Below are 230686 nucleotides of genomic sequence, written 5' to 3'. Positions count from 1 at the left end.
GGTGTAGGCGTGCCGGGACCCGTCGACACCCGGTGAGGCGTCCTCGGTGATCTCGAAGCGGATCCGCTGCCAGCCCATCAGGGATGAGGTGATGGCCGCCGCGGTACCCACACGGGCCTCCCACTCGGCCTGTGCGCGCACGTGACCGGGCGCGGCGGGCTGTGGAGTCCAGGTCAGGTCTACGGGGACGCCAAGAACACCTGCGACCGCCCATTCAATATGAGGGCACAGCGCAGGCTGCGCTGAGTGGACGTAAAGCACGCCACGAGCAGACACCGGACCTCCCGTTTCGGTACGAGGTGCGCCTTCCCCAACGGCCTCGTCCCAGGATGATCACAAGTGACTGAAGGAGAGACTACCGTCGGTTGTGACATCGCACCAGAGGGGGGTCATACCAAGATGTTGCGACGCGGACGCTTGGCCAGGGCATCCTCGGAGCGACGAGAACCCCCACAAGCCGGTGAGCACCCCCGGAGGACCAGATGGACACCGATATGGAACGGGTCGAACCCATCCCTGGATCGCCCGCCCTGATCAGAAAAGGTCAGCTGCTGACCGACGCCTCGGGCATGGCCGCCACCGCCCGCTGGGCCGACGCCGTCACCGAGGCCCAAGGGATCTACCGGGTGCGGCTCTCATCGGGCGTGGACGTCTGCGACCTGGTGGCGTCGTTGCGGGAACGGGGGTTTCCCGCCTCTCCCAACCATGTGCTGACAGGCCAGCCGCTCTATTTCGGAGGTCCGGCCTCCCGCCCCTTTCCCAGCCGCGCCCTCCCGATGCCCGAGCCCGCCGCGGACAGGGCCGCCGCGGCCGCCGTGACGGTGGCACTGGCCGACACGGGCCTGGTGTCGCACCCGTGGTGGCGGACGAGCCCGTGGTTCCTGGAACGGGGACAGGAGGCCGCGGAGGTGCCCGACTCGGACGGTGACGGCGAACTGGACCCCCAGGCGGGGCACGGCACGTTCATCACCGGGTTGGTCCTACGGTCGGCCCCGGCGGCGAGGCCGCGGCCGATCCGGATGCTGAACAGCCACGGCATCGGGGACGAGGCCGGGCTGCTGCGCGTCCTGGGCCGGCTCAGGGCCGAACCGCCCCGGGTGCTCAACCTGTCCTTCGGCGGGCACACCTTCGACGACGGCCCCTCCCCGCTGGTCGAGGCCGCCCTGGCGGAACTGGCCGGCACGGTCACGGTGGCCTGCGCGGGCAACACCGCCTCGGACCGCCCCTTCTGGCCCGCCGCCTCGCCCGGGGTGATCGCCGTCGGAGCACTGGACGCGGCGGAGCGGGCCAGGGCCCCGTTCTCGGCGTACGGCCCGTGGGTCGACGCGTGCGCCCGCGGCGAGTGGCTGTCCAGCACCTTCCTCGAACGCGGCGCGTTCCGCGGCTACGCCTGCTGGAGCGGGACCTCCTTCGCCGCCGCCCTGGTGAGCGGGGCGATCGCCGCGGCGTCGGCGGACCGGCCCTCGCGGGAGGCCGCGGAACACGTCCTCGATCCGGCGAGGGCCGGGCGGATCCCCGATTTGGGAGTCGTCGTGCCCACACCCGGCTAAAGTCTCACCCAGAGTATTTCCTCGAACACCCACAGTGCTCCATGTGGTCCGGAGGTGCCGGTGAGCGATCAGCCCACGATCGAGGCCGTCCTGGCCGGCGACCAAGCGGCCTGGGACGCGCTGGTCACCCGCTTCACCGGCGCGCTGTGGTCGGCGGTGCGCGCCTACGACCTGAACCCGGCGGACGCCGCCGACGCGGTGCAGGGCACGTGGCTACGGCTGCTCGAAAGCCTGCACACCATCCGTGACCCGGACCGGATCGGCCCCTGGCTGTTCACCACGGCCAAGCGCGAGGCGTCCCTGCTCCGCCGGCGGCACCGGGGCGAGCGGCTGGTCGCCGACCCGGTGGACGCGGAACGCGCGTGCGTGGACACCGAGCCGGCCGACGCCGGGCACGTCCACGCCGATCCGGCGCTGGCCGTGCTGACCGCCGACGAGAGCCGTCGCCTGTGGCAGGCCGTCGACCGGATGCCCGAGCCGTGCCGCTCGCTGTTCCGGCTGATGGCCACGGCCCCCGACGCGGGCGTCCGCCAGCTGGCCGGGCGTCTGGGCATGCCCAGCGGCAGTTACGGCCCCACCCGGGGGCGCTGCCTGAACCGACTACGCACCATGCTCACCACTCGGGAGGCGACATTGTGACGCGGCATCCGACGACGATCGACGACGAGTCCCTGATAGCCGCGCTGCGCCTGGCCTCCGGGAACGACCCGGTACCGGCCCAGGTGACGGCCGCCGCCCGCGCGGTCTTCGGACTGCGGCTGCCCGGCGCCGACACGGCCCGCCCCGTGGTCACCTCCGCGCCACAGGGCGTCCGGTCCACCGAGGAGCCCCGGCTGCTGAGGTTCGTCGCGGCCGGGCTCACGGTGGAGTTGGAGGTCACCTCCCTGGACGGTCTGGTCGATCTGGCGGGCCAGATCTCCCCCTGTCCCGGGGCGGGCACGCTGGTCGAGATCCGCACGCCACACCTCACCGAGTCGCGCCCCCTGTCCCCGACGGGCCAGTTCGCCGTCACCGGCCTGCCGCCGGGCTGGTTCAGCGTGGTGTGTCACCGGCCGGAGAGCCTCCCGGTGGTCACCAGCTGGACCCGGATCCGCCCGTAGTTGGCCTTCGACGAGGCGCTCGCCGCCGCCGAGCGCGCGGTCGACCTCTCGGGCGGCGACCCGGCCCGAGCCCTCGCTCTCGCCCGTACCGTGCTCGCCTCGCTCCCCGCGTCCTGCCGGGGAACGACCGGTCAGACGGGTGATCCGGACGGCGGCGCGGTGCCGGAGCGGGCCTCGGGCTGCCGGCACTGCGAGGCGGAGGCGGTGGCGCACCGGGCGCTGGCGGTGGCGGCGCGTGAGCTCGGTGACCTGCCGTTCGCCGAGGAGCGGCTGCACCGGGCGGTGGAGATCTCGCTGCGGGCCGGGCTGCCGCACCGGGCGGCCCAGGCGCGCCTGTCGCTGGTCCACATCCGCACCGAGCTGGGGCACCCGGAGCAGGCGCTGGCCATCGCCGCGGACGCCGAACCCGGTCTGACCCCGGCCGAACTGGGCAAGCTCGGCGTGCATCGCGCGATGGCGCTGGCGAGGCTCGGCCGCTACCGCGAGGCCGTCGAGCACTGCGACCGGGCCATGACCGTCCTCGGCGACGACGTCAGGTTCGTGGCCGGGGCGATGCTGAACCGCGGGCTCGCCCGGGTGTTCCTCGGGGAGTTCGAGGCGGCGGAGGCCGATCTGGGCCGGTGCGCGGAGCTGGCGAGGGACGCGGGCCTCGCGCACGTGCTCGCGCTCGCCGAGGGCAACCTGCCGTTCCTGGCCGCGCGGCGCGGCGACCTGCCCGCCGCCTTCACCGCCTACCGGCGTGTCCAGGACATCCTGCTCGACTACCCGGAGCGGCTGGCGACGGTCCGTTGCGACCTGGCCGAGGCACTGGTCGCCGCCCATCTGCCCGGCGAGGCCCGGGTGCTGCTGGACATGGCGGTTCCCGAGTTGGCGGCGGCGGGCGCCGGAGTGGCCCTGGCCGAGGCCCGCCTGCTGCTCGCCAGGGTCGAGCTGCGCACCGGAGATCCGCGCCGTGCCCGGGAGAGCGCGGAGCTGGCCGCTCGTGAGCTGGCCGCGCAGGGGCGGACGGTCCTGACGCCGCTCGCCGAGGAGATCCTGCTGCGGGCCAGACTCGCGCTGGACCCGTCCTCCGCCGGGCTACCGGCGATGGTGCCGGAGATGCTCTCGTGCGCCGAGGCCCTCGACTCCGCCGGACACCGGGATGCCTCCGCGGCGCTCAGGCTCAGCGCCGCCGAGCTCGCGCTCCGGTTGGGTGACCGGCCGTCCGCCGAGGGGCAGCTGGCCTTTCTCGCCCGCTCGGGTCGCGGAGTGGTCGCCCGCCAGGCGGCGGCGCTGCGGCGGTCCCTGGCCGGCGACCGGCGGGGGGCGTTCGCGGCGGTGCTGGCGGGCCTCGCGGAGGTGGGGTCCGGAACGAAGGCGTTAGCGGACCCGGTGGTGCGCGCGCACGCCGCCAGGGAGGGTGAGCCGCTGGCCGAGTTCGGGCTGGCCCTCGCCATGCGGACCGGGCGAGGCCGCACGGTCCTGGCGTGGGCCGAGCGGTGGCGGGCGGTCACCGGGGGTGCGGGCCGGCCGCTCGCGCCCGGCCTGGCCGCGCTGCGGGCGGCGCTCGGCGAGTCGGTCCTGGTGGAGTTCGTCCGCCACGAGGCGGAACTGGCCGCCGTCGTGGTCACCGGGGAGCGCGTGACGCTGCGCCGCCTCGGCCCGTTCGCGACCGTCGCCGAGGCCGCCGTCCGCCTCCGGTACGGGCTGCGCAGGACACATCTGCTCGATGGCCGAGCTCCGGAATCCGGCGCGGAGGCCGCGGAGCTGGAACGGCTGCTCTTCCGCCCGCTGCGTGACCGGCTGGGCGACCGGCCGCTGGTGATCGTACCGACGGGGACGCTGCACATCCTGCCCTGGCCACTGCTGCCGATGAACGCCGACCGGCCGGTGAGCGTGGTGGCCAGCGCCGCCGCCTGGCTGGCCGGCGGGCAGGTGCCGGCCGTGCGGGACGGGCGTGTCGTCGCGGTGGCGGGGCCGGGGCTGCGGTACTCGGAGGCCGAGGCCCGCATGGTCGGCGAGTGCCACTCGGGGACCGAGCGGGTGGCGGCTCGGCGGGCGGAGGTGATGGCGGCGCTGGAGCGGGCGGACGTGGCGCACCTGGCCGCGCACGGAATGTTCTCCCCGCGCAGCCCGCTGCTGTCGAGCATCGATCTCGACGACGGCCCGCTGATGGCGTACGACCTGCTCCGGCTGCGCACCCCGCCGGGCCTGGTGGTGCTGTCGGCGTGCGACGCGGGGATGGCGCACGCCCCGGCCGACGGGGCGCCGCTGGGGCTGGCGGGCACGTTCCTGTCGCTGGGGACGCGCTGCGTGGTGGCCAGCCTGGTGCCGGTGCGCGACGAGGAGACGCTGGCTCTGATGACCGCCTTCCACGGGGCGCTGGCCGCCGGTGCCCCGCCCGCACGGGCACTGGCCACCGCGAGCGGGAAGACCGGGGTGGCGGGCTTCGTCTGCTTCGGGTGCGGGGATCAGCCGGTGGCGACCGGCCCCGGGTGATCGGCCGTTCGGCCGGCGGGCCTACCTGCTGCTCACCTCCAGGAGGGGGACGTGCTGCTCGGCGGGTGTCAGCGAGCCGTGGAAGCCGACGAGTCCCGCCTCGTGCGGCTGGGCGGCCGAGGCGATGATGACGCAGTCGGTGTACGGGACGGCGAGGACATCCCCGATTCTGGGCAGCCACTCGGAGCGGATCCGCGGCCCGAACCAGCCGGATTCCACCGCCTCCTCCCGGGACGTCACCCATGCCTTTCCGGCGAGAACCTCACGCCAGGTGTCGAGAACCGCCTCTGCGGCGCCGGGGTCGGTGTAGATGTGGCGGGCCCTGGCCTCCCCACCGAGCAGGGCGACGCCCTGGCGAAGCTCGGGAACGGCGTCGACGTCGACGTACTCGGTGGCGTTGACCATGCCGTGGTCGGCGGTGACGTACATCGCGGAACCGGGTGGGAGCGTGTCGGCCAGTCGCTCGGCCATCCGGTCGACCAGGGCGAGCTGGTGGAGCCAGGCCGGGGTGCCCCAGCCGCTCACGTGGCCGGTGAGGTCGAGGTCGCCGTAGTAGACCGTGACGTGGGCCCGGGGCTCGGCCAGCGCGTGACGAACCCCGGCGATCCGGTCGTCGACCTCGTCGGCTCCGATGAAGCGCACACCACGCTGGACCGCCATGTTGAAACCGGTGGCCTCGAATTTGGAGGGGCCGACGTAGCTGACGGGGATTCCGGCCGCCGCCACGCGCTCGTAGACGGTCGGGTTCGGCTGCCACTCGTTGGGCGGGACCACGGGGCCGGAGGCGGTCCAGCGCAGGCAGTTGAGCAGGTAGCCTGCGCCGGGCACGGCGAGCTGGCAGCTGAGCATGCCGTGCTCGCCCGGCGGCAGGCCGGTGCCGAGCGTGGCCAGGCTGGTCGCGGTCGTGGCGGGGAAGCCCGCGGCGAGCACCCTGTCGAGCATGGCGGACATGAACGGCGCGGTCTCCGGGTGAGCGCGGAGCAGTTCGGCGCCCATGCCGTCGACGAGGAACAGCAGAACCCGCTCGGCCGGGGCGAGGCCCAGGGGGTTGTCGCCGTCCATCCCGACCGCGGCCAGCAGTGAGGAGGAGAGGTCCGCGAGAGTGGCCGTGCCGTACGCGGGGACCTTTGCCCTCACGAGGCGGCCGTGCGGGCCGTCGCCTCTGACAGCGCCTTGGCGAAGGCCAGTACGTGGGAGACGGCCTCCGGTCCGTCGGCCGCCTCGCTCACCCGCAGGGAGAGGTCGTCGGCCGTGATGGCGCCGGTGTATCCGTGGTCGGCCTCGCAGTTCTCGTCGCCGCAGGTGGCCGGCTCCAGGTCGACGTGGGAGATGGCGCCCCAGCCGATGGTGAGCGTGACCTCCGTGGGCGGCACGCCCGGCACGTAGGAGGCGGGGTCGGGGACGACCCTGGTGACCGCGACCGACTGGATCCGGCTGAGCCGCACGGCCTCGGTGGTCGTGGAGGCGTGTGACGCCGACACCCCCTCCACGGGCGGGTGCTCGTCGGTGTGGCAGACGAGTAGCCGGGTGGGTGAGAGCACCAGCACCGTGACGTGCCTGCGCACCTCCATGGCCGGGTCGAAGGTGGCCTCGTGATGCACGACGTAGGCGCCCACCTGCTCCTTGCCGAGCGCGGACTCGACCGCGTCGGCGACCAGATCGGGATAGTAGCCACTGCGGTCGATGGCGTCGCGCAGGCCGGCGGACGAGAGTCGGGTTTCCCTCATGGGTCCATCCTGCCCTGTCCGGGGCAGCGCTTTCACCGGGAGCGCGCGACCTTTGGCAGGCGATGCAAATCGTGATCCGGCCCACCGGGGCCCCTTCCCGGCCGCGAGGACGTCCGCACCGGCCCTCGTCTTTCCCCTTCGATCGGTTTGGCGTGATCCTTTCGGGGCTACCGGGAGCAGTGGCGGTGGCGCGTCTGCCGTCCCAAGCCGCGACGGCGGGCGGTTCACCGCGTTCGGCGCCTGTTTCGCATATCCAAGAATGTTTTTCACCGCATCGAAATTGGAAGCGGTGGATTTCCGGTGGAATCGGGGGATGAGGAAATATGACCGACGAACGTCAAGATCCGACGCGACGAACCGGTCTCGTGCTGACCGTCACGGCGGCCGTCGTGGCGGCCGTCATGGGCGCGTCGCCCGCCCCGGGAGCGAGGTTCCCCGGCGACCTGATCCTCACCACGGTCCATGACGGCCCGTTCGAGGCGGGGGGCACCGGCACGTTCTCCATGGACGTCACCGCCGACCCCGCCTCCGCCGGGATCGGGTATCCGACCGAGGTCACCTACCGCTTCCCCGCGGGCCTGACCCCGGTGCGGGCCTCCGGCGCGGGCTGGAGATGCCGGATCACGGCCGGCGACATCGGCTGCGAAACGCGTGAGCTGGCCTCCCCCGGCTTCCAGCTTCCCCGGATCACGGTCGGCGTGGCCGTGGCGGGGGACGCCACCGGCACGCTGACCGCCTCCGGCAGGGCGGTCCAGGCCGTGGCCGTCCCCACCGGGACCCGCCCTGCGGCCGCCACCGTCGCCAGCACGGTCCAGATCGTCCCCGCGACGCCCGCGACCTGACCGAGGCCGGGGTACGCCGTGCTCTCCTGTCGTGGACCGCGGGAGAGCACGCTAGCCGAGGCGCCGGGGGCCGCCGTCGGGACGCGGTCCCTCGTGGCTGCGGAGCACGACCCGGGCGCCCAGCACGGTCACCCCCGACTCCCCCACCAGCACCGGGTCGAGGGTGAGCCGCGCCACCTCGGGGAGATCGTCCGCCAGCCGCCCGAGCCGGATCAACAGGTCCTCCAGCGCCTCGACCGCGACCGGCGGGTAGCCGTACTCGCCGAGGAGCAGGGGGGCGGCGCGCGGCGACCTGACCAGTGCCGCCGCGTCCTCGCGGGTCAGCGGGGCCAGCCGGTACGCCTCGTCGCGCAGCAGCCGCGCGGTGATCTCGCCGAGCCCGAAGGAGACGACCGCGCCGAAGGCGGGGTCCTCCATCACACCGGCCACGGTCGGCACCGCGGGCTGCGGAGCCATCCGCTGCACCGTGAGCACGGCCTCGGGTTCGAGTTGGCGCGTCAGGTCGGCGTAGGCGTCACGTACCCCGTCGGGTCCCGACAGTCCCAGGCGCACGGTCCCGGCGCGCTTGGCCGCCTCGGACCCCGCTGCCTTCAGCACCACCGGCCAGCCGAGCCCGGTCGCGGCGTCGACCGCCTCCTGGGGCGAGGTCACCGTCTCCGACGGCCAGACCTCCACCCCGTAGCAGGCGAGCAGCCGCGAGGCGTCCATCTCGGCCGGGGCGTCGCCGAGAGCGGCGAGCACGAGGCTCCGCGCCGCGCCGGTGTCCACTCCCTCGATCTCCTCGGGCACCCCCGCGGGCTGCTCCAGCCAGCGCGCGTGCCGCACGACGTGGGCGAGCGCGCGGACCGCCTCCTCCGGCGCCGTGTACGAGGGGATGGAGCCCCGCTCGGGGGTGGCGCCGACCCGGAGTTCCCCGAGCATGCCGATCTTGCCCTCGAAGATGGCCAGCACCGGTTTGCCGCAGCCGCGAGAGACGCGCAGCAGTTCGGCGCCGACCTCTTCGGCGTTGCCCGGGATGGGCGGCATGTAGATCGCGACCACCGCGTCCACATCCGGGAGCACCGAGGCCAGGGCCGCGCCGAACTCGGCGGCACCCGCCCGGGCGCCCAGGTTGACCGGCGGGCGGGGCTCCAGGCCGACCCGCACGCAGGCGTCGGCCGCCAGCAGCGCCATCGCGTCGGAGTTGCCGACCAGGCCGACCCTGGGCCCGGCGGGCAGCGGCTGGTAGGCCAGCAGCTGCGCCACGTCGAACTGCTGGATCAGGTCGTCCACCCTGATCACCCCCGCCTGCTCGAACAGCGCGCTGAGCGCGGTGTCCGGCAGGCCGAGCACGGGCGCGGCGTGACCGGTGGGCACACCCTGGGTGGTGCCGCCGCTCTTGACGACCACGATCGGCTTGCGGCGCGAGATGCGCCGCGCGAGGCGGGCGAACTTGCGGGGGTTTCCCAGCGACTCCAGGTAGAGCAGGATCACGTCGGTCCGCGGATCCTCCTCCCAGTACTGGAGCAGGTCGTTGCCCGACACGTCGGCACGGTTACCCGCGGAGACGAACGAGGAGATGCCCATGCCCCGCTGGGCCACCCGCTGCAGCAGTGCGGTGCCCAGGGCTCCGGACTGGCTGAAGAAGCCGACCCTGCCGCGCTCGGGGAGGGTGGCGGCGAGCGTGGCGTTCAGCCGTACCGATGGGTCGGTATTGGCGACGCCGAGGCAGTTGGGGCCGACGACCCGCAGGCCGTACGCGCGGGCGATGCGCACCATCTCGTCCTGCCTGGCCCGCCCCTCGGGGCCGGTCTCACCGAACCCGGAGGAGACCACGATCAGCCCGCGCACCCCCTTCTCCGCGCACTCCTTGACCACGTCGATCACCCCGTCGGCGGGTACGGCGAGAACGGCGAGGTCCACCTCCCCGTCGATGTCCGTCACACTCGGGTAGGCCCGCACCCCCGCCACGGCCCGCACCTCGCGGTGCACGGGGTAGACCGGACCGGTGAAATCGGCGCCGAGCAGGTTGCGCAGCACGGTCTGGCCGACGCCGCCCGGCTCGCGGCCCGCTCCGACGACCGCCACCGAGCCCGGCGAGAGCAGGCGCTCGATCGAACGGGACTCGGCGCGGTGCTCACGGGAGGCGGTCACCTCCTGGGCGGTCTCGGTCGGGGTGAGGTCGAGGGTCATCCGGACCACGCCGTCGGCGAAACTGCTCTGCGCGGTGTAGCCGACCTGTTTGAGGACCGCCATCATCTTCTGGTTGGCGGGCAGCACATCGGCGACGAAGCGGGCGATCCCCCGCTCCCTGGCGGTGGCGGCCAGGTGTTCGAGGAGCACCGAGGCGACCCCCCGGCCCTGGTGGGCGTCCTCGACGAGGAAGGCGACCTCCGCCTCACCGGGTTCGATCCGGTCATAGCGGATGACCCCCACCATCTCAGTGCCGATCGTGGCGATCAACGCCACGCGGTCCACGTAGTCGACGTTGGTGAACCAGGTGATCTCCCGATCCGACAGCCGCGGCCGGGGGCCGAAGAAGCGGAAGTAGATCGACTCGGCGGACAGCCGGCTGTAGAAGGAACGCAACCGGTCGGCGTCGGCGGGCCGAATCGGGCGTACGTGGGCGGTTCCGCCATCCGACAGGACGACGTCCGCCTCCCAGTGAGCAGGGTACTGAGCAGCCTCCACAGCCCCGAGAGTAGACGCGAATCTCACAAGACGGACCAGCGGCACGAATTCACGCAACGCTTGTGCATCGACTATGGTCCGGTGTCTGGTCAAGACCCCACACCCTGGCCGGAAGCTGTTAAGTTTTTCGCGACTAGAGGTACGGCTAGAGGCACGTCGGCATCGAAGGCAGCAAGGTGGTGACATCATGACGCGGGTGGTCGTGGTGGGCGATCTCATGACCGACGCGGTCGCGAGAGCTCGCTACCCGTTGGCGAGGGCCAGCGACACACCGGCGGTCGTCACCATGCACGGCGGTGGTTCAGGGGCCAATATCGCCTCCTGGCTCGCCGTCGAGGGCACGGAGGTCGCCTTCATCGGGCGGCGCGGCGCCGACATCACCGGTCGTAACCGCGACATGGAGCTGATGGGCTACGGCGTCGACGCCCGCCTCGTCATGGATCCCGAGCGACCGACCGGCACCTGCGTGGTGCTCGTCACCCACAAGGGCGAGCGCACCATGCTGTCCGACCCCGGCGCGAACGCGGCCCTGTCCCCCGAGGATCTGCCCCGCGACCTGTTCTCCCAGGGCGGGCACCTGCACCTGTCCGGCTACACGCTGATCAACGAGGGTTCCCGCGACGCCGGCATGGCGGCGCTGGAGATGGCTCGCCGCTCCGGGATGTCCGTCTCGGTCGACTGCTCCTCCTCCGCTCCCCTGGAGCGCACCGGCGCCGAACCCTTCCTGGAGTGGACGCAGAGCGCCAAGCTGCTGTTCGCCAACGCCGACCAGGCGAAGGTCCTCACCGGCCGCGACGATCCCGCCGCCGCCGCCAAGGTCCTCACCGCCTGGTTCCCGCAGGTGGTCGTCAAGCTCCGCGACGAGGGAGCGCTCTGGTACGGCAACAACCGCCCCGACCCGATCAAGGTTCCCGCCGGGAGCGTGGAACGCGTGGTCGACGGCACCGGTGCCGGTGACGCCTTCACCGCGGGCTTCCTGCCGGCCTGGCTCGGCGGCAAGCCCCCGGCCGAGGCCCTGGCCTCCGGCTGCCACCTGGCCTCCCGGGCCATCTCGCACCTGGGCGCCCGCCCCCGCCTCTGACCGGGTCCGCCTGGCCGAACAGGCCCGATTCGGCGGTCTTCTCCCCTGGCCCCGGCCGCCGAGCGAGTAGCCCCGCGACAGAGTACGGCCGTGCGGTTCGTGATCGTCACCGGTCGGGCACGCCGACCGGTGGCGGGAACCGGAAGAGCCGATCGCGGCGTGCACGCCGCCGGAAGACGACCGCGTGCCGGTGTCGAACAAGACCGGCGCGACCCGATGCGGCCTCAACCTGTTTTCGGCTCCGGCGGCAGGCAGGCTCCGGACAGCTCTTTCCCTGCACCGGTCGCAGGGGAAACACAATACGGGGACGGAGAGCGTCCCACTTTCGACTGAGCCGAAATCCGCCGCACGAGTGACGAGGCGGAGACGGGTTTCCGGCGACCATGGGACAAGGTGGTGAACCACTCTTCGCCAGGAGGCAGTGTGCGGGGCAGCGAAGCGGAGCACTCGGAAAGCGGGATCGAGAGGTACGGGCGACCAGACGACGAGCGGAGCGTCGAGTTCCGGGTTCTGGGCCCCTTCGAGGTCTATGCCGCCGAGGACTCCGTCAGCCTCGGCGGTCCGCGGCAGCGAGCCGTCCTGGCCCGGCTGGTGGCCGCGGCGGGTACGGTCGTCTCCACGGACACCCTGATCGAGGATCTGTATCACGGCGCGCCGCCGGTGAACGCGCTGGCCTCGATCCATGTCCACGTGTCGAACCTGCGCCGGGCGATCGAACCGGACCGGGCCCCGCGCACCCCGCCGCGGCTGCTGGTCGCCCGGCGGCCCGGCTACATGCTCGCCACCGCGAACATCGACGCGCTGCGCTTCGGCAGGCTCGTCTCCGACGCGGAACAGCGCCCGCCCGCGGAGTCGCTCACCCTCCTGGAGGAGGCGCTGCGGTTGTGGCGCGGCCTGCCCTACGGCGAGTTCGCCGGCGAGCTGTGGGCGATCGCCGAGGTGAACCGCCTGTACGAGGTGCGCCTGACCGCGGTCGAGCGCCGGGCCCGGGCGTTGCTGGATCTCGGCCGCCCGCAGGCGGTGATCCACGAGCTGGAGTCCGAGATCGGGGAACATCCGCTTCGCGAGCGGCTGTGGTGGTTGCTCGCCCTGGCCCGCTACCGCAGCGGCCGGCAGGCCGACGCGCTGGCCACGCTGCGCCGGGCGCGGAAGGTCATCGCCGAACAACTCGGCCTCGATCCGGGCCCCGAACTGCAGGCGCTGGAGAAGGACATCCTCCAGCAGTCGCGGTCGCTCACCTTTCCGCCCGAGCCCGCCTCGCTGCCGCGTCCCCCCTGGCCTCCCGTGTCCGCCGAGGTCTCCCCGCCGGGGCCGGCCCACGTGCATCTGATCGGGCGGGATCGGCAGCTCGCGACGTTGACGACCCTCCCCATCCGGATGGACCGGAACGGCATGGTGACCGCCGCGATCAGCGGTGAGCCCGGCATCGGCAAGACCCGGCTGCTGCAGGCGTTCCGCGACGACTGCGCCGATCTCGGCTACCTGGTGCTGTGGGGGCGCTGCCACGAGGGAGAAGGGGTGCCGCCGCTGTGGCCGTGGCTGCAGGTGCTGCGCGCGCTGGCCGAGTCCGTCCCGCCCCCGGATCGCCAGGCGCTGGGGGGACTGCTGAGCGACGATCGGCTCACCGGCGCACCCGGGACGGCGTCGCGCCACAGCAACCAGCTCATCGCGCAGTGGCTCATCGAGGCCGCGCGGCTTCGGCCTCTGGTGATCATCCTGGACGACCTGCACTGGGCCGACTCCGCCACGCTCGAACTGCTCCGGAACGTCGTCCTGCTGTCCGGGGCGCAGGCCAGGGACGTCTCGCTGACCCTGGTCACCGCGTTCCGCGAGGCGGCGTACCGCGACCTGACGGGGCACCCCGGCGCCTCCCCGAACGATGCCTTCAAGCTCTCGGTGGACGAGGTCCTCTACCATCTCGCTCGTTACGATCTGGTGCGCATCCGGCTGAGCGGCCTGACCACCAGCGAGGTTCGGACCCTCGCCGAGGAGCTGGGCGGCAAGGTGGACGGCCCCGCGGCCGAGAGGCTGGCCGAGCGGACCGGCGGCAACCCGTTCTTCGTCTGTGAGAGCGCCCGCCTGCTGGCCCAGGGCCAGGACCTGGACATCGTGCCGGACGCGGTGGCCGATCTGATCAGGCAACGGCTGGCCATGCTCGGGCCGCAGACCACCGAGGTGCTCGGCATCGCCGCGGTGATCGGCAGGAGCTTCGATCCCGGCCTGGTCGCGGAGGTGTGCCAGGCTTCGGAGCCGGGCGCGACGTACGCCTACGGTCTGCTGGATCGGGCCGCGCAGGCCGAGCTGATCGTCACCGGCGACGGGTGCATGACATTCGTCCATGATCTGGTCAGGGAGACCCTGATCCGCGACGTCCCGCCGCTGCGGAAGGCGATGATCCACCGGGAGGTGATGGCCGCGCTGTCGGCCAAGCCGAGCGCCGATGTGACGACCATCGCCCACCACTCGGTGGAGGCGGGCCCGGCGGCGTACCGGGAGACGGCGCACTGGGCCCGCGCGATGGCCCGGCAGGCGAGTTCCTGCGCGGCCTACGAGGAGGCCGCCACCTGGTGGGGCCGGGCCGTCACCGCGCACGGCGCCTGTGGCGGCGATCCCGCCGAACACGTGGAGCTCCTGCTCCAGCAGGTGCGCGCCCTGCTGGAGGCGGGAGACGCGATGGGCGCCCGCCAGGCCCGCGCGCAGGCCCTGCGGGTCGCCGGCCGCGCCGGAGCGGGCCCCGAGCTGACCGCCCGTGCCCTCACCGCACTGGACGCCCCGGCCATCTGGACGCTGCGCAACCCGTACGAGCCGGTGGAACTGCGGCTGGTGGAGCAGTTCGAGCAGACCCTGCGACAGCTGCCCGAGACCGACAGCGCCGAGCGGGCGTTGCTGCTGGGCGGCCTGGCCCAGGAACTGTACGACGGCGGCGCCGGAAACCCTCGCTGCCTCTCCCTGTCCGCCGAGGCGGTCGCGATGGCGCGCCGGATCGGTGACGCGCACCTGCTCATGCGAGCGCTCAACGCCCGCGCGCTGTCCGTGCCGCAGGCGACCCGCATCGGCGAGCTCATGGAGATCACCGACGAGCTGCACGGGCTCGCGCTGAGCACCGGGGCGCCGGGATTCGAACTGCTCGCCCACATGATGGACACCCACTACAAGCTGGAGATGTCCGATCTGGAGGGGGCGGACCGGGCCGCCGCACGCTGCGATGTCATGTTGGACCAGCTGCAACTCCCGTGGCCGCGGTTCCAGCACACCATGTGGCGGGCCAACCGGCTCGCCCTGGCCGGCCGGTTCGACGAGGCCGACACCCTGTACGACGATGCCGAACACCAGGCCCAGCGGCTCGGCATGTGGTACGCGGGCGCGGTCGTGGCGAACGGCCGCCTCATGCTGTGCTACCAGCGCGGCGCCATCGCCGACGCCGGACCGTTGATCGACCAGATCGCCGGCATCCACCCCAGCGTGGACCACGACGCCCGGGTGCTGGAACTGTGCGCCCAGGGCCGCCTGGACGAGGCCCGGGCCCTGGCCCGGAAAGGATGGCCGGCCCCGCCGATGGACTGGTCGTGGCTGACCATGACCTGTCTGCAGGGCGCGGCCCAGGCCGCCGTCGGCGACCTGCCGGCATGCCGGGCGACCTGGAGAAAGCTGCTGCCCTACGCCGGGCGGATCTCGGGCGGATCCGCGGTGGCCTGCATCGGTCCCGTCGACCACTTCCTGGGCCTGCTCGCCGCCGCCCTCGGCGAGACCGTCCCGGCCCCCGGACGCCCGACGCCACCGTAGCCGCCGCGGTGGCCACCGCGGCGGCCATCGTCGGGGTCGCCGCGGCGACCACCGCCGGGGCCACGCCCACGGACAGCGGGGCCGGGTGCGGCCCCGGGCTCACACGGGCTGCGCGGCCGGCCACAGCGGGCGGCGGTCGATGCGCGCGAGCACCTCCGGGGATCCGAACCGGCGGTCGATACGCCGGACCGCCTCGGCCCAGTCGGTCATGGAGCGCACCTGGGACAGCGTCTCGACCACGAAGGGATCGCTCCACCGCTCGACGGCACGCCGCCAGAGCACCTCCGGCGCCTCGGTCAGCAGGTTTCCCACACACCCCTCGTAGATCGGCATGGCGCGCACCTCGCCGTCGGGCTCGATCTGCATCAGCGGGAAACCATGGCTCGCGACGAAGCCGGGGTGCATCATCAGGATGAAGTTGTCGGAGGTGGTCACCGTCAGCGACGCCGGTGCCAGTGACCGCAGCCGCTCGGTGTACTCCTCGCCGGTCAGGGTGCCGAGCTCCTCGTTGTCGAGCAGTTCGGTCTCGGCGAAGCCGGGCCGACCGGCCAGCCCGGCCGGCACCGCGGCGGCCAGGTTGAGGAAGCGCATTCGCGGGAACCGGGGGGCGATGTCGGTGCAGAACTCCGCCAGCTGGTGGAAATTGCTCCGCAACACCGAGCAGTCGATTCCGAAGATCAGCGGAGTGCCGCCCTCTGCCGCGCGCCGGGCGGCGATGGCGTCCAGCAGGGCCAGGGCGTTCATCGTGCGATCGAAGGAGCCGGCCCTGCCCCGTACCCGGTCGTGCACCTCCGCGTCGGCCCCGTCGATGCTGACGGTGATCCGCTGGAACACCTGGGCCGCCTCCTCGGCGGTCTCGGGGGTGAGTGTCCATCCGCCGGTGTAGAGGTTGACGGCGATCCCCGCCCGGCCGATGTGTCCGGCGACCTCGTGGATCCCCTTGACCACCAGGGGTTCGCCGCCCGCGAACTCCACCGAGTCCGGGCGCATGGCGATGATCGCGTCGGCGAGCCGCAGCATGTCGCCGTGGCTCAGCTGCCGGGCCGGGCGCCTGCCCGACTCGGAGTAGCAGTGGATGCAGCGCAGGGGGCAGGCGTAGGTGACGTCCCAGATGATGTCGGTGGGCTTGTTCACAGGGGCGCTCATGAGAACCTCCTCGTCGAGAGCGGATGCCCGGGATGGGCACCGGGCGCTCGGTCGTTCGTCCAGTGCCCGACCAGGTCGGCGTACAGGGGGGAGCGGGTCAGCAGGTCCGCGTGGGTCCCGGTGTGGGCGGCGGTGCCGTCCATCAGCAGGATGCGCCGGGCTCGGATCGCGGAGCTGATGCGGTGCGCGATGACGATGAGGGTGCCGGGCCGGGCGGCGAACGCGTTCTCGGCCTTCGCCTCGGCGGCGGGATCGAGATGACAGGTCGCCTCGTCCAGGACGACCAGGCGGGCCGGGGAGGCGTAGGTCCGTGCCAGGGCGATCAGTTGCCGCTCTCCGGCCGACAGCGCGCCGGGTTCGTCGATCTCGGCGTTGAGGCCGCCGAGCCGTTCGACGAGCGCCCACGCGCCCACCCGGTCCGCGGCTTCGCGCAGCCAGGCGTCCACGGTGCCGGCCGGGCACAGGTAACCGAGATTCTCCCGGACCGTGCCGGCGAAGACGTACGCCTCCTGGGGCACGAGCGCCATCATGGAGCGCAGGCCGCGTTCCGCTATCGCCTCCAGCGGGAGCCCGCCGAGCAGGATCTCCCCGCCGGTCGGCCGCCGCAGCCCGGTGAGCAGCAGGGACAGGGTGGACTTGCCGATGCCGCTGGGGCCGACCACGGTCAGGTGGTCCCCCTCTGGTACCACCAGGTCGAGGTCGTGCACCACGGGCGTGGCCTGGGGGGCGTAGGCGAAGCCCAGCCCTTTGGCCCGCAGTTCGCAACCGGCGGGCGAGCCGGTGCCGAACGGCGGAGCGGGCACGTCGGCCGGGTGGGTGGTGCCGAACGGTGCGACGCCGAACGGTGCGGCGGCGGCGGGCGCGTCGTCGGCGGGCACCGCGATGGTCTCGGCGATGCGGCGCAGGGTGACGGCGAGGGCCACGCCCCAGCTCGAGAGGATGCCGGTCAGCGACTGCAGGGCGGGCTGCAGGCCGGTCACCAGGTAGGTCACCGCGCCGACGACCTCGCCCACGCTCAGATGCCCCTGCCGCGTCAGCGGCTCAGCGGCGATGACCAGGCCGAGCAGCGGCAGGTGGGCGCCGATGGCGACGATCAGCCGCCGGAACACGCCGGCCCGGGCCAGGGCGTGCGTGGCCGCGGCATGGGCGTCCACCGCGGCCCGCACGGTGGCGTACGCCTGCTCGCGCGCCCCGCAGGCGGCGATGTCACGCGTGCCCTCCAGGATCGGGGTCGCCTCGGCGGTGAGCGTCTCGTCGGCGAGGATCAGCCGTCGCTGCCGGACCAGCAGCACCCGCAGCAGCCAGACGCACACCGCCACCGCCACCAGCACGGGCCCGGCGACGATGGCCGCGGCCAGGGGCGAGAGCACCAGCAGCCCGGCCAGCGCGGCGATCAGCGAGATGCCCAGCCCGTGCGTGGTGCGCAGCAGTGCGGACACCAGGTTCCGCAGCGTCTCCACCTGCCCGGTGAGACGGCTGACGGCGGCGGTGTCCGGCCTGTCCCCGCGGGCGGCGCGGGTCACCGTGGCCGTGACGACGGCGCGCACGAGGTCGTCGCGCAGCGGCTCCACCACCGCGGCCAGGTGGGGGAACATCAGTCGCGTGGCCGCTGTCTTGAGCAGCATCGCGATCGCGAGCAGGCCGAGCCAGGCCAGGCCGGTCTCCGGGCGTCCGGCGAGGAAGCCGTCGTCGATGGCACCGGCGACGAGCAGCCCGGACAGCAGTCCCGGGACGGCCTCCACCAGGGCCCAGGCCAGGGCGAAGGCCAGAGGCCGCCTGCGGGGGCGCAGCAACGTGAGCAGCAGCCGGAACCCGCCGGGGGGATGCCCGTCCTCTCCCAGGCGGAGGACGAGCGCCGCCGTGGGCGGGGCGGATGCGGGGGTCACAGCCGAGCCGGGCACGATTCCTCACTCCATGAGCTGTCGTCGCGGGGGTCTGGGCCGACGGCGAACAGGGCGCGGTACGCCGGGTCCTGCCACAGCGCCCGGTGCGTGCCCCGACCCCGGATCCGGCCGCCGTCCAGCCACACCACGTGGTCGGCGCGGGCGGCGGTGGCCGCGCGGTGGGCGATGACCAGGCGGGTGGTCCCGCGCATGCCCTCGACCAGCGTGCGGGTCACCTGGGCCTCGGTCGCGGTGTCCAGGCTGGACGTGGCGTCGTCCAGCACGGTCAGGCGGGCCCGCCGCACCATGGCGCGGGCCAGGCCCAGCCGCTGGAACTCCCCGCCGGACAGCGGGGCGGTGGCGGCGGGGGTGTCGTAGCCCTCGGGCAGGCGGCGGATGACATCGTCGACATGTGCGGCCCGCGCGGCCTCGCGGACGCTGTCTCGGCCGAGCGCGGGCCTGCCGTAGGCGATGGCCGAGGCGAGGTCGCCGCCCAGCAGGACGGGGCGTTCGAAGGCGTAGGCGACCGCGCCGTTCAACGCCTCCGGAGCCACATCGGCGAGGTCGCAGCCGTCCAGCAGCACCTGCCCGCGCTCGGGGTCCAGCAGCCGCCCGGCCAGCATGGCCAGGGTGCTCTTGCCCGCCCCGGACGGCCCGACCAGGGCGGTCAGCGCTCCCGGGGGAACGTCCAGATCGATGGCGTCGAGAAGATGGGAGCCCTCGCGGGTCACGGTGACGCCGCGGAACGACAGCGCACCGGGGCCGTCCGGCAGCGGGCGGGTGCCGGGCACGAGGGGCGGCAGCACGAGGACCTCCTGGATGCGGCGGGCCGCGGCGCGGGCCTCGGCGACCCCCAGGAGCGCGTCGACCTGTTCGATGAAGCCCACGCCCATCGCCGCGTAGCCGGCCACGGCGAGCAACTGCCCCGGCTGCAACCGGCCGTCGGTGACGCCGAGCCCGGCCACGGTGAGCACGAGCACCTCGATGACGGGCAGCAGCAGGGTGATCTGCCAGACGCCCCGCGCCTGGGCCCGCCACATGGCGTGACCGGCGTCCGACAGGTCGGTCAGCGGGCTCAGCACCCGGGTGATCTCGCGATCGGCGGTGCCGGACGCCCGCACCGTGCGGATGCCGGCCAGGGTGTCGGTCAGGCGCGCGGCCAGACGCCCGTGCGCGCTCTGATACCGCTCGTACACCCCGGACAGCCGGTTGACGAAGAGCCGCACGATCACCAGCGCGACGGGTACCCCGATCAGGAAGGCGACGCCCGAGCGCCAGTCGGTCACCAGCAGCATGACGATGCCGCCGCTCGTGCTGATGATCTCGGCGACCGTGTACAGCAGGGTGAGCGGTACGCGCCCGGCGCTCGCCGTGTTGCTCACCAGCCGGTTGGCCAGTTCCCCGGTCGGGAAACGGCGGGCGCCGGCGGCGTCGAGCCGGAGAAGGTGGGAGGTGAAGCGCAGGCGCAGGGACGCCGTCGCGGACGCGTTGGTCGCCGCGCCGGCGATGGCGCCGATGAGATCGGCGCAGGTGGCGACGGCCAAGACGAGCGCGAGGAACCCGGCGGCTCGCGCGCCCTCGCCGGACACCACGCCGTCCACGGCGGTGGCCAGCGCGGCCGGCAGGGCCAGGGCGGCGGCCGTCGACAGGGCGACGGCCGCCGCGGTCACCGCCAGGGGCGCCCAGAGGCCGCGCGCGGTGGCGGCGAGGAGGCGATCACCGTCCCGCCGTGTCACCTGCCCGGCGTGGGAATCCGAGGCTTGGTCCGGCATTAGAGGGCCGCGATACCGGTTATGAAGCTCGGCAACGTGCAGGTGCACCCGCAGGGATACAGCCTGGTCTCCTGGGCGGCCGGGAGCAGGTCAAGAGCGGTGATGTCGAGTTCCATCGGTTTTCCTTTCTTCTCTCACGCCGCCGGGTCGAGGCGGCTTGGGTACCGTCCGGCCGACGGAAGGGCACAACCGGAACGCGCGTCCCGGGGAACCGGTTCGGCGGCTCACGCCTCAGCCGGCGCGGTCCTGTCCGCCGCGCAGGAAGCCGAGCACACGCTCCCTGACGGCATGCCCGCCGATGTCGGACAGCGGGTCGTGGCCCGCGCCGGGAACCTCCAGGTAGGTCACCGGCTCGGCGTCGGCTCGGCGGGTTCGCCGCAACCGCTCGTGCAGGCGGCGGGAGTGGCCGACCGGGATGATCGGGTCGTGCTCGCCGTGCACGATGAGCAGCGGCAGCCGGATGCGGTCGGCCAGCCGGAGCAGGTCGCGCGGCCCGAGGTCGTCATCGTGGATCTCCTCGCACCCGCCCAGCCGGTCGATCAGGTTGCGGACCGAGGCCGGCCCGTCCTCGTAGAGCAGCCGGCCGGACAGGAACGGCGCGACGGCCACGGCTCGCTCCCACAGGTCCGGCTCCGCCGCCGCGGCCAGCAGTGCCAGGTATCCGCCGTAGCTCGCGCCGTAGAGCATGGGCCGCGGCCGGCCCGGGCCGCGCCCGGCCGCCAGGTGGCGGCCCAGCCGCAGGATGTCGGCGAGGTCGGGACCGCCCCAGACACCCTGGATGCCCTCGCGGTGTGCCGCGCCGTAGCCGGTGCTGCCCCGCTGGTTGGGCGCCACCACCGCGATCTCCTCGGCGGCCAGGCGCTGGAACAGCGGGTCGAAGCTGAGCTGCCACGCGGCCTCGGGGCCGCCGTGCAGCGCCACCACCAGGCGCGGGTCGTCGGCCGGATCGCCGTACACGACGGCCTCCGTGCTGCCCGCCGGCGCCGGATACTCCCTCGCCCGCGGCGAGGCCCACCCGGACCAGTGCTCGCCGGTCGCGGCGAGGACGCGCGGCCGGGACGGGTCCGGGATCGTGATGACGCCCGTCGGGCGGTCGGCGGCGCTGTGCACCAGATGCAGGCCGGCGTCGGACCAGTGGGCCATCGGATGCAGGGCGCCGGGCGGCAGCTCGATCTCGCCGGGGGCGTCCGCCGTCAGATCATGGACCAGCAGGTGGGAGCGGGCACGGCGGGTGACCGACAGGGCCAGGAGCCGCCCGGTGGGGTCCAGCGCCAGCGGGGCCACGCTGCCCTCGACGGCGTTCAGCCGGTCCGGGAAGACCGTCGGCGCCGGGTCGCCGAGGCGGCGCACGCCGAGCCGGTAGCCGCCACCGCTCGGCGCGGCGGTCAGCAGCACCCCGCCGCGGGGCGCGGCCAGCAGCAGGTGCTCGCCGTCGGGCAGGCCGAGGGACGTGATGGTGCCGCGCGCCAGATCCAGGACCACGGTGCCCGCACCCGGATCGGCGGCGGCCAGCGCCAGGGTGTGCCCGCGCTCGTCGAGCCAGACCGCTCCGCCGATCGGGTGCGGCACCCGGGTGATCTGTTCCGGCGGCACGGCCCCGCCGGGCAGGCGCCACACCGCGGTGCCCCCCTCCCCGTCCATCTCCAGCACCAGGGTGGAAGTCCGTGCCGTGCCGGGGAGGAGCCGCAGACCGCCTCTTCGGACGGCGATCAGCTCGGTCTCCTCGACCGGCCGCCCGCCCTCGGCACGGGACTCGGCGAAGGTGAGCCGCGAGCCGTAGGCGCCGGACCGGCACAGCAGCAGGCCGCCGTCGTCCGTGGGCAGCGGCACGCTCGCCGCGGTCTCGCCGTCCCGGGTGCGCACCGCCCGAGGCCGGGGCTCGGGACCGGTGAGGTCCCACAGCTCCGGATACATCGCGGGGTCGCGGTCGTCGGCGGCCAGGCAGGCGGCATACCTCCCTCCGGGGGAGAAACGGAAGTTCAGCCGGTGGACGAACGACCGCTGCCGCCCGTCGGCCGCCGCGGCGGCCGGGCTCACCGTCTCGGAGGTCATCACGCCTCGCCGCCGCGCGTCCACACCTCGGCGCCCGTCTCGGCCATCCACCGGCGCGGACCGCCGTGCCGCAGCCGGTGCAGGAAGTCCAGTACCCCGGCCAGCCCGGTGTTCCAGGCGACGGAGATGTCCTCGCCGGAGAGCTCGTCGGGCACCACCATGAGCCCGTCGCGCAGGACGGCGCGTGCCCACAGGGACGCCGCCAGTTCCTCCGCCTGGTCGTGGTAGGCGCGCTCGCCGAGCAGGTCGGCCATGTCCAGCAGGAACTGTCCGTCGCCGGCGATCCCGTGACACGCGGCCGTCCCCGAGGCCAGCCGGCTGCCGTGGACGGCCAGCGCGGCCGCGTGGGCGGCGTCCCGGAAGCGCTGGTCCCCGGTCGCCGCGTACAGACGCACCAGGTAGGTACCGACGCCGGAGGAGCCGTTGCACCAGTGCGGCAGCTTCGCCCCGCCGCCCGGGCCCTCGGCCCACCAGGCGCTCTCCCCGTGGTAGTCGGCCACGCCGAGCAGGGTCTCCCCGGCGAGCAGGGCGGTCTCCAGGCAGTCGTCCCGGTCGAGCGCGACCCCGGCGGCCAGCAGGTACGCGCCGACCCCGGCGACGCCGTGCGCGAAGCCGTAGTGCTCCGCACCCGCCAGCGCGGAGGCGAAGTCCGCGGGGATGGGCCACAGTATGCCGTCCGGGGTCCGCCGCGCCGCCTTGAGCAGGCCATCGGCGCAAGCGTCCGCCTGGTCCCGGAAGCGTGTGTCGCCGGTGGCGCGCCACAGGTGCAGCAGGGCCGTCCCCGTCCCGGCCGCGCCATGGCAGATGTCCGGGTTGGGCCAGGCGACCGGCAGGTCCAGCCCCAGCTCCACACCGGCGGTGCGCAGGCTCTCCTTGTCGAGCGCGCGGCCGGCGTCGTGCAGGGCCACGGCGATGCCCGCCCGGCCGAAGTACAGCCCCGGGGAGGGGCGCTGCTCGCGCGCCAGCCGCCGCACCGTCCAGTCCGCCGCGTCCAGCAGGGCAGCGGTCAGGCTGGCCCGGGTGTCCGGCGGCAGCGCGCCGTCCGCCCGGGCGGGGTCCAGCACGGCGGCCCACAGCGCCATCACCCCGGCGGAGCCGTACTGGACGGCGCACGGGTCGGAGGTCAGGCCGAAGCCCCAGTTGGGCCACAGGCGGGCGACCGGCTGCTCACCGCTGCCGGGTGACATGGTGCGTAACGTGTAGGTGAGCCCGTCGTGGAGCAGACGGTCCTGCTCGGCCGCGCCCAGGCGGAAGCCGGCGGTCCGGGTAGCGGGCCCCAGGGCGGCGACGTCCACGTTCTCCAGGAACTCCCGCACCCGCGGCAGGTCCCAGCGCTGCGCGGGATCCTCGCGCATCAGGCCCAGGATCAGCGGGGACAGCGCGGTGGCCAGCGGGTCACCCGCGGCCGCCACCCGCACCACCGTCTCCACCCGCTCGTCCCAGGACCGCGCGTCGGCGGGCCGGTCCCGCAGGTGGGGCGGCTGGCAGGAGGTGGCCGTGAACAACGTCGTCGCCCCGAGCGCGTACAGGTCGGCCTCCACGCCGAGTGCGGGAGCGTACAGGGCGGAGTTCACCTGCTCGGGCGGCGCGTAACCGGGAGTGAACGCGCGCCCGGCCACCGTGCCGGGCACGGCGGCCATCTCCAGGTCGATCAGGCGGCAGTCGCCGTCCTCCGTCACCATGATGTTGTTGGGCGTCAGGTCACGCAGCACATGGCCCTGTTCGTGCACGACGGCGACCAGCGTGGCCATCCGGCGCAGGACGCCCAGCACGGCGCCGGGCCGGTCGTCCTTGGAGGCCTCCCAGCCGTTCAGCGGGGTGCCCGCGATGTGTTCCTGCGCCAGGAACAGGTTGTCGTTCTGTTCGAAGAGGAGCACCTTGCGCGCCGTGACGCCCAGCGGTCCGAAGATCTCCAGCATGCGCGCCTCGTGGCGCATCCGGTCCCGCTCGTCGGTGCCGTCGAGCCCGGCGCCCAGGTGTGGACGCGCCTGCTTGATCACCACCTGGCCGTCGTCCGCGCGGTCCTCCGCCAGGAACACCCCGCCCTTGGCGCCGTGCCGGATGGCCTCGCGCACCACGAACCGATCGGCCAGCAGCACCGCCTGCGGCGCCGTGGTCCGCACCGGAGCCTGACCCGACTCGAAGGGACACTCCGCCCAGGCCGGCGGGGAGTACCACGCGTTGCGCTCATCGAGCGCCTGGGTACCGTCGGGCGCGGTCAGCCGGGAGGCGTAGGAGCCGTCGTTGTCGAGCACGCTGGGCGCCGAGAACACCCCCAGGCGGTAGTAGACCAGGCTGCCCGGCCGGTAGATCCGGTCGGAGAGGATCGGCGCGCCCGGCAGGCCGTAGGTGGCCTCGTGCAGTTCCTCCGCGATCTCCACCGCGCTCGCGTCGTCGGGCGGGTAGACCGTGATGAACTTGCCCACCGACCCACGGTCCTGGTTGCGCGCCACGAGCCGGCCCAGTTCGTCGAGGTCGGTGGCGTACTTGAAGGGGCAACGGCGGCGCCCCAGCACCCGCACCGCGCGCGCCAGCACCACCGAAGCCGACAACGGCGTCGCCGCCACATGCAGCTTCCAACCCTGCGCCCGCGTGGTCGCGCCGGCCGGAGTCACGTACGTCCAGGGCGAATCAACGTGGAAATCCCAGTCCGGGACGCCATCGATCCCGGGCATCGAGTCCCTACCACCCGCTATGCGGCGCAATGTCGCACGGGCGATGTCCTCCAGGACGTAACGGTCTGCGCCGGAGACGCCGTCCCCCGCCGAGCCACGTTCACTCACGACGCCGAATCTCCATTCGTGTTCTCCGGCATGGGCCGGTGCCGAGCCATTGGTGTGATCCTCCGGACGCGGGCCAGCCTGTCAGCGGCGCCTAATGGTGGTCTTAAGGTCTCCACGCCCGTGGGCCGGCCAGTGCCGGGGTGCGCGTTAAGAGCGGCTAAGCGGCCGGTAAGAACCCCTCGATTGTCTTCGGCATCGTCAGGAACACACCAGCAACTCCCCGAACCCCAGAGGAGAGGTCGTTGAGCACCAAGTTGGACGAGTACGAGGCAGCGCTCGAGGAAAGCCGTCAGGGGCTCACGGTCGATCCGGCCATAGCCCCACTGTTCTCCGTCGGCTGCGAGGACCGGCTTTTCGCACGGTGGATGCTGCGGTACAACGCACACGGCGTTCACATGACGCATGACGTCGAGCGCTGGATCGCCGGTGCGGGCGAACGGTGCGCCGAGCTGGGCATGGACCGGCTCGGAAAGGCGCTCAAGGCGCATGCCCGCGCGGAGGCCGGTCACGACCGGATGATGGTCGACGACACGAAGGCCATCGCGAACTGGTGGGAGGAGCGCTTTGGCGGCCCTGTCGACGCCGACGCGCTCCTCGCCCAGCCTCCGCTGGCCAGCGCCGGCTTCTACGGCAAGCTCCACGAGCAGGTCATCGCCGGTCCCGTGCCGTTCGCCCAGCTCGCCATCGAATACGAGATCGAACGGCTCTCGATCACCATCGGACCCATCCTGCAGGCCAACTGCCGGCGGATCTTCGGCCCCGACACCTCCTGCTACAGCTTCCTGGCAGAGCACGTGGAACTTGACGCCGGCCACACCGCCTTCAACCAACGCCAGCTCGACGGCATCCTGACGGAATCCCCCGAGCATCTGGGCACGATGGTGGAGACCGGCAAGGCCGCGCTGGCGTCCTACGCCGCCTTCATGGCGGAATGCATGGGGCTGGCGCAGGGCGACCTGGAAGCCGAACGGGTCAGCGCGTGAACCTCGCGTTCACCGGCGCCGCGCCGCGCCGTGCCGCCGGTGAACGCAGCGGTGTGAGCACGCACGCTCACACCGCTGAGCTACGGGTTCGCAGGCAGTCCGCCGGCGAGCCGGCCGCGGACTGGCTCGCGGAGATCCGCCGCTTCCGCGCCGAGGTCTTCTACGACCGGGGCCGCAGGCCCGGTTTCCAGGTCGGAGACGCGGAGTTCGACGATCCGCAGGATCTCGATCTCGACGCGTTCCACCTGACCGCGTACGTGCCGGACCGGGAGGAACTCGCCGCCTGCGTCCGCCTGGCGCCCCCCGGCGCAGCCGCCCGGTTCCAGGTCCGGGAGCATCTCGGCGAGCAGGCGTACACCCGGCTGCTCGCCGAGATCGGTGCCGACCCCGCCTCGCTCTTCGAGGCCGGGCGGCTCGTCGTCGCACCGTGGACGCGGGGCCGGGGACTGGGGGCGCGGATGGTGGCCGCGGTGATGGCGGCCGGCCAGGCCCTCGGCGCCTCGATCATGCTCTGCACCTCCGGTACCGACGACGGGCAGGACACGCTGTTCGGCCGCCTTGGCTGGCTCCCCTGCCCCGGCACAGAACGGTACTCCGCGCACTACCGGGACACCGTGCGCGTGCTCGCGCATCGGGTGTCCGAAGGGGCCTACGAGTTCGAGGCCGTCGCGGCGCGACTGCGGCGCCACCTCGTCGACCTGCCACGCGCCGAAGCCACTCGCGTCCCGCTGTGACATATCCGACGCCGTGCCGGGCCGCACTGCGCGGCCCGGCATCCGCCGTAACCTGAGAAAGGGCTGGGAAGCTGAGCACGCTCCCCGTTTTCAGTCCGGAATTCTTTCGAAATCCGTATCCCACCTACAAACTGCTGCGCGAAAACCACCCCGTCTGCCGCACGACCATTCCGTTCACCGATGTCGACGTCTGGCTGGTCAGCCGGTACGAGGACGTCAAGGAGTGCTTCGCCGACCCCCGCCTCAGCAGCGACTACGCGAAGGCGCCAGTCAATTTCCACAAGGCCGGACTGGCGTTCGGCGGCGACACGGTCGGGTCGCGCACCATGCTGAATCTGGATCCCCCGGACCACACCCGGATTCGGAAACTGGCGGCCGCGACCTTCACCGAACGGCGCATCGCGCAGTGGCAGACGGCCATGCGGTCGATAACGGATTCCCTCCTCGACGCCGTACCGGCGAAGGAGCCGGTGGACCTGCTGGACGCGATCGCCGCCCCGCTCGCGGTGCAGGTGATCTGCGCCGTGCTGGGGGCTCCCCCCGGTGACAGCGTCTCGCTCCGCGAGTGGGGGGACCTGATATTCACCGCCGACCCGGCCCATCGCCATCTGGCGGCCGAGGCCATGGAATCACTGATCGCGTACTCGGGCGACCTCATCGCCCACAAGAAGAAGGATCCGGGCTCCGACCTGCTGACGGAGTTGATCGAGGCGAGCCGCGGGCCTGGCCTGCTCGGCGAAGACGAACTGCTCGCCACGGTGCTCGGGCTCGTCGTGGCGGGGTACGAGTCGACCATCGCCATGGTCGGCGACATCTTCCTGGCCTTGCTGGATCACCCGGACCAGCTCGCGCTGCTCCGCCGGGACCTCGGGCTCGCCGATGCCGCGATCGAGGAGGTGCTCAGATACGACGGCCCCCAGGCGTCGTCCTTCTGGCGCTTCCCCACCGAGGACGTGAAGATCGGCGGAGTGCCGGTGGCGGCACAGGAGACGGTCCTGCTTCTCGTCGGATCCGCGCACCGCGACCCCGCTCGCTATCCGGATCCCGACAGATTCGACATCCTCCGGGAGGACAAGCGCCATCTGGCGTTCGGGCACGGCATTCACCGCTGCCTCGGCGCGCAACTGGCCCGCCGGAACACCAGGACACTCCTCACCAAGACGCTGGAACGGTTCCCGGCGATGTCGCTGGCCGTCGACCGCGCCGACATCGAGTACAAGCCGAACCTGATCGTGCGCGGGCCCGCCTTCCTGCCTCTGATTCTTGATCGCTGACCGCGCTCACGGACTCCGCCGGCCTCACCGGCGGACATCGAGACCCCGCATCACCGGCGGAGGTCTTTCCCCAACGGAAGGAAGATCACGATGGAACTCGACATCCAGGCTCTGGACATGCTCCCCGCCCAGGCGGAGAGCTCCCTTATGCCGTGCCTCGGCGTCACCTGCCTCAAGTGGAGCTGTCTCACCGACATCACCACCATCACGACCGGCCTCTAGCCCACGGCGATCCGCGTCGGCGAATCGGCGCGGATTCCCGCGAAACGTTCTCCGAAGGAGATCGACGATGGAACTCGACGTCCAGGCCCTGGACATGCTCCCCGCCCAGGAGAGCCGGCTGTACCCATGCGAAATCACCTGCTTGAAGCGCAGCTGCATCACCCTCATCACCTGCCTGAACACCAACGGTTTCTAGCGATCCGCTTGCCCGGGTCACAGCGGATTTCCGTAAAGCCGTAGGCCACGAAAGGAAAATCACGATGGAGCTCGACGTCCAGGTTCTGGACATGCTCCCCGCCCAGGCGGAGAGCCACCTTTACCCATGCGACATCACCTGCCAGAGCTACCGTTCCTGCGCCACGTTCACCTGCGGGTCCACCAACTACTAGGCCCCGCGTGACCGGCCGGCCGAGTGGCGTGTTCCCGCCAGGCGGGCACCCGTGCACCGACAAGGAAGACGGCTCGGCCGACGCGGAACGAACGCTCCGCCTGCGGTGAGGTCCACGACTTCACCGCAGGCACCATCCCCACCTCGATCGGGCCGCCCGCGTGCGGCGCGCCCGTTCGCAGCCAACTTCGAAGACGGTCGACCCCGGCCTGAGAGGGCAACCTCATGACGAAAATCCGGCCTGACGGATTTCGCAACCCCTACCCGGCGTACAGCCTGCGCCTGCCCGAGGACCTGACCGGCGTCACCCTGCGCCAGCTGGCCGTTCAGCATCGGGCGGCGGAGGAGGAGGCGGCCGGCGTGATGTCGGGCATCGTCGCCGCACTGGACGGCGCGCACGCCCCCGTGACGTACGAGCGCGCCGTCCACGTCGACGCGCTCGGTCACGTCAACGACATCGTCCTGGCGTACTGGCTGGACGCCGAGGCCGAGAAGGCATGGTCCGCCGAGCACCCGCTCGATTCCTGGGCCGACCCGGACCTGACCGCGAAAGGCGGGCCGATCGGTCTGTGGACGGAGGTGCTGCGGGCACCGGTGGATCACTTCGAGACGTCGTACTCGTACGACTCCCCGTCATGGGGTCTCGCCTCGCGGTTTCCCACGGCGCTGAACATCTACCATTCCTACTCCGGAGCGATGCGGGACCGCATCGCCGCCGCCGAAGACGGAGGGCTGGCCGGCGAGGCCGAGCCGGTGGAGACGGAGCGGGTGGATTCGGCCGGTCGTCATCTGGTCGTGGCCACGCCGGCGAACCTGTGCTTCATTCGCAGCCCGCAGGGCTGGACGCACTGCCCTGACGAGGAACGCGCCTGGTTCGAACAGCGCGTCCTGCCCGTCTACCGGCAAGGCGTCGACTACCTCACCGCCAATCCCCGAGAGGCGGGCTGCCTGTCCGCCCGCCTCGCCGACCTGACCGTGTCGAACGACACCAAGGTGCAGACCGCCACTCTGGCCTGGTTCCTGAGCCTGTCCCACCTTGAGCGGTGGACGCACAGCCATCCGACGCACCTCGCGATCTACAAGAGCGCCGGTGAGCTGATCGCCCGGTTCGCCCCCGACATCCATGTGACGCTCGGCCACGAGGTCTACGTGGTGCCGGAGGGCGCCCTCATGGAGTACCTCAACTGCCACGAGCGGACCGGCCTGCTGCCCTACTTCCCGGCGTCGATCCGGGTGCCGAGCTGACGAGAGGCCCCCGGCCCCACCCGAGGGCCGGGGACCGGAGAGTTCCCGGGGGTCCACCGCGACCACCCGGGGTCACGGCGGCGCCCACCCCGGCGCCCACCCCGGCGCCCACCCCGGCGTACAACTCGGGCAGCCGCACGGCCAGGCCGGGGTCACCGAACAACAGCTCGAAGCGCCCGAGCGTGCGCACCCGGTCGGCGAGCCGGTCCATCGAACAGGTGGGCCGGGCCCGAGGCGTTTTCGGCCTCCGCGCGGAAGCCGATGTCGTAGTGCACCGCGACGCCCGCCACCGGGCCGGAGTACTCCTCCTCGATGACGATCCGCAGCCCGCTGTGCAGCGTCACGCGTGTGATCTCGGCGGCGTTCACGAACGGGCCACCTCGCCGGAGAGCAGCAGCTGCCCGGCGTCGGCCGCGTCGATCACGTCGGCGACGAGCTTGAGGTACTCGACGAGGACGTCGTGCCATTTCATGTAGGCGGCGAAGTCGTGCAGGTGGGTCAGGAAACGCAGCGCGGCCATCCTGCCCACGGCGGCGAGGTCCAGGGCGGCGGTGTAGCCCTCCAGGACGCGGCCGATGAACATGTCGAAGTCGAAGTCCCGGCGCCCGCCGAATCGGCTGATCGAGGCGCGAAGCTCCACCAGCTCGCCGATGATCCACCCCACGTCGGACTCCGGCGGACCGGCGGCCAGGTTCTCACCGGTCAGCAGGCCGCCGTCCATGTCGGAGGTCAGGGGCAGGAGAATGCCCAGGCTGGGACCGCCGTGCAGCAGGGCGTGCGGTGCCTCCGCCGCCGGGACGCACCACGCCGCCACCGTGGCCATCCGGTCCCGGCCCAGCATCTCGGTCGCGCGGCGGTGCAGATCGGGTGCGGCGCCGGGCCCCAGCCCGCCCCGCAGCCAGGAGAGCAGCCGCAGCAGGCCGTCGGGGAGCGGTAGATCGGCCTGCGGCAGGGGGACGGCGTGCAACCGGGCGAGGGCCGCGCCGGTCTCCGCGAAGGTGTCCGCCGCGATCCGCGCGATGTCGGTGTCGCTCCCGCCCGACCTCGGACCGAGGATCATGGCCGCGAGCGACCGGGCCTGGCCGGTCCGGTACGTCACGCCGGTGGCGTCCGCCCGCTCCGGAAGCGTGAACCCGACCCGCCCGCGGGCCGCGATCCGGACGGCGTCCAGGACGGCGGGATCCGGTGTGCGCAGCGCGCCGCCCCTGTGCGGCCCGGGACGCCGGGTCCACCGGTAGTCCCCCTCGGCCGACGGGGCGATCGTGGTCAGCACGTATCCCGTGCCGTAGGACTCGGCGGCTCGACTCATTGGTGCTCCTTCCCGCGCGTGGCGCGCAGCTCCGCCAGTCGTTCGATCAGGGTGGGAAGCGGGGCGGCCCCCAGGGCGTCCCGTCCTCGGGTGTGGGTGCTCAGGACCGGCAGGGGGTCGACGACCACGACGTTGGGCCGGCCCTCGATCGCCGTACGGTGCTGCCGGTAGGCGTACGAGTGGGTGGCTCCCGGCGGCAGGGCAGGCGCGATCCCGATCAGCGCGGAGGTGCACTGGAGCGCCAGCAGCATGGGGGTGTCGGCGAGACCGTTGGCGAACCTGCCCAGGAAGTGATAGGTCGCCGGGTAGACCATCACGGTGTCGGGCCAGCCGGCGTAGTCCACGTGCGGTGATTCCGGCTCCGGAGCATCCGGCCAGGCGTCGAGGGGCACGTCCTTGCCGATGAGGCCCGCGACGGCCTGCCTGCTGACGAACCGCTCCGCGTTTCTGGTGACCACCACCCGGACGTCCAGGCTTCGGTAGGAGTGCCGCAGCCAGTTGAGCCAGTACGGCAGGAAGGCGGCGCCGAGCGAGCCGGTGGCGAGGATGAGCAGGCGCTCGGCGTGGAACGGCGGCGGGCCCTGGGGCCGCCCGGGCTCACTCATCGGCGTCCGCCATGGCGTGGAGCAGGCACTCGGCGTCCGCGAGCGCCGCCCGGAACCCCTCGGTCCCCGCGACGCCGGCGAGATTGAGGATGATCTCGTCGACGCCCGCCTCGCGGTATCCGTGCAGCCGCTCGACGACCTCCTCCGGCGTGCCGTACACGTAGACACCCGCCTCGACCAGGGCCGCGGCGCCGGCACGCGGGTCGGCCGGGTCGGCGGGCACCCCGGCCCGGCGGAGCATGTCGGTGTAGTGCGGGGCCCGCAGATGGTCCGCGGCCGCGCTGTGCGCGAGTCTGCGGGGATCGCGACCGGGGCCGGCCAGTGCCACATGCACGACGGTCGCGACGCGGGGCGGCGTGCCGCGGCCCGCGGCTCCGGCGGCCAGGGCGGGAAGCAGCGTGTCCCGGACGTAGTGGGGCGGCGTCATCCAGGTGATGGCCACGTCGGCGACGGCGCCCGCCGCCCGCGCCATGCCCGGCCGGATGACGCCCAGACCCACCTCGACGGGCGGGTGGTGCATCGGGGGCAGCCCGGTGGTGGCGACGCAGGCCTCGCAGGCGTGCTCGACGGTGCCGCCGTCGAGGAAGGCGCGCACCGCTCGGGCGTACCCGGCCGCAGCCGCGGCCGGCCTGTGGTAGGGCGCGCCGCGCAGCGCCCGGACCAGGTCCGGGGTCGCGGCGCCGTATCCGGCGACCACCGGCCGGCCGGTGAGCGCCGCCAGGCTGCGCGCCTGCACGGCCGCCTCCATCGGGTGTCGCAGCGGCATCAGCGTCACGCTCAGCCCGCACGGCACCCTGATCCCCCGGCCCGCCAGGTAGGCGATCGTCTGATGCGTCTCGGTCAGCACGGATTGTCCCAGCCAGAGTCGGCCGGCCAGCCCGCTCATCACCAGCTCTCCGAACGGCACGACCGTGTCGGGGCTCGTGTGCTGGAGCGGGAACAGCAGCCCGGGCGCCATGGACCCCCTCGTTTCCTGAAGCCTTGGCGGTGCCGCGGGTCACCGTCGGGTGCCCGCGACACCGACACCGTCACCTGAATCCGTCAGCAGCTGGACTCAATGGTGTACGCGATGTAGCAGATGTGTGCGGTGAGGTAGCTCGTCCGCGGCCAGGCGCCGGGAGCGTCGCTCCCGGGGACCGCGGCGACCTCGGCGAGCGAGGTGTACGCCTCGGCACCTTCCATCAGCAGCTCAGTGGACATGTATGTCACCTCCTTTCCTGGTTCTCGTAGGGTCCGGGCCCGGGTTCGGGCCCGGAGGTCTCGAAGGGCAGCGTCGGCGAGCCGAGGTTGCGGTACACAGCGCCGGGTTCGACCCCGGCGGCCCGCAGCGCCTCGCGCACCGCGTCGTCCCGGTCTCCGCCGTGCTCGGCGTGGACCAGCAGCCCGGCCGCGATGGCGTGCGAGCGGTGCTCGCCGAAGCTGAGCCTGCGGGTCCCGGGCCGCGGATCCTGAGGCTCCCACGCCCAGCCGATGCCGCCGCCGAGCGCGGCGACATAGGCGGACAGATCCTGGCGCAGCCCGCCGGTCGCGGTGGCCGCCGCGCCGATCTCCGGCACCGCGTGCCAGGCACGGCGTCCCAGGTAGACCACGATGCTGTCGCGGCGCGGATACAGATCGCGGGCGGAGAGCACCTTGGCCCGGTAGGGGAGTCGCAGCTTCTCCAGCCGTTCGAGCACCGCACCCCACAGGGCGGGGGCGGCGTCGGCCGTCTCGGCGCCCAGGTACAGCCGCAGACACGCGTCCTCCTCCAGGCCATGCCCCGCCGAGCCGCTCACCAGCAGGAACCCGGGCGAGACCGTCGGCTGGACGGCCGGCAGGCCGACCCGGCGAGCCGGCCCAGCGGGGGTGGCGACCTCGTCGCCGAGCCGGGACTCGGGGATTCGCACGCGCACCCCGTTCAGCCGGACCACGCCGGGCGCTCCGGGCTCCACCATGGCCAGGGCCGGGGAGTCGTGGTGCGGGACCACGGCGCGCAGCCGGTGCTCGAAGTCCGGGTCGCGCAGCGACTTGTGCCGCGGTCCTTCCGTGGGCTCGCGGCCGGTGTGGAAGGCGTCGTACAGCGCGTCGGCCAGCGCGCTGCGCAGCACCTTGGGGCCCTCGGCGGTGATCTCGCGGCCGTCGACGGTGGCCGAGGTGAGATCCGCGTCGATACGCACCCGGTCCAGCGATTGCTTCATCGTTCCTCTCCCAGGCCCAGCGTGGTGGTGAGCTCGGCGGGGCGGAGCAGGGCGGTGCGGCCGACGCCGGCCACCGCGCGTTCCAGGGCGCTCAGCCGACCGCGCTGGTGGGCCGCGACGATGATCCGGTCGATCAGGTGCCATCCGGCGAAGGCCGTCGCCCGAGCCGCCAGCTCGTGGTCGTCGCGGGCCGCGGGCCGGGCCTCGAGGTAGCCGGTCCAGAACGCCTCGACGTAGGGGCGCAGGGCCTCGAAGCGGCGGGCGCCGTTGGCGATGACCTCGCGTTCGCTCATGCCGTCCTCCGGGCCGGCCATGCCGAGCACGCCGCGGTAGAGCCATTCGCCGGCGAAGGCGCCCACGTCCCGTGCGGCATCGGCGAGCCGGGCCTCTTCCCAGTCGGTCAGGTACAGCGTGCCGTCGTGGTGGAGGAACTGGTCGAGCCGCAGGTCGCCGTGGACCAGGACGTGCGGGCCGTGGCTTTCCCGGTCGCACAGGTCGCCGATCGCCTTGGTGATCACAGGATCGCTGTGCAGGATCGCCCACGCCTCCAGCTCCGCGCCACTGGCGGCGGTATAGACCTCAAGCGGCAGGGCCACCAGGCGGTCGCGCGGCGGCAGCGGCGGCTCGGAGGTGTCCGCCTCGATGGGCCGCGGCGCGCTGAGGGTGTGGAGCGTTCCGACCTGGATCCCCGCGGCGTGGGCGAGGTCCCAGGTGAAAGCGTCCTCCCCGGCGAGGTCGGCTCCGCTGTCCGCGTCTTGCAGCAGCGTGAAGGCCAGCAGTCCGGAGGCGTCGTCACCGCCCAGGAAACGGGGCGCGTTGATCACCGGGTGCGCGTCGAGCGCCATGCCCATCGCCCTCGTGCGGTCCACCCTCCGGCGGACCTGCTCCGCCTCCCCGATGGTCCGCTTGACGAAGACGGGGACGCCGGCGTCGGTCACGCCCGCCCAGGTGTCGTTGCGGCCGAAGAACGCGGTGACCATGTCCTCGCGCAGAACTCCGAGTTGGAGCGCCGTGAGGAACTCCGCGACCTCCGGGACCTGGTCGAGCGGAACCGGGATCGGCTTCGGCCCCTCACTCACGGCCATCACCGGCCCCCAGGTGGGAAACGCGGCACGACCGGACGCCGGTGGCCTCGCCGGTGCGCGAGCACCGGCATTCCGTAAGCATGACTGTGTCTCTTTCGAAGCCCGATGAATGACGATCGACGGCAGTGCCGCGCGGGGATGACGGGGACGAGCCCGAGGTGGGACCTGCGGCCTCGCCGCGGACTCGTCGTCGCACGCACTGCGGGGTCCGCGGCCGACGCCGTGGTGACCTCGCGTACGCGGCCGGGGGAGCACTGGCGGCGGCGGACCGCCGTCATGAACGTCCTCCCCTGCCGTTCGGCGTTCGTCAGCGGACGGTTTCGGCGCAGGTGTTGTTCGTCCTGCAGGTGTGGCCGCAGGTGATCTCGCAGGCGGCCAGGTGACTCTCCGCCTGGGCGGGGAGCAGGTCGAGGGCGTTGATGTCGAGTTCCATCGGGTTCGTCCTTTCTTCGGTGGGAGATCTCCGCCTGCGCCGCGGCGGCCCTCATGGCCGCCCATCGGCCGACGGAGTTCGCGGGGACGCACGGGCGTGATGGTCGCCAGGCGCGCCCTACGACGGAGTCAGTTGATGATGGAGTGCATGGAGGTGACGCCGCCGCAGGTCGCCAGGCAGGTGATCTCGCAGGCGGCCAGGTGACTCTCCGCCTGGGCGGGGAGCAGGTCGAGGGCGTTGATGTCGAGTCCCATTACCTGCCCCGTCACCTACTGGCTCGTGACCTTGCAGGTGACGGTGCAGGTGCCCTTCGGCGGGCAGGTGATCTCGCACGGGTACAGTGCGCTCACCGTCTGGGCGGGGAGCAGGTCGAGGGCGTTGATGTCGAGTTCCATCGGGTTCGTCCTTTCGTGGGAAGAGATCTCCGCTGATACCGCAGTGATCACTAGGAGAGCTGGGTGACCCCGCAGGTGAACTGCTTGCAGGTCACGTCGCAGGTGATGGTGCAGTCCCGCAGGTGCTGCTCGGCCCGACCGGGGAGCAGGTCCAGGGCGTTGATGTCGACTTCCATCTCGTTCTCCTTCCGTACGCGACCGCTCCGCCTGCGCGGCGGCCGACGCGGCGAGCTCGTCGTGAGTGAAAAGCATGGCGATAAGCGCTTAGGAATCGCTTTCGAGTGGAATGACGGTATGGTCCGGACTCTTGTCTCCGGCCCTTGTCAAAGGCGGAGATGAGCCTCACGAGAAGCGCTCCTGCTCGCCTTTTTCCTGGTCACGGCGGTGTCTGACCTGCTTACGAAGGCTAAAGGGGTTCTCACATCGTGAGATTGGGAGCGATCGGCGGACCGCCCGTCACCGCCTTCCGGTCCGCGCCGGGCAGCGGCCCGGCCGCCACATGGCGTGCTGGACCTGCAGGGCGTGTCGTGCGCTCCTTCGGAACGCCGGGGCGATGACGCCCGGGAGACCGCAGAGGGCACGTCCCAGGTGAAAATCGACGCGATCATCGGCGTTCCGCGTTCGGAGACGTATCGGTGGACACCGGTCAGGCGGGTCTACGTCGACAAGAAGGGAGGCGCCAAGAAACGCCCGCTGGGACTGACCGCGTGGTCGGACAAACTGATCGAGGAGGGAAATAAAGGGAAGGTGCAAAAAATGAGCCTGGCGAGGACGGCGCCGAGGCACCGGCCGGACGCCGGCGACTGTGGCGACGGCGCCGGGCACGACCGAAGGCGGCCGGGCTGGGGGACTTCTCCCGATCGGCAGGCCGGGACGGGCGGTGACCACCCTTCGGACCGCCGAGCCCCGGCCCCAGCCCGTATCCCCGGCCGGGAGAGCTGATCTCCAAACCGCGAGCCGCACCGTCCGACGCTCTCCTAGCTGGTGACCGCCAGGGCGAGGGGCAGCACGGCGGGGGCTCCGGCGTGGCGGAGCATGGCGGCTCCCAGGGTCATCGTCCAGCCCGTGTCGATCCGGTCGTCGACCAGCAGGAGTGGTCCCTGGGCCGAGGCGATGGCCGCGCCCAGGGCGGAGGGCATGGCGAGAGTGCCTCGGATCGCCTGGACCCGCTGCGCGCTGTTGAACTGCCGTCCCGGCGGGCCCGACCGGTAGCCGAGATCGCCCAGATAGGACAGGCGCCCCACCTGGGCCAGCCGCTCGGCCAGGCTGCGGACGAGCTGCGGGCGGCTGCTCGAGGGCACCGCGACCACGCCCACCGGGCGCTGCGCCCACTCCCAGGACGACAGCACCTTGACCATGGCGGCGAAGACGTCGTCGGGGATCGGCCCGTCGGAGGCGCCATCGGCCAGCAGGCCGCGCAGGCGGTTGCCCCAGCCGATGTCGGTGAGCCTGCCCAGCACCCGCCCCGGCTCGGCGCCCAGTTCCGGCCTGATCCGGCCCTTGAGATCGGTCAGCCCCGTCGGCCACTGCCTGCGCGCCTCGACCTCCACCCCGGGCCTGCGGAGCCGGTCGGCCGCCGAACGCACGGCCTGGGAGTCCACCTCGGGCGAGCGGTGCGCGCCGGTGCAGTTGTCGCAGCGCCCGCACGGGGCAGCGGTGTCGTCGTCCAGGCGGCGGCGGAGGAACTCCTCGCGGCAGCCGGTGGTGTCGAGGTAGTCGAGCATGGCCCGCTGCTCGGCCTCCCGCTCGGCGGCGACCCTGGCGTAGCGCGGGGCGTCGTACTCCCAGGGCTCGCCGGTGGACTCCCAGCCGCCCCTGACCCGGCGCACGGCGCCGTCGACGTCGAGGACCTTCAGCATGGTCTCCAGGCGGCTCCGGCTGAGATCCACCCGGTTCTCCAGGGCGGCCGTGGACATCACCCCGCCCTCCTCCAGCGCGGCCAGCACGGCCCGCACGACAGGCTCCGGCGGGAAGGCCAGCGAGGCGAAGTACGCCCAGATGTCGCGGTCCTCGGCGCCGGGCAGCAGGATCACCTCTGCCCGCTCGACCCCGCGGCCCGCCCTGCCGACCTGCTGGTAGTAGGCCACCGGGGACTGCGGGGCCCCGACGTGGATGACGAAGCCCAGGTCGGGTTTGTCGTAGCCCATGCCGAGCGCGGAGGTCGCGACCAGCGCCTTGATCTTGTTGTCCAGCAGCGCCTGCTCGGCGGCGAGCCGCTCGGTCTGCTCGGTCTGCCCGGAATAGGCGACCACCTCGTGGCCCTGTTCACGCAGGTAGGCGGCGATCTCCTGGGCGGCGGCCACGGTGAGCGTGTAGACGATGCCGGAACCTGGGAGCTCGTGCAGCGTGCTCGCGAGCCAGGCCAGGCGCTGCTCGGCGCCGCCCAGGCGCACGACCCCGAGATGGAGGCTGTCGCGCTCCAGCGCGCCGCGCAGCACCAGCGTCTCCTCGCCCATCTGCTCGGCGACGTCGCGGGTGACCCTGGCGTTGGCCGTGGCGGTGGTCGCGAGGATCGGCACGCCCTCGGTGAGTTCCCCGAACAGCGTGCGCAGCCGCCGGTAGTCGGGACGGAAGTCGTGGCCCCAGTCAGAGATGCAGTGCGCCTCGTCGACCACGATCAGGCCCGCGCTCTCGGCCAGCTCGGGCAGCACGTGGTCTCGGAAGTCGGGGTTGTTGAGCCGCTCGGGGCTGACCAGCAGCACGTCGACCTCACCCTCGGCGACCTGGTTGTAGACCTGCTCCCACTCCTCGGGGTTGGCCGAGTTGATCGTGACCGCGTTGATCCCGGCACGCTCGGCGGCGGCGATCTGGTTGCGCATCAGGGCCAGCAGCGGGGACACGATGACGGTGGGCCCCTCACCCAGCTCGCGCAGGAGCGCGGTGGCGATGAAGTAGACAGCCGACTTGCCCCAGCCGGTGCGCTGCACCACGAGCACCCGACGCCGGTCCATGACCAGTGCCCTGATGGCCGACCACTGGTCCTCGCGCAGCCGGGCGTGCTCCCCGGCGAGCGCCCGCAGCCGCCCCTCGGCCTCTTCGCGCAGCATCTGCTCTTCGCTCACCGGTCATTGGTACCAGGTCCGGCCGACTGTTTCACTACGGACTCCGGTGGCGTCCTCCGCCCGGCGGACGTCGCGCGCTGATGGCCGAACCTTGACCGACTGGCGCCGATGGCCCTCGACATGGCGCTGTTCTCCTTCGTGGAGTCGATCAGCGCGGCGAGGATCTTCCGGCACCGGGACGACCCGCCGCTCGACGCCGACCGGGAACTGCTCGCACTCGGACTGGGCGGGATCTTCCGCGCCTACCCGGAGTCGGGGGCCCATCGCGACCTCAGGTGTCACCCGTCGGACGAGACCGAGCCGGGGCCGCTGATCGTGCGTATCGAGAGCCGCCTGTACTTCGCCAACGCCCGGCGGGTGGCGGACCGGGTGAGGTCGCTCATCGAGGCCACCACCCCCGGCCCCGGGCGGCACTCCTCGACCTGACCGGCGTGCCCGGCATGGATCTCACCGCGGTGTCGGCGGCCAGGGAGTTCTACGGCCTGGTGCGACAGCACGGCATCGACCTGTGGATCGCCCTCGACAGCCTCCAGCCCCTCGAACTCCTCGGGCGTACGGGCATCGGAGGGTGGCTGTCCGGCCGGGGACGGCTGCACCCTGACGTGGAGGCCGCCGTCGCGGCCTACCGCGCCCGCGGCTCCTAGGCGCCGCCCCTTGGATCTGCCGCCCACCGCGGTCAGGCGGTGCCTCGCCGCGCTGTCGCCGGTCACCACGGCGAGACCCGCCAGGCGGGGCCTAGGCGTCCAGGTGTTCGGGGAAGGCGTTGATCGTCACCCGGTGCATGCGGCGGCGCTCGGTGTAGTCGGCGACCGCGTAGTGCTGGGTGCTCCGGTTGTCCCAGAAGGCCAGCGTGCCCGGCCGCCAGTTGAGCCGGACCTGGTACTCGGGAGAGCGGATGTGGTCGATCAGGTAGGGCAGCAACGCCTCGTTCTCCCGGTCGGACAACCCCACCAGCCGCGTGGTGGAGGAGCGGTTGACGAACAGCGCCTTGCGTCCGGTCTCGGCGTGCGTGCGCACCACGGGACGCTCGATCGGCGGCCACTTGGCCTGGACCTGCTCCAGGTCGAAGTCGTGCCCCTTGGAAATGGCCTTCTTCATCGAGGCCGTGATGTCGTGGATCGCGGTGAGCTCGTCGCAGAGCCGCTGGATGGGCGGCGAGAGCGTCTCGTAGGCCAGCTGGGCGTTGGCCCAGAGGGTGTCACCGCCGACGGAGGGCAGTTGCACGCAGCGCAGCAGCGAGCCCATCGGCGGGACCGGCTCGAAGGTGTTGTCGCTGTGCCACTCGTCGCCGCCCTCGCCCTTGGGGTCGGTCTGGTCGAGGACGTGGATGGCGGTGCCGCCGTCCTTCTTGAAGGCGGGGTGGTTGATCGAGCCGAAGTTCTCCGCGAAGTGGATGTGCTCTTCGTCACTGATGTGCTGGTCACGGAAGAAGAGGACCTTGTACTCCAGCCAGCCTCGCCGGATCTCCTGGACCTCTCCCTCCGACAGCGGCTTGCGCAGGTCGACACCGCTCACCTCGGCGCCGATGTGCCTGGTCACGGGCTTGAACTCGATCATCTTCGGACGCCCTCCATCGTGGCCGCACGGCATTCGTGAAGGTTAGGTCATCCTTACCCAGCCCTCTTTCCGAGCCTAGCCCGATCCATCAAAACAAGCAATTGCTTGGTAAGGCACACGTGCCGGACCGGTGCCGGTCGAGGATGCTCCCCCGCCCGCCGCGGACACCCTCGCGGGCAGGTCGCGCCGGGTCGGCGGGGAGCGGGGGAACCGGCAGGCTCCGCGCCATGGTTTGATGCATCCACTATGGACGTCACCACCTGGTATCTCGAACAGACCTCACGCTCGGACCTGCTGCCCGCCAAGCCGCCGTCGATCGAGGTCGACGTCGTACACGCCGAGGTGCCCTCGCCCGAGTTCAGCCGGTTCCTCAGCACGGCCGTCGGCGGAGAATGGCACTGGACCAACCGGCTGCCGTGGACCTGGCGGGAGTGGAGCGACTGGCTGGAGAGCGGCGTGGAGACGTGGGTGGCCTATCACCGCGGCACCCCCGCGGGCTACGTCGAGCTCGCCCCCCAGGACGACGCGGCGGTCGAGATCACCTGCTTCGGCCTCCTGCCGTGGGCGATCGGCAGAGGCGTCGGCGGCCGTTTGCTGGAGGTCGGCACCGCCAGGGCCTGGGACCTGGCCGACCGGCAGCCCGGCCGGGAGCCGACCCGGCGGGTGTGGCTGCACACCTGCTCCCTCGACAGCCCGGTGGCGCTCGCCAACTATCAGGCCCGCGGCTTCAGGATCTACGACACCAGGCTGAACGTGCCCGGCGACGAGTACGAGGGGGAGACCCCCGGCCCCTGGCCCGGGGCGGGCCCCAGGACCCGCGACACCGCCTGACACCCCGCCCGGAACGGCGGCAGCCCTCGGCGGCGGGCCGGGGAAGGCCCGAAGGTGTCGGATGAGCTGGGTATGGTATCGAGTCTCGGTACCATACCCGGCCTCCCGCCGGACGCCCCGGCCCGAGGCTTCCCGGGGAGCCGGTGCAGACGGTTCGACCACGAAGACAGAAGGAGGATGCGCCTCCCCCTCGGCCTGACGGCCGGGGCCCGCGCGCAGGAAATCAGATGGCTCGACGGACGACCACACCCCCGACCGACGAGGGCTTCGAGGAGCGGATCGTCGACATCGACGTTTCCACCGAGATGCGCACCAGCTTCCTCGAATACGCATATTCGGTCATCTACCAGCGTGCACTGCCGGACGCCAGAGACGGCCTCAAGCCGGTCCAGCGCCGCATCCTCTACTCGATGAGCGAGATGGGCCTCCGGCCCGACCGGGGCCACGTCAAGTCCTCACGCGTCGTCGGCGACGTGATGGGCAAGCTCCACCCGCACGGCGACACCGCCATCTACGACGCGCTGGTCCGGATGGCCCAGCCGTTCTCGATGCGCCTGCCGCTCATCGACGGGCACGGCAACTTCGGCTCCCCCGACGACATGCCCGCCGCGATGCGCTACACCGAGGCCCGGCTGGCCTCGGCCGCCATGGCCGTGGTCCAGTCGATCGACGAGGACACCGTCGATTTCAAACCCAACTACGACGGCCAGGAGACCGAGCCCACGGTCATGCCGTCGGCCTTCCCCAACCTGCTGGTCAACGGGGCCACCGGCATCGCGGTCGGAATGGCCACCAACATGGCGCCGCACAACCTCGTCGAGGTCGTCGCCGCCGCCCGCCACCTGATCAAGAAGCCGGAGGCGACACTAGACGACCTGATGCGGTTCGTCCCCGGCCCCGATCTGCCCACCGGTGGCACGATCATCGGCCTCGACGGCATCCGCGACGCGTACGCCAAGGGCCGTGGCACCTTCCGGATGCGGGCCAAGTGCGCCGTCGAGCAGGTCAGCCCCCGTCGCAAGGGCATCGTCGTCACCGAACTGCCCTTCAACGTCGGCCCCGAGCGCGTGGTCACCAAGATCAGGGAGCTGGTCACCGCCAAGAAGCTCCAGGGCATCTCCGACCTCAAGGACCTCAGCGACCGACACAAGGGCCTCCGCCTGGTCATCGAGATCAAGAACGGCTTCATCCCCGAGGCCGTGCTGGAGGAGCTCTATCGGCTCACCCCGATGGAGGAGACCTTCGGCATCAACAACGTCGCGCTGGTCGACGGCGAGCCGCGCACGCTGGGCCTGCGCGAGCTGCTCCAGGTCTACGTGGACCACCGTATCGACGTGGTCCGCCGGCGTTCGCTGTACCGCAGGCGCAAGCGCGAGGAGCGACTGCACCTCGTCGAGGGCCTCATCGTCGCCCTGCTCAACATCGACGAGGTGATCCGGGTCATCCGTTCCTCCGATGACTCCGCCCAGGCCCGCGAGCGCCTGACGCAGACATTCCAGCTGTCGGAGATCCAGGCCAACTACATCCTCGACACCCCGCTGCGTCGCCTGACCCGCTACGACAAGCTGGAGCTCGACCGCGAGAGCCAGACGCTGCGCGACGAGATCGCCGAGCTGACCGCGATCCTGTCCTCCGACGACAGACTCCGCAAGGTCGTCTCCGACGAGCTCGCCCAGATCTCCAAGACCTTCGGCACCCCGCGCCGCACGGTGCTGCTGGAGTCCTCGGGGGTGGCGAGGAACGTCTCGGTCCCCCTGGAGGTCGCCGACGACCCCTGCCTGGTGCTGTTCTCGTCCACCGGACTGCTGGCCCGCACGGCCGACGCCTCGCCACTGGCCGGCGACGGTGACCGCTCGGCCCACGACGTGCTGGTCTCCGCGGTGCGGAGCACGGTCAGGGGCGAGGTGGGCGTGGTCACCAACCAGGGGCGGATGATCCGGGTCCAGGTGGTCGACCTGCCCACGCTGCCCCGCTCGGCCAACCCGCCGTCGCTGTCCGGAGGCCACCCGGTCACCGAGTACGTCACCTTCAACCCGGGTGAGACCGTCGTCGGCATCGGCTCGCTCGACCCCGACGGACCCGGCCTGGCCCTGGGCACCGCGCAGGGCGTGGTCAAACGGGTCGTCCCCGACTACCCGGCCAACCGCGACGACTTCGAGGTCATCGGCCTCAAGGACGGCGACACCGTGGTGGGCGCGGTGGAGCTGACGAGCGAGGAGCACGACCTGGTCTTCATCACCTCCGAGGCCCAGCTGCTGCGCTACCCCGCCTCCGTGGTCCGCCCCCAGGGCCGCCCGGCGGGAGGCATGGCCGGCGTGCGGCTGGACGGAGACGCCGTGGTGATCTGGTTCGGCGTGGTAGACCCCTCCCGCGAGTCTCGGGTCGTGACGATCGCCGGCTCCTCGACCGCACTGCCAGGCACCCAGATCGGTGGCGCCAAGGTCTCCGACTTCGCCGAGTACCCGCCGAAGGGTCGCGGCACCGGCGGTGTCCGCGTCCAGCGGTTCCTCAAGGGCGAGGACGTCCTGCTGCTCGCCTGGGCGGGCCCCGGCCCGGCCCGTGCGGTCTCGGCCGTCGGCAAGCCCGTGCCGCTCCCCGAGGAACTGGGCCGCCGCGACGGCTCCGGGGTCCGGCTCACCCACACGGTGTCGGCCGTGGGCGGCTCCCTGTGCGCCGAGGACGACCGGCAGGACCAGGGGGAGGCCACCTCCCCGGAATGATCCTCATCCCCCGCGCAGGACACCGAGGAGCCCCCGTCAGGACGACGGGGGCTCCTCGGCGATGACGGGTCCCGCGCACCGGGCGCCGGCGTCGCGTTCTCCGACCCCCGCGACGCCACCCGGCAGGTCTCGGCTTTCGGTGCGTGCCCCCTCCCGCACGGGGCTCGGGACGCACCCGGTATCTCAGGTGAGCGCCCCCTGAAGTGCGAACCTGATGGCCATCAGCAACTGCCAGGGCTCACCCGACTCCCAGAAGCGGATGACCCGGGCGACTCGATCCGGCGGATCGAACCCGCCGGCCCCGTACGGCCCGAAACACCCCGCCTCCACGAGGACGGCCACGAACGGGTCGTCCTCCTTCAGGGACCGGGTGTAGGCCGCCGCGTCGAGCAGGGCCAGCGCCGAGCGCGCGTTGCGCCCCCCGTCCCTGGACTCCACCCGGTCCAGCCTCCGCCTGCCCTGGTCACGGAGATAGTCGGCCAGCGATTCCGTCCTGCTCATTACCCACTCCACCTCCCGGACTTCGAGTGACGACATCATCACTCAATGTGAGTCCAGACGGTGGGATCTTGGTGAAGTCGTCACCTGAGGCGCCCCCGACAACCCTCGCCGAATGGGTATGACGCATCATTGGTTCGTTAGCCCCATCGACCGAGGGATACGTACGTGAGTGCCTTTGACGACCTGCTGGCCGCCAACGAGGAGTTCTCCGCCACGTTCACCAACGCGGAACTGACCGGCAAGGCGGCTCGTGGCCTCGCGGTGGTCACCTGCATGGACTCCCGGATCGATCCGCTGGGTCTCTTCGGCCTGAAACCGGGCGACGCCAAGATCCTCCGCAACGCCGGAGCCAGGGTGACCGACGACGTGCTGCGCACGCTCGTCCTGGCGGTCAACCTGCTGGCGGTGGAACGGGTGCTGGTCATGCCGCACACCGACTGCGGCATGACCAAGGTCACCGACGACGAGGTGCATGCGATCGCCGCCCGCCGCGGTGTCGACACCCGGAGCCTGGACTTCCACACCGTCCCCGACCAGGACGCGGCGCTGCGCCACGACCTCACCCGGATCAGGACCAGCCCGTTCCTCCCGGCGGGCATGCCGGTCGGCGGCGCCGTCTATGACGTGCGCACCGGCAAGCTGATGCCGGTCGACATCTGAGCCTCGGGGTTCCGGCCCCGCCGCGGCCCATGGCCCGGCGGGCCGCCCCGCGGGCCCGCTACGCGTCGATGTGGTCGCGGTCGATCTCGGCCGAGCTGCTCACGATGAACTCCCGGCGCGGGGCCACGTCGCTGCCCATCAGGAGGGCGAAGATGCGCTCGGCCTCCTCGATGTCCTGGATGCGGACCCTGCGCAGGGTGCGGTGGCGGGGCTCCATGGTCGTCTCGGCCAGCTGGTCGGCGTCCATCTCGCCCAGGCCCTTGTACCGCTGGACCGGGTCCTTCCAGCGCTTACCCCTGCGCTCCAGATCACGCAGCACCTTGTGCAGCTCGGCGTCGGAGTAGCAGTAGACGTATTTGCCGTGACCTCGGCTGGGGTTGATGACCTCGATCCGATGCAGCGGCGGCACGGCGGCGAAAACGCGCCCGGCCTCGACCATCGGCTTCATGTAGCGGTGGAAGAGGGTCAGCAGGAGACAGCGGATGTGCGCCCCGTCGACGTCGGCGTCGGCCATCAGGATGACCTTGCCGTAGCGAGCCGCCTCGATGTCGAAGGATCGGCCGGAACCCGCCCCGATGACCTGGATGATCGCGGCACACTCGGCGTTCTTGAGCATGTCCGCGACGGACGCCTTCTGCACGTTCAGGATCTTGCCCCGGATCGGCAGCAGGGCCTGGAACTCCGAGTCGCGGGCCGCGCGGGCGGTACCCAGCGCCGAGTCACCCTCGACGATGAACAGCTCGCTGCGGTCGACCTCGTCGCTGCGGCAGTCGACCAGCTTGGCGGGGAGCGCCGAATTCTCCAGGGCGGTCTTGCGGCGCTGGTTGTCACGGTGCTCCCGGGCGGCGATACGGGCCTTGGCCGCCGCGACGATCTTCTCAAGGACCGCGCGGAGCTGCGGCTTCACCGTGCGCGACGGGTTGGCGAGCAGTTCCTTGAGCTCACGCGAGACGACGTGGGCGACGATCCGGGAGGCCGCCGAGGTGCCCAGGACCTCCTTGGTCTGGCCCTCGAACTGCGGCTCGGGCACCCGGACGGTCACCACCGCGGTGAGCCCCTCCATGATGTCCTCGCGGGTGACCGGGGCGTCGCCGTTCTTGAGCAGGCGGGTCTCACGCAGCTGCTCGTTCAGGGTGCGGACGAGGGCGCGTTCGAAGCCGTTGACGTGGGTGCCGCCCTTGGGGGTGGCGATCACGTTGACGAAGGACCTGACCGTGCTGTCGTATCCCTTGCCCCAGCGCACCGCCACGTCCACGGTGAGCTCGCGCTGGACCTCGGTCGGGGTCATGTGCCCCAGGTCGTCGAGGACGGGGACCGTCTCGTGGAAGTGGCCCACGCCCCGCAGGCGCAGCACCTCGCAGACCGCCTCGTCCCGGGCGAGGAACTCGGTGAACTCCGAGATGCCGCCGTCGAAGTGGAACTCCTCCTCGGCCGCCTCCTCGCCGCGGCTGTCACGCACGGCCAGGGTCAGTCCAGGGACCAGGAACGCGGTCTGGCGCAGGCGGACATGGATCTCGTCGAGGGAGACCTCGGCCTCGGGGAGGAAGATCTGGTGGTCGACCCAGAAGCGCACGCGGGTGCCGGTGACCTTCTTCGCGGCGGCGCCTCCGTCACGCAGCCCCGACCTCTTCTTGAACTTGGCCTTGGGCCCGTCGCCGTCGAAGACGCCGGGAACGCCCCTGCGGAAGCTGATCTCGTGGATCCTGCCGTCACGGTCGACCTCGACGTCCAGCCGCGAGGAGAGGGCGTTGACCACGGAGGCGCCGACGCCGTGCAGGCCACCGGAGGCGCCGTAGGAACCGCCGCCGAACTTCCCGCCGGCGTGCAGCTTGGTGTAGACGAGCTCGACGCCCGCCAGGCCGCTCTTGGGCTCGACGTCGACGGGGATGCCCCGGCCGTTGTCACGGACCTCGATGGAGCCGTCGGCGTGGAGTTCGACCTCGATGCGGGTGCAGTAGCCGGCCAGGGCCTCGTCGACCCCGTTGTCCACGATCTCCCACAGGCAGTGCATGAGACCGCGGCTGTCGGTCGACCCGATGTACATACCGGGGCGCTTGCGGACGGCTTCGAGCCCCTCCAGCACCGACAGGTGGCGGGCCGTATAACCCGTCTCCGCGCTAACTGCGGTCACACCCACTCCCAGCTCTGTCGAACACGTGTGCGCAGCTTACCGTTCTTCCCGCCACGACGCGTACAAGCTTGCCATCCGGTGGACAACGGCGTTACATCCAGCGTGATCATCGTTACTTTCGGCCGCTTTCCGCTCTGGGCGTAGCAGGGGGTCGATTGGGAACGTTCGTATCGGGTTAGATGTTCTCTCAAGTGACTGACGCCAGATCCTCCACCTCAGGGGATGACCTGAAAGGCGATACGTGACTGGAACCCTCGCCCCCGCCAAGCAGCTGACCGCTGCGGACCGCTGTGACCGGTGCGGCGCCCAGGCCTACATCCGCGCGACCCTGCCCGTAGGTGGGGAGCTGCTGTTCTGCGCCCACCACGGGCGTCAGCACGTAGCCGTGCTGAGAGACAAGGGTGCCAACATCCAGGACGAGTCTGCGCGTCTCAGCGACGCTCCGGCAACGGCAGGCAACGACGAACGATGACCAGACGGATGGAGCCGTCATCGGACCCGATAGTGATATCGGCCCGCCACTGTGAAGCCATGGCGCTCGTAGAGCGTCCTGGCCGCCGTGTTCGACTCCACCACTACTAAATATGCCCGCTGCGTGCCCTGCTCCCGCGCATGTGTGAGCAGGGCGCGCAACACCTTCCGTCCATGGCCCTTGCGCCGCGCGTGCGGCACCACGGCCATGGAGTAGATCCCGAACCACTCCCCCTGGACCACACCCCGCCCCACGGCCTCCTCGCCGAGCGAGGCGTATGTGGCGGGCACACCGGTGAGGATCCGCGCGGCCGTCGGCAGACCGTCGCCGCCGAACCTCCCGTCCACGCTCCACCAGGTGTCCAGCCATGCCCGCGAGGGCGCTTCGGCGAGATCGACCTCTTCTCGCGACGCGCCGACGCCGTTCCCGGACGCCTCGGGCACCAGGCTCGCCGTCATGACCAGCGTCGGATCCACCACCCGATAGCCGCGCGCGTGCAGCAACGCGTCCAGGCCGGGCGTGGCGCCACCCCCCACCGAGAAGACGCAGGGCAGGCCCCGGTCGGCGTAGAACTTCTCCGCCACCTCGACGCCCGCTTCCAGATCCTCCGGCTCGCCCAGCGGCAGCACGGAGTTGGCCCGCTTGGTCACCCCGTCCGCCGCACGCAGGATCCAGCCACCCGCGTCCACCCGGTGAGTCGCCGGCCAGGCCTGGTCGACCAGCCGGTCAAAAACCTCAACGATCATGCTGCAGGATCCTAACCCCTCGGTCGCCGCACTACGCTCGGTGAATGTGCTGATTCTGCTACCCCCGTCCGAGGGAAAGGCCGCACTGGGTGACGGCCCCGCCCTCGACCTGCCCCGGTTGAGTTTCCCCGCCCTCGCCCCGTCCAGGCGACGCGTCCTGGACGCGCTCATCGCCCTGTGCGAGGGTCCCGCCGCACGGGAGGTGCTCGGACTGTCACCGGGACAGGCAGGTGAGATCGGCAAGAACCTGCTTCTGCGCACCGCGCCCACGCTGGCCGCGGCCGACCTGTACACCGGCGTGCTCTACGACAATCTTCACCTGGCCTCGCTCTCCCCCGAGGCCGCGGCGCGGGCCTCGGAAAGTCTGCTGATCTTCTCCGGCCTGTGGGGGCTCCTCCGGATCGACGACCGTGTACCCCCGTACCGGCTGTCGATGGGGGTGCGACTGCCGCCGCTGGGCGGTCTTGGCGCCTTCTGGCGCCGATCGGTCACCCCGCTGCTCGACGCCGAGCCCGGCCTGGTGGTGGATCTGCGCTCGGGCACCTACGCGGCGGCGTGGCAGCCGGGCGGCAGGGCGGTGGCGGTGCGGGTGCTCAAGGAGGGGAAGGTCGTCAGCCACATGGCGAAGGCCACTCGCGGCGTCATAGCCCGCTCACTGCTGGAGGGGGACATCGATCCACAGAGCCCCGAGGAGCTCACGAAGATCCTGGACCACCTTGGGCACTCCGTCACTCTCTGTCCGCCTCCCAGGGGGAGGCAGTCATGGATACTCAACGTAACCGTGTGATATTCGCCACATTCCCCTTACGGGCCCACATCAAGACCTGGCGCCGGTGTGCGCGTCTCGCGCCCGGTTCACGCCGGGACAAGGCGGAGCCGCCCGCAGGCCCGCTCGAACTGCTGAGCGGGATCACCCAGATAGGACCACGGCAGCCTGCTGACCCTGCCCCCCGTACGTGTCAGGTGCCCACGCGCGGGCCTGCGCAGGTCGGCCAGGTAGAAGGCAGCCCCGAACAGGTTGTGCGCCTCTATCGACCGTGGATGGCTGTCGCCGCCCAGCCAGCGGCCCGCGTGCGAGACGATCTCGCGCAGCGCCCCGTCCGAGAACCAGCCTCCGCGTGACATCGGTGACCGCTCGGCGGCCACCTGCTCGAAGTGCGCCAGCGGCAGCAGGGCCGCCATCGGGTCCCCGTCGGGCGCCCGCGACACGGCCTGCCTGGCGAACTCCAGCATCTCCTGGGCGCTGCCGCCCCAGGCCGGGGACAACGTCATGAGCCTGGCCACATTGGCCGGGAACAGCGTCGGATAACGGCGAACGGCTTCGAACCAGACCGCGTCCCTCTCCTGGCGCGGCCGGTCGAGGCCGAGGTAGAGCCACATGATCGACTCCCAGGGCACCGGATCCGACGGCACGAGCGCCGCCGCGGTGAAGAGCGGCTGCCTGGCTCTCTCCATCGCCGCCTGGAACGCCTGCAGACGCTGCGCCTGCACGGCCCGGGCCTTGACATCCGGCTTGATCGTCCAGGCTTCCTCGATGCGGGTACGCCCGAGCCAGAGCCACAGGTCGGGGTTGGCCCGGTCATGGAGCGCCAGCGCCTCGATGGCGCCACTGTGACCGACGGCCGCCCTGGCCAGTGCCTCGACCCTGAGCGCGCGCCTCTCCGGATCACCGCGGGCCGCGCCGAGCGTGAACGTACCGCTCTCGAACACCCTCCGGCGCACCGCGGCGACCGCGTCGTCGAGCACCACGTCCGCCCACGGACGATCGACGATCACCCGCAGCCTCCGGGCGCGAATCCTGTCAACTTCGGCCACACCCATGAGGCGGGAGCCTAGAAGTTCGTTTCACACCCCGTGCTACCGACCTGTTACACCGGCGTTAATGACGTGGGGCCCGCACCGGACAGTGCGGGCCCTCTGTCAGAGAATCTCAGTCAAGGTAGTCACGCAGGACCTGCGACCGAGACGGGTGACGGAGCTTGGACATGGTCTTGGACTCGATCTGCCGGATACGCTCACGGGTCACCCCGTAAACCTTGCCGATCTCGTCCAGCGTCTTCGGCTGACCGTCGGTCAGGCCGAATCGCATCGAGACCACGCCCGCCTCGCGCTCGGACAGCGTGTCCAGGACGGAGTGGAGCTGCTCCTGCAGGAGCGTGAAGCTGACCGCGTCGGCGGGGACGATGGCCTCGGAGTCCTCGATGAGGTCACCGAACTCGCTGTCCCCCTCCTCACCCAGCGGGGTGTGCAGGGAGATCGGCTCGCGACCGTACTTCTGGACCTCGACGACCTTCTCGGGGGTCATGTCGAGCTCGCGGGCCAACTCCTCGGGAGTGGGCTCGCGCCCCAGGTCCTGAAGCATCTGCCGCTGGACACGGGCCAGCTTGTTGATCACTTCGACCATGTGGACCGGAATGCGGATGGTCCGCGCCTGGTCGGCCATGGCTCGGGTGATCGCCTGCCGGATCCACCACGTGGCGTAGGTGGAGAACTTGTAGCCCTTGGTGTAGTCGAACTTCTCCACCGCGCGGATCAGGCCCAGGTTGCCCTCCTGGATCAGGTCCAGGAAGAGCATGCCGCGGCCGGTGTAGCGCTTGGCCAGCGAGACCACGAGACGGAGGTTGGCCTCCAACAGGTGGTTCTTGGCCCGGCGGCCGTCCTCGGCGATCCACTCCAGCTCGGCGCGGACGTCGACCGGGAGCCTCTCGCCGTCGGTTCCCAGCTGCTCCTCGGCGAACAGACCGGCCTCGATCCGCTTGGCGAGCTCGACCTCCTGCTCCGCGTTGAGCAGGGGGACCTTGCCGATCTGCTTGAGGTAGTCCTTGACCGGGTCGGCGGTGGCGCCGGCGGCGGCGACCTGCGGCACCGGGGCGTCATCGTCGTCATCGGAGAGGATGAGGACCTCGTCCTCGTTGACCTCGATGGCCTCGGCCTTGGGCTCCTCCTCGGCCTCGGCCTCGGCTTCCACCTCGACCTCGACCTCGACCTCGGCGACGGCCTCCAGGTCGAAGTCCTCGAGCTCGACGTCCTCAAGCTCGATGACCTCGTCGTCATCGCCGGCGAGCGACTTCGACTCGGACACGGGGGCCGGAGCGGCCGCCTCGGGGCCGGCCTTCTTCGGCGGGGCCGGAACCGGCTTCTTGGCGGCCGGGGCGATCTTCTTGGCCGGCGCCGCGGGCCTCTTGGCCGCGGGGGCGGGCTTCTTGGCCGCTGCCGCGGGCTCGGAACCGCCGACGACCGCGGTGACGGTCTCCGGCTGCTCCTTGGCCGCCGCGGCGGTCTTGGTCTTCTTGACGGCGGCGGGCGCGGCCGGGGCAGTACGACGCTTGGCCGGAGTGCGGGACTTCTTGGGAGCCGCGGAGTCCTCGGCAGTCAGCCGTACGGTGATGCCCTCTTTGCTGAGGCTTCGCAGGATTCCAGCGACCTGCGCCATCGGAATGTCCGCTTCCTCGACGGCCTTGCGGACATCCTCGGACTCGAGGAACCCCTGCGAGCGCCCCCGCTCCATCAGCTGCTGAATGACGGGCTCGTTCAGCTCGGATGGCTTCGAGCGAGTCGAACTTGCAGGCGACACGAACACCTCTCGAAGGAAAGCGAGACGAGAATGGACCCAGATGCCCAACTAGGGGCACTTCTACCTCTAGTTGTGGTTAGCGAGGCCGCGCGAACCGCGACGCACCTGTCCAGCATTGTGGCATGACACCGTGATCCATACGGCCGCCTCCTGGCGGTTGCCCTCCACCCTAGGCCGACCAAGAGAGTAGTGCGTACGGAAGCGAGGCACCGATACCCGAAAGCAACCGTTATGACTGTTTCATTCAGTCACTCTTCGTGGCGGCGGGAACGTGAATCGCGAGCACCGTGACGTCGTCATCCTGCTCATATCCAGACAACATCCGGTCGACAAGGAAATCTAGCAACATGTGGGGGCTTCCGACCACTTCGGCCGGCGCTTCGGTCACAACAGAGCAAAGATCAGCGAGTCCGGCATCAAGACCACGTTTCCGGTTCTCCACCAGACCGTCCGAATACAGGACGGCGGTGTGGCCCGGCGGGACGCAGAACCTGAACTGCCTGCGACTCGTGGGCCAGCCCAGCGGGGTGCCCGGCTCGCCGTCGCACAGTATCGGCACGCCCTCGGGGGAGACCAGCAGGGGCGGCGGGTGACCGGCCAGCGCCAGCGTGCCCTCTCCGGTGCCGGGCTCGACGACCATGTAGGCGAGCGTCGTGACCTGCTCCTCCTCCTCGGTCGCCTCGAAGACCCGGTCGAGGCCGGTGAGGACCGCCGCGGGCGGCGGGTTGGTCAACGCCAGGGCCCGCATGGCGTTGCGGATGCGGCCCATCCCCGCCGCGGCCTTGACGCCCTTGCCCATGACGTCGCCGACCACCGCCGCGACCCGGCCGTCCTGGAGCACGAACGCGTCGTACCAGTCACCGCCGACCTGCACATGGCGGCTCCCCGAGCGGAACCGCTGGGCGAGTACCAGCCCCCTGACCACCGGCAGGCGATCGGGCAGCAGGCTGCGCTGGAGCGTTTCGGCGGTGCGGTGCTCGCGCTCGAACAGGGTGGCCCGCTCCACGGCGAGGGCGCACTGCCCCGCGAGCGCCTCCAGGAACACCCCGTCCTCCTGGGAGATCTTCTGCGGGCGGGTGAAGGAGAATCTCAGTGCCCCGAGCGCGCGACCCGCGGCCAGCAGCGGCAGGCCCACCCAGGCCCGCTCGTCACTGTGGGCGATGAAACCGGTGACGCTGTCGTCGTCGCCGCCCGCGTCGACCAGTTGGGCCCGCAGGCTGTCCGGCGACTCGGCGAAGACCGGGCGCCGGCTGTTGACCGCCATGGTCATCACGCTGGAGTGCGACAGCGGGATCTCCTCGCCGGGCGCGCCCGGAACGTCGGGGATGCCGCCGCTGTTGACCAGCTTCAGCGCGGCCCGGTCGACGTCGAGCAGCGCCACGGCCGACCGGTCGGCGGCCAGCGCCGTACGACCCACGTCGATGATGACCTGGACCACCTGCTCGACGGTGAGCGCCTCGGCGAGCAGCGCCGTGGCGCCCTGCAGGCGCGCGGTGCGCAGGGCCGCGGCGCCGAGCTGGTCGGTCAGGCGGCCCCGCATCTCCTCGGCCTCGCGCTGCGGGGTGACGTCGGTGTTGGCTCCCACCCATTCGACGACCCGGTTGTGCCGGATGATCGGGACGGCGCGCACCTCGAAGTGCCGGTAGCCGCTGGCCCGGGTGCGGACCCGGTAGCTCCACTCGAACATGATCCGGCCACGCAGCGCCTCACGCCAGGCCTCCTCGGTGTGCGGGCGGTCGTCCGGGTGGACGGCCTCCAGCCAGCCGTGGGTCAGGTACTCCTCCAGCCCCTGGCCGGTGATGGCCCGCCACTGCGGCGCGTCCTCCTCCACGACGCCGTTGGGCGCGGTGATCCAGACCAGCTGGGACTGGGCCTCGACCAGCGAGCGGTATCGCTCCTCGCTGCGCCTGAGATCCTCCTCGACCTGCCTGCTGTCGGTGATGTCGACGCCGACCAGGCAGATCGCGCGCAATGCGCCCTTGTCATCATGGATCGGAGAGAAGGTCAGCGACCAGTGGTGGGTCTCGCCACCGGCGGTGCGCACCCGGATCCGCTGGTCGCCGTCGACCGAGGCTCCCCCGACCATGCTCCGCACCGAGCCCTCGATCAGGGCGGTCAGATCGGCGGAGAGCAACTCACCGGGGACCCGGCCGACCAGGCGCTCGGCGGGCAGGCCGACCACGTTGGCGAAGACCTCGTCGACACGCTCGAAGCGACCTTGGGGGTCGAAGAACGCGAAGGCGAACGGCGACTGCGACAGCAGGCCCTGCAGCAGGCCGGAGTCTGAGATGTCCACACCCGACTCCCGGGGACGGGGCACGGAGGTTTCGGCGCTCATGGTCGGCACCTCCGTCGCGTGCCAGGGTCTCCCACGAGGCACATCTCCAAACTTGCGAATTGGCGTAGCGCGGCTCCGGGGGACCGGATCCTGGAGTACATCATCGGCGATGGGCAGGTGCGGACGGAAGCCCTGCCCAAGATGCGGTCAGCACACCCCGGAAACGCCACCGCTCCGATGGCCGGGATCCCCGGGCCGACACGCCGGGGCTCCCGTACGGGCGGCGACCAGTCGGCGTTGCGCCTTCGAACGTTTGCGGCCAGGACCCTAGCAGGATCGCGCCGGACCGTCCCGGCAACTGCCCACCTCATCTCCGTCGGGCTTGCAGGCGAGATCAGGCTACTGACTCGCCGTCAATTCGGCTCCCTCTTCGGGGACACTCACTTACTCCACTGTTGCAGGATTCAGTCAAGATACGGGGCCAGCTTCCCATATCAGGGCGCCGAGGGTTGACACTCCCGAGATAAGTTGTGGAATGAGAACGCACGTCCTCGCCGACACATCCGGGGGATGCCCCCGGGAAACTCCGGAGGAATGCGACATCCATGCCCGTTCTTGCCACCCGCTCCACCGGGCCTTCAACGACTTGTCACGAGCCGGTGACATCTCACCTGGCCGCCGAGTTCCTGACCGTTCCCGTCGAGACCGTCGGCAGGTGCGTGGCAGAGGTCTGTGCCTGCGCGGAGCACCTCGGCATCGAGGCGACTCCCGAGGTCGTCGAGCGTGTCGCCCGCGAGCATCTGCTCGCCCTTGTCAACTCCGCGCCGCCGCCCCGCGGTCCCCGGTAGCATCGGGGAACCCGGCCGTCTCTACGCACCGTTTGGACCGGGATTGCGAGAAGGTTGGGACGTGAGCGAGCGAAGCGAGCGGGCCGATCCGCACGGCGACGACCGCGATGGGCTCACGCGGCCGACGGGGGAGGCTGAGACTGCTTGAGTCGGCGACACCGTCGAGACCCCAGGGAGAGCCAGTCCCCTGAGGCGGTCTTCTCCGAGATGTTGCTCGCCGCTCGCGAGCTGCTGGCCGTACGCAGCCCGCTGGACGCCGAACTCATGGTCTCCGACATGGTCGGAGCCTGGTGGGGGCGCCGGCTGAAAGGCGGGGACGCCGAGCAGGTCCTCGGCGAGGGCCTGGTCGACTACGCGGCCAAGGCAGGCTCGCCCGCCGCGCTCACCCTGCTGATCGCGCTGGCCTACCTCGGCACGGCCCGCCAGGCCGCCAAGGCGGAGGGCGCCGCGCTGGCGCTCATGGAGCGCGGTGTGGCCAGGCCCCGCTGGGCCGACCGGCTGGGCGCGGTCAAGACGACCGGCTGCTTCGTCTCCCGCGACGCCTACGGCGACCAGGACACGGTGGTGTGCACCTTCGGCTACCGGGGCGCCGACAGCGGCGAGGACCGGCACGCGCTGGTCGTGATCGTCGACTACAACATGCGCGGCATCGCCCGTGACGCCTGGGTCTCGTCGCACGTCGACAAGCTGCTGGAACAGGCCAGGGCCGAGGCCGAGGACAACCCGATGCTCAGGTTCGGCCAGATCGAGCCGCAGCAGGCCAGGGCCCTGCTCGAATCGGCGATGAAGGCCACCGCGGAGTACGGCCACCGCAGGACGGCCGCGCCGGTCAGTGACAGCTACAGTGCCTACCACGCCTTCGCCAGGTCCCGGATCAAGGCGCTGCCGCCCGGCCGGAAGCGGCCGGCCCCGCTGCACAGCGAGGCCCCCTACAGCCGCGACCGCCGGGCGATGCTGGCCGCCGAGTTCCTCTCCTCGGACGCGGCCGAGCACCTGTCCGACCCCTCCGCGGCCTCCCGATGCGCCGATCACATCATCGACTACGGCTGCGACCAGGATTTCGGCCGTCCACTACGGGTCAGCCCGACCAAGTGCGAGACCTTCCTGCTCGACTGGCTGCCGCGCAAGGTGATGCTCAACACCGCCGAGCAGGAGGCGGTGCCGCACGTGCTGGGCGCCTGGGCGCGCTTCGCCGCCGACCGGACCGGGCTGCCGGACGAGGGGCTGCGAGCCACCCTCGACGCGGTCTGGGAGGCGACGGGCAAGTTCGCCGAGTCCTACCGCGATCCGACGACCTTCGGGCTCGACCGCGACCTGCTCGACCGGCTGCTGCCGGACGGCGACCTGTCGGCACTGGCCAGGCGGGTGTTCGCGTTCCCTTTCCTGCAGGGCACGCACGGCGAGATCCAGCTCGGCCTGCTCAACCCCGCGGACGACACCGATCGGCGGATCCTGCTGGGCATCGACCACGCGGGCGAGCTCACCCGGCCCGGCCACGACGAGCATCTCGCCTGGCACGAGGAGATCGCCGCCCGGCTGTGGGAGGGCGATCCGCCGCAGCTCTGGGAGGCCGCGCAGCGGCTGCTGGACCTGGGCCACGACCGGCACGACGTGCTGCACGTGCTGATCGAGATCGCCGAGCGCATCGGCGACGACCCCGAGGAGCTGGCCATCGCCCTCGACGACATCGCGGATATTCCCGACGAGCCCCCGGTGTAGGTGAGCCATGATGATCGATCTCAACGCCGATCTGGGCGAGGGCTTCGGGATCTGGCGGCTGGGCGAGGACGAGGCCCTGCTCGAACTGGTGACCAGCGCCAACATCGCCTGTGGGTTCCACGCGGGTGATCCGCTGACCATTCGCCGCACGTGCGCGGCGGCGATCGACCGCGGGGTCGCGATCGGTGCCCAGGTGTCCTACCGGGACCTGGCCGGGTTCGGCCGCCGCGAGATGGACGTCGACCCGGAGGAGCTCTGCGCCGAGGTGCTCTACCAGCTGGGGGCGGTGGACGGCATCGCCAGGGCGATGGGCGGCCGGGTCTCCTACGTCAAGCCGCACGGCGCGCTGTACAACCGGATCTGCCGCGACCCCGAGCAGGCCGGGGCCGTCGTGGCGGCGGTGGCCGACTACGGGGACCTGCCGCTGTTGACCCTGCCCGGCTCCGCCGTCCACGAGATCGCCGCCGGGGAGGGGGTCACCACGGTCGTCGAGGCCTTCGCGGACCGCGCCTACACCGCTGCCGGAACGCTGCTCTCCCGCCGCTCCCCCGGTGCCGTGCTGCACGACCCCGGTACGGTCGCCGCCCGTGCGGTGCGGATGGTGACCGAGGGCGTGGTCGAGGCGGTGGACGGCTCGCTGGTCCCCGTCGAGGCGCGCTCGATCTGCGTCCACGGCGACACCCCCGGCGCGGTGCTGATGGCCCGGGCCGTCCGCGACGGCCTGGTGGACGCCGGGGTGCCGCTGAGGTCCTTCACGTGAGGGGCCGGCGGTGATCCGGCGGGCCGGGGAGTGGTCGCTGCTGGTGGAGACCGGCTCGCTGGAGATCTCCCACCGGCTGGACGCCCTGCTGCGGGCCGCTCGGCCGACCGGGGTGGTGGAGATCGTGCCCGGCCCCACCACGGTTCTCGTCACCGCGCCGGGGGCCGACCTGACGCGCCTGCGGGACCGGCTCCTGCGCCTGCTGGAGACGGGGTCCACGATCGGCGCGGGTAGCGCCGCGCCGGCGCCGGCCGTGACCGTCCCCGTCGTGTACGACGGCGCGGATCTCGACGAGGTGGCCGTGCTGAGCGGTCTCTCCCCCGGGGAGGTGGTCGAGCGGCACACCGGGCGGGAGCTGGTGGTGGGCTGGCTGGGCTTCGCCCCCGGGTTCGCCTACCTCACCGGGCTGGATCCCGCACTGCGCGTCCCGCGGCTGGACACCCCGCGAACCTCGGTGCCCGCCGGATCCGTGGCGGTCGCCGGCCCCTACTCGGCGGTCTACCCCTCGGCCTCCCCCGGCGGGTGGCGGCTGCTCGGCCGCTCCACGACGGCGGTCTGGGACGTGACCGCCGACCCGCCTGCCCTGCTCACCCCGGGGACGCGGGTGCGTTTCCTGGCGGTCGGCGAGCCATGATCGAGGTGATCGCGTCGGGGCCGTACGCCACGGTGCAGGATCTTGGCCGGCCCGGGTACGCCCACCTCGGAGTGCCCCGCTCGGGTGCCGCGGACGAGCCGAGCCTGCGGCTGGCCAACCGCCTGATCGGCAACCCGGAGAGCGCCGCGGGGATCGAGCTGACCTTCGGCGGCGCCCGGCTGCGCTTCACCACCGGGGCCTGGGTCGCCGTCACCGGGGCCGCCTGCCCTCTGGAGGTGCTGCGAGCGCGCGGAACCGCCCCGGACGACACGGCCCCCGGCGGGCCGGTCCCACACGGGATGTGCGCGCCTTTCTGGGTGCCCGCGGGCGGCGAGCTGCGCACCGGGACGCCGGAAACCGGCCTGCGCACCTACATCGCCGTCCGTGGGGGCCTCGACACGCCCGTCACGATGGGGAGCCGGTCGGCCGACTCGCTGTCCGGGCTCGGCCCTCCCCCGCTTCGTAGCGGAACGGTCCTGCCCGTGGGACCGGCGGACGGCCTGCCGCCGATCACCGTGGACGCGGCGCCCTCGCCGGAGCTCGGAACGGGCATCCTGCTTGTCCTGCCTGGTCCCCGGGAGGACTGGTTCGTCCCCGGAGCCCTGGCCACCCTCTGCGCGGAGCCGTACGAGGTCGGCCAGGACAGCAACCGGGTGGGCGTGCGAATCCGCGGCGCCCGCCTGGAACGGGCCCGGGACGAGGAGCTGCCCAGCGAGGGCATGGTGGCCGGGGCCGTCCAGGTGCCGCCCAGCGGCCAGCCGATCGTGTTCCTCGCCGACCACCCGCCGACCGGCGGCTACCCGGTCATCGCCGTGCTGACCTCGGCGAGCCTCGCCAGGGCCGCCCAGCTCCGCCCCGGCGACCGGGTACGCTTCCGCCGCGGTTGAACCGCTCCTCGGCGAAGCCGGCGGGAGGGCGTCGCAAACCCGGAGGCTTCGGTTGTGACGGCTAGGGCAGCAGCCCGGACACCCGCTCGGTCTCGGCTGCGAGGGCCGCGGCGGGCACCTCCTCAAGGAGATCGACCACGATCTCCTTGTCCTCGGTCTTCCAGATCCCGACCACCCGGCCTTCGTGGATCACGACCGGGGAGATCCAGCCGGCGGCCCGGCTGACCCTCGCCTTCGCCGCGGCGGGCAGAAGGGGCTCCAGGTCACGAGGGGCGGCGAGGATGTACTGGTCGAAGCCCGGCAGGAGGTGGACCCCGGTGGCGGGCCGGGTGCCGGCCAGGTCGTCGAGGTGCTCGGCGAGCATGACCATCGGCCTGCCGCCGACCTCGATCTCGGCCAGCTCGGGGGTGAGGTCCCGGAACCAGCCGCGCAGGGTCGCCTTGCGGGCCGCCCCGCGGTAGAGCCAGCCGTCGAACGTCTCGGGGGTGCCCGGACCGTGGGCACCGAGGAAGGAGCGGAGCAGGCGCACGCCGCCCTCCTCTGCCGAGGGGGGTTCCGCCGGCCAGCCGGGCACCCAGTCGCGGGGGCTGACGAAGGTCACCCTCCCCTCACGGGGCGGGCCGTAGCAGAGCTCACCGAGAAAGCTCAGCGGCTTGAGCAGGGCGCCCCAGCCGGAGGTGAGCGCCTCCTTCAGGTGGGCGTCGCCGGTGATCTCGATGACCCTGTCGACCAGCTCCTCGCGGGTGAGGGCGCGGCCGGCGAGCGCCTTGGGCACGGCGTCGAGGATGGCGGCGACCTCGGCGGCGGTGACCCCGTGGCCCCGCTGCCAGGAGCCCCTGTCCCAGTTGCGGAACGAGCCGAGGACGGCGGCGTGGCAGGCCAGCTCGTCGGCGGGGACGAGGTGCAGGGTGCCGCGCGCCGTCCAGGTCTTCACCAGGCTGCGGTCTCGCCACAGGGCATCGTCGATCTCGTCGGGTCTCGGCCGCGCGCTCCGCACGGCCACCGCCAGGCCTGCGGCGGAGGCCACCTGTGCCTGCACCCCGGTGAGCCTGCGCACGACGGAGACCGCGTCCGGCCCGTCTGCCGGGTCCACGAACTGCCGCTTCAACCTCCACGCGAGTACCTGGGGCCAGGTGACCGAGACAACCATGGCCCACTTCTACACTCCGCCCCCGACAGAAAGCACACCCGTCCCGCCGCCGGGTGCCTCCCCCAGGGTGTTCGGCCGCCCGAGGACCGTGAGACGCCCCGCCCAACCGGGCGCGGGCCACCGGCACGGCCGGGTCACCGGGTGAAGCCGATGTCCTGGTACCTCAGGTCGTAGAAGCCTCGGGCGCCGAAGTTGGCGACCGTGCTCTTGACCGCGACGTTCTGCGGTCGCTGGTAGAGCGTCACCACGTTGACCGCCTGCCAGATGAGCTTGTCGGCGGCGTTGGTATCGGCGATGGCCCGGCCGGGGGCGAGGGCGGCGGTCGCCTTGTTCATGGCGGCGTCGATCTGCGGGGAGCCGATGCGGCCGAGGTTGGCGTTCCACTGCCCGGTGTCGTCCGGGCGCCTGGTGGCGTCGGCGTACTGACCGTAGGCGCTGGAGACGGGAAACGGCGTGCCCATGTACGCGAAGGCCGTTATATCGTAATTGCCGGGAATTATGTATTTGGTGAAGTAGTCATCGGTGGGTACCGACTGGAGAGTGACCCCGACACCGATCTGGGCGAGCATGTCCTGGACGAGCTCGGCCTCGGACTTGGTGAGCTGCAGGCTGGATGGCAGGACGAAGCGCAGGTTCAGCTCCCTGCCGTCCTTCCTTCTGATCCGCCCCTCCAGCTTCCAGCCCGCGGCGTCCAGCTCCCGCCCAGCTTGAACCGGGTTGTAAGTACCGATCTCACCGGCGTTGTCCTGGTAGCCCTCCTGGGTGTTCATGAAGAAGTGGTTGTTCAGCAGGACGATCGGCCAGTCGAGGCCCTGAAGGTCGGACTGGGCGATGGCCTGGCGGTTGATACCCATCGCCACGGCCCTGCGCACCCTCTGGTCGGACAGCAGGGCGCTCTCGCCGTTCATCGTGATGTGCCGGAAGTCGGGTCCGGCCGCCTGCCGCACGATCGCGCCCGGGGTGGCCTTGACGCGCGCGTAGTCGGGCGCGGACGGACCGATGTCGAAGGTGTCGAGCTCACCGTTGCTGAAGGCCCCGACCAGCGCGTCGCTCTCCAGGGAACGGTAGATGATCTGGTCCAGCTTGGCCCGCTCTCCCCACCAGCGGTCGTCCCTGGCGATGGTGACGGTCTTGGCGGTCGGATCGAACGCGACGAACCTGAACGGGCCGGCGGTCACCGGGATGCGGTTCAACCAGGCGTTGTTGAACGCCTCGGGGGTGGCGTTGGTACTCCGGGGGTACAGCGGCGCGAACAGCGACTGCCAGTCGCCGAAGGGTTTGGCGAAGGTCACCACGACCTGGTGGTCGTCCTTGCCCCTGGTCACCTTCTCGATGTCCTGGTAGCCGGTGGTGCCGGCCACCCGGTAGTCGCCGTTGCGACCGTTCATCGCCTGCCACTGGGCCCGGTAGTCCTCCCAGGTGATCGGGGTGCCGTCGGACCACCTGGCACGCGGGTCGAGGGTCAGGGTGACGACCTGCTTGGGGCCGTCCGAGGTGACCCTGCCAGCCGACAGGTAGTCGGTGTTCGGGGAGATCTGCCCTTTGGCGTCGGAGCGGAACGGCGAGGGCATGAGGGCGTCCATGACCTTCTTGACCGTCGCCAGGTTGCCGTCGACATGGTTGAGGTTCCAGTTGGACGGATACTCGCCGAGCCCCCAGCGGAGCACCCCCCCGTCCACGACCCGGTCGCGGGCGACGGGGTTGACGTCGTAGGCCTTGATCGCCGAGATGGGCCCGCTCCCCGTCCCGCCCCCGCCACCGCAGCCGGTCAGAACCGGCGGGACCGCCAGGACCACGGCCAGCACGGTGGCGAGCGCGCCCACGCACCGGATCGATGTCACTGTTTTCCTCCCGGAGGATACGACTGGGCGAACAGAAGGGCACTCGGCTGGATCATCCGGCGCCGGACCTCTCGGCGAAGTGGCATGAGGCTCCGTGGTCGTCTCCGAGCCGGCGCACCTGGGGTTCCTCCTCCACGCAACGCCTTCTGACGGTCTCGTCGAGGGACCTGAACAGGGGACAGCGGGTGCGGAAGCGGCAGCCGGAGGGGGGATCGGCCGGGTTGGGCAGGTCTCCCTCCAACAGGATCCGCCTTCTGGACCGTTCCATGGCCGGATCCGGCAGCGGGACGGCCGACAGCAGTGCCCGCGTGTAGGGATGCATCGGAGCGTCGTACACCCGGCCGGCCTGCCCGATCTCGGCGATCCTGCCGAGGTACATGACCGCGACCCGGTCCGCGATGTGCCGGACCACGGCCAGGTCGTGCGCCACGAGCAGGTACGACAGGCCCAGGCGGGTCCTCAGCTCCTCCAGCAGGTTGAGCACCCCGGCCTGGATGGACACGTCGAGCGCCGAGACCGGCTCGTCCAGCACGACCAGCCGGGGCTCCAGGGCGAGGGCGCGGGCGATGCCGATGCGCTGACGCTGCCCCCCGGAGAAGTCCTGCGGATAGCGGGCGGCGTGGCCGGCCTCCAGGCCGACCATGCCGAGCAGCTCGCGGACCCTCGGCCCCACCTCGCGGCTGCCGTGCGTGCGCAGCGGCTCGGCGAGAATGTCGTAGACGGTCATCCTCGGGTCGAGCGAGGCCAGCGGGTCCTGAAAGACGACCTGCATGTCGCGCCGGACGGCCATCCGGTCACGGGCGCTCATCTGTGAGGTGTCGCGGCCCAGCACCGTGATTCCGCCGCTCTGCGGTGCGGCCAGTTCGAGGATCTCCATCAGGGTGGTCGTCTTGCCGCAGCCCGACTCCCCGACCAGGCCGAGCGTCTCCCCCTCGCGGATGTCGAAGCTGACACCGTCCACCGCGCGGACCGTGCCGACCCGCCGCCTCAGGAACCTCCCCCTCACCAGGGGATAGTGCTTGACCAGGCCCTCGACCGCGAGGACCACCTCACGCCCGCCATCCGGCCGTGGCGACTCTCCGACGACGGGACCGGGGCCGGGTACCTCCCCCGCGATGGCGCGCACACCGTAGATCTGGGCGGGCGACCACCCCTCCGCCTCGATCTCGCCGGAGCGGATGCACGCCGCGAGGTGGCCGGGTGAGCCCACGCGTACCGGCTCGGGTTCGGACTCGGCGCACGCCGGGACGGCGATCGGGCAGCGCGGCTCGAACGGGCAGCCCGGCGGCAGCGCCGCCGGTGACGGCGGGCTGCCCTCGATGGGCACCAGCGGCTGCTCCCGGCCGCGGTCAAGGCGCGGGATCGAGCCGAGCAGTCCCATGGTGTACGGCATGCGGGTGCGGTAGTAGACCTCGTCCACCGGGCCGACCTCGACGGGGCGCCCGGCGTACATGACGAGGACCCGGTCGGCGAACCCGGCCACCACCCCCAGATCATGGGTGATGACGACGATCGCCGCGCCCGTCTCCCGCTGCGCCGTCTTCAGCACCTCCAGCACCTGAGCCTGGACGGTCACGTCGAGCGCGGTGGTCGGTTCGTCGCAGAGGATCACGTCGGGGTCGTTGGCGATCGCCATCGCGATCACCGCGCGCTGGCGCATGCCGCCGGAGAACTCGTGCGGGAACGCCCTGGCGCGCTGCGCCGCGTTGGGGATGCCGACCAGGTCGAGCAGTTCGACGGCGCGTCTGGCGGCCTGCGCGGGGCCGATCCGCTGGTGGACGCGGACCGCCTCGGCGATCTGGTCGCCGACCCGGTAGACGGGGGTGAGCGCGGAGAGCGGGTCCTGGAAGACCATCGAGACGGTCTTGCCGCGGAACGCGGTGAGCGTCCTGTCCGGGGCGCCCAGGATCTCCTGTCCGCGCAGCCGCACCGACCCGGTGACGTGGGCGTGCGGCGGGAGCAGGCCCATCACGGCCAGCGAGGTGACCGACTTGCCGGAGCCCGACTCACCGACGATCCCGAGCACCTCGCCCGGACGGACCGCGTAACCCATCCCCCTGACCGCGCGGACCGCACCGGGGCCCAGGCCGAAGGTGACGTCGAGGTCGCGCACCTCGAGCACCGGGTCGGCGGGCACGGGGTCGCTCCCGGCCCTCAGCGGCAGGGGGTCGCCCCCGGCCCCGCGCCCGCCGGTCCGGCCGCTCCGGGATCTCGCGTCCGCGGTTCGCTCGCTTGTCATCCGCTCACCCACTCCTGCGGGCCGTGGGGTCGAAGGCGTCGCGCAGGGAGTCGCCGACCAGGTTCACCGCGAGCACGGTGACGATCAGCAGGCCCGCGCAGAACCAGAACGTCCAGGGGGCGTAGAGCGCCGTCTGGGCGCCGTCCGCGATGAGGCTGCCCAGCGAGACGTCCGGCGGCTGGATGCCGAAGCCGAAGTAGGAGAGGGACGTCTCGGTGAGGATCGCGGCGCTGACGTTCAACGTGGCGTCGACGACCAGCAGCGAGGACATGTTGGGGATGATGTGCCGGAAGATGATCCTTGTCGGCGGCACGCCCATGAACCTGGCCGCCTGGATGAACTCCCGCTCCCTGAGCGAGATGGTCATGCTCCGGACGATCTTCGAGGTCACCATCCAGAGGAAGAGCGCCAGCACCAGCACGAACATCGGCCACTGTCCCCCGGCGAAGAGCGGGGACATGATCGCCAGGATCAGGAAGGCGGGGAGCACGAGCAGCAGGTCGGTCGCCCAGGTCAGCGAACGGTCGGTCCAGCTTCCGAAGTATCCGGCGAAGGCACCCACCACGGCCGCGAGCGCGGTGCCGACCACCGCGGCGAGCAGGCCGACGACCAGGGACCTGCGCATGCCGCGCAGCGTGACCGCGTACACATCGGCGCCGGTCTGCAGGGTCCCCCACCAGTGCTCGGTCGACGGCGGCGCGAGAAAGGCCGTGAAGTCCTTGGCGGTGTAGCTCCAGCGGGTGAGGTAGGGGCCGGCGAAGGCCAGCAGGAAGATCAGCGCGAGGAGCGCGGAACCGGTCCGGCCCCGGCCGGAGCGCAGCAGGCGGCCCATGACCACCCGCAGCCGTGAGGGCGCCTTGATCCTGTCCAGGGACGCCCGCTGCTCGGTGAGCTCCTCCTCGGCGATGGTCATCTTCGGCTCACCCCACCCGGACGCGCGGGTCGAGGACGGCGTGCAGCACGTCGGAGGCCAACGCGGCCAGCAGCACCGCCAGCGCGGCGAAGCAGCTGATCGCGGCGACGGTGTTGATGTCGTTGGTGGAGATCGAGTCGACCAGCTGCTCTCCCACGCCGTGCCAGCCGAAGATCTTCTCGGTGAAGGTGGTGCCGACCAGCAGTGCCCCGAAGGTGAAGGCGAAGTAGGTGACCACCGGGATCAGCGCGGTGCGCAGCGCGTGCCGGGTCAGCGCGGCGCGGCGGCTCAGCCCCTTGGCCATGGCCGTGCGGACGAAGTCGGCGCCGAGCACATCGAGCATCATGTTGCGCTGGTAGCGGCTGTAGACGGCGGCCAGACCGAGCGAGAGCGACAGCGTGGGCAGCAGCAGATGCTGGATCCGGTCGATCCCGGCGGCGGCGGGCCCGCCCTGGAGCCCGGGGGTCGCCTCTCCGCTGACGAGGAGGATCTGGGCGCCGACGGCCTCGTTGAACCGGACCGCGGCGATGATCAGGATGTTGGCCAGCACCACCGTGGGGACCGCGAGGACGACGAAGGAGAGGGCTGTCGAGAGCCGATCGAAGGCGCCGTACTGCTTGACCGCGGCGTAGGCGCCGACCAGCACGCCGGTGACGCTGCCGACGAGAAGCCCGACCGTGATCAGGCGCAGCGTGACGCCGATCCGGCGCCCGAGGTCGTCACCGACCGAGCCGCCGGCCACCGTCCTGCCGAAGTCGCCATGTGCCAGGGCGCCCGCCCAGGTCAGGTAGCGCTCGAAGAGCGGGGTGCGGTCGTTGAGGTTGAGGTCGGTGAGGCGGGCGTCGACGACCGCGGGGGGGATCGGCGGGTTGCGGCCCTCGTAGTTGGATCGCGGGTCGAGCGCGGAGGCGGCCAGCATGTAGGCGAGGCTGGTGGCCACGACGATCAGCACCAGGTAGTTGAGCAGCCTGCGGGCAAGGAATCCCGCCATCTTTCCTCCTCCGGAGCCCCGCCGCTGTCGGTGACCATCTTGCTACACTCAGCGACCGATGGGCTGCATAGCGTACCGAATCGGAGGGATCTCGGTGGACGGTGACACCGGTCGGGCCCGGAATCACTTTCCGGAGAGTTCGTCCACGGCCGCGCGCAGGTCAACACTGGTGATGGTGGTCAGGTCGGCGGCGGTGGCGGTGGTGCCGCCCAGGGCGGCCAGGCGGACGTCCCTGCGCATCGCCGCGCGCTCGAAGAGCGAGCGCGCGAACCTGCCGTTGCCAAGGCCGTCTATCAGCCCCTCGTCGCAGACCCAGGCGAAGACCTCGGCCAGGTCACGCCGGGCCGCGTCGTCGAACCTGTCGCCCGAGGAGTCGGCGAGCAGCACCGCGATCTCGGTGAGCTCCTCGGCGGAGTACGAGGGAAACCGCACCCGCTGGCTGAACCTGCTGCCCAGACCGGGATTTGACGACAGGAAGGTGTTCATCTCCCGCTCGTATCCGGCCAGGATGATCACCAGCCGGTCGCGGTCGTCCTCGGCCCGCTTGAGCAGCGTCTGCACGGCCTCGGTGCCGAAGGCGTCGCCCCCGCTGTAGCCGGAGTTGACCAGGCCGTAGGCCTCGTCGACGAAGAGCACCCCGCCGAGCGCCCGATCGACCAGCTCGTTCGTCTTGATCGCGGTGGCGCCGAGGTGCTGGCCGACCAGGTCGGCCCGCTGGGCCTCCACCACGTCTGGCTGGGAGAGCAGGCCGAGCGCGGCGAAGATGCGGCCCAGGATGCGGGCCACCGTGGTCTTTCCGGTGCCCGGCGGCCCGGCGAAGACGAAGTGCCGCATCTGCGGCGGGGTGGGCAGCCCCCGCTCCTGACGCATCTTGGCCACTCTGAGCTGCGCGGCGATCGCGTGTACCTGCCGTTTGACCGGTTCGAGACCCGCCATGCGGTCGAGGTCGGCCAGCGCCTCCTCAAGGGAGGGCGCGGCCTGGTAGCCCCGGTAGCGGGCGGTGAGCTCGTCAAATGCCTTGACGACGTCCTCCAGGACCGTGGTGACCAGCTCCTCGGTGCTGGGCGCGCCGCCCGCCCCCACCACGCGCACGTCCCTGGCCTGCGCGGCGGCCTCCACGAGGCTGCGGACGAACCGGGCGTTGCCCAGGTCGTCGACCATCAGACGCCGGTGGATGTCCTCGAATCGGGCGAGCAGCGCGGGCGCGGCCTCCGGTGACATCCGGTCGCCCCGGCGCCTCTGCAGCAGCTCGGTGATCTGGAGCAGCTCATCGGGAGCGTAGCTGGGGAAGCGGACCCGGCTTGCGAACCGGCTGGACAGGCCGGGATTGGACGACAGGAAGGTGGCCATCTCCTTCTCGTATCCGGCCAGGATGACGACCAGCCGATCGCGGTCGTCCTCGGCCCGCTTGAGCAGCGTCTGCACGGCCTCCGCGCCGAACCTGTCCGGCTGGCCGTCACCGGAGTTGATCAGGCTGTACGCCTCGTCGATGAAGAGCACCCCGCCGAGCGCCCGGTCGACCAGCTCGTTCGTCTTGATCGCGGTGGCGCCGAGGAACTCCCCCACCAGGTCGGCCCGCTGGGCCTCGACCACGTAGGGGGTCTCCAGCAGGCCGAAGGCGTAGAAGATCTTCGCGACGGTCCTGGCCACGCTGGTCTTGCCGGTGCCCGGGGGACCGACGAACACGAAGTGCCGCATCGGCGGCTCGGTGGAGTATCCGGCCTCCCTGCGTAACCTGGCCGCCTCGATCGAGGCGGCGATCGAGCGCACCTGCTCCTTCACCGGGGCCAAGCCGATCATGGCGTCCAGTTCTCCGAGCGCCTCCTCCACCGAGATGGGCGGTGGCGCCTCCCGCTCGCCGGTCACCGCGGCGGGTGCGGGGGTACCGCCTCCGCGGGCCCTGAGCCCGGCCTGGCTCCGCTCCCCCGCCGTCAGCGCCGCCCGCGCCCGGCGGGCCTGGAGGAAGCGCTGGACGAGCACCCCGGCCGCCACCGCGTACGCGGCCCAGATGGCGGTGACCGGCGCGAGCCCGGGGATGACCGCGCCGAGCAGGACGGCCACCAGTCCGGCGGGCACCAGTGCCATGGCCGTGCTCACCCACGGGGTGACCCAGCGGATGAGGTGGGCCGCGCCGGCCACCAGGGGGGCGAGGATCACCAGCGCGGTCGGGACCGGCGAGTTCCAGCCGGACGCGCCCTGGAAGATCATCAGCACCGACAGCCAGGCGAGCACCACGAGCAGGGTGGCCGCGGCGCGGGGAAAGCTCAGGGTCAGCGCCGCGAAGCCGAGCAGCGTCAGGGTGACGAAGAGCGTGTTGAGCACCGACCAGCCGAGGCCGAACGCCAGCCCGACCGCTCCGACCAGCACCGCGATGTAGATCAGCCTGCGCAGAGGTGGCGAGAGCCGGAAGTAGCCCAGCCGCACCCGCTCGAACAGATCCCGTGCGGCCGCGCGCCCCGCCGGCTGGGCCCTGCTGGATTCCCGCATCACGCCTCCCCGGTCCGCCCCCGGTTATACCGCACCGGGGGGACGTTTGCGCGTGCCTGAGCGTCGCGCCACGCCGCCGCGCGGGCACGATCAGATATGTGGATGAGAACGGATGAAATCCACGCCCGAGGCGGCAAGCCCCGACCGGTGCCGCACCGGTGGCCACACCCTTCCCTGTGCCGTCTCCGCGCCCCGCGCGCGGTGGTTCGCGCCCGGGTGCCCGCCGGGTGGGAGTGCCAGGTCCCCGCACCCGTCCTGCCCGGGGAACCGGCCAGGTGACGGGCATGGGAATGTCACCGCCGGGCAAGGCGGTCCGCGCTCCCGACGGCCGCTCTTCCTGGGTGCGGCTCAGCCTCGGCGGGCACGGCCCTGGTGCCGGCCGGGATACTCGCCGACCACGACCTGCTTGGGGGTGATCCTCAGCAGGTCGGACTCGGTGTCGCCGATCGCGATGCCACGCACCTCGGCCCAGAGGCCGCGGCCCTGCGGGTCCGCGACGAAGACCGCCACCCTGGGGTCGCGCTCGGCGGCCTCCCACGCGTCGGAGGCGGCGATCAGGCGTAACTCGCCGCTCGGGCCGACCGAACTGACCGCGCCGACGGCCAGCGCGCGCGGGCCGCCGGGGTCGACGTAGGCGAGCACCACCCCCCGCGCGTAGGTGAAGGCCGCGCGCACCTCCCCGCTGAGCCCCACCGGCGGTGAGGCGTCGCCGGGCAGGCGGCCGCCACAGCCGTCGCACATGACCAGCGAGGCGCGCCAGGGACCGGGCGCACCCCGCCACCACGCCCGCACCGACCTCGTGGCGAACACCACCGACGAGACGGCCGGCAGCGCGGTTCCGGCCCGCCAGGCCCACTCGCCCGCCTGGCCGAGCCCGAGCATCATGGCCGTGGCCGCCGTGCCGAGCAGGAGCGCCGCCGCGGCGGACAGGGCCAGCGCCACCGCCAGCCCGCGGTCCGCCGCCAGCACCCTGCCGAGGCCCAGGGCGGGACCGGCCCCGCGGTACGCCCAGCCGAGCACGAGCGACGGCGAGCGCGGCGAGCGCCCAACGCCGTTCGTCCAGGACCGCCGTCACCAGCACCACCGCCACCGGCACCGACCAGGCCCGGCCCGCCACCAGCCAGAGGGTCACGTTGACGTCCCGCCGGGCCGTACGGTCGTCACCGGCCGCGGCGAACTCGGTCAGCGCCCTGACCGGCCGCCCGCGCCAGGCCTCGACGAGCACGCGCAGGACGAGCAGTACGGCGCCGTTGAGGAGCACCAGCCCGGCGAGGCCCGCCCAGAGCACTCCCGTGGCGTCCGGCGGCGGTCCGGCCAGGAGCGGTGGGGCCTCCGGCGGGAGCGTGGCGACGACCGCGACGTACGCGGCCACGACGACCAGGGTGATCAGGATCGACGTGCCGAGCCAGAGGTCGCGGGCGAGCATGCCGGGCACGTACGACCAGAGCCCGACCCGGTGCGCCTGCCTGAGGGTGATCACCAGGACGGCGAGCGGCACCAGACCGCCACCGATCCTCGCCACGCCTGCCAGGCCGAACCCGAACTCCGCCGCGCAGACCGCGACGAGGGCGACGGCCAGCAGGACGCGGATCTGCCGTGACCATGTCTCCAGGGCGCGCCTGGCCCGGCCCGTCTCGCGGGGGTCGACCGGCCAGGCGGGGTCGTGGTGGGCGCGTGGGCGCTCCCAGCGCAGCCAGGTCAGGCCGAGGTTGATCCTGGCGCCGGGATGGTCGGGCAGGCGGCGCAGCGCGTCGCGGTAGGCGGCCCGCGCGCGGGAGTACTCACCGCGCAGCAGCGCGAGGTCACCGGTGAGGACATGCGGGTCCGGCTCCTCCGGCGCATAGCGGACGGCCCTGGCCGCCTGTGCCCGCGACTCGCGCCAGCGGCCGGGCACCCTGCGCAGCGCCGCCCCCAGGCGCATCCGCGCGGCCCAGGAGCCCGGCGCGAGGCGTACCGCCTCCTCGGCGGCGGCCACGGCCTCCGCGTCGCGGCCGAGCCGCTCGAACGCGAGGCTGGCGAGGCGGTATCCCCAGTCGGCTCCCGACTCGGATCGGGGGTCGAGGTCCAGCGCCCTGCGGGCGGCCTCCAGCGCGGCCTCGGGATGGTCACGGCCCAGCAACGCGGCGGCCACGGCACACCACTGCCGGGGGTCGCCGGGATCCCGGGGCGGCGACACCGGGGCCGAGTCGCGCCCGCCGGACCCGCTCACCACGGCGGCTCACGGGCCTCACGCTGACTCCCCACGATCGCCATGGTCCGTGGGAGATCACCATTTGCCTAGATAACGGTATATGCCTGTATCTCTCTAGAGAGGTCACTCAAAGCGTCACCGCGAACACGGAATGTCGATCGATCGTGAGCGACAAGGTACACATATCCATGGAAATCCATCATCGAATGCCACCCCGCGCACTGCCGCACTTCGCCTAGGCTGCGACGTATGTTCGTCCAGGCTGACAACTCCTGAGCGGCCCATGACCACCATCATGGCCAAATCCAGGGGTGGGGACGGCGGCTCACCGGCACCCGGAGCCAGCCGGTGGTCGATCCTCGCCCTGCTCTGCTTCAGCCTGCTGCTGATCGCGGTGGACGCCACGGTGCTGCACATCGCGGTGCCCACGCTGACGGCGGCCCTGGAGCCGACCTCCGTGGAACTGCTGTGGATCATCGACGTCTACTCGCTGGTGGTCGCGCCGCTGCTGCTGACCTTCGGCACGCTCGGTGACCGCTACGGCCGCAAACGGCTGGTGCTGGCCGGATACGTGGTCTTCGGCGTCGCCTCGGCGGCGGCCGCGTTCGCCCCGACCCCGCTCGCACTGATCTCGGCCCGAGCACTGCTCGGCGTCGGCGGTGCCATGATCATGCCCGCCACCCTCTCCATCATCCGGCAGGTCTTCACCGACCGGCACGAGCGGGCGATCGCGCTGGGGGTGTGGAGCGCGGTGGCGGCGGCCGGGGCCGCGGTCGGCCCGCTCATCGGCGGGCTGCTCGTCGAGAAGTTCTGGTGGGGCGCCGTCTTCCTGATCAACGTCCCCATCCTGATGGTCCTGCTGCCCGCCGCGGTCAGGCTTCTTCCCGAGATCCCAAGGCGCTCGGACCGGCCGTGGGACGCGCTCAGCGCGCTGCTGTCGGTATTGGGCATCCTCGGCGTGGCCTTCGGCCTGAAGGAGACGGGTGCCGGGCATCTCGGCGGGGTGGCGGTCCTGCTGTGCGGGGTCTGGCTGCTGACCTGGTTCGTCCGCAGGCAGCGGCGGCTGGCCTTCCCCCTGCTCGACCTGGAGCTGTTCCGGCGACGGGCGTTCTGCGCCGGGGTGGGCGGCGTGCTGCTGACCGTCTTCGCCCTGGTCGGACTGGAGCTCATGCTCGCCCAGTACCTCCAGCTGGTCCTCGGTGACAGCCCGCTCGGGGCGGCCGTGCGGATGCTCCCGCTCATGATCGCCGCGATCGCGGGCGGCCTGGCCGGGGCCCGGCTCCTTCGGCGGTTCGGAATGCGCGCCACGATGAGCGGCGGGCTGGCGCTGACCGCCCTGTCCCTCGCCCCCACCCTGGCCTGGGGTACCGAGGGGCATCCGGTGGCCCTGACGTTCTGCTTCGTCGGCATCGGCTTCGGCATCCAGGTCGCCCTGCTGGCCGCCTCCGACACGATCATGTCGGCCGCGCCCGAGTCGCGCGCGGGCGGCGCCGCCGCGATCGAGGAGACCGCCTACGAGCTGGGTGCCGGGCTCGGGGTGGCGGTGCTCGGCACGATCACCACGGTCGTGTACGCCCCCTCGCTGGGCCCGGTCCCCGGCGTCCCTCCCGAGATGATGCACCAGGCCCGCCAGTCGCTCGCCTCCGCCGCGCACATGGCGCGGGAGATCGGCGGCGGCGTGGGAGACGCGCTGCTCTCCGCGGCCCGCGTCGCGTTCGTCTCCGGCCTGCACACGACGATCATGGTGAGTGTGCTCCTGCTCGGCTGCACCGCACTGGCCGTGATGCTCCTGGTACCCCACCGCTCCAAGGGAGACGGAGAGGGGAGTGACTCCTCGTGAGGGGTTTGGAAGGTCCTCGCTCGGTCATCTATCGGTCAAGCCTGGGCAGGAACGGTGAATCTAACCAGAATGAGGAACCGTGCGACGAACCCTCCATGATCTTGCCTCCCTGGCCGCCAGGCTGGGCGTGGGCGGGATCTTCTTCGCCAACGGCTGGCACAAGCTCGAAGCGGGCCTGACCGCCACCGCCGGGCAGTTCACCACCCTGGGGGCCCCCGCGCCGGGCGTGTGGGCCGCCACCACCATGCTGACGGAGCTCATCGGCGGCGCGCTGCTGGTGGCCGGGCTCGCCGTGCCCGCGTGCGGGCTGCTGCTGTTCGCCGAGGCCCTCGCCGTGTTCGTACTGGCCAGTGGCGAGACGGGCCTGCCGCTCACCGGGGGCGACGCCAAGCTGATCGTGGCACTCGGGGCCGCCTCCATCCTGCTGGCGGTGGGCGGCGCGGGCCGCCTGTCGGTCGACCACATGGTGGTGATCAAGCGCCGTGAGGCCGAGGCCGCCGAGGACTTCGCCGCCGAGACCGAGGCCGACGACGTCATCGCCGCGCTGCGCGAGCCGGAGACCCCTCCGGCGCCCGCCCTGCCCGCCGCCGGGAAGAAGCCCGCCGACACCGGCAAGCCCGCTCCGGCCACCTCCGAGAGCACCGTCGACACCGCGGAGTTCCCGGCCGCCGCCCGTCCGCGTACGCGTACCCGCAAGCCCTCCTCCGGTACCGCACCCGCCGCACCACCAGCGCCGCCCACCTCCGGCAAGGCCGGTGACACCCTCGTGGCGGGCAAGAAGGACGAGCCTTCCGGAACCTGAGCGGACGAATCCCGGAGGCCCGGCCGCCGCACGACCCACCGCGGTCGCGCGGGTGCTGCCTCGACACCATCACCGCCGACGCCGGGAGGCGACCGCGGAACCGCCGGCCTGACACCGGCCGGCCGTCAGTCCCTGCCCTGCCAGGTCGTCACGCACGCCTCGTTGCCCTCCACGTCCGCCAGCACCCAGAAGGAGGGCGCCTCGGCGTCGGACAGCAGCACCCCGCCCGCGGCCAGGGCGGCCTCGATCCGGTGGGGCGCCTCGTCGTGGGGGACCGAGACGTCGAGATGGATCCGGTTGCGCTGCGCCCGGGGCGCGGTCATCCGCTGGAACCAGATCGCCGGCCCCTGCCCGACGGGATCCACGAGCGCGCCCTCGCCACCGGAGGCTCCGGGCTCGTCGTGATAACCCATCACCGCCTTCCAGAACGGGCGGACGGCGGCGATGTCGATCGCGTCGATCGCGATCTCAAGGACCTGGACCGACCGCACCTCCCGGCCGCCCACGTCGGTGCCGGTGTTCAGCCCGAGCTCGGCCACGACCGCGGAGATCCGACCGGCGAGCTCGACCTCGACCGGCGTCACCGCACCGGTGACCGGTGAGCGCAGGGTCAAGACCACCCGGCCGGGGCGGACGTCCATCTCCAGGCTTCGCTCCCCGTCCGCACCGGCCACCGCCACCGCGCGCGCGACGACCTCGACCGCCCGCGCGGGCGATGCCACGGCCACCGACGTGCGCACCACGTCCAGGACGTAGCGCCACCCGAGATCGCCGACGGCGTCGGAGATCTCCCGTCGGCTCAGCCTCTTGTCACCATCCGGAACCTGCTGCGTCATACCACCATGATCGCAGCGCCCCTCCCCTTACGGGACCCCGTCTGCGTGCTCAGAGCTCGAAGCGGGCCACCCGGCGGAGTTTGTTCATCGCGTCCAGGGCGGCGACCTTGTAGGACTCGGCCAGGGTGGGGTAGTTGAAGACGGCGTCGACCAGGTAGTCGATGGTGCCGCCGCAGCCCATGACCGCCTGACCGATGTGGAGCAGTTCGGTGGCGCCGGTGCCGAAGACGTGCACGCCGAGCAGGGCGCGGCTCTCCGGGGAGACCAGGAGCTTGAGCATGCCGTAGGTGTCACCGATGATCTGGCCTCTGGCCAGCTCCCGGTAGCGGGAGACGCCGACCTCGAAGGGGACGTGGGAGGCGGTCAGCTCGTCCTCGGTGTGGCCGATGAAGCTGATCTCGGGGATGGTGTAGATGCCGATCGGCTGCAGGTGGTGGATACCGCGCAGCGGTTCCCCGCAGGCGTGGTGGGCGGCGATGCGGCCCTGCTCCATGGAGGTGGCTGCCAGGGAGGGGAAGCCGATGACGTCGCCGACGGCGTAGATGTGCGGCGCAGTGGTGCGGTAGTGCTCGTCAACCTGGATCCGGCCCCGGGCGTCGGCGGCCAGCTCCGCGTTCTCCAGCGCGAGCTCGTCGGTCATGCCGTGGCGGCCGGCCGAGTACATCACCGTCTCGGCGGGGATCCTCTTGCCGCTCTCCAGCACGGTCAGCGCCCCCCGGGAGCGGCGCTCCACGGCGGCGACGGTCTCGCCGAAGCGGAAGGTCACCGCCAGGTCGCGCAGGTGGTACTTGAGCGCCTCGACGATCTCCAGGTCACAGAAGTCGAGCATCCGGTCGCGGCGCTCCACCACCGTCACCTTGGTGCCCAGCGCGGCGAACATCGAGGCGTACTCGATGCCGATCACCCCGGCCCCGACGACCACCATGGAGTCGGGGATGTCCTGCAGCTTCAGGATGCCGTCCGAGTCGATGATGGTGTGGTCGTCGAACTCCACGGTGTCGGGGCGGGCCGGCCGGGTGCCCGTGGCGACAATGATCTTGTCGGCGGTGACCTTGGTCTCCTGGCCGTGCTCGTCGACGACGCCGACCGTGTGCGGGTCGACGAAGTGGCCCATCCCGCTGAGCATCGCCACGTGGTTGCGCGACAGCTGGCTGCGGATCACGTCGATCTCCCGGCCGATCACATGCTGGGTACGGATGCCCAGGTCGGCCGCGGTGATCTCGTCCTTCACCCGGTAACTCTGGCCGTACATGCCGCGCTGGTTGAGGCCGGTCAGGTGCAGGACGGCCTCACGCAGCGTCTTGGAGGGGATGGTGCCGGTGTTGATGCACACTCCGCCGAGCATGTTGCGCCGCTCGACGAGCGCGACGCGCCGTTCGAGTTTCGCGGCGGCGATCGCAGCCTTCTGCCCACCCGGCCCGGAACCAAGAACGATGACATCAAAATCCCACATAGGGCTCAGTGTGAACGCACGGGGCGATCTCAGCCAGAGTCGCGACTCCCGTGCTCACCGGGGAGGGCACCCCTGACCGTTTCGGACACCGGCGCTGCGGCAGGGAAACGACTCACCTGCCGGATGAACCCGGCGGCCCCTCGCCGGACATGATGAGCGGTCCGGACCGTGGCGGCCTTGTCGACACCGCCGTGAGCCGCCCTCTCCTCCGGCTTCGGCGCACCGGCACCTCGCCCCGTACCGCGTCTTGGGCGAGCGTCTTACCTCGTGGCGGCCTCACGCCGCCACGCCGTTTCGCTACCGCCCTACACCGCCGCCCCCACATGGTCCACGATCGCGGTCGCCCCCTCCTGGCGTGCGCAGTTGGCGCAGCAGAACCAGCGCCGACCGGCCTCGACGCCGTGCCCGACGATGCGGACCCCGCAGTGCTCGCAGATCGGTGCCAGCCGCTGGATCGCGCACTCGAAGCTGTCGAAGACGTGCACCCCGCCCCGGGTGTGCACCTCGAAGCTCATGTCGTAGTCGTTCCCGCAGGTTTCACAGGTCGCCATGTTTCCCCCCGAAAAATCGTGGCTTTCCGGTGCAGTCCTACCCAGGTATCCGCGAGTCAGACAATCCTTCCCGCCGCGATCGCCGCCGCGACCAGCGCGAACACCGCCGAGACGGCCAGCAGCGGGGGGAGCAGCCGGGCGGACCTCTCACGCGCCACGAGACGGGCACGGTTGGCGTCGATCCACTCCTTCAGGCGGGGCCAGGCGTAGGGCAGCGCCTGGTGGACCAGGTACGCCCTGTCTCCCCGGTGCTCGACCAGCCCCGCGAAGCCGTGCAGGACGTCCTCGGACCCGGCGGGGATTCCGGCCTCGCGGGCGACCGCCTGCCCGTCGGCGTCGATGACGACGAGCCTCAGGAACACCGCCGGCACGCGCTCCCGGTCCGCCGGGTCCAGCGCGGCGAACGCCGACTCGGCAAGCGCGCCCAGCCCCGGATCGTCGCAGGCCGTGCGAACCCTGGCCGCCACCTCGGCACCGGCCCGCAGCAGCGGGACCGTCTCGGACCCCGGCGCGTCCGTCCGGGGAACGGCCTGGCCGGCGGCCTGGCCGGCGGCGATCAGGGCGATCAGCAGGTCGCGGGCGGTGGGTCTGGCGCGGGGATCCTTGGCGAGCGCGGCAGCGGCCAGGGGCCGCAGCGGGCGGGGCAGCGGGCTCAGGTCGGGGTCGAGCGAGAGGATCCGGTGCATCACCGCGCCCAGGCTGCCCGCCGCGAACGGATCCTCGCCACTCGCGGCGTACAGCACGATCCCGCCCCAGGCGAACACGTCGGCGGCGGTACCCGCCTCGCCGCCGGTGAACACCTCGGGCGCCGTGTACGACGGCGCGCGTGGCCTGAGCCCGGTGGCGGTCAGCGCGGTTCCCAGGCCTGGGCTCAGCCCGAATCCGAGGACCCCGGGCCCGTCCCTGCCGAGGAACACCTTGTCGGGGGTGAGACCGCGGTGGACGACCCCGGCGTCGTGGAGGGCGGTCAGCGCGACGGCGATCGCCGTCGCGAGGGCATGCAGGTCGTCACCACCGAAGATCTGTCCGGCCCCGCGCAGGCTGGGGCCCTCGACGTACTCGCTGACGATGTACGGCCTGGGCCCGTCCAGATCCGCGTCCAGCACCCCCGCCGTGCAGAACGAGGCCACCCGCCGAGCCGCGGCGGCCTCACGACCGAACCGCTCACGCAACTCCGGATCACTCCCGGCGTCACCGTGCAGCACCTTCACCGCCACACGCCTGCCCACGGCGTCGTACGCCTCGTAGACCACACCCTGACCACCCGCACCCAACCGCCCCGCCAACCGGTAGCCGCCCAACCGCTGCGGATCACCCACGATCAGTTCCCGCGCCACTCTCATGGGGTGTTTGATGCGATCCTCGGATGAAAAGTTTCTTCTAACCGGGGCAAACGTTGCGATAGGGCAGGTCACCCAGGTAGGTGCGCCACTCCTCGCGCGCGAGGGTGCGGCCCGCGCGCTCGCAGACCGCTCGCGCCACCGCCTCCGGCTCGACCGGATACTCGTCCAGGGTGCCGGCCGAGTCGACGACGACCAGCCGGGCCCCGTCGTAGCTGAACGCCAGGGACCGGAACTCACCGCTCTGCGCGGCGATCGGCGGGCCGAGACGGCGTCCGGTCACCACGTCCCACAGCCCCACCGAACGGTCGTTCACCGCGCCGGCGACGACGTCTCCGCGAGGCGAGAAGGCCAGGATCGCCTTCGGGGCCGGTTCGCTCCTGATCAGGTTTCCCACCCGGTTCCTGCTCCGGGTCTCGAACACCGAGATCCGCCCGACGTTGTCGACCGCGGCGAAGCGGGCGCCGTCCTTGTCGAAGGCCAGCGCGGTGGTCGGGATGGTGACGGTGGGCGCGCCGTACGTCTCGCCGAACGGCTCGCCCGTCGAGGCGTCCAGCAGCCGGTGCTCTCCCCCCGCGACCGCCAGTGTCCTGCCGTCGGGGGTGAAGACCAGCCCGTCGACCAACTGCTGAGGCCTTGACCAGCGGAGTCTGCCGCTGGGCAGGTCCCACACGGTGATCTCCCCAACCGAGGCACCCGTCGAATCGAAGTAGAGGGTGTAGGAGGCCACCGCGGTGCCGTCCGCGCTGATCGCCAGGGCGAACACCTGTCCCGCTCTGGTCGTCTCGACGGCGGCGATCCGCTTGGCGGTGGCGACGTCCCATACGGTCAGCCGGGAACTGTCACCACCGGTGTTGGCCACCAGCCGTCCGCCGTCCGCGCTGAAGGCCATCGCGAAGGCGCCGTCGGCGCCTTCGGGCCCGACGTTCAGCGCGCCGGTCCGGGTGCGCCGGCGCACGTCGCGGATGACGATCTCACTTGCCCCCTCGTCCCTGGACGCGAGCAGCCGGCCGTCGGGGCTGAGCGCCGCCCAGTTGGTCCCGGGCCCCTTCAGCGGGGTGGGCCTGGTCAGCGCGCCGACGTCGAGGGTCGTCACCGAGTCCTCGGTGAGGTAGCGCAGCGTCCGCCCGTCCGGATCGAAGGCCACGATGGGCATGAACCCGTCGAGCTTCTGGGTGAGCAGGAGCCTGCCGTCCCCTACCCGCCAGACCCGCAGGGCCGTGTCGGTCACCGCGGCCAGGAAGCGCCCGTCGGGGCTGAAGACCAGGTCTCCCCCGGCACTCCCCTCGAAGAAGCGGTCTAGATCGGCCCCGGTGGACGCGTCGCGCAGTTCGAGCTTCCTGCCCCGGGAGACCGCGACGGTCCCGCCGTCCGGGCTGTAGGCCACCCGCAGTCCGCACCCGTTGCAGCGGGTGCCCAGCGGGATCTTGCGCAGGTCGTCCAGGGTGAAGGCCGCCGGCTCCCCGTCCAGTCCGCCGACGGCGATCCCACGCCCGTCCGCGGTGATGTCGAAGTCGACGCCCGCGGCGGGCGGGTACAGCTTCCTGCCGTCCAGGTGGTTCCAGACCGTGAGTCCCTCCCCCTGGGTCACGATGAGCCAGTCGTCGGACCGGCCGAAGAACGCCCCGGTGTCGCCCCCCGCGTCGCGTCCCTGGACGGCGAGGACCGCGCCGGTCGGCTTGCCGGTCGCCACATCCCAGAGCTTCAGCTTCAGGCCGCTGATCACGGCGAGCAGCCTGCCGCTCGGGCTCAGCGCGATCACGCGCAGGTCGTCACCGATCCCGGTGAGACCGCCGATGCGCCTGCCGGTCCGCACGTCCCAGAGCCGTGCCTCGCCGTCGCTCGCGCTGACGAGCGTGCGCCCGTCGGCGCTCAGCGCCCTGAGGGTGTGTATTCCCGCGGCCGGGTCGTGGAAGGTCGCCGTCTCGCGCTGGGTCAGCGAACCGGTCAGGCTCGCCCTGGCCTCGGGCACCGGTGCCAGCTTCCAGGCCGCCACGCTGAGCAGCATGGCCCTGACCGGCTCGGCGATCCGCAGCGCGTCGGCCGTCGCGGCGAGCCGGGCGGCCGTCGCCTGGTCACGCTGGGAGGCGATGACGGCGCTGCGCGCGTCGGCCACCCTGCTCTGCTGCACGGCGAGCACCCCGGCGACCAGCGCGGCCGTCAGCAGCACGGCCAGCGTGCCGGACAGCACCCGGCTCCGGCGGGCGCGGCGCCGGGTGAGGGCGGCACCCGCCTCCAGGAAGTCCCGCTCGACCGGGCTGAGCGTGATGTTGCGGCGTCCGGTGGCCGCCCAGCGCATGGCGTTCTCCAGGCTGCTGCCCTGGAACAGGTCGCCGTCCCGGTGCCCCTGGGCCTGCCAGCGCCGCGCCGCGGTCAGGATGCCGCGGTGCACGGCCAGACCGTCCCGGTTGGCCTGGACCCACATGCGCAGCCTCGGCCAGGCCTGCGGCAGCGCGGGCCGCGACAGCCAGACCTCCTGGTCGTCGTGGGCGACCAGGTAGGAGAACACCTCCACCAGGCGCCGGACCGCGGCCACCTCGCCCTCCTCGCGCCCGTCGAGGAGCTCGGCCCACCGCGCCTGCCGTACGACCAGCTGGTCGTCGTCGGTCACGGTGACCAGTCGCAGGAAGACCTCGGGGGCGATCTCGCGCTCGGCCGGGCCGAGCGCGACGTAGGCGTCCTCGGCGAGGGTGCCGAGCGCGGGGTCGGCGGAGGCCGCGCGGATCTGGGCCCCGGCGTCGCTGCCCGCCGCCAGCAGCCTCGGTGTGTCGATGGCGCCGTCCCCGCTGACCAGGGCGAGCAGCAGGTCCCTCGCGGTGGGCCGCGCGGCGGGGTCCTTGGCGAGGGAGGCGGCGACGAACGGCCGCAGGTGCTCGGGGAGCATGTCCAGCTGGGGCTGTACCGACAGCACGCGGTGCATGATCCCGCCCAGGCTCTCCGCCCGGAACGGGTCGGCACCCGTCGCGGCGAAGACCATGATCCCGCCCCAGGCGAAGACGTCGACGGCGGCGCTCGCGCGCTGGCCCATGAAGATCTCGGGGGCCATGTAGGTCGGGGTGCCCGCCACCATGCCGGTCGCGGTCAGTGACATGTCCTCGGTGCGGGCGACGCCGAAGTCGATCACGCGGGGACCGTCGGGACCCAGCAGCACGTTGTCGGGCTTGAGGTCGCGGTGGATGACCCCGGCCTCGTGGACGGCGGTCAGCGCGGTGGCGATCGCCGTGGCGAGACGGTGCAGGTCTCCTCCGGTGAAGCGGCGCCCCTCGGCGACGGCCCTGCGCAGGCTGGGGCCCTCGACGTACTCGCTGACGATGTACGGCCTGGGCCCGTCCAGATCCGCGTCCAGCACCCCCGCCGTGCAGAACGAGGCCACCCGCCGAGCCGCGGCGGCCTCACGACCGAACCGCTCACGCAACTCCGGATCACTCCCGGCGTCACCGTGCAGCACCTTCACCGCCACACGCCTGCCCACGGCGTCGTACGCCTCGTAGACCACACCCTGACCACCCGCACCCAACCGCCCCGCCAGCCAGTAACCGCCCAGCCGCTGCGGATCACCGTCGATAAGTGTCGCGCTCAACTCACACTCCGTTCAACGGCAGATTGGACGCCCCCGAGGACGGCGAAGTTCGCGGAGTGCCGAACATTCCGAACATGTCTCGCCCTCCTCGCGTGCACGGTGACGAAACTCTCGCGGCCGGCGTGGCCCGTGGCCCGCTGGGCGGCCTCGACGAGGCCGGGAACACCGACCAGGATGCCTGCTTCCGGCCGGCCGGGGAGGACCGTTCGGAGATCGGAGACGTCACGGGCCGGCCGGTCGCCAGATTAGCCGGGCCCGCACCGGACGTGCCGCGTTCGGCGCGCGTCCGCCGCGAAAAACACGTCGTGCCGTGGCGGCCGGAGATGCCGGCGGCACGGGTCGTGACGATCCCGGCGATCAGCGTCCAACCTCAGGCCGCCGTCACGGTAAGCACATGCCTAGATTCCCTCCGTAGCCAAACCGGTTGATCCAGAGGGCGGGAGCGGACTAGGTTGGCTCGTACGGACTTTCGCGCGTGCCGGGCCCACCAGCCTCGGGCACGCCGGTGTCAGGCGACGCATAGCATGGCGAGCCCGAGGAGGGGAGGAAGATCATTCGACGCGTCAGGATCATCCGGCGGCGGCGCGCACATCGCCCCGCCCGCGCCTCCGGTCTGGATCTGAGATCTCCCTCGGGTCGCCCACTCCCCTATTGACCTGGTCTTTACGGCAGTCTTATGCGGCGATCTGTAGATATTTCATATAACGGAACCATCACGCCGGGGGGCTCAATGAAGAGACTTGTGGTCGTGCCACCATATGTCGCACGGCTCAAGATCAGGGATATTCGTTCCGCGACACGCCGTGGAGTGACCGGCGACGCCAAGGTGGTCGATCTCAGCGCCTACACGGGCCGCAACGTTCTGCGCTTTCCACAGACGAGCGGCCCCACCTCCGCCGCCTGACCACCATCGCGAAAGACCCGCCCGGGCGGGTCTTTCTCCGTTTCCGGCTCCTTTCCGTGCGCGGTCCGGCCGCCGGCCTATTCGCCGCCCGGTGCCTTCCGGGTGCGGAACGGCACGCGCGCGGTGGAGGCCGTCTCGTTCATCGTCCCTCCGATCCCGCCTCGTACCCGCTCCGGCCGGCGGCCGCGGAGACGAAGTCCGCGAAGGTCCCGCGCCCGTCGGGGTGGTCGGGCGCGAGGTGCACTCCGCGCCGGAAGGCGGCGGCGACCCTGCCGGGTACGGGCAGCGGCATGACGAGCCCGCGCCTGCCGGTGACCCGCAGATAGGTCCGCGCCGCTTCGGCCGCGCTCACGATCTCCGGGCCGCCCATGTCGGGCACCCGCCCGGCGGGTGCGCCCAGCGCCAGCTCCACCATCCGCTCGGCGACCTCGGTGACCTCCACCGGCTGGACGTCCGTCCCGGCCGGGACCGGCATGACCTTCGACTTCGCCAGTTTCACCAGCTTGAGCACCACCAGATTGTGGAACTGTGTCGTGCGCAGGATGGTGTACGGCAGTCCCGAGTCCTCGATCAGCTTCTCGACCTCGTGCTTGTGCCGGTAGTACGTGTACGGGTGCCGGTCGACGCCGACGATGGAGATGTAGACCAGATGGGCCTCGGGAGGCGTTGCGGCGATCAGCCGCCGGGCGGCCTCGACGTCCGCCGAGGAGTCGCGCGGGTCGCTCGCGAGGTGGATGACCGTATTGACCCCGCCGAGGGCGGGGCCGAGTCCCGCCCCCGTCGTCAGGTCTCCGATGTGGGGCCCGCGCGTACGGCTCAGCACCCGGGCCGGAAGACCGGCCCTGGCGAGGCGGTCCACAACATGGCGGCCAAGGACTCCCGTACCACCGGTTATCAGAATGTTTTCTGTCATACCCCTACGAACCGGCGACCTCTTTCAAATGTGACAGCTTTTCCGGATTGAGCACGACACGCAGGCCGACGACGGTCTCGGCGGAGACCTCGATCACGAAGATCGCGATGACCTCTCCCCCGTACCGGAAGAGAACCGCGTCCTGACCGTTGACATCGGCATGGGCGAACTCCGCCTGCCCGTACCTGCCGGCGATCCCGGCGAGGTAGCGGACGACCTTATCCCTGCCGGTGATCGGCCGCAGCGCGGCGCGCACCTTGCCGCCACCGTCGGCCCAGACGACCACGTCGTCGGCGAGCAGCCGCTCCAGCCCCGCCAGGTCGCCGCTCGTGGCGGCCGCCAGGAACCGTTCCACGATCCTGCGCCGCTGCTCACCCGGGGCGTCGAACCTCGGGCGCTCACCGACCCCGCGTCGGGCCCTGCCGTACAACTGGCGGCAGTTGGCCTCGGACAGATCGAGCACCTCGGCGATCTCGCGGTAGCCGTAGGAGAACGCCTCCCGCAGCACGAAGACGGCCCGCTCGGCCGGGGTGAGCCGCTCCAGCAGGAGCATGAAGGCGATGGACACCGCGTCGCGCTGCTCGGCGGTCTCCATCGGACCGAGCGCGCCGGTCGGCGCGGGCTCGGGGAGCCAGAAGCCGACGTAGCGCTCGCGGGTGGCGCAGGCGGCGGTCAGCCGGTTGAGGCAGAGGTTGGTGACCACCTTGGCCAGCCAGGCTCCCGGGGAGCCGATGTGCTCACGCTCGGCGCCGCTCCAGCGCAGGTAGGCATCCTGGACGACGTCCTCGGCCTCGGCCGCCGAGCCGAGCATCCGGTAGGCCAGGCCGAACATCCTCGGTCGCTCCGCCTCGAACTCCTCGATCACCCGACCAGGGTGCCAGACGGATCGGAGACCCCCGCCGCCGCCCTCGCACGACCTCGCGCGCGGTCACAGACGGCGGCGGGAGGACGCGGCGGCCATGCCCACCGGTGGCCGGCCCAGCCGTACCCGACGATCCGGGGAGCCGACCTGTCATCGTCGACTCCCCGCATCGATCCGCCATCTCACGTTGGATGGCGCTGGAATCAGCTGCAGCCGCTGGTGGAGCCGCAGCCCTCGCAGACGTAGCAGCTGCCCGCCGGGCGCATCTTGGTGCCGCAGGTCATGCAGAGCGGCGCGTCGGCGGTGCGGCCCTGGTGGGACTCCAGGGAGCCGGCCACCCGGGGGGTCTCCACCGGCACCGCTTCGGCTCGGCTCTGGAGCTCCTCGATGGGAGCCGAGGTGGCGAGCTCGGCGATGACCTCGTCGGCGTGGATCGGGGCCGGGTCCTCACCACGCTGCTGGGCGGCGCGCTCGGAGGCGGAGAAGATACCGAGGGCGGCGCGGTCCTCGTAGGGCAGGTGGTCCAGGGCCAGGCGGCGGAAGATGTAGTCCATCACCGAGGCCGCCATCCGGATGTCCGGGTCGTCGGTCATGCCGGCCGGGTCGAAGCGCATGTTGACGAACTTGCCGACGTAGGTCTCCAGCGGCACCCCGTACTGCAGGCCGATGGAGATGGCCACCGAGAAGGCGTCCATGACGCCCGCGAGGGTCGAGCCCTGCTTGGACATCTTCAGGAAGACCTCGCCGAGGCCGTCGTCGGGGTAGGAGGAGGCGGTCATGTAGCCCTTGGCGCCGCCCACGGTGAAGCGGGTGGTGGTGCTGGGACGCTGGTTCGGCATCCGGCGACGGGTCGGGCGGCTGATCTCCACGACCTGGATCTCCGGCTCGGCGACGGCCTCCTTCGCCTCGGTCTTCCTGCCGGCGGCCGAGAGGGGCTGGCCGACCTTGCAGTTGTCGCGATAGACCGCGAGGGCTTTCAGGCCGAGCTTCCAGCCCTCCATGTAGACCTGCTCGATGTCCTCGATGGTGGCGGACTCGGGGAGGTTGACGGTCTTGGAGATGGCGCCGGACAGGAACGGCTGGGCCGCGGCCATCATCCGGACGTGCCCCATGGGTGCGATCGCGCGCTCGCCCATGGCGCAGTCGAACACCTCGTAGTGCTCGCGACGCAGGCCGGGGGCGTCGACGACGTGGCCGTGCTCGGCGATGAACTCGACGATCGCCTCGATCTGCTCCTCCTGGTAGCCCAGTTGCCGGAGCGCGCGCGGGATCGTCTGGTTGACGATCTGCATGGAACCGCCGCCGACGAGCTTCTTGAACTTGACCAGGGCGAGGTCGGGCTCGATGCCGGTGGTGTCGCAGTCCATCATCAGGCCGATGGTCCCGGTGGGCGCGAGCAGCGAGGCCTGGGCGTTGCGGTAGCCGTTCTTCTCACCGAGCCTGAGGCACTCGGCCCACTGCTTGGAGGCCTCGTGGTGGATGTCGCCGTCCATCTTCTCGAACGTGCGCAGGGCCTCGTTGGCGTCGTTGTGCTTGCGCATGACCCGCTTGTGCGCGTCGGCGTTGCGGGCGTAGCCGTCGTACGGGCCCACGACCGCGGCCAGTTCCGCGCTGCGGCGGTAGGAGGCGCCGGTCATCAGCGAGGTGATGGCTCCGGCCAGGGCGCGGCCGCCCTCGGAGTCGTAGGCGTGGCCGGTGGCCATGAGCAGCGCGCCGAGGTTGGCGTAGCCGATGCCGAGCTGGCGGTAGGCACGGGTGGTCTCGCCGATCTTCTCGGTCGGGAAGTCGGCGAAGGTGATGGAGACGTCCATCGCGGTGATGATCAGCTCGGTGATCTTCACGAAGTTCGCGATGTCGAAGGTGTCGTCGTCCCTCAGGAACTTCAGCAGGTTGATGCTCGCCAGGTTGCACGAGGAGTTGTCCAGGTGCAGGTACTCCGAGCAGGGGTTGCTGGCGGTGATGCGGCCCGTCTCGGGGCTGGTGTGCCAGTCGTTGATCGTGTCGTCGTACTGGACGCCGGGGTCGGCGCACTCCCACGCGGCCTTGCCCATCTTGCGGAACAGGCTCCTGGCGTCGATCTTCTCGATGACCTCACCGGTGAGCCGGGCACGCAGGCCGAACTCCTCGCCCTTCTCCACCGCGCGCATGAACTCGTCGGAGACGCGCACGGAGTTGTTGGCGTTCTGGTACTGGACGGAGACGATGTCCTTGCCGCCCAGGTCCATGTCGAACCCGGCGTCACGGAGGGCGCGGATCTTGTCCTCCTCGCGCGCCTTGGTCTCGACGAACTCCTCGATGTCGGGGTGGTCGACGTCGAGGACCACCATCTTGGCGGCACGGCGGGTGGCGCCGCCGGACTTGATGGTGCCCGCGGAGGCGTCCGCTCCGCGCATGAAGGAGACCGGGCCGCTGGCGGTGCCGCCGCTGGAGAGAAGCTCCTTGGAGGAACGGATCCTGGAGAGGTTGACGCCGGAACCGGAACCGCCCTTGAAGATCACACCCTCTTCCTTGTACCAGTCGAGGATCGACTCCATCTGGTCGTCGACGGCCAGGATGAAGCAGGCGCTGACCTGCTGCGGCGACGCCGTGCCGACGTTGAACCAGACGGGGGAGTTGAAGCTGAAGACCTGGTTGACCAGAGCGTGCTTGAGCTCGTGGTCGAAGATCTCCACGTCCTCCTCGGCGGCGAAGTAGCCGTGCTCGACCGCCGTACGGGTGTAGACGCCCACCACCCGGTCGATCAGCTGCTTGAGGCTCCACTCCCGCTGCGGGGTGCCGACCGCGCCGCGGAAGTACTTGGTGGTCACGATGTTGGCGGCGTTGACCGACCACGACTCGGGGAACTCGACGCCACGCTGCTCGAAGTTGACCGAGCCGTCGCGCCAGTTGGTCATGACGACGTCGCGGCGCTCCCAGGACAGCTCGTCATAGGGGTGCACGCCTGGGGTGGTGAAGATGCGCTTCATCCTCAGGCCCTTGCGCGGCCGCTTGCTCCCACGTGCCACCGCGCCGGCGGTCTCCGTCATGACTTCCCCCTCCTGGGGCTCCGCGAGCCCTCATATCGGACCACACCAACACGCCGCTCACCCCCGGCGCCCGGGGTCTTTCTCAGTCTTGCTCGCTGGAGCGCCCCGCCCGGAGCTGCTCGATCTCCGCCTCGAAGTCGGCCAGGGTCTCGAATCCCCGGTAGACGGAGGCGAACCGCAGGTACGCCACCTCGTCCAGTTCGCGAAGTGGCCCCAGGATCGCCAGCCCGACCTCGTGGGCCGCGATCTCGGCGCATCCGGTGGCCCGGATGCTCTCCTCGACCCGCTGGCCCAACTGCGCCAGGGAGTCCTCTCCGACGGGGCGCCCCTGGCAGGCCCGCCGGACCCCGGCGATCACCTTGTCCCTGAAGAACGGCTCCGTCACGCCACTGCGCTTGCTCACCATGAGCAGGACCGTCTCCTGCGTGGTGAACCTGCGCCCGCACTCCGGACATGTGCGCCTGCGGCGGATGGCGCCGCCGTCCTCGGTCGCCCTGCTGTCGATGACTCGCGTGTCCGGATGACGACAGAACGGACAGTGCACGCGCGTCGCCTCCTTGAGCTGCGAGAGTGGCTCACCCACCTCACCTGCCCCATGGCGCGCATGACGAGACGCTCGCGCACGCCCCTCGAATAGTCGAGAGGCGGTAATGGAAACACAATCTGTGGTGAAGTGTTGCGGTGCAGCCACTAGATGTTGTGGTCTAACGGTAGAAGTGCGCGACCATGAACGCAAGTTGAAAGGCCCTCGCCACACGAAGTCGCTGATCAGCCGTCACGTCTCGGCGTGTCGCCCCTCGGGCGACGCCCTCCCGCCTCACGCGCCCCTTCCCTCACACGCGCCCCAGACGATATGTCAGGCAGGACCCCTGTCGAACCCTCCCGTACGGCTCGCCCACGCCTTCCCCGAACCCGGCCGGCCAATCCCACGCGCCCCACGGAGCACGCCCCTTCTCAGCGGATGAGGCCCTCGGGGAGGTAGAGCCGGGTTCCGGGCCGGACCTCGGAGCCGGCCAGCCCGTTGAGGTCCATGATGCGGCGGACCGTCCGACCGGCGTCGCCCTCCGGCGCCAGTGCGTCCGCGATCTCCCACAGCGTGTCGCCCGCGTGCACCGTGATCCGGGACAGGCCCTCATGACCTGTCCGCTCGCCCGCCAGGGCCGTGTCGATGCGCCCGCCGAGCCAGAGCGCCCCCAGGGTGAACAGCACGAGCACCGTCACCGCCACGATCCTCCCACGCCGGGTGAGCCGGAGCGGCCGCCCGGCGGTCCGGGGCCGGGCGGCACCCGGGCGGCGGACGCCCGCACGAACCGCTCCCGCCCCAGGCGCCCGCCCCTGCGCCCCCCGGCCAAGCCCCTGACGGGGTCCCTGCCGAGGCCCCTGCCCTCGCCTCCGCCTCACTTCACGCCCGAGTCCCGACGTCGGCTCGCACCCGGCCTCCGGCTCCCGCGGCCGCCCGGCCGCCCGCTCGCGTCCGGGCCGCCCCGGCCCCCTTCCGCCTTCCGGGCTCCGCCCCGCCCCGGCCCCCCTGCCGGATTCCGGCGCGGGAGCGGGCTCCGATCTCGGTGGCGGCACGAGGCGAAGCAGCGGTGCCCCCGGCGATCGCCGCGCGGTCCGGGATCTCGGCACGGTCATGGATCGTGGTGTCGTCGCGGTCGGTTTCACGGTGGCCCCCATCCCCTCGACCTGGCCGAACACATGTCGAAGAAAGATCGGCGAATCGAACACGATGTCGATCGAACTCCCGTACGATGTTGTACACCACGGCGTCGCCGATATCGAGGACATTCGAACAATTGTTTGAATATGATCTTCGGCCGTTGTATGGTCGCTGTGTGCGACACATCAGATACAGACCGGGAGGCGAGGAGTTCGTATGAGCCAGCACAACGAGAACGGTTCGGCCGCCAGCGACCTGGCGGTGCGAAGGCGTGACTCCCTTGGCCTCACCCCCAGGCAGCGGAAGATCCTTGAGGTGATCCGCGACTCCGTGCAGCAGCGCGGTTATCCGCCGTCCATGCGGGAGATCGGTGAGGCGGTGCAGCTCACCAGCACCTCCAGCGTGTCGCACCAGTTGACGGCTTTGCAGCGCAAGGGCTACCTGCGGCGTGACCCGCACCGCCCCCGTGCTCTGGAGGTGCGCCTGCCCGGGGAGCCCGTGCTGTGGGTGGATCCCGACTCCGGCGAGGACGAGACCCCGGTCAGCCGCCCGACCGCCGCCTACGTGCCACTTGTCGGCCGGATCGCCGCCGGTGGTCCGATCCTCGCCGAGGAGAGCATCGAGGACGTCTTCGCCCTGCCCAAGCAGCTCGTCGGCGAGGGCACGCTCTTCCTCCTCCAGGTGACCGGAGACTCGATGATCGAGGCCGCCATCGCCAACGGCGACTGGGTGGTCGTACGCCAGCAGCCGGTGGCCGACAACGGTGACGTGGTCGCGGCGATGATCGACGGCGAGGCCACGGTCAAGACCTTCAAGCGCAGGGACGGCCACGTCTGGCTGGTCCCGCACAACCCCAACTACGACCCGATCCCGGGTGACGAGGCCACCGTGCTCGGCAAGGTCGTGGCGGTCCTCCGCAAGCTCTGAGGCACGCGCCCAAGAACGCACGACACGCCGGGCGACCGGCACCCCGACGTCGGGGTGCCGGTCGCCCGGCGTTTTCTCAGGTGACGGCACGACGAACAGACGACACCGCCCAGGCCGGATGAGCCGACCCCCGGTTCGCCCATGAACGACTCGGGGCGCCCGCCGGACGGGCGCCCCGCTCGAACGTCTACGGGACGATGTTGACCAGCTTGGGCGCGCGCACGATGACCTTACGCGGCGTGCCGCCGGGCAGGAACGCCTGGACCTTCTCCGACGCCAGCGCCAGTGCCTCCAGGTCCGCCTCGGAGATCTCCGGGGAGACCTCCAACCGGTCGCGCACCTTGCCCGCGACCTGGACGACGCAGGTGACGGAGTCCTGGACCAGCAGCGCCGGGTCCGCCGCCGGCCAGCCCGCGTGTGCGACCGAGCCGCTGTGTCCCAGCCGCTCCCAGCCCTCCTCGGCCGCGTACGGCGCGACCAGGGAGAGCATGACCGCCAGCGTCTCCGCGGCCTCCCTGACCGCAGGGTCGGCGGCGCCGGGCCCGGAGTCGATGGCCTTGCGGGTCGCGCTCGTCAGCTCCATCATCCGGGCCACCGCGACGTTGAAGCGGTGCGATTCGACCAGCCTGGTGACCTCGTCGACCGTGCGGTGCACGACCTTACGCAGGTTCAGGTCGCCACCTGCGAAGTCGACGCCGGGAGCGGAGGCCGCCCCCGCCTCGACCATCACGCGGAACGCCCGGGCCAGGAACTTCTGGGACGCGGCCGGCGAGACGTCGGCCCAGTCGATGTCGTCCTCGGGCGGGCCGGCGAAGACGACGGTCAGCCTGACCGCGTCGACACCGTAGGCGTCGATCTGCTCACCCAGGTCGACGCCGTTGCCCAGCGACTTGGACATCGCCTTGCCCTGGTTGATGACCTGCCCCTGGTTCAGCAGGCGGGTGAAAGGCTCGACGAAGTCGACCATGCCCATGTCGTGCAGGACCTTCGTGAAGAACCTGGCGTACAGCAGGTGCAGCACGGCATGCTCGACGCCGCCGATGTACTGGTCGATCGGGCCCCACCTGCGGACGCGCTCGACGTCGAACGGGCCGTCCTCGTAGGAGGGGTCGACGTAGCGCAGGAAGTACCACGAGGAGTCGACGAAGGTGTCCATCGTGTCGGTGTCGCGCCTGGCCGGGCCGCCGCACTTGGGACAGGAGACGTTGACCCACTCCTCGGCCGAGGCCAGCGGGGAGACGCCCTTGGGCGCCAGGGCCTCGCCGCGCATGTCGGGCAGGGTGACGGGCAACTGGTCGTCGGGGACGGGGACCTCGCCGCAGTCGGCGCAGTGGATGATCGGGATCGGGCAGCCCCAGAAGCGCTGGCGGGACAGCAGCCAGTCGCGCAGCCGGAAGTTCACCGTGAAGTGGCCGGTGCCCCGCTCGCTCAGCACCTCGATGATCTTCCTGATCGCGTCGGCCTTGGTCAGGCCGTCCAGCGGGCCGGAGTTGACCATCGCACCGTCCCCGGCGGTGGCGATGCCGGTCTCACCGGGGTCGGCCAGACCGGTGTGCACGACGACCCGTACCGGCAGGTCGAAGGCACGGGCGAAGTCCAGGTCGCGCTGGTCGTGCGCGGGCACGGCCATGATCGCGCCATGACCGTAGTCGGACAGCACGTAGTCGGCCGCCCAGACCGGCATGCGCTCCCCGTTGACCGGGTTGATCGCGTACCGGCCCAGGAAGACGCCGGTCTTCTCCTTCTCGGTGGACAACCGGTCGATGTCGGACAGCTTGGACACCTCAACCCGGTACGCTTCGAACGCCTCGCGCCGGTCGTCGGTGACGATCTCCTCGGCCAGCGGCGCGTCCGGGGCGACCACGAAGAAGGTGGCGCCGTACAGGGTGTCGGGACGGGTGGTGTAGACGGTGACCGGCTCGTCACGGCCCTCGATCACGAAGTTGACGTCGGCGCCCTCGGATCGGCCGATCCAGTTGCGCTGCATGGTCAGCACGCGCTCGGACCAGCCGCCCTCCAGCAGGGCCATGTCGTCCAGCAGCCGGTCGGCGTAATCAGTGATCTTGAAATACCACTGGGTCAGCTCACGGCGGACGACCTCGGCGCCGCAGCGTTCGCACCTGCCGTCCTTGACCTGTTCGTTGGCCAGCACGGTCTGGTCGTTCGGGCACCAGTTGACCAGGCCGCCCTTGCGGTAGGCCAGATCACGCTCGAAGAAGCGGTTGAACAGCCACTGGGTCCATTTGTAGTACGAGGTGTCGCTGGTGTGCAGGCGGCGGGACCAGTCGAAGGAGATCGCGTAGCGCCGATAGGAGTTGGCCTGGGTCTCGATGTTGGCGTAGGTCCACTCCGCCGGGTGCGCGTTGTGCTTGATCGCGGCGTTCTCGGCGGGCAGGCCGAAGGAGTCCCAGCCGACGGGGTGCAGCACGTTGTAGCCGCGCTGGACCCAGTAGCGGGAGATGACGTCGCCCAGGGCGAACACCTCGGCGTGCCCCATGTGCAGGTCGCCCGAGGGGTAGGAGAACATGTCGAGCATGTAGCGCCGCTCACGCGGGTCGGCGGGGTCGTCGGAGGCCCGGAAGGGGTCCAGTTCCTCCCACCTGCGCTGCCACTTGACCTGCAGGGCCTGCGGGTCATAGTGCTGCTCGTCGCTCTGCATGTCGGCTCGCTCGCTCACGTCGATTTTCCCTCGGGTATGTCTGCGTGGATGGTCTGACCCGCCTGGCCCAATGCAAAAACCCCCCGCTCACGCGGAGGGCGGCCGCATCGGCAGGGCGCTCAGGGACGGGGAGGCCGATGCGGCCCGATAAGCAGGGTCGCGGCACGCATAGAGCAAGACTATCGCAGCCCGCAAGGCGTATTCGTGGCCTGGGGAAACAGACCCGATCGCGGCAAACAGGAGACAGCCGTCCGAGCAGGTCGGCAGAATGAGGATTTCCGCACTCGCCGGAGCGAACGAGACCCGATGGCTATGCACCTGTTGTGACCTCGTACGTCCTTCGCGTTTACTCTTTTCACCGTGGCACATTCAGTAGAGCCGGGGCGGGGCCCGGATCCGTTGGAGGTCGGCCTGCCCATGCAGGACCCGCCGACCGACCCAACCGGACTCCAGTTCAGAGGGGCGTTCTCCAGTTTCCCTGCGAGCCCCCCCGTCTCACGTGAGATCATGCCCAATACGCCTAATTCGGGCACCCACGCGGGAGGTAAGGAAAGCATGGCCTCGGAGCAGTCCAGCCAGTCCCACCTGCCTCCGGCATGGCCGGAGGCTGCCGAACCGTCACCCTCGTGGACGAACGACCCTCTCGGCACCGGCCCCCGGCTCCCCCGCCCGCAGGAGGAGCCACAGAGCGGCAACGGCTCCTGGCAGACCTCGCCCGGCGGGGGGCAGCGCGTCTCCGATCCACAGGCCGGTTCGCCCGGCCAGACCTCCCCCGGCGGGGGCTGGTCTCAGGCCTCCGATCCGCAGAACAACGGCTGGGCGCAGGCGTCGGCCCCCCAGAACGACGGTTGGGCACAGGCATTGGCTCCGCAGAACGACGGTTGGGCACAGGCCTCCGACCCGCAGAACAACGGCTGGGCACAGGCCACGAGCCCCCAGAACGACAGCTGGGCACAGGCCTCCGACCCGCAGAACAACGGCTGGGCACAGGCGTCGGCCCCCCAGAACGACGGCTGGGCACAGACCTCCCCCGGCGATGGCTGGGCACAGGCCACGAGCCCCCAGAACGACAGCTGGGCACAGGCTTTCAGCCCGCGGAACGACAACTGGGCACAGGCCTCCGGCCCGCAGGGCGGCGCCGACGGCCAGAATCCGTCCTCCCCCGGCAACGGGTGGCCGCAGCCCACCCCGTCACAGGGGGACGGCTGGTCACAGACGTCCGGCCCGCAGGGCGGCGCCGACGGCCAGAATCCGTCCTCCCCCGGCAACGGGTGGCCGCAATCCGGCCCCGTTCCCCAGTCGGACCCGCTGGGCCAGGCCTCCCCGGGCGGCAACGGCTGGGCACAGGCCACCGCACCCTCGCACGACGGCTGGGCGCAGGCATCCAACCCGCAGAACGACGGCCGGACGCACCCGTCAGGCCCGCAGGGGGACGCTCGCGGGCAGCAGGCTCCCGGTGGGGGTGAGGCGTGGCAGGGCGCACTCCCGCGCGACGCCTCCGGCCGCCCTCCGGCTCGGCCGGTGGAGAACAGCGTGTGGCCGCCCACTCCGCCGGCGGAGAACACCGGCTGGCCGCCCACCCCTCCGGCGTCCGGCGCCACCTGGCCGCCCGCTCCCCCCACCGGAAACCAGGGTTTCGCCGAGGCACAGACGTCGACGTTCCCCTCCTCCTGGTCAGGCTCTCCCGCGGACAGCCCCGCCGCCCATTTCGGCGACGCCTCAGCGGGCGCCGTTCCCGGCGCCTCCCCTGACGGGGGCGGTGGAAACGGCGCCGGAAACGCGCGGCGCAGCTACGGCGTGCCGGACAACCCCGCCATGTGGGCCATGGCCGCGGCGAACGCGGCGGCGGCCTCCCAGGCTCCCTCGCAGGGAACTCCCGTTCACCCCGGAGCCGGTGGCCCCCAACCGCCACAGCCCCAACCGGGACAGCCCGCGCATCCGGGGCAGCCCGGCCATCACCTGAGCCGCGACCCCTCCGACCCGAACAGGCCGTTCGTCACCGCCGGCCAGATCAGCGGCCCGAAGACCCCTCCGCCCGAGCGCCAGCAGGAGCTGTGGAACACGGTCTTCGGCGACAACTACCAGGCCATCGAGGACGCGGACGAGTTCGAGGAGCAAGGTCGGCCGGTCTGGATCTTCGCGCTGGCCGGCTCTGTGATCATCGCGCTGGTCGGCGCGGTGCTCTGGGCGTTCCTGGCCGGGCCGCTGGCCTCCACCGAGGAGGAGATCGCCGAGCCCAAGCCCTCGGCGACTCCCCAGAAGACCGCCAAGCCCGCCACCATCGGCCGCCTGCCGCGATTCAGCGGCGATCCCTCGCCGGTGGTCGGTACGCTCACCGACCAGCCCGCGGGGATCACCCTGGCCCAGCTCGGCGCCCCATGGCGGCAGGACCAGCGCCCCAGCGTGCCCACCACCTACGGCTTCACAACCCGCCAGTACCTCCCCGCCGGTACGGACTCCACGGGCAAGACCCAGTTCGCGCAGCTGATGTCGGGCCCGCTCTCGCCTCGTTTGAAGAGCAGGTACACCTCGCCGGAGAACCTCGCCCCGGTGATCAACGCGGTGGCCTCCACCGGCCGCAAGCGGTTCTTCCCCGAGGACAACACCGCCCGCAAGACCGCCCAGCAGACCCTGTCCGTGAACGGCCTGCCCGGCCAGCTCGCCGCGTACGAGATCACCTCGGGCGGTTCGAAGACGACCATGGTCGTGGCGGCCGTGAGCACCGGCGCCGACCTGCCGGCGATCGTCTACATGTCGGTGCCGGACAGCAAGAAGGAACTGCTCCCCGACATCAACACGGTCTTCAAGTCGATCCGCGTACCGGGGCGGTGACCTGGCCGGCTCGAACGGTCCGGCGGGCGCGCTCCATGTTCTGACCGGGCTGGAGTCGCCCCCGCCCTGCCGGCCCGTCACCACCGGCAGGATGTGGCAGGGCCTCAGAAATCGCAGTCGAGGTGCTTGATCCCGTTGATGAAGCTGGATCGCAGGCGGTCGGGCTCACCGACCGAGCGGATCGCGGGCAGGCGGGTGAACAGCTCGCGGAACATCACGGTGATCTCGCGGCGGGCCAGGTGGGCGCCCAGGCAGAAGTGCGGCCCGGGTCCGCCGAAACCGACGTGCGGGCCCTCGGTACGCAGGATGTCGAAGCGGTGCGGGTCGGTGAAGACGCTCTCGTCGCGGTTGGCGGCCCAGTAGTAGAGCAGCACCTTCTCCCCCTCGCGGTAGAGGTGGCCGTTCATCTCGTGGTCGCGGGTTAGGCTGCGGCGCATCCAGGTGACGGGCGAGGCCAGACGGACGATCTCCTCCACGGCACCGGACAGGCGCCCGTCGATGTCCTCCAGCAGCAGGGCGCGCTGGTCGGGGTTCTCGGTGAACAGGTGCAGGCCGTGCGAGATGGCGTTGCGGGTGGTCTCGTTGCCCGCCACCACCAGCAGGATGAAGAACGACCCCAGTTCCTGCATCGTCAGCTTCTCACCGTCGATGTTGGCACTGGTCAGGGAGGTGGTGAGGTTGTCCCCGCCCTCGGCGGCCAGGGAGACGACGAGCTCCTGGAGCCGCTGCCCCGTACCGAGGAGCAACTCCGCCACGCGGCTGATGTCGGCGATGAACTCGGGGTCGCCGCCCGACAGGATGATGTTCGTGGCGTCGAAGACCTCCTGGTAGTGCTCGGGTCCGATGCCCATCAGATCGCAGATGATCTTCAGGGGCAGCTTGGCGGCCACCTCGGTCACGAAGTCGCAGCCGGGTCCGGTGGCGATCAGCTCGTCCACGATCCGCGCGGCGGCCGCGTCGACGTCCGCCTCGAACTTCTTGATCATCTTTGGAGTGAACGCCCGGGCGACGATCCGGCGCAGCCGCGCGTGCCGAGGGTCGTCCATGTTGATCATCGAGCCGAAGTACTCGTTGAAGTCGGGGCCGAGGTCCTGGACGGACGTCGCCCCCCGGCCCGAGGAGAAGATCTCGGGGTGACGGCTGGCCTCGGTGATGTCCGCATGCCGCACCAGGGCGTAGTAACCGGGGCCCGGCGGCAGGAAGGGGATCTCGGGCTCGGCGAACAGGATCGGGCCCGGCTGCGCGCGGAGCAGCGCGAAGGCGGCCTCCCGTTCGGCCATCGGACGCTCCCAGAAAGCGATGTCCGACAGGTCGATGTCCGCGAGTGAAACCGTCACGCCAGCCTCCACTAGAATCCCATTCGGTTTTACCGATCCTGCCACAGGATCCTCAGCGCAACCAGTCGAGAACGATGTCGTTGACTTCCCTGGGCCGTTCCAGATGCAGGAAGTGTCCTGCCTGAAGAACATGCTCCACCCTGGAGCCCGGCGGCAGGAAGGCCGCGGCCTGATCGACCTGCCCTATCCCCAGGCAGCCGTCACGGGCCCCGTGCAGGTAGAGGATCGGAACCTGCCCGCCGGTCGCGGACTGCTCGGCGGTGTAGCGGCCGGTGGGTGCCACCGTGCCGAGCATCGCCCGGTAGTAGCCGATCGCGGCGGCGAGATTCTCCGGAGAGCCCAGAGCACGCCGCACGAACGCGATGTCCTCGGCCGCGTCGTAGCCCGGCGACCAGTCGCGCCACAGCCCCTCGATGAACCCGTCCCGCGACAGGGCGGCCTCGGCGAGCCCGCTCTGGAAGAGGAAGATGTAGAACGACCGCTTGAGCTGCTCGTAGTCGAAGAAGGCGGCCAGCATCGCGCCCATCGGGGGCACTGCCATCGCGACCGCCCTGCGCCAGCGCTCGGGGGCGAAGGCGGTGGCGCCGTAGACGGGGAAGGCGCCCCAGTCGTGGCCGATGAGCACGGCGTCGCCGTCGCCGCCGAGCGCCTCGTGCAGCGCGCAGGCGTCGGCGACCAGCGCCCCGCCCTCGTAGGCGCCGTCGGCGGGGATCGAGGTGGGCGCGTAGCCGCGCATGAACGGCGCGACCACGCGGTAACCACGCCCGGCGAGCTCGGGCAGCAGATGCCGCCAGGTGTGCGCGGTGTCGGGGAAGCCGTGCAGGCAGAGTGCGAGCGGCCCCTCTCCTGCCGACAGGTACGCGAACTCGACGCCGTTGGCGGTGACGGTGCTGATGTCCATGAGGCGGAACCTAGCATTCGCTTGGCCGACGCGGCGGCGATCGCCCCAACCCCTCGCCCGGCACCGGCGGTCAGGTCGTGTACGACAGGTGCTTGACCCCGTTTATGAAGTTGGAGAGCAGATAGGAGGGCTCACCGGCCGATCGGATCTCGGGCAGGCGGGTGAACAACTCGCGGAACATCACGGTGATCTCGCGGCGGGCCAGGTGGGCGCCGAGACAGTAGTGGGGGCCTGGGCCGCCGAAGCCCACGTGCGGGTTGGGGTGGCGGGTGATGTCGAAGACGTCGGGATCGGTGAAGACGCTCTCGTCGCGGTTGGCGGAGTTGTAGAAGAGCAGGACCTTGTCGCCCTTGCGGTACTGCTGCCCGTTCATCTCGTGGTCACGAGTGACCGTACGGCGGAACTGGATGACCGGGGTGGAGTAGCGGATGATCTCCTCGACCGCGCCGGGAATGTTCTTCTCGAAGTCGCCGACGAGCAGTTCGCGCTGCTCGGGATTGTCGGTGAGCAGCTTGAGGCCGTGCGAGATGGCGTTGCGGGTGGTCTCGCTTCCGGCGACCACCAGCAGGATGAAGAACGAGCCGAGTTCCTGCGGGGTGAGGTGCTCATCGCCGTTGACCAGCATGCTGGTCAGGTCGCCCGTGGAGGCGCCCCGGCGCTCGCGGCCGAGCCTGGCCGCCAGCCTGTTCAGCTCGCGTCCGGCCGCCAACAGCTTGATCAGGCCCCGGGCCACGTTCCACCGGTTCAACTCGGGATCGATTCCGGTGTACTCGGAGTCGGCGTTGCCCAGGATGATGTTGGTCGCGCGCAGGACCCGGTGATGGAACTCCGGGGGGATGCCCATCATGTCGCAGATGACCTCGACGGGCAGCCGGGCGGCCACCTGGGTGACGAAGTCGCCCGGCCCCTCGGCGATCGCCTCGTCCACGATCCGGGTCGCCGCCCGCTGCAGGTCCTCCTCCATCTTCGCCAGGACCCTGGGGGTGAAGGCCCTGGAGACGATGCGGCGGAGCCTGGCGTGCCGGGGGTCGTCCATGTTGATCATCGAGCCGAAGTACACCGCCAGCCAGCGGGGCATGTCGGCGATGCTGTTGGCGGTCGGCTCGCTGCTGAACACCCCGGCGTTCCTGCTGGCCTCGGAGACGTCGGCGTGCCGCACCAGGGCGTAGTAACCGGCCCCGTGCCCAATGAAGGGGATCTTGTTCTCCTTCGTGAACACCGGCCGGTCCAGCGCGCGGAGACGCCGGAAGGCCTCCATGCGCTCCCGCTGGGGAAGCCCCCAGAACGGAATCTCCGACAGGTCGACATCCGCCATGTTCACGGTCATTGCCTTAGATTTATGCAAGTAATTACTTACGTCAAGTGTGAGTCATAACACACTTTGTCCACATATACGGCTCAGCGAGCTGCGGTGATGAGATCAGCGGCCCTTTCCGCGATCATGACGGTGGGCGCGTGGGTGTGCCCCCGGTTGATGACCGGCATCACCGAGGCGTCGACCACCCGCAGTCCCGCGACGCCGCGGACCCTCAGGGCGGGGTCCACCACCGACTCGGGATCTTCACCCATCCGGCAGGTGCCGACCGGGTGGTAGAGGGTCTCGCTACGCTCGCGGATCCAGCGGACGAGCTCCTCGGTGCTCCTCGCCCCCCAGTACGGGTCCATCGGGGGCCCCGCGAGCGGCCGGAGCGCCTCGGTGGCGAACAGTTCCCCGGCCTTCCGCAGCCCGGCCACCTGCCGCCGGACGTCGGCCTCCGCCGTCAGGTAACCGGGATCGATCACGACGTCACGGCCGTCCAGCGAGACGCGGCCGCGGCTCTCGGGCTGGAGCAGGATCGAGGCGATGGTCAGGCCGTGGCCGGGCGGCGGGGTGAGGCCGTGGTTGACGAAGGGGCCCGGGGCGAAGATCAGCTCGATGTCGGGGGCGTGCTCCTCGGGAGAGGTGCGGATGAACGCCACGGCCTCGCCGACATTGGAGGTGAGCATGCCCCGGCGGCCGACCAGGAAGCGGAGCAGGTTGCCCGCCGACTCGGCGCCGGCGAGCGTGATCGGCTCGGGGCAGTGCAGGACGACGCCCGAGGCCAGGTGGTCCTGGAGGTTGGCGCCGACCTCGGGCAGTTCGTGGACCAGCTCGACGCCGGCGGCCCGCAGCTCGTCGGCCGGGCCGAGGCCCGACAGCATCAGCAGGTGCGGGGAGCCGATCGCCCCCGCCGACAGCACGACCTCCCCGCGCGCCCGCACCACGGTGCCTCCGTCACCGCCGCCGTCACCGCCGCCGTACTGCACGCCGATCGCCCGCCCGCCCTCGATGAGCACCCGGTTCACCTGCGAGGAGGTCAGCACCGTGAGGTTGGGCCGCTTGGCCGCGGGTCCGAGATAGGCGTCGGCGGAGCTCCAGCGGCGCCCCCGGTACTGGGTCACGGGCGTCGGCGAGCAGCCCTCGTTGGAGGGGCCGTTGAGCTCCTCCAGGCGGGCGATGCCCAACTCCTCGCAGGCCCGCAGGAAGAGCGCGGTGGCGCGGTTCGGGGAGCGCAGCTCCGAGATGTGGATCGGGCCCTCCGTGCCGTACACGCCGCCGCGGTTGGAGCCGGCGCGGCGTTCGATCCGGTGGAAGTAGGGCAGGACCTCGTCGTAGGACCAGCCGGGCACGCCCCAGCCGTCGTAGTCCGCGCGGTGCCCGCGTACCCACATCTGGGCGTTCATCGAGGAGGAACCGCCGAGCATCCGGCCGCGCGGCCAGTAGAGCTCCCTGCCGGAGAGCTCGGGCTGCTTGGCGGTGGTGAAGTTCCAGTCGTGTTCGGTCTTGAACAGCTTGGCGAAGCCGGCCGGCATCCGGACCTCGAGCCTCCTGTCGGAACCGCCCGCCTCGATGAGGGCGACCCTCGTGCCCGGATCCGCGGAGAGACGGTTGGCCAGCACGCACCCCGCCGACCCCGCGCCCACGATGACATAGTCGTACTCCACGCTCACTGACCCCTCCTCGCACAGACGGTCAGCTCGCCTCCCCGTAAGCGGGCTCTTATCTGCTTACTCCCCCATGGTTTGCCCGTCAATTTGTAACCAAAGTTACCTACCAGTAGGTATCTAAGGACTGCCAGTATGAGCGAGTCAGAGCTCGCTCGGAGGAGGACGCACGATGCTCAACCTGTCGATCGCACTGGAGGACAGCGCCCGGGAGAACCCCGACCGCACCGCACTGGTCTTTGGCGACCTGCGACTGCCGTACTCCCTGGTCAACACCATCGCGAACCAGGTTGCCAACCTACTGGTCTCCAGGGGGGTCGGTAAGGGCGACAAGGTCGCGCTGGCCTGTCCCAACCTGCCGTACTTCCCCTTCGTCTACTACGGCATTCTCAAGACCGGCGCCACGGTCGTGCCGCTCAACGTGCTGCTGCAGTCCAGGGAGATCGCCTATCATCTGGACGACTCCCAGGCCAAGGCGCTGTTCTGCTTCGAGGGCACTCCCGAACTGCCGCTCGGCGAGCGGGGCAGGGCGGGCTTCGAGGGATCGTCGGCGGAGCACTTCTTCGTGCTGCCCGCCGCCGCGTTCGCCACCGAGTCCGAGTACGGCGAGACGCTCTGGGCGGCGCTCGACGGCGTGTCCGGCGAGTTCGAGACCGTGCAGACCGCACCCGACGACACCGCCGTGATCCTCTACACCAGCGGCACCACCGGCCAGCCCAAGGGTGCCGAGCTCAGCCATCAGAACATGCTGCTGAACGCCATGGTCTCCGATGAGATGTTCCCCCGCACCGAGGGCGGCGACGTCTACCTGGCGGTGCTGCCGCTCTTCCACTCCTTCGGGCAGACCGTCATCATGAACGCCGGGTTCCGGCGCCAGGCGACCATCGTGCTCGTGCCGCGCTTCGAACCGGGGCCCGCCCTGGAGCTGATGCGCGCCGAGAACGTCACGCTGTTCGCGGGCGTGCCGACCATGTACTGGGCCATGCTGACGAAGATCCACGCCGAGGGCGACGAGGTGCCCACCTCGCTCAGGGTCGCGGTGGCCGGCGGCGCGTCCTCACCCGTCGAGGTGCTCAGGGACTTCGAGGAGACCTTCGGGATCGGGATCCTGGAGGGGTACGGCCTGTCGGAGACCTCCCCGGTGGCCAGCTTCAACCAGTTGGGCAGGCCCACCAAGCCCGGCACGATCGGCACGCCGATCTGGGGTGTGGAGATGAAGCTGGTCGACGGCGACTGGAAGACGATCGAGGGCGAGGGGCCAGGTGAGATCGCGATCCGCGGCCACAACGTGATGAAGGGCTACTACAACCGGCCCGAGGCGACCGCCGAGGTCATGAGGGACGGCTGGTTCCGCACCGGCGACATCGCCACCCGCGACGCGGACGGTTACTACGCCATCGTCGACCGGGCCAAGGACATGATCATCAGGGGTGGCTTCAATGTCTACCCGCGCGAGCTCGAAGAGGTCCTGATCACCCATCCGGAGGTCTCCCTCGCCGCGGTGGTCGGAGTCGCCCACGACTCGCACGGCGAGGAGGTCAAGGCGTACGTCATCCGCACTCCTGGCGCGACGATCACCGAGGACGAGCTCATCGCCTGGGGTAAGGAGAACATGGCCGCGTACAAGTATCCGCGGATCATCGAGTTCCGTGACGCGCTGCCGATGACCGCGACGGGCAAGATCCTCAAGCGCGAGCTCCGCTGAGCGGTCCGCACCCACCGGACCGAGAAGGTCCGAGCGGGTTCCGGCGACGCCCACGGGCGTCGCCGGAACCCGCTCGGACGAGATGACCACGGCGGCTGAACCAATGTGAACGCGACCACGCGGGCACGCCCGCGCGGAGTCTCGTACGGGAACATCCCCTATGAGCTTCTTCCGCGCGGGGGTGCCCTGCATGGGCGCGCCCCGAGAGGGTCAGGGCCAGTCGCGTGAGGGGCGGAGCGGCAGGTGGGCCGCGCCCTCGGAGTCGAGCTTCACACCGAGGACCTGGTGGAGCTGGATCTTGTTACGTTCGAAGCCGACCACGCAGGCCGCCATGTAGAGACGCCAGACCCGCGCCGTGCCCTCCCCCACCTCGGCGACCGCCTCGTCCCAGTGCTCGTCGAGGTTGGCGCACCAGTAGCGGAGGGTCTGCGCGTAGTGCTCGCGCAGGTTCTCCTCGTGCCGGATCTCGAAACCGGTGTCCTCGATCTGACGGGCCAGGTAACCGACCGACTCCAGCTCCCCGTCGGGGAAGACGTAGCGATTGATGAAGCCGCCGGCGTTGAGGGTCTTCTCGGTGCCCGTCGGCCGGGTGATGCAGTGGTTGAGCAACCGCCCGCCGGGGACGAGCTTGTCGTACAGGAAGCGGAAGTAGAAGGGCAGCTGCTCCTTGCCGATGTGCTCGGTCAGGCCGATCGAGCTGACCGCGTCGAAGCCGGTCTCCGGCACGTCACGGTAGTCCATGTGCCGGACCTCGGCGAGCTCGCCGAGACCGGCCTCCGCGATGGCCTTCTGCGCCCACTCGGCCTGCTGGCGCGAGAGGGTGACGCCCAGCCCCTTCACCCCGTACTCACGGGCGGCGTGGATGACCATGCCGCCCCAGCCGCAGCCGACGTCCAGCAGCCTCATCCCCGGCTTCAGGCCCAGCTTCCGGGCGACCAGCTCGAACTTGGCCAGCTGCGCCTCCTCCAGGGTGGACTCCTGCTCGGGGAAGACCGCGCAGGTGTAGGCCATGGACGGGCCGAGCACCCACGAGTAGAACTTGTTGGAGACGTCGTAGTGGTGGTGAATCGCCTCGGCGTCGCGCTGCTTGGCATGCCTGCTGCCCATCCGGGCGAGCACGCTGCGCCGCACCTCCTGCGGAGGCGGCGGCATCCGGGTGAGCAGCGGACGGACCCCGAGGGCTCGGACGGCCGCGAGCTTCTGCCCGACCGGGAGGTCGTTGACCGTGAGCGACCACATCCGGGAGAGCAGCGCGTACATGTCCCCGTGGACATCGATGTGGCCGGACACGTACGCCCTGGCCAGTCCCAGCTCTCCGGGGGCCTGCGCCAGGTACGCGACGGCCGCCGGGGTCTTCACCTCGACGCTGATGTCGGCGCTGGCCGGACCGGCCTTACTGCCGTCGTAGGCGACGAAGCGTACATCCGCCTCAGGGCCCATCACCTTTTCGAAGATCTCTGCAAGCAACACAGAATCAACCTCTCTTAACGCCCCCGAACACACTTGTCGTAGAGGTCGAGCAACCGGCCACCCCCGTCGTATGCCCGCTTGACCGGCCAATAGGCGGTTCCGTTATAAAACCGCCAGAATTCATCCTCTGGGTAGAACGAAGTGGAGTACAGCGATTTATGGCCGTCCAGTTCGTGGACCCGGTTCTCGATGAGACGGTTGTGGTAACCGTCGAACTGCCCCCTGGGCAACGGGACCGTTCCCCAGAAGCCGAAATTGACGTACAGCCGGCCGGGCTCCAGTGGATAGAGCGGCCACTCGCCCTCGGACCTCAGCGGGCACATCCAGACCGGCGCCATCCCGACCTTGTCGTGGAAGAAGCTCAGGAACTCGGCACCGCGCTCGACGGGCACCTCGATGTCCTGGATGACCGACTCCTGTACCGGCAGGTCGCGCCAGCGGTCGATCCTGGCGATCACCCCGTACTTGCGGTCAAGGCCCACGAGCTTGCGGTAGACGTCCGAGCGCATCCACTTACGCGGCATCAGGGAACGCACCAGCGCGGTCTGCACGCCGAAGGCGCGCGAGCACCAGAACCAGTCGGTGTCCCAGCGCCACAGGTAGTCGCGGACGGTCAGCCAGTCGCGGGTCCTGGTCTGGATCGATCGGTAGTAGATGCGCATCCCGGTGTAGTCGGACAGGTACGGAGCACGCTCGGCGAAGCGTCCCACGGTGATGTAGAGCTCGCTCGGACCGAAGAACGTGCCGTCCACGAAGTCGACGCGCTCGCCCTCGTACTCGCCGCTGTCGCAGATCTCGCGCATCGCGAGCATGCACTTGTCGGCGTCCCCGAACGGGATGTGGGTCAGCCTGACGTACGGCTGGACGGGCTTGAGCTTGATCCGGATCCGCAGGGCGTAGCCAAGCGTGCCGTAGGAGTTGGGGAACGCCCGGAACAGGTCGCGGTGCTCGTTGTCGTCACGGGCCACGACGATTCTTCCGTCGCCGGTGAGGATCTCCAGCTCCTCCACCGACTCGTGCGGCAATCCGTCCCTGAAACTGGTGGACTCGATGCCGAGCCCCGTCACCGCCCCGCCCAGCGTGATCGTCTTCAGCTGCGGCACCACGTACGGCATGAGCCCGTGGGCGAGCGTGGCGTCCACCAGGTGCTCGTAGGTGGTCATCCCCTGGACCTCGGCGGTCATCGTCTCCGGATCGACCGCGATGACCTGGTCCAGGTCCCTGGCGGAAAGCTTCGCCGACCGGGTGCCCTCTCTGAAGCGGAACAGGTTCGTGGTGGCCTTGGAGAGCCGGGGCACCGCGTCGCCGGGAATGGCGGCGTAGGAATCCCTGATCTGCTCCACCGCTTGCCGGTGCGCCGACATTTCTGTCATCTGTCGCACGGTAATCACCCCCATGACCATCGTTGGAAAGATCGCCCCTAGGCACGTTATATCTCGGATGTCTCCGGAGCCAGGCGGGGCGCGTTAAACACTGGAAAACTCTACGACCGCCCTTCCAGGAACCTGCGACCGACCACCGGGTCGACCCCGTTGACCACGTTCGTCACCGGGCGGCCGTCGATCGCGGCCTCCAGGTTGTCCAGCACACACCTGATCAGGCGGCCGGTCGACTGCGGGGTCACCCCCGCCACATGGGGCGAGAGCAGGACCCTGGGACTGCTCCGCAGCGGATCGTCCGGCGGCAGCGGCTCGGTGTCGAACACGTCGAGCGCGGCGCCCCCCAGATGCCCCGACTCCAGGGCCGACAGCAGCGCCGCCGAGTCGACGACCTGCCCCCGGGCCGCGTTGACGAGCAGCGAGCCCGCGGGCATCAGGGACGGGTCGATCAGCTTCCTGGTCCCCTCCACCAGCGGGATGACCAGGACGAGGACCTGGGAGTTCGCGACCAGCTCGGCGAGCCCCCGGTAGGTGTAGGGCACCTCGCGCGGCGTGCGCGTCCAGTAGGAGACCTCGCACCCGTAGGCGGCGAACATCCGCGCGCAGGTCTCGCCGATCGGGCCGAAGCCGACGATGCCGACGCGCGAGCCGTGCAGTTCGGTGGGCCCGAGATCCAGCTGCGGCCAGCGGCCGGCGCGAACCGCGGCGTCGGCCTCCAGCAGCCGCCGCGACAGTGCGAGCGCGGCCGCGAAGCACCACTCGGCCACCCCCGTCGCGCTCACCCCCGCGGTGTTGGCCAGCGGCACACCGGCCGCGGCGAGCGCGGCGAGGTCGTGGCCGTCCACGCCCACCGACGGCTGCTGCACGAACGCCAGGTTCGGGGCGGACCTGACCGCCTCGGCGTCCAGGACGAGCTCGCCGCTCCAGTCGCCGACCACGATCTCGGCCTCGCCGAGCGCTGCGAGCAGCGACTCCCGGTCACGGGCCGCGGGGACCGACACCGCGACCCGGTCGCCCAGCGAGCCGAGCAGGTTGCGCACCGCCCCCTCGGGGAGCGGTGGCAGCGCGAGCACCTTCCAGGTCATGTCACTCGCCTCCGCGGGGGTGGAAACTGCCGAACACTCGGTTCATGAGGGGCCGCTGGGCATCCCAGTCGTCGTCGTGGGTGGTCCAGCTGAGCAGCATCACCGTATCGCCCACCTCGATGAAACGCTGCACCTCGTGGTAGGTCACCCCGGCCCTGGCCCAGGGGGCTCCGCCGTTGTCCTTCATGCTCCAGGTGAACTCCCACTGAAGTCCGGAGCCGTAGGCCAGGGGGATCTTCGCCGTGTCCTCGGAGTGGATCTCGCTCCACTGGGCCACGTTCTCCTTGACGGTCTCCTGCAGGGAGTCCAGACCGTCGGCGTTCGCCTCCAGCACCTCCACCGACAGGTGGGCGGCCCCGTCCCGGCGCAGCCACTGGGTGTAGCCCGTCTCGGCCGCCCAGTCGCCGTTCCAGCCGACCGGATAGCTGATGGACCAGTTCTCCGGCGGACGGGCCCGCCACACCTTCAACCCTCCGCTGGACACCACCGCTCTGGTCCTGGTGGGAGTGGGGGTGGGACTCGGGGTGGGCGTCGGAGACCTGGTCTCCTTCACCGGTTCGGGCGTCGTCTCCGAGGGAGCGGGCTCGGCGCGCGCCACCGGCCGCGATTCCGGCTGGGACATCGCCACGGCCGCGACGGCGCCACCGGCGGCCAGCAGCACGACGGCCGCCAGGACCAGCGGGATCCGGCCGCCGCCCCGCCCCCCACCGCGCCCCCCACCGCGCCGGCGGCCGGACGCGGGCGAGGTCTCGGTCTCGCGCCTGTCCCGCCCTCCACCGCGCGGATTCTCACCGGTCCGTCCCGTACGGTGGATCGCGCTCTCTCCGGTGCGCCGGGCCGCGGCCGACGGGTCGTCAAGGACCTCCGCCAGCATGGCGTCGGCCTGCTGGGCGGTCAGCCGGTGGGCGGGCTCGCGCTGGAGCATGCCGGTGAGCACCGCGCGCATCTCCAGGGGCACCCTGCCGAAGTCGGGTTCCTCGGTGAGGAGCGCGCCGAGGGTGGCGATGGCGTCTCGACGCTCGAAGGGGCCGTGCCCGACCAGTGCCGCGTAGAGGGTGGCGCCGAGCGCCCACAGGTCGGACCAGGGGCCCGCGTCGGTGCCGGTGGCACGCTCGGGCGGCAGGAAGCTCGGCGAGCCCGTCACCATGCCGGTCTGGGTCAGCGAGGTGTCGCCCTCGATGGTGGCGATGCCGAAGTCGGAGAGCACCGCGCGGCCGTCGGCCTCCAGCAGGATGTTGCTGGGCTTGACGTCGCGGTGCAGGATCCCGGCCTCGTGCGCCGCGCGCAGAGCCGAGAGGACCTGACGGCCGATGTCCGCGACCTGGCGCACCGGCAGCAGACCGACCTCGTCCAGCCCGCGGGCCCTGACCAGCTCCATGATGATCCAGGGGCGACCGTCCTGCTCCGCCACGTCGTAGATCGCCACGATGCCCCGGTGGTTGAGCCGGGCCGCGGTCCTGGCCTCGCGGGAGGTACGGGTCAGCTGGAGTTGGTGCTCGGCCGGGGAGAGGTTAGGCGGCAGGAGCACCTCCTTGACGGCGACCGAGCGGTTGAGGAGGGTGTCGTAGCCCTCCCAGACGACGCCCATGCCGCCCCTGCCGAGCTCCCGCAGCAGCCGATAGCGCCCAGCGACCACCCGTTCACTGTGCGGATATGTCATCGCAAAACCCCTAGGTCCCATTCGGCGAAGGCGCAAGTTTCCCATACGCGCGCGGGCGCCACGCGGCTCCTCGCGATGTGTCTTGCCACAGAAAGCCGAATGTTGTTCTACTTGGGCGGAGGGAACGGCCGCGCACAACACCAAGCGCTTGCTTGTGTTCGCCGTACCGGACTAGAGTCGATACCGCATCTGAGGAGAATATCGATGGAGCGCGTGACCAGGAAGGGCCCACTGGCCGGAGTCCGCGTGCTCGAACTGGCGGGGCTGGCTCCCGGGCCGTTCGCCGGGATGATGCTCGCCGACCATGGAGCCGAGGTGCTGCGCGTCGAGCGCGCGAGCGTCGTCGCCAAGGCGGGGGACAGCCCGCGCGCCGACGTGATGGACCGGGGCAAGAGAACGGTCGGCCTGGACCTGAAGTCCCCCGAGGGGGTGGCCGCGTTCAAGGAGCTGGCCCGCCATGCCGACGTGGTCATCGAGGTCTTCCGGCCCGGGGTCGCCGAACGCCTCGGCATCGGCCCCGACGACCTGCACGCGGTCAACCCGCGCCTGGTCTACGGGCGGATGACCGGCTGGGGTCAGGACGGCCCGCTCGCGCCGACCGCCGGGCACGACATCGACTACATCGCCATCTCCGGCGTGCTGTCGATGCTCGGCCGCGAGGGCGAGCGCCCCACCCCTCCGATCAACATCCTCGGCGACTTCGCCGGGGGCGGCCTCATGCTCGCGTACGGCGTGCTGCTCGCGCTGATCGAGCGGGAGCGGACCGGCGAGGGCCGGGTGATCGACGCCGCCATGGTGGACGGCGCGGCGACATTGTTCGCGATGTTCTACCACGGCGTGCAGACCGGCTTCTGGGGCCCGCGCGGCACGAACCTGCTCGACACCGGCGCGCCGATGTACGACACCTACGAGACCGCCGACGGCGGACATCTGGCCGTCGGCCCGCTGGAACCACAGTTCTGGGCGGAGATGGTCACGCTGATGGGGCTTGAGGACCTGCCCGACCGCAATGACAGAAAGCAGTGGCCCGCGCTTCGCGAGCGGCTGGCCGAGGCCTTCCGGTCAAGGACCCGCGCCGAGTGGGAGGCGGTCTTCGACGGCTCCGACGCGTGCGTCTCCCCCGTCCTGGAGATGGGCGAGGCCGCCGAACATCCGCACAACAAGGCCAGGGGCACCTTCGTCGAGGTCGGCGGCATCCGGCAGCCCGCCCCCGCGCCACGCCTGCTCGGGGTGGAGGAGCAGGACCTCTCCCCCGCCACCCGGCTGGCGGATCTGACCTCCTGGGGCCTGTCCGACCAGACCGCGGCAGAACTGCGCGAAGCGGGGGTGCTGGCCTGATGGACGTCTTCGAGGCTCTCTACACGACCAGGGCGATGCGCCGGGTCAAGCCGGACCCGATCCCCGAGGAGGTCCAGCGAAGCATCCTGGACGCCGCGGTCCGCGCGCCCAGCGGCGGCAACGTACAGAGCTGGCGCTTCCTGCTGGTCGACGACCTCGCGGTGAAGGAGCGGCTCGGGCCGCTCTACCGGAACGCGCTCGGACAGCTCTTCGAGGGCCACTACCGCCCGATGCGGGAGAGGGCCGAGGCCGAGGGCGACACCCGGACGCTCAACGTCCTGAACTCGGCGAAGCACCTGGCCGACCACTTCGAGGGCTATCCGCTGCTCCTGTTCGCGTTCAACCGCAACGACCCGTCCGGCGGCTCGATCTTCCCCGCGGTGTGGAACGCGCAGCTGGCCGCCCGCGCCCACGGTGTGGGCAGCGCGCTGACCAGCGTGCTCGGCCTTTTCCACGCGGAGGAGACGCTGCGGGTGCTCGGCGTGCCCGAGGGCAAGGGCTGGACCCTGGCCGCCACGGTCACCTTCGGCTACCCGACCGGACGATGGGGCGTCGCGCCCCGCCGCCCGGTGCACGAGGTGAGCTACCGCAACCGGTGGGGCCAGGACGTGGGCTTCGAGATTTCCGAACCCCTGTGGAGGCCGGAGGACTGAACCCCGGCGGCGCGGGGCCGCCCATCCGACGACGACACGACCTCGCCCGGACGCGTTGGCGCGACCGATCGGGCGGCTCGGCACAATCACCCGATGTTCCGGAGCTGACCATGCTTGATCACGCCGTTCACGCCGCGGCGGGCGCCTGCGGCCCCGCCTCCATCCCGGGACGCCTCGAAGGACGCGGGAGGGATCTTCGATGACCAGTCCGTTCTCAGAGGTGGGCCAGGAGATCGGGCGCCGCGTCGCGGCGGCGCCCGCGTCTCCCGAGTCGCCCGAGTCGCCCGGTGCCGCCGGGATCGACCTGCTCGACGGCGACATGTACGCCGGTGACCCGGGACCGGTGTACGCCTGGCTGCGCGAGCACGCGCCGGTCTATCACGACGCGGAGAACGCGCTGTGGGGCGTCTCCCGGCATGCCGACATCTCGGCGATCGAGCGCGATCCGAAACTGTGGTCCAACGCGGGCGGCTACCGGCCACAGCTCCCCAGCGACCCGTCGATGATCGGGATGGACGACCCGGAGCACGCCGAACGCCGACGTCTGGTCTACCGGCGCTTCACCCCGCGCCACGTGGCGGAGCGGTACGCCGGCCGGATACGCGCCGTCGTCACCGAACTCATCGACGAGGCGCTGGAGAGGCGCACCGTGGACGCCGTACCCGCGCTGGCCGCGCCGCTGCCGGGCCGGATGATCGGCTGGCTGCTCGGCTTCCCCGAGGAACGCTGGCCGGAGCTGGTGCACTGGTCGGAGACGACGGTCGCGGCCGGGGGCGGCCTGCGCTATGTCACTCATGAGGCCGCCGTCGCCGCCGGGGAGTTCGCCACCGCCGTCCTGGAACTGGCCGCCGAGCGGCGCGGCTGCCCGCGCGACGACCTGACGTCGATCTGGAGCCGGGAGGCCGGTTACGACGACGACCACCTGGCCAACGAGGCGCTGCTGCTGCTCGACGGCGGCGCCGAGACCACCAGGACCGTCATCGCCACCGCCATCGGCGCGCTGATCGACCACCCCGAGCAGTGGCGGATGCTGCGCGAGGACCCCTCGCTGATCGGGAACGCCGTCGAGGAGTTCGTCCGCTGGACCACCCCGGTCCTCAACATGTGCCGGAGCGCCACCCGCGACACGGTCCTGCACGGCCGGCGGATCCCCGCGGGCGGCCAGGTCCTGCTGATGTACGGCTCCGCCAACCGGGACCCCTCGGTCTTCACGGACCCGGACGTCTTCGATGTGACCCGTCCCGCCGGCGGCCACATCGCCTTCGGTCTCGGCACCCACTTCTGCCTGGGGGCGGCGCTGGCCCGGCTGGAACTGCGGATCTTCTTCGAGGAGTTCGTCCGCCGGATCGGTTCGGCCACCCGGGCGGACGAGCGGGGGCCGCGCATCCTGCCCAACGCCTTCGTCCGGGGGGTCACCTCCTTCCCGATCGTCCTGGAACCCCGGTCAGCTTCTCAGCCCTGAAGGGCTGAGCTCGCAGTTCCTCGCCGTCGGTGGCTTCGACGGTCTGGTCCGCGTCAGGCAGCGTGACTCACTGCCCAGCCTGTGACACCGCGTGAGGCGATGTTGCGGGCTGCGTTGACGTCGGCGTGCTCAGCGAAGCCGCACGACGTACAGGCGAAGGTTTCCCGGTCCGGCCGGTTGCGTTTGTCGACGTGGCCGCATGCCGAACACCCCTGGGAGGTGTACGCGGGGTCGACGTGGACCACGGCGACACCCGCGCGGGCGGCCTTGTAGGCGACGAATTGGCCGAGTTGGTGAAACGACCACGAGTGCAACGTGACCCGCTGGGGCTTGCGGAGCCGTACCCGCTCGCGGATGCCCTGGAGGTCTTCCAGGGCGATGCCGCGTCCGGTGCGTTGCGCCTCGGTCACGATGCTTTTGGAGATGCGGTGGTTGACGTCCCGGGCGAACCGGGACTCTTTACGACGGCGGGCCTTGAGCAGGCGTTTGGCGGACTTGGTCTGTTTGGTCTGCAGGCGGCGGCGCAGTTCCCGGTTGCGGTGCCGGACCGCGTTCAGGTGCCTGCCCGAGTGTCGTTCGCCGTCGCCGGTGGTGGCGATGTTGGCGATACCGAGGTCGACGCCGAGAAAGGCGTCGGGTTCGGTGACGTCGACATCGGGGACGTCACAGGTGGCGATCAGCAGCCACATGCCGTCGCGGTGGATCAGGTCGGATTCGCCCTTGCGGTAGGCGGCCAGCGCGCGGGCCTGGTCGTCGGAGCAGGCGAACCGGATGCCTTTCATCCGGCCGCCGGTGGTCCAGATGCTCACGGTGCGGGCCTCGACCTGCCAGGACAGGCACCGATCGTCGAACGGCTGGGCAGCGTCCGGGCGGAAGGCGATCGGCTTGGCCAGAGGCTTGCGAAGCTCCGCGCTCACCTGGGCTTTCACCGTCGTGTAGGCGTCGGAGACCTTCTTGATGACATGCTGGGCGGGCTGGGCCGACAGGCCCATGGCCTTCAGCTCGCCGTAGGAGTGCACCCGCAGGTCGTAGTTGCGGAACACCTTCCTCTCCCACGCGACGCGAGAGACGAGATTGGCGGCTTCGTTGCACAGACGCAGCGTGTCCGCCAGCGCCGCCTCCTGGGCGGGCGTGGGGAACAGTCGGACCTGCACAACGAATTTCACACTGTGAAGTTTAGCGTTGATTCGTCAAACGCGCGGCACCGTATGCGATTCCTCTCGGGCCTGAAAACCCGAGGTTCCTCACAAGCACTGCTGAACGCGCACCCCCAGTGGCCGACTCCTTCCCCGCCGTCCTGAACCCGCCCCGGCGCGGCAGGAGCCGCGCCGGGCCGCTCAGCGCATCGGGGACAGGACCGCCGCGTAGATGTCGGCGCCCTCGGGGTGGTGCACCTCCACGTCGGTGGTGAAAGCCCGCGGCGGGGTTCCTCCCGACTCGGTGTGCTTCCACAGCCGCTGCCACTCCTCGGTCAGCGCGTCCGGCATCTGCCCCCTGGCCTCCAGCTTCAGCGAGGGCACCCCCGGCACCCGGACCGCCACCATGCCCTCGGGCAGCGCGGCGGCACTGCGCACGGCCACCCCGACGATCTGGGTATAGGCGCCGTTGTGGTCGCTCTCGTAGTCGGTGAGCACCGCGTAGATGTTCTCGTCGACCCGTCCCGGCACGTGCGCGAAGGCCCCGGGGGCCCCCGCCCTCGCCCACAGCGCGCGGAGCCTCCCCCGACCCGGCTCCGCCTCGTCGGCGTTCGATGTTCGTACGGCATGGCCTACTACGAGCATCTCGGGCCGATCAACCAGGATCACAACGCCTCCTCATAGCCACCCACTTACTCACGCAAACCGGATCTTAGCCTCCGCTCCGACCTGCTGGATCCTCTTGGAGAGCAAGGAAAGGGGGAACGTTCACCTCTGGCAATTCGCGGGATAAGGTGGAATAACGTGAAATTTCTTAATGAGTCGGTACCGGCCTACGACCTGACCTACAGCGACGTGTTCATGGTGCCGTCGCTCTCCTCCGTCGACTCACGGCTCGCCGTCGATCTCTCCAGCAGGGACGGCACCGGGACCACCATCCCCATCGTGGTCGCCAACATGACGGCCGTGGCGGGAAAGCGGATGGCCGAGACCGTCGCGCGCCGGGGCGGCATCACCGTGATCCCGCAGGACATCCCGATCGACGTGGTCGCAGGCGTCGTCGACTGGGTCAAAAAGCGCGACCTGGTCCACGACACACCGCTGACGCTCACCCCGCACGACACCGTCGGCGAGGCGCTCAACCTGCTGCCCAAACGGGCCCACGGCGCGATCATCGTCGTCGACTGGGAGAACCGCCCGGTCGGCGTGGTCACCGAGGGCGACTGTTCCGGCGTGGACATGTACACGCAGCTCTCCCGGGTGATGTCCGACAACCTGCTCACCCTGCCCACCGGGCTCGACCCCCGCGAGGTCTTCGACCGCCTCCACGAGGGCCGCCACCGGCTCGCCCCGGTCGTGGACGGCGACGGCCGGCTGGTCGGCATCCTGACCAGGACCGGCGCGCTGCGCGCCACCCTGTACCAGCCCGCGGTCGACGCCTCGGGCAGGCTCCGCGTCGCCGCGGCCGTCGGCGTCAACGGCGACGTGGCCGCCAGGGCCAAGGAGATCCTCGACGCCGGGGTGGACTGCCTGGTGGTGGACACCGCCCACGGCCACCAGGAGAAGATGATCAGCGCCCTGCGGGCGGTCCGCGCGCTCGACCCCGGCGTACCCGTCGCGGCGGGCAACGTCGTCACCGCCGAGGGCGTGCGCGACCTGGTCGACGCGGGAGCCGACATCCTGAAGGTCGGCGTCGGCCCCGGGGCCATGTGCACCACCCGGATGATGACCGGTGTGGGCCGCCCGCAGTTCTCCGCCGTACTGGAGTGCTCCGCCGAGGCCCGCAGGCTGGGCCGCCACGTGTGGGCCGACGGAGGCGTCCGCCACCCCCGCGACGTGGCCCTGGCCCTGGCCGCCGGGGCGTCCAACGTGATGATCGGCTCCTGGTTCGCCGGTACCTACGAGTCGCCCGGCGACACCCGTACCGCTCCCGACGGGCGCAAGTACAAGGAGAACTTCGGGATGGCCTCGGCCCGCGCGGTGATGCTGCGCACCGCCGAGGACTCCCCCTTCGAGCGGGCCCGCAAGGCACTGTTCGAGGAGGGCATCTCCACCTCCAGGATGTACCTCGACCCGGCCATGCCCAGCGTCGAGGACCAGATCGACGCCATCGTGGCCGGCCTGCGCTCCTCGTGCACCTACGCGGGCGCCGCCACGCTGGAGGAGTTCCACGAGCGCGCGGTGATCGGTGTGCAGAGCGCGTCCGGCTACACCGAGGGCATGCCGCTCCACCAGAGTTGGTGACTCACCCGCCGGGGTGAGGCGCCGCCGTCCCCACGGCGCCCACCCCTCCCGGGACGTCCTCGCCGCACCGGTGGTCACCACCGGGCCCGCGCCGCGCCGCCGGCTGGACTCCCCCACCTCGCGGCAAGTTGCCGATGCGGGCGCGCATCCTGTCGCCGCCACGGGGTAGTCGGACCGTCGAGTCGTCCCCCACCCCCGAAAGGCGAGCACCCATGAACGAGACGCCCACCGGCCTGGACACGCAGGTCGTGGTGGACCGGAGGGTCCTGGCAGGCTACGACAACTACCTCGCGGCGCAGCGAACCGTGGACGGGCTCTCCGACGCGGGCTTCCCCGTCGAGAACGTGGCGATCGTCGGCAGCGACCTGAAACTCGAGGAGACCGTCACCGGCAGGGTGACCAACGGCCGGGCCGCGCTCACCGGAGCGGGCAGCGGTGCGGCCTTCGGCGCCGTGGTCGGGATGTTCCTCGGATTGTTCACCTCGACCACGCTGTCGTTCATCGTGCTCGTGCTCTGGGCCGCGCTGTGGGGCGCCGTGATGGGCGCCGCGTTCGGGTTCATCAACCATGTCTTCACCCGCGGCAAGCGGGACTTCGCCTCGCGCAGCGCGATCGTCGCCGGCCGCTACGACGTGCTGGTCACGGCCTCGCACCTGGACCACGCCCGCGCCATCCTGGAGTCGTCGCTCCCCGGTCCGGCCGACACCGTCGTCGTGGAGGTCCCGCCGTCGGCCGGTATGTACGACCCCGCCGCCGCGCAGACCACCGCCCCCGGCCACGCCACCCCCGCGCAGCCGCTCACCACGGACATCCCCCCGCAGCCGACCGCTCCCGGCCTCTCCGGCCGCCCGGTCACCTCCAACCTCCCCCCGCAGCCGGTCACCCCCGGCCTCTCCGCGCAGCCGGCCACCCCGGCTCCGCCCTCGGCCAGGCCGGTCACCTCCGCCCCTGACGCCCCCACTGGCACGCCGGGCACCGAGGACCGGCCCGCCCCGCCGCGGCCGAACGCCGCGGAGCACCCGGTCCCCTCGAAGGTGACCTCTCCCGACACCCGGCCGGCCGCGCCGGAACCGCCCCGCTCCTGAGGCGAACCCGGTACGTCCCGGGTGCCCGGGACGTACCGGAGACAGGCGGCCGAGAGCCCGGGGCCGGTTCAGCCCTTGACGCTGCCGGCGAGCAGGCCACGGACGAAGTAGCGCTGCATCGACAGGAAGACGATCAGCGGGATGACCAGCGAGACGAACGCGCCCGAGGTCAGGCGTTGCCACTCGTTGCCCTTGGTACCGGCCATCTGCGCCAGGCGTACGGTCATCGGCGCGCTGTCCGGAGTGCCGCCGGCGAAGATCAGGGCCACCAGCAGGTCGTTCCAGACCCAGAGGAACTGGAAGATGGCGAAGGTCGCCAGCGCGGGCCCGACCAGCGGCAGCACGATCGTGCGCAGCACCTTCCCGTGGCTGGCCCCGTCCACCCTGGCCGCCTCCATGAGCTCGCCGGGGAGCTCGGACATGAAGTTGTGCAGCAGGAAGACGCCCAGCGGCAGCGCGAAGCAGGTGTGCGCGAACCAGACCTGGACGAAGCGGGCCGGCCCCTCCAGGTCCCAGGCCGGCAGCAGCTGGACGCCGAAGACGGCCACGCCCTCGGAGAAGAACGACAGCAGCGGTACCAGCGACATCTGCAGCGGCACGATCTGCAGCGCGAAGATGCCGATGTAGATCCACTCACGCCCGCGGAACGGCAGCCAGGCCAGCGCGTACGCCGCGAAGGTGGCCAGCGCCAGCGGGAAGAGCACCGACGGGATCGTGATGACCACCGAGTTGATCAGGAAGCTCATCATCTGGCCGGACGACGAGGAGGTGCCGAACAGGACCTGCTGGTAGTTCTCCAGCGTGAGCTGCGGATCGGAGAAGAACGTCCACCAGCCGGTGGTCTTGATCTGGTCCTCCGGGCGCAGCGAGGAGAGCAGCAGGCCGAAGGTCGGGGTGGTCCACAGGACGGCGATGACGATCGCGACGGCACTGGCGGCCCGGCCGCTCAACCGCCGCCGTACGCGTTGCGGCGCGTTCTCCACCCGGGTCCGCACCGCGGTCTGGGTCAACGTGGCCACGTGGCCTCCTCCGTCCGGGGCGTGCTCGCGCAGCCTGATCGCCCGGTCACCTCAGGGCCTCCCTGCGCTGGCGGATCTGGTAGATCACGATCGGGGTGACCAGTACGAACAGGAAGACCGCGAGGGCCGCGCCCTTGCCCGTCTCGCCGTACCTGAAGGCCTGGTTGTACATCTCGTTGGCGATGACGCTGGTGTCGAACTGGCCGCCGGTCATGGTGCGGACGATGTCGAACAGCTTGAGCGTGCCGATCGACTGGGTGACCGCCACGACGACGATGGCCGAGCGGATGGAGGGCAGCGTCACCCTGAAGAACATCTGCAGCGGGGTGGCCCCGTCCAGCTTGGCGGCCTCGACGATCTCGGCGGGGATGCCCTTGATGGCCGCCGAGAGCACGACGGTGGCGAAGCCCGCCTGGATCCAGACCATGACCACGATCAGGAAGAGCGTGTTGATCGGGGGTTCCTGGAGCCACTGCTGCGGCTCGCCGCCGAAGGCGACCACGAGCTGGTTGAGCAGGCCGATCTGGTCCTGCTCCTCGGAGCGGTAGGCGTAGACGAAGCGCCAGATGATGCCCGCGCCGACGAAGGAGATCGCCATCGGCAGGAAGACCAGCGACTTGGCGAGCGCCTCGAAGCGGGTGCGGTCCACCAGGACGGCGTAGACCAGACCGACCGAGGTCACGAGCAGCGGGACGAGCAGCACCCAGATCAGGGTGTTGCGCAGTACGGTCACCGCTTCCGGCTGGGTGAACATCCAGCCGTAGTTGTCCATGCCGACCCACTGCTGGCCGTCACCGCTCATGAACGACAGCAGGGTGGTCCGCACGGCCGGGATGACCAGGCCGATGATGAGCAGCAGGAGTGCGGGCAGCAGCAGGATGGTGGCGTGGGTCCAGGCGCGCCGGCGCATCGGGGCGCGGTCGACCAGCACCAGTATCACCGCGACCACCACCAGGAACGCGGCGACGCCGATCAGCAGTTGGACGAGTTTGGGCAGTTCGGCGGCGAAGTCGAAGTCCATCGGAGGATCTCCCGGGAGGATCGGGCCGGGGGGACGACGGTCCGGTCCCGCAGGCCGCGGGACCGGACCTATCGAGTTATGTCAGGACTTGGGCCAGGAGGCCTCGATGTAGTCGAGGACCGTCTTGGTGTCCTTGCCGTTGATCCAGTCGGTCATGCCCTTCCAGAACGTGCCCGCGCCCACCGCGGCCGGCATCAGGTCCGAGCCGTCGAAGCGGAAGATCGTGCTCGGGTCCTGCAGCATCTCCATGGAGAGCTTGTCGATCGGGTTCTGGGCGTTGGCCGGGTCGACGCCCTTGCGGGCGGTGACGTAGGTGCCCAGCTTCATGCGGGCGGTGGGGAACTCGGCCGAGGCCAGGTAGGCCTGGACCGCCTGGACCTCGGGACGGTCGGCGAAGGCCGCCACGAACTCGCCCGCGCCGAGCACCGGCTTCTTGGCCGGGTCGTTGCCCGGCAGGTAGAAGGCGAACACGTCGCCGTCCTCGGCGACCTTGGTGCCCTCGGGCCAGAAGTTGGCGTAGAAGGACGCCTGGCGGTGCAGGGCGCACTTGCCCTGGGTGATCGGGACGCCGCCCTCCTGGAAGGCGGTGCTGGCGATCGACTTGACCGGGCCGTATCCGCCGTTGACGAACTTGTCGTTCTTGAGGATCGCACCGACCTTGTCCACCGCCGCGACGACCTTGGGGTCGTTGAAGGCCAGCTTGTGGGCCACCCAGTCGTCGTACCCCTCGGGGCCGATCTCCCGGAGCAGGATGTCCTCGATCCAGTCGGTGGCCGGCCAGCCGGTCGCGTCACCGGACTCGATGCCCGCGCACCACGGCTTGACGCCGGTGCCGGCGATCGTGGTGCTGAGCGTCATGAGCTCGTCCCAGGTCTTGGGGACGGCCCAGCCCTTCTCGGTGAACATCTTCGGCGAGTACCACACGAAGGACTTCACACTGGCGCCCAGCGGGGCACCGTAGAAGGTGCCGTCGACCGTGGCGTACTTGGCCCAGTCCTCCGACCAGCCCTCGGCGGTGAGTTTCTTGACCTCCTCGGAGGCGGGCTTGAGCTTGCCGGCCTTGGCGAAGCGCTCCAGGAGGCCCGGCTGGGGGAAGAAGGCGATGTCTGGGGGGTTGCCGCCGTCCGCGCGGACCTGAATCTGGGCCTCGAACTCGCCGGTGCCCTCGTAGGTGATCTTCATTCCGGTGCACGTGGCGAACGGCTTCCACGCCTGTTCGAAGAGGTCGGCCTCCACGTCGCGGATCGGCGAGTAGATGCTGACGGTCTTGCCCTCGTGCTTGCCGTACTGGCTGAATGCGGCGCATTCGGGGGACGTGCTGCTGCCGCCGCCCGCCGATGGCTTGGCCTCCGTGGATCCGCATGCGGTGGCGACCAGCGCCAGCCCTATGGTGCCCGCCACCAGGACGGCACGATTGGGCCGAGAGAGGAGCGACATGGACCTTCCTCCATATGTACATTGCCGGGGAGTGAGAGAGCGCTCTCTGGAAGAATTGTCCGCACACCACGCAATGTCAAGAACTGTGATATTACGGTTACAGTCTCATTTTTCTTGACACGATCCGTGCGATACCGTGATGCTCGTGAGAGCGCTCTCACGAAACAGCCACACAGAATGGGACGGTGAGGACATGACCATGTCCGCCGAAAAGTCCTACGACCTTCGGGACTCCGGCGTGCTGAGGTTTCCCGAGGGCTTCGTCTGGGGTGCCGCGACCGCGGCCTACCAGATCGAGGGCGCAGCCCGGGACGACGGCAGGGGGCCCTCGATCTGGGACACCTTCTCCCGGACCCCTGGCAAGGTCTACTCGGGTCACACCGGTGACGTCGCGTGCGACCACTACCACCGCTATCCCGAGGACGTCGCCATCATGCGCGACCTCGGCCTCGCGGCCTACCGCTTCTCCATCTCCTGGCCCCGCCTGCAGCCCGACGGCTCGGGCCCGGTGAACCCGCGCGGTCTGGACTTCTACGACCGCCTCGTCGACGAACTCCTCGGCGCGGGCATCACCCCGATCGTGACGCTCTACCACTGGGACCTGCCGCAGACCCTGGAGGATCTCGGCGGCTGGACCAACAGGGAGACCGCCGCGCACTTCGCCGACTACGCCGCGATCGCGCACGGCCGGCTGGGTGACCGGGTCGAGACCTGGACCACCCTGAACGAGCCCTGGTGCTCGGCCTTCCTCGGGTACGCCTCGGGCATCCACGCCCCCGGCCTCGCCGAGCCCGCGCTGGGCTTCGCCGCCACCCACCACCTGCTGCTCGGCCACGGCCTGGCCGTCCAGGCACTGCGCGCCTCCGGCGCCACCAAGGTCGGCATCACGCTCAACCTCGCCCCCGTGCTCGGCGACGACGTCGCGGCGACCGAGCTCGTCGACGGCCTGCAGAACCGGATCTTCCTGGACCCGGTGCTCCGCGGCGAGTATCCCGCCGACGTCGTGGAGCGGGCCCGCCGTTTCACCGACTGGTCCTTCGTGCGGGACGGGGACCTGGAGACCATCAGCCGGCCGATCGACCTGCTGGGCGTGAACTACTACCACCCGCAGACCGTGGCCGCCCGCACCGGTGAGCCCGCCAACCCCGTCTACCCGGGCAGCGAGGGCATCGCCTTCGGTCTCGCCGACGCGCCGAAGACCGCGATGGGCTGGCCGGTCCAGCCGTTCGGCCTGACCGATCTGCTCCTGCGGCTCTCGCGCGACTATCCGGGCACCCCACTGATCATCACCGAGAACGGCGCCGCCTACGACGACGTCGTCGAGGACGGCGAGGTGCACGACGTCGGCCGCCTCTCCTATCTCGACGGGCACCTGCGCGCGGCGCACGCGGCCATCGAGGGTGGTGCGGACCTACGCGGTTACCTCGTCTGGTCCCTGCTGGACAACTTCGAGTGGGCCGAAGGGTACCGCAAACGCTTTGGCGTCGTACACGTCGATTACGGAACCCAACGCCGTACCCCCAAGGACAGCGCCCTGTGGTACAGCAAGGTAGTACGCCGGAACGGGCTGTGAGGGCCCGGCCAACCCTGGAGAAGGTGGCTGCCCGGGCCGGTGTGTCCCGGGCGACCGCCTCACGCGTGGTCAACGGCTCCACGCGCGTGGCGCCGGAGATACGCGAGGCGGTCAACCGCGCCGTGGACGAACTGGGCTACGTGCCCAACCAGGCGGCACGGAGCCTGGTCACCCAGCGGGCCGACTCGATCGCCCTCGTCTTCCCCGAACCGGCGACCCGGGTCTTCTCCGAGGACCCCACCTTCTCCGGGATCATCCGGGGGGTCAGCATGGAGATCGAGGAGGCCGACAAGCAGCTCGTGCTGATGCTCACCGGCCTGGCCGGCGGCTACCAGCGGGTCGAGCGCTACGCCACCAACGGCCATGTGGACGGCGTGATCATCGCCTCTATGCACGGAACCGACCCGCTGCCCGGCGTCCTCGCCAGGCGCGGCGTGCCGGTGGTGTGCAGCGGCCGGCCCAGCGTGCCCAGCAGCCTGCCGTACGTGGACATGGACAACGTCGGCGGTGCCGAGCGCGCGGTGCGGCACCTGATGGAGCAGGGGCGCCGCCGGATCGCCACCATCGCGGGACCGCAGGACATGATCGCCGGGATCGACCGGCTCAACGGCTACCGCGCCGTGCTGCGTGACTCCGACCGCCGCTCCATCGTCGCGGTCGGCGACTTCACCCGGGAGTCGGGTACGTCGGCGATGCGGCAGCTGCTCGCCGACGACCCGGAGCTCGACGCGGTGTTCGTGGCCAACGACCTGATGGCACTGGGCGCGCTCACGGCCCTGCGCCAGGCGGGGCGGCAGGTGCCCGGCGACGTCGCGGTGGTCGGCTTCGACGACATCCCCGCCGCGTCCTACACCGAACCCCCGCTGACCACGGTCAGGCAGCCGACCGTCGAGATGGGGCGGAGGCTCGCCCGCATGGTGCTCGATTTGGAGGAGAAGGCACAGGTGATGCTCCCCACCGAACTGGTCGTCCGGGGGTCTACGACGACGCCCTGACGACCAGTTCGGTGGCGACGATCACGGTCTCGGCGGGCCCCCCGTCGAGGAGGCCGAGCAGGAGGCGGACCATGGCCGCGGCCTGCTCGGCGTGCGGGGTGTGGATGGTCGTGAGCGGCGGGTCGGTGTAGCGGGCGGCCTCTATGTCGTCGTAACCGACGATCGCGACGTCCCCGGGGATCTGCCGCCCCGCCTGGCGGAGTGCGTGCATGGCGCCGATCGCCATCAGGTCGTTGGCGGCGAAGACCGCGTCGAGCTCCGGGTCGTCGGCGAGCAGCTGCCGCATCGCGATCGCCCCGGACTCCCGGGTGAAGTCGCCGACCGCGATGATGGAGCGGCGGTCGGAGTCGCGGAGCACCTCGCGGTACCCGGCCAGCCGGTCCTGGCCGCCGATCATGTCCAGCGGCCCGGCGATGGTGGCGATGCGCCGCCTGCCCTGCTCCAGCAGGTGCCGCACGGCGGTGGCCGCGCCGGCGACGTTGTCGTTGTCGACGTACGGCATCGCGACCGGCACGGCCGGCCTGCCGTAGGAGACGACCGGGACGCGCAGCCGGGTGAGCGCGACCGGCAGCGGGTCGGCGCCGTGGCTCGACACGAGCATGACGCCGTCGACGTGACCGCCGGCTATGTAGTTCTCCACCCGGGCGTGGCTCTCCGGCGACCCGGCCAGCAGCAGCACGACCTGCTTGTTGACGGCCTCCAGCTCCAGGCTGGCCGAGCGGATGACCGTGGAGAACATCGGGTCGTCGGAGAACACCCGGTTCGGCGACTCCGAGACGACCAGCGCGACCGAGTTGGTCCGCTGGGTCGCGAGGTTCCTCGCCGCCCCGTTGGGCACGTAGCCGAGCTCGTTCACCGCGCGCATGACCAGTTCTCGGATGTCGGCGGTGACCGTGGTCTGGCCGTTCACCACCCGGGAGACTGTCGACCGGGAGACCCCGGCACGGGCGGCGACCGCCTCCAGGGTGGGTCGTTTCATCGTGTTCCTCTACAATCCGTTGCGCGCGATGACCTCGCGATACCAGAGCGCGCTGTCCTTGAGCAGGCGCCGCTGGGTGGCGAAGTCGACATGTACGATCCCGAACCTCCGCCGGTACCCCTCGGCCCATTCGAAATTATCCAGCAGGGACCAGAGCAGGTAACCACGCACGTCCGCCCCGTCCGCGATCGCGGCGTGCACGGCGCGCAGGTGGCCGTCCAGATAGTCGGTCCTGCGCGCGTCGTGGACGCGGCCGTCCTCCACGACGTCGTCGAATGCCGCGCCGTTCTCCGTGATGATCAGGCCGACCTCCGGGTAGTCGTCGGAGAGCCGCACCAGCAGGCGGGAGAGCCCGTTCGGCACGATCGGCCAGCCCATCGCGGTGGCCGGCACGCCGTCCACCGGGCAGAACCTGATGTCCTCGCTGCCCGGCCACGCCGCGTCGGCCGCCCGCCCCGGATCCGACTCCACCACGCATGGGTTGTAGTAGTTGATCCCCAGCAGGTCGATCGGCTGGTTGATGATCGCCAGGTCGCCGTCCCGGATGTGCTCGACGCCCCCGTTGCGCCCGACGATGTCGAGGAACTCGGCGGGATACTCCCCGCGCACTGCGGGGTCGACGAACTGCCTGGTCAGCAGGGTGTCGATCCGGCCGACCGCCTCCGCGTCCGCCTCCGAGGGCGCGGCCCCCGGATCGGCCACCTGAGCCGGGGTGATCACCGGCGACAGGTTGAGGACCAGCGAGATCTCTCGTGCGCCCGCCTCGCGGAGCGCCCGTGCCGCCAGCCCGTGTCCCAGCAGCATGTGGTGGGCCGCGCGGAAGGCCGCCGCGGGGTCGGTCCTGCCGGGCGCGTGCACCCCGTTGCCGTAGCCGAGGAAGGCCGCCACCCACGGCTCGTTGAGGGTCGTCCAGTTGTGGACGCGATCCCCCAGCCGCGCGTACACGGCCGCCGCGTACTCGGCGAACCGGTAGGCGGTGTCGCGCTCGGGCCACCCCCCCGCGTCCTCCAGCGCCTGCGGAAGATCCCAGTGGTAGAGGGTGACGTACGGCGTGATGCCCGCCTCCAGCAGCCGGTCCACCAGGCGGCTGTAGAAGTCCAGGCCCCGCGCGTTGACAGGGCCGCTCCCGTGCGGCTGGACCCTGGGCCAGGCCACCGAGAACCGGTACGCCGCCAGGCCCAGCTCGCTCATCAGCGAGACGTCGTCGGCGTGACGGAAGTAGTGGTCGCACGCCACGTCGCCGGTGTCGCCCCCGGCGACCTTGCCCGGGGTACGCGAGAAGGTGTCCCAGATCGAGGGCCCGCGGCCGTCCTCCTTCGCGGCCCCCTCGATCTGGTAGGACGCGGTGGCCGCACCCCAGACGAAACCGGTGGGGAAGTCCGCACGCCCTTCCGTAAGAGTGGCCCCCCGAGTGCCGACGACGGTCATCCTTTCACCGCTCCCTGCATGATTCCTCCGATGATCTGTTTACCGAGAAGAGCGAACACCAGCATCAGCGGCAGGGTGCCGAGCGTGGTGCCCGCCAGGCCGAGCACGTAGTCGTTGACGTACCCGCTGGCCAGTGTGGACAGGGCGACCTGCACCGTCGGATCCTCCGGGGTCAGCACGACCAGCGGCCAGAAGTAGTCGTTCCAGACGGACATGAAGGTGAGCATGCCCAGCACCGCCGCCGCCGGGCGGGCGGCCGGAAGCACGACGTGCCAGAACAGGCCCCAGGTGCTGCAGCCGTCGACCCGGCCGGCCTCGAGCAGCTCGGTCGGCAGTGCCCGGGACAGGTACTGGGTCATGAAGAACACGCCGAACGCGTTGACGAGCGCGGGCACGATCAGCGCGTACATGGTGCCGGTCCACTCCAGCTTCACCATCAGCATGTACAGCGGGATGATGCCGAGCTGGGTCGGCACCATCATGGTCGCCACGGTGAGCAGGAGCAGGGCGTTGCGGCCGCGGAAACGCAGCTTGGCGAAGGCGAACCCGGCCAGCGTGGAGAAGAACATCACCGCGATCGCGACGGAGCCGGAGACCAGGACGGAGTTGACCATCGCCAGGGCGAAGGGGACGGTGTCGAAGACGCGGGCGACGTTGGCGAAGAAGTTGCCGCCGGGCACCAGCGGCGGCGGGACGTCGGCCAGGGCCGCGTTGTCGCGGGAGGCCACCACGATGCTGTAGTAGAGCGGCAGCATGGAGAAGAACGCCACCGCCGCCAGCGTGAGATAGGTGAGCCTGCGGGCGGCCTCGGAGCGCCGGGTTCCGGAGACGGCGGTGCGGGCGCTCACGTCAGCCCTCCCTTCGCGCGGCGGGTGATCAGGTAGTTGACGCCGGCGACCAGGACGATGAAGACGAACATCATCCAGGAGATGGCCGAGGCGTAGCCGAAGTCGAGCTTGGTGAAGTTCTCGTAGATGAACAGCGAGAGCGTCTGGTACTGCCGGTCCACCCCTCCGGTGATCATGTAGGAGCCGAACAGCAGCGGCTCGGCGAGGATCTGCATGGCGCCGATCGTCGAGGTGATGACGACGAAGACGATCGTGGGCCTGATCATCGGGACGGTGATCCTGCGGAGCTGGGTCATGTCGCTCGCGCCGTCGAGGGTGGCCGCCTCGTACAGCTCACGCGGCACGGCCTGCATGGCCGCCAGGAAGATCAGCGCGTTGTAGCCCGTCCACCGCCACATGATCATGATGGAGATGGCGACGTGGGAGCTCAGCACGCCCTCGTTCCAGGCGACACCGCCGACGCCGAACAGCGACAGCATCCAGTTGATCATGCCGAAGTCGCGGCCGAAGAGCTGGCTGAAGATGACCACCACCGCGACCACGCTGGTCACGTTGGGCAGCAGCAGCGTGATGCGGAAGAAGGTCTGCGCCCGCAACGGCCGGTTCAGCAGGTGGGCCAGCCAGATGGCCAGCAGCAGTTGCGGAACCGTGGACAGCACCCCGATGGACAGGGTGTTGAAGGTGGCGTTCCAGAAGTAGTCGTCGGCGAGCAGCGTCCTGAAGTTCTCCAGGCCGACGAAGGGCTGCTCGTCCCGGAGCAGCGTCCACTCGTGCAGGCTCACCCAGGCGGTGTAGGCCAGGGGGAACAGCCCGAAGGCGGAGAACAGCAGGAAGAACGGGGCCACGTACGCGTACGGCGAGCCTTTGACGTCGAGTTGGTGGACCAGGTGGCGCTGGAGGCGGCGGCGAGGCCCCGTCGGCTTGCCCGCCGGGACAGCCGCCAGGCGATCGGGTGCCCGAGTGGCCATGGCAGCTCCTTTCGATGATTCGCTGTGGAAGAGCGGCGTACGGCTCATGTGGACGGCAGGCAGGTGGCCGACCGGTGCGAGACCAGTCGGCCGAAGGGGCGGCTACTTGATCCTGCCGACGTCCTCGAGCGCCTGCTTCCAGGCCTCCTCGGGGTTCTGCTTGCCCTGGTCGACCCGCTGGAGACCGTCGCCGATCGCCTTCAGGACGTCACCGGCCTTGGGACCGACGGGCTGTGGTTTGAGCGCCTTGGCGGCATCGGTGAAGATCTTGCCGATCGGCGCGTTGCCGAAGTACGGGTTGACGTACTCGGACACCGCCGGGTCGTCGTACAGGGCGGGCAGCGAGGGCAGCGCGCTGGCCTCCTTGAAGAGCTTGATCTGGCTCTCCTTGCTGGTCAGCAGGTTGATCAGCTCCGCCGCCTCCTTGGGGTGCCTGCCCTGCTTGGGCAGCACCAGGTGGGTGCCGCCCTGGTTGCCGCCGCCACCGGGCACCGCGGCGATGTCCCAGGTGCCCTCACCGGGCTTCTGGTCCTTGATCGTGCCGGTCTTCCAGGCCGGGCAGACCATGGTGGCGAAGGTGCCCTTGGCGATTCCGGTGTTCCACGGCGGCGAGAAGGCCGCGAGGTTGGCGGAGAGACCGTTGTCGATCATCTTCACGCCCGTGTCGAACGCCTTGCGCACTTCGGGGTTGGTGGCGGCGACGATGTTGTACTGGGCGTCGTAGAACCCGACGGGGGCCTGCTCGACCATGGCACGGAAGTGCTCTCCGGGGCCGTCGGTGAACTTGGCGCCCTCCACCTTGGCCGCGACGAACTTCTTGCCCGTCTCGACGTAGGCGTCCCACGTGGGCCAGAGCGCCGACACCTCGTCGCGGTCCGTGGGCAGGCCGGCCTTCTTGAACAGGTCGGGGCGGTAACACATGGCCAGGCCGCCGACGTCGGTGCCCAGCCCGATGAGCGAGGAACCGTCGTTGGAGACGCCCAGGTTCCACTTCCAGTCGAGGTACTCGCTCTGGCGCGAGTCCAGACCGTACTCCTTGAGGTTGTGGAACTTGTCGGGCACGGGGGTGAAGGCACCGATGTAGCCGCCCTCGACCGCGACCACGTCCGCGGCACCCGCGCCGGTGGTGAGCTGCGTGATGAGGTTGGTGTGGTGGTCGTTGAACTGCGCGCGGCGCTCCACGATCTCCACGTTGGGGTGGGTCTTCTTGAACTCCTCGTACAGCGGCGCGAAGTGGAAGTCGCTGAACAGTCCGACGGTCAGCTTGATCTTCTCGGCCGGCCGGGAGGCCGCCCCACCGTCTGCGGTGGTACCGCCGCTGTCGCCGCCACAGGCGGTAAGGCCCAGGGCCAGGGCGGAGGCGGCGACCATCGGGGCGAGGAACCGGTGGCGTGACTTACGCATGGAACCCTCCTAGGGGCCTCATAAATGATCATGGAGAGAGCGCTCCCTGAGCAGATTGATGCCAACGGGGTTGCCTGTCAACGGCCCCTTCGAATGCCGACCTGAGCCCTGAAGTCGACTTTTCCCGGAAAGCACCCTCCCAGGCTTCGGGGCGTTTTCCCAGGTCAAACATGTTTAAGAGTTAGATTTAGCGGTGGATGGAGCGCTCCCACAAAGAAAGGTCACATTAAGGTCGCGTTTCCATCGTGTTCCGCGATGCCGCTCCGGACCCTTGACACTCCTTGCGGGCCGGGTCACTCTCTCAACCAGAGAGCGCTCCCCAACGACTCTCAACAGGGCTCCGCCCGTCGCCGGCCACCCGCGGCGTGGATGCCGCCGACTGTGGACCAGATGGACCAGGTGGCCCGACGACCCGTCCCGCCATGCCCACGCGCGCCGTTACTCCGGTGGTGAATCCCGTGCGCCTTGTCTCCACGGTCCCTCCCCGAAGGACGACGCGGGAGCCATCCCGCCCCCGTGGCTCTCGTGGCGGCGCCGGACCCCGTAGAGTCGTCCGGCCGGTCGGAAATCGACCGGCGTGTATCCAACCAAGGAGAACCACGTGGCACTGGAGAAGCCGGAGATCGACTTTCCGGAAGGCGCCCCGCCCTCGGAGCTGGAGATCGTCGACATCGTCGTAGGAGACGGCCCGGAGGCCAAGCCGGGGCACCAGGTCACCGTGCACTACGTCGGCGTGGCCTTCTCGACGGGCGAGGAGTTCGACGCGTCGTGGAACCGCGGCGACGCCTTCCAGTTCCCGCTGGGCGGGGGCCGGGTCATCGCGGGCTGGGACCAGGGCGTCGCGGGCATGAAGGTCGGCGGCCGTCGCCGTCTCACCATCCCGCCGCACCTCGGCTACGGCAACGCCGGTGCGGGTAACCGCATCAAGCCGGGCGAGACGCTCATCTTCGTCGTGGACCTGCTCGGCGTGAGCTGACGCCCGGGAGGCGGAACGGCTACCGGTGGGTGGGCGGCCCCCGTCACCGAAGGACTTCGGTGACGGGGGCCGCCCACCCCGCTCTCGCGCACGCTTCCGGGGAACACGACGGCTCCTCAGCTCCTCGCCATCGTGAACGACAGGGCCCCACGCTGCGATTCCGGTGAAAAGCAGGCCGCCCTCTCACCGAAATGTCGCTTACAGCTCTTAGGCTGGCCACTGTGTTGTTGATCGATCTCGCGCGCACCTCGGCGGCCGTGGCCGCCGGCTCCGCCCGGCGGGCGAAGACCGCTCATCTCGCGGAGCTGCTCGGCCGGGTCGAGCCGGATGAGGCGGAGATCGCCATCGCCTACCTCTCCGGAGAGCTGCCGCAGCGCAACGTCGGCGTGGGCTGGACGAGCCTGCAGGATCCGCCCGAGCCCCGGCTGGCCGCCACCGCCACCCTGCGCGAGGTCCACGACCTCCTCGACCGGATCAAGGCCCTGGCCGGTCCCGGCTCGCAGAGCGCACGCAGGGCGCTCGTCGCCGAGCTGTTCGGCGCCCTCACCCGCCAGGAACAGGTCTTCCTGTCACGCCTGCTCAGGGGCGAGCTGCGCCAAGGCGCGCTCGAAGGGGTGATGATCGAGGCCGTGGCGAAGGCGGCAGGGGTGCCGGCCGCCGAGGTCAGGCGGGCGCTGACGCTTCGCGGCTGGCTCCCCGCCGTCGGTGCCGCCGCCCTGTCAGGCGGGGTCGAGGCGCTGCGCGCCTTTCGCCTGGAGGTCTGCCGGCCGGTGTCGCCGATGCTGGCCCAGAGCGCCACCTCCGTCGCGACCGCGTTCGGCAAACTCGGCGGCCCGGTCGCCGTCGAGTGGAAGCTCGACGGGGTCAGGGTTCAGGCACACCGCTCCGGCGACCGGGTGTCCGTCTTCACCCGCGCCCTCGACGACATCACCACTCAGGTGCCCGAGCTGGTCGAGGCGGTGAGCGCCCTGCCCTCCAGCGACCTGGTTCTCGACGGCGAGGTCATCGCGCTACGCCCCGACGGCCGCCCCGAGCCCTTCCAGGTCACCTCCGGCCGCGTGTCCAGCCGCACCGACGTGCCGCGAGCCCGTGACAAGACCCCCTTGAGCGTCTTCTTCTTCGACGCGCTGCGGGTCGACGGCGCCGACCTGCTCGACCTGCCGGGCGCGGACCGTCACGCGGCCCTGGCCGCGGCCGTGCCCCCGGAGCTGGTGACCCCGCGCCTTGTCACCGGCGACGTCGTGGACGGCGAGGCGTTCTTCAAGGACGCGATCAGGGGCGGTCACGAGGGCGTGGTGGTCAAGTCGCTCCTGACGCCCTACGCCGCCGGAAGGCGCGGAGCAGGCTGGATCAAGGTGAAGCCCCGGCACACGCTCGACCTCGTCGTCCTGGCCGCCGAATGGGGCCATGGCCGCCGCGAGGGCAGGCTGTCCAACCTGCATCTGGGCGCCCGCGACCCGCGAAGTGGCGGGTTCGTCATGCTCGGCAAGACCTTCAAGGGCCTGACCGACGAGTTGCTCGCCTGGCAGACCGACCGCTTCCTCGGCATCGCCGAGGGCCCCACCGACGGCTGGACGGTCACCGTCCGCCCCGAGCTGGTCGTCGAGATCGCCTTCGACGGCGTGCAGCAGTCGAGCCGCTACCCCGGCGGCGTGGCTCTGCGCTTCGCCAGGGTCATCCGCTATCGCCCCGACAAGACGGCGGACCAGGCCGACACCGTCGACATGGTCCGCTCCCTCATGCTCTGACGCCTCCCGGCCTCCACCGGGTCACTTCACGAGGCGCAGCGTGAGGGGGTAGCGGAAGTCTCCGTCGCCCATCGCCGCGACGCCACCGATGACGGACAGCACCACGCCGCCGATCCAGAGCAGCGGCGTCAGGACGACGCCCACCACCGTGATCGCCAGCACGATGGTGGCCGCGATCAGCGTCAGCTGGAAGTTGAGAGCCTCCACCGCGTGTGCCCGGATGTAGGGCGAGGTCTTGCCCGCGGTGAGCATCAACACCAGCGGGCCGAGGATGGGCAGGCCGGCCAGTGGGAGCAGGTGCGCCGCCGCCGCGCCCAGACGCTCCGCTCCGGTGTCGCCGCCCCGCCTGCCGAGGTGCCCGCGGTGGCCGTACGCCGCCTGGGGTGTGACCGGCTGGAACACGGGCCGGACCGGCTGCGTGCCGTACAGCTCGTTCATGATCGGCATGAGGTCGCCGTGCACGCGGGCCGTCATCGCCCGCTCCAGCCTGTCGTCGAACTCGACTTTGTCGAGCCTTCCCTCCGTATAGGCGGCCTGGACGTGCTCGACCACCCGCTCACGATCCTGGTTGCTGACCCTGAGCTCCGCGTAACCGGGCCCGGGACCGCCCACCGGCACTCCCCCGTGCCACTGACCCGCCGATGCCGTTGTACCTGCCATGAGACCGATACCCTTTCGTCGCCTCTTCGACCTCAATGCTCGTCCAGATTGTCGGCCGGGTATATCAGGATGAACCCCTATAGGCCCCTGAAACCGACCCTTGGCCTTCCACCGCGGATCGAGCAGGAGAGGTATACAAAGAGACATGAGATGGCGAGATCGCTATGGGTTGAGGCGCAAGCGCGGGCCGAAAATCGCCAAGTTCGACCGCGACGCCACCGATGCCGACATCGAGGCGCTCATCGCCTTCGCGAAATCACGCCGGGGCGTGGAGTTCTACGTCGAGCCGGAGACATTCGCGACCGACACCACGGCGATGGCCGTCGCCGACGACGGCGAATGGACCCGGCGCCGGGTCGGCTCCCCCGCCGTGATCCGCAAGGTGGCCCGTGACCTGGCTCTGCCCGTCTACGACGTGCAGCTGACCGGCTATCCCCCCCGGATGAGGGCCTACAACGAGCGCCAGAAGCGCGCGGAGAGCTGAGCCAGGAACCCGGTGGTCGCATCGTGCGCGGGGCCACCGGGTTCTTCCAGCAATGCGGCCATCGGGAGCAGCCAGGCCATCTTGGGGCTGCCCATCTCCTGATCCAACTCCTCGGGGCTGGGCATCCTGTCGTTGAGGGCGTGTGGCGGGACCAGGTGGTGGATCGCGTGCATGAGCAGGTGAGCCATCGAGTATCCGGGATCGGCCTCGAGCGCCCGGGTGAGGGCGACGCCCGCCAGGGCGGAGTCACCCCGCCGCCAGGCGACCAGGCCGAGCAGCGAGGCGGCCGGGGGCACGAACCTCGGCTCCAGCCTCCGGGTGAGGTCGTGCCAGAGCTTGAGATGCGCGTCATGACCGTCGTCGGTGACCAGTGCCCACGCCTCGTCGCGAATTCTGATCACCGCCAGGTCGAGCCCCAGCCTGGCCGCCTGGTCGTCGTCGAGCCGACCGCCCGAGGCGCAGGTGGCGATCGCCTCGCGGACCCTGGCCACCCCCTCCGCGACGAACTCCACCGCTAGCTCGTCGGCGTCACGACATCCGGCGAGCCTGCCGCTCAACTCCGCCATGAGGCGGCCCGTCGCCTCCCGCATGGCCACCCGCGCGGACCCGGTGACCGGGTCGAGTGAGCGCTCCAGCGCCTGCCTGTCCGGCCACGCGACCAGTCCGTGCAGGATCGCCTCGGCCGCGACGACGGTGGCCCGCCGCTCGTACGGCACGCCTTCGACGGGACAGCAGTCCGTCCGCGCGCAGCCGTACGACCAGTAACGGCCGTCCTCCACCCGGAGCGCGTCGACGACGGTGAGACCACCTCCGCGGAACAGCGCGCCGGCCTCGTCGATGGCCGGGGTCACCAGCGGGCCCGGACCGTAGCCGACCATGACGACCTGCGTGACGTCCTCCTTCCGGAACAGCGGAACGATGCCGCCGAGGCCGCCGGACGCCAGGGGCAGGTCCCATCGGACGGTGAGGTGCAGCCTGCTCCTGGGCAGACCGCCCGTGAGGCCGATGACGACCAGGCTCTCCGCGGGATGGAACCCCAGCAGGTAGGGAACCGCGCCCAGGATGTCCTCGGTGGAGCCGAGCAGGAGCTGAGGCCGGGAAGCGGGCGGAAACGGGGACTCGGGCGAGTCCGGGCTCTCTGTTGTCATGGCCGGAAGCCTCCCGGACCCGCTCCCGTGTCCTTCGGCCCGAACTCCTTTCTGTGGACGGAACGTGCGACCGTCCACAGCCGGGCTGACCCCGATCACCGGTCCGCGGGGCCCACCGGACCGTCCCCCTCAGCACCGTCGCCCCTGCCCCGGGCGCTTTCTCAGGCGCCTCTCATCCCGTCCGCTCCGCCGGCAGGAGGATCGGGGTCAGGCGGGTGCGGACCATGATGGCCGCGCCGGCCACGGCGGGAGGCATCGCGATGATCGCGACGAACGGGACGAGGAAGAGCAGGAAGAGCAGGACCCCGAAGCCGAGCGCGGGGGCCTTGTTCGCGCGGAGCAGGCCGAAGCGGCTCTTGCGCGCCAGTCCCCTGCGTTCCAGGGCCAGTGCGGTCAGCTCGATCGTGAGGAAGAAACCGGAGACCAGGGCGCCCAGCACCGGAACCACCGTCTGCCCGAGCACCGGCACGAAGCCGAGGAAGAACAGCGGGATCGTGAACAGCAACAGCCAGCCGAGGGTGACCACGCTGTCCCTGATGGATCGGGGGATCGACTTCCACAGCGGGAGTTCGTACCCTGTCGGCACCTCCCCGTAGGTCTCCTCCACCTTCTCGGAGAGCTTCTCGTAGAAGGGGTCGCCCAGGATGAGGGTGATCGCCGTGAAGGTCACCACGGCCAGGACCACCCCCGCACCGAAGAGCGTCAGTCCGACCAGCGCGCGCAGCGCGGTCCGTGCCCCCTCACCCCACCCGTCGGCGAACGGCGTGCCCCACGCGGCGATGTCCAGCGCGTTCTTGCCGAGGAGGTAGAGGCCGACCGCGTAGAGGACGAACGCGATCAGCGCCGGGATCAGCCCGAACAGCCACCAGCGCGGATATCGCGCGACCCAGCGCAGTCCCTGGAAGAAGAACCCGATGCCGTCCAGAAAGGAGCGGAAATGACCCATGGCGGAAGATTATCGGGATCGGCCGTCAACCGGGACTGCTCCTCATCGCCCGGATGCCGGCGAAGCGGACGCGGACCGGGTCCGCGGGTCAGGCGCGCTGCCAGAGGCCGGGCACGGAGACGCCGAGCGCCGCGAAGAGGCGGCGGAGCAGGGGCAGGGAGATGCCCAGGACGTTGCCGTGGTCGCCGTCGATGCCGTCGACGAACCAGCCGCCGCGACCGTCCAGGGTGAAGGCCCCGGCCACCTGGAGGGGCTCGCCGGTGGCGACGTAGGCGGCGATCTCGTCGTCGGTGGCGGTGCCGAAACGCACGACCGTCGCGCCCACCTTCGCCACCTCGCGTCCGTCCGCGGCGTCGATCACGCAGTGGCCGGTGAGCAGACGGCCCTCGCGGCCGCGCATGCCCCGCCAGCGGGCGACCGCCTCCGCCGGGGAGGACGGCTTGCCGTAGGCCCGGCCGTCGAGCTCCAGCACCGAGTCGCAGCCGATGACCAGACCGTCGGTCAGGCTCTCGGCCACCACGGCCGCCTTCGCGCGGGCCAGCGCGAGGCAGAGTTCGCTCGGGCTGTCGGCGGTGACGGCCTCCTCGTCCACACCGCTGACGATCACTTTAGGATCGAGTCCGGCGCTGCGGAGCAGGGTGAGGCGGGCGGGGGACGCGGAGGCGAGAACGATCTGGGTCACGCCGATCGAGCCTAGCGCGGCTCCGGCCGTCCCCTCGCCGCGAGCGGAGGTCCTCACAGGCCGGGCGTCCGGTCAACGGCCGCGGGCAGCGCACCCGGGCGGCGGCTCGCAGGTCAGGCGCGGGGCGAGGGCGGGAGTCGCGGAGGCGGTCCCGGAGGGGGAGGTTCGGGGGCGGCGCCCTGCGGAAGGCCGGCCGCGGCGTACGCCTCCGCCTCGCCGAGGGTCTCGTGCTCCAACAGGGCCGCGACGATGCCGTCCAGGCGCTCACGGTTCTCCGCCAGGACCGCCAGGGCGACCTCGTAGCACTCGTCCACGATGCGCCGGACCTCCTGGTCCACCGCGGCGAGGGTGTCGGGGGCGGCGGCGGGCTGGCCGTCGCCGGCGCCGGGCAGCACGCTCAGCGGGCCGATCCTGGAGGACATGCCCCAGCGGCCGACCATGCCGCGGGCGATCACGGTGACCTGCTCCAGGTCGTTCTCCGAGCCGGTGGTGATCACCCCGTAGACGACCTGCTCCGCCGCCATGCCTCCGAGGGCACCGATGATCCGGTCGCGCAGGTATTTCTCGTCGTAGGCGTACTTGTCGGTGTCGGGCGTGGAGAGCGTGACACCGAGCGCCCGCCCACGCGGAATGATCGACACCTTCCTGACCGGGTCGGCGCCGGGCTGGAGCATACCGAGGAGCGCGTGGCCGGCCTCGTGGTAGGCGGTGCGTCTGCGCTCTTCCTGCGGGATCACGACGGCGCGGGCCGTGCCGAGCAGGATCTTCTCCAGCGCGTCGGCGAAATCGGGGGTGCGCACCCTGTCGTGGCCGCGCTTGGCGGCGAGCAGCGCCGCCTCGTTGACCAGGTTGGCCAGGTCAGCGCCCGTCATGCCGGGGGTGGTCCTGGCCAGCCGCTCCAGGTCCACGTCGGCGGCGAGCGGGACGCCCCTGCTGTGGACCCGGAGGATCGCCAGCCGGCCCTCGACATCCGGCACCGACACCACGACGGTACGGTCGAACCGGCCTGGACGGAGCAGCGCCGGGTCGAGGACCTCCGCCCGATTGGAGGCGGCGATCACGATGACGCCCTCGGAGCCGGTGAAGCCGTCCATCTCGGTGAGGATCTGGTTGAGAGTCTGCTCGCGCTCGTCGTGCCCACCGATGGTGCTGCCGCCGCGGACCCTGCCGATCGCGTCGATCTCGTCGATGAAGATGATCGACGGCGCGACCTTGCGGGCCTCGTCGAACAGCTCGCGCACCCGCGAGGCGCCGACCCCCACGATCATCTCGATGAACTCCGAGGCGCTCGCCGAGAAGAAGGGCACGTCCGCCTCGCCCGCCACGGCGCGGGCGAGGAGTGTCTTGCCGGTGCCCGGTGGCCCGGTGAGCAGTACCCCCTTGGGCAGCTTCGCCCCCAGTCTCCGGTACTTGTCGGGGTCCCTGAGGTAGTCGACCACCTCGGCCACCTCGTTCTCCACCTCGTCGATGCCCGCGACGTCGTCGAAGTCGACCCGGACCTTGGCCGGTTCCACCGGCTTGGCCGCCTTCGACCTGCCGAGGCCACCGAGTCCGCCGAGTCCGCCCATCCCGCCGCCCATCGCGGACGCCGAGCGCCGTATGAACCAGATCCACAGCCCCGCCAGCAGCAGGACCGGCAGCAGGGAGAGCAGCAGGTTGGACAGGAAACTCCGGCCGCCGACGGGCTCGGCCTTGATCTTCACGCCCGTCGCGGTGAGCTGCCGGTAGAGGGCGGCCTGGTCGGCGAAGACCGGTATCTCGGTGGAGAACCTGTCGTACTCGGCGTTGCCGCTGTCGGGGTCACGGGCGGGCTTTTTGAGGGTGCCCTGGATCGAGGTACCGGTGGCGTATATGTCCTTGACGTTCCCCGCCCGCACCTGATCGGTGAACTGGGTGTAGGAGATCGGCTCGGTGGCCTCGCCGAAGAACGAGGAGACGATGAAGAAGCCCGCGTAGACGATGAACATGGTCACCAGGAAACGCACCCAGTTGATCCGCGGGCGCTGCGGGGCGGGCGGCCCGTCGGGCAGTCCCTCGGACCGCCAGGGCTTGGATCCGCGCTGCTCGTCGGCCGTGTCCTGGTCAGGCCCCCTGCGCTCCCGAGACGCCGGTCGCTTCAAGACTTCCCCCTCGACGGCTGGGGGAGCCTGCCCGGTCGGACACCCGGGGCACCCGGCTCGGTCCGGGCTCTCGAACCGAGGCCGTCCTCCGCCTGCGCCCCGAACCCGGAACCTCGCGCCCGGCGAGCGGACGGGAGGCCGTCGCGTGTGGCGATGGAGCGGCTTGCCGTGAAATTCCCCCGAGTTTCACCAGATCACATAGATATGGCGGTTCCTGCCCAGATGGGGCTTACTTCAATCTGAGGGAGGAGACCGCGGTGTTGATATCGCGCCAGCGCCTGCCCTGGGTGTCGGGGATCGTCACGAAGAGCATCGCGGGCTTGGCGCCGGGAGCCTCGACCACGGCGACGGCGGCCATGGAGGAACGCGCCTTTTTCTTGATCTTGTACTTCACCCGGTAGGCGAGCAGCCAGCCGTCCTTGATCGGCTGCGAGGCGACCCACCCGATCCTGCTGCCCTTGGGGTGGTGGTTGAGTGTCCACCGGGCCGCCAGCAGCGCGGTGTCCTTCGCCTTCCGCTGCACCAGGATCGGCACCGGGCTGCTCACGAGCATCGCCCGGTGCGCGATCCCCTTCACCTTGGGCAGCACCTGCTTGGTGGAGAACGGCGACGCGCCGAAGACCTTCCAGGGCTTGCCGAAACGGATCAGCGACACCCCCGACCTGTCGTCCTCGATGCGGCGCTTGCTCTTGTACGCCTTGCCGGGGAGCCGGCCGAGCCGCTTGTCACGCGGCAGTTCGGGCACCCGGGGGTCGGCGAGGGCCGCGATGACGGCGCTGCGGTCAGGTGCCGGCTCCCAGCCCTCGGGTGAGGGGGACGGAGCGGCCGTCTCGGCAGGACTCTCCGACGGGGACGCCTGCTCCGACGCCGAGGCCGACACCGAGGCGGACGGCTCCGGCGAGGGTGGACCGGGCGAGGGTGGCGCGGCAGATGGCGCGGCGATCTGCCCCGTCTTTCCCCCGCCCGGTTGATCTGAGGAGCCCGAGGAGACGAAACCGACCACGGCCGCGACGGCGGCCAGGACCAGTGCGACGCCCACGGCCAGGATGCGGTAGATCACTCGCATCGGCAGGTCGCCGATACGGGACCGCTTCACCGGTGAGTCCGATGGTTTCGGGGAGCTCTTCACCACGATTTTCGGCAACTCCGACGTCTCCGCCTCGGCGGTCACATATGTCGGCGTGGGACCCGTCTCCCGGGTCCCCTGAGTCCCACCCAACCCATCGAGCACGATCGGGAGCGTACGACAAATCCGGTTTTCCCGTGCGGGATCCCCATCACACTTCGGGAACGAGTACCTTCCACACCGACCCACCCGGTGGCCGTGGCCTGGCCGCCCGTCCCCTCGGGACGGGGAGGAGATCAGACCTTCGAAGACGCCTGTTTCCTGGTGATGACCACCGACATGATCGCGGCGGCGAAGCAGAGCAACCCCGCGGCGTACCAGGCGAGATCGTAGGCGCCGAAGTGGTCACGGGTGACTCCCGCGGCGACCGCGGCGACCGCCGCGCCGATCTGGTGGGAGGCGAAGACCCAACCGAACACCACGGCCCCGTCGGGACCGTAGATCTGGCGGCACAGGGCGACGGTCGGCGGGACCGTGGCCACCCAGTCGAGGCCGTAGAAGATGATGAAGACCAGCATGCTGGGCTCGGCGGTGGCCCCGAACAGGCTTGGCAGGGCCATCAACGAAAGGCCCCGCAGCCCGTAGTAGGCACCGAGGAGGACGCGCGAGTCGATCTTGTCGCTCAACCACCCGGACGCCACAGTGCCGACCACGTCGAAGATCCCGACCAGCGCGAGCAGCCCGGCGGCGACCGGCTCGGCCATGCCGTGGTCGTGGGCGGCGGGGATGAAATGGGTGCCCACCAGGCCGTTGGTGCTCATCCCGCAGATCGCGAACCCCCCTGCGAGCAGCCAGAAGGGGCGCGTGCGCGCGGCGCTCCGCAGCACGCCGAGGGCCCGCGAGGCGGCACCACCGGTCCGCGCGGGCCGCACTGCCGGGGGTGCGGCCGGGTCGGCGCCCAGGGCCGTGGTGCCCACGTCCTGCGGCCGGTCACGCAGCAGGAACCAGACCAGGGGGACCACTGCCAGAGCCGCGACGGCGACCGTGACGGCGGCCGACCGCCAGCCGCTGTCGGCCGCCAGGTGCGCGAGGACGGGCAGGAAGACGAGTTGCCCGGTGGCGCCGCCCGCGGTGAGCACACCGGTGACGAGGCCGCGGTGGCGGACGAACCAGCGTTCGGTGAGGGTCGCGGCGAAGACCAGGGCCATCGAACCGGTGCCGAGGCCGACCAGGACACCCCAGCACAGGACGAGCTGCCAGGGGGCGTTCATCAGGATGGTCAACCCGCTGCCTGCGGCGACCAGCAGCAGGGCGTACGTCACGACCCTGCGCATTCCGAAACGGTCCATGAGCGCTGCCGCGAAGGGCGCGGTCAGCCCGTAGAGCATGAGGTTGACCGAGACGGCCAGCGAGATCGTGCCCCGGGACCAGCCGAACTCCTCCTGGAGCGGTGTGATCAGCACGCCGGGCGTCGCCCGGAACCCGGCCGCGCCGAGGATGGCCACGAACGCGACTCCCGCCACGATCCAGGCGCGGTGCAGCTTACGTTCGGGCGCCCGAAGAGTCGTTGTCATGCGCCCCATAATCGGGGGGCGAAACACTCCACGCGAGTGGCCTGAGTGCCAACATCCACAAGGATCGGGCCAGGTTCCCTCCGGAGTACCGCCGCTTTTCCCTGTGCGGGCGCCCTTCCGTACGCGGGCACACCGAGAGCTCGGTAAAGGCCATCTCACATACTGGGAGAATTCGCTCAAAGGTTCTGTTTTTTCTATTCTCGTCAACTGGGGGTCTCGCATCCGGCATGGTCACGGGGAGACGCGAGGCCGGTCTCCGGTCCCGCGCGGCCACCAGGGAGCGACGACACTCGCGCTCCGCGGGGCCGATACGGGACCGGCCGGAGAACGGGCGATCGAAGGAGTGGTGCCGTGTTCCACAGGCGAAGGTCGGCAGGGGTCCTGGCACTGCTGGCGTGCGGCTCGCTCCTGCTCGGCGCCTGCGCGAGCGCCGATCCGACGGACGACCCGACGGCATCGGGCTCGGAGCCGAGCCAACCGGCCGATACCATCGCCTACGCGTACGAACAGGAGTTCCACTCCTACAACAACAACACCACCGCCGAGAACGCCACGCGCAACGCGGCGCCCCTGCAGCGGGTGCTCACGGGTTTCTGGTTCTACGGTGACAAGGGCGCGATCGTCCCCGACAAGGACTTCGGAACCTACGAGAAGATCTCCGACGACCCGCTGAGCGTCAGGTACACCATCAACGCCAAGGCGGTCTGGTCCGACGGCACCCCCATCGACTGCGACGACGTCATGCTGTGGTGGGCCTTCCGGTCCGGCAAGGTCAAGGGCTTCGCCTCAGCCGACACCAACGGCGTCCAGGACACCGAGATCCCCGACTGCGAGAAGGGCGGCAAGGAGTTCACCCTGGTCTACGACAAGCCGTTCGCCGACTGGGTGGCCGGCGGCCCCGGCGCGACCGAGATGCTGCCGGCCCACGTGGTCGCCGAGCAGGACGGCCTGTCCGAGGAGGACTTCATCGCGGCGGTCAAGAACACCGACTCGAAGAAGCTCGCCGAGGGCATCAAGTTCTTCAACGACGGCTGGGTCTCCGAGGGCAGGCTGCCCGAGGCCAGGCTGATCCCCTCCTCGGGACCGTACAAGCTCTCCAAGCTGGACGCCGGGCAGCGGCTGACCCTCATCGCCAACGACAGGTGGTGGGGCACCCCCGCCGCGACTCCGACGATCGTCGAGCGTTTCATCACCCTCGACGAGCAGGCGCAGGCGCTGCAGAACCGCGAGGTCCAGATCGTCGAACCCCAGCCGGGACCCGAGGTGCTCAAGCAGTTGCAGTCCCTGCGGGGGGTGAAGGTCAGCGCCTCCGACAAGTACACCTACGAGCACCTGGACTTCAACTTCCACTCCAGCCCGTTCCGCGACAGAAGGTTGCGCGAGGCGTTCGCCAGATGCGTGCCCAGGCAGCTCATCGTCGACCATCTGATCAAGCCCGTCGCCCCTGCGGCCAGGCCCCTGCAGGTTCGCACCGTGGCCCCGTTCCAGGCCAACAGTGCCGCGGTCGTGGCCGCCAGCGGCAGCGCCGACGTGTACATGCGGCAGGACATCGCGGGGGCCAGGGAACTGCTGCGGAAAGCCGGCCAGACGGGGCTGGAGGTCAACATCGGCTACCAGACCCCGAACCCGCGCCGCACCGCGGCGGTGCAGCTCATCATCGACTCCTGCAACAAGGCCGGATTCAAGGTCGTCGACAAGGGCTCCGAGGATTTCCTGGGCACCGTGATGCCGACCAACGGCTACGACGTGGCGCTGTTCGCCTGGTCGGGTTCGGCCCTGGTCAGTGGCTGGGCCTCCAGCTTCACCTCGCCGCAGAAGTGCGACGCCCACAGCAAGGGCAACAACAACGGCTGCTACTCCAGCAGGCGGGTCGACCTCCTCATCAAGGAGTTGAACTCGACCGTCGACCTGGCCGCCCAGGACCCGATCATCGGTGAGATCGAGAAGCGGCTCTGGGACGACCTGGCCACCATCCCGCTGTTCCAGCATCCGGGACTCAGCGCGTGGGACGAGACGCTCCAGAACGTCGTCCCGAACCCCGCGCAGTCGACCATCACCTGGAACATGGACAAATGGCGCCTTTCCTAGAGTCTCCCCTCCTCACCGCCGCGGTCATGGATGGAGAGCCCCATATCTGTCACTAGATGACAGGTACGGGTGCCAGGGTGAGCACAAGAGCCGAGACTTCCAGAGGGAGCCCACATATGCCTCGTGCCACCGGAACCTTCACCATCGACAGCTGGGATCCGCACCCCTACGACGAGGCCGAAGGCGCCACGCTCTCCCGCGTCCACATCACCAAGACCTTCGACGGCGACCTGGCCGGCACCAGCACCACGGACATCATCACCGCGATCGCCCAGGTCGAGACATCGGCGGCCTACGCGGGCTTCGAGCGCTTCACCGGCACCGCGCACGGCCGCAAGGGCACCTTCGTGCTCCACCACACGGCCATGGCGCACGCCACGGAGTCGGGGCTGAGCTGGACGATCCTGCCCGACTCGGGCACCGGGGAACTAGTGGGCATCCGGGGCGGAGGGCAGATCGTCAACGACGACGGCGCCCACTCCTTCCACCTCGACTACGAGCTCGGCTGAGAGCGATTCGCCCAGGGAAACAGCGAAGGGCGGCCGTCTGGCCGCCCTCCGGTGAGGAGTGGAGCTATGGGGATTCGAACCCCAGACCTCCTCCATGCCATGGAGGCGCGCTACCAGCTGCGCCATAGCCCCTCGGTGTAACCGTTTGTCGCCGGACCCGGCCCGGCGACCACGCCAGCATATCGGAAATCAGTCCCTACCCTGTAACCACCGGTGCGGGCCGGGGGTGCCGACCCGCGCGCGGGCGTCTACCGTAACGATCCGGCCTTCCCGATCAACGTCGCGAGCTCGGTCACCGCGGGATCCTCGGTGGCCGCCGCCAGGCGGGTGGCGTGGGCGGCGAGGTCCTCAGGGGCCGCCCCGGCGATCCCCTCCCCAGTACGCAGGTACTCGGCGAAGCCCGCGGCCACCACGTCGACCTGGAACCTCGGCGCGGAATCCCGCCACAGCGAGGACGCCAGGTCACCGGCCGCGAGGGAGCGAGTGGCCTCGGCGGGGTCGCGGGTGTCGGGGTCCTGCCAGCGTACGGTGGCGGTGGCCAGCTGACCCGACGCCCCGCCGCGCAGCCGCACCTCGTACAGAGCGGTCACCGAGTGACCGGGGCCGATCTCGCCGCCGTCCTTGGCGTCGTCGCGGAAGTCCTCGGTCGCGAGCTGCCGGTTCTCGTAGCCGATCAGCCGGTACGACTCCACGACCGAGGGGTTGAACACGACCTGTGCCTTGGCGTCGCGGGCGCGCAGGTCGAGGTTGGTGGCGAGTTGCTCGACGAAGACCTTGCGCGCGTCGTCGACGGAGCTGACGTAGACCGCGGCGCCGTCCCCGTTGTCGGCGAGCTGCTCCATCAGCTGATCGCCGTAGTCGCGGCCGACGCCGACGCACAGCAGGGTTATCTTCTTGCCTGCGGCCTCCTCGACCCGGGCCAGGATGCCCTGCCAGGTGGTGTCACCGACGTTGGCCAGTCCGTCGGAGAGCAGGATGACACGGTTGACCGCCACCGCCCTGAAGCTCGTCGCGGCCTCCGCGTAGCCACTGGTCAGCCCCTCCTCCAGGTTGGTCGACCGCCCTATGGCGAGGCGCTCGACGGCGGCATGGAGCCGGTCCCTGTCGGTTGCCGGGGTCATGGACAGAAGGACGTCCGCCCGGTCGCTGAAGGCCACGACGGAGACCTGGTCTCCGGGCCCGAGCTGGTCGACGAGCTTGTGCAGGGCCTCCCTGACCAGGTCGATCCTGCCGGACTCGCTCATGGAACCGGACACGTCCACCACGAAGGTGAGGTTCGCCGGGCGCCGTGCCTCCGCTGCCGCCCTGCGGGTCTGCAGGCCGACGCGGAGCAGCGCGGTGCCGTTGCCCGGTACACGAGCGCCGTCCATGTGCACGGTGAAGCCGTTGTCGTCCGGCTCCCGGTAGTCCTGCGCGAAGGAGTTGACGAACTCCTCGGGCCGGACCTGACCCGGCTCCGGCAACCTGCCCTCCTGGATGATCCGCCTGCTGTAGCCGTACGAGGCGGTGTCCACGTCGAGGGCGAAGGTGGAGATCTGCTCGGCGGCGGTGTCACGTCGCCTGGCGGCCTCGGCCTCGGAGCCCTCGTTCCCGGAGGTGGCCGGACCACCGGTTTCCGCGAGGGAGGGCCGCGGGACCTGCTTGCCGGATTCGGGCATCGGCTGGCCGGCGGCTCCTTTCTCGGCCGACGACCCTCCGCAGGCGGCGGCGGACAGCAGGGCGATGGCGGCGAGGGCAGTGGCGAGCGGGCGTGACTTCATGTCGCCTCCTAGGGATGCGTGTCATTCCCTACGACGGCTCCTTCCACCTTTCCGCCGGGGGCTTGACCCAAGCGAGCACAAACCGTGTTCGGCACGTGATCAGGGCTTTCAGGCCGGATCACGCCCACCGAGTCATCACAGGGGGGTGGACAGGCCCAGCCGGTCGTCACGGACGTCAGGCCGCGGTCACCGTACGGGTGGCGGCGTGTGACAGCATCTCGTTCATCTCGGCCATGCTGTCCGGCCGGACTCCCAGCCGTCTTGAAAAAACGCGACATAGGATCCTTCGTCATGCGGGTGTACCTCGGCCTCGCGGCCAAAGATCCGGAAGCCGGAATACCGGAGGCGATGCTGCGCCGTGTCAGGAACGCGATCGACAGCGCGTTCCCCGTACCACCGGAGGTCATCAGGTCGCGCGAGTGGCACCGCCCCGGCATCACCATGTTCGCCTGGACCAACGAGCCCGACGACTCACGGCAGCCGCCGCCGCTGATGACCGAGCACGACCGGGTGACCGGGGTGAACGGTTACCTGGCCGCACCGGACGACGTGAACCGGCTGGCGGGTATGACCGCGCTGGACAGCGCGGCGGTCGGCGGGTGCTTCTCGGTGTTCCGGGCCACCGGTGGCGAGTTGTCGGCCGCCACCGCGATCCACCGGGTCTGCCCGGTCTACTACGCCGAGACGCCCGACGTGCACGTGATCGGCAGCCGGGCCCTCCTTGTCCATCTCGCCTGCGGCGAGCGTGTCGACTGGGACGTGCTCGCGCTGCAGTCGATGGTCCGGCAGGGATACTTCCTGTCCGACGAGACGCCCTACCTCGGGGTGAGCGCGCTGCCGCCGTCCTCGTCGGTGACCGTCAGGGGCGGCACCCGTACGATCACCACGACCCCGCTCCCGACCGCCGTGCCGGCGCCGGAGTCGCGCAGGCGGAAGAAGGAGCTCGTCGGGGAGCTGGCCGAGGCGCTGCTGGCCACCGTGGAGCCGCTGCGCGCGGCGGGAGAACCGGTGAACCTCGCGCTCACCGGTGGCAGGGACAGCCGTCTGATCGCCGCGGTGCTGCATGCGGCCGGCATCCCGCTGCGCGCGACCACCAACGGCCTGGACACCCACCCCGATGTGATCCTCGCCGGGCGCGTCGCCCAGGCGCTCCGCGTCGAGCACACCGTCATCCCCCCGGCCCGCGCCGAGAAGAAGGACGCGATCGTCGTCGAACACCCGCTCGCGCGGGCCTACGAGACGCTGCGTGCCTGTGAGGGCATGACATCGGCGTACGAGTCGGTCGTCGGCTACCTCCCCTACAGCGCCAAGCCGACCATGTCCGGGCAGAGCGGCGAGATCCTGCGAGCCGGCGGCCTGCTGCTGCTCCAGACCGACCTGGGGGAGAAAGCCCTGCGCCGCCGGGTGGACGTGACCTTCCTGCGAGATCCGGCGCTGTTCAGCGAGGCGGCCAACGAGCACGCCCGCGAGCTGGCCGGGCCGTGGCGAGAGCGGGCTCCGCTGGAGGCGCTCGACCACATGTACATCTCCTACAAGGTCGGCCGCTGGCACGCGGGGGCGCGGGCGGGCTCGCTGCGCCGGGGCGACCAGATCTGGCCCTTCCTCGACAATCGGGTGGTCCGCGCCGCGCTGGGTCTCGACCAGACCTGGCGGCTGTCGGAGGAGGTCATCTACGAACTCCTCGGCATCCTGGCCCCCTCGCTCAGGGACATCCCGATCGAGGGCAAACCATGGCGATTCACCGCCGGGAGGCGGTACTACCCCTGGCAGCGCAAGCCGCAGGTGCTGACCGCGCCGAAGACCGGCGGCGGTGGCTGGAACTGGCGGACCAGCCCCGGTACGGAGCTGACCGGCCTGATACGCGACCACGTCCTGGGGCGCCTCGACCTGCTGACGCCCATCGTCAACCCCGACGAGGTTCGTGCGCTGTTCGCCGAACCCGTCCTCAAAAAGCCCAACCAGGCTTGGCATCTCTACACGGTGGCCACCATGCTGGGTGGGGACTATCCCGGCAAGGAACCCGAGGGCCTGTCCAGGATCCACATCCCCATCCCGTCCTGACCTACCTCCAGGGCCGACGCCGGGGAGGTCCGCCCCTTACCGGCTCCGTGGCGAGGCCCGACAGTGGCATGAAGGTAGAAGAGATCGCGCCCGCGATGGACTTCGACAGCTCGGCGACCTTCCGCCACCGGTTCACCCGGGCGATGCGCGCCTCTCCCCCTGCCTACCGTCGGACGTTCCGCGCCCCGCTGTCGCCCACCCGCCTATAACGGGTAGTCGCGAAAGCTTCGCCCCGTTCGGACCAGGAACCTCCCGGCCTGCACATCACACAACGTTACGCGTACGACGTACGAAGATCGTGCCCGACGAGTACTTCCCGACAGTGGAACGTGTTCCGCGAGCAGGCGTTCTCAACGGCGACGACGACGGCTCCGACCTCGGCCCACAGCCGGTACCGGACGGCGTCGAAACCTACCTTCAATCACCGCACAGTTACCCCTTATCCGACTTGAGTGAATATAATTCACTTATCCAATTAATTGCCGCGACAAGGATATTAGGATTTTATGTAGCGATTCAAATTTACCGCAAGCAAAGAAACGCGCACCTCCCATCAAGCTTCCACACCTGATTCGACCGGCACTTCTCCCACCACTTCCCGAGCGTTCAAAGAATGGCCGCACAGCGTTTTCGCTGAATGCAACGGGAGAGACAACGCACGTGTCTATTTTCATGAAACGGACCCTTGCGGGCGGCGCGCTCGCCGGGGCCGTCCTTCTTCTGCACTCCCCTGTCCCAGTTTCAGCCGATTCGCAGCTTTCAACTTTGACGCAGGCTCGTCTCGAGAGAATCGAATCTGCCAGGGGAACGCAGGTTGACCCCTGTCTTCTGGCGCTTTCCACTATTTGCACGAGCTTCATCTCCGTCCCCGGAACAGTTAACGCCCGCGACCTCTCCAGCACCAAGGCAATCATCCAGGGCGCATTGCAGCCACAGCCGACCTCGGACAGTTCGGCTTATATCCCGCTGTGCAAGTGGCTGGGTCTGCCAAGCTTCCTGTGCCGGATTCCCGATGGAGTCCAGGGTCCTGCTGGACCCGCAGGGCCCAGAGGCCCGGTGGGGCCCCGAGGCCCCGCGGGCGCAACCGGACCTGAGGGCCCCACCGGCCCCGCAGGACCGGCAGGCGCCGATGGCGCACCCGGACCCGAAGGACCCGCAGGACCGCAAGGACCTGAAGGACCCGCAGGACCCGCAGGCGCCGATGGCGCACCCGGACCCGAAGGACCCGCAGGACCCGCAGGCGCCGATGGCGCACCCGGACCCGAAGGACCCGCAGGACCCGCAGGCGCCGATGGCGCACCCGGACCCGAAGGACCCGCAGGACCGCAAGGACCCGAAGGACCCGCAGGACCCGCAGGCGCCGATGGCGCACCCGGACCCGAAGGACCCGCAGGACCGCAAGGACCCGAAGGACCCGCAGGACCCGCAGGCGCCGATGGCGCACCCGGACCCGAAGGACCCGCAGGACCCGCAGGCGCTGACGGCGCACCCGGACCCGAAGGACCCGCAGGACCCGCAGGCGCCGATGGCGCACCCGGACCCGAAGGACCCGCAGGACCGCAAGGACCCGAAGGACCCGCAGGACCCGCAGGCGCTGACGGCGCACCCGGACCCGCAGGACCCGCAGGACCCGCAGGCGCCGACGGCGCACCCGGACCCGAAGGACCCGCAGGACCCGCAGGCGCCGATGGCGCACCCGGACCCGAAGGACCCGCAGGACCCGCAGGCGCCGATGGCGCACCCGGACCCGAAGGACCCGCAGGACCGCAAGGACCCGAAGGACCCGCAGGACCCGCAGGCGCCGATGGCGCACCCGGACCCGAAGGACCCGCAGGACCGCAAGGACCCGAAGGACCCGCAGGACCCGCAGGCGCTGACGGCGCACCCGGACCCGAAGGACCCGCAGGACCCGCAGGCGCCGATGGCGCACCCGGACCCGAAGGACCCGCAGGACCGCAAGGACCTGAAGGACCCGCAGGACCCGCAGGCGCTGACGGCGCACCCGGACCCGCAGGACCCGCAGGACCCGCAGGCGCCGACGGCGCACCCGGACCGGTAGGTGCTGACGGCGCACCTGGACCCGAAGGACCGCAAGGTCCCGAAGGACCCGCAGGACCTGAAGGACCCGCAGGCGCCGACGGCGCACCCGGACCCGAAGGACCCGCAGGACCCGCAGGCGCCGATGGCGCACCCGGACCCGAAGGACCCGCAGGACCGCAAGGACCTGAAGGACCCGCAGGACCCGCAGGCGCTGACGGCGCACCCGGACCCGAAGGACCCGCAGGACCCGCAGGCGCCGACGGCGCACCCGGACCGGTAGGTGCTGACGGCGCACCTGGACCCGAAGGACCGCAAGGTCCCGAAGGACCCGCAGGACCTGAAGGACCCGCAGGCGCCGACGGCGCACCCGGACCCGAAGGACCCGCAGGACCCGCAGGCGCCGACGGCGCACCCGGACCGGTAGGTGCTGACGGCGCACCTGGACCCGAAGGACCGCAAGGTCCCGAAGGACCCGCAGGACCTGAAGGACCCGCAGGCGCCGACGGCGCACCCGGACCCGAAGGACCGCAAGGTCCCGAAGGACCCGCAGGACCTGAAGGACCCGCAGGCGCCGACGGCGCACCCGGACCCGAAGGACCGCAAGGTCCCGAAGGACCCGCAGGACCTGAAGGACCCGCAGGCGCCGACGGCGCACCCGGACCCGAAGGACCGCAAGGTCCCGAAGGACCCGCAGGACCTGAAGGACCCGCAGGCGCCGACGGCGCACCCGGACCCGAAGGACCGCAAGGTCCCGAAGGACCCGCAGGACCGCAAGGACCTGAAGGACCGCAAGGGCCGGAAGGCCCGCAAGGACCGCCCGGACCTCCCGGATCGGGAACTTTGAGTACCTCGACGAGCAGGCCGCCGGTTGTCAGGACGCCGATCATCACTGTCCCGGTCATCTGGACTCCCATGCATGTCTGCACTCCTACGAAAATCTGCTGAGGTTCTCCAGGGGGCTCGTGACACAGGTCGACTGACACCTCCCAGCCCAGTGGTTCGCTCCGAAGGTCTCTAGGAGCAAGAAAGTGGCCTTCGGGAACGGTTGCGTAGGACAGGTGGCCGTCGACTGACAGATAGAACCGACAGACGGAGAGGTACGGGGCGATGACGCCCCGTACCTCTCCGTCTGTCCGCCCCCTACCGGAAGTCCTCACGCCCGCGGGGCGTCTCCACTTCCGTAGGACAGCGAATCGACACCGCCGGGCGTCGCAGCCTTCCACTCCGATTACGCGATATGCCCCCTGGACAGCGGGAAGTTTTCCTACAAGATTAGTTGGATATTGGTTCCGGCTACGAGTCCAGGAGTTCACTGTGCCGCTCATCCAGCCTGACCCCACCTTCTACCCGTCCGCCCGCGAGGCCATGCTGGCCCCTCCGGAGGAGCTCGCCTACGTCGCCCTCCTCGACCCGGCCGGCGACGGCCGGCCCGATGGGCTCGCCACGATCGACCTCTCGGACGGAACGATCATCGATGTGCACGACATGTCCGTCCCCGGCGACGAGCTCCATCACTTCGGCTGGAACGTGTGCAGCGCGGCCCTGTGCCCGTACGCGCCGCACCCGCACGTGGAAAGGCGCTATCTGGTCCTCCCCGGCCTAAGGTCCAGCCGGATCTACATCTTCGACGTCAAGGACGATCCCCGGCATCCCAAGCTCGTCAAGACGATCGAGCCGGAGACGGTCTTCAAGAAGACCGGCTACAGCCGCCCGCACACCGTCCACTGCGGCACGGACGCCATCTATGTCAGCGCACTCGGCAACGTGAACGGCGACGCGCCCGGCGGGGTGTTCACTCTCGACCACGACACCTTCGAGCCAAAAGGCCGCTGGGAGTCCGACCGGGGGCCACAGCGGCTGCACTACGACTTCTGGTGGCATCTCGGGCATGACACGATGATCACCAGCGAGTGGGGGACGCCCAACCAGATCGAGCCGGGCCCTTCGTTGGAGCTGTTGGTCGGCCGACGGTACGGTCACCGGCTGCACGTCTGGGACCTGGCCAGGCGCAGGCATCTCCAGGAGATCGACCTGGGTGACCAGCATCAGATGGCCCTGGAGCTCCGGCCTGCCCACGACCCGACCAAGACCCACGGCTTCGTCAACACGGTGATCAACGTCGAGGACCTGTCGGCCAACATCTTCACCTGGTACCTGGAGGACGGTCTCTGGAAGGCCCGCAAGACGATCACAATTCCAGCCGAGCCCGCCGACCCCGACCTGCTGCCCGAACCACTCAAGCAGTTCGGCGCGGTACCGCCGCTGGTCAGTGACATCTCTCTGACCCTCGACGACCGGATCCTGCTCGTCTCGGCCTGGGGCACCGGCGAGCTCAAGGCGTACGACGTCTCCGACCCGTTCGCGCCGCGCGAGACCGGCTCTGTCCGAATCGGCGGGATCGTCCGGCGCGACGCCCACCCTGCCGCCCCTGACCGGGCGCTGAACGGGGGGCCGCAGATGGTCGAGGCCAGCAGGGACGGGCGGCGGGTCTACTTCACCAACTCGCTCTACCGGTCCTGGGACGACGTCTTCTACCCCGACGGCATCTCCAGCTGGATGGCGAAGGTGGACATCGCCGCCGACGGTTCGATCGCACTCGACCCCGGTTTCTTCGTCGACTTCGCCGCCGACGGCCGCCGTGCGCACCAGATCCGCCTGCAGGGCGGCGACTCCTCCTCCGACTCCTACTGCTTCCCCTGAAGGCTCGCCCGATGGATCTGACGTCCCTGCTCGTCCTGGCCGGGCTCGGCGCCTTCCACGGCCTGAACCCCGCCATGGGCTGGCTCTTCGCGGTCGCGCTCGGCCTGCAGGAGCGCTCGCGCGACGGAGTCCTACGAGCGCTGCCGCCCATCGTGTTCGGCCACGCGGGCTCGGTGCTGATCACCCTCGGGCTGGTGTCCGCGGCACGGCTCGCCGCCCCGCCGAAAGCGGTCTCGTACGGTGTGGCGGCCGTGGTGTGCGCCTTCGGCCTCTGGCGGCTGCTCAGACGGCGCCACCCCCGTTGGGTCGGCATGAGGGTGACGAGGTGGCAGCTGGCCGGATGGTCGTTCCTGATGGCCACCGCTCACGGAGCAGGCCTGATGGTGCTCCCGGTCACCCTGCGCGGCGGGCATGAGGGACATGGCGGCCATGGCGGCCATGACGCCACCGCGCTGGCCTCGCAGAGCCTGCTGGCGACCGGGGCGCACACGCTGGCCATGCTGGTGACGACCACTGTCCTGGCCCTGGTCGTCTACGAACGGCTGGGGGTGGCGGTGCTCCGCAAGGCGTGGTTCAACCTCGACCTCGCCTGGGCCGTCGCCCTCATCGGGGCGGGCGCCTTCGCCGCACTCACCTGACGTCACCCGCCACGCCGAAGGTGAACCGCCGTGCGGCGGCATGCGTTCTAGAAGCATGCGCCGACTGTTTCCCGCCCTGCTGGCCGTCGCCGTCCTGTCATCGTGCGCCATCGCCGAGCCCAACGTGATCACTGCTGAGGGGGTGCGGCGGGAGGTCCCGGACAACCCTCCGGTCGCGGAGACCGTGCATGGTCTGACGTCCTTCGGACATGCCCTGTTCACCGCGACCACGAGCCCGGGGGGCAACGCCGTCCTGTCACCCTTGAGCATCGGTTACGCCTTCGGCATGGCGAGGGCGGGGGCCGCCGCGGACACCGCCACCGAGCTCGACACGGTCTTCGGCTTCCCCTCCGCGGGACCGCATGCCTCGCTCAACGCGCTCGCCAGGCAGATCATCACGACCGAGGACCCGCCGCCCCCTCCCGCCCCGGGCGCGGAGCGGGATGCCCGGGACGCCCCCGCCCCTGCGATCGTGAGCATGGCCAATGCGCTGTTCACCCAGGAAGGGTTGAGCGTCAGGGCGGAGTTCCTGCGCACGCTCGCGGCACAGTACGGCGTGGGTGTGCACCAGGTGGACTTCACCGGGGATGGCGCCAAGGTCATCGACGCCTGGGCCGAGGAGCGAACAGCCGGGCGGATCAGGAAGGTGTTCGACAAGCTGAGCCCACAGACCAGGCTGGTCATCGCCAACGCCGGCTACCTCAGGGCCGAGTGGACGACGCCGTTCACCGAACCGGCCGAGGAAGGCGTCTCCTTCACCCGCGCGGACGGCACGACCGTGCGTACGACCCTGATGCGCCGCGACGGCGGCCTCCCGTACGCGGCGGGGCCCGGCTGGCAGGCCGTGGAGTTGCGGTACGCCGGCGGTGACCTGGCCATGTGGGTTCTCGTACCGCGAGCGGGCGGTTCTCCCGGCGACCTGCTCTCCCCCGCCGTGATGGCACGGGTGGCCGCCGAGCTCAGGGAACGGCCGGTGCGGCTCGCCATGCCACGCTGGGACTTCTCCACGAGCCTGGACCTGGCGGAGCCGCTCGGGAGGCTGGGACTGCGGGGGACCGACTATTCGGGCATCACCGACGGCGCCTCTCTTGAGCAGGCCGTCCACCGCGCCGACATCACGGTGAACGAGTGGGGCACCGAGGCCGCCGCCGTCACCGGCCTCGCCTTCACCGTGTCGGCCCCTGCCCCGCCCGAGGCAGAGGTCCGTGCCGACCACCCGTTCGCCTTCGCGATCGTCCATCGGCCGACGCTGACCCCGCTGTTCATCGGCCAGGTCGGCGATCCGGCCGCCAGGAGCTGAGCCGGCCCGGACGATCACGCCCGCAACGAGTCGACGAAATACGCCATTCCGGTCAGCCAGCGGTCGGGGTCTTCTGCCTTGCGCCGGACGAAACCGGCCACCTCGGGATGCGGGAAGATATGGAACCGCTCGGCGGCGAGGCCCTCGACCACCACGTCGGCCACGGCCTCGGGGTCGAGGACGGATCCCGACGCGCCCGCCGCCCTCGCGCTGAGATGGTCCGCGGCGACGCCACGCTCGAACATGGCGGTGCGCACGCTCTGCGGGCAGAGCACGCTGACCCTGACACCCCTGGTCGCGTAGTGGATGGACACCCACTCGGCGAAGGAGATCGCCGCCGACTTGGTCACGGCGTAGGGGGCGTCTCCGGGGCAGCTCACCAGCCCGGCCGCCGAACAGGTGTTGAGCAGGTAGCCCTCACCGCGCTCGACCATCCCGGGCACGACCGCGCGCGCCGCGTAGACGTGGGCGAGGACGTTCACCGCGATCGTCCGGGTCCAGTCCGGGCTCGTGGCGTCGAGCCCGCGGCCGGTGGTGACGCCGGCGTTGGAACAGAACAGGCCGACCGGGCCGAAGGCACTCTCGGCGGTGGTGACCAGGCCGCGTACGTCCTCCTCGACCGACACATCGGCCCGTACCGCGACCGCCCGGTCACCGATCTCCCTGGCCACTGCGGTCGCGCCCGCCGCGTCGATGTCGGCCACGACCACGCCGGCCGCACCCTCCGCGGCGAACCTGCGGACCATCGCCCGGCCGATCCCGCTCGCGGCCCCGGTCACCACCACGACCTTGTCCCGCACCCGCATGCAAGCTCCCTCGAACCGACCAGCCGGTCTCTGGGAACCTATTCCTACCCGTCAGTAGCCGTCAACGACGGCGCAGCACGAAGACACCCCAGCCCAGGTGTCGCCTGCCGTACTCGACATGCGAGCGGCGACAGCGCTCCAGGAAGCCGCGCACCCCCTCGACGTCGGGATCGTCGGGGTTGTCACGCAGCCAGTCGCTCAGCGTCCACCACTGGCTCGCCACGTAACGGTCCCAGCTGTCCTGGTCGGCGAGGACCATCTCCAGCACCTCGACCCCCGCCGCCTCGAACCTGTCGAAGGTCCCCGCCAGCGAGGTGAAGTCGTCCGGCCCGAACCCGAACGACTCGTATGCCGCCGCGGGCGGCTCGGAGTTCCAGTACGGCTCACCTACGAGCAGGATCCCGTCCTCCTTCAGCGGGGGAAGCATCAGCTTGACCGTCCCCTCCAGCCCGTTGCCGATCCAGGTCGCCCCCAGGCAGGACACGACGTCGAACGTCCCCGGCTCCGCCGGGTAGGCTCCGGCGTCGCCCTTCACCAGGCGTACGCGATCGGCCACCCCGAGCTCCCCGGCCCTGGCACGCGCCGCGTCGAGGAAGACGTCGCTGATGTCCACCCCGACCCCTTCGATCCCGTGGGCGAGAGACCACTGGCAGAGCATCTCCGCCTTGCCGCAGCACAGGTCGAGCAGGCGGGTTCCCCGCCGGAGCCTGGCGACCTCGCCGAGCAGCGCCAGCTTGTCGTTCGTGAACGGGTTGAGGATGCGGTGACCGCCCTCGGCGATCTCGTGAAAACGCAGTGACATGACCGCCATGTTTCCCAGGTGGGAAGAGCCGGACAACCGGTTATCCGCGGGGGGGGGATCCGGGGTTGCGGCTGACACGGTGTCAGCCCCTATACCTGAAGGCACCATGTTCAGCATAGGAGAGTTCGCCCAGCTCGGCCGCGTGTCGGTGCGCATGTTGCGCCACTACGACGCGATCGGCCTACTTCAGCCCGCCCATGTCGACCCGGCCGGTCACCGCTTCTACCGGGCCGGCCAGCTGTCGCGGCTCAACCGCGTCGTCGCCCTGAAGGATCTCGGCTTCACCCTGCACCAGGTCGGTTCGATCCTGGACGAGCGGGTCGACGCCGCGGAGCTTCACGGGATGCTGCGGTTGCGCCGCGCGGAACTGGAGGAGCGGATCGCGGCGGACGCGGCACGGCTGATCCGGGTTGAGGTAAGGCTCACGACAATCGCCAAGGAAGGTCACATGCACCCCGAAGAGGTTCTGCTCAAGCCGATCCCCGCGACCCGCGTGGCGGAGCTCACCGCCGTCGCGGCGAGCTACGACGCCGAGGACATCGGCCCCGTCATCCAGCCGCTCTTCGACGACCTGTGCCGCAGGGTCGAGACCGCCGGAGTGAGGATCACCGGTTACGGCATCGCCCGCTACGAGCCGGAGGCCGACGGCCGGGTGACCGTGCACGCCGGTGTGGAGGTCTCCGCGGAGGCGGGCGGCGACCACGACTTCGCGATCGTGGACCTGCCGGAGATCGAGTCGGCCGCCACGATCATTCACCGTGGCTCGATGGAGCAGACGGGCCCGACGTTCCAGACGCTGGCCCACTGGATCGACGAGCATGGCTACCGGGGCGTCGGGCTCGCGCGGGAGGTCTCCATCGACTGCCCACCCGACGCCCCTGACAACTGGGTGACCGAATTGCAGATGACGGTCACGCGCGCGCGATGACCAGATCGCTGAGGCGGCGGACATCCTGCTGGAGCTTGTGTTTGAGCGCGTGTCCGAGAAAGGGGGCATACAGGCGCCGCAGGCCGCGGAACCTGACTCTGAGGCGAACGGTCACCAGGCAGCGGTCGCCGCCCAGCGGCACGACCGACCTGCCGCCCTCGGCGTCGATCCCCGAGATCGTCCGCCAGGCGAACTCCCTTCCGGGAGTCACCGAGGTGACCACGCTGCCGGTGTAGTGGACACGGCCCCTGAAAGTGATGAACTCGTCCGTGGTGGTGCCCGGGACGACGAGGCCCGGCGGGTCCGGCGCCATGGTGGTCACGCCCGCGCGCCATCGGGGATCCTGGCCGAAGTCGGCGATGATCTGCCATATCTCGGCGGCCGGACACGCTATCTCGATCGACACATTCAGTTCGATCACAGCTCGTACACGATCCCTGCCGGACCCTCGGACCTCGCCCGCAACCGGGTTCGGGTGGCATGTGAGCGAACACCGGAACGGACCCGCCCGGGGCGGCCAGGGCCGTCGACCTCCGTCCAATGACTACTGGTCATTGCCGCTCTTTTCCATCAAGCGATTTAGTCGACAAACCATATCGAATCTGCATTTGTTATGAATGTTGACCAAAAGGGAGAATCGGCGGAGACCTGACGCCTGTCCCCGATCCTTGGTCCACGGTGACCGGGATCGGGGATCGGGGATCACAGCTGTTCGGAACCGGTGGACTCGGGGACGCGGATGGTGACGCCACCGGGCACGACCTTGGCCTTGAGCTTGGTGACGGCCCCCTTGGCGCCACCGTCCAGCTCGTAGGTCATCGGGGAGCCGAACCTGGCGGTGATCTTGCGAGCCCGGGTCATCCGGACGAACGGCGAATCCTCGGACCGCCCCGCGCTCATCCGGCCGAGCACGCGGGCCCACTGGATCGGCCCGTTCGCGGTGGTCACGCCGATCTCCAGCCATCCGTCGTCGGGACGCGCGTCGTCGAACGCCTCGATGCCGCCGGTGATGGTGCCGACGTTGCCCAGCAGCAGACAGCTGGCCTCGCCCTCGAACCACGTCACCCCGTCGATCCTGACCTCCATCGGCACGAGCTCCCCGCGCACGTGACGCAGGCCCGTCCAGACGTACGCCGCACGTCCCAGGCGGTCCTTCAGCCCCCGGTCGGCCTCCTCCATCATCGCCGCGTCGAAACCGACCCCGGCCATGACGGCGAAGTGCTCCCCGTTGACCTTCCCCAGGTCCAGCTTCCGGTTCTCACCGTGGAACGCGACGTGCACGGCCTTGGGCAGGTCCTCGGGGATGCCCAGGTTCTGCGCGAAGAGGTTGCCCGTTCCCGCGGGGAGGATGCCGACCGTGACGCCCGAGCCCGCGATCGCGTCCACGCAGCGCTGCACCATGCCGTCACCGCCCCACACCAGGATCAGGTCGGCGCCCTCCTTCAGCGCCTTCCGCGCCTTCTTCGGCGCCTTCTTGCTCTTGGGCACCTCGTACCAGAGCAGCTCGCCGACTCCCTCGTCGGCGAGGAGCCTGCGCAACTCGTCCAGCCCTCCACCGAATGACTTCCGCTGGTGAGCGATTACCGCGACCGTGCCGACCTTCTGCTTCCGGGGCAGCATCTGACCTCCTGTAGCACCCTGCCGGATACGCTGACGGCTGCCCTCGCACCGGAGCGGCAAACGTCGCGCACCCCCAGCTCGCACCTGGTTTCCTCGTTTCCCGGCTGCTCGTCCGGTTCGGTCAATCGGTGATCAACCGGTCCCAGAAGTCACTATCGTCACAACCATGGAGCAACTGGCGTTCACCTCGACCACCCTGGTCAACTTCAAGGACAGGACCTACCGCTGGGTGGACGTGAAGCACTTCCGTATCGTCCCCGGACAGGACGACGAACCGCTGCTCACCGCGCTGCTCTCGCACCAGCTGTACCGGGACGACTACCTGGGCCCCGACTCCTGGAAGGACGGTGGGTCGGTGCACGGCCCCTACCGCCTCGACGCGCTCTCGACCGCCTCCTTCGAGGGCGTCGACGCGGAAACCGCCTCCGCCACGATCCGCACCTGGGCCGACAGGTACACCGATCTTCCCGAGACCGTCGCCCACGACCTGGAGAGCGAGGTCTACCGGCTGATCCGCGCGGCCACCTCCCTCTACCGCCTCCGCGACCTCGACGAGGCGGACCGCGACGACGACCTGGGATGGATCCTCGGCGACTTCCACGAGCTCGTGCTGATCGACCGGAACGAGGGCTCCCTTGCCGTCGTCGTCGCCTCCGACGACTGACCCGGCCCTCCGCACACGTTCGGCTCTCCGGCCCGCGGCGAACGCGAACACACGGCCGAGCACCTGGGCCGATACGGAGACCGGACAACGTACGGCACGCCCCGAACGAAGCGAAGCGTCCGGGGGTGCGGGGGGCAAAGCCACCGCCTCGGGGGTCACTCCCCCGTGCGAACGACGAAGGGGCCCGCCGGAAGCAGATCTCCGTCTGCGAACAGCGAACCCCGGTCACCACATCGGGGGGCTCGGGGGTCACTCCCCCGTGCGAACGACGAAGGGGCCCGCCGGAAGCAGATCTCCGTCTGCGAACAGCGAACCCCGGTCACCACATCGGGGGGCTCGGGGGTCACTCCCCCGTGCGAACGACGAAGGGGCCCGCCGGAAGCAGATCTCCGTCTGCGAACAGCGAACCCCGGTCACCGAAGTGGAGCTATGGGGATTCGAACCCCAGACCTCCTCCATGCCATGGAGGCGCGCTACCAGCTGCGCCATAGCCCCTTGCGATGCAGATGAAATCTTAACCGACTTCTGACACCCCTCGCGCCATCATTCCGGACACGAGCGCGATGGCCGCCGACCCCAGGGCGCTCGCGGTGATGATCCCGAAGGAGATCACATAGGCGTCCCGGGACGGGATGGCGGTGCCGGCGATGGTGATGGAGGTGAGGAGCGCGGCGGTCGCGGCGCCGGAGAGGCTGCCGCCGATGGAGCGGACCAGGGAGTTGATACCGCTGGCGATGCCGCTCTGGTCCCTGGGCACGTGCTGCACGGCGAGCGCGCCCAGCGCCGCGTAGGCGATGCCGAAACCCAGCCCCTGCACCGCGTTGGCGCCGACCAGCTGGAGCACCGAGTCGTTGAAGAGGGTGAACCAGCCGAATCCGATCGCGCACAGGCCCGCGCCGAGAGCGAGGGAGTAGGCGGGACCGAACCAGGCAGAGAGACGGCCGGCCATGAAGGAGGAGAGCAGCATGGTCACGGTGCTGGGCAGGGCGTAGAGACCGACGTCGAGGACAGATCCCCCGAAACCATACCCAGCGGACGGGGGTGTCTGGATGAAACTGGAGATCAGGGCGAAGGAGCCGAACATGGCGAAGCCCAGGAGCAGCGAGGCGAGGTTGGCCGGGAGGGAACGGCGGCCGACGAGCAGGTGGAGCCGTACCATCGGCGCCCGGAGCCGCAGCTGGCTGAAGACCCAGACGGCACCGAATCCGCCCGCGCCCGCGAACAACCGCAGGACGGCCCCCGAACCCCAGCCCCAGTCGTTGCCCTTGGAGATCGCCAGCAGCAGGCAGACGAGCCAGGCGGACAGCAGCGCCGCGCCGATGAGGTCGGGGCGGCCTCCGGCACCGGTTCCGCCACCGGGGGCACTCAGCACGATGAGGACGATCGCGATCACGCCGAGACCCGCGGTGATCCAGAAGACCGGGTGGTGGCTGGGGGTGCGGTCGGCGATCAGGCCGGTGACGATCATACCGAGGCTGCCGCCGACGCCCATGGTGGCGCTGACCACCCCGATGGCCGTCATGACCCTGTCGGACGGGAAAGTGTCCTTGATCATGCCGATGGCCAACGGCACCAGCGCCGCCGACGCGCCCTGCAGGGCCCGTCCGGCGATCAGTACGGGAAAGGAGCCGGACAGGGCACAGACCAGCGAGCCCAGGACGAGCAGGCCGACCGTGAACAGGATCATCCGCTTCTTGCCGTACATGTCGCCGAGGCGTGACAGCAGCGGCGTGGCCACCGCGGCGGCGAGCAGCGAGGCGGTGAAGACCCAGGTGACCTCGGCCACCGACACGCCGAAGGTGGCCATCAGCCGGGGCAGCAGCGGGATGACCACGGTCTGCTGGACGGAGACGACCATTCCCGCCGCGGAGAGCGCCACCAGGGTCAGCCAGAGATGTCTGCCCTGCTGGGCGGTACCCGGTTCGGCGACGATCGTTCCCGTCACTGCACACTCCTTCGCTGCCGGCTTCTGTTCTCGCATGGTAAGGCGCGGCAGTAAACAGCCGTTTACCGGGCTATGTCACACCGAAGGGCCGTGACGTGTACGCCCCTGTGGCCGTTGAGCGTTTCGAAGGACACCGCGACCTGCCGGCCGGGGTCGCCCACCGGATCCCGGGCGGCGTGACCGACGCCGAAGACGTGGTCCAGGAGGCGCGACCGCGCCGGCGCGGCCTGTGCCGCCCCCGAGAGGGCACAGGCCGCGCCGGCGAGGGAGGGTCAGCGCGTTAGAGCCCGCTCGTCCTCCAGGTAACTCGGCCGCCCGGCGTACCAGCCGGCCACGAACTGCACCGCGACCACCCCGAGCAGCAGCAGGAACGGCAGCGTCCAGCCACCGGTCGACTCGTGCGCGAAGCCGATGACCAGGGGCCCGGCGCCCGCGATGAGATATCCGGTGCTCTGCCCGAAGGCCGACAGCGCGGCTGTCGCATCGGGGGTGCGGGTGCGCATGGCGAGCATGGTGAGCGCGAGCGGGAAGGAGCCCATCCCGATGCCGACCAGGCTCGCGAAGAGCCACGCCAGGCCGACGGGCGCGAGCCAGAGACCGAGGAAACCGGCGACGTAGAAGACCACGAAGACGGCGACCACGGGCCGCTGGTCGGAGAACTTCGACGCCGCCCAGGGCACGAGGAGCGAGATCGGGATACCGATCGCGGTGAAGACGCCCAGCACCAGACCCGCCTGCCCGCTGCTGTAGCCACCATCGATGAGGATCTTCGGCAGGAAGCCGAACATGATGTAGGCGACCATGCTCTGGGTGCCGAAGTAGGCGGCGACCGCCCAGGCCAGCCTGCTGCGGAGCAGGGCACGAGCACTCGTTCCCTCGCTCGCGCCGCGCCGCTCCGGCTCACTGCGCGCGAGCGCAAGCCACGGAATGGCGGCAACGGCGGCGAGCGCCCCCCACACTCCGAGGGCAACGTGCCAGTTGCCGTCGGTGGCCTGCTGGATGGGCACGGTCGCGGCGGCCGCGAGCATCGTGCCCACCGCGAGGGCCGTGGTGTAGACGGTGGTCATGGTCCCGGCCCTGCCGGGGAAGTGGCGCTTGATCAGGCTGGGGATGAGCACGTTGCCCACCGCTCCGCCCGACAGCGCCAGGGCACTGCTGTAGAGGAACACCTCGGCCGAGTCCACCATCGAGCGGATGAGCAGGCCGGCGCCCAGGGCGATGAGGGAGAGAAGCAGGAGGCGGTGTTCGCCGACCTTCCTGGCCAGCGCCGGGGTCACCGCTCCGACCGAGGCGAAGATGAGCACGGGGAGCGTGGTGAGCAGCCCGACTCCGAGGGTGGTCATGCCGAGGCCGGAGGTTATCTGGTCGAGAACCGGCCCGACGCTCGTGACGGCGGTGCGCAGGTTCAGCGCCGCGAGAACGATTCCCAGCACGAGCAACCAGGCGAGAGATCCTGTCGTTCCACCGGTGCGGCCCCTGGTCTGATGGGTTAGCACGCTCATGCTGGCTTCAGTCCTCCTCAGTGGTTTCATCCAATCGTAGGATGATTGGCTGACCACAACTTTAACAGGACTGAAACATCCGTTTGTTCCTGACCGGCGCATCGATGCGGAGGTGATCGAAAATCGCTGACAACATGAAAGCCGGGCCACGCATCCCTTTACAGGGCGTGACCCGGCTCTCTCCCGCGCCGGCGTGTCCCTGGCGCCGATGCCAGAGAACCCGGACGGTCAGGGCTCCGGACACCTCGGGCCGCGCCGGGCGAGCTGCGATCCGGGCGAACCGCAGATGTACGCCCCCTGCGGACGGACATCAGGCGGTCATCCCGGACCCACGAGCGTCAGATGCGCGGCCCCGGGGTGAGCGGCGGCTCCTCGCCGAGCCGGCGGCCGGCCGGAGGCAGCGGTTCACCGCCGGGAGGCGGAAGGGCGGACTCCGGCGGATAACCCTGGCCCACGGTGCGCGGAGGTGCGGGCTCGTCGGAGCCATAGCCACCTGTCGTGCCGGTGCCGCCGACACGGGCGCCGTGCTCGTGCGGTCCCGGCACATCCCCGCGCCAGGCGCCGGTCTCGCCGCCGCGCGACTCGATGAAGGCCTTGAAACGCTCCAGGTCACCGCGGACCCGCAGGCGGACGATCTGCAGCCAGTCGCCGACGGTCTCGACGAACCCCTCGGGGTCGTACTCCATCTGGAGTGTGACCCGGGTGGTGTCCGGACCGAGGTGGTGGAAGGTCACCACACCGGCCTGGTGCGGCCGCTCCACAGATCTCCAGGCCACCCGCTCGTCGGGGTGCTGCTCGGTTATCTCCGCCTGGAACTCCCGGCGGACCCCCGCGATCTCGACGACCCACGCGGTACGCGTGTCGCTGAGCTGCTTGATCGACTCCACGCCTTCCATGAACTCGGGAAAGCTCTCGAACTGGGTCCACTGGTTGTACGCGGTCCGGATCGGTACGTTGACGTCGACTGACTGTTCAATCGAACTCATGACCGTGCCTCCCTTGTGGTTTGGTCGGTTCGGGAGGCAGACCTGCCCGGTACGGGCCGGACCTAACTAGCGCCGCCGCAGAAGCCAGTAAAGCCCCAGGACTGGCAGCACAAACGGGATGAAGAGATATCCGCTCCCGTAACCCGACCAGACTGTGGCACGAGGGAACGCCTCTGGATAGACCATGCTGAGCGTGCCGACGATGAGCACCCCGGCCAGCTCGATCCCGCAGGCGACCAGCGCCAGGGTCCGATCCCCCCTGGCCAGCGCGACGGTGAGCACGATGTAGACGGCGGCGGCGAACGCCGACAGCCAGTAGGCCAGCGGGGCCTCCTGCAGGCGCGTCGCGATCTGTACCGCCGCGCGGGCCCCCGCGGCCAGGGCGAACACCCCGTAGACAGCCACCAGCGCGCGGCCGGGTCCGCTGCCGATCGTCGGCTCGCTCACGGCATGCCCTGCCAGACCTGGAGCAGCCGCCCGACCATGCCGGGAATCGCGAAGCCCGCCACCGCGACCACCGCGGGACCCCAGCGTGAGCGCTCGCCGAGCCCCCAGAAGGCCGCCGCCGGCGGGATCACCACGCTGCCCGCCAGGTAGCCGATGAGGGTGGCCGAGCTCGCCGGCCCCTCGCCCCGCACCATCGCGGCGATCACGAACCCGGCCTGGACCAGCAGTCCGACCTCCAGCACCCCGAGCGCGACGAGAAGCACGGTGCCCATCGCCCTGTTCCGCATGGTGGTCAGGAGGCTGACCAGGCCGATCGCCAGGGAGAACAGGATCAGGCCGGTCGCGAGCGGGCCGATCATCGAGACCGCAGGGGATCGAAAAGCATGAGCAGTAGGGTACTGCCCGCCCCCCTCGCCCCCTCCTTCACGGCGCCTATTCTGAGACCGTGGAAAGGATCCTGGTCAGTGCCTGCCTGATGGGGCGGAAGGTCCGTTACGACGGGTCCGCCAAGACGAGCGGCGACGCGCTGCTGGCCGCGTGGCGGCGCCAGGGAAGGCTCGTCCCGTTCTGCCCGGAGGTCGAGGGCGGCCTGCCCGTCCCGCGCCCCGCCGCGGAGATCGAGGGCGGTGCCGGGGGCGCGGCGGTGCTCTCCGGGGCGGCCCGGGTACTGACCTCCGGGGGCACCGACGTCACGGCCGCCTTCCTCGCCGGTGCCCAGGCGGCGCTCGCCGCCGCCAGGTCCTTCGACGTGAAGGTGGCGATCCTGAAGGAGGGCAGCCCCTCCTGCGGCAGCCTGACCGTCTACGACGGCACCTTCGCCGGCCGGCGCGTCCCCGGCCACGGAGTCACCTCGGCCCTGCTCGAACTGCACGGCATCGCGGTCTTCGGCGAGGATCGCATCACCGAGGCCGCCGCACGACTGCGCGAGATCGGCGAGTCCTAGTATTCCCACAGGTCCGTACGGCTCTCCCCGCCGATGCAGAAGACCGCCGAGCCGTGCTCTCCCTTGACCAGGTCGACCCGGATCCACCCGGTGGCCGAGGCGACCTTGGCCTCGTAGCCCGCGTTGGGGGCCGCGGCGATCAGGCGGCACACACCGTTCTCGATGGCGAACGAGACCGAACCGCCCTTGACGTTCACCACGCGCAGGTTCCCGGTCGAGATCGACCTGGTCCTGGTGACCGTCGGCTTGGGCATGGCGGGCGACGGCGTCGGCCGGGAGGGACCGGCGTCCCGCGTGCGCGCCGGCGCGGCCGCCCTCGACGGGGAACGGGCCGGCTGTGAGCCGGTGGTGTCCCGCGTGGGCGGGATGAGACGGGGCACCGGGGTACGGACGGATTTTGAGGAGGCCGTCGGCACGCCGATGACCTGCGGCCCCGTCGGCGCCCCCGCCGGGAGCCGCGATTCTCCGGTACGGCCGATGGCGGCGTTGAGGGGCTCGATGCTCGCGTCCTCGAAGACCTCGTTGCGGAGCACGTCGCGGACACCGAACCAGGCGACCGAGATCGCCAGGACGGTGGCGCCGCACCACACCGCTATGAACCCCAGCGTTTGCCGCATGTCACGGATTATTACGTCATATGTCCCTTGACTCACTACCGTTACATGACATGGCGATAGTTCTGGTGGTCGAAGACGACGAGTACGTACGATCCGCGATCATCCAGGAACTCAGCAGGCGCCAGCACGCCGTGCGCAGCGCGGGGCGGGCTCTCGACGCCCTGAGGGAGATCACCCAGAACCCCCCGGACGCGGTGGTCCTCGACCTCGGGCTACCCGACCTGGACGGGGCGGAGGCTCTCAAGATGGTCCGCAGCGTATCCAGCGTCCCCATCATCATCGCCACGGCCAGGGACAACGAAGCGGAGATCGTCCGTCTGCTCCAAGCGGGGGCCGACGACTATCTGGTGAAGCCGTTCTCCGGCGACCACCTGAACGCCCGTCTGGACGCCGTGTTGCGCCGGGCGCGGAGCGCGACCCCGCCGCCGCTACTGTGCGTCGGCGCGCTGTCGGTGGACCTGAACCGGCGCGAGGCCCACCTGGACGGCGCCCCTCTCACCCTCACCAGGCGCGAGTTCGACCTCCTCGCCTACCTCGCCGCCCGCGCCGACCGGGTGGTCTCCCGCAAGGAGCTGCTCACCGAGGTGTGGCAGCAGTCCTACGGCGACGACCAGACGATCGACGTCCACCTGTCGTGGCTGCGGCGCAAACTCGGCGAGAGCGCGTCCTCCCCCCGCTACCTACACACCGTACGCGGCGTGGGGGTCATGTTGATCACACCGCGGTGAGACGGACCCTGGCCCTGCTCACCGTCGCCGGGACCTCGATGGTCGCCCTGGCCTTCCTGATCCCGCTCGGGCTCATCGTCAGGGAGATCGCCCACGGCCGGGCCATGGCCGAGGCTGAACGGCAGGCGTCGGCTCTGGTCCCGGTGCTGGCCATCACCGTCGAGGAGACCCGGCTCACCCACGCGCTGCTCAGCACGGGCGCGCAGGACCGGATCGCGGTCCACCTGCCCGACGGCGGCTCGGCCGGCACCGTCAGGGCCCCCGCCCAGACCGTGGCCGCCGCCTCCCGGCTGACCAGGGCCATCACCGCGGAGATGGACACCGGCTACCTCCTGCTGCGCCCGGTCGCCCTGGAGGGTGGGCGGACCGTGGTCATTGAGATCTTCATCCCCTCGGAGGACCTCACCCGGGGCGTCGCCGCGTCGTGGGCCGTGCTGAGCGGGGTGGCGGCGGTGCTCGTCGCCGGCGCCCTGCTGGTCGGCGACCGGCTGGGCGTCCGGGTGGTGCGTTCGGCCCGACGCCTGGGCAGGGCGGCGAGCGCGCTGGGCGCCGGAGATCTCAGCGTCCGCATCGAACCGGAGGGCCCACCCGAGCTGGTCGCGGCCGGTGAGGCGTTCAACAGCATGGCCGACCGCGTGGTCCAGCTCCTGGCCGCCGAGCGGGAGATGGCCGCCGACCTGTCGCACCGCCTGCGCACACCTCTCACCGCGCTCCGACTCAGCCTGGACCATCTGGGGCCCGAGGCCGAACAGAGCAGGAGCGCGCTGGGCCGCCTGGAAGCGGAGGTGGACCAGATCATCGCGGCGGCCAGGCAACCCTCCCTGGCCCCGGAGTTCGTCCACTGTGACGCCGCCGAGGTGCTGCGCGAGCGGCTGACCTTCTGGTCCGCCCTGGCCGAGGATCAGCAGCGCGCCTGGGAGTGGATCGGCGCCTCGACCCCCACTCAGGTCCCGGTCGCGGCAGGAGAGCTCAGCGCCGTGCTGGACGCCCTGCTCGGCAACATCTTCCGGCATACCCCCGAGGGCACGGCGTTCACGGTGACCCTGCACCAGGGATCGGGCACCGTCGGCATGCTGATCGCCGACGCCGGCCCCGGGATCCCCGACCCGGAGGCGGCGCTGCGGCGCGGGAGCAGCGGCGCGGGATCCACCGGGCTGGGCCTGGACATCGCCCGCCGGCTCGCCGAGTCCACCGGCGGCACGCTGCGGATCGACGCCTCCTCCCTCGGCGGCGCCAGGGTCCAGCTCTGGTTCCGCACCGACCGGCACGACCGGCCCCCGCGCATCACCCGGCGCCTGGTCCGCGGCCGCTGGTCCCGCGGGAACACGCCGCGTTGAACAGCCCGCTGAAGGTCATCGTGTTCGCGTGACAGGCGCTTCTTCTTCCCTTTCGCGGTTCCGGCGCGGGAAACAGGCAGGGCTTGGCCATCGCCCGCCTCGCTCGAGGGAGGCGAGAAGCCGCTTCCACCGGGGAGCGGAGAAGTCAGGCATTGGTTAGATCACACGTAAGCACACCTTAAAAGCGGTTAAAGCATGCTGCTTCGCCATTCCTGCTGCACGATCATGAAGGAGCGCGGCAGGGATCGCGCACGCCACCCGCGTCCGTGATCCCCTCGCGTCTCACCGGGCCGGCCTCACGTTCAGACGGAGGGCGCGCGGCCGGCCCGGCAAGACGCGCCGAGGTCCGCGACCAGAACCGAAAACCGCCTCTGACCTGCACTTTTGTGCAGGTCAGAGGCGGTTTAGCGGTGGAGCTATGGGGATTCGAACCCCAGACCTCCTCCATGCCATGGAGGCGCGCTACCAGCTGCGCCATAGCCCCTGGTCACCGCTTCGAGTGCTCTCGTCGCGGCGCTTGGGAAGCATATAAGGACACCGACATGTTCACCTAATCGACGGCCACACGGCCCGCGCCCGCCACCGGGGCGCAAGCCGCACCGGCGAGGTCACTCCTGGGTGACCTCGGGGTTGTCGTCGCTGCTGACCGGCTCGGGGAGGGTCCCGGCGTTGTGCTCCAGCAGGCGCCAGCCCTTGCGCGACTCCTCCAGCACCGACCACGAACAGTTTCCCAGGCCGCCCAGGGCGGGCCAGAGCTCCTGCGGCAGGTTCATGAGCTTGGCGATGCCGAGCCGGATCGCCGCCCCGTGGGAGGCGACGACGAGCAGGCCGTCGGAGTCGACCTGCGCGGCCCAGCGGCGTACCGCCGACGCCACCCTGTCGGCGACGTCGCCGACCTCCTCGCCGCCCGGCGCCTCCCAGGCCGCGAACTCCCTGGGCCAACCCGCGGAGATCTCCTCCCGGGTGAGCCCTTCCCACTGCCCGCCGCCCCGCTCTCGCAGATCCTTGTCGACCATGACGTTCAGGCCGGTGACGCGGGCCAGTGCCGAGGCCGTGTCGAAGGCCCGTTGGAGGTCGGAGGAGACGATCATGCTCGGGCGGAGCGCGGCGAGCAGCGAGGCCGCACGGGTCGCCTGCGCGATCCCGGTCTCGTCAAGCGGGATGTCGCTGTGGCCCTGGAAGCGGTGCTCGACGTTCCACAGCGTCTGACCATGTCTGAGGCAGACGACGCGACGGCTCACTCAGCTACCGCCCCGCGGGCGCGCTGGGCTGCGACCTGGGTCACGCTGTCCGGCAGCGCGATGGAGGGGCAGTCCTTCCACAGGCGTTCGAGCGCGTAGAAGGTGCGGTCTTCCTCGTGCTGGACGTGCACGACGATGTCGATGTAGTCCAGCAGGACCCAGCGGCCCTCGCGCTCACCTTCGCGGCGGACGGGTTTGGCGTCGGCCTCGATCCGCAGCCGATCCTCGATCTCGTCGACGATGGCGCGGACCTGGCGGTCGTTGGTGGCGGAGCAGAGCACGAACGCGTCGGTGATGACGAGCTGGTCGCTCACGTCATAGGCGAGGATGTCGTCGGCCAGTTTGTCCGCCGCCGCCTCGGCGGCGAGCCTGACGAGCTGGATGGATCTGTCGGTTGCTGTCACGGTGTGGGTCAGTCCTCCTGCTAGTCGGCGCTGTCACCTATCAGGGTGCCCGATTCGGCGCTCGTTGAAGAGCCACCGTTTGAACAACGCCTATCGTGGGCCGCCCGATTCCGTACCGCAAACGGATTGGCGGTCTGATCGGGGGCTTACCGCGCGGTCGGGGCCGCGCCTGCCGATCTCGGGTGGGACGGGCGGGTGCCCGGGGCGTTCGACGATCAAGCCGGCCGAACTGTGGATACCCGCCCCACGCAAACTTCTCGAATCATAGCGAAACACGTTCTAACTTGCGTCTTTTCTGCAGATCATCGCGATTCACGGAATCTCTTCCGGCCTGCCCTGCCCCACCCGCCAAGGACGCCCCCCTTCAGATGACGCCCTGCCGTAGAGGCCGCGCTTGTTGATGTACTGGACGATGCCGTCGGGCACGAGGTACCAGATGGGCTCCCCGGCGGCCACCCGCTCGCGGCACTCCGACGACGAGATGGCCAGCGCCGGGATCTCCACCAGGCTGACCTTCCCCTCGGGAAGGCCGGGGTCGTGCAGGACGTGGCCGGGCCTGGTGGCGCCCACGAAGTGCGCGATGGTGAACAGCTCGTCGACGTCGCGCCAGCTCAGGATCTGGGCCAGGGCATCGGCGCCGGTGATGAAGTAGAGATCGACGTCGGGCCCCCAGGCAGAGGAGATCTCCCGGAGCGTGTCGATGGTGAAGGTCGGCCCTGGGCGGTCGATGTCGACGCGACTCACCGAGAAGCGAGGGTTGGACGCGGTCGCGATGACCGTCATGAGATAGCGGTCCTCCGCGGCGGAGACGGTCCTGTCGGCTTTCTGCCAGGGCCGTCCCGTGGGCACGAAGACCACCTCGTCGAGATCGAAGTGGTGGGCGACCTCGCTGGCCGCGACCAGGTGACCATGGTGGATCGGATCAAAGGTCCCGCCCATGACGCCCAGGCGCCGCTTCCCCCGACCGGTAGGCGCGTTCATCATGAAACGGACCATACGCGCAAGCCGTACAGAGCTTTTAATCACCCCCCGCGCGTGGCAGGCAGACCCGACGTAGCATGCCGGACATGACCACCACCCCGGATCGCAACCGCGTGCAGCTTCCCGGCATCAGCTCACGCGCCTACGAACATCCCACTGACCGGTCCGCGCTGGTCGCCCTCCGATCGCTCAGCGGATTCGACACGGTGCTCAAGCAGATGTCCGGCCTGGTCAGCGAGCGCCGCCTGCGCCTGATCTACCTCGCCTCGGCCGTACGCACCGGTGACACGCAGTTCCGAGCGCTGCACGACATGGGCCGCGACGCGGCCTACACGCTCGACCTCCACCGCATTCCCGAGGTCTACGTGCAGCAGAGCCCGCTGGTGCAGGCGAAGGCGATCGGCTTCGACGACCCGTTCATCGTCGTCACGACCGGCCTGCTGGACCTGATGGATTCGGAGGAGCAGCGCTTCGTCATCGGCCACGAGACCGCCCACATCCTGTCGGGCCATGCCGTCTACCGCACCATGCTCGACATCCTGACCCGTCTGGCCGCGCGCGTGGCCTGGATCCCGCTCGGCTACATCGGCCTGCGCGCGATCGTGGCCGGCCTGGAGGAGTGGCAGCGCAAGTCCGAGCTCTCCGCCGACCGCGGCGGCCTGCTCTGCGGTCAGGACCCCGATGCGGCGCTGCGTGCCCTGATGAAGCTCGCCGGCGGCTCGCGCCTGCACGAGATGAACATCGAGGCCTTCCTCGACCAGGCACGGGAGTACGACACCGCGGGCGACGTCCGCGACGGCCTGCTCAAGGTCCTCAACCTGCTGGGCACCACCCACCCGTTCGCCGTCTCCCGCGTCGCCGAGCTCGACAAGTGGCGCCGTGGCGGCGAGTACGACACGATCATCGCCGGTGACTACCCCCGCCGCGCCGACGACTCCAACGCGAAGATCTCCGAGGAGGTCCGGGCTGCCGCCCGCTCCTACCGCGAGTCCTGGTCACAGTCGCAGGACCCGTTCATCGGTGTCCTGCGCGACGTGGCGGAAGGTGCCGTCAACGCCGGGGAGCGCATCTTCAACCGCTTCTCCCGCCGCGATGGAAATTAACCGAGAGTTCCACCAAAAGGGCCCGGACCCCCTCCGGGCCCTTTTTCGTTAGACCTGAGCCGACGCGAACCCCACCATCGGGCGGCACCCGACGCCGGGGCCTCCCTGACGAAAGGACGCCCCCTACACGAGGAGGGCGATCGCGCGTACGGCCGCCGAGCACAGGGCGACGAAGCCGCCCAGCACCGCGAGCGCGCGCAGCCCCTCCTTGCGGAGCTCGACGAGCTCGGCGCCGATCCGCTCGATCTCCCGGCCGAGGAGGCCACCGCAGACGACGCCGAACACGACGCCGGAGACGGCGACCGGGGCCGAGTGCAGCCACCACTCCGATGGCAGCGAGCCACCGAGGGTCAGCCAGAGCGCGAGACCCGCCAGGGCGGCCGCCGGCAGCCCCGGCCAGGCCAGTACGGTCAGCAGTGAGACGGCGAGGATCACCGGGAAGCCCAGCACCCGCAGGGCCACCCGGACCCTGGCCGACTTGCGCTTCCTGACCAGCCAGTGCCCGCCCCAGAGCGCGCGGGCCAGCGCGGCGAACAGGCCGGTGACGGCGAAGGTGGCCGGCGGCCAGATGACCGTGGCCACGACGCACGGCACGGCCAGCACCGCCAGCAGGAGCAACGCCGCGTTGCCCGTGGGCAGCGGCCCCGCCCGGCCAGGGACCTGAGTCTCCCCGGCAGCGCCGCCGGACCGTCTGCCCGCCCGGCGTCGGGGCGCCCTACCGTCCGCGGCGGAGGAACGCCCGCCCCGCGACGTCTCACCCGCCGTGAGAGCCGCACGTCCACCGCTGGGCGCCTCGGTGGCCGGGGATGCCTGACGCCCGCCCCGCGACGTCTCAGCCGCCGCGGAGAGCGCTCGCCCCGCACGGGGTGCCTCACCTGAGGCGAGCGCCGCCCGTCCGGCGCGTGACGTGCCCTCCGTGGCGGCAGGGGGGCGTACCGCCCGCGCGGACCCCGCCGAGCCTTCCGCCGCCGGGACGGGCGGCCTTCCCTTGCCCGTCTCCGCCCTGGCCGATCGGCCGCTCCTCGCGGGTTCGTCGCCCTTGGCGCGGGGCTTGGGACGGCTCTCCTGTTTCCTGGACCCGCCGTTCTTCCCTGCGGAGCCGACCGCTTTCTGGGAGATTCCCGCCTCGGGCGAGGCCACCCGGGCGAGGCGGCCGAGGCGGCCGGCGAGGAGGGCCGCGGTGGGGCGCTTGGCCGGCTCGCGGTGCAGGGCCGCGCGGATCAGGGGCAACAGGGCCGCCGGGACACCCTCGAGATCGGCCTGACCGTTGAGGATCGCGTACATCTGTGCCTCGACCGTGCCCCTGCCGAAGGTGGGCCTGCCGGTCGCGGCGAAGGCCACGGTGGCCGCCCAGGCGTGCACGTCCGCGGGCTCGCCCACGGGCTCGTCGGCGAACAGCTCGGGGGCCGCGTAACCGGGGGTGCCGAGGAAGGTGCCGGTCAGGGTGAGTCTGGTGGCGTCCAGCACGTGGGCGATGCCGAAGTCGATGAGGACGGGCTCGTCGTCCTCGTTGACCAGCACGTTGGCGGGCTTGAGGTCGCGGTGGACGACCCCGGCCGCGTGGATGATCGACAGGGCGGTGGCCAGCCCCTGCGCGAGGGTGAGCAGGCCGCCCTCCAGGGGACCGCCGCGCCGCACCCGCTCCAGGAGGGTCTCTCCCTCGATGTGCTCCATGACCAGGTAGGGCCGGTCACCGTTGAGGTCGGCGTCGACGACTCGGGCCACGTAGGGGCTCTCGACCCGGCGAAGGGCACGTACCTCCCGCTCCAGACGTATCCGGGCCTCGGAGTCGGTGTCGACCATGTCGTGGAGGACCTTGAGCGCGACGTTGTCTCCACGGCGGCCGGCGGCGAGGTAGACCTCCCCCATGCCTCCCCGGCCGAGACGCTCCAGCAACGTGTAAGGACCGACCCGCCCGAGACGACCCATATGACCTCCTGCGTCGGCCACATGGGTCAGGGACCGCTGCGCCTATCGGGTCGCTCGCTCCTGCTCGCTTCCCTGCTGTCCAGCCGTAGGAGACCACACCATAGCGGGCGAGTGTGACGTTTTCCCGATGGCACGCCGGACTCCCGGAAAGATCGGTATGGCGGGACGCGCGCCTCCTCGTGCGCCTCGCCAGGCTCGGGCCAGACCGCGGGCGGAGCGTCTCAGGGCCCGCGCGTGGGCTCGCGGACCGGGTCTTCCAGCAGGCTGTCGAGCTCCGCGGCAGGTTCCGCCGACAGGTCGCGGCGCCGGGTGCGGCGCCAGTTGACGTGCCCGCGGCTCTCCATGAACAGCAGCAAACGGTCCACAGCAAAAACGACAAAAGCTATGAAAAGGAACGCAACGACGATTTCCATGAAGCCCAGTCAAACCACAAGTGACCGTGATCACATGGAGCGACACACCATAACGCTCGGCGACGGCCAGAGGTGGATCACACCCGTGCCGTGCGGCTCGCGGAGTGTTCCCGATGCCGTTGCTCCCCGGCGTCGGGAACACTCCCCGGCCCCACGCCCCCTACCTCAGGCCGGCTTCGGCCGAGGCGAGGACCGTGCCCTCGCTGGTGCGCAGGTGTCCCTCGCCGGTGTAGACCCACTTGGTCGAGGTCAGCTCCGGCAGGCCCATGGGGCCGCGCGCGTGCAGCTTCTGGGTGGAGATGCCGATCTCCGCGCCGAAGCCGAACTCCGCGCCGTCGGTGAACCGGGTCGAGGCGTTGACCGCCACGGCCGCGGAGTCGACCAGGGCGACGAACCTGCGGGAGGCGCTGACCGAGCGCGTGACGATCGCGTCGGTGTGGGCCGAGCCGTACTTCCTGATGTGCGCGACCGCCTCCTCCAGCGAGTCGACCACGGCGGCCGCGATGTCCAGCGAGAGGTACTCCATCCGGAAGTCCTCCTCCTCGGCGGGTACCACGTCGCCGTACGCCGCGACGCGGGCGTCGCCGTGCACCGTGACACCCTCCGCCGCCAGGGCGGCCAGCGCGCGCGGCAGGAAGGCGTCCGCCACGGCCGCGTGCACCAGGAGCGTCTCCGCGGAGTTGCAGACCGAGGGGCGCTGGACCTTGGCGTTGATCAGGATCTGGATCGCCAGGTCGAGGTCCGCATCGGCGTCGACGTAGACGTGACAGTTGCCCACGCCGGTCTCGATCACCGGGACCGTGGACTCCTCCACCACCGAATTGATCAGCGAGGCCCCGCCGCGCGGGATCAGCACGTCGACCAGGCCGCGGGCCCGCATGAGCTGCTTGACCGAGTCACGGGTCAGCCCGGGAACCAGCTGGACGGCCCCCGCGGGCACCTCAGTGTCCGCCAGCGCCTCCTGCATGATCCTGACGAGGACCTTGTTGGACTCGTACGCGCTGGAGGAGCCGCGCAGCAGGGTGGCGTTGCCGCTCTTGAGGCAGAGCGCCGCGGCGTCCACGGTCACGTTGGGCCGGCCCTCGTAGATGATGCCGATCACCCCGAGCGGGACCCGGAGCTGGCGCAACTCCAGTCCGTTGGGCAGCGTGTTGCCCCGGATCACCTCACCCACCGGGTCGGGAAGGTCGGCGACCTGACGGACCGCCTCGGCGATCGCCTCGATCCTGGCCTCGTCGAGACTGAGACGGTCGATCATGTATTCGGAGGTCCCGCTCTCCCTGGCCCTCTCGACGTCGAGCGCGTTGGCCGCGACGATCTCGGCGGACCCGGCCACGAGCGCGTCCGCGATCACCCGGAGCGCGGCGTCCTTCGGCGCCCTCGGCAGCGGGGCCAGCTCGGCGGCGGCCTCTTTAGCCGCCAGGGCTACCTTCAGGAAGTCCTCGGACATCTCGCGCTCCCAAAAGAACTAGTGGTGGGATTCCAGTATGACGATGTCGTCACGGTGGATGAGCTCTCGCTCGTACTCGGGCCCCAGAGCCGTCGCCAGTTCCCTGGTGGAACGGCCGAGCAGCTCGGGGATCTCCCCCGCGTCGAAGTTGACCAGGCCGCGCGCGACCACCTGGCCGCGCGGCTCGCACAGATCCACCGGGTCGCCCGCCGCGAAGTCGCCCTCGACCGCCGTGACCCCCGCGGGAAGCAGTGACTTGCGGCGGTTCACCACGGCCTCGACGGCGCCGGAGTCCAGGTGGAGCCGGCCTCGGCCGGTGGTGGCGTGGGCCAGCCAGAGCAGGCGGGTGCCCGGGTGGCGGCCCTCCGGGTGGAAGTAGGTGCCGACATCGGTTCCCGCGAGGGCCTGAGCCGCGTGCGCGGCGGCGGTCAGCACCACGGGAACACCCGCCCCTGTGGCGATCTTCGCAGCCTGAACCTTGGTGATCATGCCACCGGTGCCGACCGCGCCGCCCTTGCCGAGTTCGACCCCGAGGAGGTCGGAGGGCCCGCGCACCTCGGTGAGCCGGCGGGCGCCGGGGCGGCGGGGGTCATCGTCGTAGAGGGCGTCCACATCGGAGAGCAGCACCAGCGCGTCGGCCCTGGTCAGGTGGGCGACCAGGGCCGCGAGGCGATCGTTGTCGCCGAACCGGATCTCGTCGGTGGCCACGGTGTCGTTCTCGTTGACCACCGGGACGATACCCAGTTCGAGCAGGCGTGCCAGCGTGCGCTCGGCGTTGACGTGGTGCGAGCGGCGCATCATGTCGTCGGCGGTCAGCAACACCTGACCGACCCGCAGACCATACCGGGCGAAGGAGGAGGTGTAGCGGGCCACCAGCACGCCCTGGCCGACCGAGGCCGCGGCCTGCTGGGTGGCGAGGTCGCGTGGCCTGGCCGCCAGGCCCAGCGGGCCGAGGCCCGCCGCGATCGCGCCCGAGGAGACCAGCACGATCTGGGTACCGGACTTCCGTCGGGCGCCGAGCACATCGACCAGGGCGTCCACCCGGTCGACGTCGATCATTCCCTGCGGAGTGGTGAGCGAGGACGAACCCACCTTCACGACGAGGCGTGAGGCCTTACGGATCCGTTCGCGCGCAGAGTCCACGACACGCACCTTTCAAAAATGATCATTGAGAGAACAGCGGAAGGCGTACTAACCGAGCCGGTTGTCCGACCCGCGCGGCCCCTGGTGCACGGCCTCGGCGTTGAGCGTCGGCTGCCAGTCGAAGATGTAGCCGTTCTCCATGGAACCGATGATCACTTCGGCCCCGGCCTTCGCCCCGGCCTTGGTCAGCTCCTCCTCGACACCCAGCCGCTCCAGCCGGTCGGCCAGATAGCCCACGGCCTCGTCGTTGGTGAAGTCGGTCTGGCGGATCCACCGCTCCGGCTTGGCCCCGGTGACCTGGAAGGTGTCCTCGTCGACCCGGCGGACGACGAATCCCGTGTCACCGTGCTGCTTGGGCCTGATGACCAGTCGGGTCGGCTCGGGGGCGGGGGCGGCGGCCCTGGCCGCGGCGACCATCTCCCCCATGGCGTAGGTCAGTTCCTTGAGCCCCTCGTGGGTGGCCGCGGAGATCGAGAAGACCCGGAGCCCCCGCTCCTCGAGCATCGGCCCGACGATGTCGGCCAGGTCGCGGGCGTCGGGCACGTCGGACTTGTTGAGCACCGCCAGGCGCGGCCGGTCCTCCAGCTTGCCGTATGCCGCGAGCTCGGCCTCGATCGCCTCGTAGTCGCTGATGGGGTCGCGGCCCGGCTCCATCGTGGCGCAGTCGATCACGTGCACCAGTGTGTTGCAGCGCTCGACGTGGCGCAGGAACTCGTGCCCCAGGCCCTTGCCCTGTGAGGCGCCGGGGATCAGGCCTGGCACGTCCGCGACCGTGAAGACGGTCGCGCCCGCGGTGACCACCCCGAGGTTGGGGACCAGCGTGGTGAACGGGTAGTCGGCGATCTTCGGCCGGGCGGCGGAGAGGGCCGCGATGAGGGAGGACTTGCCCGCGCTGGGGAAGCCGACCAGCGCCACGTCGGCGACGCTCTTCATCTCCAGCATCACGTCGAGCTCGTCGCCGGGCTCGCCGAGCAGCGCGAAACCGGGGGCCTTGCGCTTGGTGGAGGCCAGCGCGGCGTTGCCGAGCCCGCCGTGCCCGCCCTCGGCGATCACATAGCGGGTGCCCGCGCCGACCAGGTCGATGAGGACCTCACCGGTGTCGGCGTCCTTGACCACGGTGCCGTCCGGTACCGGGATGACGATGTCGGGACCGTTGGCGCCGTCGCGGTTGGAGCCCTGCCCCTGCTTGCCGTTGTCGGCCTTGCGGTGCGGGCGGCGGTGGTACTCCAGGAGCGTCGCCGTGTTGGCGTCCACCTCCAGGATCACGTCGCCGCCGCGGCCGCCGTTGCCCCCGTCCGGACCTCCCAGCGGCTTGAACTTCTCCCGATGGACAGAGGCGCAGCCGTTTCCCCCGTCACCGGCCTTGATGTGCAGGACCACCTGGTCCACAAAGTCCGGCATCTCTACTTTCCTACCTCTATCTACGGGAACTTCTGCGGAAAACGCGAACAGGGGTGGACCGCCGAATGCGATCCACCCCTGCCCTCAACGTCTGTCGGTGCGAATCTACTCCGCGACCGGAACGATGCTCACCGCGCGGCGCCCGCGCTTGACACCGAACAGAACGTGGCCTGCGGCCAGCGCGAACAGCGTGTCGTCACTGCCACGGCCGACGTTGTCGCCGGGGTGGAAGTGGGTGCCACGCTGACGAACGATGATCTCGCCGGCGTTGACCAGCTGACCACCGAAGCGCTTCACACCGAGCCGCTGGGCGTTGGAGTCGCGGCCGTTCCGAGTGGACGACGCGCCCTTCTTGTGTGCCATCTCGCAAAACTCCCGAAACTCAGGCCTGGTCGATGCCGGTGATCTTCACCTGGGTGTACCGCTGACGGTGACCCTGGCGCTTCTTGTACCCCGACTTGTTCTTGTACTTCAGAATCCGGATCTTCGGACCCTTGGTCTCACCGAGAATCTCGGCGGCAACCGTGAACTTGCCCGCCTCGGTGGTCACGTCGCCGTCGTTGACGACGAGGACCGTCGGCAGCGAAACCGTGGAACCGACCTCGCCGGCGACCTTGTCCACTTCAAGGACGTCACCGACGGAGACCTTCTGCTGCCTGCCGCCGCAACGAACGATCGCGTACACCGCGGAACCCTTCTTCTGACTGCTTGCTCGCTGGATGCTGCGCCCCGCATCCGGCTGTGGTCATTGATGACGTACCGGGTAGGCGCGCGAACAGGGCGCGCCATGAGCGCACCGGTTCACCAGAATACCGGATTGACGGTGTCCTGGTCGAACCGGGCGGAACGTCGGGGGTGCCGACCTCAGGACCTGCTCCTTGGATCTTCTGCCTGCCTTGGTCACCGGACGGGGCCTCGCGACGGTCTCCGTCACCCATAGCACGCTATGAGCTCCTCTTCCGCCCTACGAGACACCATCCGGCAGACCCACGCCACGGCAGAATCTGCGGGACAGGACCTACTCGGCCGGCCTGGCCTTGCGGGAGCGTCTCCGCCCCCGGCCAGAAGCCTGTGCTGCCTGACCGTCCTCGTTCTGGACGCCATCAAGCGCATCGGTCACCGTATCACGACCCGACTGGTCACCGGCCGCCACAGCGTGGCTACCGTCCTTGCCGAGCTTCTCCGCGACGGCCTTCTCGACCGCCATCTTGCCCTGCGTACCACGCGGCTCCGGCTTGCCCTCGACCGGCTCGGTCGAGACGTGCAGGCCGCGGCCGTTGCAGCACTCGCAGACCGTGGAGAACGCCTCCAGGAGGCCCTGACCGACCCGCTTACGCGTCATCTGGACCAGGCCCAGGGAGGTGACCTCGGCGACCTGGTGCTTGGTACGGTCGCGGGCCAGGCACTCCAGCAGCCGCCTCAGCACCAGGTCCCGGTTGTTCTCCAGCACCATGTCGATGAAGTCGATGACGATGATGCCGCCGATGTCGCGCAGCCTGAGCTGGCGGACGATCTCCTCGGCCGCCTCCAGGTTGTTGCGGGTGACGGTCTCCTCGAGGTTGCCGCCCTGACCGGTGAACTTGCCGGTGTTGACGTCGACCACGGTCATGGCCTCGGTCCGGTCGATCACCAGCGAGCCACCGCTGGGCAGCCAGACCTTGCGCTCCATCGCCTTGGCGATCTGCTCGTCGATCCGGTAGGCGGCGAAGACGTCGCCGTCCTCCTCCCACCTGCCGAGGCGGTCGGCCAGGTGCGGGGCGACGTAACGGACGTACTCGTCGACCGTCTCCCACACTTCGTCTCCCGCGACGACCAGCGAGGAGAAGTCCTCGTTGAACACGTCTCGGACCACCCGGACCGTCAGGTCCGGCTCGGAGGAGAGCAACTCCGGCGCGCTGGCCGACTTGGCCTTGCGCTGGATGTTCTCCCACTGCGCCGACAGCCTGGCCACGTCGCGGCTCAGCTCGTCCTCCGACGCGCCTTCGGCGGCCGTGCGGACGATGACCCCGGCGTTCTCCGGCATGACCTTCTTGAGGATGCTCTTGAGGCGGGTGCGCTCCTTGTCGGGGAGCTTGCGACTGATCCCGGTCATCGAGCCGTCGGGCACGTAGACCAGGTAGCGCCCGGGCAGGCTGATCTGGCTCGTCAGGCGGGCGCCCTTGTGACCCATCGGGTCCTTGGTGACCTGCACCAGCACCGACTGGCCCGACTTCAGCGCCACCTCGATCCGCTTGGGCTGTCCTTCCAGCCCGGCGGTGTCGAAGTTCACCTCTCCGGCGTACAGCACCGCGTTACGGCCCTTGCCGATGTCGACGAACGCGGCCTCCATGCTCGGCAGGACGTTCTGCACCTTGCCGAGATAGACGTTGCCCACGTACGACTGGCTCGCCTCGCGGTTGACGTAGTGCTCGACGAGGACCCCGTCCTCCAGTACCGCGATCTGGGTGCGCCCGCCGGTACGGCGGACCACCATCATGCGCTCGACGGACTCCCTGCGGGCCAGGAACTCCGACTCGGTGATGATCGGCGGACGCCTGCGGCCAAGCTCGCGCCCCTCGCGGCGGCGCTGCTTCTTGGCCTCCAGACGGGTCGAGCCTCGCACACTCTGCACCTCGTCCACCGAGGTGCTGCGCCCGGCGCGGGGCGCGCGGATGCGCACCACGGTGTTCGGCGGATCGTCGTGAACCTCACCCGCCTCGTCGGCGCCCCTGCGCCGCCTGCGGCGACGCCGGCGCGAGCTGCCGCTCTCCGAGTCCTCGTCCTGCTCAGCCTCGGGCCTGTCCTCCTCGTCCTGCTCGGCCTCGGTCTCCTCGCTCTCGTCGAGGTCCCGCGTCTTGCCACGGCCCCGACCGCCCCTGCGGCGCCGACGCCGACGGCCACCGGCGTCCTCGTCTCCGTCCGTGTCCTCGTCCTCGGGCTCCTCGGCGATCTCGGCGGCCTTCGCCTCGACGGGCTCGGGCTCCGGCTGCGGCGCGGGAGGCTGGACCGGCGCGAGCCGGGCGGCGGGCTGCGTGGCCCGCTGCGGGTCGGGGGCCTGGAACAGCGGCTGGAACACCGCCGCGGGTGCCTGGAAGGTCACCGAGGGCACCTCGGAACGTTCTTGGGCGACCAGCCCGAAGGGGTCGGCGAACAGCCCCGGCCGCCGTTCCTCGACGACTTCCTCACCCGCCGGCTCGTCGTCGAGCGGTTCGTCGACGGGCAGTTCGAGCAGCAGCTCCGCCTCGGTCTCCTCCGCTCCCGCCATGGGCGCCTCACCGGTGACCTCCTCGGCCACGGCCGGCTCCTCCTGCACGACCGCCTTCTTGCGCGTACGGGTGCGCTTGACAGGGGTGGCGGGCTCCTGGACGGCGGCGGGCGCCGCGGGCGCCGCCTCTGCGTCCGCCGTCTCGACAGGCTCGGCGACCGGTTCGGTCACCTTCTTCGCACGACTACGCCGCGCGGTGGTGACGGTGCCGTCCGTCGCGGCGGCCTTGCGCCTGGTGGCGCGCTTGGGCGCCGCCGCCTTCGCCTCCTCGGCCTCGGCGGGTTCCGCGGCCTTCGCGGGCTCCGCCGCGGGCCCGGACGCACCGGCCTCCGACGGTTCCGGCGAGATGCCGGACGCCGCCCGGGGTGCGGGTGCCGTCACGACCTCGGGAACCGAATCCGGTACCTCCGGCGGAGGTCCCGCAGGTCGGCTCGCGGCCCTGCGCCGGGGCGCCGGTGGCCGCGTCTCTTCTGTTGTCGTATCCCCACCGAGGCTGTTGACCCCGGCGTTGGGCTCGTTGTCGAGCATGCGGGCGCTCTCCCGTTCAGCTCCCGGGCACGTCTCCGCGCCGCGCGGGAGCTCTCGTCTCTCACTGTCCGCCAGGCTCATAGCCCGGCGCCAAGTCCTATATGTCGCCGCCGACGTGCCTGCCCACCGGTTCCGCTTCGCCGCCGCGCGTAATGTCGCGGTCCAGGCCGAACGGATCAGCGGGCTCACCGGTGCGAACGTCCAGCGGGCCCTGCGCCAGCCTGGTCACCTCGGGGGGCACCGGCGGCGCGAAGTCAGCCACAAGACGCAGTCCAGTGAGAACGTCGTCGGGTCGAACGGCAGGAGTTGCGTGCCGTACAACCATGCGAAGTATGACACATGGCCGACTGGACGCCTGACCTGCTGTTGTCCCTTTGCCCTCAAATGCCGCGAGGCTCAGCACCGCCTCCCGCGCGTCGAAACGTCGCATCCCCTTCTTGGTAAGGCGTTCGACCTCGACGTGATCGGTGGCGACGAATTTCTCAACCGCGACACCGGCGAGGGCGAGATCGGCTCCGGGCAGCCGCAGTTCCCACGCCGAGCACTCCATCTGGTCGGCCAGACTCGCGGGGCCGGCCACCACGACGTCGAGTACGTCGAGACCGGGAGGCAACGAGGCGTCCAGAGCGACTCGCAGCCGCTCCGGGTCACACTCGCGCGTCAGGCTGATCTCGAGGTATTCGGCCTCGCTGGCGACCCCGGTGGGTGCGGCCCCTCCCACATAGGAGATCTTCGGGTGGGGCGAGAAGCCCGCGCTGAACGCCACCGGGACGTCGGCTCGCCGGACCGCGCGTTCAAGCGCCCGGGAGATGTCGCGGTGGCTGGTGAAGCGCAGGCGGCCGCGCTTGGCGTAGCGCACACGGAGGCGCTGCACCACTGGCGCGGGCGGCGGCCCGTCGGGAGCGGGTTTCAGGGTGGTGTCGTCCTTCCAAAGTCGTGGTCGTCTCCTGGTGGGCGGCGCTCACGCACCGCCTACCTCAGACAACCGTCAGTGGCAGCAGCTTCTTCCCGGTGGGCCCGATCTGGATCTCCGTCCCCATCGTGGGACAGACGCCGCAGTCGTAGCACGGGGTCCATCGGCAGTCTTCGACCTCGACGTCGTTGACCGCGTCCTGCCAGTCCTGCCAGAGCCATTCGCGGTCGAGACCGGCATCGAGGTGGTCCCAGGGCAGGACCTCGTTCTCCTCGCGCTCGCGGGTGGTGTACCAGTCGACGTCGACGCCGACCTTGGCCGCGGCGTCCATCCAGCGCTGGTAGGAGAAGTGCTCGCTCCAGCCGTCGAACCGGCCGCCGTCCGCCCACACCGCGCGGATGACCTCCCCGACCCGGCGGTCGCCCCGCGACAGCAGGCCTTCCACGATCGAGGGTTTGCCGTCGTGGTAGCGCAGGCCGATCGCCCGGCCGTACTCCCTGTCACCGCGCAGGGCCTCCTTCAACGCCCTGAGCCTGCGGTCGACCGTCTCGTGGTCGGCCTGGCCGGCCCACTGGAACGGGGTGTGCGGCTTGGGAACGAAGCCACCGATGGAGACCGTGCAGCGGACGTCGCGCGACCCGGTGGCCTCCCGGCCGGCCTTGATCACCTTCTTGGCCAGGTCGGCGATGCCCTCGACGTCGACGTCCTCCTCGGTGGGCAGGCCGCACATGAAGTAGAGCTTCACCTGCCGCCAGCCCTGGGTGTACGCGGTGGTGACGGTCCTGATCAGGTCTTCCTCGGTGACCATCTTGTTGATCACCTTGCGCATCCGCTCGGAGCCGCCCTCGGGGGCGAACGTCAGACCGGAGCGTCGGCCGTTGCGGGAGAACTCGTTGGCCAGGTCGATGTTGAACGCGTCGACCCGGGTCGAGGGCAGCGAGAGCGAGGTGTTGGTGCCCTCGTAACGATCCGCCAGCCCCTTGGCGACCTCACCGATCTCGGAGTGATCGGCCGAGGAGAGCGACAGCAGGCCGACCTCGTTGAAACCTGACGCCTTCACGCCCGCCTCGACCATGTCGCCGATCGTGGTGATCGAACGCTCACGCACCGGGCGGGTGATCATGCCGGCCTGGCAGAACCGGCAACCCCGGGTGCAGCCGCGGAAGATCTCCACGCTGAACCGCTCGTGCACGGTCTCGGCCAGCGGGACCAGCGGCTTCTTCGGGTACGGCCACTCGTCCAGATCCATGACCGTGTGCTTGTGGATCCGCCACGGCACACCCGACCTGTTGGGTGCGACGCGCTGGATACGGCCGTCGGGGTGGTAGTCGACGTCATAGAACTTCGGCACGTAGACCCCGCCGGACTCGGCCAGCCGCATCAGCAGCCCGTCGCGCCCGCCGGGCGAGCCCTCGGCCTTCCACTCGCGGATGACCTCGGTGATCGCGATGGCGATCTGCTCCCCGTCGCCCAGCACGGCGGCGTCGAGGAAGTCGGCGATCGGCTCGGGATTGAACGCCGCGTGACCGCCGGCCAGGACGATCGGATCATCGTCGCCCCGCTCCGACGCCTCCAGCGGGATGCCCGCCAGATCCAGCGCGGTCAGCATGTTGGTGTAGCCGAGCTCGGTCGAGAAGGAGAGACCGAGCACGTCGAACGCCCGTACCGGACGGTGCGCGTCGACCGTGAACTGAGGTACGCCCTCGGCGCGCATGAGCGCCTCCAGGTCGGGCCAGACCGCGTAGGTCCGCTCGGCCAGCGTCTCCGGCAGCTCGTTGAGGATCTCGTAGAGAATCTGGACGCCCTGGTTGGGCAGACCGACCTCGTAGGCGTCCGGATACATCAACGCCCAGCGGACCGTCGTCTCGTCCCAGTCCTTGACGGCCGAGTTGAGCTCACCTCCAACATACTGGATCGGCTTCTGCACTCTGGGCAGGAGCGCTTCCAGACGGGGAAACAGCGACTCGACAGACATGGCATCAAGAATATCCGCCTGGAGAGAGTGCCATAGGCAGTCACCCATGCCGGTGCTAGAAGGACTGCCGACGCATGTGAATCGCTTGAAGTATCCCAAAAGCAATCATGTTGGCGAAGGTGGCTGTGCCGCCGTAGGAGACGAACGGCAGGGGAAGACCGGTGATCGGCATGATCCCGACCGTCATCCCGATGTTGACGAACGACTGGAAGGCCAGCCAGCACACGATCGACCCGGCCGCCAGCGTGCCGAACCGGTCCTCGCACTCCCGCGCGATCCGCACCCCCCGCAGCAGGATCACCCCGAGCAGTGCCACCACGGTGACCGAACCGAGGAAGCCGAACTCCTCCCCCGCCACCGTGAAGATGAAGTCGGTGTGCTGCTCGGGTACGAAGCGGCCGGTGGTCTGACCACCCCCGAACAGCCCCTTGCCGAACACCTCCCCCGACCCGATCGCGATCAACGACTGGGTGCTGTTGTAGCCGACCCCGCGTGGATCGCTGGCCGGGTTGAGGAACGCGGTGAACCGGGCGATCTGGTACGGCTCCAGGATGTCGAGGAACCAGACGGCCACCCCCGCGCCGACCACGACGAGGGTGAGCCCGCCGATCCAGCGCTTGCGGGCGCCGGCCACGACGATCGCACCGGCCGTGATCACCCCGATGACCATCGTGGTTCCCAGGTCGGGCTGGAGCATCACCAACCCCATGGTGAAGACGGCCACCACCAGCGCGATCACGACGTCGAAACTCCTCGGCCGGTCGGTGCCGCGAGCGGGCTGGGCCAGCAGCATGGCGAGCATCAGCACCAGGCCGAGCTTGGCGAACTCCGAGGGCTGGAACGCGAAACCACCGCCCAGCATGATCCACGAGTGTGCGCCGTTCACCGTGCTGCCGAGGGGTGTGATCACCAGAAGCAGCCCGATCAGCGTCACGCCGTACACCAGCGGCGCGAAGGTTCTCAGCGTCCGGTGGTCCAGCATCGCGGCCGTACCGGCCAGCACGGCCCCGATGACGAGGTTGAGGATGTGCTTCTTGACCAGTCCGGTGGAGCCGGCCGCCCAGGTCCTGGTCGAAGACCAGACCAGCATCGTGCCGATGACCCCCAGGGCGGCTACGGCGACCAGCATCAACCCGTCCATCCGGCCCACCGCGGCGACCGCCGCCACCGTCCTGCCGGCCAACGACGCCCTCGGCGGCGCGGCCGCCACCCGGTTCACGCCGCCCTCCTGGCGGATGTCACCGCCGACGCCGTCACGGACCGCACCGCGGACAGCACAGCGGACCTCATCGCGCCACCGTCCCGTCTTTCGCGATCACCGGAAGCGCTCTCACCGGGCGCCCGCCCGGCAGGATCGGGGAGACCTGCTTGCCGTCGGGCTTGAATCCGAAGATGCCCTCGTAGATCTTCCGCACCGCCGGAGCCGCGGTCTGGGCGCCCATCCCGCCCTGGGACACCATGGCGACGATCACGAACTGCGGCTTGTCCGTCGGGGCGAACGAGGCGAACCACGACGTGTCGGCCTTGCCATAGACCTCGGCGGTGCCGGTCTTTCCGCCGACCTTGACCTTGTTCATGGGAAACCCGACAAAGGCCCCGGCCGCGGTGCCGTCGGAGGCGACCTCGCTCAGCGCCCCCTTGATGTAGGCCCGTTCCCGCGATGAGAGCGGCAGCCTGCCCACCACCGGCACCTCGATCTCCTTGACCTTGGTGCCGTCGGGGCGCACCAGCGCCCAGCCCAGCCGGGGGCTGCGCAGCCTGCCGTCCCCGACCAGCGCCGCGTAGGCCGCCGCCAGCTGCAGCGGCGTCACCAGCACGTCGCCCTGCCCGATGGAGAAGTTGGCGGCGTCACCGGGCCGCCACTGGTACCCCTCCAGGCAGTTCTCGTACGCCAGCCGTTTGAGGAAGGCGGCCCTGCTGGGGCTGCTTCTGGCCACCTCCGGGTAGCCGGTCCTGGCCCGCTTGCAGTTGGTGTCCTTGGTCGCCGACCAGAGCGTCTTCTTCCACGCCCGGTCAGGGATCCGTCCCGCCGACTCACCCGGCAGGTCGATACCGGTGGGGCGGCCGAAACCGTAGGCGCGCGCCATGGCCGCCATCGGTTCCTTGGTCCTCCCCTTGGGATTGAGCCCGCCGTCGCGCAGCCACTGCTCGTAGGCCGCCCGGTAGAAGATCGTGTCGCAGGACTTCACCAGCGCCATGTGCAGGGTGAGCGTTCCCAGCCCGATACCCCGGAAGTTGTTGAACGGCCGGTCGCCCACCATGAAGGACCCTGGACAGTCGTACTGACCGTGCAACGGGTAGCCGTCCTTGAGCATCGCCGCCACCGACGACACCTTGAACGTCGAGCCAGGCGCGAACTCGCCCTTGATGGCCCGGGAGACCAACGGCTTGCCCGCCTTGCCGGACAGCAGGCGCTGGTACTGCACCTCGGAGATTCCCCCGGTCCAGATCGCCGGATCGTACGTCGGCGCGCTGGCCAGGGCGATGACCCTGCTCGTCTTCACGTCCAGCACCACCGCCGCCGCGCCGTCGGCCGTGGGCGCGCCCTTCATCGCCTCGGCCAGCGCCTTCTCCGCCGTGGCCTGCACCCTGGAGTCGATGCTGGTGATGAGCGTGTCACCCGGCACCGGAGGCACGTGCTGCTCCACCCCGATGACCTTGCCAAGCCGGTCGACCTGCACCCGCCGCATCCCCGGCGTCCCCCGCAGCGACACGTCGTAGACCGACTCCAGGCCGTCCCTGCCCACCAGGTCGACCCCGGAGAACGCCGCCCTGAGCCCGTCGCGCCTGTTCAGCTCCTCCTGCGTGATCGGCTGCAGGTAGCCGAGCGCCTGAGCTCCCGCGCTCCGGCTCGGATACTCCCGTACCGCCTGCACCTCGGCCGTGACCCCGGGGAACTCCTCCTGCCGTTCCAGGATCTGCAGGGCCTCGCGCGTGGTGACATCCGCGTCGATGGGGATCGGCTGGTACGGGGAGCCCGGCCAGCAGGGGCGGGCGACCCCTGGCCCGCATGCCCTGATGCGCTCCCGTAACTCGGCGGGGCGACGGCCGAGCACGGCGGCCAGCTTCTCGAGCACCTCCTTGCCGTTGCCCTCCATCCGGTTCAGGCGGGTGCGGTCGACCGAGACCACCAGCGTGGTCCGGTTTCGGACCAGCGGACGGCCCGTCGAGTCAAGGATCTGCCCGCGTACCGCGGGAACGACGACATCGCGCGTACGTGTCTCGGTGGCGGCCACCACGTACTCCGGACCGCGCACCACCTGCACCTGCCAGAGCCGGACGGTGAGCAACGCCAGCATCGACACCACCAGCAACTGCACCACGACCAGCCGCCCCCGCATCAGGCCCATGCCCGCTCCTCCCACCGCCGCTCACGTGTTCCCCAGCACGAGATGCCTCACAGGCGGCTCCGCATGACGTATCCGAGCACCTGGACGGGGCGCGGCTCCGGCCCGCAGACGAGCCTTCGCACCACCCACACCACCGGCGACGCGGCGAGCAGGTTGTAGAGCACCGCCTGCGGCAGCGCGGTCGTGAGCATGGACACACCGGTCCGCGGGTCTCCCAGCAGAGCGCCGGTCGCCACCGCGATCACCGGACCGGCGACCGCGCAGGCCAGCGCTGCGAGCGGCCCCGCCCCCGGATGGCTCTCCACGGCGCGTCCCGCGATGAAGCCGACGAGGCAGAGCACCAGCGCGTGGTGCCCGAACAGGTGCGCGGCCGGTGGCAGCACGTCGCTGAGAAGCCCGGCGGCGAACCCCATGGCCGCCCCCGCCGCTGCCCCGCGGGCCAGCGCGTACCCCACCACGGCGAGCAGCACCAGATCCGGCGCGGCCTGCCCCGGCAGCGGCAGCCTGTTGACGACGGTCACCTGGAAAATCATGATTCCCAGGAGCAGCGCCACGAAGATCGCGTTGCGCCCCATCCCGTCAGACCCCCTCTCGCTGGAAGCGTGGAGGCGCCGCCTTTCGCGGGCCGGAGGGGAGCACCGCGTCACGCGGGTCGCGGCGCGGCGCCTGCACCACCACGCCGACCACGTCCAGCGCGGTGAGGTCGGCGTACGGCCGTGCGTACGCGATGCGGGTCAGCTCACCTGGCGTGGCCTCCACCCGCTCCACCACCCCGATCGGCACCCCCGCCACGTACGGGGCGCCGCGCTGGGAACCGAAACTCACGATGCGGTGGCCGGGGATGATGGGCGCGGTCGAGTCGAGCAGCCGGAAGCGGACCAGGCGGCCGTTCTCCCCCACCCCGTGCACCACTCCGATCTCGTTGCTTCCCTCCAGCCGGGCTCCGGCCGCTGAGGCAGGGTCGCTGAGCAGGACCACGGTCGAGGTGGACGCGCCCACGTGGATCACCCTGCCGACCAGGCCGTCGGCGTTCAGCACCGTCATCTCGGTGCGCACCCCGTCGAGGCGCCCCACGTCGAGTTCGACGGCCTCCTCGAACCCGGGAGCCCCGCGCCGGGCGATCACCTGGGTGGGCAGGATCTTGTATCCGCCGGTACCCGAGACTCCGAGCAGCTTGCGCAGCTCCTCCGAACGCCCCCGGTCGAGGCTCTGCGCCACCAGGTCCCGCTTGAGCCGCTGGTTCTCCGCGAGCAACTCCTCGATGCGTCCACGCGCGGAAGGGGCACCGGTCATCGTCTCGAAGAACTCGCCGACCGGCCGCACGATCCCCGACCCCACGCTCTCCGCGGTGCCGAACAATGTCGTGCCGACCATGCGGAGCGGCCCGAACGGGGACTGCGTGGCCGAACGGTGGTCGATGGTCACGAGCACGAGCGCGGCGGCCAACAGCAGCCCCAGGTTGACCCGTGCCCGGCGGGTGTCCTTCATCAGTGCCGCGGCTCGGGAACCAGGACCTGCTGCAGGGCGTCGAAGTCCTCGACGCACTTGCCCGTGCCAAGCGCCACGGAGTCGAGGGCGTTGTCGACGAGGTGGATCGGCATGCCGGTCTCGGCCTTCAGCCGCTCGTCCATGCCCTTGAGGAGCGCCCCGCCTCCGGTGAGGGCGATTCCCCGGTCCATGAGGTCTCCGGATAGCTCCGGCGGGCACTTGTCAAGTGTGGTCTTGACCGCGTCGACGATCACGTTGAGCGGTTCCTCGATGGCCTTGCGGATCTCGGCCGCCGACACCACGATCGTCTTCGGCAGGCCGCTGACCAGGTCACGCCCCCTGATCTCGGCATGGCTCTCCTCCGGGAGCATGCAGGCGGAGCCGATGGCCATCTTGATCTCCTCGGAGGTGCGCTCGCCGAGCATGAGCGAGTACTCCTTCTTCGCGAAGGCGATGATCGCCTGATCGAGCTCGTCACCGCCCACCCTGATCGACTGGCTGGTCACCACGCCGCCCATCGAGATGATCGCCACCTCGGTGGTGCCGCCGCCTATGTCGACCACCATGTTGCCGGTGGGCTCGTGCACGGGGAGCCCGGCGCCGATCGCGGCGGCCATGGGTTCCTCAACGATGTAGACCCTGCGGGCGCCCGCCTGGTATCCGGCCTCCTTGACCGCCCGCTGCTCGACCCCGGTGATCCCACTCGGCACGGCGATGATGATGCGCGGCTTGGCGAAATGGCGGCGCTTGTGCACCCGCTGGATGAAGTAGCGCAGCATGCGCTCGGTGACGTCGAAGTCGGCGATGACACCGTCCTTGAGCGGACGGATCGCGATGATATTGCTTGGAGTGCGGCCTATCATCCGCTTGGCCTCGATGCCAACGGCCACGATCTTCCCGGTGATGCTGTTGATCGCTACGACGGACGGCTCGTTGAGCACGATTCCGCGCCCTCTGACGTACACGAGGGTGTTCGCGGTGCCGAGGTCGACTGCCATGTCACGGCCCAAAAAAGCAAGATTGCTGCCCATGAGGAAGGCTGGCCTCCTTCCGTCAGGTCGTCGGCGAAAACTACGGAACGCACTCGAATCGTAACGTGACGCACCCACCCTTGAGCGCAATGAGCCGGCCTACCGCAGCAAAATCTTGGGTTAGCCAAACAGGTCGGGCCCCGCCGTCCAGAAGGACGGCGGGGCCCGACAAACACGATAAAAGCGGGCGCCTAGAAGCGATCCGGGAAGAAGATCTTGATCTCCCTTGCGGCGGACTCGGGGGAGTCCGAGCCGTGGACGACGTTCTCGCCGATCTCCAGAGCGTGGTCGCCGCGGATGGTGCCGGGAGCGGACTTGACCGGGTCGGTCAGGCCGGCGAGGGAGCGGAAGGCCTCGATGGCGCGCGGTCCCTCCAGCACCAGCGCGACCAGCGGACCGGAGGTGATGAACTCCACCAGCTCACCGAAGAACGGCCGCTCGGAGTGCTCGGCGTAGTGCGTCTTGGCGGTGTCGACGTCCAGGGTGCGCAGCTCCAGCGCCACGACCTTCAGGCCCTTGCGCTCGACACGGGCGATCACGTCGCCGATGAGACCACGCGCCACACCGTCGGGCTTGATCAGGACAAGGGTGCGCTCGGACACTGAGGTTCTCCTTCGAACACGTATGGGTCGCTGACTGCGGTAATCGCGCGAAGTTTACCGCCCTTCGCGCGCTTTCCCGTGGTCGGCGGAGTCACTGCAGGGCCGGACCGCTTCCCGGGCCGTCCTCCGGGGAGGGCGCGGGCGGTGGCACCACCACCGGCGGCGCGACCACCTTCTCCGGCTCCGGCTCCGCGTCGGGGTCCCGCTCGGGAACGCGGTCCGGCTCGTGCCGAGGCCTGGACCTGTTGCCCTTGCCCGCTCCGGTACCTCCTCCGGCCGCGGCGACGGACCCGCGCTCCGGCCCGGCCTCCGGCTTCGAGCGGGCCGGCGTGTGAGAACCGGTCACCGCCTCGGAGCGCGGCCGCGCCACCGTGGGCCCTGGCTGTCCTCGCGTGACGGCCTCCCGCCATGCACCGCCGACGGGATCGATCTCCCCCGCGGGAGAGGGCACCAGCCCAGAGGAGGGGCCCGCCACGGGTGAGGTGTCCGCCGTACCGGCATCCGGCGAGCTCCCCGGACTCCCCTGACTCCCCGGCAGGAGACGGGCCAGCACAGCAGCGAGCACGATCACCACCAGCACCAGGCCGCCCCCGATCAGCGCCCACAGGTGCAGAGCGTCCACGAACCCGTCGACCAGCGCCTGCGGAGTCTTGGCCTCCCGCAGCTGGGCGACCTGGACGCCGCTGCCCAGCAGGAATCCGGCCAGCACCGCGGGGAAGAACAGCGACAGCGCCAGGAGCGCGGCCTCCTCGGCACAGGAGCGCAACGCGCCGGTGATGGCCACCGAGGCGCCGCCCGCGAGCAGTGTGAACGGGAGGATCAGCGCGAGCCCGCCCGGAGCGGGCAGGAACAGCCGTACCGCACACAGGCCCGCGACCACCACCACCAGTCCACCGGCGGTGACCACGGGCATCGCCGTCGCGCCCAGCCGGTTCGTCAGCGCGGCGGCGAGGAGGGCCACCAGGGTGGCGGTCGCGAAGGCCGACCAGAGGCCGGACAGGCCAGGACCTCCCAGCCCGCCGAGTTCGACATAGGTGACCTGGGCCGCGGTGGGCAGGACCACGACGCCGACCGCGACCATCGCGTAGGCCGGCGCGCGGCCGACGGCCCCCCGTGAGGCCCCCGAGGAGGCCAGAGCGAGCAGCACGACGACGGACACCAGAGCCGCGCGGATCACGAGACCCGCCGACCAGTCGAACGTGCTTCCCAGGGCGAGGGCCGCGACGCCCGCGGCGGGCACGACCGCCCACAGCGTGCGCCCGCGTGCCGCGACGGCCGCGTCCGGACCGGCGGTGCTCCCACCGTCCTTCAGCCACAGCACGAGGTAGAGCGCGGCCAGCGCGAGCGCCACCCCGGTGAGCATCGGGTACGGCTGCAGGGTGACGCGCCAGGAGTCGACCTGGTCGAGGGGCCAGAGCGCGAGCGCCTGTGCGGCCAGGAGACTCGCCGCCAGCACGGCTGCCCACAGTGCCCGCAGGAACGACGAGCGCCCCCAGACGGCCATCAGAGTGGCGGGGACCAGCAGGCCCGCGCCGACACCGTGCAGGACCCGCAGGCCCCCCACCAGCATCGTGGACCCCGCATAGCCGCCGGCGGCGTCCGCGAAGGCGAGCAGGGTCAGCCCCGCGACCACCATCGGGGCCGCCCGCACCCGGCGTACGAGCACCGCGGCCACCGGCATGGTCAGGACCATCGCGGGGAGTGCCAGCCCATGCGCCCTGATCATCGCTATCTGCGAGACTTCCGGCGGCAGGAGGGCGGCGACCACCGAGATGGTGTTGGGGATGGCGACGATCGCCAGCGGCAGCACTACTGCGACGAGCAGTCCGAGGACGACGTCGAGCATCAACGAGACACGGAGTGCGCGCACCAGGCCCGTGGGCCCGGCGCCCACTGCCCGGGTCGGCTGGATGGGAGGGACGGCCATGTTGGCCGACTTTAGCGAGAAGTCACGCCCTCGACACGGCGAGCGACGAATATCGCTGTGATCCACAGCGCGGCGAAGATCACTCCGAGGAGGAACATGGTCGGGACCATGAAGCCGGAGGCTATGGCGAGCAGCTGGATCAGGCTTCCCACGATGTAGGCGAAAGGCCGCTTGAGCAGGCCGATGACCAGAACACAGAGAAGCGCCAGACCCAGCCCGACGGTGGCCGCGACAGCCGGTTCGACACCCTGCGTGTTGATGGCCACCGGCGTGAACAGCCCGACGACTATGGCCTCCATGCCGAGCACGCTGGCGCAGAGGCGCCTCATGCCCGGAGTGACCGTGATCATTTCTCGCTCCTCCTCAGTCGCCCGGCCGTCGGCCGTCGGCACCCACCGCTCATTGCGTCTCGTCCGCCTTGAGCAGAAGCCGCGCGTCACCGGCGGTGACCACGGAACCTGTGATCAACACCCCGGCACCGCTGAACTCTCCCAGAGCGTCGGCCATGCCGATCGCCCTGTCGATCGCACTGTCCAACCGCTCGACCTGGTGCACCCGGTCGAAACCGAAGACCTCCTCGGCCAGCGCGGCGAGATCGTCCACGTCCATGGACCTTGGCGAGGAGTTCCTGGTCACCACGATCTCGTCCATCATCGGTTCCAGCAGTTCCAGGATGCCCTCGACATCCTTGTCCTCGAACACCGCCACCACTCCGATGAGCTTCGCGAAGTCGAAGGACTCGTGCACCGCGTCCAGAGTGGCCCGCATCCCCGCCGGGTTGTGCGCGGCGTCGACGATGACCGTGGGGCCCCGGCGCACCACCTCCAGCCTGCCGGGCGAGCGCACCCCCAGGAACGCCTGTCGCACCAGCTCGGTGTCGAGAGGCTCGTCCCCGCCGGTCAGCGCCTCGACCGCAGCCAGGGCGCAGGCGGCGTTGCTCGCCTGGTGGGCACCGTACAGGGGAAGCAGGATGTCGTCATAGGTCCCCTTGAGGCCCTTGAGCCGGAGCAGTTGCCCGCCGATGGCGAGCTCCCGGCCCAGCACTCCGAACTCCAGCCCCTCGCGTGCCACGGTGGCGCCCGTCTCGGCCGCCTGCCGCATCAGCACCGCGGCTGCGGGGAGCTCCTGCTGCGCGAGCACGGCGGTCGCCCCGGCCTTGATGATGCCGGCCTTCTCCCCCGCGATCGTCTCGACATCGGGCCCGAGGTAGTCGACATGGTCGAGGGAGATGGGCGTGATGACCGCCACAGTACCGTCCGCGACGTTGGTGGCGTCGGTGATGCCGCCCATTCCCGTCTCGATGACCGCGACGTCCACGGGGGCGTCGGCGAACGCCGCGAACGCCATCGCGGTGAGCGTCTCGAAGAAGGAGAGCCGCCGCCCTTGAGCGTCGACCATCTCCAGGTAGGGCGCGATGTCCTCATAGACCTCGACGAAGCGCTCCTCACTCAGCGGAGCACCGTCCACGCTGATGCGCTCGCGCATGGAGACCAGATGCGGGCTGGTGAACCGGCCGACACGCAGATTGCGCTCGCGCAGCAGCGCCTCGATCATCCGGGTCGTGCTCGACTTACCGTTCGTACCGGCAACGTGCACGACGGGATAGGAGTGCTGCGGGGAACCCAGCAGATCCACAAGCGCGGCGATCCTGTCGAGACTGGGCTCGAAGTTCCACTCGACTCCGCGCTGCATGATCGCTTGTTCAACCGCTCGATAGTCCACGTTCCCAGCCTACTGACCTTTCCACCAGGTTCCGGACCGGCCCGTATGGCGCAAGAGCGCCACCGCATGGGATACGAGCCACCGTGAAACGAGAAAGGCCCCGCGCGTTCGGCGGGACCTTTCCGGAAAGATCGTCACGCGGCCCTGGAATCGTCCCGTGGGATTTTCATGTCCGCGCCATAGGCCTGGAACGTCGCGTCATGCCTCGACGACCCGGGTCCCCGCCATCTTGTCGTGCCACCCTTGACGGTAACCGCTGCTGTCGAAGAACGGCGACAACGCCCAGAGGATCCACAGGACAAACAGGATCGGCAAGATCAAGAGTGCGATGTTGAGGACCTCTTTGACGGCGTACCGGCCGAAGGCGGGGTCCACCGTGACCGGCTCGCCATGCTCCTTGTCGACGACCCTGATCCTCACGAGCAGCTTGCCGAACGTCGCCCCCTTCCAGGCGGTCATCACAGGCTCGTAGACCACCCTGAGTATGAGAGTGAGGAAGTAGGAGCGCAGAGAACCAGGCTCGGTGTCGACGTCCAGCACAAACTCCAAGAAGGGCACGACGGGAGTCGCGAGAACTACAAGGATGACCGTATCAACGATATGGGCACCCAGGCGTCTGCCCATGGACGCGGTCCGGAGATGCCTGCCTAAAGAATCGGTGCGCGGTGAATCTGTCACGCCAGAAAGAGTGTCACCGATGACTTGAAAGGGACTGAGATACCGCTTGGAGCCGGAAAGCACGAAGGCCCCCACCGAAAGGTGAGGGCCTTCATATGAAAGATTGTCCGGCGGCGACCTACTCTCCCACACCGTCCCCGGTGCAGTACCATCGGCGCTGAAGAGCTTAACTTCCGGGTTCGGAATGTAACCGGGTGTTTCCCCTTCGCCATAACCGCCGTAACACTATGAAACACACAAACCACCGTTTGCTGTCTCAGAATTGCCTAGTGGACGCGAGCAAGAACTGCTTTGTGGTCAAGTCCTCGGCCTATTAGTACTGGTCAGCTCCACACATTACTGCGCTTCCACCTCCAGCCTATCAACCCGGTCGTCTACCGGGAGCCTTACCCCCTCACGGGGTGGGAGACCTCATCTCAAGGCGAGCTTCCCGCTTAGATGCTTTCAGCGGTTATCCCTTCCGAACGTAGCCAACCAGCCGTGCTCCTGGCGGAACAACTGGCACACCAGAGGTTCGTCCGTCCCGGTCCTCTCGTACTAGGGACAGCTCCTTTCAAGTCTCCTGCGCGCGCAGCGGATAGGGACCGAACTGTCTCGCGACGTTCTAAACCCAGCTCGCGTGCCGCTTTAATGGGCGAACAGCCCAACCCTTGGGACCTACTCCAGCCCCAGGATGCGACGAGCCGACATCGAGGTGCCAAACCATCCCGTCGATATGGACTCTTGGGGAAGATCAGCCTGTTATCCCCGGGGTACCTTTTAGCCGTTGAGCGACGGCGCTTCCACATGCCACCGCCGGATCACTAGTCCCAGCTTTCGCTCCTGCTCGACCCGTCGGTCTCACAGTCAAGCTCCCTTGTGCACTTACACTCGACACCTGATTGCCAACCAGGCTGAGGGAACCTTTGGGCGCCTCCGTTACTCTTTAGGAGGCAACCGCCCCAGTTAAACTACCCACCAGACACTGTCCCTGATCCGGATCACGGACCGAAGTTAGACGTTCAAAACGACCAGAGTGGTATTTCACCAATGACTCCACCACCACTAGCGTGATAGCTTCACCGTCTCCCACCTATCCTACACAAGACGCTCCAAACGCCAATGTCAAGCTATAGTGAAGGTCCCGGGGTCTTTCCGTCCTGCTGCGCGTAACGAGCATCTTTACTCGTAGTGCAATTTCGCCGGGTCTGCGGTTGAGACAGCGGGGAAGTCGTTACGCCATTCGTGCAGGTCGGAACTTACCCGACAAGGAATTTCGCTACCTTAGGATGGTTATAGTTACCACCGCCGTTTACTGGCGCTTAAGTTCTCAGCTTCGCGAAGTCGAAACTCCACTAACCGGTCCCCTTAACGTTCCAGCACCGGGCAGGCGTCAGTCCGTATACATCGTCTTACGACTTCGCACGGACCTGTGTTTTTAGTAAACAGTCGCTTCCCCCTGGCCTCTGCGACCCCCACCAGCTCAGAACGCAAAGGTTCGTCACCAGCGAAGGCCCCCCTTCTCCCGAAGTTACGGGGGCAATTTGCCGAGTTCCTTAACCACAGTTCACCCGATCGCCTTAGTATTCTCTACCTGACCACCTGAGTCGGTTTAGGGTACGGGCCGCCACGACACTCACTAGAGGCTTTTCTCGGCAGCATAGGATCACCCACTTCGCCACAATCGGCTCGGCATCACATCTCAGACTCAATGTGTTGCGGATTTGCCTACAACACGTCCTACATGCTTACCCCAGGACTACCATCGCCTGGGCTGGGCTACCTTCCTGCGTCACCCCATCGCTTACCTACTACCAGTTCAGGCCAGGCGTTCACCCTCACCCCAAGCCCGAAGGCTCGGAGGGGTTAAGGACCCTTAGTATCACTGGATTCAGTATTGGCGCATCGTAGCGGGTACGGGAATATCAACCCGTTGTCCATCGACTACGCCTGTCGGCCTCGCCTTAGGTCCCGACTTACCCTGGGCGGATTAGCCTGCCCCAGGAACCCTTGGTCATCCGGCGCAGAAGTTTCTCACTTCTGATTCGCTACTCATGCCTGCATTCTCACTCGCACAGCCTCCACAGCTGGATCACTCCGCTGCTTCGCCGGCCGCACGACGCTCCCCTACCCATCCACACACCTAAACCACAAAGGCTCAGTTATACGTGTGAATGCCACGACTTCGGCGGTGTACTTGAGCCCCGCTACATTGTCGGCGCGGAATCACTTGACCAGTGAGCTATTACGCACTCTTTCAAGGATGGCTGCTTCTAAGCCAACCTCCTGGTTGTCACTGCGACTCCACATCCTTTCCCACTTAGCACACGCTTAGGGGCCTTAGTCGGTGGTCTGGGCTGTTTCCCTCTCGACTACGGAGCTTATCCCCCGCAGTCTCACTGCTGCGCTCTCACTTACCGGCATTCGGAGTTTGGCTGACGTCAGTAACCTTGTCGGGCCCATTAGCCATCCAGTGCTCTACCTCCGGCAAGAAACACGCAACGCTGCACCTAAATGCATTTCGGGGAGAACCAGCTATCACGGAGTTTGATTGGCCTTTCACCCCTAAACACAGGTCATCCCCCAGGTTTTCAACCCTGGTGGGTTCGGTCCTCCACGCGGTCTTACCCGCGCTTCAACCTGCCCATGCCTAGATCACTCCGCTTCGGGTCTATAGCATGCGACTCAAACGCCCTATTCAGACTCGCTTTCGCTACGGCTCCCCCACACGGGTTAACCTCGCCACACACCATAACTCGCAGGCTCATTCTTCAAAAGGCACGCAGTCACATCACAAACAAGGCAAGCCTCGTTTACGCTCCTACGGCTTGTAGGCACACGGTTTCAGGTACTATTTCACGACCCCTCACCGGGGCGCTTTTCACCTTTCCCTCACGGTACTTGTTCACTATCGGTCATCAGGGAGTATTTAGGCTTACCAGGTGGTCCTGGCAGATTCACACAGGATTTCTCGGGCCCCGTGCTACTTGGGATCCCCTCCAACAGTCCAACCAATTTCGCCTACCCGACTCTCACGGTCTACGGCGCCACTTCCCAGAAGCTTCAGCTATCGGAAGGATTTCTTACTGTCTGGAGGAACGGCAGCTCCTCCCAGAGGGTCCCACAACCCCGTAAACGCAACGCCTGCCGGCTATCACACGCCTACGGTTTAGCCTGATCCGCTTTCGCTCACCACTACTCACGGAATCACTATTTGTTTTCTCTTCCTACGGGTACTGAGATGTTTCACTTCCCCGCGTTACCACCAACCGCCCTATACATTCAGGCGGAGGCAACACCACATGACTGGTGCTAGGTTTCCCCATTCGGACATCCCCGGATCAAAGTCTGGTTGGCGACTCCCCGGGGCTTAACGCAGCCTCCCACGTCCTTCATCGGCTCCTGATGCCAAGGCATCCACCGTGTGCCCTAAAAAACTTGGCCACAAAGATGCTCGCGTCCACTATGCAAATCTCAAACAACAAACAGCGACCAAACCCACCCCGCCACCAACACCCGAACCCTCAACAGGCCGAGCTGGTATGACAGGAGGATGGTCCCGCATGAGGCTCCAACAGACAGCAAGCCCGCCACAAGCGGGCCCGCCACAATGTCCGTTTCCTCAGGACCCAACAGTGTGTTCACCCCAGCGAAACCCCACAACCGCCGTTCCCACTCCCCAACTCCGAAGAACCAGGGCGGTACTAACCGATCAGCGATCCCGCCGAACCGAATAGCCAGTGCTCCACTAATGAGCGCGCCGAGCGTGGAACGTTCGCCCACGAACACGGCATGGACCACGACCACCCGAAGATGACCGCGACCGATGCTCCTTAGAAAGGAGGTGATCCAGCCGCACCTTCCGGTACGGCTACCTTGTTACGACTTCGTCCCAATCGCCAGCCCCACCTTCGACCGCTCCCCCCAGACAAGCTGGTTGGGCCACGGGCTTCGGGTGTTGCCGACTTTCGTGACGTGACGGGCGGTGTGTACAAGGCCCGGGAACGTATTCACCGCAGCGTTGCTGATCTGCGATTACTAGCGACTCCGACTTCATGGGGTCGAGTTGCAGACCCCAATCCGAACTGAGACCGGCTTTTAGGGATTCGCTCCACCTCACGGTATCGCAACCCTCTGTACCGGCCATTGTAGCATGTTTGCAGCCCAAGACATAAGGGGCATGATGACTTGACGTCATCCCCACCTTCCTCCGAGTTGACCCCGGCAGTCTCCAATGAGTCCCCACCACCCCTAAAAGGAGCGTGCTGGCAACATTGAACAAGGGTTGCGCTCGTTGCGGGACTTAACCCAACATCTCACGACACGAGCTGACGACAGCCATGCACCACCTGTCACCCAGTCCGAAGAGGGCTCCATCTCTGAAGCTTTCCGGGCGATGTCAAGCCTTGGTAAGGTTCTTCGCGTTGCGTCGAATTAAGCAACATGCTCCGCCGCTTGTGCGGGCCCCCGTCAATTCCTTTGAGTTTTAGCCTTGCGGCCGTACTCCCCAGGCGGGGCGCTTAATGCGTTAGCTACGGCGCGGAAACCGTGGAAGGTCCCCACACCTAGCGCCCAACGTTTACAGCGTGGACTACCAGGGTATCTAATCCTGTTCGCTCCCCACGCTTTCGCTCCTCAGCGTCAGGTAAGGCCCAGAGAACCGCCTTCGCCACCGGTGTTCCTCCTGATATCTGCGCATTTCACCGCTACACCAGGAATTCCGTTCTCCCCTACCTACCTCTAGCCAGCCCGTATCGAATGCAGACCTGGAGTTAAGCCCCAAGCTTTCACACCCGACGTGACAAGCCACCTACGAGCTCTTTACGCCCAATAATTCCGGACAACGCTTGCGCCCTACGTATTACCGCGGCTGCTGGCACGTAGTTAGCCGGCGCTTCTTCTGCAGGTACACGTCAACTTCGTCCCTGCTGAAAGAGGTTTACAACCCGAAGGCCGTCATCCCCCACGCGGCGTCGCTGCGTCAGGCTTTCGCCCATTGCGCAATATTCCCCACTGCTGCCTCCCGTAGGAGTCTGGGCCGTGTCTCAGTCCCAGTGTGGCCGGTCGCCCTCTCAGGCCGGCTACCCGTCGTCGCCTTGGTAGGCCGTTACCCCACCAACAAGCTGATAGGCCGCGAGTCCATCCCCAACCGAAAAAACTTTCCACACCCACCCGATGCCGGGAGGTGTCGTATCCGGTATTAGACCCAGTTTCCCGGGCTTATCCCAGAGTCAGGGGCAGGTTACTCACGTGTTACTCACCCGTTCGCCGCTCGAGTACCCCGAAGGGCCTTTCCGCTCGACTTGCATGTGTTAAGCACGCCGCCAGCGTTCGTCCTGAGCCAGGATCAAACTCTCCAAACAATGTCTGAACAGTTGCTCCCGGCTGAAAGCACCCATCACACATGATGGATGTTCAACCAAAGGAATCCGTCCCCCACCCCGCAAAGGAGGCAGGTTGGACAGGGTTGTGCTTCATGCACTGGCTTTTAACACACTGTTGAGTTCTCAAGAAACGGGCGCGTACACCGTCGTCCGCGGGCCCGCTTTCGCGGTGTCCCGGACTTCGGGGCGTTCCATTCCGTGTCACCATCTTATCAGATTTGCCGGGTTTGTGTCAACTTGCCGGTTTTCCGACCATCGACTTGAACCCGCCGAATCCGCTAGGATTGCGACCACCCTGTCTCCAGGGCAACCCCTCTAACTTACTCCAACATCCGGTCGATGTCCAACTTATGCAGACACACCCGATTTGCCAGATTTTCAGAGGGGGCTGCAGGACTTTGCCCTGCCTGAAGAACTCTAGCAGCCTCCTGGGGCCACCATGACCAACTTCCCGGTAACAACTAGGTCTTCCCTGAGGCTTCAGCTCTCAAACACGAGAACCCGGAGTCAGGAGACTCCGGGTTCTCGCTTCACTCCGACTTCCTGACCTGTGCCGTTCTCCTCCCAGCCGCCGGCTGGGATCCTCAGGTCAGGGCTCACGCCCTGCTCTCGAACTCAGGCCGTCAGCCTGTCAGCCCGTCGGCAACGCCGCCAGCTGAGCAAGCAGCCGCGCGATGTCCTGGTCGGCCTGCACGGCACGGGATCGCACCTTGGCCACCACATCGTCCGGCGCCTTGGCCATGAACTGCTCATTGCCGAGCTTGGCCGCGACCTGGGCCGCCTCCTTGCGCGCCACCGCGAGATCCTTCTCCATGCGCTTACGCTCGGCGACCACATCGATCGCCCCCGCCGTGTCGATCTCCACGACGACCCCGCTCACATCGAGACGGGCGGTCGCGGCGAACGACTCGGACGGCTGGTCGAGCCGGAGCAACGACCGGATCGCCCCTTCGTGAGAGGCCAGAGCCGTACCGGCGAGCGAGAGCCGCGCGGAGACCCGCTGCCCTGGCTTGAGGCCCTGGTCGGAGCGGAACCTGCGCACCTCGGTGATCAGCCCCTGCACCGCGATGATCTCCTCCTCCGCCGAGGGATCACGCAACGACTCCTGGACCGTCGGCCATGGCGCGACCACGATCGACTCGTGCCCGGTGACCGCCCGCCACAGTTCCTCGGTGACGAACGGGACCAGCGGGTGGAGCAGACGGAGCAGCGAGTCGAAGACATGACCCAGCACGAGCCGGGTGTGCTCCTGCCCGGAGGCGATCTGGATCTTGGCGAGTTCCACGTACCAGTCGCAGACCTCGTCCCACGCGAAGTGGTAGAGCAGGTCGGAGATCTTGGCGAACTCGAAGTCCTCGAACGCGGCGTCCACCGACGCGACGATCTCCTGGAGTCTGGACAGGATCCACCTGTCGGCGGCGGTCAACTCCTCGACCGGAAGCTCACCCGTCACGGCACCGTTCATCAGCGCGAAACGAGTGGCGTTCCAGATCTTGTTACAGAAGTTGCGCGACCCTCCTGCCCATTCCTCACTGATCGCCACGTCGGAGCCGGGGTTGGCTCCACGCAGCAGCGTGAAACGGGTGGCATCGGCACCGAAGCGCTCGATCCAGTCGAGCGGGTCGACGACGTTGCCGAACGACTTCGACATCTTCTTGCCGTACTGGTCCCGGACCATGCCGTGCAGAGCCACGGTCCGGAACGGCGGTTCGCCGTCCATCGCGTAGATGCCGAACATCATCATCCGGGCGACCCAGAAGAACAGGATGTCGTAGCCGGTCACCAGGACGGAGGTCGGGTAGAACTTCGCCAGCTCGGGTGTCCTGTCCGGCCAGCCGAGAGTGGAGAACGGCCACAACCCGGAGGAGAACCAGGTGTCGAGGACATCGGGGTCCTGGACGTAACCATCGGGTGCCTGCTCGTCGGGGCCGACGCAGACGACCTCACCGCCGGGACCGTACCAGACCGGGATACGGTGCCCCCACCACAGCTGCCGGGAGATGCACCAGTCGTGCATGTCGTCGACCCAGTCGAAGTAGCGCTTGGCCAGCTCCGGCGGGTGGATCTTGGTCCGGCCGTCACGGACCGCATCGCCCGCCGCCTTCGCCAGGGGCGAGACGTTGACGAACCACTGGAGTGAGAGCCGTGGCTCGACCACGGTCTTGCAGCGTGAGCAGTGCCCGACGGAGTGGAGGTAGGGGCGCTTCTCCGCCACGATCCGCCCCTCGGCGCGTAGCGCGGCCACCACCGCGGGCCTGGCCTCGAAGCGGTCGAGCCCCTGGAACGGGCCGTGGGCCGTGACCACACCGCGCTCGTCCATGATCGTCAGGGACGGCAGCGAGTGGCGCCGTCCGATCTCGAAGTCGTTCGGGTCGTGCGCCGGAGTGACCTTGACCGCCCCGGTGCCGAAGGCCGGGTCGACGTGCTCGTCGGCGACGATCGGGATGAGACGTCCGGTGAGTGGTAGCTCCACTTCCCTTCCGATCAGGTGCGCGTAGCGCTCGTCGGAGGGGTGCACGGCCACGGCGGTGTCACCGAGCATCGTCTCTGCTCGGGTCGTGGCGACCACGATGGAGTCGTCACCGTCGCCGTAGCGGATCGAGACGAGCTCGCCCTCGTCCTCGCTGTGCTCGACCTCGATGTCCGAAAGCGCGGTCAGGCAGCGCGGACACCAGTTGATGATGCGCTCGGCGCGGTAGATGAGCCCGTCGTCGAAGAGCCTCTTGAAGATCGTCTGGACGGCGCGGGACAGTCCGGGGTCCATGGTGAAGCGTTCGCGTGACCAGTCGACACCGTCGCCGAGCTTCTTCATCTGGCCGAGGATCCGGCCGCCGGACTCCTCCTTCCACTGCCAGACCCGCTCGACGAACGCCTCGCGGCCGAGGTCGTGCCGGGACAGGCCCTCCTTGGCGAGCTCGCGTTCGACGACGTTCTGGGTGGCGATGCCGGCGTGGTCCATGCCTGGCAGCCAGAGTGTCTGCTGGCCGCGCATGCGAGCGCGCCTGGTCAGCGCATCCTGGATCGAGTGGTCGAGTGCGTGGCCGATGTGCAGGACACCGGTCACGTTCGGCGGAGGCAGGACGATGCTGTAAGGCTCGCGCTCGCCGCTCGGATCAGCGGTGAAGTATCCCTGCGATACCCAGCGCTCGTAGCTCCGGGTCTCCACGTCGGCAGGTGTGTACTGGGTGGGCAGCTCTGGCGTCGTCACGATGTCCAAGTCTAGGGATGTCCACGCACTCGATGTTCCCCAGCCGAAGAGTTGCGACGTGTTCCCCCCACCCCGTGGACCGGCTGCTGAAATCGTCCGGCGAACGCGCCACCGGCCGACCCGGCGGAAACCAGCGGAAACAGCGACGCCCCCGCAGGATCTCCCTGCGGGGGCGTCAGCCGTGAAAACCGGTTCGCTCAGGCTGGATCACGCGGACTTCTCACGCGGCGGCCGCTGCTGCTTGTTGAGCTGGTCCCGCGGCACGAGCGTGGGGTTGACGTGTTCGAGAACCGACTCGCGGGTGATGACGACGCGCGCCACGTCCTGCCTCGACGGCACCTCGTACATCACCGAGAGGAGAACCTCCTCCAGGATCGCTCGCAGGCCACGGGCACCGGTGCCGCGCAGGATCGCCTGGTCCGCGATCGCCTCAAGCGCGTCGTCTGTGAACTCGAGTTCGACATTGTCCAGCTCGAACAGGCGCCGGTACTGCTTGACCAAGGCGTTGCGCGGCTCGGTGAGGATCTGGATGAGCGCCTCACGGTCAAGGTTGTGAACGCTCGTGATGACCGGGAGCCGGCCGACGAACTCGGGGATCATGCCGAACTTCAGCAGGTCCTCGGGCATGACGTCCCCGAAGATGTCAGAGCTGTCGATGTCTTCCTTGGAACGGATGATGGCGTTGAAACCAATGCCCTTGCGGCCGATCCGGGACTCGATGATCTTTTCGAGGCCGGCGAAGGCCCCACCGCAGATGAACAGCACGTTGGTGGTGTCGATCTGGATGAACTCCTGGTGCGGGTGCTTACGGCCGCCCTGCGGCGGCACACTCGCGGTCGTGCCCTCCAGGATCTTCAGCAGGGCCTGCTGCACGCCCTCACCGGAGACGTCCCTGGTGATCGACGGGTTCTCGCTCTTACGAGCGATCTTGTCGACCTCGTCGATGTAGATGATGCCGGTCTCGGCCTTCTTGACGTCGTAGTCGGCGGCCTGGATCAGCTTGAGCAGTATGTTCTCGACGTCCTCGCCCACATAGCCCGCCTCTGTCAAGGCTGTGGCGTCGGCGATGGCGAACGGAACGTTCAGCATCTTCGCCAACGTCTGGGCGAGCAGCGTCTTACCGGAACCGGTCGGGCCCAGGAGCAGGATGTTGGACTTGGCCAGTTCAATGCCGTCGTCACGCCCGCGCTCGCCGGACTGCACCCGCTTGTAGTGGTTGTAGACCGCTACGGAGAGAGCCTTCTTCGCCTGGTCCTGACCGATGACGTAGGCGTCGAGGAATTCGTAGATCTCCCTCGGCTTGGGAAGGCTGTCCCACTTGAGCTCAGAGGACTCGCTGAGCTCCTCCTCGATGATCTCGTTGCAGAGGTCAATGCACTCATCACAGATGTATACGCCGGGTCCGGCGATGAGCTTCTTGACTTGCTTCTGGCTCTTTCCACAGAAAGAGCACTTCAGCAGGTCTCCCCCGTCGCCGATGCGTGCCACCCCAGATACTCCTTTGCGTGGGACCGCCCTGGCTGCCGCGGTCCGTTTCTTCCGACCGGCCCGATACCCGATCGAAAAGTCATCCCGCTTAGGTTTCGACGTTACCGTCTTCTGAGCCCTCAGTGAGCCCCCTAGCGGCGAGTCGCACCGGAACGTGCCCGATTCGGCACGGTTCCGGTGCGATATGCCTCGTTAGGAGGCTACGGCCTTCGCGAGCTTCTTGCGGGACGGGATGATGTCGTCGATCAGCCCGTACTCCTTGGCCTCCACGGCATCAAGGATCTTGTCCCGCTCGATGTCCTTGCGGACCGCCTCCGGCGCCCTGCCCGAGTGCTGAGCGATGATGCTCTCCATCTGGGCGCGCATCCTGAGGATCTCGCGCGCCTGGATCTCGATGTCGCTTCCCTGGCCACCCCCCTCGGTGGAGGGCTGGTGGATCAGCATGCGGGCGTTCGGCAGGGCGAAGCGCTTGCCGGGCGTGCCGCCGGCCAGCAGGACCGCCGCCGCCGAGGCCGCCTGGCCCAGACAGACCGTCTGGATCTCCGGCCGGACGAACTGCATCGTGTCGTAGATCGCCGTCATGGCGGTGAAGGAACCGCCTGGCGAGTTGATGTAGATGCTGATGTCACGGTCGGGGTCGAGCGACTCCAGGGTAAGCAACTGCGCCATGACGTCATTGGCCGACGCGTCGTCCACCTGCACGCCGAGGAAGATGATGCGGTCCTCGAAGAGCTTGGCGTACGGGTTCATCTCCCGCACGCCGTAGGACGTGCGCTCACTGAAGGACGGAAGAACGTAACGGCCGTTGATGTCTCCCGGCCGGATCAACTCACTCACCTTGTGCCCCTTCAGGAGACGGCGCCCGTGGAGGGCACCTGTCGAGCGCTGCGCACGACCTGGTCGATGAAGCCGTAGTCCTTGGCCTCCTCGGCCGTGAACCAACGGTCACGGTCGGAGTCGGCCTCGATCTGCTCCAGGTTCTGACCGGTGTGGAACGCGATGCGCTCGGCGAGGGTCTTCTTGACATATAGCATCTGCTCAGCCTGGATGGCGATGTCGGCTGCGGTGCCGCCGATGCCACCGGACGGCTGGTGCATCATGATGCGGGCGTGCGGCAGGGCGTAACGCTTGCCCCGCTCGCCGGCGCAGAGCAGGAACTGGCCCATGGAAGCGGCCAGACCCATCGCGACCGTGCACACATTGTTAGGCACGTATTCCATCATGTCGTAGATCGCCATCCCGGCGGTCACGGAACCGCCTGGCGAGTTGATGTAGAGCCAGATGTCGCGCTCTGAGTCGTCCGCGGCGAGCAGCAGCAGCTCGGCGCAGATTCGGTTGGCGATCTCGTCGTTGACCTGGGTGCCCAGCACGATGATGCGCTCACGCAGCAGCCGCTGGTAGAGCTGGTCTTCGAGCCTGAACGAGCCATTCGGCTGGCTCATCGACTCGGGCCCGGAGCCGGTCGGCTGGTAGAAGGTCGGCGGGCTGGTCACAGCGTCACCTTCCGATGCGTCGTAATCGATTGGCTTTGCTTGTGACCTTAACGCGCGCGGCCTACCGGACATGCCCCCTCAACGCGCTGTTCGCTGACGGCGCATGCTGCCCACCTCCTCCTCACCGCGTCTGGAACCTCCCGTCACACGCCTCGGTAAAGGCTCGGAAGCCGGAGCCCGTACGGCGTGTCGGAACTCTCGGGATACCCGCGCGGACGCCGGAAGCAGATCGAAAGGGCTTCCAGGGCAGAGGAGAGGAGGTCGCGGCTCTCAGCGGGCCCAGGAGCCCGCGGGCTCTCCGGAAAGCGGGGAGAACCGGAGGAATCCAGGAGAGCGTCAGGGCAGCGCTCTGCGGCGCGCTCACCCCCGCATCGCCCTCGGCTCGGCCCCGGAGCGGCCGAAGGTCCTGGCCAGGCCCTGGAGAGCGACAGAACGCGGACGCCCCCGTCACGCTGAGCGCGATGGGGGCGTCCGGGGCGCCCGCCGGGCACCCCTCGCTTCTGCCTAGGGCTACTTCGCGGCGTCAGCCTCGGGGGCCTCCGAAGCCTCGGCGGCCTCCTCGGTCTCCTCGGCCTCCGCACCGTTGATCTCGGTGTAGATGGCCTTGAGGTCGACCTCGTTGCCCGCCTCGTCGGTCACCTTCGCGGCATCGCCGATGACGCTCTTGGCCTTGTCACGGACGATCTCGACCATGGCCAGCGTGAGCTGGTCGTTGTCGGCCAGGTGCTGGGCCAGCGTGTTGGGCGCGACGTTCATCTGCATGGCGCGGCGCACCACGAAGTTGGTCAGCTCCTGCTCGCTGACGCCGAGCTCCTCGCTCTTGACGATCTTGTCGAGGACGAAGCCCGTCTTGAGTGCCTTGGCGGCGCTCTCGTCGAACTCGGCGAGGCGCTCCTCCTCGGTGGTCTGGTAGAGGCGGAAGAACGCCTCCTTGCTCAGGCCACTCTCGGCGATCTGGTGCTCAAGGTTGTGCTTGCGGTTGTCGACCTCGGCCTTGAGCGCACTCTCCGGCAGCGGAATGTCGATCTTGCCGAGCAGGGCGTCGAGCGCGTTCTCGCGGGCCTGGACGACCTGCTCGATCAGCTTGTTGCGGCGGGCCTGCTCGCTGATGCTCGCCTTGAGCTCGTCAAGGGTGTCGAACTCGCTGGCGAGCTGGGCGAACTCGTCGTCAAGCTCGGGGAGGACCTTCTCCTTGACGCTCTTGACGGTGATGGTGACCACGGCCTCCTCGCCGGCGTTCTCGCCGCCGACCAGGTTGGTGGTGAACTCCTTGGTGTCACCGGCGGACAGGCCGACCAGAGCGTCGTCCAGGCCCTGCAGCACCGAACCGGCACCGACCTCGTAGGAGACGTCGTTGGCCTGCTGCTCCTCGATGTTGACACCGTCGATCGAGGCGGCCAGGTCCATGACGACGAAGTCGCCGGCGGCAGCGGCGCGCTCGACGCCGGTCAGCGTGGCGAAACGCTGGCGCAGGCCGTCCAGCTGGGTGTCGACGTCGGAGTCGGAGACCTCGGAGACCGGAACGGTCACCTCGAGGCCCTGGTAGTCGGGGACGTCGAACTCGGGGCGGATGTCCACCTCGGCGGTGAACTCGACCTGCTGGCCGTCCTCGATCTTGGTGACCTCGATCTCCGGCTGGCTGACCGGGAAGATCTCACTCTCGTCGACGGCCTGGCCGTACAGCTTGGGCACCGCGTCATTGAGGGTCTCCTCCAGCACCACCGCGCGGCCGAAGCGCTGCTCGATGATGCGGGCCGGAACCTTGCCGGGGCGGAATCCGGGGACGCGCACCTGCTGCGCGACCTTCTTGTACGCCGCCTGCAGGCTCTCCCCGAGCTCCTCGAACGGCACCTCGACGGTAAGCCTTACCCGGGTCGGGCTGAGCTCCTCCACAGCGGTCTTCACGGGGTCGTCTCCTTGATCAAACTTCGAGTGATCGCGGGCGCGCCAAGTCGTAGCGGCTATCGCGGCAAGCTCTCGCGCCGCGCCCACATGAGTGGCACCTGGCACAGCCATCGAGACGTGCGAGATTAGGGCACGCTCCACTGCGGCGGGTGTTCAGCGCCGCAGGCCAGTCTAGAGCAGAGCGACACCATGGAGCGACCAATGGCCGCTCAGTCCTCTTTGATGATCCGCCGCAGGATGTCGTTCGTCTCACCGGGGGTGGTGCTGACCGCGCACAGTCGCTCCATGACCTCGCTGTAGCGGTCGACGTCCTCGCGCTTGTCCAGGTAGAGGGCGCTGGCCAGCTGCTCGACGTAGACCACGTCCGGGAGCTCGCTGTCGTTGAAGCGGAGCACACTGAAGGCACCGCCCTCCGCGCTGTGGCCGCCGAAGCTGAAGGGCATCACCTGGATCGTGATGTTCGGCTGCCGCATGAGGTCGAGCAGGTGCTCCAGCTGTGCCCGCATGACGTCCGCACCACCGATGGGACGTCGCAGCGCGGCCTCGTCGATGACGGCCCAGAAGAACGGGCCGTCGGGCCGCCTGAGCACCTGCTGGCGCTCCATCCGCAGATCGACCCGGCGGGTGATCTCGTCGGGCGCTATGCCGGCGCTCCCCGCGGTGATGACCGCCCTGGCGTACTCCTTCGTCTGCAGCAGGCCCGGCACGAACTGCACCTCGTACGTACGGATCCGGGAGGCTGCCTCCTCCAGGCCGACGTACGTCTGAAACCATGAGGGCAGCAGGTCGTTGAACCGATGCCACCAGCCGGGTTCGTTGGCTCTGAGCAGCAGATCCATGATCGCCGACCGGGCGCGGTCGTCCTCCACCCCGTAGAAGGTGAGTAGATCCGCCACATCGCGCTCTCTCAGGCCAACCCGGCCGAGCTCCATCCTACTGATCTTGGATTCGGATCCGCGGATCAGATGGCCTGCCTCCTCTCGCGAGAGCCCCTTGGCCTCGCGCAGACGACGCAGTTGGGAGCCTAAGAGGATACGCAGAGCTGTGGGACCCGATCCCGGTTGAACCTGCGCCACTTCGCCTCCCTCTCTACTTGGGCCAGCGCACACAGTGTCACTACTTCCGGCCGCTATGACAAGGTCTCAAGTCACTGCCCAATTCGCCAAGTCGCCGCCCCAACCATCCATGCTGCTGCACATTGCAACTGCACGTGCATTTGGGTCTTGCAGCAGACGTTCCGGTGACCCATGATGGCTTAGTGCATATTGGGCTTATGGTGCACAAGCTCTGAAAACTCTCACGTGGTACGGAGACTCACGATGACAGCGGGAGGTACCGGCAGGATGGTGGAGGAGCCAAAATCGGCTGCCGACTACCTGCAGGCGACCCGCGAGGTGAGCTTTGACGAGCTGCTCGAGGCCAACCAGTCCGACGCCACCGCGTGCCCTCTGCCCAGTCAGGCCGACTCGGTGAAGACCGCCCGGGATGTGACACGCTCGACGCTTCGCGACTGGGGGCTGGCGGAACTCAGCGATGACGCAGCGCTAGTGGTTTCGGAACTCGTCACCAACGCGGTCCGTTACGCGCTGTGCCCGCCCGGCCAGCCGGGGATCACCCCGATCACGCTCGTCCTGCTGCGTCTCTCGCCCCACGTGCTCCTGGCCGTGATGGACCCCAGCAACGAGGTTCCGACCCCCAAGGAGCCGGACTTCATCTCGGAGAACGGCCGAGGTCTCTACATCGTGGAGACCTACAGCCAGGGCTGGGGCTGGGACTACCTCAACTGCGGCGGCAAGGCCGTCTGGGCCCTCTTCAGCGCCCACCGCTGACGTTCACCGCGCTCCCGCGCCGCGAGGCGGCCTTCCAGACATCGCGCGCATGCGCCCTGCCTGTCTCGCGTGACCGGGAACTCGCACCCCGTACGACGAGAAACCGGGCATCGGTCGGAACCGATGCCCGGCATGCGTCGGGGTGACAGGATTTGAACCTGCGGCCCCCTGCTCCCAAAGCAGGTGCGCTACCAAACTGCGCCACACCCCGGTAGGTCGAGTACGCGCACGCTCCGGAACTCCGGTACGCTTACGCCCTGACGAACGGATGAAGTCTAGACCAGACTGAAGCCGCTTCGCGCGGACGTAGCTCAATGGTAGAGCCCCAGTCTTCCAAACTGGCTACGCGGGTTCGATTCCCGTCGTCCGCTCAGAATGGCAAAAAGGCCAGGTCAACCGACATATGGTTGACCTGGCCTTTTGGGTTTCACGCACCCGCACCGATCTTCCGTGCCAGCTGTGTGCCACCGACTTTCTTTTTTCTTTTTCCCGCGCCACCGTCAGCGCCCCGCCCGGCGCCGCCGCGATGACTTTGTCCCGGTCTCGACTCGCGCGCCGGTAGACGGGCGCCGCCCGCGCGGAGGCGTGCCCGATGCGGAACAGTGGAAGTGTCCGGAGCGCCAGGCGAACGCCCGTCCGACCCTTTGCAGCGCGCTTGGAAGCGCCCGGAAGGAAGCTCACGGATGTTGCCGAACCTGCGGGGGCCCTGCCGTCAGGCCGCTCTGTCTCTCCGAGTGGTGACCACGAAAAAAGATCAACAGCTGGTGCGGGGAATTCGCCGGGGCGCGGTCAGGTGGCGTCATCCAACTGTTCGGCCAGCCGCTCCAGGCCACCCTTGATGAGCTGCCCGTACTCGTCGTCGCCAAGTGCGCCGATCTCGGCCCGCGCCCGCTGGAGGTGCTCACGGGCGCGGCCGAGATCGCCCAGCTTGCGATAGCACTCGCTCACATTGAGGTGCAACGACGGATACAGGCCGGCCACTGAAAGCGTCACCCCGGCTTGACCCGCCCGCTCATCGGTGACCAGATCGGCGGCGGCAAGCGCCCGCAGGTCCCACATCAGCTCCTGGTGCACGTCGTCCTGCACATCGGCCATCGAGTGGGCGAGGACACAGACATGCAGCGGGTCGCCTTGCTCGCCTCCGATGCTGTCCCAGATCTGCGCGAACAACTCGCGAGCGGCTTCACGCTGACCTCGGTGGTGATGCAACTCCACCCCCTGGCCGATCCAGGTGAGCGTCGGGTCGGTGATCATTAGCGACTCCTTCACAAGCGCTGCAGCCGTACCTGGCCTACTTGCCCGACACAGCTTAACGATCTTCAAGCTTCTGGTCGGCCGGTTCGCCTGGCAATCCCAGACAACCACGCTTCGGCCGGCGGGCCCAGCCGCTAGGTGGCTCCTTCGGAACGCCTCACATCGCGCCGACCCGCTCGCTCAGGTCTGAAAACTCGCCTGGCTTCAACCGAACGCCTCCGGCGGGCGGGGCGCGTGCGTCCGCACAGGGGCCCTCAGGCCGTGCCACTCGCGTGCCGGTCCGGAAACCGGTCGGACCGTCGCGGCCTCGGTGGCGGCGGGTGTCGCGAGGAACCGGGACGCCGCGCGCGAGCTGAACTACGGTGGGTGACGAGAACGGCACTGAGTGGATCCGACACGTGGAGGCACCCGATGACCGAAGCCACCCGAATCCTGCTCGACGAGTCCCGTATCCCCCACAACTGGTACAACATCGTGGCCGACCTCCCGGTCCCGCCACCACCGATCCTGCATCCGGCCACCTCGCGGCCCGTCGAGCCGGACGATCTCATGCCACTGTTCCCGGTGGAGCTGATCGACCAGGAGGCGAGCGCCGAACGGTTCGTCCTGATCCCGGCGAGCGTCCGCGACGTCTACCGGCTCTGGCGGCCCACCCCGCTGATCCGGGCACGCAGGCTCGAACGTGCCCTTGGCACCCCCGCGAGGATCTACTACAAGTACGAGGGCGGCTCCCCCTCCGGCTCGCACAAGCCGAACACCGCCGTCCCGCAGGCCTACTACAACGCGCGCCAGGGGGTCGGGAAACTGGTCACGGAGACCGGGGCTGGCCAGTGGGGCTCGGCACTGGCGTTCGCCTGCGCGCAGTACGGCCTGGAGTGCGAGGTGTGGATGGTCCGCGCCTCGTACGACGGGAAACCCGGCCGCAGGAGCCTGATGCGGGCCTACGGCGCGACCGTGCACCCGAGCCCGTCCCCGCTGACGGCGTACGGCGCCGAGGCACTGGCCCACGATCCCGACTCACCGGGCAGCCTCGGCATCGCGATCAGCGAGGCCGTCGAGACCGCGAGGGCCGAACCTGGCACCCGGTACGCGCTGGGCAGCCTGCTGAACCATGTGCTGCTGCACCAGACGGTGATCGGCGAGGAGGCGATCGAGCAGATGGCCGCGTTCGGCGAGGCCCCCGACATGGTCGTGGGGTGCACCGGAGGCGGCTCCAACTTCGCCGGGCTGGCCTTCCCGTTCCTGCGGGAGAAGCTGGCCGGGCGGATGGCCCCGGTGATCCGGGCGGTCGAACCGGCGGCCTGCCCGTCTCTCACCAGGGGCGTCTACGCCTACGACTTCGGCGACGCCGCGGGGCTGACCCCGTTGCTGAAGATGCACACCCTGGGCCACGGCTTCATCCCCGATCCCATCCACGCGGGCGGGCTGCGCTACCACGGCATGTCCCCGCTGCTGTCGCACCTGTACGAGCTGGGGATGTTCGAGGCGGTGGCCATGGAGCAGAACGACTGCTTCGAGGCGGGGTCGCGCTTCGCCAGGTCCGAGGGGGTCGTCCCCGCTCCAGAGGCGGCCCACGCGCTGGCCGAGGTCGTCGCCGAGGCACTGCGGTGCAGGGAGACGGGCGAGGAGAAGGTCCTGCTGACCGCGGTGTGCGGGCACGGGCACTTCGACCTGGACGGCTACGACCGCTACCTGTCGGGGCGGCTTGAGGATCTCTCGCTGCCGCAGGACCGGATCGACACGGCCCTGGCCGGGCTGCCCTCCCTGTGACCCGGCGCGCACCGGGAACTCAGGGAGCTCCCGGTGCGGCCTACTGTGGCCACTTCGTCGGCTAAGCGCCCCTAAGTCCTAGTCCATGTGGAAATATCTACGAATCTCTGTTAAACACAGGGTTCGCATATAGATCATTCTTTACAATCCTCCATACCAGCAGTCAGAGTGCCCTGGAGGGAACGTGTCGGAGTTCGACGGCGTCATCGTGGGCGGGGGCCACAACGGCCTCACGTGTGCCGCCTACCTCGCGAAGGCGGGGCTGTCGGTCGCGGTCGTCGAGCGCAACGACGTCGTCGGCGGTGGTTGCAGCACCCAGGAGCTCACCCTCCCGGGGTTCCGGCACAACACCCACAGCAGCTACCACTTCCTGGAGGAGGGCCCGGTCCCCGCCGACCTGGAACTCCAGCGGTACGGCCTGAGCTACGTCTATCCCGAGACCCAGCACGCCACGGTCTTCCGGGACGGCCGGGCGATCACCGTCTACACCGACCCCAAACGCACCGCCGACTCCTTCGCCCGGTTCTCCAAGGCCGACGCCGAGCGCTGGCTGGAGCTGTACGAGCGCTACGCCGAGGCGGCCAGAGACCTGATGAACGGGTTTCTGTACTCCAGTCCGTTACCACCCCCCGTGCTCGCCGAGCGGCTCAAGGGCGACCTGGGCCGCGACCTGCTGAGCTACCTGCCGCTCTCGCTGTACGAGGCCGTCGACAGGAACTTCGAGAGCGAGCAGGTCAGGGTCCTGTTCAAGTCCTTCCTGCACGCCATCTCCATCGAGGACGTGCCGGGCACCGGCGGATTCTTCCCCCGGCTGCTGTCGCGCATCGCCCGGCTCGGTGTGCCCGTGGGCGGTGCGGGGAACGTCGCGAGCGCGCTGCGCGCGGTCATCGAGGAGCACGGCGGCACCGTGGTGACCGGCGCCCATGTCGAGCGGATCCTCGTCGGTGACGGGCGGGCCACCGGGGTGGAGCTGGCAGGCGGCGACGTTCTCGCCGCCCGCCGGTTCGTGGCCAGCGCGGTGGACGCCCCGCAGACCGTCCGGCTGGCGGGCCCGGAGAACTTCGGCCCGGAGATCGCGGCCAAGGTCGAGGACTACCGGTGGGCCGGACACAGCCTCGTCACCCTCCACCTGGCACTCGACGAGGCGCCGCGCTACCGGGCCGCCGAGTTCGAGCCCGACGTGGACCGGGCCTTCCTCGTCGTGCTCGGCGCCGACGACAGCGAGCAGCTCGGCCGCACCTTCGACCAGATCCATCGGGGGCAGCTACCCGACCGGCTGGCCGGCAACGGCGCGTGCCCCTCGCTGTTCGACCCCTCGTACGCGCCGGACGGTAAACACGTGGCCTTCTGGTGGCCATGGGCCCCGTACGACCTCGGTGGCGACGCGGCGAACTGGGACCGTCGGCGCGAGGAGGTCGGTGAGCGGCTGCTCGCCGAGTGGGCCGAGTACGCCCCCAACCTCGCGGGAGGCGCCGTCCTCGGCAGGCGGGTCTTCTCACCGCTCGACATCGAGCGGCACTGCGTCAACATGGTGCGCGGCAGCCACCACGTGGGGGCTTACGAACCGTCCCAGCTGGGCGGAAACCGGCCGGTCCCCGAGATGGGCCGGTACCGCACCCCCATCGACGGCCTCTATCTCTGTGGCGCCAGCAGCCACCCCGGCGGCTCGGTCTCCGCGGCCCCCGGATACAACGGCGCCAACGCCATCGCAGAAGATCTCGAACTGGCAACCTGGTGGACGCCGGTTCCCGCACCCCGGTGGAGCGAGTGAAGTCCCGTTTCGTCACCAAAGGCCCAGCGACGCCAGGGTTCAGGATGGGTAGTCCCGCATCCATGCACGAGCAGCTGTCCCTGCTCAACGCGGCCAGCAAACGCATCGGCAGCACACTGGACATGTTCGAGACCGGCAGAGAACTCATGGACGTCGCCGTGCCGCGCTTCGCGGACGCGGCCGGCATCCTGGTACAGGACCGGTTGGTGACCGAGGGGGAGTTCCCCCAGCAGACCACCGACGGTTCGGCGCTGGTACGGCGGATCGCGGTCGGCGTGGCCGATCCCGCCCCGGGCGTGTACGCCACCGCGTTCCCGGTGGACGAGGTCGCCGTCTACGAGTCGTGGACCCCCTACGCCCGGTGCATGGCCACCGGTAACCCGATCCTCTACCCCCGCCTGGGGCGCCGGACCGCCGAGGAGATCGGACGCTTCTGGAAGCGCGACTCGGTGTCGAAGGTGCTGGAGGACAGCTCGTTCCTGGTGGTGCCGCTGAAGGCGCGCGGCCGGGTGCTCGGCTTCGTCATCTTCACCCGCCGTCCCACCAGCCAGCCCTTCGACGAGCAGGACGTCAACCTGGCCGAGGAACTGGCGGCCAGGACCGGGGTGTGCCTCGACAACTCCAGGCTCTACAACCGGGAGCGCCGTACCGCGCTGACCCTGCAGAGCAGCCTGCTGCCCGTCGACCTCTCCCAGCCGCTGGGCCTGACGATCGCCTCCCGCTACCTGCCCGCCAGCGATCTGGTCGGGGTGGGCGGCGACTGGTACGACGTGATCCCGCTGCCCGGCTGCCGGGTCGCCCTCGTCGTCGGCGACGTGATGGGGCACGGCATCAGGGCCGCCGCCACCATGGGCCAGCTCCGCACGGCCGCCCGCACGCTGGCCAGCCTGGACCTGAGCCCGGCCGACGTGCTGTTCCGGCTCAACCTGATGAGCCAGGACCTGGACGCCAGCCAGATCGCCACGTGCGTGTACGCCACCTACGATCCGGTCACGCGGCGGTGCGCGATAGCCTGCGCGGGTCACGTTCCGCCGATTCTGGTGCGGCCGGGCGGCGAGACCGAACTGCTGGAGCTGCCGCCGGGACTGCCCCTGGGCATCGGCAACGAACCCGCCGAGATGCGGGAGTTCACGCTCCCCGACGGCAGCGTGCTCGCCTTCTACACCGACGGCCTGGTGGAGAGCCGCGACCGGGACATCGAGGAGGGCATCAGCGCGCTGCGCGGCCTGCTCTCCGGCCAGGACCAGGACCTGGAGGAGGTCTGCGACCTCACGATCGGCGCCCAGCGGCCGGGGCACGAGCGCGACGACATCGCCCTGCTGCTGGCCAGGGTGTCCGAGCTGACGGACAAGGAGTTCGCCGAGACGTCGCTGCCCGCCGACCGCCGCTCCGCCTCACAGGCCCGCCGCTTCGTCCGGGCCACACTCGGAGGCTGGGGACTCGACTCCCTGTGCGACAACACCGAGCTGATGGTCAGCGAGCTGGTCGCCAACGCTGTCGAACACGGCCAGGGCGAGGTCGAGCTACGTCTGCTGCGCGGGCCCACACTGGTCTGCGAGGTGTCCGACAGCTCCGCGTCCGAGCCGGTGATGCGGGAGGCGTCCACCACCAGCGACACCGGCCGCGGCCTGCACCTCATCAACTGGCTGGCCCACCGCTGGGGCTCCCGTCTCACCCCGAAGGGCAAGATCGTCTGGATCGAGCAGCGGCTGCGCTGATCTCCTCTCCGCCCCGCTTCGGGTGGGTCGCCGCTTCGCCGTGCGGGGCCGGGATCACTCCCGGTCCTGCTCGGGTCCCATGGCCGTTGGGTCAGGCCGGCGACGTCACCGGCCTGTTCCCGCGCCGGTGACGTGCTCGGCGGGGGAACAGGCCGGTCGGTGTGCGGCGTGTCCTCGCGGCCGCGCGGCTCAGCGAACCTCGTAGATCGCGGTGGTACCGCTGATCTCGTTGCCCACCACCAGGAGCGCGTGCCGGGTCGGGCTGTCGGAGGCGGGGATGAACAGCACACCCTCGGGTCCCACGTCCCCGGCGGTGCCGTCCGCGACCGAGCCGGCGAGGTCGCGGGTGTTGACGTATCCGGCCAGGCTCGGCGCCCGGGGGTCGTCGATGTCGTAGGCGACGACCCCGCCGATCCGCTCCAGCCCGGCGAAGGCGTAGGTGCGGCCGCGCACCTCGCCGACCGTGACCCCCTCGGGTTCGGGGCCCTTGTTGTCGCTGCGGCTGTCGAAGGAGTCGTTCGCCTCGTTGTCGGCGTTGAACGCCTCGGGCAGTTCCTTGGCGACGAGCCGCTCCAGCTCGTCGCCGGAGTCCCAGACGAGCTCTCCGGAGGCGGACCTGATCGAGATCGAACGGGCGCCGAACGCGTGCAGCTCGGTGTAGGCGCCGTTCGCGTCCCTGGGCGAGTCGACGGCCACGTTCAGCCGGCCGAGCTCGCCGTCCTTCTTGAGGTTCTCCGCGTCGGGCATCGCGAGGTTCAGCGACTTCACCCTGACCTCGTCGGCGTGGCAGCCCCAGTCACGCCCGTCGCCCTCGTTCGCGGTGACCAGGTAGGTGCGTCCGCGGTCGCGGAAGTGCGCGATCCCGTCGGGCTGGTAGAGGCCCCTCACCGGCCTGGGCCTGATGTCGATCCTCCCGTCCCTGTCCGAGGCGTCGAAACCGCTCTTCGACCAGTCCTTCAGGCCCAGCGGGACGACGTCGCGGACCTCCACCCGCTTCAGGTCGACGATCGCGAGCGCGTTGTTCTCCTGGAGGGTGACGTAGGCGGTGTCACCGTCGACGGTGACGTACTCGGGTTCCAGGTCCTGGGCGGCGGTGGCCCCGGGACCGGTGATCCGCACCCCATCGCCCCGCAGCCGCTCGGCGTCGAACCTCTGGAACCCCGCGGTCCGCACCGTCCAGCGCTTCAGATCGACGACGCTCACCGAGCCCTCGGGGTCGACCTTCTCCCCCTCACAGTAGGAGGACGGCTCGCCCTCGTTGGCCACGACCACCCGGTGCCCGTCGGGGGTGAAGGTCACCATGTCGGGCAGCGCGCCGACGGTCACCTGCCTGAGCCTCTTCCCGCTCCGGGCGTCGAAGAAGGCGACGGTGCCCGGGTCGGTCTTGACCGCGGCCTGCTGGGCGACGGCGACCAGACCGTCGCGTACCGCGACGCTGTTGGCCCCGGGGGTGGCCAGGGTGGCGACCTTGCGAGGCTTGCGCGGGTCGCGGATGTCGAGCACGTCAACGGTGCCGGCCTGCGCGTTCACGACGAACACCCGGCGGGTCTTGGCGTCGTACGCGGTGATCTCCGAGGCACCGGCGGCGACGGTGCCGGTGGCGTGGCGGCCGAGGAAGGTCAGTTCGACGCCTCGGGGGCCGGATTCGGCGGCGGCCGGGGTCCCGGCCGCGGGCAGCAGGATCAGGCCGGTGGCCGCGGCGACGGCCGCTCGGGTGAAGGTCGTGGTGCGCATAGAAGAGATCCTCACGCCATGTCGTGACTCTTCCCTGACGCCGAGATGACCGGGAGATGAAGCGGTCCGGTCGGATGCGCCGCCGGACGTGCCGGTCATGTCCGTTGACGCGATGACTACTGGCGGGCCAGGGGTTACGGTCAAGATGAGGGCCGGGAGAGAACCCGGGAGGGTATCGGGAGGGCATGATGACCATCGACGTACCCGAGGCTTACCGTCGCGCGCTGGACGACTTCGGCGCTCTCGTCCACCGCATCGGCCCCGACCAGTGGGAGAATCCGACACCGTGCGTCGACTGGGACGTGCGCTCCCTCGTCAACCACGTGGTCGGCGAGAACCTGTGGGCTCCCGAGCTGCTGGCCGGACGGACCCACGCGGAGATCGGCGACGTCTTCGAGGGCGACCTGCTCGGCGACGACCCCATCAAGGCGTTCGACACCTCGGCCGTGCCCGCCGTCCAGGCGGCGATCGATCACCGGGTCCTCGACCGCGTCGTCCACCTGCCCTTCGGCGACGTGCCCGGCCGGGAGTACATCACCGAACTGTTCGCCGACGCCCTCATCCACACCTGGGACCTGGCCCGCGCCATCGGTGCCGACGAGCGGCTCGACCCGGAGTTGGTCACCGCCTGCGCCACCTGGTTCGCCGACGCGGGCTTCGGTTACCGGCAGGCCGCCGTCGGGGAGCATCAGGCCGGAGAGCACCGGAAGGTGCCCTCCGAGACCGACGCGCAGGCCCGGCTGCTGGCCTCCTGGGGCCGCCGCGCGTGACCGCCCGTCTCCGTGTGCTCGGCCTCTGTGGTCGGTACGGCTAGCGAGCGGTCGGCCGTTTGCCGTGGTTGGCCTTGTTCTTCTTACGGGCCTTGCCCTTACGTGATCTTCTGGCCATGCCGACCACCCCTTCCCTGAGGTCCTTCCAGGTCCCGCGAGCGCAGGCCTCCGTGGTTCCGGACCCGTACGGGACTCGATGTCACCGGTTCAGACCTTCACGTTCCTCCTGCGACGCCCGGCGCGCAAGGCCCGAACCGCGATCCACCCCGCTCCGGTGAGTGCGTTGCCCCAACCTTGACGATCAGCGCCTCCCGCGGGTGCGTCCGCATCGAACCCGAGGACCCTTCTTTCCGGCCAGGTCCTAGGCTCGCCCTCATGCGCGAGAAGCTGATGGCCCGCTGGCGGTCCCTGGCCGGTCCCGAGGCCGAACCCCTGGGCCGTGAACTGATCACCCGGTACGACGAGCCGCACCGCAGGTATCACACCGTCACCCACCTGGAGGCCGTGCTCACCCACATCGACACCCTGGCCTCTCATGCCGAGCACCCGGACCTGGTACGGCTGGCGGCCTGGTTCCACGACGCCGTCTACGACCCACGGCGCGGCGACAACGAGGAGCGGAGCGCCATCCTGGCCGAGCGCGCGCTGCCGGAGACGGGGCTCTCCCCCGAGGCGGTGGCCACGGTCGCCCGGCTGGTCAGGCTGACCGTCACGCACGCCCCCGCACCGGGCGACGCGGACGGGGCCGTGCTGTCCGACGCGGACCTGGCGATCCTGGGCGCGGTGCCGGAGGTCTACGCCGCCTACGCGGCCGCCGTGCGCGAGGAGTACGCCTTCGTGCCCGACGACGCTTTCAGGTCCGGCAGGGCCGCGGTGCTGCGCTCGCTGCTCGACCTTCCGGCGATCTTCCACATCGCCGATCTGGAGGAGGCGGCACGGGCGAACATCATGGCGGAGCTTGAGCGGCTGTGAGCGGGCGACCACCACAATTCAACAGTATTTCCCGATACTCGCCGTGGTATTTTGGTGGAATCTGGTGAATTAAAGGGAGTGAGTCAATGCTCGCCCAGCAGCGGCAGCAGGCGATCCTGGAGAGGGTGCGGAGCAGGGGCGGGGTCAGGGTCGCCGATCTCGTCCGGGAGCTCGGCGTGTCCGACATGACGATCCGGCGCGACCTTGAGGTGCTCTCCGAGCGCGGGCTGGTGGAGAAGGTCCACGGTGGCGCCACCGCCGCCGGGTCCGGCTCGACCGAGGAACCGGGCTTCGCCGCCAAGTCGGCGCGCCAGCAGGCGGAGAAGGAGACGATCGCCCGGCGGGCCGCCCGGCTCGTCCGGCCCGCCACCGCCATCGCACTCTCCGCGGGAACCACGACCTGGACGCTCGCCCACCATGTGACCGACGTGCCCGAGCTGACCGTGATCACCAACTCGATCCGGATCGCCGACGTCTTCCACCGCTCCCCCAGGGCCGACCGCACGGTCGTGCTCACCGGCGGGGTCCGCACCCCCTCCGACGCGCTGGTCGGCCCGGTCGCGGTCACGGCGATCCGGGGGCTCCACGTCGACACCCTCTTCCTCGGCGTGCACGGGATGAGCGCCAGAGCCGGGTTCACCACACCCAACCTGCTGGAGGCCGAGACCAACCGCGAACTGGTCGCCTCCGCGCACCGCCTGGTGGTGCTCGCCGACCACACCAAGTGGGGCACGGTCGGCATCAGCACGATCGCCGAGCTGGCCCAGGCCCACGTCGTGGTCACCGACTCCGGCCTGACGGGGGAGGCCCGCGAGGAGCTCGCCGCCTCGGTGGGAGAGCTGATCATCACAGAACCGCAGCAGGAGAGCGAGAGCGTCGGCCGATGAAGCGTACGATCACCCACCTGGCCGACGGCCGGGAGCTGTTCTACTTCGACCACCGCGACGACGCCGACCGCGGGGCGGTCGACAGGCGCGACCTGCCGCCCCGCCCCACCGCCTCCGAGCTGCGCTACGACCCGCTGACCGAGGAGTGGATCGCGGTGGCCGGACACCGCCAGGGCCGCACCTTCCTGCCTCCGGCCAGCGAGTGCCCGCTCTGCCCCTCCACCTCCGGCAACCTCACCGAGATCCCCTCCGCCGCCTACGACGTGGCGGTCTTCGAGAACAGGTTCCCCTCGTTCTCCACCCGTCTGGGGGACTATCAGCAGGTCGGCGGGTTGAGTGAGGTCCGCCCCGGGATCGGCCGCTGTGAGGTGGTCTGCTTCACCGCCGAGCACGACTCCTCGTTCGCGATGCTCCCCCCCGAGCAGGTGGAGCTGGTCATGGAGGCCTGGATCGACCGTACGGCGGAGTTGTCGGCGATGCCGGGCGTGGAGCAGGTGTTCTGTTTCGAGAACCGGGGAGCCGAGATCGGCATCACCCTGCTCCACCCGCACGGCCAGATCTACGCGTACCCCTACGTGACCCCGCGCACCAGGCTGACCCTCGGGGCGGCCGGGCGCCACCGGGAGCGGACCGGCGGCAACCTGTTCGCCGACGTGCTCGCCGCGGAGCGGGAGGCCGGGACCCGGGTGGTGGCCTCGAACGAGCACTGGACGGCGTTCGTCCCGGCCGCGGCCCGCTGGCCGGTGGAGGTTCACCTCTACCCCCACCGGCAGGTCCCCGATCTGGTCGGGCTGGAGCCCGCGGAGCGCGCGGCGTTCGGACCGCTCTACACCGACGTGCTCCGCCGCCTCGACGGACTGTTCGGCGTGCCGATGCCCTACATCGCGGCCTGGCACCAGGCGCCGGTCAACACCGGTCGCGACCTGTCGTACGCGCACATGGAGCTGTTCAGCATCCGCCGCGCGCCGAACAAGCTGAAATATCTCGCCGGCTCCGAGTCGGCCATGGGCGCCTTCGTGAACGACGTGCTACCCGAGGAGGCAGCACACCTTCTGCGCTCTGTTGTCACGAACTGATCACCAATTGGTCTCGTCTTGAAGTCGCGTGACCCTGTGTTTACCACTACTATCCTTCCCACATCGGCTGCAACAGCCGATATGCCTAATCCCAGGCGCATCGCCCGGGAGCCGGGGAACCACCGCACCTGGGGTGAAACCACTTCGGTGGAAGGGCGTTCTCCAGCCCGAACCCGTCAGCTAACCCGGTAGGCGGAAGGAGAGGAGAGTTCGTGGCGGCCCCGTCCCCCACGTTCCGTCGGCATGCGGCTCTGGCCCTTTGTTTGAGCCTGATCGCCACGTTCACCCTCGGCGCCCCCACCGCGGGAAGCGCGGAGCCCAAGCCGACCGAGGCCAAGCTCCGCGCCGAGCTGGCCAAACTCGGCAAGAAGGTCGACTCGCTGATCGAAGCCTACGCGGCCAAGCGCGAGTCCCTCAAGAAGGCGCAGAAGGCCGAGGCCGTCGCCAAGCAGAACCTGGCCAGGGCCGAGGACCTCTACGCCAGGGCGGAAAAACAGGTCGACTCCATAGTCCAGCTCCGTTACCAGAGCAGCACCGGCGGCCTGCCCGCGCTGCTGTTCGCCGACGACATGGGGGGAGCCGCGGTGATGGAGCAGCTCACCGCCCAGCAGAGCGCCCACCTGCAGGGTTTCGCCGAGAGCCTCGAACGCAGGAAGAGGGCGACCGAGACGGCCGCCAAGCTCACCGACGACATCGGTAAGGAGGCCAGAGAGATGCAGACCCAACGCGACGAGGTCGAAGACGTGATCAAGGACATCAAGAACAAGCTCGACCAGCTCGCCCCCGTCGGCTCCGGCCGCCGCGCCGATGGCAGCTGGGCCCCGCAACTCCCCACCGGCGCCGACAACATCACCGATCGGACCCGGATCATGCGTGAGGCCGTCAAGAGACGCTTCGACCTCCCGTACTCGGTCGGTTGCTACCGGTCCGCGAACGACGGCGGCGAGCACCCCCTCGGCCGCGCCTGCGACTTCATGATGAGCACCGGCGGCACGATGCCCTCGGCCGCCAATCTCCGGCTCGGCGACGAGATCGCCGCCTGGGCCATCAAGAACAAGGCCAAGCTCGGGGTGAAGTACGTGATCTGGCGCCAGCGCATCAACCACGGCTCCGGCTGGAGAACCATGTCCAACCGCGGCGGCATCACCGCCAACCACTACGACCACCCGCACATCTCGATGTACTAGCGCCGTCCCCGCGGGGACCGCTGAGGCGTTGCGGCCACAGGTACGTCAGCGGGTCGGTGTCCGGGGGCGATTCCACCAGAGGGAGAGGGACAGGGCCGCGGTGATGAGGGCGGCGCCGCCGGCGGCGAAGGCGGGGGCCGTGTCGACCTGTTGCCGGATGACGGTGAAGCTGCCGGGGAGGGCGTCGAGGGCGCTCTGGAGCTGGTCGGCGTTCTCAGCGCGGTGGTAGGAGCCGCCGGTGCTCTGGGCTATCCGCTTGAGTGCGGGCTCGTCGATGACACGGGGGTTGCGGCCCCTGTCGAATCCGCCGCGACCGCCGAAGCCGCCGCCCCAGCCGCCGAATCCGCGGCCGTCGAACTGTGAGTTGTCACAGACCATCGGGGCCGGGTTCGTGGTGCCGAAGCCGATGGTGAAGACACGGACGCGGCGCAGAGCCGCCTCCTGGGCGGCGAGCTGCGGGTCGACGCCCTGGGTGTTGGCGCCGTCGGTGAGCACGACGATCGCGGCACCGGCGTAGCCTGGCCCGCCGCCGGGGTTCGCCCCGGTGGAGGCGACCGACGGGTCGACCTCCGCGATCGCGTCGATCGAGGTGAGCACGGCCTGCCCGATCGCGGTGCCCCGGGACACGGTGAGGCCGTCCAGCGCCTCGATCAGCGAGTCGGTGTCGTCGGTGGGCGGGACGAGCAGACCCGCGGTGCCCGCGAAGGTGACCAGGCCGATGCGCGGCCCGCCCCGCTGCGACTCGATGAACTCGGCGGCGGCTTTCCTCGCGGCGGTGATGCGGTTGGGGTCGACGTCCGTGGAGCACATGGAGCCGGAGGTGTCGAAGGCGAGCAGGATCGTCGCCGACGTCTGTGGCACCGGGACCGACGCCTGTGGTCGCGCGGCCCCGACCGCGAGCAGCGCGAGTCCGGCTACGAACAGTGCCGCGGGGATCTTCCGCGTCCAGCGCGTACGGCCGGGCAGGGCGCTGCGTACGAGCGCGATCGAGGTGACGCGCACAGCGGCCCGCCGGCGGCGGCGCCGCGCCCACTCGCGGATCGCGAAGATCAGCGGGATGACCAGGATGGACAGCAGTGCCCACGGCCACGAGAACGACATTCAGATCACCCGTCCGGACCGGAGCACGGTGAGCGCCGCGCCCGCGGTGAGCAGCGCGAGGGCGAGCCCGATCAGCCCGCCGGCGAGGGGCAGCGGCTCGTCGGAGACGGTGAGCCGCAGGTCGATCGTGTCGGCGATCCCGTCGAGCCGCGCGGTGTCGGAGGCGGGGTGGTAGGCGCCGCCGGTGGTCTGCGCGATCAAGGTGAGGGTGTCCTCCTCGAGCGAGGTCCGCAGGTGGTAACCGTCGACCCGCACCGTCGCCCCGGCGGTGGTGCCGACCCCGACGGTGTGGATGTGGACGCCCGCCCGCTGGGCCACGGTGGCGGCGCGCTCGACGTCCGCGCCCTGGTTCTGGCCGTCGGAGAACATCACGATCGTCGCCGACGGCCAGTAGCCGATGTCGGGGGCGGCGCCGTCGCGGCCGACGGCCACCTGCCTGCCGGTGATCGCCGACAGCGAGGCCGTGATGGCCGTCCCCAGCGAGGTGCCGCCAGTGATCTTCAGCCGGTCGATGGCCTTGAGCGCGACGGAGTGGTCGGCGTCGGGCCGCGCGGTGGTGAGCGCGCCCCGTTCGAACGCGACGACTCCGATGTCGACGCTGTCGGGCTGGGCCGCCACGAACGCGCGGGCCGCCCGCTGCGCGGCCGCCAGCCGGGTGGGCACGACGTCGTCCGCCCCCATGCTGTTGGAGACGTCGATGGCGAGGATGACGGTGCCCGCGGTCCGCGGGACCGGCACCATGGCCGCCGGTCCGGCGGTGGCGATCGCGAGTACCCCGACGCCGGCGATCGTCAGGCCGACTCCGAGGTACGTCCGGCGGCTGCCCGGCACAGCGACCCCGGCCGCGGTGAGGGCGGCCGTCCGGCGGCGCGCCGAGACGACGGCGGCCCAGGAGAGCGCCGCCGTGACGAGCAGTCCGACGGCCAGCAGCAGCGGGGAGGACAGGGTCATGAGGCCGGCCTCACATGTCCGTCGATGACCTCGGCAGGCTCGGTCATGGCGACCGGTCCCCGGTTCGCGCGACGACCTCGACGAGCGCCTCGGCCAGATCGCGGTCGGTGTCGATGCGGTGGACGGGCACCCCGGCCCGGCGCATGCCCGCCTCGAGCCGGGCGTCGCGGGCGTCGACGGCGGCGCGGAAGCGGACCCGCAACAGCGGGTCGGCGGAGTCGACGACGAGCTGCTCGCCGGTCTCGGCGTCCTCGACCACGATCAACCCGGCTTCGGGCAGCACGTCGTCGGCCGTGTCCGCGATCCGCAGGGCGACCACCTCGTGCCGCCGGGCCAGGCGCTGGAGCGAGCGCTCCCAGTCGCCGTCGCCGATGAAGTCCGACAGCACCACGACGAGTGCGCGGCGGCGCGCGAGCCGTCCGGCCGCATCGAGCATCTCCGCCAGGTCGGTGGTGGCGCCGCCGCGCGCCGTGGAGGTGCGTTCCAGCTCGGCGCCGATCCGCAGCGCGTGCCGCCGGGAGGTGCCGGGCGGCACGACGCGCAGCATCCCGGTGTCGAACAGCAGGGCGCCGACGCGGTTGCCGCCCCGGCCGAACAGCCGGGTGAGGACGAGCGCGAGCTCGGCGAGTACGTCGCGCTTGCCGCGCCCCGGTCGGCCGGCCGCCATCGACGCCGACCGGTCGAGGACAAGCCACACCGTCAGCTCGCGGTCCTCGGTGAACACTCGCAGGTGCGGCTCGTCCAGCCGTGCGGTCACGTTCCAGTCGATGTGCCGGGCGTCGTCACCGTCGCCGTAGGGGCGCAACCCGGTGAAGTCGATCCCGGAGCCGCGGTGCGCGGTGCGGTGCGCGCCCTGGAGCCGGCCGTCGAGTCTGCGGACGACCTTCCACTCCAGGCGCAGCAGGAGCCTCTCGGGTGCGGCGGCCATGGCGGCTCAGCGGTTCTGCAGGACGACGTCGGGCGCCCGGACGGCCCCGAGCACCCTGGTGATGATCGTGTCGGCGTCGACGTCGTCCGCGAGGGCCTCGTAGGACAGCACGAGGCGGTGGCGCAGCACGTCGAGCGCGAGCTCGGACAGGTCGCGCGGCAGGACGTAGGTGCGGCCGCGCAGGAACGCCAGCGCCCGGGCGCCCGTGACGAGCGCGATGGACGCCCGCGGGCTCGCCCCGTAGGTGACATACCGTTCCAGCTCGCCGAGCCCGGCCGTCGCGGGGGAACGCGTCACGGAGACCAGCCGTACCGCGTAGTCGACGATCGCCGGATCGACGTACACCTGCTGAGCGCGGGCCCGCATCGCGATCAGGTCCTCGGCCGTCACCATCGGCCGCGGCGGCTCGGGCGGACGCAGCGCTCGTTCGACGATCGCCTGCTCTTCGGGTTGCGTCGGATAGTCGACGACCACCTTCATCATGAAACGGTCGACCTGCGCTTCGGGCAGCGGGTAGGTGCCCTCCGACTCGATCGGGTTCTCCGTCGCCATGACCAGGAAGGGCTCGGGCACCCGGAACGTCTCACGGCCGATCGTCACCTGATGCTCCTGCATCACTTCCAGCAGGGCGCTCTGCACCTTGGCGGGGGCGCGGTTGATCTCGTCGGCCAGCAGCAGGTTCGCGAACACCGGGCCGAGCTCGGTTTTGAACTCCCCGGAGTGCTGGTGGTAGACCCGCGTCCCCACGAGGTCGGCCGGCACCAGGTCGGGGGTGAACTGGACGCGCTGGAAACTCCCGGTGATCGCGGCGGCCAGCGACCTCACCGCGAGCGTCTTGGCCAGGCCCGGCACGCCCTCGACGAGCAGGTGGCCGTCGGCGACCAACGCGACGGCCATGCGCTCCAGCAGGACGTCCTGACCGACGATCGTGCGTTTGACCTCGAACAGCACATGTTCGAGCGGATGGGCCGACTTGGAGGGCTTGGTCGAGGTCATATGGTGTTCCTTCTCGTGACGCTTCGGTCAGATCTCGGGCCCGCCGCCCGGCGGGCCGTCGCCTTCGCCACCGCCCAGGGCCGCGCCGATCGGCACCGCGAACGCGATGCCGGCGAACGCCTCGTCTCCTCCCGGGTCGGCGATCGAGACGACGATCCCGATGACCAGGCCGCGGGCGTCCAGGAGGGGACCGCCGGAGCTGCCCGGGTTCACGGAGGCGTCGAACTGGATGAGCCCGTTCAGGCCGCCGTCTTTGGCGGTCCGGTTCAGGCCCGACACGACGCCGGTGGAGACGCTGTAGGTCAGGCCCAGCGGATTGCCGATCGCCACGACGGGCACGCCCACGGTCGCGGTGCCGCCGAGCGTCGCCGGGATGACGATCTCCGGCAGTTTCGCGGGTTTGAGGGTCGCGACGTCGAGCTTGGGATTCGACGACGCGACAACGGCCTTCGTCCTGGTGCCGTCGGCGAACGTCACGGTGACGTTCTCTGCGCCTTTGTTCGAAGTGCCTTTGACGACGTGGTGGGCCGTCAGAATCGTCCCGTCCTCGGCCGCGATCACCCCGGTTCCAAGCGACTTCCCGGCCTGGATGACCACCACCGACGGCCCGACCCTCTTGAAGACGTCGGGCACCGTGAGCATCGCACTGGGCGTCGGCGTCGCGCTCGGCCTGGGCGCGGCCTCCTCACCGTTCCCACCGCTGCTTCCCAGCCAGTACGCGAGCAGCGCCACGACGACAAGGGCGCCGCCCGCGACGGCGAACCGCCGAGCCCTCCCGGCCACGGCTCCCTGAGCATCGGCCGCATCGGCCTGCTGCGGCACACGCTCCATTGCCACATACTCATAAATTTCAGTTGAAAGTGCTACAAACTCCGCCTGAGAACTCCCTGAGAATCGGCCCCGGCGACCCCACGCGCGCAGCACGGAGACGAGGATGGCGGCGCCGACCGCCCTGCCCAAGCCGATGGAGCCTGCCGCTCCCCGAGCCATGCGTCCGGCCGGGAGCAAGGAGGCGGCACCGGGAGAACGCGTCCCGCCCCGTCGGCCGGCTCCACCGCGAAGGTCAGCGGGCCCCGGCCGTTCCCCCGTGGCCGGGGGAGCCCTCGGGTGGGGCGGGGGCGGTGGAGCCGCGTACCACCAGTTCGGTGGCGAGTTCGACGTGGTGGGAGTCGACTCGTTCGCCTGCCGCCAGGCGCAGGGCCGTGCGTACGGCGACGCCGCCCATCTCTCGCAGCGGCTGGCGTACGGTGGTCAGCGGGGGCGAGGCCATGCAGGCGACCTGGGTGTCGTCGAAGCCGACGATGCTGAGGTCCTCGGGCACGCGCAACCCTCGCGCCCTGGCCGCCTCCAGCACGCCGAGCGCGATGTCGTCGCAGCCGGTGAAGACGGCCGTGGGGACCTCAGGCAGGTCGAACAGGGCCGCGCCGCCCGTCACACCGTCCCGGTAGCGGAAGTGCCCCGCCCGTACGTAACCCGGGGGAACCGAGGCGCCTGCGGCCTCCATGGCGGCGCGGTAGCCGTGTAGCCGGGCCTGGTTGCAGGCGGCGGTGGCCGGGCCGCCGAGGTAGGCGATGCGCCGATGTCCGAGCGTGAGCAGGTGCTGCGTCGCGGCCAGGCCCCCGGCGAAGTTCGTCGAGCCGACGCTGGTGACCCCCCTGGTCTGCGGCAGGTTCAGCGGGTCGATCACGACCAGTGGCAGCCGCACCCGGGACAGGGCGGCGAGCTGCCCGGCGGTCAGCTCGCTGGTGATGGCGATCAGGGCCCGCCGTCCGGCCGTGACCAGGCCGCGTGCCCAGGCTCCGGCGCGGTCGGCGTTCGTCCGGATGCTCACCACGATCGCCGCGTCGGCCTCGGCCCCAGCCTGCACGGCGCCCTGGACGATCTCGGTCGAGTACGCGTTGAGGTCGGCGTCCAACTCCACTTCGATCGTGGCCGGCACGGCCGCGTCGCCCCGGCGGCGCTGCGGCGGCGCGACATAGTGGTGCTGCTCCAGCAACGACTCCACCAGGGAACGGGTCACCGGGGAGACGTCACCTCGGCCGTTGAGCACCTTCGACACGGTCGCGACCGACACGCCCGCCGAGGCCGCGACCATGGCCAGCGTGGCCCGTCTAGGACTGGCCGGCATCTGTTCCTCCCTGGTGTGTGGCGGAAGAGCCCGGTAGCGGTTCCACATCCACCCGGGTGACCAACCGGCGGCCTGGGCCGACGTGGCGCAGCGGGCCGGTCAGTCGTATGCGGCCCCGGCAGGGCAGATCGGACGCCGACGTGCCCACGAGCACCTCAAGATCCCCCGGTTCGACGACGCGCCGCAGGTCGCGCCCGGTGAACGCGGTCCGGTCGGCGGGTACGGTGAAGGTCGCCAGGGCGCTCGCGCCGGGCTCCAGCCGGACCCGGGTGAACCCGGTGAGCTGCCGCACCGGCCGGGTGACCTGGGCGACCACATCGTACAGGAAGAGCTGGACGACCTCCTCTCCCGTCCGGCCCCCGGTGTTGCGCACCCGCACCGACACGGTGAACTCGCCGTCGGTGGGCACCTCGGCGTCGCTGATCCTCAAGGAGTCGACCTCGAAGGTGGTGTACGAGGTGCCGTACCCGAACGGGAACAGCGGGGTCGGGTCGAGATTGCTGATGCCGTGGCTGTTGGAGCCCAGCGGCGGTTGCAGGTAGGTGCCCGGCTGCCCGCCCGGGCCGCGCGGGATCTGCACCGGCAGCTTTCCGCTGGGCTGCACCCTGCCGGACAGGACCCCGGCGATGGCCGCCCCGCCCTCCTCGCCGGGCATGAACGCCTGGACGAGCGCGGCGGCGGTCCCGGACACACCGCCCAGCGCGTACGGGCGGCCCGAGACGACGACCACCACGACCGGCGTGCCGGTGGTGGCCAGCTCGGCCAGCAGGTCCTCCTGCACGCCGGGCAGCCGCAGGTCGTCGGCGTCGCAGCCTTCGCCCGAGGTACCCAGCCCGAACATCCCCGCCAGGTCGCCGACGACGGCCACGCACACGTCGGACTCACGGGCCGCCCGGAGTGCGGCGGCGAAGCCGGAGCGGTCGTCGCCCCGCACGTCGCAACCCGGCTCGTGGATCAGTTCGGCGTCGGGCAGCTCGGCCCGCAGCGCGTCGAGCAGACTGGGCGCGGCCACGCCGAGCCCGAGCCCCGGATGCCGGGGCAGCACGTGGTTGGGGAAGGCGTAGCAGCCCATGAACGTGTGCGGGTCGTCGGCGCAGGGGCCGACCACGGCCACCCGGCGCGGCTCCGGACGCCCCTCGCCGAGCAACGGCAGCGCGGTGCCCGCGTCGAGCAGCACGATCGACCGCTCGGCCAGTTCCCGGGCCAGCGCCCGGTTGGCCGGCGAGTCCAGGTCCACGGCCCGTGCCCCGGCCACCGACTTCTCCGGCGTCCAGTCCGGGTCCAGCAGTCCGAGCTGCACCTTCTGCGTGAGCAGGCGCCGGGCTGCCCGGTCGACCAGGGACTCCGGCAGCTCACCCCGCCGCACCCGTTCGACGAGATGCGGGCCGAAGCCGAGCGTGTCGGGCAGCTCGACGTCGATGCCCGCGGTCAGCGCCTGCACCCCGGCCTCGCCCGCGTCCGCGGCGACCTGGTGCATCGTCGCGAGGAACGGGATCGCCCAGTAGTCCGACACCACCGTCCCGGTGAACCCCCACTCGTCGCGCAGCAGGTCGGTCAGCAGCCACGAGTCGGCCGCGGCGGGAACGCCGTCCACGTCGGAGTAGGAGTTCATGACCGAACGCGCGCCGCCCTCGACGAGGGCGGTCTCGAACGGCGGCAGGATCATGTCCATCAGCTCGCGCCGGCCCATCGGCACCGGGCCGTGGTTGCGGGCCGCCCGGGAGGCGGAGTAACCGGCGAAGTGCTTGAGCGTGGCGATGATCCCGGCGTTCTCCAGGCCGCGCACGTAGGCCGCGCCGAGCATCGAGACGAGGTACGGATCCTCGCCCATGGTCTCCTCGACCCGGCCCCAGCGGTAGTCGCGCACCACGTCCAGCACCGGTGACAGGCCCTGGTGGACGCCCACGGCGCGCATGTCCCGCCCGATGGCGGTGGCCATCCGCTCCACCAGGTCCGGGTCGAACGTCGCGCCCCAGGCGATGGCCGCCGGGTAGACGGTCGCACCGTAGGTGGTGAAACCGGTCAGGCACTCCTCGTGGACCAGCGCCGGGATGCCGAGCCGGGAGTGTTTCACCACCTCGGACTGCAGCCGCACCACCTCGGCGGCGCCCTCCGCCGCGGTCACCGGAGCACTGCCGAACACTCGCGTCAGGTGGCCGAGCCCGTGGCGGATCGTCTCCTCGAAGGGCACGCCTCCCGAGGCGGCGAAGACGTCCTGCATCGGGGCGACGTTCGCCGTGCCCTCGGACTTCTTCTCGGGCTCCCCGCCCTGGTCGGCCCGCATGGCGTTGCCAGGCCACCGGCTGCCGAGCTGGCCGACCTTCTCCTCCAGGGTCATCTCCTCAAGGAGGGCGTCGACCCGCTCGGCCACGGGGAGTGCCGGGTCCTGCCACGGACGGAGGATCCGGCCCGCCGCGGAAACCCCATCTAGCGCCGTCATCTGCTCTCCCCTCAAGAAAAAATCCGTTCCCGCGGTTCTCCGAAATATTTCGGCACCTTGCGGCAGCTCTACTCGACATCCTGCCGCACACCGGATGACCGGAAAAGCCCTAGATAAGGGTACTTTACACATCTTGAACACTTAGCCCGGTTCGACGCGAGGCCCCCCTTGACAGGCAAGTAGCGGAAATCTAAATTGACGTGCCACGCGGCTTATTTCGGAAATGTTTCGACATACCGGACTCAAGAGGAGCGGACGCCTGGCAGCGGAGGTGCTGATCCACGGCGGACGACCACCGCCACTGATGTTTCACCTGGAGCCGCACCCAGCCTTGGCATTCGACATACGGAGATCAGCGTGAAACCAACGACACCGTCTCGCCGTACCTTCCTCAGTCTCTCCATCGGCGTTCCCCTGGGGGCCGCGCTGGCGGCCTGCGGCACTTCCGGCCCCACCCCGGCGGGTGGAACCGGGGCCGGCGGCAGCGGCAGGAACGCCGCGAACAAGGCCAGCTACTGGTTCCTGTCGGTCCAGCCGCAGGAGGGCGTGCGCACCCGGGCCGTGGAGCGGTTCAACCAGGCCAACCCCAACGGGCAGATCACCTTCACGACCATGCAGAACGACGCCTACAAAACGAAGATCAAGACGGCGATCGGGGCGGGCCAGGCGCCCACCATCATCTGGGGCTGGGGCGGCGGGACCCTGCGCACGTACGTGCAGGCCGGCCAGGTGGAGGACCTCACCTCGTGGTTCGAGCAGAACCCCGCCGTGAAGGACCGGCTGTTCGCCTCCTCCTTCGGTGCGGCCACGATCGACGGCAAGATCTACGCGATGCCGGCCGAGACCATGCAGCCCATCATCCTGTACTACAACAAGAAGGTCTTCGACCAGGTCGGTGTGAAACCGCCGGAGTCGTGGGGCGACATCATGGCCCTGGTCCCCAAGTTCAACGCCGCCGGCATCGCCCCGTTCTCCCTCGGAGGCCAGTCCCGCTGGACGAACATGATGTGGCTGGAGTTCCTCTTCGACCGCATCGGCGGCCCCGAGGTGTTCCAGGCCGTGTTCGACGGCAAGAAGGACGCCTGGTCCCACCCCGCCGCCCTCGACGCCCTGACCAAGCTGCAGGACCTCGTCAAGGCGGACGGGTTCATCAAGGGCTTCTCCTCGATCACCGCCGACTCCAA

192 protein-coding genes, 5 tRNA genes, 3 rRNA genes, 1 pseudogene and 1 riboswitch (2 of these 202 running past the window's edge) are annotated in these 230686 nt (G+C 70.1%); of the genes and pseudogenes, 72 read left to right on the top strand and 129 right to left on the bottom strand.

Going from position 1 to position 230686, the window contains the following annotated elements; genetic code table 11:
* Positions 1 to 276 carry the 5' portion of a DUF3145 domain-containing protein gene (locus ACFQVD_RS44590; protein ID WP_030920167.1) on the bottom strand. 219 nt of this gene lie to the left of the window's left edge, so 276 of the gene's 495 nt are visible here — the first part of the coding sequence; it begins with the start codon at positions 274 to 276; the stop codon falls past the left edge of the window.
* 206 nt (positions 277 to 482) lie between these two features.
* Here ACFQVD_RS44590 and ACFQVD_RS44585 point away from each other — a divergent pair, with 206 nt between their 5' ends.
* Genes ACFQVD_RS44585 through ACFQVD_RS44570 form a run of 4 tightly spaced genes read left to right on the top strand, consistent with a single transcriptional unit; the run spans position 483 to position 5128 of the window.
* Positions 483 to 1550, top strand: a complete 1068-nt coding sequence (locus tag ACFQVD_RS44585) for a S8 family peptidase (protein WP_343967696.1) — start codon at positions 483 to 485, stop codon at positions 1548 to 1550.
* A 60-nt stretch (positions 1551 to 1610) separates the two neighbouring features.
* The gene (locus ACFQVD_RS44580; protein ID WP_343967694.1) at positions 1611 to 2189 is read left to right on the top strand and encodes an RNA polymerase sigma factor; all 579 of its coding nucleotides are present in this window, start codon (positions 1611 to 1613) and stop codon (positions 2187 to 2189) included.
* Positions 2186 to 2650 (top strand): hypothetical protein, encoded by a 465-nt coding sequence (locus ACFQVD_RS44575; protein ID WP_343967693.1) that lies wholly within the window; start codon positions 2186 to 2188, stop codon positions 2648 to 2650. Before ACFQVD_RS44580 ends, ACFQVD_RS44575 begins: the two co-directional genes overlap by 4 nt.
* The gene (locus tag ACFQVD_RS44570) at positions 2651 to 5128 is read left to right on the top strand and encodes a CHAT domain-containing protein (protein ID WP_386274036.1); all 2478 of its coding nucleotides are present in this window, start codon (positions 2651 to 2653) and stop codon (positions 5126 to 5128) included.
* Positions 5129 to 5149: 21 nt separating this feature from the next.
* Here ACFQVD_RS44570 and ACFQVD_RS44565 read toward each other — a convergent pair whose 3' ends face one another.
* Together ACFQVD_RS44565 and ACFQVD_RS44560 are read right to left on the bottom strand one after the other, a co-directional pair.
* Positions 5150 to 6265 carry an alkaline phosphatase family protein gene (locus ACFQVD_RS44565; RefSeq protein WP_343982829.1) on the bottom strand — a complete coding sequence of 372 codons (1116 nt, stop codon included), beginning with the start codon at positions 6263 to 6265 and terminating at the stop codon, positions 5150 to 5152.
* On the bottom strand, positions 6262 to 6855 hold the full coding sequence (locus tag ACFQVD_RS44560) for a DUF5998 family protein (RefSeq protein ID WP_030920184.1): 594 nt from the start codon (positions 6853 to 6855) through the stop codon (positions 6262 to 6264). Before ACFQVD_RS44560 ends, ACFQVD_RS44565 begins: the two co-directional genes overlap by 4 nt.
* A 323-nt stretch (positions 6856 to 7178) precedes the next feature.
* On the opposite strand from ACFQVD_RS44560, the gene ACFQVD_RS44555 reads away from it, so the two are divergent.
* Positions 7179 to 7697 (top strand): hypothetical protein, encoded by a 519-nt coding sequence (locus ACFQVD_RS44555; RefSeq protein ID WP_343982797.1) that lies wholly within the window; start codon positions 7179 to 7181, stop codon positions 7695 to 7697.
* Between the two features lie 51 nt (positions 7698 to 7748).
* Here the strand turns inward: ACFQVD_RS44555 and ACFQVD_RS44550 are convergent, their stop codons facing one another.
* Positions 7749 to 10367, bottom strand: a complete 2619-nt coding sequence (locus ACFQVD_RS44550) for a bifunctional acetate--CoA ligase family protein/GNAT family N-acetyltransferase (RefSeq protein ID WP_343982794.1) — start codon at positions 10365 to 10367, stop codon at positions 7749 to 7751.
* Between the two features lie 187 nt (positions 10368 to 10554).
* On the opposite strand from ACFQVD_RS44550, the gene ACFQVD_RS44545 reads away from it, so the two are divergent.
* Complete coding sequence (locus ACFQVD_RS44545; RefSeq protein ID WP_343982790.1) at positions 10555 to 11448, top strand: carbohydrate kinase family protein; 894 nt, start codon at positions 10555 to 10557, stop codon at positions 11446 to 11448.
* A gap of 423 nt (positions 11449 to 11871) precedes the next feature.
* The gene (locus ACFQVD_RS44540; RefSeq protein WP_364154929.1) at positions 11872 to 15231 is read left to right on the top strand and encodes a BTAD domain-containing putative transcriptional regulator; all 3360 of its coding nucleotides are present in this window, start codon (positions 11872 to 11874) and stop codon (positions 15229 to 15231) included.
* 99 nt (positions 15232 to 15330) lie between these two features.
* Here ACFQVD_RS44540 and ACFQVD_RS44535 read toward each other — a convergent pair whose 3' ends face one another.
* The 6 genes from ACFQVD_RS44535 to lanL all read right to left on the bottom strand — a co-directional run bounded on the left by ACFQVD_RS44535 (position 15331) and on the right by lanL (position 24867).
* Positions 15331 to 16377 (bottom strand): radical SAM protein, encoded by a 1047-nt coding sequence (locus ACFQVD_RS44535; RefSeq protein WP_343967049.1) that lies wholly within the window; start codon positions 16375 to 16377, stop codon positions 15331 to 15333.
* Positions 16374 to 18278: an ABC transporter ATP-binding protein gene (locus tag ACFQVD_RS44530; protein ID WP_343967047.1), complete on the bottom strand. Its 1905-nt coding sequence runs from the start codon at positions 18276 to 18278 to the stop codon at positions 16374 to 16376. The genes ACFQVD_RS44535 and ACFQVD_RS44530 overlap by 4 nt, the downstream gene beginning before the upstream one ends.
* A complete protein-coding gene (locus tag ACFQVD_RS44525) occupies positions 18260 to 19996 on the bottom strand; it encodes an ABC transporter ATP-binding protein (protein WP_364154926.1) in 1737 nt (578 codons plus the stop codon). The genes ACFQVD_RS44530 and ACFQVD_RS44525 overlap by 19 nt, the downstream gene beginning before the upstream one ends.
* Positions 19997 to 20031: 35 nt before the next feature.
* Positions 20032 to 20148: an ALQxL family class IV lanthipeptide gene (locus ACFQVD_RS44520; protein ID WP_343967042.1), complete on the bottom strand. Its 117-nt coding sequence runs from the start codon at positions 20146 to 20148 to the stop codon at positions 20032 to 20034.
* Between the two features lie 115 nt (positions 20149 to 20263).
* Positions 20264 to 22084, bottom strand: a complete 1821-nt coding sequence (locus ACFQVD_RS44515; RefSeq protein ID WP_364154924.1) for an alpha/beta hydrolase family protein — start codon at positions 22082 to 22084, stop codon at positions 20264 to 20266.
* Complete coding sequence (gene lanL / locus ACFQVD_RS44510; protein ID WP_343967038.1) at positions 22084 to 24867, bottom strand: class IV lanthionine synthetase LanL; 2784 nt, start codon at positions 24865 to 24867, stop codon at positions 22084 to 22086. The genes ACFQVD_RS44515 and lanL overlap by 1 nt, the downstream gene beginning before the upstream one ends.
* A gap of 254 nt (positions 24868 to 25121) precedes the next feature.
* Here lanL and ACFQVD_RS44505 point away from each other — a divergent pair, with 254 nt between their 5' ends.
* The 7 genes from ACFQVD_RS44505 to ACFQVD_RS44475 all read left to right on the top strand — a co-directional run bounded on the left by ACFQVD_RS44505 (position 25122) and on the right by ACFQVD_RS44475 (position 29713).
* A complete protein-coding gene (locus ACFQVD_RS44505) occupies positions 25122 to 25850 on the top strand; it encodes an iron-containing redox enzyme family protein (protein WP_343967036.1) in 729 nt (242 codons plus the stop codon).
* Positions 25847 to 26584: a GNAT family N-acetyltransferase gene (locus tag ACFQVD_RS44500; protein WP_343967034.1), complete on the top strand. Its 738-nt coding sequence runs from the start codon at positions 25847 to 25849 to the stop codon at positions 26582 to 26584. The genes ACFQVD_RS44505 and ACFQVD_RS44500 overlap by 4 nt, the downstream gene beginning before the upstream one ends.
* A gap of 326 nt (positions 26585 to 26910) precedes the next feature.
* Positions 26911 to 27858 carry a cytochrome P450 gene (locus ACFQVD_RS44495; protein WP_343967032.1) on the top strand — a complete coding sequence of 316 codons (948 nt, stop codon included), beginning with the start codon at positions 26911 to 26913 and terminating at the stop codon, positions 27856 to 27858.
* A gap of 90 nt (positions 27859 to 27948) precedes the next feature.
* Positions 27949 to 28080: an ALQxL family class IV lanthipeptide gene (locus ACFQVD_RS44490; RefSeq protein WP_343967030.1), complete on the top strand. Its 132-nt coding sequence runs from the start codon at positions 27949 to 27951 to the stop codon at positions 28078 to 28080.
* 67 nt (positions 28081 to 28147) lie between these two features.
* A complete protein-coding gene (locus tag ACFQVD_RS44485; RefSeq protein WP_343967028.1) occupies positions 28148 to 28276 on the top strand; it encodes an ALQxL family class IV lanthipeptide in 129 nt (42 codons plus the stop codon).
* A gap of 64 nt (positions 28277 to 28340) precedes the next feature.
* On the top strand, positions 28341 to 28469 hold the full coding sequence (locus tag ACFQVD_RS44480) for a hypothetical protein (protein WP_343967026.1): 129 nt from the start codon (positions 28341 to 28343) through the stop codon (positions 28467 to 28469).
* A gap of 224 nt (positions 28470 to 28693) precedes the next feature.
* Positions 28694 to 29713 (top strand): phenylacetaldoxime dehydratase family protein, encoded by a 1020-nt coding sequence (locus ACFQVD_RS44475; RefSeq protein WP_343967024.1) that lies wholly within the window; start codon positions 28694 to 28696, stop codon positions 29711 to 29713.
* Between the two features lie 152 nt (positions 29714 to 29865).
* Here ACFQVD_RS44475 and ACFQVD_RS44470 read toward each other — a convergent pair whose 3' ends face one another.
* The 12 genes from ACFQVD_RS44470 to ACFQVD_RS44415 form a co-directional block, all read right to left on the bottom strand.
* Positions 29866 to 30081 (bottom strand): hypothetical protein, encoded by a 216-nt coding sequence (locus tag ACFQVD_RS44470; RefSeq protein ID WP_343967022.1) that lies wholly within the window; start codon positions 30079 to 30081, stop codon positions 29866 to 29868.
* Positions 30078 to 31022, bottom strand: coding sequence for a hypothetical protein (locus tag ACFQVD_RS44465; RefSeq protein WP_343967020.1), 945 nt, complete (start codon positions 31020 to 31022; stop codon positions 30078 to 30080). Before ACFQVD_RS44465 ends, ACFQVD_RS44470 begins: the two co-directional genes overlap by 4 nt.
* Positions 31019 to 31627 carry a flavoprotein gene (locus ACFQVD_RS44460; RefSeq protein ID WP_343967017.1) on the bottom strand — a complete coding sequence of 203 codons (609 nt, stop codon included), beginning with the start codon at positions 31625 to 31627 and terminating at the stop codon, positions 31019 to 31021. Before ACFQVD_RS44460 ends, ACFQVD_RS44465 begins: the two co-directional genes overlap by 4 nt.
* Complete coding sequence (locus ACFQVD_RS44455; RefSeq protein WP_364154916.1) at positions 31620 to 32585, bottom strand: LLM class flavin-dependent oxidoreductase; 966 nt, start codon at positions 32583 to 32585, stop codon at positions 31620 to 31622. Before ACFQVD_RS44455 ends, ACFQVD_RS44460 begins: the two co-directional genes overlap by 8 nt.
* A gap of 83 nt (positions 32586 to 32668) precedes the next feature.
* Positions 32669 to 32827 carry a hypothetical protein gene (locus ACFQVD_RS44450; protein WP_343979118.1) on the bottom strand — a complete coding sequence of 53 codons (159 nt, stop codon included), beginning with the start codon at positions 32825 to 32827 and terminating at the stop codon, positions 32669 to 32671.
* Positions 32828 to 32832: 5 nt separating this feature from the next.
* Entirely contained in the window at positions 32833 to 33804 is a 972-nt protein-coding gene (locus tag ACFQVD_RS44445; protein ID WP_343979121.1) for a T3SS effector HopA1 family protein, read from the bottom strand.
* Complete coding sequence (lxmK, locus tag ACFQVD_RS44440; protein ID WP_343979124.1) at positions 33801 to 34883, bottom strand: class V lanthionine synthetase subunit LxmK; 1083 nt, start codon at positions 34881 to 34883, stop codon at positions 33801 to 33803. The genes ACFQVD_RS44445 and lxmK overlap by 4 nt, the downstream gene beginning before the upstream one ends.
* 313 nt (positions 34884 to 35196) lie before the next feature.
* Positions 35197 to 35322, bottom strand: a complete 126-nt coding sequence (locus ACFQVD_RS44435) for an ALQxL family class IV lanthipeptide (protein ID WP_343979127.1) — start codon at positions 35320 to 35322, stop codon at positions 35197 to 35199.
* Between the two features lie 128 nt (positions 35323 to 35450).
* Positions 35451 to 35591: a hypothetical protein gene (locus ACFQVD_RS44430; RefSeq protein WP_343979130.1), complete on the bottom strand. Its 141-nt coding sequence runs from the start codon at positions 35589 to 35591 to the stop codon at positions 35451 to 35453.
* Positions 35592 to 35717 (bottom strand): ALQxL family class IV lanthipeptide, encoded by a 126-nt coding sequence (locus tag ACFQVD_RS44425; RefSeq protein ID WP_343979132.1) that lies wholly within the window; start codon positions 35715 to 35717, stop codon positions 35592 to 35594.
* 50 nt (positions 35718 to 35767) lie between these two features.
* Positions 35768 to 35893 (bottom strand): ALQxL family class IV lanthipeptide, encoded by a 126-nt coding sequence (locus ACFQVD_RS44420; RefSeq protein WP_343979135.1) that lies wholly within the window; start codon positions 35891 to 35893, stop codon positions 35768 to 35770.
* Positions 35894 to 36694: 801 nt separating this feature from the next.
* The gene (locus ACFQVD_RS44415; protein ID WP_343979247.1) at positions 36695 to 38764 is read right to left on the bottom strand and encodes a RecQ family ATP-dependent DNA helicase; all 2070 of its coding nucleotides are present in this window, start codon (positions 38762 to 38764) and stop codon (positions 36695 to 36697) included.
* Positions 38765 to 38872: 108 nt separating this feature from the next.
* Between ACFQVD_RS44415 and ACFQVD_RS44410 the strand changes: the two are divergent.
* Positions 38873 to 39205 (top strand): annotated as a pseudogene (locus tag ACFQVD_RS44410) (SulP family inorganic anion transporter); the annotation flags it as partial.
* A 5-nt stretch (positions 39206 to 39210) separates the two neighbouring features.
* A complete protein-coding gene (locus tag ACFQVD_RS44405) occupies positions 39211 to 39423 on the top strand; it encodes a hypothetical protein (protein WP_343979138.1) in 213 nt (70 codons plus the stop codon).
* Between the two features lie 91 nt (positions 39424 to 39514).
* Here ACFQVD_RS44405 and ACFQVD_RS44400 read toward each other — a convergent pair whose 3' ends face one another.
* Positions 39515 to 40336, bottom strand: a complete 822-nt coding sequence (locus tag ACFQVD_RS44400) for a TauD/TfdA dioxygenase family protein (RefSeq protein ID WP_343979141.1) — start codon at positions 40334 to 40336, stop codon at positions 39515 to 39517.
* Between the two features lie 246 nt (positions 40337 to 40582).
* Between ACFQVD_RS44400 and ACFQVD_RS44395 the strand changes: the two genes are divergently transcribed.
* On the top strand, positions 40583 to 41167 hold the full coding sequence (locus tag ACFQVD_RS44395; RefSeq protein ID WP_343979143.1) for a GNAT family N-acetyltransferase: 585 nt from the start codon (positions 40583 to 40585) through the stop codon (positions 41165 to 41167).
* Positions 41168 to 41394: 227 nt separating this feature from the next.
* Positions 41395 to 43887 (top strand): DNA gyrase/topoisomerase IV subunit A, encoded by a 2493-nt coding sequence (locus ACFQVD_RS44390; RefSeq protein ID WP_343979147.1) that lies wholly within the window; start codon positions 41395 to 41397, stop codon positions 43885 to 43887.
* 183 nt (positions 43888 to 44070) lie between these two features.
* Here ACFQVD_RS44390 and ACFQVD_RS44385 read toward each other — a convergent pair whose 3' ends face one another.
* Positions 44071 to 44388: a hypothetical protein gene (locus ACFQVD_RS44385; protein WP_343979150.1), complete on the bottom strand. Its 318-nt coding sequence runs from the start codon at positions 44386 to 44388 to the stop codon at positions 44071 to 44073.
* 165 nt (positions 44389 to 44553) lie between these two features.
* Here ACFQVD_RS44385 and ACFQVD_RS44380 point away from each other — a divergent pair, with 165 nt between their 5' ends.
* A complete protein-coding gene (locus ACFQVD_RS44380) occupies positions 44554 to 45048 on the top strand; it encodes a beta-class carbonic anhydrase (RefSeq protein WP_343979153.1) in 495 nt (164 codons plus the stop codon).
* 58 nt (positions 45049 to 45106) lie between these two features.
* Here ACFQVD_RS44380 and ACFQVD_RS44375 read toward each other — a convergent pair whose 3' ends face one another.
* Positions 45107 to 47179, bottom strand: a complete 2073-nt coding sequence (locus ACFQVD_RS44375) for a DNA gyrase/topoisomerase IV subunit B (protein ID WP_343979156.1) — start codon at positions 47177 to 47179, stop codon at positions 45107 to 45109.
* 241 nt (positions 47180 to 47420) lie between these two features.
* Here ACFQVD_RS44375 and ACFQVD_RS44370 point away from each other — a divergent pair, with 241 nt between their 5' ends.
* On the top strand, positions 47421 to 47651 hold the full coding sequence (locus tag ACFQVD_RS44370) for a DUF7455 domain-containing protein (RefSeq protein WP_030920243.1): 231 nt from the start codon (positions 47421 to 47423) through the stop codon (positions 47649 to 47651).
* A 17-nt stretch (positions 47652 to 47668) separates the two neighbouring features.
* Here the strand turns inward: ACFQVD_RS44370 and ACFQVD_RS44365 are convergent, their stop codons facing one another.
* A complete protein-coding gene (locus ACFQVD_RS44365) occupies positions 47669 to 48397 on the bottom strand; it encodes a GNAT family N-acetyltransferase (protein ID WP_343979160.1) in 729 nt (242 codons plus the stop codon).
* Between the two features lie 46 nt (positions 48398 to 48443).
* Between ACFQVD_RS44365 and ACFQVD_RS44360 the strand changes: the two genes are divergently transcribed.
* A complete protein-coding gene (locus ACFQVD_RS44360; RefSeq protein ID WP_343979251.1) occupies positions 48444 to 49184 on the top strand; it encodes a YaaA family protein in 741 nt (246 codons plus the stop codon).
* Between the two features lie 68 nt (positions 49185 to 49252).
* Here ACFQVD_RS44360 and ACFQVD_RS44355 read toward each other — a convergent pair whose 3' ends face one another.
* The 3 genes from ACFQVD_RS44355 to ACFQVD_RS44345 form a co-directional block, all read right to left on the bottom strand.
* Entirely contained in the window at positions 49253 to 50173 is a 921-nt protein-coding gene (locus ACFQVD_RS44355) for a hypothetical protein (protein WP_343979163.1), read from the bottom strand.
* Between the two features lie 154 nt (positions 50174 to 50327).
* Positions 50328 to 51971, bottom strand: coding sequence for an RNA polymerase sigma factor (locus ACFQVD_RS44350; RefSeq protein WP_343979255.1), 1644 nt, complete (start codon positions 51969 to 51971; stop codon positions 50328 to 50330).
* A 244-nt stretch (positions 51972 to 52215) separates the two neighbouring features.
* A complete protein-coding gene (locus ACFQVD_RS44345; RefSeq protein ID WP_343979166.1) occupies positions 52216 to 54309 on the bottom strand; it encodes a SpoIIE family protein phosphatase in 2094 nt (697 codons plus the stop codon).
* A gap of 599 nt (positions 54310 to 54908) precedes the next feature.
* Here ACFQVD_RS44345 and ACFQVD_RS44340 point away from each other — a divergent pair.
* The 5 genes from ACFQVD_RS44340 (at position 54909) to ACFQVD_RS44320 (ending at position 59097) form a co-directional block, all read left to right on the top strand.
* Positions 54909 to 55097 carry a hypothetical protein gene (locus tag ACFQVD_RS44340; protein ID WP_386274015.1) on the top strand — a complete coding sequence of 63 codons (189 nt, stop codon included), beginning with the start codon at positions 54909 to 54911 and terminating at the stop codon, positions 55095 to 55097.
* A 207-nt stretch (positions 55098 to 55304) separates the two neighbouring features.
* Positions 55305 to 56816 (top strand): hypothetical protein, encoded by a 1512-nt coding sequence (locus ACFQVD_RS44335; RefSeq protein ID WP_343979258.1) that lies wholly within the window; start codon positions 55305 to 55307, stop codon positions 56814 to 56816.
* 7 nt (positions 56817 to 56823) lie between these two features.
* Positions 56824 to 57576 (top strand): LamB/YcsF family protein, encoded by a 753-nt coding sequence (locus ACFQVD_RS44330; RefSeq protein WP_343979171.1) that lies wholly within the window; start codon positions 56824 to 56826, stop codon positions 57574 to 57576.
* Between the two features lie 10 nt (positions 57577 to 57586).
* Positions 57587 to 58210 (top strand): 5-oxoprolinase subunit B family protein, encoded by a 624-nt coding sequence (locus ACFQVD_RS44325; protein WP_343979174.1) that lies wholly within the window; start codon positions 57587 to 57589, stop codon positions 58208 to 58210.
* Positions 58207 to 59097 carry a 5-oxoprolinase subunit C family protein gene (locus tag ACFQVD_RS44320; protein WP_343979177.1) on the top strand — a complete coding sequence of 297 codons (891 nt, stop codon included), beginning with the start codon at positions 58207 to 58209 and terminating at the stop codon, positions 59095 to 59097. The genes ACFQVD_RS44325 and ACFQVD_RS44320 overlap by 4 nt, the downstream gene beginning before the upstream one ends.
* A 61-nt stretch (positions 59098 to 59158) precedes the next feature.
* Here ACFQVD_RS44320 and ACFQVD_RS44315 read toward each other — a convergent pair whose 3' ends face one another.
* From ACFQVD_RS44315 to ACFQVD_RS44285, 7 genes are all read right to left on the bottom strand, one after another.
* Positions 59159 to 60247, bottom strand: a complete 1089-nt coding sequence (locus tag ACFQVD_RS44315) for a winged helix DNA-binding domain-containing protein (protein WP_343979182.1) — start codon at positions 60245 to 60247, stop codon at positions 59159 to 59161.
* Positions 60248 to 60381: 134 nt separating this feature from the next.
* On the bottom strand, positions 60382 to 62088 hold the full coding sequence (locus tag ACFQVD_RS44310; RefSeq protein ID WP_343979185.1) for an ABC transporter family substrate-binding protein: 1707 nt from the start codon (positions 62086 to 62088) through the stop codon (positions 60382 to 60384).
* 52 nt (positions 62089 to 62140) lie between these two features.
* Positions 62141 to 64327 carry an ABC transporter ATP-binding protein gene (locus ACFQVD_RS44305; RefSeq protein ID WP_343979188.1) on the bottom strand — a complete coding sequence of 729 codons (2187 nt, stop codon included), beginning with the start codon at positions 64325 to 64327 and terminating at the stop codon, positions 62141 to 62143.
* Positions 64328 to 64331: 4 nt separating this feature from the next.
* Complete coding sequence (locus tag ACFQVD_RS44300) at positions 64332 to 65240, bottom strand: ABC transporter permease (protein ID WP_343979192.1); 909 nt, start codon at positions 65238 to 65240, stop codon at positions 64332 to 64334.
* Between the two features lie 7 nt (positions 65241 to 65247).
* Complete coding sequence (locus tag ACFQVD_RS44295; protein ID WP_343979195.1) at positions 65248 to 66231, bottom strand: ABC transporter permease; 984 nt, start codon at positions 66229 to 66231, stop codon at positions 65248 to 65250.
* A gap of 123 nt (positions 66232 to 66354) precedes the next feature.
* Complete coding sequence (locus tag ACFQVD_RS44290) at positions 66355 to 68718, bottom strand: AAA family ATPase (protein ID WP_343979200.1); 2364 nt, start codon at positions 68716 to 68718, stop codon at positions 66355 to 66357.
* A gap of 348 nt (positions 68719 to 69066) precedes the next feature.
* Entirely contained in the window at positions 69067 to 69738 is a 672-nt protein-coding gene (locus tag ACFQVD_RS44285; protein WP_364154902.1) for a hypothetical protein, read from the bottom strand.
* A gap of 113 nt (positions 69739 to 69851) precedes the next feature.
* On the opposite strand from ACFQVD_RS44285, the gene ACFQVD_RS44280 reads away from it, so the two are divergent.
* The 3 genes from ACFQVD_RS44280 to ACFQVD_RS44270 all read left to right on the top strand — a co-directional run bounded on the left by ACFQVD_RS44280 (position 69852) and on the right by ACFQVD_RS44270 (position 73551).
* Entirely contained in the window at positions 69852 to 70478 is a 627-nt protein-coding gene (locus tag ACFQVD_RS44280) for a hypothetical protein (RefSeq protein ID WP_364154900.1), read from the top strand.
* A 714-nt stretch (positions 70479 to 71192) separates the two neighbouring features.
* Positions 71193 to 72749, top strand: coding sequence for an MFS transporter (locus ACFQVD_RS44275; RefSeq protein WP_343979206.1), 1557 nt, complete (start codon positions 71193 to 71195; stop codon positions 72747 to 72749).
* Between the two features lie 79 nt (positions 72750 to 72828).
* Positions 72829 to 73551, top strand: coding sequence for a DoxX family protein (locus ACFQVD_RS44270; RefSeq protein WP_343979209.1), 723 nt, complete (start codon positions 72829 to 72831; stop codon positions 73549 to 73551).
* Between the two features lie 125 nt (positions 73552 to 73676).
* Here ACFQVD_RS44270 and ACFQVD_RS44265 read toward each other — a convergent pair whose 3' ends face one another.
* From ACFQVD_RS44265 to ACFQVD_RS44245, 5 genes are all read right to left on the bottom strand, one after another.
* Positions 73677 to 74387 (bottom strand): VOC family protein, encoded by a 711-nt coding sequence (locus ACFQVD_RS44265; RefSeq protein WP_343979212.1) that lies wholly within the window; start codon positions 74385 to 74387, stop codon positions 73677 to 73679.
* A 49-nt stretch (positions 74388 to 74436) separates the two neighbouring features.
* Complete coding sequence (gene sthA / locus ACFQVD_RS44260) at positions 74437 to 75840, bottom strand: Si-specific NAD(P)(+) transhydrogenase (protein WP_343979215.1); 1404 nt, start codon at positions 75838 to 75840, stop codon at positions 74437 to 74439.
* A gap of 305 nt (positions 75841 to 76145) precedes the next feature.
* Positions 76146 to 76391 (bottom strand): hypothetical protein, encoded by a 246-nt coding sequence (locus ACFQVD_RS44255; protein WP_343979219.1) that lies wholly within the window; start codon positions 76389 to 76391, stop codon positions 76146 to 76148.
* A gap of 56 nt (positions 76392 to 76447) precedes the next feature.
* Positions 76448 to 77734, bottom strand: a complete 1287-nt coding sequence (locus ACFQVD_RS44250) for a serine/threonine protein kinase (protein ID WP_343979223.1) — start codon at positions 77732 to 77734, stop codon at positions 76448 to 76450.
* 37 nt (positions 77735 to 77771) lie between these two features.
* Positions 77772 to 81311, bottom strand: coding sequence for a WD40 repeat domain-containing serine/threonine protein kinase (locus ACFQVD_RS44245; RefSeq protein ID WP_364154895.1), 3540 nt, complete (start codon positions 81309 to 81311; stop codon positions 77772 to 77774).
* A gap of 92 nt (positions 81312 to 81403) precedes the next feature.
* Between ACFQVD_RS44245 and ACFQVD_RS44240 the strand changes: the two genes are divergently transcribed.
* On the top strand, positions 81404 to 81739 hold the full coding sequence (locus ACFQVD_RS44240) for a hypothetical protein (protein ID WP_343979229.1): 336 nt from the start codon (positions 81404 to 81406) through the stop codon (positions 81737 to 81739).
* A 302-nt stretch (positions 81740 to 82041) separates the two neighbouring features.
* On the top strand, positions 82042 to 82215 hold the full coding sequence (locus tag ACFQVD_RS44235) for a hypothetical protein (RefSeq protein ID WP_343979232.1): 174 nt from the start codon (positions 82042 to 82044) through the stop codon (positions 82213 to 82215).
* 139 nt (positions 82216 to 82354) lie between these two features.
* Here ACFQVD_RS44235 and ACFQVD_RS44230 read toward each other — a convergent pair whose 3' ends face one another.
* The 5 genes from ACFQVD_RS44230 to ACFQVD_RS44210 form a co-directional block, all read right to left on the bottom strand.
* Positions 82355 to 83128 (bottom strand): SDR family oxidoreductase, encoded by a 774-nt coding sequence (locus ACFQVD_RS44230; RefSeq protein ID WP_343979235.1) that lies wholly within the window; start codon positions 83126 to 83128, stop codon positions 82355 to 82357.
* 4 nt (positions 83129 to 83132) lie between these two features.
* On the bottom strand, positions 83133 to 83993 hold the full coding sequence (locus ACFQVD_RS44225) for an RNA polymerase sigma-70 factor (protein ID WP_343979238.1): 861 nt from the start codon (positions 83991 to 83993) through the stop codon (positions 83133 to 83135).
* A 200-nt stretch (positions 83994 to 84193) separates the two neighbouring features.
* Positions 84194 to 87016, bottom strand: a complete 2823-nt coding sequence (locus ACFQVD_RS44220; RefSeq protein WP_343979241.1) for a vitamin B12-dependent ribonucleotide reductase — start codon at positions 87014 to 87016, stop codon at positions 84194 to 84196.
* 82 nt (positions 87017 to 87098) lie between these two features.
* The gene (nrdR, locus tag ACFQVD_RS44215; protein WP_343979261.1) at positions 87099 to 87560 is read right to left on the bottom strand and encodes a transcriptional regulator NrdR; all 462 of its coding nucleotides are present in this window, start codon (positions 87558 to 87560) and stop codon (positions 87099 to 87101) included.
* A 410-nt stretch (positions 87561 to 87970) separates the two neighbouring features.
* A complete protein-coding gene (locus ACFQVD_RS44210) occupies positions 87971 to 88237 on the bottom strand; it encodes a LysM peptidoglycan-binding domain-containing protein (RefSeq protein ID WP_364154889.1) in 267 nt (88 codons plus the stop codon).
* A gap of 655 nt (positions 88238 to 88892) precedes the next feature.
* Between ACFQVD_RS44210 and lexA the strand changes: the two genes are divergently transcribed.
* Entirely contained in the window at positions 88893 to 89603 is a 711-nt protein-coding gene (gene lexA / locus ACFQVD_RS44205) for a transcriptional repressor LexA (RefSeq protein WP_343972512.1), read from the top strand.
* A 187-nt stretch (positions 89604 to 89790) separates the two neighbouring features.
* On the opposite strand, the gene leuS is transcribed toward lexA, so the two are convergent.
* Positions 89791 to 92262: a leucine--tRNA ligase gene (leuS, locus tag ACFQVD_RS44200; RefSeq protein ID WP_343972548.1), complete on the bottom strand. Its 2472-nt coding sequence runs from the start codon at positions 92260 to 92262 to the stop codon at positions 89791 to 89793.
* A gap of 555 nt (positions 92263 to 92817) precedes the next feature.
* On the opposite strand from leuS, the gene ACFQVD_RS44195 reads away from it, so the two are divergent.
* Positions 92818 to 95094 (top strand): hypothetical protein, encoded by a 2277-nt coding sequence (locus ACFQVD_RS44195; protein WP_343972515.1) that lies wholly within the window; start codon positions 92818 to 92820, stop codon positions 95092 to 95094.
* A gap of 104 nt (positions 95095 to 95198) precedes the next feature.
* Here the strand turns inward: ACFQVD_RS44195 and ACFQVD_RS44190 are convergent, their stop codons facing one another.
* The 4 genes from ACFQVD_RS44190 to ACFQVD_RS44175 form a co-directional block, all read right to left on the bottom strand.
* Positions 95199 to 96431, bottom strand: coding sequence for a cytochrome P450 (locus tag ACFQVD_RS44190; RefSeq protein ID WP_343972518.1), 1233 nt, complete (start codon positions 96429 to 96431; stop codon positions 95199 to 95201).
* A gap of 52 nt (positions 96432 to 96483) precedes the next feature.
* Entirely contained in the window at positions 96484 to 97332 is an 849-nt protein-coding gene (locus tag ACFQVD_RS44185; RefSeq protein ID WP_343972521.1) for an alpha/beta fold hydrolase, read from the bottom strand.
* Between the two features lie 70 nt (positions 97333 to 97402).
* Positions 97403 to 98659, bottom strand: a complete 1257-nt coding sequence (locus tag ACFQVD_RS44180) for a cytochrome P450 (protein WP_343972524.1) — start codon at positions 98657 to 98659, stop codon at positions 97403 to 97405.
* A 71-nt stretch (positions 98660 to 98730) separates the two neighbouring features.
* Positions 98731 to 100302, bottom strand: coding sequence for a GMC family oxidoreductase (locus ACFQVD_RS44175; protein WP_343972527.1), 1572 nt, complete (start codon positions 100300 to 100302; stop codon positions 98731 to 98733).
* Between the two features lie 166 nt (positions 100303 to 100468).
* Between ACFQVD_RS44175 and ACFQVD_RS44170 the strand changes: the two genes are divergently transcribed.
* Positions 100469 to 102001, top strand: a complete 1533-nt coding sequence (locus tag ACFQVD_RS44170) for a long-chain-fatty-acid--CoA ligase (protein ID WP_343972530.1) — start codon at positions 100469 to 100471, stop codon at positions 101999 to 102001.
* Between the two features lie 210 nt (positions 102002 to 102211).
* On the opposite strand, the gene ACFQVD_RS44165 is transcribed toward ACFQVD_RS44170, so the two are convergent.
* The 4 genes from ACFQVD_RS44165 to ACFQVD_RS44150 form a co-directional block, all read right to left on the bottom strand.
* A complete protein-coding gene (locus ACFQVD_RS44165; protein WP_343972533.1) occupies positions 102212 to 103471 on the bottom strand; it encodes a cyclopropane-fatty-acyl-phospholipid synthase family protein in 1260 nt (419 codons plus the stop codon).
* Positions 103472 to 103485: 14 nt separating this feature from the next.
* Complete coding sequence (locus ACFQVD_RS44160) at positions 103486 to 104844, bottom strand: FAD-binding oxidoreductase (protein WP_343972536.1); 1359 nt, start codon at positions 104842 to 104844, stop codon at positions 103486 to 103488.
* 110 nt (positions 104845 to 104954) lie between these two features.
* Positions 104955 to 105935, bottom strand: coding sequence for an NAD(P)-dependent oxidoreductase (locus tag ACFQVD_RS44155; protein ID WP_343972539.1), 981 nt, complete (start codon positions 105933 to 105935; stop codon positions 104955 to 104957).
* A 1-nt stretch (position 105936) separates the two neighbouring features.
* Complete coding sequence (locus ACFQVD_RS44150; RefSeq protein WP_364159204.1) at positions 105937 to 107595, bottom strand: serine/threonine-protein kinase; 1659 nt, start codon at positions 107593 to 107595, stop codon at positions 105937 to 105939.
* Between the two features lie 204 nt (positions 107596 to 107799).
* On the opposite strand from ACFQVD_RS44150, the gene ACFQVD_RS44145 reads away from it, so the two are divergent.
* From ACFQVD_RS44145 to ACFQVD_RS44135, 3 genes are all read left to right on the top strand, one after another.
* Complete coding sequence (locus tag ACFQVD_RS44145; protein WP_343967831.1) at positions 107800 to 108933, top strand: CaiB/BaiF CoA transferase family protein; 1134 nt, start codon at positions 107800 to 107802, stop codon at positions 108931 to 108933.
* The gene (locus tag ACFQVD_RS44140; RefSeq protein ID WP_343967834.1) at positions 108933 to 109586 is read left to right on the top strand and encodes a nitroreductase family protein; all 654 of its coding nucleotides are present in this window, start codon (positions 108933 to 108935) and stop codon (positions 109584 to 109586) included. The genes ACFQVD_RS44145 and ACFQVD_RS44140 overlap by 1 nt, the downstream gene beginning before the upstream one ends.
* Before the next feature lie 199 nt (positions 109587 to 109785).
* Entirely contained in the window at positions 109786 to 111048 is a 1263-nt protein-coding gene (locus ACFQVD_RS44135; protein WP_343967836.1) for a cytochrome P450, read from the top strand.
* 53 nt (positions 111049 to 111101) lie between these two features.
* Here the strand turns inward: ACFQVD_RS44135 and ACFQVD_RS44130 are convergent, their stop codons facing one another.
* Together ACFQVD_RS44130 and ACFQVD_RS44125 are read right to left on the bottom strand one after the other, a co-directional pair.
* Complete coding sequence (locus tag ACFQVD_RS44130; RefSeq protein ID WP_386273996.1) at positions 111102 to 112214, bottom strand: RNA-guided endonuclease InsQ/TnpB family protein; 1113 nt, start codon at positions 112212 to 112214, stop codon at positions 111102 to 111104.
* 171 nt (positions 112215 to 112385) lie between these two features.
* Positions 112386 to 112853, bottom strand: a complete 468-nt coding sequence (locus ACFQVD_RS44125) for a GyrI-like domain-containing protein (RefSeq protein ID WP_343980261.1) — start codon at positions 112851 to 112853, stop codon at positions 112386 to 112388.
* A 135-nt stretch (positions 112854 to 112988) separates the two neighbouring features.
* On the opposite strand from ACFQVD_RS44125, the gene ACFQVD_RS44120 reads away from it, so the two are divergent.
* A complete protein-coding gene (locus tag ACFQVD_RS44120; RefSeq protein WP_343980259.1) occupies positions 112989 to 114428 on the top strand; it encodes a GuaB1 family IMP dehydrogenase-related protein in 1440 nt (479 codons plus the stop codon).
* 212 nt (positions 114429 to 114640) lie between these two features.
* The gene (locus ACFQVD_RS44115) at positions 114641 to 115513 is read left to right on the top strand and encodes a general stress protein (protein WP_386273993.1); all 873 of its coding nucleotides are present in this window, start codon (positions 114641 to 114643) and stop codon (positions 115511 to 115513) included.
* Positions 115514 to 115581: 68 nt separating this feature from the next.
* Here ACFQVD_RS44115 and ACFQVD_RS44110 read toward each other — a convergent pair whose 3' ends face one another.
* From ACFQVD_RS44110 to ACFQVD_RS44100, 3 genes are all read right to left on the bottom strand, one after another.
* The gene (locus tag ACFQVD_RS44110) at positions 115582 to 116532 is read right to left on the bottom strand and encodes a carbohydrate ABC transporter permease (protein WP_343980253.1); all 951 of its coding nucleotides are present in this window, start codon (positions 116530 to 116532) and stop codon (positions 115582 to 115584) included.
* 46 nt (positions 116533 to 116578) lie between these two features.
* A complete protein-coding gene (locus ACFQVD_RS44105) occupies positions 116579 to 117553 on the bottom strand; it encodes a carbohydrate ABC transporter permease (RefSeq protein WP_343980250.1) in 975 nt (324 codons plus the stop codon).
* Between the two features lie 81 nt (positions 117554 to 117634).
* Positions 117635 to 118990 carry an ABC transporter substrate-binding protein gene (locus ACFQVD_RS44100; protein WP_343980247.1) on the bottom strand — a complete coding sequence of 452 codons (1356 nt, stop codon included), beginning with the start codon at positions 118988 to 118990 and terminating at the stop codon, positions 117635 to 117637.
* Between the two features lie 193 nt (positions 118991 to 119183).
* Between ACFQVD_RS44100 and ACFQVD_RS44095 the strand changes: the two genes are divergently transcribed.
* Both ACFQVD_RS44095 and ACFQVD_RS44090 read left to right on the top strand, forming a co-directional pair.
* On the top strand, positions 119184 to 120563 hold the full coding sequence (locus ACFQVD_RS44095; RefSeq protein ID WP_343980243.1) for a GH1 family beta-glucosidase: 1380 nt from the start codon (positions 119184 to 119186) through the stop codon (positions 120561 to 120563).
* Between the two features lie 23 nt (positions 120564 to 120586).
* Positions 120587 to 121558 carry a LacI family DNA-binding transcriptional regulator gene (locus ACFQVD_RS44090; RefSeq protein ID WP_343980239.1) on the top strand — a complete coding sequence of 324 codons (972 nt, stop codon included), beginning with the start codon at positions 120587 to 120589 and terminating at the stop codon, positions 121556 to 121558.
* On the opposite strand, the gene ACFQVD_RS44085 is transcribed toward ACFQVD_RS44090, so the two are convergent.
* The 5 genes from ACFQVD_RS44085 to ACFQVD_RS44065 all read right to left on the bottom strand — a co-directional run bounded on the left by ACFQVD_RS44085 (position 121542) and on the right by ACFQVD_RS44065 (position 127185).
* Positions 121542 to 122537, bottom strand: coding sequence for a LacI family DNA-binding transcriptional regulator (locus ACFQVD_RS44085; RefSeq protein WP_343980235.1), 996 nt, complete (start codon positions 122535 to 122537; stop codon positions 121542 to 121544). The two genes, ACFQVD_RS44090 and ACFQVD_RS44085, sit on opposite strands and share 17 nt — an antisense overlap.
* Before the next feature lie 9 nt (positions 122538 to 122546).
* Positions 122547 to 123965 (bottom strand): GH1 family beta-glucosidase, encoded by a 1419-nt coding sequence (locus tag ACFQVD_RS44080; RefSeq protein WP_343980232.1) that lies wholly within the window; start codon positions 123963 to 123965, stop codon positions 122547 to 122549.
* Positions 123962 to 124813, bottom strand: a complete 852-nt coding sequence (locus ACFQVD_RS44075; protein WP_343980229.1) for a carbohydrate ABC transporter permease — start codon at positions 124811 to 124813, stop codon at positions 123962 to 123964. The genes ACFQVD_RS44080 and ACFQVD_RS44075 overlap by 4 nt, the downstream gene beginning before the upstream one ends.
* Positions 124810 to 125781, bottom strand: a complete 972-nt coding sequence (locus ACFQVD_RS44070; protein ID WP_343980226.1) for a carbohydrate ABC transporter permease — start codon at positions 125779 to 125781, stop codon at positions 124810 to 124812. The genes ACFQVD_RS44075 and ACFQVD_RS44070 overlap by 4 nt, the downstream gene beginning before the upstream one ends.
* Positions 125782 to 125883: 102 nt before the next feature.
* Positions 125884 to 127185 carry an ABC transporter substrate-binding protein gene (locus ACFQVD_RS44065; protein WP_343980223.1) on the bottom strand — a complete coding sequence of 434 codons (1302 nt, stop codon included), beginning with the start codon at positions 127183 to 127185 and terminating at the stop codon, positions 125884 to 125886.
* A 601-nt stretch (positions 127186 to 127786) separates the two neighbouring features.
* On the opposite strand from ACFQVD_RS44065, the gene ACFQVD_RS44060 reads away from it, so the two are divergent.
* Together ACFQVD_RS44060 and ACFQVD_RS44055 are read left to right on the top strand one after the other, a co-directional pair.
* Complete coding sequence (locus ACFQVD_RS44060) at positions 127787 to 128161, top strand: FKBP-type peptidyl-prolyl cis-trans isomerase (RefSeq protein ID WP_343980220.1); 375 nt, start codon at positions 127787 to 127789, stop codon at positions 128159 to 128161.
* A 221-nt stretch (positions 128162 to 128382) separates the two neighbouring features.
* Positions 128383 to 129909: an ATP-dependent DNA ligase gene (locus ACFQVD_RS44055; protein ID WP_343980217.1), complete on the top strand. Its 1527-nt coding sequence runs from the start codon at positions 128383 to 128385 to the stop codon at positions 129907 to 129909.
* Between the two features lie 21 nt (positions 129910 to 129930).
* Here ACFQVD_RS44055 and ACFQVD_RS44050 read toward each other — a convergent pair whose 3' ends face one another.
* Positions 129931 to 130521 (bottom strand): DUF1707 and DUF4870 domain-containing protein, encoded by a 591-nt coding sequence (locus ACFQVD_RS44050; RefSeq protein WP_343980213.1) that lies wholly within the window; start codon positions 130519 to 130521, stop codon positions 129931 to 129933.
* Positions 130522 to 130714: 193 nt separating this feature from the next.
* Between ACFQVD_RS44050 and ACFQVD_RS44045 the strand changes: the two genes are divergently transcribed.
* Entirely contained in the window at positions 130715 to 131053 is a 339-nt protein-coding gene (locus tag ACFQVD_RS44045) for a hypothetical protein (protein WP_343980210.1), read from the top strand.
* Here the strand turns inward: ACFQVD_RS44045 and ACFQVD_RS44040 are convergent.
* The 6 genes from ACFQVD_RS44040 to ACFQVD_RS44015 all read right to left on the bottom strand — a co-directional run bounded on the left by ACFQVD_RS44040 (position 131020) and on the right by ACFQVD_RS44015 (position 138589).
* Entirely contained in the window at positions 131020 to 132201 is a 1182-nt protein-coding gene (locus tag ACFQVD_RS44040; RefSeq protein WP_343980206.1) for a DUF4192 domain-containing protein, read from the bottom strand. The genes ACFQVD_RS44045 and ACFQVD_RS44040 overlap by 34 nt on opposite strands.
* A 172-nt stretch (positions 132202 to 132373) precedes the next feature.
* Complete coding sequence (locus ACFQVD_RS44035) at positions 132374 to 133147, bottom strand: EI24 domain-containing protein (RefSeq protein ID WP_343980204.1); 774 nt, start codon at positions 133145 to 133147, stop codon at positions 132374 to 132376.
* 88 nt (positions 133148 to 133235) lie between these two features.
* Positions 133236 to 133829: a Maf family protein gene (locus tag ACFQVD_RS44030; RefSeq protein WP_343980201.1), complete on the bottom strand. Its 594-nt coding sequence runs from the start codon at positions 133827 to 133829 to the stop codon at positions 133236 to 133238.
* A gap of 113 nt (positions 133830 to 133942) precedes the next feature.
* A complete protein-coding gene (gene ftsH, locus ACFQVD_RS44025) occupies positions 133943 to 135949 on the bottom strand; it encodes an ATP-dependent zinc metalloprotease FtsH (protein ID WP_343980198.1) in 2007 nt (668 codons plus the stop codon).
* Positions 135950 to 136178: 229 nt separating this feature from the next.
* Positions 136179 to 137045 carry a hypothetical protein gene (locus tag ACFQVD_RS44020; RefSeq protein ID WP_343980194.1) on the bottom strand — a complete coding sequence of 289 codons (867 nt, stop codon included), beginning with the start codon at positions 137043 to 137045 and terminating at the stop codon, positions 136179 to 136181.
* Positions 137046 to 137311: 266 nt separating this feature from the next.
* Entirely contained in the window at positions 137312 to 138589 is a 1278-nt protein-coding gene (locus ACFQVD_RS44015; protein ID WP_343980191.1) for an MFS transporter, read from the bottom strand.
* Positions 138590 to 138940: 351 nt separating this feature from the next.
* On the opposite strand from ACFQVD_RS44015, the gene ACFQVD_RS44010 reads away from it, so the two are divergent.
* Together ACFQVD_RS44010 and ACFQVD_RS44005 are read left to right on the top strand one after the other, a co-directional pair.
* The gene (locus ACFQVD_RS44010) at positions 138941 to 140677 is read left to right on the top strand and encodes an ABC transporter family substrate-binding protein (RefSeq protein ID WP_343980188.1); all 1737 of its coding nucleotides are present in this window, start codon (positions 138941 to 138943) and stop codon (positions 140675 to 140677) included.
* A 116-nt stretch (positions 140678 to 140793) separates the two neighbouring features.
* Positions 140794 to 141186: a DUF3224 domain-containing protein gene (locus ACFQVD_RS44005; RefSeq protein ID WP_343980185.1), complete on the top strand. Its 393-nt coding sequence runs from the start codon at positions 140794 to 140796 to the stop codon at positions 141184 to 141186.
* A 59-nt stretch (positions 141187 to 141245) separates the two neighbouring features.
* Here ACFQVD_RS44005 and ACFQVD_RS44000 read toward each other — a convergent pair.
* Positions 141246 to 141318 (bottom strand) — tRNA-Ala (locus tag ACFQVD_RS44000).
* A gap of 116 nt (positions 141319 to 141434) precedes the next feature.
* On the bottom strand, positions 141435 to 142946 hold the full coding sequence (locus ACFQVD_RS43995) for a vWA domain-containing protein (protein ID WP_343980182.1): 1512 nt from the start codon (positions 142944 to 142946) through the stop codon (positions 141435 to 141437).
* Positions 142947 to 143237: 291 nt separating this feature from the next.
* Here ACFQVD_RS43995 and ACFQVD_RS43990 point away from each other — a divergent pair, with 291 nt between their 5' ends.
* The 9 genes from ACFQVD_RS43990 to ACFQVD_RS43950 all read left to right on the top strand — a co-directional run bounded on the left by ACFQVD_RS43990 (position 143238) and on the right by ACFQVD_RS43950 (position 151685).
* A complete protein-coding gene (locus tag ACFQVD_RS43990) occupies positions 143238 to 145007 on the top strand; it encodes an asparagine synthase-related protein (RefSeq protein WP_343980179.1) in 1770 nt (589 codons plus the stop codon).
* Positions 145008 to 145075: 68 nt separating this feature from the next.
* The gene (locus ACFQVD_RS43985; RefSeq protein WP_343980177.1) at positions 145076 to 145216 is read left to right on the top strand and encodes a hypothetical protein; all 141 of its coding nucleotides are present in this window, start codon (positions 145076 to 145078) and stop codon (positions 145214 to 145216) included.
* Between the two features lie 803 nt (positions 145217 to 146019).
* Positions 146020 to 147066: a hypothetical protein gene (locus tag ACFQVD_RS43980; protein ID WP_386273982.1), complete on the top strand. Its 1047-nt coding sequence runs from the start codon at positions 146020 to 146022 to the stop codon at positions 147064 to 147066.
* A complete protein-coding gene (locus ACFQVD_RS43975) occupies positions 147067 to 147327 on the top strand; it encodes a hypothetical protein (RefSeq protein WP_386273980.1) in 261 nt (86 codons plus the stop codon).
* Complete coding sequence (locus ACFQVD_RS43970; protein ID WP_386273978.1) at positions 147328 to 147471, top strand: hypothetical protein; 144 nt, start codon at positions 147328 to 147330, stop codon at positions 147469 to 147471.
* Entirely contained in the window at positions 147472 to 147891 is a 420-nt protein-coding gene (locus tag ACFQVD_RS43965) for a hypothetical protein (protein ID WP_386273977.1), read from the top strand. It begins immediately after the preceding gene.
* 470 nt (positions 147892 to 148361) lie between these two features.
* Positions 148362 to 149747, top strand: coding sequence for a selenium-binding protein SBP56-related protein (locus tag ACFQVD_RS43960; protein ID WP_343977074.1), 1386 nt, complete (start codon positions 148362 to 148364; stop codon positions 149745 to 149747).
* Positions 149748 to 149758: 11 nt separating this feature from the next.
* Positions 149759 to 150385, top strand: coding sequence for a hypothetical protein (locus tag ACFQVD_RS43955; protein ID WP_343977077.1), 627 nt, complete (start codon positions 149759 to 149761; stop codon positions 150383 to 150385).
* Between the two features lie 55 nt (positions 150386 to 150440).
* The gene (locus ACFQVD_RS43950) at positions 150441 to 151685 is read left to right on the top strand and encodes a serpin family protein (protein ID WP_343977081.1); all 1245 of its coding nucleotides are present in this window, start codon (positions 150441 to 150443) and stop codon (positions 151683 to 151685) included.
* Between the two features lie 14 nt (positions 151686 to 151699).
* Here the strand turns inward: ACFQVD_RS43950 and ACFQVD_RS43945 are convergent, their stop codons facing one another.
* Together ACFQVD_RS43945 and ACFQVD_RS43940 are read right to left on the bottom strand one after the other, a co-directional pair.
* On the bottom strand, positions 151700 to 152491 hold the full coding sequence (locus ACFQVD_RS43945) for an SDR family oxidoreductase (protein WP_343977084.1): 792 nt from the start codon (positions 152489 to 152491) through the stop codon (positions 151700 to 151702).
* Positions 152492 to 152552: 61 nt separating this feature from the next.
* Complete coding sequence (locus ACFQVD_RS43940; protein WP_343977087.1) at positions 152553 to 153293, bottom strand: SAM-dependent methyltransferase; 741 nt, start codon at positions 153291 to 153293, stop codon at positions 152553 to 152555.
* A gap of 106 nt (positions 153294 to 153399) precedes the next feature.
* Here ACFQVD_RS43940 and ACFQVD_RS43935 point away from each other — a divergent pair, with 106 nt between their 5' ends.
* A complete protein-coding gene (locus ACFQVD_RS43935; RefSeq protein ID WP_343977090.1) occupies positions 153400 to 154221 on the top strand; it encodes a MerR family transcriptional regulator in 822 nt (273 codons plus the stop codon).
* Here ACFQVD_RS43935 and ACFQVD_RS43930 read toward each other — a convergent pair.
* Together ACFQVD_RS43930 and ACFQVD_RS43925 are read right to left on the bottom strand one after the other, a co-directional pair.
* Positions 154205 to 154642 carry an SRPBCC family protein gene (locus tag ACFQVD_RS43930; protein WP_343977093.1) on the bottom strand — a complete coding sequence of 146 codons (438 nt, stop codon included), beginning with the start codon at positions 154640 to 154642 and terminating at the stop codon, positions 154205 to 154207. The two genes, ACFQVD_RS43935 and ACFQVD_RS43930, sit on opposite strands and share 17 nt — an antisense overlap.
* A 281-nt stretch (positions 154643 to 154923) precedes the next feature.
* Positions 154924 to 155841 carry a diacylglycerol/lipid kinase family protein gene (locus ACFQVD_RS43925; RefSeq protein ID WP_343977096.1) on the bottom strand — a complete coding sequence of 306 codons (918 nt, stop codon included), beginning with the start codon at positions 155839 to 155841 and terminating at the stop codon, positions 154924 to 154926.
* A 166-nt stretch (positions 155842 to 156007) separates the two neighbouring features.
* Between ACFQVD_RS43925 and ACFQVD_RS43920 the strand changes: the two genes are divergently transcribed.
* Positions 156008 to 156505, top strand: coding sequence for a hypothetical protein (locus ACFQVD_RS43920; protein ID WP_343977099.1), 498 nt, complete (start codon positions 156008 to 156010; stop codon positions 156503 to 156505).
* 422 nt (positions 156506 to 156927) lie between these two features.
* On the opposite strand, the gene ACFQVD_RS43915 is transcribed toward ACFQVD_RS43920, so the two are convergent.
* From ACFQVD_RS43915 to ACFQVD_RS43890, 6 genes are all read right to left on the bottom strand, one after another.
* A tRNA-Ala gene (locus ACFQVD_RS43915) sits at positions 156928 to 157000 on the bottom strand.
* A gap of 19 nt (positions 157001 to 157019) precedes the next feature.
* The gene (locus ACFQVD_RS43910) at positions 157020 to 158450 is read right to left on the bottom strand and encodes an MFS transporter (protein WP_343977102.1); all 1431 of its coding nucleotides are present in this window, start codon (positions 158448 to 158450) and stop codon (positions 157020 to 157022) included.
* 272 nt (positions 158451 to 158722) lie between these two features.
* A complete protein-coding gene (locus ACFQVD_RS43905) occupies positions 158723 to 159952 on the bottom strand; it encodes a CynX/NimT family MFS transporter (protein WP_343977105.1) in 1230 nt (409 codons plus the stop codon).
* A gap of 338 nt (positions 159953 to 160290) precedes the next feature.
* Positions 160291 to 160938 (bottom strand): SRPBCC family protein, encoded by a 648-nt coding sequence (locus tag ACFQVD_RS43900; RefSeq protein ID WP_343977108.1) that lies wholly within the window; start codon positions 160936 to 160938, stop codon positions 160291 to 160293.
* Between the two features lie 66 nt (positions 160939 to 161004).
* Positions 161005 to 161385 carry a hypothetical protein gene (locus ACFQVD_RS43895; RefSeq protein WP_343977111.1) on the bottom strand — a complete coding sequence of 127 codons (381 nt, stop codon included), beginning with the start codon at positions 161383 to 161385 and terminating at the stop codon, positions 161005 to 161007.
* Positions 161382 to 161744: a hypothetical protein gene (locus ACFQVD_RS43890; RefSeq protein WP_343977114.1), complete on the bottom strand. Its 363-nt coding sequence runs from the start codon at positions 161742 to 161744 to the stop codon at positions 161382 to 161384. Before ACFQVD_RS43890 ends, ACFQVD_RS43895 begins: the two co-directional genes overlap by 4 nt.
* A gap of 86 nt (positions 161745 to 161830) precedes the next feature.
* Here ACFQVD_RS43890 and ACFQVD_RS43885 point away from each other — a divergent pair, with 86 nt between their 5' ends.
* Positions 161831 to 162328 (top strand): DUF523 domain-containing protein, encoded by a 498-nt coding sequence (locus tag ACFQVD_RS43885; RefSeq protein WP_343977117.1) that lies wholly within the window; start codon positions 161831 to 161833, stop codon positions 162326 to 162328.
* On the opposite strand, the gene ACFQVD_RS43880 is transcribed toward ACFQVD_RS43885, so the two are convergent.
* Positions 162325 to 162945 carry a hypothetical protein gene (locus ACFQVD_RS43880; protein WP_343977120.1) on the bottom strand — a complete coding sequence of 207 codons (621 nt, stop codon included), beginning with the start codon at positions 162943 to 162945 and terminating at the stop codon, positions 162325 to 162327. The genes ACFQVD_RS43885 and ACFQVD_RS43880 overlap by 4 nt on opposite strands.
* Before the next feature lie 50 nt (positions 162946 to 162995).
* Between ACFQVD_RS43880 and ACFQVD_RS43875 the strand changes: the two genes are divergently transcribed.
* Both ACFQVD_RS43875 and ACFQVD_RS43870 read left to right on the top strand, forming a co-directional pair.
* Positions 162996 to 163673: a response regulator transcription factor gene (locus ACFQVD_RS43875; protein ID WP_343977123.1), complete on the top strand. Its 678-nt coding sequence runs from the start codon at positions 162996 to 162998 to the stop codon at positions 163671 to 163673.
* Positions 163670 to 165010, top strand: coding sequence for a sensor histidine kinase (locus tag ACFQVD_RS43870; RefSeq protein WP_343977126.1), 1341 nt, complete (start codon positions 163670 to 163672; stop codon positions 165008 to 165010). The genes ACFQVD_RS43875 and ACFQVD_RS43870 overlap by 4 nt, the downstream gene beginning before the upstream one ends.
* A gap of 411 nt (positions 165011 to 165421) precedes the next feature.
* Here ACFQVD_RS43870 and ACFQVD_RS43865 read toward each other — a convergent pair.
* The 4 genes from ACFQVD_RS43865 to nadD form a co-directional block, all read right to left on the bottom strand.
* Positions 165422 to 165494: transfer RNA gene (locus ACFQVD_RS43865), tRNA-Ala, on the bottom strand.
* Between the two features lie 124 nt (positions 165495 to 165618).
* Positions 165619 to 166251: a histidine phosphatase family protein gene (locus tag ACFQVD_RS43860; RefSeq protein WP_343977129.1), complete on the bottom strand. Its 633-nt coding sequence runs from the start codon at positions 166249 to 166251 to the stop codon at positions 165619 to 165621.
* On the bottom strand, positions 166248 to 166655 hold the full coding sequence (gene rsfS, locus ACFQVD_RS43855; RefSeq protein ID WP_030924760.1) for a ribosome silencing factor: 408 nt from the start codon (positions 166653 to 166655) through the stop codon (positions 166248 to 166250). The genes ACFQVD_RS43860 and rsfS overlap by 4 nt, the downstream gene beginning before the upstream one ends.
* 312 nt (positions 166656 to 166967) lie before the next feature.
* Positions 166968 to 167639: a nicotinate-nucleotide adenylyltransferase gene (gene nadD, locus ACFQVD_RS43850; protein WP_343977134.1), complete on the bottom strand. Its 672-nt coding sequence runs from the start codon at positions 167637 to 167639 to the stop codon at positions 166968 to 166970.
* Between the two features lie 74 nt (positions 167640 to 167713).
* Here nadD and ACFQVD_RS43845 point away from each other — a divergent pair, with 74 nt between their 5' ends.
* Entirely contained in the window at positions 167714 to 168739 is a 1026-nt protein-coding gene (locus tag ACFQVD_RS43845; protein ID WP_343977137.1) for a M48 family metallopeptidase, read from the top strand.
* Positions 168740 to 168862: 123 nt separating this feature from the next.
* Here the strand turns inward: ACFQVD_RS43845 and ACFQVD_RS43840 are convergent, their stop codons facing one another.
* The 29 genes from ACFQVD_RS43840 to ACFQVD_RS43700 form a co-directional block, all read right to left on the bottom strand.
* Complete coding sequence (locus tag ACFQVD_RS43840; RefSeq protein ID WP_386273969.1) at positions 168863 to 170668, bottom strand: serine/threonine-protein kinase; 1806 nt, start codon at positions 170666 to 170668, stop codon at positions 168863 to 168865.
* Between the two features lie 221 nt (positions 170669 to 170889).
* The gene (locus ACFQVD_RS43835; protein ID WP_364157869.1) at positions 170890 to 171033 is read right to left on the bottom strand and encodes a hypothetical protein; all 144 of its coding nucleotides are present in this window, start codon (positions 171031 to 171033) and stop codon (positions 170890 to 170892) included.
* Positions 171034 to 171241: 208 nt separating this feature from the next.
* Positions 171242 to 172531, bottom strand: coding sequence for a glutamate-5-semialdehyde dehydrogenase (locus ACFQVD_RS43830; protein WP_343977145.1), 1290 nt, complete (start codon positions 172529 to 172531; stop codon positions 171242 to 171244).
* Positions 172532 to 172549: 18 nt separating this feature from the next.
* Positions 172550 to 173674 (bottom strand): glutamate 5-kinase, encoded by a 1125-nt coding sequence (gene proB, locus ACFQVD_RS43825; RefSeq protein ID WP_343977148.1) that lies wholly within the window; start codon positions 173672 to 173674, stop codon positions 172550 to 172552.
* A 48-nt stretch (positions 173675 to 173722) separates the two neighbouring features.
* Positions 173723 to 175075 carry a GTPase ObgE gene (gene obgE / locus ACFQVD_RS43820; protein WP_343977151.1) on the bottom strand — a complete coding sequence of 451 codons (1353 nt, stop codon included), beginning with the start codon at positions 175073 to 175075 and terminating at the stop codon, positions 173723 to 173725.
* A 105-nt stretch (positions 175076 to 175180) separates the two neighbouring features.
* Entirely contained in the window at positions 175181 to 175438 is a 258-nt protein-coding gene (rpmA, locus tag ACFQVD_RS43815) for a 50S ribosomal protein L27 (RefSeq protein ID WP_030924780.1), read from the bottom strand.
* 19 nt (positions 175439 to 175457) lie between these two features.
* A complete protein-coding gene (gene rplU / locus ACFQVD_RS43810) occupies positions 175458 to 175760 on the bottom strand; it encodes a 50S ribosomal protein L21 (protein WP_030924785.1) in 303 nt (100 codons plus the stop codon).
* A 333-nt stretch (positions 175761 to 176093) separates the two neighbouring features.
* Positions 176094 to 178847 carry an Rne/Rng family ribonuclease gene (locus ACFQVD_RS43805; RefSeq protein WP_343977161.1) on the bottom strand — a complete coding sequence of 918 codons (2754 nt, stop codon included), beginning with the start codon at positions 178845 to 178847 and terminating at the stop codon, positions 176094 to 176096.
* Positions 178848 to 178944: 97 nt separating this feature from the next.
* Complete coding sequence (locus ACFQVD_RS43800) at positions 178945 to 179724, bottom strand: TIGR03936 family radical SAM-associated protein (RefSeq protein ID WP_343977164.1); 780 nt, start codon at positions 179722 to 179724, stop codon at positions 178945 to 178947.
* Positions 179725 to 179824: 100 nt separating this feature from the next.
* Entirely contained in the window at positions 179825 to 181735 is a 1911-nt protein-coding gene (locus ACFQVD_RS43795) for a TIGR03960 family B12-binding radical SAM protein (protein WP_343977167.1), read from the bottom strand.
* A gap of 55 nt (positions 181736 to 181790) precedes the next feature.
* Complete coding sequence (gene rodA, locus ACFQVD_RS43790) at positions 181791 to 182954, bottom strand: rod shape-determining protein RodA (protein ID WP_343977170.1); 1164 nt, start codon at positions 182952 to 182954, stop codon at positions 181791 to 181793.
* Between the two features lie 67 nt (positions 182955 to 183021).
* Positions 183022 to 185085, bottom strand: a complete 2064-nt coding sequence (gene mrdA, locus ACFQVD_RS43785; protein WP_343977173.1) for a penicillin-binding protein 2 — start codon at positions 185083 to 185085, stop codon at positions 183022 to 183024.
* Positions 185086 to 185132: 47 nt separating this feature from the next.
* A complete protein-coding gene (mreD, locus tag ACFQVD_RS43780; protein WP_343977176.1) occupies positions 185133 to 185660 on the bottom strand; it encodes a rod shape-determining protein MreD in 528 nt (175 codons plus the stop codon).
* 4 nt (positions 185661 to 185664) lie between these two features.
* The gene (gene mreC, locus ACFQVD_RS43775; protein WP_343977179.1) at positions 185665 to 186573 is read right to left on the bottom strand and encodes a rod shape-determining protein MreC; all 909 of its coding nucleotides are present in this window, start codon (positions 186571 to 186573) and stop codon (positions 185665 to 185667) included.
* Positions 186573 to 187604, bottom strand: coding sequence for a rod shape-determining protein (gene mreB / locus ACFQVD_RS43770; RefSeq protein WP_030924806.1), 1032 nt, complete (start codon positions 187602 to 187604; stop codon positions 186573 to 186575). The genes mreC and mreB overlap by 1 nt, the downstream gene beginning before the upstream one ends.
* 191 nt (positions 187605 to 187795) lie before the next feature.
* A complete protein-coding gene (gene ndk / locus ACFQVD_RS43765; protein ID WP_030924808.1) occupies positions 187796 to 188206 on the bottom strand; it encodes a nucleoside-diphosphate kinase in 411 nt (136 codons plus the stop codon).
* 91 nt (positions 188207 to 188297) lie between these two features.
* Entirely contained in the window at positions 188298 to 190133 is a 1836-nt protein-coding gene (locus ACFQVD_RS43760) for a hypothetical protein (RefSeq protein WP_343977186.1), read from the bottom strand.
* Between the two features lie 11 nt (positions 190134 to 190144).
* Positions 190145 to 190525, bottom strand: coding sequence for a DUF4233 domain-containing protein (locus tag ACFQVD_RS43755; protein ID WP_343977189.1), 381 nt, complete (start codon positions 190523 to 190525; stop codon positions 190145 to 190147).
* A 7-nt stretch (positions 190526 to 190532) separates the two neighbouring features.
* Complete coding sequence (locus tag ACFQVD_RS43750; RefSeq protein WP_343977195.1) at positions 190533 to 191825, bottom strand: bifunctional folylpolyglutamate synthase/dihydrofolate synthase; 1293 nt, start codon at positions 191823 to 191825, stop codon at positions 190533 to 190535.
* Positions 191826 to 192053: 228 nt separating this feature from the next.
* The gene (locus ACFQVD_RS43745) at positions 192054 to 192479 is read right to left on the bottom strand and encodes an RDD family protein (RefSeq protein ID WP_364157935.1); all 426 of its coding nucleotides are present in this window, start codon (positions 192477 to 192479) and stop codon (positions 192054 to 192056) included.
* Positions 192480 to 192638: 159 nt separating this feature from the next.
* A 5S ribosomal RNA gene (gene rrf, locus ACFQVD_RS43740) occupies positions 192639 to 192755 on the bottom strand.
* A gap of 71 nt (positions 192756 to 192826) precedes the next feature.
* Positions 192827 to 195956: ribosomal RNA gene (locus tag ACFQVD_RS43735) — 23S ribosomal RNA — on the bottom strand.
* Between the two features lie 393 nt (positions 195957 to 196349).
* A 16S ribosomal RNA gene (locus tag ACFQVD_RS43730) occupies positions 196350 to 197875 on the bottom strand.
* Together the 16S, 23S and 5S rRNA genes form the textbook arrangement of a ribosomal RNA operon.
* A 652-nt stretch (positions 197876 to 198527) precedes the next feature.
* Positions 198528 to 201113 carry a valine--tRNA ligase gene (locus tag ACFQVD_RS43725; RefSeq protein ID WP_386273963.1) on the bottom strand — a complete coding sequence of 862 codons (2586 nt, stop codon included), beginning with the start codon at positions 201111 to 201113 and terminating at the stop codon, positions 198528 to 198530.
* A 198-nt stretch (positions 201114 to 201311) separates the two neighbouring features.
* A complete protein-coding gene (gene clpX / locus ACFQVD_RS43720; RefSeq protein WP_030917736.1) occupies positions 201312 to 202592 on the bottom strand; it encodes an ATP-dependent Clp protease ATP-binding subunit ClpX in 1281 nt (426 codons plus the stop codon).
* A 192-nt stretch (positions 202593 to 202784) separates the two neighbouring features.
* Positions 202785 to 203429: an ATP-dependent Clp protease proteolytic subunit gene (locus tag ACFQVD_RS43715; RefSeq protein WP_030917740.1), complete on the bottom strand. Its 645-nt coding sequence runs from the start codon at positions 203427 to 203429 to the stop codon at positions 202785 to 202787.
* An 11-nt stretch (positions 203430 to 203440) separates the two neighbouring features.
* Positions 203441 to 204085, bottom strand: a complete 645-nt coding sequence (locus ACFQVD_RS43710) for a ClpP family protease (RefSeq protein ID WP_030917742.1) — start codon at positions 204083 to 204085, stop codon at positions 203441 to 203443.
* 510 nt (positions 204086 to 204595) lie between these two features.
* Entirely contained in the window at positions 204596 to 205990 is a 1395-nt protein-coding gene (gene tig, locus ACFQVD_RS43705; protein WP_343983278.1) for a trigger factor, read from the bottom strand.
* A gap of 209 nt (positions 205991 to 206199) precedes the next feature.
* Positions 206200 to 207066: a helix-turn-helix domain-containing protein gene (locus ACFQVD_RS43700; RefSeq protein ID WP_030917746.1), complete on the bottom strand. Its 867-nt coding sequence runs from the start codon at positions 207064 to 207066 to the stop codon at positions 206200 to 206202.
* 243 nt (positions 207067 to 207309) lie between these two features.
* Between ACFQVD_RS43700 and ACFQVD_RS43695 the strand changes: the two genes are divergently transcribed.
* A complete protein-coding gene (locus tag ACFQVD_RS43695; RefSeq protein WP_245651726.1) occupies positions 207310 to 207819 on the top strand; it encodes an ATP-binding protein in 510 nt (169 codons plus the stop codon).
* Positions 207820 to 207956: 137 nt separating this feature from the next.
* Here the strand turns inward: ACFQVD_RS43695 and ACFQVD_RS43690 are convergent.
* A tRNA-Pro gene (locus ACFQVD_RS43690) sits at positions 207957 to 208030 on the bottom strand.
* A gap of 89 nt (positions 208031 to 208119) precedes the next feature.
* On the opposite strand from ACFQVD_RS43690, the gene ACFQVD_RS43685 reads away from it, so the two are divergent.
* Positions 208120 to 208190: transfer RNA gene (locus tag ACFQVD_RS43685), tRNA-Gly, on the top strand.
* A 418-nt stretch (positions 208191 to 208608) separates the two neighbouring features.
* On the opposite strand, the gene ACFQVD_RS43680 is transcribed toward ACFQVD_RS43685, so the two are convergent.
* Entirely contained in the window at positions 208609 to 209073 is a 465-nt protein-coding gene (locus tag ACFQVD_RS43680; RefSeq protein WP_343983287.1) for a hypothetical protein, read from the bottom strand.
* 411 nt (positions 209074 to 209484) lie between these two features.
* On the opposite strand from ACFQVD_RS43680, the gene ACFQVD_RS43675 reads away from it, so the two are divergent.
* The 3 genes from ACFQVD_RS43675 to ACFQVD_RS43665 all read left to right on the top strand — a co-directional run bounded on the left by ACFQVD_RS43675 (position 209485) and on the right by ACFQVD_RS43665 (position 214332).
* Entirely contained in the window at positions 209485 to 210843 is a 1359-nt protein-coding gene (locus ACFQVD_RS43675; RefSeq protein WP_343983290.1) for a TrpB-like pyridoxal phosphate-dependent enzyme, read from the top strand.
* A 184-nt stretch (positions 210844 to 211027) separates the two neighbouring features.
* On the top strand, positions 211028 to 212614 hold the full coding sequence (locus ACFQVD_RS43670) for a phytoene desaturase family protein (protein ID WP_343983293.1): 1587 nt from the start codon (positions 211028 to 211030) through the stop codon (positions 212612 to 212614).
* A 62-nt stretch (positions 212615 to 212676) separates the two neighbouring features.
* Entirely contained in the window at positions 212677 to 214332 is a 1656-nt protein-coding gene (locus ACFQVD_RS43665) for an ATP-binding SpoIIE family protein phosphatase (protein ID WP_343983296.1), read from the top strand.
* Positions 214333 to 214521: 189 nt separating this feature from the next.
* On the opposite strand, the gene ACFQVD_RS43660 is transcribed toward ACFQVD_RS43665, so the two are convergent.
* The gene (locus ACFQVD_RS43660) at positions 214522 to 216066 is read right to left on the bottom strand and encodes a choice-of-anchor I family protein (RefSeq protein ID WP_343983299.1); all 1545 of its coding nucleotides are present in this window, start codon (positions 216064 to 216066) and stop codon (positions 214522 to 214524) included.
* 185 nt (positions 216067 to 216251) lie between these two features.
* On the opposite strand from ACFQVD_RS43660, the gene ACFQVD_RS43655 reads away from it, so the two are divergent.
* Positions 216252 to 216836, top strand: coding sequence for a TIGR03086 family metal-binding protein (locus tag ACFQVD_RS43655; RefSeq protein WP_386368839.1), 585 nt, complete (start codon positions 216252 to 216254; stop codon positions 216834 to 216836).
* A gap of 40 nt (positions 216837 to 216876) precedes the next feature.
* Here ACFQVD_RS43655 and ACFQVD_RS43650 read toward each other — a convergent pair whose 3' ends face one another.
* A complete protein-coding gene (locus tag ACFQVD_RS43650; protein WP_386274461.1) occupies positions 216877 to 216954 on the bottom strand; it encodes a 50S ribosomal protein bL37 in 78 nt (25 codons plus the stop codon).
* Positions 216955 to 217211: 257 nt separating this feature from the next.
* On the opposite strand from ACFQVD_RS43650, the gene ACFQVD_RS43645 reads away from it, so the two are divergent.
* From ACFQVD_RS43645 to ACFQVD_RS43630, 4 genes are all read left to right on the top strand, one after another.
* Positions 217212 to 217808 carry an HD domain-containing protein gene (locus tag ACFQVD_RS43645; protein ID WP_343983305.1) on the top strand — a complete coding sequence of 199 codons (597 nt, stop codon included), beginning with the start codon at positions 217212 to 217214 and terminating at the stop codon, positions 217806 to 217808.
* Positions 217809 to 217894: 86 nt separating this feature from the next.
* Positions 217895 to 218695: a DeoR/GlpR family DNA-binding transcription regulator gene (locus ACFQVD_RS43640; protein WP_343983308.1), complete on the top strand. Its 801-nt coding sequence runs from the start codon at positions 217895 to 217897 to the stop codon at positions 218693 to 218695.
* A complete protein-coding gene (galT, locus tag ACFQVD_RS43635; protein WP_343983311.1) occupies positions 218692 to 219771 on the top strand; it encodes a galactose-1-phosphate uridylyltransferase in 1080 nt (359 codons plus the stop codon). The genes ACFQVD_RS43640 and galT overlap by 4 nt, the downstream gene beginning before the upstream one ends.
* Positions 219772 to 219843: 72 nt before the next feature.
* A riboswitch (cyclic di-AMP (ydaO/yuaA leader) is annotated at positions 219844 to 219980 on the top strand.
* A gap of 54 nt (positions 219981 to 220034) precedes the next feature.
* A complete protein-coding gene (locus ACFQVD_RS43630) occupies positions 220035 to 220958 on the top strand; it encodes a coiled-coil domain-containing protein (RefSeq protein ID WP_343983314.1) in 924 nt (307 codons plus the stop codon).
* Positions 220959 to 221003: 45 nt separating this feature from the next.
* On the opposite strand, the gene ACFQVD_RS43625 is transcribed toward ACFQVD_RS43630, so the two are convergent.
* The 7 genes from ACFQVD_RS43625 to ACFQVD_RS43595 form a co-directional block, all read right to left on the bottom strand.
* Positions 221004 to 222059 carry a VWA domain-containing protein gene (locus tag ACFQVD_RS43625; RefSeq protein WP_343983318.1) on the bottom strand — a complete coding sequence of 352 codons (1056 nt, stop codon included), beginning with the start codon at positions 222057 to 222059 and terminating at the stop codon, positions 221004 to 221006.
* Positions 222060 to 223010, bottom strand: coding sequence for a VWA domain-containing protein (locus tag ACFQVD_RS43620; RefSeq protein WP_386273958.1), 951 nt, complete (start codon positions 223008 to 223010; stop codon positions 222060 to 222062).
* A gap of 43 nt (positions 223011 to 223053) precedes the next feature.
* Entirely contained in the window at positions 223054 to 223938 is an 885-nt protein-coding gene (locus tag ACFQVD_RS43615; RefSeq protein ID WP_343983325.1) for a DUF58 domain-containing protein, read from the bottom strand.
* 6 nt (positions 223939 to 223944) lie between these two features.
* Complete coding sequence (locus tag ACFQVD_RS43610) at positions 223945 to 224934, bottom strand: AAA family ATPase (protein ID WP_343983328.1); 990 nt, start codon at positions 224932 to 224934, stop codon at positions 223945 to 223947.
* A gap of 27 nt (positions 224935 to 224961) precedes the next feature.
* The gene (locus ACFQVD_RS43605; RefSeq protein WP_386273956.1) at positions 224962 to 225765 is read right to left on the bottom strand and encodes a S1C family serine protease; all 804 of its coding nucleotides are present in this window, start codon (positions 225763 to 225765) and stop codon (positions 224962 to 224964) included.
* Between the two features lie 232 nt (positions 225766 to 225997).
* Positions 225998 to 227062 carry a LacI family DNA-binding transcriptional regulator gene (locus ACFQVD_RS43600; RefSeq protein WP_343983335.1) on the bottom strand — a complete coding sequence of 355 codons (1065 nt, stop codon included), beginning with the start codon at positions 227060 to 227062 and terminating at the stop codon, positions 225998 to 226000.
* On the bottom strand, positions 227046 to 229502 hold the full coding sequence (locus ACFQVD_RS43595; RefSeq protein WP_343983338.1) for a glycoside hydrolase family 3 N-terminal domain-containing protein: 2457 nt from the start codon (positions 229500 to 229502) through the stop codon (positions 227046 to 227048). The genes ACFQVD_RS43600 and ACFQVD_RS43595 overlap by 17 nt, the downstream gene beginning before the upstream one ends.
* 357 nt (positions 229503 to 229859) lie before the next feature.
* On the opposite strand from ACFQVD_RS43595, the gene ACFQVD_RS43590 reads away from it, so the two are divergent.
* Positions 229860 to 230686: the 5' portion of an extracellular solute-binding protein gene (locus ACFQVD_RS43590; RefSeq protein ID WP_343983341.1), read on the top strand. It continues 529 nt past the right edge of the window; 827 of the gene's 1356 nt are visible here — the first part of the coding sequence; its start codon is at positions 229860 to 229862; its stop codon lies off the right edge, out of view.

The organism is Streptosporangium amethystogenes subsp. fukuiense (assembly GCF_042665875.1).
Taxonomy (GTDB): domain Bacteria; phylum Actinomycetota; class Actinomycetes; order Streptosporangiales; family Streptosporangiaceae; genus Streptosporangium; species Streptosporangium fukuiense.
This window is presented reverse-complemented; position numbering and strand designations above follow the sequence as displayed.

Coding starts and splice junctions, on each gene's coding strand:
- ACFQVD_RS44585 (WP_343967696.1), top strand. CDS start 483: ATGGACACCGATATGGAACGGGTCGAACCCATCCCTGGATCGCCCGCC.
- ACFQVD_RS44560 (WP_030920184.1), bottom strand. CDS start 6,855: ATGAGGGAAACCCGACTCTCGTCCGCCGGCCTGCGCGACGCCATCGAC.
- ACFQVD_RS44555 (WP_343982797.1), top strand. CDS start 7,179: ATGACCGACGAACGTCAAGATCCGACGCGACGAACCGGTCTCGTGCTG.
- ACFQVD_RS44545 (WP_343982790.1), top strand. CDS start 10,555: ATGACGCGGGTGGTCGTGGTGGGCGATCTCATGACCGACGCGGTCGCG.
- ACFQVD_RS44535 (WP_343967049.1), bottom strand. CDS start 16,377: ATGAGCGCCCCTGTGAACAAGCCCACCGACATCATCTGGGACGTCACC.
- ACFQVD_RS44520 (WP_343967042.1), bottom strand. CDS start 20,148: ATGGAACTCGACATCACCGCTCTTGACCTGCTCCCGGCCGCCCAGGAG.
- ACFQVD_RS44515 (WP_364154924.1), bottom strand. CDS start 22,084: ATGACCTCCGAGACGGTGAGCCCGGCCGCCGCGGCGGCCGACGGGCGG.
- ACFQVD_RS44495 (WP_343967032.1), top strand. CDS start 26,911: ATGCTGAATCTGGATCCCCCGGACCACACCCGGATTCGGAAACTGGCG.
- ACFQVD_RS44490 (WP_343967030.1), top strand. CDS start 27,949: ATGGAACTCGACATCCAGGCTCTGGACATGCTCCCCGCCCAGGCGGAG.
- ACFQVD_RS44485 (WP_343967028.1), top strand. CDS start 28,148: ATGGAACTCGACGTCCAGGCCCTGGACATGCTCCCCGCCCAGGAGAGC.
- ACFQVD_RS44480 (WP_343967026.1), top strand. CDS start 28,341: ATGGAGCTCGACGTCCAGGTTCTGGACATGCTCCCCGCCCAGGCGGAG.
- ACFQVD_RS44475 (WP_343967024.1), top strand. CDS start 28,694: ATGACGAAAATCCGGCCTGACGGATTTCGCAACCCCTACCCGGCGTAC.
- ACFQVD_RS44465 (WP_343967020.1), bottom strand. CDS start 31,022: ATGAGTCGAGCCGCCGAGTCCTACGGCACGGGATACGTGCTGACCACG.
- ACFQVD_RS44460 (WP_343967017.1), bottom strand. CDS start 31,627: ATGAGTGAGCCCGGGCGGCCCCAGGGCCCGCCGCCGTTCCACGCCGAG.
- ACFQVD_RS44455 (WP_364154916.1), bottom strand. CDS start 32,585: ATGGCGCCCGGGCTGCTGTTCCCGCTCCAGCACACGAGCCCCGACACG.
- ACFQVD_RS44450 (WP_343979118.1), bottom strand. CDS start 32,827: ATGTCCACTGAGCTGCTGATGGAAGGTGCCGAGGCGTACACCTCGCTC.
- ACFQVD_RS44445 (WP_343979121.1), bottom strand. CDS start 33,804: ATGAAGCAATCGCTGGACCGGGTGCGTATCGACGCGGATCTCACCTCG.
- ACFQVD_RS44435 (WP_343979127.1), bottom strand. CDS start 35,322: ATGGAACTCGACATCAACGCCCTCGACCTGCTCCCCGCCCAGGCGGAG.
- ACFQVD_RS44425 (WP_343979132.1), bottom strand. CDS start 35,717: ATGGAACTCGACATCAACGCCCTCGACCTGCTCCCCGCCCAGACGGTG.
- ACFQVD_RS44420 (WP_343979135.1), bottom strand. CDS start 35,893: ATGGAAGTCGACATCAACGCCCTGGACCTGCTCCCCGGTCGGGCCGAG.
- ACFQVD_RS44415 (WP_343979247.1), bottom strand. CDS start 38,764: ATGCTGCGCGAAGAGGCCGAGGGGCGGCTGCGGGCGCTCGCCGGGGAG.
- ACFQVD_RS44400 (WP_343979141.1), bottom strand. CDS start 40,336: ATGATCGAGTTCAAGCCCGTGACCAGGCACATCGGCGCCGAGGTGAGC.
- ACFQVD_RS44395 (WP_343979143.1), top strand. CDS start 40,583: ATGGACGTCACCACCTGGTATCTCGAACAGACCTCACGCTCGGACCTG.
- ACFQVD_RS44390 (WP_343979147.1), top strand. CDS start 41,395: ATGGCTCGACGGACGACCACACCCCCGACCGACGAGGGCTTCGAGGAG.
- ACFQVD_RS44385 (WP_343979150.1), bottom strand. CDS start 44,388: ATGAGCAGGACGGAATCGCTGGCCGACTATCTCCGTGACCAGGGCAGG.
- ACFQVD_RS44365 (WP_343979160.1), bottom strand. CDS start 48,397: ATGATCGTTGAGGTTTTTGACCGGCTGGTCGACCAGGCCTGGCCGGCG.
- ACFQVD_RS44345 (WP_343979166.1), bottom strand. CDS start 54,309: ATGAGCGCCGAAACCTCCGTGCCCCGTCCCCGGGAGTCGGGTGTGGAC.
- ACFQVD_RS44335 (WP_343979258.1), top strand. CDS start 55,305: ATGTTGCTCGCCGCTCGCGAGCTGCTGGCCGTACGCAGCCCGCTGGAC.
- ACFQVD_RS44330 (WP_343979171.1), top strand. CDS start 56,824: ATGATGATCGATCTCAACGCCGATCTGGGCGAGGGCTTCGGGATCTGG.
- ACFQVD_RS44320 (WP_343979177.1), top strand. CDS start 58,207: ATGATCGAGGTGATCGCGTCGGGGCCGTACGCCACGGTGCAGGATCTT.
- ACFQVD_RS44315 (WP_343979182.1), bottom strand. CDS start 60,247: ATGGTTGTCTCGGTCACCTGGCCCCAGGTACTCGCGTGGAGGTTGAAG.
- ACFQVD_RS44305 (WP_343979188.1), bottom strand. CDS start 64,327: ATGACAAGCGAGCGAACCGCGGACGCGAGATCCCGGAGCGGCCGGACC.
- ACFQVD_RS44300 (WP_343979192.1), bottom strand. CDS start 65,240: ATGACCATCGCCGAGGAGGAGCTCACCGAGCAGCGGGCGTCCCTGGAC.
- ACFQVD_RS44295 (WP_343979195.1), bottom strand. CDS start 66,231: ATGGCGGGATTCCTTGCCCGCAGGCTGCTCAACTACCTGGTGCTGATC.
- ACFQVD_RS44290 (WP_343979200.1), bottom strand. CDS start 68,718: ATGCGGGAATCCAGCAGGGCCCAGCCGGCGGGGCGCGCGGCCGCACGG.
- ACFQVD_RS44275 (WP_343979206.1), top strand. CDS start 71,193: ATGACCACCATCATGGCCAAATCCAGGGGTGGGGACGGCGGCTCACCG.
- ACFQVD_RS44265 (WP_343979212.1), bottom strand. CDS start 74,387: ATGACGCAGCAGGTTCCGGATGGTGACAAGAGGCTGAGCCGACGGGAG.
- sthA (WP_343979215.1), bottom strand. CDS start 75,840: ATGTGGGATTTTGATGTCATCGTTCTTGGTTCCGGGCCGGGTGGGCAG.
- ACFQVD_RS44255 (WP_343979219.1), bottom strand. CDS start 76,391: ATGGCGACCTGTGAAACCTGCGGGAACGACTACGACATGAGCTTCGAG.
- ACFQVD_RS44250 (WP_343979223.1), bottom strand. CDS start 77,734: ATGAGAGTGGCGCGGGAACTGATCGTGGGTGATCCGCAGCGGTTGGGC.
- ACFQVD_RS44235 (WP_343979232.1), top strand. CDS start 82,042: ATGAAGAGACTTGTGGTCGTGCCACCATATGTCGCACGGCTCAAGATC.
- ACFQVD_RS44230 (WP_343979235.1), bottom strand. CDS start 83,128: ATGACAGAAAACATTCTGATAACCGGTGGTACGGGAGTCCTTGGCCGC.
- ACFQVD_RS44220 (WP_343979241.1), bottom strand. CDS start 87,016: ATGACGGAGACCGCCGGCGCGGTGGCACGTGGGAGCAAGCGGCCGCGC.
- lexA (WP_343972512.1), top strand. CDS start 88,893: ATGAGCCAGCACAACGAGAACGGTTCGGCCGCCAGCGACCTGGCGGTG.
- leuS (WP_343972548.1), bottom strand. CDS start 92,262: ATGCAGAGCGACGAGCAGCACTATGACCCGCAGGCCCTGCAGGTCAAG.
- ACFQVD_RS44195 (WP_343972515.1), top strand. CDS start 92,818: ATGGCCTCGGAGCAGTCCAGCCAGTCCCACCTGCCTCCGGCATGGCCG.
- ACFQVD_RS44185 (WP_343972521.1), bottom strand. CDS start 97,332: ATGGACATCAGCACCGTCACCGCCAACGGCGTCGAGTTCGCGTACCTG.
- ACFQVD_RS44180 (WP_343972524.1), bottom strand. CDS start 98,659: ATGACCGTGAACATGGCGGATGTCGACCTGTCGGAGATTCCGTTCTGG.
- ACFQVD_RS44170 (WP_343972530.1), top strand. CDS start 100,469: ATGCTCAACCTGTCGATCGCACTGGAGGACAGCGCCCGGGAGAACCCC.
- ACFQVD_RS44160 (WP_343972536.1), bottom strand. CDS start 104,844: ATGACAGAAATGTCGGCGCACCGGCAAGCGGTGGAGCAGATCAGGGAT.
- ACFQVD_RS44155 (WP_343972539.1), bottom strand. CDS start 105,935: ATGACCTGGAAGGTGCTCGCGCTGCCACCGCTCCCCGAGGGGGCGGTG.
- ACFQVD_RS44150 (WP_364159204.1), bottom strand. CDS start 107,595: ATGACATATCCGCACAGTGAACGGGTGGTCGCTGGGCGCTATCGGCTG.
- ACFQVD_RS44145 (WP_343967831.1), top strand. CDS start 107,800: ATGGAGCGCGTGACCAGGAAGGGCCCACTGGCCGGAGTCCGCGTGCTC.
- ACFQVD_RS44140 (WP_343967834.1), top strand. CDS start 108,933: ATGGACGTCTTCGAGGCTCTCTACACGACCAGGGCGATGCGCCGGGTC.
- ACFQVD_RS44135 (WP_343967836.1), top strand. CDS start 109,786: ATGACCAGTCCGTTCTCAGAGGTGGGCCAGGAGATCGGGCGCCGCGTC.
- ACFQVD_RS44115 (WP_386273993.1), top strand. CDS start 114,641: ATGAACGAGACGCCCACCGGCCTGGACACGCAGGTCGTGGTGGACCGG.
- ACFQVD_RS44105 (WP_343980250.1), bottom strand. CDS start 117,553: ATGGACTTCGACTTCGCCGCCGAACTGCCCAAACTCGTCCAACTGCTG.
- ACFQVD_RS44100 (WP_343980247.1), bottom strand. CDS start 118,990: ATGTCGCTCCTCTCTCGGCCCAATCGTGCCGTCCTGGTGGCGGGCACC.
- ACFQVD_RS44095 (WP_343980243.1), top strand. CDS start 119,184: ATGACCATGTCCGCCGAAAAGTCCTACGACCTTCGGGACTCCGGCGTG.
- ACFQVD_RS44085 (WP_343980235.1), bottom strand. CDS start 122,537: ATGAAACGACCCACCCTGGAGGCGGTCGCCGCCCGTGCCGGGGTCTCC.
- ACFQVD_RS44080 (WP_343980232.1), bottom strand. CDS start 123,965: ATGACCGTCGTCGGCACTCGGGGGGCCACTCTTACGGAAGGGCGTGCG.
- ACFQVD_RS44070 (WP_343980226.1), bottom strand. CDS start 125,781: ATGGCCACTCGGGCACCCGATCGCCTGGCGGCTGTCCCGGCGGGCAAG.
- ACFQVD_RS44065 (WP_343980223.1), bottom strand. CDS start 127,185: ATGCGTAAGTCACGCCACCGGTTCCTCGCCCCGATGGTCGCCGCCTCC.
- ACFQVD_RS44045 (WP_343980210.1), top strand. CDS start 130,715: ATGAGATGGCGAGATCGCTATGGGTTGAGGCGCAAGCGCGGGCCGAAA.
- ACFQVD_RS44040 (WP_343980206.1), bottom strand. CDS start 132,201: ATGACAACAGAGAGCCCGGACTCGCCCGAGTCCCCGTTTCCGCCCGCT.
- ACFQVD_RS44035 (WP_343980204.1), bottom strand. CDS start 133,147: ATGGGTCATTTCCGCTCCTTTCTGGACGGCATCGGGTTCTTCTTCCAG.
- ACFQVD_RS44015 (WP_343980191.1), bottom strand. CDS start 138,589: ATGACAACGACTCTTCGGGCGCCCGAACGTAAGCTGCACCGCGCCTGG.
- ACFQVD_RS44005 (WP_343980185.1), top strand. CDS start 140,794: ATGCCTCGTGCCACCGGAACCTTCACCATCGACAGCTGGGATCCGCAC.
- ACFQVD_RS43995 (WP_343980182.1), bottom strand. CDS start 142,946: ATGAAGTCACGCCCGCTCGCCACTGCCCTCGCCGCCATCGCCCTGCTG.
- ACFQVD_RS43990 (WP_343980179.1), top strand. CDS start 143,238: ATGCGGGTGTACCTCGGCCTCGCGGCCAAAGATCCGGAAGCCGGAATA.
- ACFQVD_RS43985 (WP_343980177.1), top strand. CDS start 145,076: ATGAAGGTAGAAGAGATCGCGCCCGCGATGGACTTCGACAGCTCGGCG.
- ACFQVD_RS43980 (WP_386273982.1), top strand. CDS start 146,020: ATGGAGTCCAGGGTCCTGCTGGACCCGCAGGGCCCAGAGGCCCGGTGG.
- ACFQVD_RS43955 (WP_343977077.1), top strand. CDS start 149,759: ATGGATCTGACGTCCCTGCTCGTCCTGGCCGGGCTCGGCGCCTTCCAC.
- ACFQVD_RS43950 (WP_343977081.1), top strand. CDS start 150,441: ATGCGCCGACTGTTTCCCGCCCTGCTGGCCGTCGCCGTCCTGTCATCG.
- ACFQVD_RS43945 (WP_343977084.1), bottom strand. CDS start 152,491: ATGCGGGTGCGGGACAAGGTCGTGGTGGTGACCGGGGCCGCGAGCGGG.
- ACFQVD_RS43940 (WP_343977087.1), bottom strand. CDS start 153,293: ATGTCACTGCGTTTTCACGAGATCGCCGAGGGCGGTCACCGCATCCTC.
- ACFQVD_RS43935 (WP_343977090.1), top strand. CDS start 153,400: ATGTTCAGCATAGGAGAGTTCGCCCAGCTCGGCCGCGTGTCGGTGCGC.
- ACFQVD_RS43925 (WP_343977096.1), bottom strand. CDS start 155,841: ATGCTGCCCCGGAAGCAGAAGGTCGGCACGGTCGCGGTAATCGCTCAC.
- ACFQVD_RS43920 (WP_343977099.1), top strand. CDS start 156,008: ATGGAGCAACTGGCGTTCACCTCGACCACCCTGGTCAACTTCAAGGAC.
- ACFQVD_RS43905 (WP_343977105.1), bottom strand. CDS start 159,952: ATGAGCGTGCTAACCCATCAGACCAGGGGCCGCACCGGTGGAACGACA.
- ACFQVD_RS43900 (WP_343977108.1), bottom strand. CDS start 160,938: ATGAGTTCGATTGAACAGTCAGTCGACGTCAACGTACCGATCCGGACC.
- ACFQVD_RS43890 (WP_343977114.1), bottom strand. CDS start 161,744: ATGATCGGCCCGCTCGCGACCGGCCTGATCCTGTTCTCCCTGGCGATC.
- ACFQVD_RS43880 (WP_343977120.1), bottom strand. CDS start 162,945: ATGCGGCAAACGCTGGGGTTCATAGCGGTGTGGTGCGGCGCCACCGTC.
- ACFQVD_RS43875 (WP_343977123.1), top strand. CDS start 162,996: ATGGCGATAGTTCTGGTGGTCGAAGACGACGAGTACGTACGATCCGCG.
- nadD (WP_343977134.1), bottom strand. CDS start 167,639: ATGATGAACGCGCCTACCGGTCGGGGGAAGCGGCGCCTGGGCGTCATG.
- ACFQVD_RS43845 (WP_343977137.1), top strand. CDS start 167,714: ATGCCGGACATGACCACCACCCCGGATCGCAACCGCGTGCAGCTTCCC.
- ACFQVD_RS43840 (WP_386273969.1), bottom strand. CDS start 170,668: ATGGGTCGTCTCGGGCGGGTCGGTCCTTACACGTTGCTGGAGCGTCTC.
- ACFQVD_RS43830 (WP_343977145.1), bottom strand. CDS start 172,531: ATGTCCGAGGACTTCCTGAAGGTAGCCCTGGCGGCTAAAGAGGCCGCC.
- obgE (WP_343977151.1), bottom strand. CDS start 175,075: ATGCCGGACTTTGTGGACCAGGTGGTCCTGCACATCAAGGCCGGTGAC.
- rpmA (WP_030924780.1), bottom strand. CDS start 175,438: ATGGCACACAAGAAGGGCGCGTCGTCCACTCGGAACGGCCGCGACTCC.
- ACFQVD_RS43805 (WP_343977161.1), bottom strand. CDS start 178,847: ATGCTCGACAACGAGCCCAACGCCGGGGTCAACAGCCTCGGTGGGGAT.
- ACFQVD_RS43795 (WP_343977167.1), bottom strand. CDS start 181,735: ATGTCTGTCGAGTCGCTGTTTCCCCGTCTGGAAGCGCTCCTGCCCAGA.
- mrdA (WP_343977173.1), bottom strand. CDS start 185,085: ATGGGCCTGATGCGGGGGCGGCTGGTCGTGGTGCAGTTGCTGGTGGTG.
- mreD (WP_343977176.1), bottom strand. CDS start 185,660: ATGGGGCGCAACGCGATCTTCGTGGCGCTGCTCCTGGGAATCATGATT.
- mreC (WP_343977179.1), bottom strand. CDS start 186,573: ATGAAGGACACCCGCCGGGCACGGGTCAACCTGGGGCTGCTGTTGGCC.
- mreB (WP_030924806.1), bottom strand. CDS start 187,604: ATGGGCAGCAATCTTGCTTTTTTGGGCCGTGACATGGCAGTCGACCTC.
- ACFQVD_RS43760 (WP_343977186.1), bottom strand. CDS start 190,133: ATGGCCGTCCCTCCCATCCAGCCGACCCGGGCAGTGGGCGCCGGGCCC.
- ACFQVD_RS43750 (WP_343977195.1), bottom strand. CDS start 191,825: ATGCAGCGCGGAGTCGAGTGGAACTTCGAGCCCAGTCTCGACAGGATC.
- ACFQVD_RS43745 (WP_364157935.1), bottom strand. CDS start 192,479: ATGGGCAGACGCCTGGGTGCCCATATCGTTGATACGGTCATCCTTGTA.
- ACFQVD_RS43695 (WP_245651726.1), top strand. CDS start 207,310: ATGACAGCGGGAGGTACCGGCAGGATGGTGGAGGAGCCAAAATCGGCT.
- ACFQVD_RS43680 (WP_343983287.1), bottom strand. CDS start 209,073: ATGATCACCGACCCGACGCTCACCTGGATCGGCCAGGGGGTGGAGTTG.
- ACFQVD_RS43675 (WP_343983290.1), top strand. CDS start 209,485: ATGACCGAAGCCACCCGAATCCTGCTCGACGAGTCCCGTATCCCCCAC.
- ACFQVD_RS43665 (WP_343983296.1), top strand. CDS start 212,677: ATGCACGAGCAGCTGTCCCTGCTCAACGCGGCCAGCAAACGCATCGGC.
- ACFQVD_RS43660 (WP_343983299.1), bottom strand. CDS start 216,066: ATGCGCACCACGACCTTCACCCGAGCGGCCGTCGCCGCGGCCACCGGC.
- ACFQVD_RS43655 (WP_386368839.1), top strand. CDS start 216,252: ATGATGACCATCGACGTACCCGAGGCTTACCGTCGCGCGCTGGACGAC.
- ACFQVD_RS43650 (WP_386274461.1), bottom strand. CDS start 216,954: ATGGCCAGAAGATCACGTAAGGGCAAGGCCCGTAAGAAGAACAAGGCC.
- ACFQVD_RS43645 (WP_343983305.1), top strand. CDS start 217,212: ATGCGCGAGAAGCTGATGGCCCGCTGGCGGTCCCTGGCCGGTCCCGAG.
- ACFQVD_RS43640 (WP_343983308.1), top strand. CDS start 217,895: ATGCTCGCCCAGCAGCGGCAGCAGGCGATCCTGGAGAGGGTGCGGAGC.
- galT (WP_343983311.1), top strand. CDS start 218,692: ATGAAGCGTACGATCACCCACCTGGCCGACGGCCGGGAGCTGTTCTAC.
- ACFQVD_RS43625 (WP_343983318.1), bottom strand. CDS start 222,059: ATGTCGTTCTCGTGGCCGTGGGCACTGCTGTCCATCCTGGTCATCCCG.
- ACFQVD_RS43620 (WP_386273958.1), bottom strand. CDS start 223,010: ATGACCCTGTCCTCCCCGCTGCTGCTGGCCGTCGGACTGCTCGTCACG.
- ACFQVD_RS43615 (WP_343983325.1), bottom strand. CDS start 223,938: ATGGCCGCCGCACCCGAGAGGCTCCTGCTGCGCCTGGAGTGGAAGGTC.
- ACFQVD_RS43610 (WP_343983328.1), bottom strand. CDS start 224,934: ATGACCTCGACCAAGCCCTCCAAGTCGGCCCATCCGCTCGAACATGTG.
- ACFQVD_RS43605 (WP_386273956.1), bottom strand. CDS start 225,765: ATGGAGCGTGTGCCGCAGCAGGCCGATGCGGCCGATGCTCAGGGAGCC.
- ACFQVD_RS43600 (WP_343983335.1), bottom strand. CDS start 227,062: ATGCCGGCCAGTCCTAGACGGGCCACGCTGGCCATGGTCGCGGCCTCG.
- ACFQVD_RS43595 (WP_343983338.1), bottom strand. CDS start 229,502: ATGACGGCGCTAGATGGGGTTTCCGCGGCGGGCCGGATCCTCCGTCCG.